At 68.7% G+C, this 222,263-nt stretch carries 207 protein-coding genes, 3 tRNA genes, 1 other RNA gene and 3 pseudogenes (1 of these 214 cut by a window edge); 91 read left to right on the plus strand and 123 right to left on the minus strand.

Annotation, left to right across the window (positions count from 1 at the left end):
• A protein-coding gene (locus tag QFZ26_RS17730) for a glycoside hydrolase family 1 protein (protein WP_307044472.1) crosses the window boundary here: on the plus strand, positions 1 to 701 show its 3' portion. It extends 772 nt beyond the left edge of the window; only the last 701 of its 1,473 coding nucleotides appear in the window; the start codon falls outside the window, past its left edge; the stop codon is at positions 699 to 701.
• 1,044 nt (positions 702 to 1,745) lie between these two features.
• Here the strand turns inward: QFZ26_RS17730 and QFZ26_RS17735 are convergent.
• From QFZ26_RS17735 to QFZ26_RS17760, 6 genes are all read right to left on the minus strand, one after another.
• Positions 1,746 to 2,342 carry a DnaJ family domain-containing protein gene (locus QFZ26_RS17735; RefSeq protein ID WP_307044474.1) on the minus strand — a complete coding sequence of 199 codons (597 nt, stop codon included), beginning with the start codon at positions 2,340 to 2,342 and terminating at the stop codon, positions 1,746 to 1,748.
• 156 nt (positions 2,343 to 2,498) lie between these two features.
• Positions 2,499 to 3,092, minus strand: a complete 594-nt coding sequence (locus tag QFZ26_RS17740) for a GNAT family N-acetyltransferase (RefSeq protein WP_307044476.1) — start codon at positions 3,090 to 3,092, stop codon at positions 2,499 to 2,501.
• 415 nt (positions 3,093 to 3,507) lie between these two features.
• A complete protein-coding gene (locus tag QFZ26_RS17745; protein ID WP_307044478.1) occupies positions 3,508 to 3,933 on the minus strand; it encodes an SRPBCC family protein in 426 nt (141 codons plus the stop codon).
• A gap of 54 nt (positions 3,934 to 3,987) precedes the next feature.
• On the minus strand, positions 3,988 to 5,034 hold the full coding sequence (locus tag QFZ26_RS17750) for a D-alanine--D-alanine ligase family protein (protein ID WP_307044480.1): 1,047 nt from the start codon (positions 5,032 to 5,034) through the stop codon (positions 3,988 to 3,990).
• Positions 4,956 to 6,086 (minus strand): alanine racemase, encoded by a 1,131-nt coding sequence (alr, locus tag QFZ26_RS17755; RefSeq protein WP_307045146.1) that lies wholly within the window; start codon positions 6,084 to 6,086, stop codon positions 4,956 to 4,958. Before alr ends, QFZ26_RS17750 begins: the two co-directional genes overlap by 79 nt.
• Positions 6,083 to 6,736, minus strand: coding sequence for a M15 family metallopeptidase (locus tag QFZ26_RS17760; RefSeq protein WP_307044482.1), 654 nt, complete (start codon positions 6,734 to 6,736; stop codon positions 6,083 to 6,085). Before QFZ26_RS17760 ends, alr begins: the two co-directional genes overlap by 4 nt.
• An 86-nt stretch (positions 6,737 to 6,822) precedes the next feature.
• Here QFZ26_RS17760 and QFZ26_RS17765 point away from each other — a divergent pair, with 86 nt between their 5' ends.
• The 3 genes from QFZ26_RS17765 (at position 6,823) to QFZ26_RS17775 (ending at position 9,433) form a co-directional block, all read left to right on the plus strand.
• Positions 6,823 to 7,518 (plus strand): response regulator transcription factor, encoded by a 696-nt coding sequence (locus QFZ26_RS17765; protein WP_307044484.1) that lies wholly within the window; start codon positions 6,823 to 6,825, stop codon positions 7,516 to 7,518.
• Positions 7,519 to 7,528: 10 nt separating this feature from the next.
• Positions 7,529 to 8,590 (plus strand): sensor histidine kinase, encoded by a 1,062-nt coding sequence (locus tag QFZ26_RS17770; protein WP_307044486.1) that lies wholly within the window; start codon positions 7,529 to 7,531, stop codon positions 8,588 to 8,590.
• A gap of 75 nt (positions 8,591 to 8,665) precedes the next feature.
• Positions 8,666 to 9,433 carry a LacI family DNA-binding transcriptional regulator gene (locus QFZ26_RS17775; protein WP_307044488.1) on the plus strand — a complete coding sequence of 256 codons (768 nt, stop codon included), beginning with the start codon at positions 8,666 to 8,668 and terminating at the stop codon, positions 9,431 to 9,433.
• Between the two features lie 57 nt (positions 9,434 to 9,490).
• Here the strand turns inward: QFZ26_RS17775 and QFZ26_RS17780 are convergent, their stop codons facing one another.
• A complete protein-coding gene (locus tag QFZ26_RS17780; RefSeq protein WP_307044490.1) occupies positions 9,491 to 10,165 on the minus strand; it encodes a hypothetical protein in 675 nt (224 codons plus the stop codon).
• Positions 10,166 to 10,381: 216 nt separating this feature from the next.
• On the opposite strand from QFZ26_RS17780, the gene QFZ26_RS17785 reads away from it, so the two are divergent.
• Entirely contained in the window at positions 10,382 to 12,178 is a 1,797-nt protein-coding gene (locus QFZ26_RS17785) for a bifunctional 3'-5' exonuclease/DNA polymerase (RefSeq protein WP_307044491.1), read from the plus strand.
• On the opposite strand, the gene QFZ26_RS17790 is transcribed toward QFZ26_RS17785, so the two are convergent.
• Positions 12,157 to 12,828, minus strand: coding sequence for a PadR family transcriptional regulator (locus QFZ26_RS17790; RefSeq protein ID WP_307044493.1), 672 nt, complete (start codon positions 12,826 to 12,828; stop codon positions 12,157 to 12,159). The two genes, QFZ26_RS17785 and QFZ26_RS17790, sit on opposite strands and share 22 nt — an antisense overlap.
• A 211-nt stretch (positions 12,829 to 13,039) precedes the next feature.
• On the opposite strand from QFZ26_RS17790, the gene QFZ26_RS17795 reads away from it, so the two are divergent.
• On the plus strand, positions 13,040 to 13,561 hold the full coding sequence (locus QFZ26_RS17795; RefSeq protein WP_307044495.1) for a DUF3145 domain-containing protein: 522 nt from the start codon (positions 13,040 to 13,042) through the stop codon (positions 13,559 to 13,561).
• A 169-nt stretch (positions 13,562 to 13,730) separates the two neighbouring features.
• On the opposite strand, the gene QFZ26_RS17800 is transcribed toward QFZ26_RS17795, so the two are convergent.
• From QFZ26_RS17800 to aceE, 6 genes are all read right to left on the minus strand, one after another.
• Positions 13,731 to 14,966, minus strand: coding sequence for a beta-ketoacyl-[acyl-carrier-protein] synthase family protein (locus QFZ26_RS17800; protein ID WP_307044497.1), 1,236 nt, complete (start codon positions 14,964 to 14,966; stop codon positions 13,731 to 13,733).
• Positions 14,967 to 15,042: 76 nt separating this feature from the next.
• Entirely contained in the window at positions 15,043 to 15,291 is a 249-nt protein-coding gene (locus tag QFZ26_RS17805) for an acyl carrier protein (protein WP_056731598.1), read from the minus strand.
• A gap of 68 nt (positions 15,292 to 15,359) precedes the next feature.
• Positions 15,360 to 16,364, minus strand: coding sequence for a beta-ketoacyl-ACP synthase III (locus QFZ26_RS17810; RefSeq protein WP_307044506.1), 1,005 nt, complete (start codon positions 16,362 to 16,364; stop codon positions 15,360 to 15,362).
• A gap of 31 nt (positions 16,365 to 16,395) precedes the next feature.
• Positions 16,396 to 17,316 carry an ACP S-malonyltransferase gene (locus QFZ26_RS17815; RefSeq protein ID WP_307044509.1) on the minus strand — a complete coding sequence of 307 codons (921 nt, stop codon included), beginning with the start codon at positions 17,314 to 17,316 and terminating at the stop codon, positions 16,396 to 16,398.
• Positions 17,317 to 17,408: 92 nt separating this feature from the next.
• The gene (locus QFZ26_RS17820; RefSeq protein ID WP_307044511.1) at positions 17,409 to 18,623 is read right to left on the minus strand and encodes a PucR family transcriptional regulator; all 1,215 of its coding nucleotides are present in this window, start codon (positions 18,621 to 18,623) and stop codon (positions 17,409 to 17,411) included.
• An 11-nt stretch (positions 18,624 to 18,634) separates the two neighbouring features.
• Positions 18,635 to 21,361, minus strand: a complete 2,727-nt coding sequence (gene aceE / locus QFZ26_RS17825) for a pyruvate dehydrogenase (acetyl-transferring), homodimeric type (RefSeq protein ID WP_307044513.1) — start codon at positions 21,359 to 21,361, stop codon at positions 18,635 to 18,637.
• 172 nt (positions 21,362 to 21,533) lie between these two features.
• Between aceE and QFZ26_RS17830 the strand changes: the two genes are divergently transcribed.
• Positions 21,534 to 21,992: a peroxiredoxin gene (locus QFZ26_RS17830; protein WP_307044515.1), complete on the plus strand. Its 459-nt coding sequence runs from the start codon at positions 21,534 to 21,536 to the stop codon at positions 21,990 to 21,992.
• A 16-nt stretch (positions 21,993 to 22,008) separates the two neighbouring features.
• On the opposite strand, the gene QFZ26_RS17835 is transcribed toward QFZ26_RS17830, so the two are convergent.
• Positions 22,009 to 22,707 (minus strand): hypothetical protein, encoded by a 699-nt coding sequence (locus tag QFZ26_RS17835; protein ID WP_307044517.1) that lies wholly within the window; start codon positions 22,705 to 22,707, stop codon positions 22,009 to 22,011.
• 51 nt (positions 22,708 to 22,758) lie between these two features.
• On the opposite strand from QFZ26_RS17835, the gene QFZ26_RS17840 reads away from it, so the two are divergent.
• From QFZ26_RS17840 to rnpB, 4 genes are all read left to right on the plus strand, one after another.
• Positions 22,759 to 22,834: transfer RNA gene (locus tag QFZ26_RS17840), tRNA-Val, on the plus strand.
• Positions 22,835 to 22,886: 52 nt separating this feature from the next.
• Positions 22,887 to 23,705: a Nif3-like dinuclear metal center hexameric protein gene (locus QFZ26_RS17845; RefSeq protein ID WP_307044519.1), complete on the plus strand. Its 819-nt coding sequence runs from the start codon at positions 22,887 to 22,889 to the stop codon at positions 23,703 to 23,705.
• A gap of 37 nt (positions 23,706 to 23,742) precedes the next feature.
• Positions 23,743 to 24,480, plus strand: coding sequence for a zinc ribbon domain-containing protein (locus QFZ26_RS17850; protein ID WP_307044520.1), 738 nt, complete (start codon positions 23,743 to 23,745; stop codon positions 24,478 to 24,480).
• 62 nt (positions 24,481 to 24,542) lie between these two features.
• Positions 24,543 to 24,918, plus strand: an RNA gene (gene rnpB / locus QFZ26_RS17855) — RNase P RNA component class A.
• Between the two features lie 39 nt (positions 24,919 to 24,957).
• Here the strand turns inward: rnpB and ppgK are convergent.
• On the minus strand, positions 24,958 to 25,710 hold the full coding sequence (gene ppgK, locus QFZ26_RS17860) for a polyphosphate--glucose phosphotransferase (protein WP_307044523.1): 753 nt from the start codon (positions 25,708 to 25,710) through the stop codon (positions 24,958 to 24,960).
• A 34-nt stretch (positions 25,711 to 25,744) separates the two neighbouring features.
• Positions 25,745 to 26,608, minus strand: coding sequence for a type I methionyl aminopeptidase (gene map / locus QFZ26_RS17865; protein ID WP_307044525.1), 864 nt, complete (start codon positions 26,606 to 26,608; stop codon positions 25,745 to 25,747).
• Between the two features lie 11 nt (positions 26,609 to 26,619).
• Between map and QFZ26_RS17870 the strand changes: the two genes are divergently transcribed.
• Positions 26,620 to 26,805: an SPOR domain-containing protein gene (locus QFZ26_RS17870; RefSeq protein ID WP_307044526.1), complete on the plus strand. Its 186-nt coding sequence runs from the start codon at positions 26,620 to 26,622 to the stop codon at positions 26,803 to 26,805.
• 3 nt (positions 26,806 to 26,808) lie between these two features.
• On the opposite strand, the gene panB is transcribed toward QFZ26_RS17870, so the two are convergent.
• The gene (gene panB, locus QFZ26_RS17875) at positions 26,809 to 27,693 is read right to left on the minus strand and encodes a 3-methyl-2-oxobutanoate hydroxymethyltransferase (RefSeq protein ID WP_307044528.1); all 885 of its coding nucleotides are present in this window, start codon (positions 27,691 to 27,693) and stop codon (positions 26,809 to 26,811) included.
• An 87-nt stretch (positions 27,694 to 27,780) separates the two neighbouring features.
• On the opposite strand from panB, the gene QFZ26_RS17880 reads away from it, so the two are divergent.
• Both QFZ26_RS17880 and QFZ26_RS17885 read left to right on the plus strand, forming a co-directional pair.
• Positions 27,781 to 29,118 carry a glutamine synthetase family protein gene (locus QFZ26_RS17880; protein ID WP_307044530.1) on the plus strand — a complete coding sequence of 446 codons (1,338 nt, stop codon included), beginning with the start codon at positions 27,781 to 27,783 and terminating at the stop codon, positions 29,116 to 29,118.
• Between the two features lie 11 nt (positions 29,119 to 29,129).
• Positions 29,130 to 32,147, plus strand: coding sequence for a bifunctional [glutamine synthetase] adenylyltransferase/[glutamine synthetase]-adenylyl-L-tyrosine phosphorylase (locus QFZ26_RS17885; protein ID WP_307044532.1), 3,018 nt, complete (start codon positions 29,130 to 29,132; stop codon positions 32,145 to 32,147).
• Between the two features lie 121 nt (positions 32,148 to 32,268).
• Here QFZ26_RS17885 and glnA read toward each other — a convergent pair whose 3' ends face one another.
• Entirely contained in the window at positions 32,269 to 33,693 is a 1,425-nt protein-coding gene (gene glnA / locus QFZ26_RS17890) for a type I glutamate--ammonia ligase (protein ID WP_307044534.1), read from the minus strand.
• Positions 33,694 to 33,831: 138 nt separating this feature from the next.
• Between glnA and QFZ26_RS17895 the strand changes: the two genes are divergently transcribed.
• Complete coding sequence (locus QFZ26_RS17895) at positions 33,832 to 34,266, plus strand: RDD family protein (RefSeq protein WP_307044536.1); 435 nt, start codon at positions 33,832 to 33,834, stop codon at positions 34,264 to 34,266.
• A gap of 54 nt (positions 34,267 to 34,320) precedes the next feature.
• On the opposite strand, the gene QFZ26_RS17900 is transcribed toward QFZ26_RS17895, so the two are convergent.
• The 3 genes from QFZ26_RS17900 to lipB all read right to left on the minus strand — a co-directional run bounded on the left by QFZ26_RS17900 (position 34,321) and on the right by lipB (position 36,729).
• Positions 34,321 to 35,034: a DUF4191 domain-containing protein gene (locus QFZ26_RS17900; protein ID WP_307044538.1), complete on the minus strand. Its 714-nt coding sequence runs from the start codon at positions 35,032 to 35,034 to the stop codon at positions 34,321 to 34,323.
• 73 nt (positions 35,035 to 35,107) lie between these two features.
• Positions 35,108 to 36,097, minus strand: a complete 990-nt coding sequence (gene lipA / locus QFZ26_RS17905; RefSeq protein ID WP_307044540.1) for a lipoyl synthase — start codon at positions 36,095 to 36,097, stop codon at positions 35,108 to 35,110.
• Positions 36,094 to 36,729 (minus strand): lipoyl(octanoyl) transferase LipB, encoded by a 636-nt coding sequence (gene lipB, locus QFZ26_RS17910; RefSeq protein ID WP_307044542.1) that lies wholly within the window; start codon positions 36,727 to 36,729, stop codon positions 36,094 to 36,096. The genes lipA and lipB overlap by 4 nt, the downstream gene beginning before the upstream one ends.
• A 107-nt stretch (positions 36,730 to 36,836) precedes the next feature.
• On the opposite strand from lipB, the gene QFZ26_RS17915 reads away from it, so the two are divergent.
• On the plus strand, positions 36,837 to 38,405 hold the full coding sequence (locus QFZ26_RS17915) for a hypothetical protein (protein ID WP_307044544.1): 1,569 nt from the start codon (positions 36,837 to 36,839) through the stop codon (positions 38,403 to 38,405).
• On the opposite strand, the gene sucB is transcribed toward QFZ26_RS17915, so the two are convergent.
• From sucB to QFZ26_RS17930, 3 genes are all read right to left on the minus strand, one after another.
• Positions 38,402 to 39,955, minus strand: coding sequence for a 2-oxoglutarate dehydrogenase, E2 component, dihydrolipoamide succinyltransferase (gene sucB, locus QFZ26_RS17920; protein WP_307044546.1), 1,554 nt, complete (start codon positions 39,953 to 39,955; stop codon positions 38,402 to 38,404). The two genes, QFZ26_RS17915 and sucB, sit on opposite strands and share 4 nt — an antisense overlap.
• A 67-nt stretch (positions 39,956 to 40,022) precedes the next feature.
• On the minus strand, positions 40,023 to 41,396 hold the full coding sequence (gene lpdA / locus QFZ26_RS17925; RefSeq protein ID WP_307044547.1) for a dihydrolipoyl dehydrogenase: 1,374 nt from the start codon (positions 41,394 to 41,396) through the stop codon (positions 40,023 to 40,025).
• 99 nt (positions 41,397 to 41,495) lie between these two features.
• Positions 41,496 to 42,968 (minus strand): leucyl aminopeptidase, encoded by a 1,473-nt coding sequence (locus tag QFZ26_RS17930; RefSeq protein ID WP_307044549.1) that lies wholly within the window; start codon positions 42,966 to 42,968, stop codon positions 41,496 to 41,498.
• An 87-nt stretch (positions 42,969 to 43,055) separates the two neighbouring features.
• Here QFZ26_RS17930 and QFZ26_RS17935 point away from each other — a divergent pair, with 87 nt between their 5' ends.
• The 4 genes from QFZ26_RS17935 (at position 43,056) to QFZ26_RS17950 (ending at position 47,644) form a co-directional block, all read left to right on the plus strand.
• Entirely contained in the window at positions 43,056 to 43,979 is a 924-nt protein-coding gene (locus tag QFZ26_RS17935; protein WP_307044551.1) for a proteasome assembly chaperone family protein, read from the plus strand.
• Positions 43,980 to 44,272: 293 nt separating this feature from the next.
• Positions 44,273 to 45,640, plus strand: a complete 1,368-nt coding sequence (locus tag QFZ26_RS17940) for an RNA polymerase sigma factor (RefSeq protein WP_307044553.1) — start codon at positions 44,273 to 44,275, stop codon at positions 45,638 to 45,640.
• Between the two features lie 7 nt (positions 45,641 to 45,647).
• Positions 45,648 to 46,904 (plus strand): Mur ligase family protein, encoded by a 1,257-nt coding sequence (locus tag QFZ26_RS17945; protein WP_307044555.1) that lies wholly within the window; start codon positions 45,648 to 45,650, stop codon positions 46,902 to 46,904.
• Positions 46,901 to 47,644 (plus strand): type 1 glutamine amidotransferase, encoded by a 744-nt coding sequence (locus QFZ26_RS17950; RefSeq protein WP_307044557.1) that lies wholly within the window; start codon positions 46,901 to 46,903, stop codon positions 47,642 to 47,644. The genes QFZ26_RS17945 and QFZ26_RS17950 overlap by 4 nt, the downstream gene beginning before the upstream one ends.
• 96 nt (positions 47,645 to 47,740) lie before the next feature.
• Here QFZ26_RS17950 and QFZ26_RS17955 read toward each other — a convergent pair whose 3' ends face one another.
• The gene (locus QFZ26_RS17955) at positions 47,741 to 47,977 is read right to left on the minus strand and encodes a DUF7455 domain-containing protein (protein ID WP_307044559.1); all 237 of its coding nucleotides are present in this window, start codon (positions 47,975 to 47,977) and stop codon (positions 47,741 to 47,743) included.
• Between the two features lie 146 nt (positions 47,978 to 48,123).
• On the opposite strand from QFZ26_RS17955, the gene QFZ26_RS17960 reads away from it, so the two are divergent.
• Positions 48,124 to 50,202, plus strand: a complete 2,079-nt coding sequence (locus tag QFZ26_RS17960) for a DNA gyrase/topoisomerase IV subunit B (protein WP_307044560.1) — start codon at positions 48,124 to 48,126, stop codon at positions 50,200 to 50,202.
• A gap of 14 nt (positions 50,203 to 50,216) precedes the next feature.
• Here the strand turns inward: QFZ26_RS17960 and QFZ26_RS17965 are convergent, their stop codons facing one another.
• Entirely contained in the window at positions 50,217 to 51,542 is a 1,326-nt protein-coding gene (locus tag QFZ26_RS17965) for an FAD-binding oxidoreductase (protein ID WP_307045147.1), read from the minus strand.
• A 55-nt stretch (positions 51,543 to 51,597) separates the two neighbouring features.
• Positions 51,598 to 54,073: pseudogene (locus tag QFZ26_RS17970) on the minus strand (DNA gyrase/topoisomerase IV subunit A).
• Positions 54,074 to 54,157: 84 nt separating this feature from the next.
• Between QFZ26_RS17970 and QFZ26_RS17975 the strand changes: the two are divergent.
• Positions 54,158 to 55,297 (plus strand): alkaline phosphatase family protein, encoded by a 1,140-nt coding sequence (locus QFZ26_RS17975; protein ID WP_307045148.1) that lies wholly within the window; start codon positions 54,158 to 54,160, stop codon positions 55,295 to 55,297.
• A gap of 72 nt (positions 55,298 to 55,369) precedes the next feature.
• Here the strand turns inward: QFZ26_RS17975 and QFZ26_RS17980 are convergent, their stop codons facing one another.
• Positions 55,370 to 55,954 carry a DUF3043 domain-containing protein gene (locus tag QFZ26_RS17980; protein WP_307044562.1) on the minus strand — a complete coding sequence of 195 codons (585 nt, stop codon included), beginning with the start codon at positions 55,952 to 55,954 and terminating at the stop codon, positions 55,370 to 55,372.
• Positions 55,955 to 55,990: 36 nt separating this feature from the next.
• Here QFZ26_RS17980 and QFZ26_RS17985 point away from each other — a divergent pair, with 36 nt between their 5' ends.
• The 5 genes from QFZ26_RS17985 (at position 55,991) to QFZ26_RS18005 (ending at position 61,135) form a co-directional block, all read left to right on the plus strand.
• A complete protein-coding gene (locus tag QFZ26_RS17985; RefSeq protein ID WP_307044564.1) occupies positions 55,991 to 57,448 on the plus strand; it encodes a dipeptidase in 1,458 nt (485 codons plus the stop codon).
• 77 nt (positions 57,449 to 57,525) lie between these two features.
• A complete protein-coding gene (gene erpA / locus QFZ26_RS17990) occupies positions 57,526 to 57,876 on the plus strand; it encodes an iron-sulfur cluster insertion protein ErpA (RefSeq protein WP_307044567.1) in 351 nt (116 codons plus the stop codon).
• A 201-nt stretch (positions 57,877 to 58,077) separates the two neighbouring features.
• The gene (gene ctaC / locus QFZ26_RS17995) at positions 58,078 to 58,980 is read left to right on the plus strand and encodes an aa3-type cytochrome oxidase subunit II (RefSeq protein WP_307044568.1); all 903 of its coding nucleotides are present in this window, start codon (positions 58,078 to 58,080) and stop codon (positions 58,978 to 58,980) included.
• Positions 58,977 to 60,713, plus strand: a complete 1,737-nt coding sequence (gene ctaD, locus QFZ26_RS18000; protein ID WP_307044569.1) for an aa3-type cytochrome oxidase subunit I — start codon at positions 58,977 to 58,979, stop codon at positions 60,711 to 60,713. The genes ctaC and ctaD overlap by 4 nt, the downstream gene beginning before the upstream one ends.
• A complete protein-coding gene (locus tag QFZ26_RS18005) occupies positions 60,713 to 61,135 on the plus strand; it encodes a cytochrome c oxidase subunit 4 (RefSeq protein WP_307044571.1) in 423 nt (140 codons plus the stop codon). Before ctaD ends, QFZ26_RS18005 begins: the two co-directional genes overlap by 1 nt.
• Positions 61,136 to 61,217: 82 nt before the next feature.
• On the opposite strand, the gene QFZ26_RS18010 is transcribed toward QFZ26_RS18005, so the two are convergent.
• The 6 genes from QFZ26_RS18010 to ctaE form a co-directional block, all read right to left on the minus strand.
• On the minus strand, positions 61,218 to 61,874 hold the full coding sequence (locus QFZ26_RS18010; protein WP_307044572.1) for a class I SAM-dependent methyltransferase: 657 nt from the start codon (positions 61,872 to 61,874) through the stop codon (positions 61,218 to 61,220).
• Positions 61,875 to 61,954: 80 nt separating this feature from the next.
• Positions 61,955 to 62,809 (minus strand): putative RNA methyltransferase, encoded by an 855-nt coding sequence (locus tag QFZ26_RS18015; protein WP_307044574.1) that lies wholly within the window; start codon positions 62,807 to 62,809, stop codon positions 61,955 to 61,957.
• A gap of 27 nt (positions 62,810 to 62,836) precedes the next feature.
• A complete protein-coding gene (gene qcrB, locus QFZ26_RS18020; RefSeq protein ID WP_307044576.1) occupies positions 62,837 to 64,447 on the minus strand; it encodes a cytochrome bc1 complex cytochrome b subunit in 1,611 nt (536 codons plus the stop codon).
• Entirely contained in the window at positions 64,444 to 65,520 is a 1,077-nt protein-coding gene (qcrA, locus tag QFZ26_RS18025; protein WP_307044578.1) for a cytochrome bc1 complex Rieske iron-sulfur subunit, read from the minus strand. Before qcrA ends, qcrB begins: the two co-directional genes overlap by 4 nt.
• 39 nt (positions 65,521 to 65,559) lie before the next feature.
• Entirely contained in the window at positions 65,560 to 66,354 is a 795-nt protein-coding gene (gene qcrC, locus QFZ26_RS18030) for a cytochrome bc1 complex diheme cytochrome c subunit (RefSeq protein WP_307044580.1), read from the minus strand.
• Positions 66,355 to 66,402: 48 nt separating this feature from the next.
• Complete coding sequence (gene ctaE, locus QFZ26_RS18035) at positions 66,403 to 67,032, minus strand: aa3-type cytochrome oxidase subunit III (protein ID WP_307044581.1); 630 nt, start codon at positions 67,030 to 67,032, stop codon at positions 66,403 to 66,405.
• Between the two features lie 138 nt (positions 67,033 to 67,170).
• Here ctaE and trpD point away from each other — a divergent pair, with 138 nt between their 5' ends.
• On the plus strand, positions 67,171 to 68,223 hold the full coding sequence (trpD, locus tag QFZ26_RS18040; RefSeq protein WP_307044584.1) for an anthranilate phosphoribosyltransferase: 1,053 nt from the start codon (positions 67,171 to 67,173) through the stop codon (positions 68,221 to 68,223).
• Positions 68,224 to 68,283: 60 nt separating this feature from the next.
• On the opposite strand, the gene glpK is transcribed toward trpD, so the two are convergent.
• Together glpK and QFZ26_RS18050 are read right to left on the minus strand one after the other, a co-directional pair.
• Positions 68,284 to 69,798 carry a glycerol kinase GlpK gene (gene glpK, locus QFZ26_RS18045; protein ID WP_307044587.1) on the minus strand — a complete coding sequence of 505 codons (1,515 nt, stop codon included), beginning with the start codon at positions 69,796 to 69,798 and terminating at the stop codon, positions 68,284 to 68,286.
• Positions 69,799 to 69,911: 113 nt separating this feature from the next.
• Positions 69,912 to 70,685 carry an MIP/aquaporin family protein gene (locus tag QFZ26_RS18050; RefSeq protein WP_307044589.1) on the minus strand — a complete coding sequence of 258 codons (774 nt, stop codon included), beginning with the start codon at positions 70,683 to 70,685 and terminating at the stop codon, positions 69,912 to 69,914.
• Positions 70,686 to 70,903: 218 nt separating this feature from the next.
• Between QFZ26_RS18050 and dhaK the strand changes: the two genes are divergently transcribed.
• From dhaK to dhaM, 3 genes are read left to right on the plus strand one after another with little or no spacing between them, the layout of a single operon-like run.
• Positions 70,904 to 71,905, plus strand: a complete 1,002-nt coding sequence (dhaK, locus tag QFZ26_RS18055; protein WP_307045149.1) for a dihydroxyacetone kinase subunit DhaK — start codon at positions 70,904 to 70,906, stop codon at positions 71,903 to 71,905.
• Between the two features lie 17 nt (positions 71,906 to 71,922).
• Positions 71,923 to 72,570 (plus strand): dihydroxyacetone kinase subunit DhaL, encoded by a 648-nt coding sequence (gene dhaL / locus QFZ26_RS18060; RefSeq protein ID WP_307044590.1) that lies wholly within the window; start codon positions 71,923 to 71,925, stop codon positions 72,568 to 72,570.
• Position 72,571: 1 nt separating this feature from the next.
• Positions 72,572 to 73,324, plus strand: coding sequence for a dihydroxyacetone kinase phosphoryl donor subunit DhaM (dhaM, locus tag QFZ26_RS18065; RefSeq protein WP_307044592.1), 753 nt, complete (start codon positions 72,572 to 72,574; stop codon positions 73,322 to 73,324).
• A 13-nt stretch (positions 73,325 to 73,337) separates the two neighbouring features.
• Here the strand turns inward: dhaM and QFZ26_RS18070 are convergent, their stop codons facing one another.
• On the minus strand, positions 73,338 to 74,105 hold the full coding sequence (locus tag QFZ26_RS18070; protein ID WP_307044594.1) for an SDR family NAD(P)-dependent oxidoreductase: 768 nt from the start codon (positions 74,103 to 74,105) through the stop codon (positions 73,338 to 73,340).
• An 84-nt stretch (positions 74,106 to 74,189) separates the two neighbouring features.
• On the opposite strand from QFZ26_RS18070, the gene QFZ26_RS18075 reads away from it, so the two are divergent.
• Positions 74,190 to 74,519 carry a hypothetical protein gene (locus QFZ26_RS18075; protein ID WP_307044596.1) on the plus strand — a complete coding sequence of 110 codons (330 nt, stop codon included), beginning with the start codon at positions 74,190 to 74,192 and terminating at the stop codon, positions 74,517 to 74,519.
• 95 nt (positions 74,520 to 74,614) lie between these two features.
• Here QFZ26_RS18075 and QFZ26_RS18080 read toward each other — a convergent pair whose 3' ends face one another.
• Positions 74,615 to 75,568, minus strand: coding sequence for a helix-turn-helix transcriptional regulator (locus QFZ26_RS18080; protein ID WP_307044598.1), 954 nt, complete (start codon positions 75,566 to 75,568; stop codon positions 74,615 to 74,617).
• 94 nt (positions 75,569 to 75,662) lie between these two features.
• Between QFZ26_RS18080 and QFZ26_RS18085 the strand changes: the two genes are divergently transcribed.
• Positions 75,663 to 76,052 (plus strand): VOC family protein, encoded by a 390-nt coding sequence (locus QFZ26_RS18085; protein ID WP_307044599.1) that lies wholly within the window; start codon positions 75,663 to 75,665, stop codon positions 76,050 to 76,052.
• A 27-nt stretch (positions 76,053 to 76,079) separates the two neighbouring features.
• On the opposite strand, the gene QFZ26_RS18090 is transcribed toward QFZ26_RS18085, so the two are convergent.
• Genes QFZ26_RS18090 through QFZ26_RS18100 form a run of 3 tightly spaced genes read right to left on the minus strand, consistent with a single transcriptional unit; the run spans position 76,080 to position 78,185 of the window.
• The gene (locus QFZ26_RS18090) at positions 76,080 to 77,153 is read right to left on the minus strand and encodes an epoxide hydrolase family protein (RefSeq protein WP_307044601.1); all 1,074 of its coding nucleotides are present in this window, start codon (positions 77,151 to 77,153) and stop codon (positions 76,080 to 76,082) included.
• Positions 77,154 to 77,169: 16 nt separating this feature from the next.
• Entirely contained in the window at positions 77,170 to 77,853 is a 684-nt protein-coding gene (locus QFZ26_RS18095; RefSeq protein ID WP_307044603.1) for a cation transporter, read from the minus strand.
• Positions 77,850 to 78,185, minus strand: coding sequence for an ArsR/SmtB family transcription factor (locus QFZ26_RS18100; protein WP_307044604.1), 336 nt, complete (start codon positions 78,183 to 78,185; stop codon positions 77,850 to 77,852). The genes QFZ26_RS18095 and QFZ26_RS18100 overlap by 4 nt, the downstream gene beginning before the upstream one ends.
• A gap of 97 nt (positions 78,186 to 78,282) precedes the next feature.
• Between QFZ26_RS18100 and QFZ26_RS18105 the strand changes: the two genes are divergently transcribed.
• From QFZ26_RS18105 to QFZ26_RS18125, 5 genes are all read left to right on the plus strand, one after another.
• Positions 78,283 to 78,780 carry a DUF2975 domain-containing protein gene (locus QFZ26_RS18105; protein ID WP_307044606.1) on the plus strand — a complete coding sequence of 166 codons (498 nt, stop codon included), beginning with the start codon at positions 78,283 to 78,285 and terminating at the stop codon, positions 78,778 to 78,780.
• Positions 78,780 to 79,007, plus strand: coding sequence for a helix-turn-helix domain-containing protein (locus QFZ26_RS18110; protein WP_307044608.1), 228 nt, complete (start codon positions 78,780 to 78,782; stop codon positions 79,005 to 79,007). The genes QFZ26_RS18105 and QFZ26_RS18110 overlap by 1 nt, the downstream gene beginning before the upstream one ends.
• A 149-nt stretch (positions 79,008 to 79,156) precedes the next feature.
• The gene (helR, locus tag QFZ26_RS18115; RefSeq protein ID WP_307044610.1) at positions 79,157 to 81,412 is read left to right on the plus strand and encodes an RNA polymerase recycling motor ATPase HelR; all 2,256 of its coding nucleotides are present in this window, start codon (positions 79,157 to 79,159) and stop codon (positions 81,410 to 81,412) included.
• Between the two features lie 21 nt (positions 81,413 to 81,433).
• On the plus strand, positions 81,434 to 82,840 hold the full coding sequence (locus QFZ26_RS18120; protein WP_307044612.1) for a hypothetical protein: 1,407 nt from the start codon (positions 81,434 to 81,436) through the stop codon (positions 82,838 to 82,840).
• A complete protein-coding gene (locus QFZ26_RS18125) occupies positions 82,837 to 85,131 on the plus strand; it encodes a hypothetical protein (protein ID WP_307044614.1) in 2,295 nt (764 codons plus the stop codon). The genes QFZ26_RS18120 and QFZ26_RS18125 overlap by 4 nt, the downstream gene beginning before the upstream one ends.
• Before the next feature lie 141 nt (positions 85,132 to 85,272).
• Here the strand turns inward: QFZ26_RS18125 and QFZ26_RS18130 are convergent, their stop codons facing one another.
• The 5 genes from QFZ26_RS18130 to QFZ26_RS18150 all read right to left on the minus strand — a co-directional run bounded on the left by QFZ26_RS18130 (position 85,273) and on the right by QFZ26_RS18150 (position 90,187).
• Positions 85,273 to 85,857, minus strand: coding sequence for a dihydrofolate reductase family protein (locus QFZ26_RS18130; RefSeq protein ID WP_307044616.1), 585 nt, complete (start codon positions 85,855 to 85,857; stop codon positions 85,273 to 85,275).
• A 175-nt stretch (positions 85,858 to 86,032) separates the two neighbouring features.
• Entirely contained in the window at positions 86,033 to 86,617 is a 585-nt protein-coding gene (locus QFZ26_RS18135) for an SDR family oxidoreductase (protein WP_307044617.1), read from the minus strand.
• A gap of 42 nt (positions 86,618 to 86,659) precedes the next feature.
• Positions 86,660 to 87,814, minus strand: coding sequence for an MFS transporter (locus tag QFZ26_RS18140; protein ID WP_307044619.1), 1,155 nt, complete (start codon positions 87,812 to 87,814; stop codon positions 86,660 to 86,662).
• A gap of 213 nt (positions 87,815 to 88,027) precedes the next feature.
• A complete protein-coding gene (gene pdxR, locus QFZ26_RS18145; protein ID WP_307044621.1) occupies positions 88,028 to 89,476 on the minus strand; it encodes a MocR-like pyridoxine biosynthesis transcription factor PdxR in 1,449 nt (482 codons plus the stop codon).
• Between the two features lie 120 nt (positions 89,477 to 89,596).
• Positions 89,597 to 90,187 (minus strand): TetR/AcrR family transcriptional regulator, encoded by a 591-nt coding sequence (locus QFZ26_RS18150; RefSeq protein WP_307044623.1) that lies wholly within the window; start codon positions 90,185 to 90,187, stop codon positions 89,597 to 89,599.
• Positions 90,188 to 90,306: 119 nt separating this feature from the next.
• On the opposite strand from QFZ26_RS18150, the gene QFZ26_RS18155 reads away from it, so the two are divergent.
• The 5 genes from QFZ26_RS18155 (at position 90,307) to QFZ26_RS18175 (ending at position 94,642) form a co-directional block, all read left to right on the plus strand.
• Positions 90,307 to 91,062: an SDR family NAD(P)-dependent oxidoreductase gene (locus QFZ26_RS18155; RefSeq protein WP_307044625.1), complete on the plus strand. Its 756-nt coding sequence runs from the start codon at positions 90,307 to 90,309 to the stop codon at positions 91,060 to 91,062.
• Between the two features lie 37 nt (positions 91,063 to 91,099).
• A complete protein-coding gene (locus QFZ26_RS18160) occupies positions 91,100 to 91,984 on the plus strand; it encodes a TIGR03620 family F420-dependent LLM class oxidoreductase (protein WP_307044627.1) in 885 nt (294 codons plus the stop codon).
• Positions 91,985 to 93,042: 1,058 nt separating this feature from the next.
• The gene (locus QFZ26_RS18165) at positions 93,043 to 93,360 is read left to right on the plus strand and encodes a hypothetical protein (protein ID WP_307044629.1); all 318 of its coding nucleotides are present in this window, start codon (positions 93,043 to 93,045) and stop codon (positions 93,358 to 93,360) included.
• Between the two features lie 72 nt (positions 93,361 to 93,432).
• The gene (locus QFZ26_RS18170; protein ID WP_307044631.1) at positions 93,433 to 93,786 is read left to right on the plus strand and encodes a hypothetical protein; all 354 of its coding nucleotides are present in this window, start codon (positions 93,433 to 93,435) and stop codon (positions 93,784 to 93,786) included.
• 217 nt (positions 93,787 to 94,003) lie between these two features.
• Positions 94,004 to 94,642 carry a hypothetical protein gene (locus QFZ26_RS18175; RefSeq protein WP_307044633.1) on the plus strand — a complete coding sequence of 213 codons (639 nt, stop codon included), beginning with the start codon at positions 94,004 to 94,006 and terminating at the stop codon, positions 94,640 to 94,642.
• 178 nt (positions 94,643 to 94,820) lie between these two features.
• On the opposite strand, the gene QFZ26_RS18180 is transcribed toward QFZ26_RS18175, so the two are convergent.
• From QFZ26_RS18180 to QFZ26_RS18190, 3 genes are read right to left on the minus strand one after another with little or no spacing between them, the layout of a single operon-like run.
• Positions 94,821 to 95,243 (minus strand): hypothetical protein, encoded by a 423-nt coding sequence (locus QFZ26_RS18180; protein ID WP_307044635.1) that lies wholly within the window; start codon positions 95,241 to 95,243, stop codon positions 94,821 to 94,823.
• Complete coding sequence (locus QFZ26_RS18185; RefSeq protein WP_307044636.1) at positions 95,240 to 95,956, minus strand: RNA polymerase sigma factor; 717 nt, start codon at positions 95,954 to 95,956, stop codon at positions 95,240 to 95,242. Before QFZ26_RS18185 ends, QFZ26_RS18180 begins: the two co-directional genes overlap by 4 nt.
• Positions 95,925 to 96,500 carry a hypothetical protein gene (locus tag QFZ26_RS18190; RefSeq protein ID WP_307044639.1) on the minus strand — a complete coding sequence of 192 codons (576 nt, stop codon included), beginning with the start codon at positions 96,498 to 96,500 and terminating at the stop codon, positions 95,925 to 95,927. Before QFZ26_RS18190 ends, QFZ26_RS18185 begins: the two co-directional genes overlap by 32 nt.
• Before the next feature lie 576 nt (positions 96,501 to 97,076).
• On the opposite strand from QFZ26_RS18190, the gene QFZ26_RS18195 reads away from it, so the two are divergent.
• Positions 97,077 to 98,240 (plus strand): hypothetical protein, encoded by a 1,164-nt coding sequence (locus QFZ26_RS18195; RefSeq protein ID WP_307044641.1) that lies wholly within the window; start codon positions 97,077 to 97,079, stop codon positions 98,238 to 98,240.
• Positions 98,241 to 98,256: 16 nt separating this feature from the next.
• Here QFZ26_RS18195 and QFZ26_RS18200 read toward each other — a convergent pair whose 3' ends face one another.
• From QFZ26_RS18200 to QFZ26_RS18220, 5 genes are all read right to left on the minus strand, one after another.
• Positions 98,257 to 99,675 carry a hypothetical protein gene (locus QFZ26_RS18200; RefSeq protein WP_307044643.1) on the minus strand — a complete coding sequence of 473 codons (1,419 nt, stop codon included), beginning with the start codon at positions 99,673 to 99,675 and terminating at the stop codon, positions 98,257 to 98,259.
• A 112-nt stretch (positions 99,676 to 99,787) separates the two neighbouring features.
• Entirely contained in the window at positions 99,788 to 100,129 is a 342-nt protein-coding gene (locus QFZ26_RS18205; RefSeq protein ID WP_307044645.1) for a helix-turn-helix domain-containing protein, read from the minus strand.
• Entirely contained in the window at positions 100,126 to 100,407 is a 282-nt protein-coding gene (locus QFZ26_RS18935; RefSeq protein WP_373460740.1) for a tyrosine-type recombinase/integrase, read from the minus strand. Before QFZ26_RS18935 ends, QFZ26_RS18205 begins: the two co-directional genes overlap by 4 nt.
• A 1,218-nt stretch (positions 100,408 to 101,625) precedes the next feature.
• Positions 101,626 to 102,213, minus strand: coding sequence for a GNAT family N-acetyltransferase (locus QFZ26_RS18215; RefSeq protein WP_307044648.1), 588 nt, complete (start codon positions 102,211 to 102,213; stop codon positions 101,626 to 101,628).
• Positions 102,210 to 102,788: a TetR/AcrR family transcriptional regulator gene (locus QFZ26_RS18220; protein WP_307044650.1), complete on the minus strand. Its 579-nt coding sequence runs from the start codon at positions 102,786 to 102,788 to the stop codon at positions 102,210 to 102,212. The genes QFZ26_RS18215 and QFZ26_RS18220 overlap by 4 nt, the downstream gene beginning before the upstream one ends.
• 185 nt (positions 102,789 to 102,973) lie before the next feature.
• Between QFZ26_RS18220 and QFZ26_RS18225 the strand changes: the two genes are divergently transcribed.
• Positions 102,974 to 103,516, plus strand: a complete 543-nt coding sequence (locus QFZ26_RS18225; protein ID WP_307044652.1) for a DUF1697 domain-containing protein — start codon at positions 102,974 to 102,976, stop codon at positions 103,514 to 103,516.
• 37 nt (positions 103,517 to 103,553) lie between these two features.
• Here the strand turns inward: QFZ26_RS18225 and QFZ26_RS18230 are convergent, their stop codons facing one another.
• Entirely contained in the window at positions 103,554 to 103,922 is a 369-nt protein-coding gene (locus QFZ26_RS18230) for a hypothetical protein (RefSeq protein WP_307044654.1), read from the minus strand.
• Positions 103,919 to 104,578 carry a winged helix-turn-helix transcriptional regulator gene (locus QFZ26_RS18235; RefSeq protein ID WP_307044655.1) on the minus strand — a complete coding sequence of 220 codons (660 nt, stop codon included), beginning with the start codon at positions 104,576 to 104,578 and terminating at the stop codon, positions 103,919 to 103,921. Before QFZ26_RS18235 ends, QFZ26_RS18230 begins: the two co-directional genes overlap by 4 nt.
• 214 nt (positions 104,579 to 104,792) lie before the next feature.
• Between QFZ26_RS18235 and QFZ26_RS18240 the strand changes: the two genes are divergently transcribed.
• Positions 104,793 to 105,401 (plus strand): HdeD family acid-resistance protein, encoded by a 609-nt coding sequence (locus QFZ26_RS18240; RefSeq protein ID WP_307044657.1) that lies wholly within the window; start codon positions 104,793 to 104,795, stop codon positions 105,399 to 105,401.
• A gap of 75 nt (positions 105,402 to 105,476) precedes the next feature.
• Here QFZ26_RS18240 and QFZ26_RS18245 read toward each other — a convergent pair whose 3' ends face one another.
• Positions 105,477 to 106,250, minus strand: coding sequence for an SDR family oxidoreductase (locus QFZ26_RS18245; RefSeq protein ID WP_307044659.1), 774 nt, complete (start codon positions 106,248 to 106,250; stop codon positions 105,477 to 105,479).
• A gap of 132 nt (positions 106,251 to 106,382) precedes the next feature.
• Here QFZ26_RS18245 and QFZ26_RS18250 point away from each other — a divergent pair, with 132 nt between their 5' ends.
• From QFZ26_RS18250 to QFZ26_RS18265, 4 genes are all read left to right on the plus strand, one after another.
• Complete coding sequence (locus tag QFZ26_RS18250; protein WP_307044660.1) at positions 106,383 to 106,856, plus strand: NfeD family protein; 474 nt, start codon at positions 106,383 to 106,385, stop codon at positions 106,854 to 106,856.
• Positions 106,856 to 107,797: an SPFH domain-containing protein gene (locus tag QFZ26_RS18255; RefSeq protein WP_307044662.1), complete on the plus strand. Its 942-nt coding sequence runs from the start codon at positions 106,856 to 106,858 to the stop codon at positions 107,795 to 107,797. The genes QFZ26_RS18250 and QFZ26_RS18255 overlap by 1 nt, the downstream gene beginning before the upstream one ends.
• 10 nt (positions 107,798 to 107,807) lie before the next feature.
• The gene (locus QFZ26_RS18260) at positions 107,808 to 108,563 is read left to right on the plus strand and encodes a glycerophosphodiester phosphodiesterase family protein (protein WP_307044664.1); all 756 of its coding nucleotides are present in this window, start codon (positions 107,808 to 107,810) and stop codon (positions 108,561 to 108,563) included.
• 84 nt (positions 108,564 to 108,647) lie between these two features.
• Entirely contained in the window at positions 108,648 to 109,013 is a 366-nt protein-coding gene (locus QFZ26_RS18265; RefSeq protein WP_307044666.1) for an RNA polymerase-binding protein RbpA, read from the plus strand.
• On the opposite strand, the gene lnt is transcribed toward QFZ26_RS18265, so the two are convergent.
• Genes lnt through QFZ26_RS18310 form a run of 9 tightly spaced genes read right to left on the minus strand, consistent with a single transcriptional unit; the run spans position 109,010 to position 118,887 of the window.
• Positions 109,010 to 110,557 carry an apolipoprotein N-acyltransferase gene (lnt, locus tag QFZ26_RS18270; protein ID WP_307044668.1) on the minus strand — a complete coding sequence of 516 codons (1,548 nt, stop codon included), beginning with the start codon at positions 110,555 to 110,557 and terminating at the stop codon, positions 109,010 to 109,012. The two genes, QFZ26_RS18265 and lnt, sit on opposite strands and share 4 nt — an antisense overlap.
• Before the next feature lie 30 nt (positions 110,558 to 110,587).
• Positions 110,588 to 113,014, minus strand: coding sequence for a DEAD/DEAH box helicase (locus tag QFZ26_RS18275; RefSeq protein ID WP_307044670.1), 2,427 nt, complete (start codon positions 113,012 to 113,014; stop codon positions 110,588 to 110,590).
• A gap of 9 nt (positions 113,015 to 113,023) precedes the next feature.
• A complete protein-coding gene (gene tatC, locus QFZ26_RS18280; protein WP_307045152.1) occupies positions 113,024 to 113,776 on the minus strand; it encodes a twin-arginine translocase subunit TatC in 753 nt (250 codons plus the stop codon).
• Between the two features lie 50 nt (positions 113,777 to 113,826).
• A complete protein-coding gene (gene tatA, locus QFZ26_RS18285) occupies positions 113,827 to 114,045 on the minus strand; it encodes a twin-arginine translocase TatA/TatE family subunit (protein WP_307044673.1) in 219 nt (72 codons plus the stop codon).
• Positions 114,046 to 114,084: 39 nt separating this feature from the next.
• A complete protein-coding gene (locus QFZ26_RS18290) occupies positions 114,085 to 115,104 on the minus strand; it encodes a helix-turn-helix transcriptional regulator (RefSeq protein ID WP_307044675.1) in 1,020 nt (339 codons plus the stop codon).
• A complete protein-coding gene (locus QFZ26_RS18295) occupies positions 115,104 to 116,129 on the minus strand; it encodes a helix-turn-helix transcriptional regulator (protein ID WP_307044677.1) in 1,026 nt (341 codons plus the stop codon). The genes QFZ26_RS18290 and QFZ26_RS18295 overlap by 1 nt, the downstream gene beginning before the upstream one ends.
• Positions 116,130 to 116,178: 49 nt before the next feature.
• Positions 116,179 to 117,138, minus strand: a complete 960-nt coding sequence (locus QFZ26_RS18300; RefSeq protein ID WP_307044678.1) for an FKBP-type peptidyl-prolyl cis-trans isomerase — start codon at positions 117,136 to 117,138, stop codon at positions 116,179 to 116,181.
• Positions 117,139 to 117,178: 40 nt separating this feature from the next.
• Positions 117,179 to 118,216 carry a tRNA (adenine-N1)-methyltransferase gene (locus tag QFZ26_RS18305; RefSeq protein WP_307044680.1) on the minus strand — a complete coding sequence of 346 codons (1,038 nt, stop codon included), beginning with the start codon at positions 118,214 to 118,216 and terminating at the stop codon, positions 117,179 to 117,181.
• Complete coding sequence (locus QFZ26_RS18310) at positions 118,213 to 118,887, minus strand: HAD family hydrolase (RefSeq protein ID WP_307044682.1); 675 nt, start codon at positions 118,885 to 118,887, stop codon at positions 118,213 to 118,215. Before QFZ26_RS18310 ends, QFZ26_RS18305 begins: the two co-directional genes overlap by 4 nt.
• Before the next feature lie 75 nt (positions 118,888 to 118,962).
• Between QFZ26_RS18310 and QFZ26_RS18315 the strand changes: the two genes are divergently transcribed.
• Positions 118,963 to 119,898 (plus strand): PAC2 family protein, encoded by a 936-nt coding sequence (locus QFZ26_RS18315; protein WP_307044683.1) that lies wholly within the window; start codon positions 118,963 to 118,965, stop codon positions 119,896 to 119,898.
• A 4-nt stretch (positions 119,899 to 119,902) separates the two neighbouring features.
• On the opposite strand, the gene QFZ26_RS18320 is transcribed toward QFZ26_RS18315, so the two are convergent.
• Entirely contained in the window at positions 119,903 to 120,730 is an 828-nt protein-coding gene (locus tag QFZ26_RS18320; protein WP_307044685.1) for an undecaprenyl-diphosphate phosphatase, read from the minus strand.
• Positions 120,731 to 120,778: 48 nt separating this feature from the next.
• Entirely contained in the window at positions 120,779 to 122,104 is a 1,326-nt protein-coding gene (locus QFZ26_RS18325; RefSeq protein ID WP_307044687.1) for a M20/M25/M40 family metallo-hydrolase, read from the minus strand.
• A gap of 114 nt (positions 122,105 to 122,218) precedes the next feature.
• Between QFZ26_RS18325 and QFZ26_RS18330 the strand changes: the two genes are divergently transcribed.
• From QFZ26_RS18330 to QFZ26_RS18355, 6 genes are all read left to right on the plus strand, one after another.
• Positions 122,219 to 122,302 (plus strand) — tRNA-Leu (locus QFZ26_RS18330).
• A 247-nt stretch (positions 122,303 to 122,549) separates the two neighbouring features.
• Entirely contained in the window at positions 122,550 to 123,263 is a 714-nt protein-coding gene (locus QFZ26_RS18335; protein ID WP_307044689.1) for a hypothetical protein, read from the plus strand.
• Positions 123,260 to 124,804 carry a DNA polymerase Y family protein gene (locus QFZ26_RS18340; RefSeq protein ID WP_307044691.1) on the plus strand — a complete coding sequence of 515 codons (1,545 nt, stop codon included), beginning with the start codon at positions 123,260 to 123,262 and terminating at the stop codon, positions 124,802 to 124,804. The genes QFZ26_RS18335 and QFZ26_RS18340 overlap by 4 nt, the downstream gene beginning before the upstream one ends.
• 45 nt (positions 124,805 to 124,849) lie before the next feature.
• Positions 124,850 to 128,254: an error-prone DNA polymerase gene (locus QFZ26_RS18345; RefSeq protein ID WP_307044693.1), complete on the plus strand. Its 3,405-nt coding sequence runs from the start codon at positions 124,850 to 124,852 to the stop codon at positions 128,252 to 128,254.
• Between the two features lie 9 nt (positions 128,255 to 128,263).
• A complete protein-coding gene (locus QFZ26_RS18350; protein WP_307044694.1) occupies positions 128,264 to 129,145 on the plus strand; it encodes a DUF3097 domain-containing protein in 882 nt (293 codons plus the stop codon).
• A 168-nt stretch (positions 129,146 to 129,313) separates the two neighbouring features.
• Positions 129,314 to 130,408, plus strand: coding sequence for a VIT1/CCC1 transporter family protein (locus QFZ26_RS18355; protein WP_307044696.1), 1,095 nt, complete (start codon positions 129,314 to 129,316; stop codon positions 130,406 to 130,408).
• Here QFZ26_RS18355 and QFZ26_RS18360 read toward each other — a convergent pair.
• Entirely contained in the window at positions 130,405 to 130,893 is a 489-nt protein-coding gene (locus tag QFZ26_RS18360; RefSeq protein ID WP_307044698.1) for an Lrp/AsnC family transcriptional regulator, read from the minus strand. The two genes, QFZ26_RS18355 and QFZ26_RS18360, sit on opposite strands and share 4 nt — an antisense overlap.
• Before the next feature lie 110 nt (positions 130,894 to 131,003).
• Between QFZ26_RS18360 and QFZ26_RS18365 the strand changes: the two genes are divergently transcribed.
• Positions 131,004 to 132,272 carry a trans-sulfuration enzyme family protein gene (locus tag QFZ26_RS18365; RefSeq protein WP_307044700.1) on the plus strand — a complete coding sequence of 423 codons (1,269 nt, stop codon included), beginning with the start codon at positions 131,004 to 131,006 and terminating at the stop codon, positions 132,270 to 132,272.
• A 15-nt stretch (positions 132,273 to 132,287) separates the two neighbouring features.
• On the opposite strand, the gene QFZ26_RS18370 is transcribed toward QFZ26_RS18365, so the two are convergent.
• Together QFZ26_RS18370 and QFZ26_RS18375 are read right to left on the minus strand one after the other, a co-directional pair.
• Positions 132,288 to 133,718, minus strand: a complete 1,431-nt coding sequence (locus QFZ26_RS18370; RefSeq protein ID WP_307044702.1) for a DHA2 family efflux MFS transporter permease subunit — start codon at positions 133,716 to 133,718, stop codon at positions 132,288 to 132,290.
• Positions 133,719 to 133,794: 76 nt separating this feature from the next.
• Positions 133,795 to 135,591 (minus strand): DEAD/DEAH box helicase, encoded by a 1,797-nt coding sequence (locus QFZ26_RS18375; protein ID WP_307044704.1) that lies wholly within the window; start codon positions 135,589 to 135,591, stop codon positions 133,795 to 133,797.
• 75 nt (positions 135,592 to 135,666) lie between these two features.
• On the opposite strand from QFZ26_RS18375, the gene QFZ26_RS18380 reads away from it, so the two are divergent.
• A complete protein-coding gene (locus tag QFZ26_RS18380; protein WP_307044706.1) occupies positions 135,667 to 136,452 on the plus strand; it encodes an SGNH/GDSL hydrolase family protein in 786 nt (261 codons plus the stop codon).
• Here the strand turns inward: QFZ26_RS18380 and QFZ26_RS18385 are convergent.
• Together QFZ26_RS18385 and QFZ26_RS18390 are read right to left on the minus strand one after the other, a co-directional pair.
• Positions 136,434 to 137,711: a D-alanyl-D-alanine carboxypeptidase family protein gene (locus tag QFZ26_RS18385; protein ID WP_307044708.1), complete on the minus strand. Its 1,278-nt coding sequence runs from the start codon at positions 137,709 to 137,711 to the stop codon at positions 136,434 to 136,436. The genes QFZ26_RS18380 and QFZ26_RS18385 overlap by 19 nt on opposite strands.
• Positions 137,704 to 138,525, minus strand: coding sequence for a TrmH family RNA methyltransferase (locus QFZ26_RS18390; RefSeq protein ID WP_307044710.1), 822 nt, complete (start codon positions 138,523 to 138,525; stop codon positions 137,704 to 137,706). The genes QFZ26_RS18385 and QFZ26_RS18390 overlap by 8 nt, the downstream gene beginning before the upstream one ends.
• A 151-nt stretch (positions 138,526 to 138,676) precedes the next feature.
• Here QFZ26_RS18390 and QFZ26_RS18395 point away from each other — a divergent pair, with 151 nt between their 5' ends.
• Positions 138,677 to 139,459 (plus strand): NAD-dependent protein deacetylase, encoded by a 783-nt coding sequence (locus QFZ26_RS18395; protein WP_307045154.1) that lies wholly within the window; start codon positions 138,677 to 138,679, stop codon positions 139,457 to 139,459.
• Between the two features lie 64 nt (positions 139,460 to 139,523).
• Here QFZ26_RS18395 and QFZ26_RS18400 read toward each other — a convergent pair whose 3' ends face one another.
• The gene (locus tag QFZ26_RS18400) at positions 139,524 to 140,627 is read right to left on the minus strand and encodes a glycosyltransferase family 4 protein (RefSeq protein WP_307044711.1); all 1,104 of its coding nucleotides are present in this window, start codon (positions 140,625 to 140,627) and stop codon (positions 139,524 to 139,526) included.
• Positions 140,624 to 141,517 carry an alpha/beta fold hydrolase gene (locus QFZ26_RS18405; RefSeq protein ID WP_307044713.1) on the minus strand — a complete coding sequence of 298 codons (894 nt, stop codon included), beginning with the start codon at positions 141,515 to 141,517 and terminating at the stop codon, positions 140,624 to 140,626. The genes QFZ26_RS18400 and QFZ26_RS18405 overlap by 4 nt, the downstream gene beginning before the upstream one ends.
• 122 nt (positions 141,518 to 141,639) lie before the next feature.
• On the opposite strand from QFZ26_RS18405, the gene QFZ26_RS18410 reads away from it, so the two are divergent.
• Positions 141,640 to 142,341 (plus strand): exonuclease domain-containing protein, encoded by a 702-nt coding sequence (locus QFZ26_RS18410; protein ID WP_307044715.1) that lies wholly within the window; start codon positions 141,640 to 141,642, stop codon positions 142,339 to 142,341.
• A gap of 57 nt (positions 142,342 to 142,398) precedes the next feature.
• Here the strand turns inward: QFZ26_RS18410 and QFZ26_RS18415 are convergent, their stop codons facing one another.
• The 3 genes from QFZ26_RS18415 to glgA all read right to left on the minus strand — a co-directional run bounded on the left by QFZ26_RS18415 (position 142,399) and on the right by glgA (position 144,798).
• Positions 142,399 to 142,647: a type B 50S ribosomal protein L31 gene (locus tag QFZ26_RS18415; protein WP_307044717.1), complete on the minus strand. Its 249-nt coding sequence runs from the start codon at positions 142,645 to 142,647 to the stop codon at positions 142,399 to 142,401.
• A gap of 112 nt (positions 142,648 to 142,759) precedes the next feature.
• Positions 142,760 to 143,545: an ABC transporter ATP-binding protein gene (locus tag QFZ26_RS18420; RefSeq protein ID WP_307044719.1), complete on the minus strand. Its 786-nt coding sequence runs from the start codon at positions 143,543 to 143,545 to the stop codon at positions 142,760 to 142,762.
• Positions 143,546 to 143,610: 65 nt separating this feature from the next.
• Positions 143,611 to 144,798, minus strand: coding sequence for a glycogen synthase (gene glgA, locus QFZ26_RS18425; RefSeq protein ID WP_307044721.1), 1,188 nt, complete (start codon positions 144,796 to 144,798; stop codon positions 143,611 to 143,613).
• Between the two features lie 81 nt (positions 144,799 to 144,879).
• Between glgA and glgC the strand changes: the two genes are divergently transcribed.
• The 3 genes from glgC (at position 144,880) to QFZ26_RS18440 (ending at position 147,817) form a co-directional block, all read left to right on the plus strand.
• Entirely contained in the window at positions 144,880 to 146,127 is a 1,248-nt protein-coding gene (gene glgC, locus QFZ26_RS18430; protein ID WP_307044723.1) for a glucose-1-phosphate adenylyltransferase, read from the plus strand.
• A complete protein-coding gene (gene serB, locus QFZ26_RS18435) occupies positions 146,124 to 146,786 on the plus strand; it encodes a phosphoserine phosphatase SerB (RefSeq protein ID WP_307044726.1) in 663 nt (220 codons plus the stop codon). The genes glgC and serB overlap by 4 nt, the downstream gene beginning before the upstream one ends.
• Positions 146,787 to 146,860: 74 nt before the next feature.
• Entirely contained in the window at positions 146,861 to 147,817 is a 957-nt protein-coding gene (locus QFZ26_RS18440; RefSeq protein WP_307044727.1) for an SMP-30/gluconolactonase/LRE family protein, read from the plus strand.
• Positions 147,818 to 147,826: 9 nt separating this feature from the next.
• Here the strand turns inward: QFZ26_RS18440 and QFZ26_RS18445 are convergent, their stop codons facing one another.
• The gene (locus QFZ26_RS18445) at positions 147,827 to 148,537 is read right to left on the minus strand and encodes a beta-ketoacyl-ACP reductase (RefSeq protein ID WP_307044729.1); all 711 of its coding nucleotides are present in this window, start codon (positions 148,535 to 148,537) and stop codon (positions 147,827 to 147,829) included.
• A 134-nt stretch (positions 148,538 to 148,671) separates the two neighbouring features.
• Here QFZ26_RS18445 and QFZ26_RS18450 point away from each other — a divergent pair, with 134 nt between their 5' ends.
• Genes QFZ26_RS18450 through QFZ26_RS18460 form a run of 3 tightly spaced genes read left to right on the plus strand, consistent with a single transcriptional unit; the run spans position 148,672 to position 150,127 of the window.
• Positions 148,672 to 149,031 (plus strand): DUF3099 domain-containing protein, encoded by a 360-nt coding sequence (locus tag QFZ26_RS18450; protein WP_307044731.1) that lies wholly within the window; start codon positions 148,672 to 148,674, stop codon positions 149,029 to 149,031.
• Entirely contained in the window at positions 149,028 to 149,294 is a 267-nt protein-coding gene (locus tag QFZ26_RS18455; RefSeq protein WP_307044733.1) for a hypothetical protein, read from the plus strand. The genes QFZ26_RS18450 and QFZ26_RS18455 overlap by 4 nt, the downstream gene beginning before the upstream one ends.
• The gene (locus tag QFZ26_RS18460; protein WP_307044734.1) at positions 149,291 to 150,127 is read left to right on the plus strand and encodes an SURF1 family cytochrome oxidase biogenesis protein; all 837 of its coding nucleotides are present in this window, start codon (positions 149,291 to 149,293) and stop codon (positions 150,125 to 150,127) included. Before QFZ26_RS18455 ends, QFZ26_RS18460 begins: the two co-directional genes overlap by 4 nt.
• Positions 150,128 to 150,138: 11 nt before the next feature.
• Here QFZ26_RS18460 and QFZ26_RS18465 read toward each other — a convergent pair whose 3' ends face one another.
• Positions 150,139 to 151,737 (minus strand): ABC-F family ATP-binding cassette domain-containing protein, encoded by a 1,599-nt coding sequence (locus tag QFZ26_RS18465; protein ID WP_307044737.1) that lies wholly within the window; start codon positions 151,735 to 151,737, stop codon positions 150,139 to 150,141.
• A 139-nt stretch (positions 151,738 to 151,876) separates the two neighbouring features.
• On the opposite strand from QFZ26_RS18465, the gene QFZ26_RS18470 reads away from it, so the two are divergent.
• The gene (locus QFZ26_RS18470; RefSeq protein WP_307044738.1) at positions 151,877 to 153,088 is read left to right on the plus strand and encodes a winged helix DNA-binding domain-containing protein; all 1,212 of its coding nucleotides are present in this window, start codon (positions 151,877 to 151,879) and stop codon (positions 153,086 to 153,088) included.
• Here the strand turns inward: QFZ26_RS18470 and QFZ26_RS18475 are convergent.
• On the minus strand, positions 153,054 to 153,617 hold the full coding sequence (locus QFZ26_RS18475; RefSeq protein WP_307044740.1) for a YceI family protein: 564 nt from the start codon (positions 153,615 to 153,617) through the stop codon (positions 153,054 to 153,056). The genes QFZ26_RS18470 and QFZ26_RS18475 overlap by 35 nt on opposite strands.
• A 102-nt stretch (positions 153,618 to 153,719) precedes the next feature.
• Positions 153,720 to 154,904, minus strand: a complete 1,185-nt coding sequence (locus QFZ26_RS18480) for a glycoside hydrolase family 3 N-terminal domain-containing protein (RefSeq protein WP_307044742.1) — start codon at positions 154,902 to 154,904, stop codon at positions 153,720 to 153,722.
• A gap of 81 nt (positions 154,905 to 154,985) precedes the next feature.
• Between QFZ26_RS18480 and QFZ26_RS18485 the strand changes: the two genes are divergently transcribed.
• The 6 genes from QFZ26_RS18485 (at position 154,986) to QFZ26_RS18510 (ending at position 161,132) form a co-directional block, all read left to right on the plus strand.
• Positions 154,986 to 156,119: a hypothetical protein gene (locus QFZ26_RS18485; protein WP_307044744.1), complete on the plus strand. Its 1,134-nt coding sequence runs from the start codon at positions 154,986 to 154,988 to the stop codon at positions 156,117 to 156,119.
• A complete protein-coding gene (locus QFZ26_RS18490) occupies positions 156,119 to 156,934 on the plus strand; it encodes an oxygenase MpaB family protein (RefSeq protein WP_307044746.1) in 816 nt (271 codons plus the stop codon). The genes QFZ26_RS18485 and QFZ26_RS18490 overlap by 1 nt, the downstream gene beginning before the upstream one ends.
• 7 nt (positions 156,935 to 156,941) lie before the next feature.
• Complete coding sequence (locus QFZ26_RS18495; RefSeq protein ID WP_307044748.1) at positions 156,942 to 157,436, plus strand: Lrp/AsnC family transcriptional regulator; 495 nt, start codon at positions 156,942 to 156,944, stop codon at positions 157,434 to 157,436.
• 107 nt (positions 157,437 to 157,543) lie between these two features.
• Complete coding sequence (gene pdhA / locus QFZ26_RS18500) at positions 157,544 to 158,677, plus strand: pyruvate dehydrogenase (acetyl-transferring) E1 component subunit alpha (protein WP_307044750.1); 1,134 nt, start codon at positions 157,544 to 157,546, stop codon at positions 158,675 to 158,677.
• Entirely contained in the window at positions 158,674 to 159,699 is a 1,026-nt protein-coding gene (locus QFZ26_RS18505) for an alpha-ketoacid dehydrogenase subunit beta (protein ID WP_307044752.1), read from the plus strand. Before pdhA ends, QFZ26_RS18505 begins: the two co-directional genes overlap by 4 nt.
• Positions 159,696 to 161,132 carry a dihydrolipoamide acetyltransferase family protein gene (locus tag QFZ26_RS18510; protein ID WP_307044754.1) on the plus strand — a complete coding sequence of 479 codons (1,437 nt, stop codon included), beginning with the start codon at positions 159,696 to 159,698 and terminating at the stop codon, positions 161,130 to 161,132. The genes QFZ26_RS18505 and QFZ26_RS18510 overlap by 4 nt, the downstream gene beginning before the upstream one ends.
• A 35-nt stretch (positions 161,133 to 161,167) precedes the next feature.
• Here the strand turns inward: QFZ26_RS18510 and QFZ26_RS18515 are convergent, their stop codons facing one another.
• The 3 genes from QFZ26_RS18515 to QFZ26_RS18525 all read right to left on the minus strand — a co-directional run bounded on the left by QFZ26_RS18515 (position 161,168) and on the right by QFZ26_RS18525 (position 162,531).
• The gene (locus tag QFZ26_RS18515) at positions 161,168 to 161,665 is read right to left on the minus strand and encodes a hypothetical protein (RefSeq protein WP_307044755.1); all 498 of its coding nucleotides are present in this window, start codon (positions 161,663 to 161,665) and stop codon (positions 161,168 to 161,170) included.
• A 116-nt stretch (positions 161,666 to 161,781) separates the two neighbouring features.
• A complete protein-coding gene (locus QFZ26_RS18520) occupies positions 161,782 to 162,279 on the minus strand; it encodes a glutathione peroxidase (RefSeq protein ID WP_307044757.1) in 498 nt (165 codons plus the stop codon).
• A 51-nt stretch (positions 162,280 to 162,330) separates the two neighbouring features.
• Entirely contained in the window at positions 162,331 to 162,531 is a 201-nt protein-coding gene (locus QFZ26_RS18525) for a ferredoxin (protein ID WP_307044759.1), read from the minus strand.
• Between the two features lie 356 nt (positions 162,532 to 162,887).
• Between QFZ26_RS18525 and QFZ26_RS18530 the strand changes: the two genes are divergently transcribed.
• Positions 162,888 to 163,904 carry a LacI family DNA-binding transcriptional regulator gene (locus QFZ26_RS18530; RefSeq protein WP_307044761.1) on the plus strand — a complete coding sequence of 339 codons (1,017 nt, stop codon included), beginning with the start codon at positions 162,888 to 162,890 and terminating at the stop codon, positions 163,902 to 163,904.
• Positions 163,905 to 164,033: 129 nt separating this feature from the next.
• Here QFZ26_RS18530 and QFZ26_RS18535 read toward each other — a convergent pair whose 3' ends face one another.
• The 4 genes from QFZ26_RS18535 to QFZ26_RS18550 all read right to left on the minus strand — a co-directional run bounded on the left by QFZ26_RS18535 (position 164,034) and on the right by QFZ26_RS18550 (position 170,419).
• Positions 164,034 to 167,141: a PxKF domain-containing protein gene (locus tag QFZ26_RS18535; protein WP_307044763.1), complete on the minus strand. Its 3,108-nt coding sequence runs from the start codon at positions 167,139 to 167,141 to the stop codon at positions 164,034 to 164,036.
• A gap of 481 nt (positions 167,142 to 167,622) precedes the next feature.
• Positions 167,623 to 168,753, minus strand: coding sequence for a low temperature requirement protein A (locus QFZ26_RS18540; RefSeq protein WP_307044765.1), 1,131 nt, complete (start codon positions 168,751 to 168,753; stop codon positions 167,623 to 167,625).
• Positions 168,754 to 168,815: 62 nt separating this feature from the next.
• A complete protein-coding gene (locus QFZ26_RS18545) occupies positions 168,816 to 169,643 on the minus strand; it encodes an SDR family NAD(P)-dependent oxidoreductase (RefSeq protein ID WP_307044767.1) in 828 nt (275 codons plus the stop codon).
• The gene (locus QFZ26_RS18550) at positions 169,640 to 170,419 is read right to left on the minus strand and encodes an SDR family NAD(P)-dependent oxidoreductase (protein ID WP_307044769.1); all 780 of its coding nucleotides are present in this window, start codon (positions 170,417 to 170,419) and stop codon (positions 169,640 to 169,642) included. The genes QFZ26_RS18545 and QFZ26_RS18550 overlap by 4 nt, the downstream gene beginning before the upstream one ends.
• A gap of 122 nt (positions 170,420 to 170,541) precedes the next feature.
• Between QFZ26_RS18550 and QFZ26_RS18555 the strand changes: the two genes are divergently transcribed.
• Entirely contained in the window at positions 170,542 to 171,438 is an 897-nt protein-coding gene (locus QFZ26_RS18555; RefSeq protein WP_307044771.1) for an AraC family transcriptional regulator, read from the plus strand.
• A gap of 706 nt (positions 171,439 to 172,144) precedes the next feature.
• On the opposite strand, the gene QFZ26_RS18560 is transcribed toward QFZ26_RS18555, so the two are convergent.
• From QFZ26_RS18560 to rplU, 10 genes are all read right to left on the minus strand, one after another.
• A tRNA-Ala gene (locus tag QFZ26_RS18560) sits at positions 172,145 to 172,220 on the minus strand.
• Between the two features lie 92 nt (positions 172,221 to 172,312).
• Complete coding sequence (gene rsfS / locus QFZ26_RS18565) at positions 172,313 to 172,687, minus strand: ribosome silencing factor (RefSeq protein ID WP_307044773.1); 375 nt, start codon at positions 172,685 to 172,687, stop codon at positions 172,313 to 172,315.
• Positions 172,688 to 172,742: 55 nt separating this feature from the next.
• Positions 172,743 to 173,897 (minus strand): hypothetical protein, encoded by a 1,155-nt coding sequence (locus tag QFZ26_RS18570; RefSeq protein WP_307044776.1) that lies wholly within the window; start codon positions 173,895 to 173,897, stop codon positions 172,743 to 172,745.
• Positions 173,894 to 174,493, minus strand: coding sequence for a nicotinate-nucleotide adenylyltransferase (nadD, locus tag QFZ26_RS18575; protein WP_307044778.1), 600 nt, complete (start codon positions 174,491 to 174,493; stop codon positions 173,894 to 173,896). Before nadD ends, QFZ26_RS18570 begins: the two co-directional genes overlap by 4 nt.
• A gap of 16 nt (positions 174,494 to 174,509) precedes the next feature.
• Complete coding sequence (locus QFZ26_RS18580) at positions 174,510 to 174,731, minus strand: hypothetical protein (protein WP_307044780.1); 222 nt, start codon at positions 174,729 to 174,731, stop codon at positions 174,510 to 174,512.
• Positions 174,732 to 174,783: 52 nt separating this feature from the next.
• The gene (locus QFZ26_RS18585; RefSeq protein ID WP_307044782.1) at positions 174,784 to 176,052 is read right to left on the minus strand and encodes a glutamate-5-semialdehyde dehydrogenase; all 1,269 of its coding nucleotides are present in this window, start codon (positions 176,050 to 176,052) and stop codon (positions 174,784 to 174,786) included.
• Between the two features lie 10 nt (positions 176,053 to 176,062).
• Positions 176,063 to 176,911 carry a glutamate 5-kinase gene (gene proB / locus QFZ26_RS18590; RefSeq protein WP_307044784.1) on the minus strand — a complete coding sequence of 283 codons (849 nt, stop codon included), beginning with the start codon at positions 176,909 to 176,911 and terminating at the stop codon, positions 176,063 to 176,065.
• Positions 176,908 to 178,494, minus strand: coding sequence for a GTPase ObgE (gene obgE / locus QFZ26_RS18595; RefSeq protein ID WP_307044786.1), 1,587 nt, complete (start codon positions 178,492 to 178,494; stop codon positions 176,908 to 176,910). Before obgE ends, proB begins: the two co-directional genes overlap by 4 nt.
• A 72-nt stretch (positions 178,495 to 178,566) precedes the next feature.
• Positions 178,567 to 178,824 carry a 50S ribosomal protein L27 gene (gene rpmA, locus QFZ26_RS18600; RefSeq protein ID WP_022892059.1) on the minus strand — a complete coding sequence of 86 codons (258 nt, stop codon included), beginning with the start codon at positions 178,822 to 178,824 and terminating at the stop codon, positions 178,567 to 178,569.
• Between the two features lie 19 nt (positions 178,825 to 178,843).
• Positions 178,844 to 179,152, minus strand: a complete 309-nt coding sequence (gene rplU / locus QFZ26_RS18605) for a 50S ribosomal protein L21 (RefSeq protein WP_307044788.1) — start codon at positions 179,150 to 179,152, stop codon at positions 178,844 to 178,846.
• Positions 179,153 to 179,405: 253 nt separating this feature from the next.
• Here rplU and QFZ26_RS18610 point away from each other — a divergent pair, with 253 nt between their 5' ends.
• The gene (locus QFZ26_RS18610; RefSeq protein ID WP_307044789.1) at positions 179,406 to 179,690 is read left to right on the plus strand and encodes a DUF4031 domain-containing protein; all 285 of its coding nucleotides are present in this window, start codon (positions 179,406 to 179,408) and stop codon (positions 179,688 to 179,690) included.
• Here QFZ26_RS18610 and QFZ26_RS18615 read toward each other — a convergent pair whose 3' ends face one another.
• Positions 179,691 to 182,240 (minus strand): Rne/Rng family ribonuclease, encoded by a 2,550-nt coding sequence (locus QFZ26_RS18615; RefSeq protein WP_307044792.1) that lies wholly within the window; start codon positions 182,238 to 182,240, stop codon positions 179,691 to 179,693.
• 274 nt (positions 182,241 to 182,514) lie between these two features.
• Here QFZ26_RS18615 and QFZ26_RS18620 point away from each other — a divergent pair, with 274 nt between their 5' ends.
• Complete coding sequence (locus tag QFZ26_RS18620; RefSeq protein WP_307044794.1) at positions 182,515 to 183,138, plus strand: vitamin K epoxide reductase family protein; 624 nt, start codon at positions 182,515 to 182,517, stop codon at positions 183,136 to 183,138.
• Between the two features lie 72 nt (positions 183,139 to 183,210).
• Here the strand turns inward: QFZ26_RS18620 and ndk are convergent, their stop codons facing one another.
• From ndk to QFZ26_RS18645, 5 genes are all read right to left on the minus strand, one after another.
• A complete protein-coding gene (ndk, locus tag QFZ26_RS18625; RefSeq protein WP_307044796.1) occupies positions 183,211 to 183,633 on the minus strand; it encodes a nucleoside-diphosphate kinase in 423 nt (140 codons plus the stop codon).
• On the minus strand, positions 183,630 to 184,073 hold the full coding sequence (locus tag QFZ26_RS18630; RefSeq protein ID WP_307044798.1) for a DUF4233 domain-containing protein: 444 nt from the start codon (positions 184,071 to 184,073) through the stop codon (positions 183,630 to 183,632). The genes ndk and QFZ26_RS18630 overlap by 4 nt, the downstream gene beginning before the upstream one ends.
• Positions 184,070 to 185,419 (minus strand): bifunctional folylpolyglutamate synthase/dihydrofolate synthase, encoded by a 1,350-nt coding sequence (locus QFZ26_RS18635; protein WP_373460771.1) that lies wholly within the window; start codon positions 185,417 to 185,419, stop codon positions 184,070 to 184,072. Before QFZ26_RS18635 ends, QFZ26_RS18630 begins: the two co-directional genes overlap by 4 nt.
• 26 nt (positions 185,420 to 185,445) lie before the next feature.
• Positions 185,446 to 188,748, minus strand: coding sequence for an isoleucine--tRNA ligase (ileS, locus tag QFZ26_RS18640; RefSeq protein WP_307044802.1), 3,303 nt, complete (start codon positions 188,746 to 188,748; stop codon positions 185,446 to 185,448).
• Positions 188,749 to 189,015: 267 nt separating this feature from the next.
• Positions 189,016 to 189,366, minus strand: coding sequence for a GntR family transcriptional regulator (locus QFZ26_RS18645; RefSeq protein WP_307044804.1), 351 nt, complete (start codon positions 189,364 to 189,366; stop codon positions 189,016 to 189,018).
• Between the two features lie 137 nt (positions 189,367 to 189,503).
• On the opposite strand from QFZ26_RS18645, the gene QFZ26_RS18650 reads away from it, so the two are divergent.
• From QFZ26_RS18650 to QFZ26_RS18665, 4 genes and pseudogenes are all read left to right on the plus strand, one after another.
• Positions 189,504 to 190,847 (plus strand): MFS transporter, encoded by a 1,344-nt coding sequence (locus QFZ26_RS18650; protein ID WP_307044806.1) that lies wholly within the window; start codon positions 189,504 to 189,506, stop codon positions 190,845 to 190,847.
• A gap of 156 nt (positions 190,848 to 191,003) precedes the next feature.
• A pseudogene (valS, locus tag QFZ26_RS18655) lies at positions 191,004 to 193,599 on the plus strand (valine--tRNA ligase).
• Positions 193,600 to 193,613: 14 nt separating this feature from the next.
• Positions 193,614 to 194,042: a GNAT family N-acetyltransferase gene (locus tag QFZ26_RS18660; protein WP_307045157.1), complete on the plus strand. Its 429-nt coding sequence runs from the start codon at positions 193,614 to 193,616 to the stop codon at positions 194,040 to 194,042.
• Positions 194,042 to 194,266 (plus strand): hypothetical protein, encoded by a 225-nt coding sequence (locus QFZ26_RS18665; RefSeq protein WP_307044808.1) that lies wholly within the window; start codon positions 194,042 to 194,044, stop codon positions 194,264 to 194,266. Before QFZ26_RS18660 ends, QFZ26_RS18665 begins: the two co-directional genes overlap by 1 nt.
• A gap of 11 nt (positions 194,267 to 194,277) precedes the next feature.
• On the opposite strand, the gene QFZ26_RS18670 is transcribed toward QFZ26_RS18665, so the two are convergent.
• On the minus strand, positions 194,278 to 195,105 hold the full coding sequence (locus QFZ26_RS18670) for a methyltransferase domain-containing protein (RefSeq protein ID WP_307044810.1): 828 nt from the start codon (positions 195,103 to 195,105) through the stop codon (positions 194,278 to 194,280).
• A gap of 51 nt (positions 195,106 to 195,156) precedes the next feature.
• Between QFZ26_RS18670 and QFZ26_RS18675 the strand changes: the two genes are divergently transcribed.
• Positions 195,157 to 197,202 carry a M3 family metallopeptidase gene (locus tag QFZ26_RS18675; protein ID WP_307044812.1) on the plus strand — a complete coding sequence of 682 codons (2,046 nt, stop codon included), beginning with the start codon at positions 195,157 to 195,159 and terminating at the stop codon, positions 197,200 to 197,202.
• Between the two features lie 63 nt (positions 197,203 to 197,265).
• On the opposite strand, the gene QFZ26_RS18680 is transcribed toward QFZ26_RS18675, so the two are convergent.
• Genes QFZ26_RS18680 through sufB form a run of 5 tightly spaced genes read right to left on the minus strand, consistent with a single transcriptional unit; the run spans position 197,266 to position 201,347 of the window.
• Positions 197,266 to 197,595, minus strand: coding sequence for a metal-sulfur cluster assembly factor (locus QFZ26_RS18680; protein WP_307044814.1), 330 nt, complete (start codon positions 197,593 to 197,595; stop codon positions 197,266 to 197,268).
• A 9-nt stretch (positions 197,596 to 197,604) separates the two neighbouring features.
• On the minus strand, positions 197,605 to 198,366 hold the full coding sequence (gene sufC, locus QFZ26_RS18685; RefSeq protein ID WP_307044817.1) for a Fe-S cluster assembly ATPase SufC: 762 nt from the start codon (positions 198,364 to 198,366) through the stop codon (positions 197,605 to 197,607).
• A 50-nt stretch (positions 198,367 to 198,416) separates the two neighbouring features.
• Positions 198,417 to 198,743: a non-heme iron oxygenase ferredoxin subunit gene (locus tag QFZ26_RS18690; protein WP_307044819.1), complete on the minus strand. Its 327-nt coding sequence runs from the start codon at positions 198,741 to 198,743 to the stop codon at positions 198,417 to 198,419.
• Position 198,744: 1 nt separating this feature from the next.
• Entirely contained in the window at positions 198,745 to 199,914 is a 1,170-nt protein-coding gene (sufD, locus tag QFZ26_RS18695; RefSeq protein ID WP_307044821.1) for a Fe-S cluster assembly protein SufD, read from the minus strand.
• Between the two features lie 14 nt (positions 199,915 to 199,928).
• Entirely contained in the window at positions 199,929 to 201,347 is a 1,419-nt protein-coding gene (gene sufB, locus QFZ26_RS18700; protein ID WP_307044823.1) for a Fe-S cluster assembly protein SufB, read from the minus strand.
• A 248-nt stretch (positions 201,348 to 201,595) separates the two neighbouring features.
• On the opposite strand from sufB, the gene QFZ26_RS18705 reads away from it, so the two are divergent.
• On the plus strand, positions 201,596 to 202,537 hold the full coding sequence (locus tag QFZ26_RS18705) for a COX15/CtaA family protein (protein ID WP_307044826.1): 942 nt from the start codon (positions 201,596 to 201,598) through the stop codon (positions 202,535 to 202,537).
• Between the two features lie 10 nt (positions 202,538 to 202,547).
• On the plus strand, positions 202,548 to 203,168 hold the full coding sequence (locus QFZ26_RS18710; protein WP_307044828.1) for a gamma carbonic anhydrase family protein: 621 nt from the start codon (positions 202,548 to 202,550) through the stop codon (positions 203,166 to 203,168).
• A 2-nt stretch (positions 203,169 to 203,170) separates the two neighbouring features.
• Here the strand turns inward: QFZ26_RS18710 and QFZ26_RS18715 are convergent, their stop codons facing one another.
• Positions 203,171 to 204,091 (minus strand): heme o synthase, encoded by a 921-nt coding sequence (locus QFZ26_RS18715; protein ID WP_307044829.1) that lies wholly within the window; start codon positions 204,089 to 204,091, stop codon positions 203,171 to 203,173.
• A gap of 321 nt (positions 204,092 to 204,412) precedes the next feature.
• On the opposite strand from QFZ26_RS18715, the gene tkt reads away from it, so the two are divergent.
• The 6 genes from tkt to pgl are packed head-to-tail and all read left to right on the plus strand — an operon-like array spanning position 204,413 to position 212,531.
• Entirely contained in the window at positions 204,413 to 206,506 is a 2,094-nt protein-coding gene (tkt, locus tag QFZ26_RS18720) for a transketolase (protein WP_307044831.1), read from the plus strand.
• Positions 206,507 to 206,531: 25 nt separating this feature from the next.
• Positions 206,532 to 207,644: a transaldolase gene (tal, locus tag QFZ26_RS18725; protein ID WP_307044833.1), complete on the plus strand. Its 1,113-nt coding sequence runs from the start codon at positions 206,532 to 206,534 to the stop codon at positions 207,642 to 207,644.
• Positions 207,641 to 209,245 (plus strand): glucose-6-phosphate isomerase, encoded by a 1,605-nt coding sequence (locus QFZ26_RS18730; protein WP_307044835.1) that lies wholly within the window; start codon positions 207,641 to 207,643, stop codon positions 209,243 to 209,245. The genes tal and QFZ26_RS18730 overlap by 4 nt, the downstream gene beginning before the upstream one ends.
• Positions 209,246 to 209,261: 16 nt before the next feature.
• Positions 209,262 to 210,803, plus strand: a complete 1,542-nt coding sequence (gene zwf, locus QFZ26_RS18735; protein WP_307044837.1) for a glucose-6-phosphate dehydrogenase — start codon at positions 209,262 to 209,264, stop codon at positions 210,801 to 210,803.
• Entirely contained in the window at positions 210,800 to 211,771 is a 972-nt protein-coding gene (locus QFZ26_RS18740) for a glucose-6-phosphate dehydrogenase assembly protein OpcA (RefSeq protein ID WP_307044839.1), read from the plus strand. The genes zwf and QFZ26_RS18740 overlap by 4 nt, the downstream gene beginning before the upstream one ends.
• Positions 211,761 to 212,531, plus strand: a complete 771-nt coding sequence (gene pgl, locus QFZ26_RS18745) for a 6-phosphogluconolactonase (protein WP_307044841.1) — start codon at positions 211,761 to 211,763, stop codon at positions 212,529 to 212,531. Before QFZ26_RS18740 ends, pgl begins: the two co-directional genes overlap by 11 nt.
• A gap of 58 nt (positions 212,532 to 212,589) precedes the next feature.
• Here the strand turns inward: pgl and QFZ26_RS18750 are convergent, their stop codons facing one another.
• From QFZ26_RS18750 to QFZ26_RS18795, 10 genes and pseudogenes are all read right to left on the minus strand, one after another.
• Complete coding sequence (locus QFZ26_RS18750) at positions 212,590 to 212,955, minus strand: RNA polymerase-binding protein RbpA (RefSeq protein WP_307044843.1); 366 nt, start codon at positions 212,953 to 212,955, stop codon at positions 212,590 to 212,592.
• Between the two features lie 13 nt (positions 212,956 to 212,968).
• Positions 212,969 to 213,220, minus strand: coding sequence for a preprotein translocase subunit SecG (gene secG, locus QFZ26_RS18755; RefSeq protein WP_307044846.1), 252 nt, complete (start codon positions 213,218 to 213,220; stop codon positions 212,969 to 212,971).
• A gap of 89 nt (positions 213,221 to 213,309) precedes the next feature.
• Complete coding sequence (gene tpiA / locus QFZ26_RS18760) at positions 213,310 to 214,098, minus strand: triose-phosphate isomerase (protein ID WP_307044848.1); 789 nt, start codon at positions 214,096 to 214,098, stop codon at positions 213,310 to 213,312.
• Positions 214,089 to 215,303 (minus strand): phosphoglycerate kinase, encoded by a 1,215-nt coding sequence (locus QFZ26_RS18765; protein WP_307044850.1) that lies wholly within the window; start codon positions 215,301 to 215,303, stop codon positions 214,089 to 214,091. Before QFZ26_RS18765 ends, tpiA begins: the two co-directional genes overlap by 10 nt.
• A gap of 11 nt (positions 215,304 to 215,314) precedes the next feature.
• Entirely contained in the window at positions 215,315 to 216,319 is a 1,005-nt protein-coding gene (gene gap / locus QFZ26_RS18770; RefSeq protein ID WP_307044852.1) for a type I glyceraldehyde-3-phosphate dehydrogenase, read from the minus strand.
• A gap of 93 nt (positions 216,320 to 216,412) precedes the next feature.
• Entirely contained in the window at positions 216,413 to 217,039 is a 627-nt protein-coding gene (locus QFZ26_RS18775) for a superoxide dismutase (RefSeq protein WP_307044854.1), read from the minus strand.
• A 158-nt stretch (positions 217,040 to 217,197) separates the two neighbouring features.
• Complete coding sequence (gene whiA, locus QFZ26_RS18780) at positions 217,198 to 218,178, minus strand: DNA-binding protein WhiA (protein WP_307044856.1); 981 nt, start codon at positions 218,176 to 218,178, stop codon at positions 217,198 to 217,200.
• A 39-nt stretch (positions 218,179 to 218,217) separates the two neighbouring features.
• A complete protein-coding gene (gene rapZ, locus QFZ26_RS18785) occupies positions 218,218 to 219,090 on the minus strand; it encodes an RNase adapter RapZ (RefSeq protein ID WP_307044858.1) in 873 nt (290 codons plus the stop codon).
• Between the two features lie 37 nt (positions 219,091 to 219,127).
• Positions 219,128 to 221,059: an excinuclease ABC subunit UvrC gene (gene uvrC, locus QFZ26_RS18790; RefSeq protein WP_307044860.1), complete on the minus strand. Its 1,932-nt coding sequence runs from the start codon at positions 221,057 to 221,059 to the stop codon at positions 219,128 to 219,130.
• 4 nt (positions 221,060 to 221,063) lie between these two features.
• Positions 221,064 to 222,263: pseudogene (locus QFZ26_RS18795) on the minus strand (ATP-binding cassette domain-containing protein); the annotation flags it as partial.

The raw sequence follows: 222,263 nt of genomic DNA on the forward strand, positions 1-222,263 counted from the left end.
ACGAGGCATTCCTCAATCCACTGTTCCGCGGCGACTACTCGACCTTCCAACGGGAGCGATGGGGATCACAGGGCACGCTTCCGGAGATCGGGCCGGATGATCTCGCCCTCATCGGCGAGCCCATCGACTTCTTCGGGCTGAACGTCTACAACCGTGTCTACATCGACGGTGCTCCGACCGAGGGCGACGACGACTCGACGGACGTCGTGGCCGGGAACTTTCTCGACAACGGGCACTTCTACGATCCGTCGGTGGCGTACGAGGTGCTCATGATGCTCAAGAACGACTATCGACTGTCCGTGCCGATCTACGTCACCGAGAACGGCTCGGCGAACTGCAATGAGGACGTCGTGGCCGGTCGAATCCACGACGGCGATCGGATCGCGTACGTGCGGAGCTTCCTCGAGGAGATCAGCCGAGCTGTCGCCGACGGCGTGGACGTGCGTGGGTACTCGCTCTGGTCGTTCCTCGACAATTACGAGTGGAGCAGCGCGTACTCGCAGCGCTACGGGATCATCCATGTCGATCTCGACTCGTTCGAACGGGTTCCGAAGGACAGCGCCTATTGGTACCGGGAGATCGTCCGAGCACGATCGCTGAATCTCCCACCCGGAGAACAGCACACCGAGGCGGCACAGGCGGAGCCTAAGGACACGACGACTGGTCACAAAGCTGACGGCGGCACGCCGCAGCCGGGTTGAGGATGTTGGTGTGGATCTTCATAGGGATCGCGACAATGCCCGTCTGGTCGTTCGCTCCAGCCGGCGACACGGTAGTTGACCCGATCGCTGCACGTTCTCGTGGGCACCGTTCCCATCCACCCTGACGACGACGGAGCCTGGGGCGACGATGCCACCAGCGAGATCGCCGCGCTGCCGTGGGGTCCCGACGCCTGCAACACGGTCGCCGGAAACGTGAAACCGGGTACGACTGGATGATGCAGAAGGCCGACGCTGCCTACATGATCGACTCGTGTAGGCCAGAGTCGCATTCGACAGGCTCCACACGCGGACGAGCCTGTAAGTAGGAAGTCGACGCTGGACAGCAACCGAACCCGTCACGAAGGAGCAGCCGATCGGCGGCCAGTACGCCTCCCACTCCCGCGACGAAGCATCCGTCAGCCTTGAACCGTTGAAGTTGGACGTCTCGTTCCTCGCAGGCACAGGCCAGCGCGATCCGGTCCGGATCGGGAAGGGCATAGCCGGCTGACGGCGCGGACCCAGAGGTCACAGCTTCAGCTCAGAGGGCTCGGCACGTGTATTCACCACTTACTGCCTCGTTTCCATCTAGGCGCTGAGTGCGAGGACGGGGTCGGCGAGTACTTCGAGGGTGGACTCCGGATCGAGTCGCGACTGTTCGCACGGCACTCGATGCGTTCACGTTTATCCAACGATTATTCGATCCGAGCCTCACGGAGTCACACCGAGGCGACCCGAGTAGTCTGAGATGTGCAGTTTCAGGATCGGCGAGAAATCCCCGATCATGTCGAGATCGGTCGAGCAGTCGCCGAGGTTCCGGCGCCGGGGGAGTGGTCCTCGGGAGAGTCCATCGGTCACGGGTTCAAGTCCCGTCCGCCCTACCTCGAGAAATTCCCAGCGGTTCTGCTCGTCGCGAAGCAAATCGGTGCGCGCGGCGCCACCGTACTCCGACGACTCGAGTGTCTGATCGAAAGGCTGTGAGCCGGACTTGGGCGCGAACTACGAGCCGTGCAGCCGTCCCGGTGAGCGATCCGACTGATGGGTCCCTCAGTCGCGACGCTTCCACCACCGAGTTCGTGACGTCCTCTGCTCGTGCTCGAGCTGTTCGCGCTCCGCGGCCGCCTCACGTCGTCGGGCTTCGCGGCGCTCGCGCCATGCGCGAACCTCATCGCCCGCGTCCCGAGTGGGCGTCACGACGGGCGGCCCGCCGAGCAATTGGCGGCGTGCCTCGATCACGCGCCGGTTGAAGTCCTCGACGGCCTCGCGCACCTCGGATTCGCGGTGCATTCGATCCAGCTGGGCCTCGAGTTGGGCGTTCTCGACCCGCAGGGTGAGCGCAGGCGGGCCCAATCCGCTCAGTTGCTCGCGCTCGATCTTGCGACGAATCCACCAGTCGGGGTCGTGCTGCCCAGTCAATCCATCGAGGGGCTTTCCCGCGCCCGGCAGGTTGTCGAATTCGCCGCGACGGATGGCCTGCTGGATCGCGTTCTCCACGTATGCCGACCGCTCAGCCTGCGTGGACGGTCCAGCCGGTTCGGGCGCCGCATCGGCGTCATCGGGCTCTTCGCCACACGCGATGGCCTCTTCACGGGCGAGGCGATCGAGCCGGTACTGCCACGCGGCGCGCTGAGGATCCTCGCTCAACCTCGCCCTCCCTCGCGGTATCGGATTTCGATCTTCCACGATACGACGCCGCGCCTCAGGGTGCTCGTCGCAGGCGCCCCAGCCGATCCTTCAGCGGGCGACTGAGAGCGCGGCGAGCCGGACCTGACGCCGTGACCAGTCTGTGTGAACCTGACGTCAGCCGCGGGCCGGTGGGATCGTCTTGCGCATCACGGTCTTGCTCTTGCCGATGTGACGCTCGAACGTGAATCCCGCCTTCTCGAACATGGCCCTCGTGCCGTTGTGGAGGAACGAGGACGACGTCCTCTTGCCGGGGGCGAGCTCGTTAGGAAACGAGACGACCTCGCCCCCGCCGGCCTGCGCGATCAGCTCGAGCGCGCCATCCAGCGCCTCCCGTGCCACTCCCGACCGTCGGTGGTCGCGATCGACGAAGAAGCAGGTGATGCGCCACGGTGCCGACTTGGTCTCGCCCGCGTCGTATTGCTTGCGATGGTAGATGTTCGGCAGCTCGACCGGACTGCCGAACTCGCACCACGCGATCGCGTCGTCACCGTCGAAGACGAGCGCGGCGTGCGCGACGCCCTCCGCCACGAGTCGCTGCTTGAACGTCGGCCGGTCGTATTCGTCCTTGACGGTGTGCTCCGTGTCGTCATGGAAGTACGAGCAGTAGCACCCGCCCCAGACGCCGTTGTGCTTCTGCGCGAGCGCCAGCCACGCCGGGAAGGTCTCGGGAGTGAGCGGCTTGATCACATGCGAATTCGTCACCACCACCTCACCCGCCACACGTCTCGACGCACGCGGCCCGCCAATCCGAGACTCGCGATTGCTCGTGGAAGGCGGCTGGCGTGTATCCAGTCGGAACGTCCTCATCGGCCATGGCAACTCCTCGCGTCGGTGCTGCCAGTCTGCCGACTGGTTCCGACTTTCGACAAGATCGGCGCGGCCACCTGCGGGCGTACTCGTCGGATCCGACGACCGCCGTCAACGCAACGGCCTCTGGTCTCGTACCTGGCCAGGACCTCGCCGTCGGGAAACGTCCGGGTACCCAGCTGTTCCAGGGTGGTGAAGAATGGCGTACCGCCAGACGGCTTCGTGCTCGTCGAGCTCGCGCCCGGGGTGACCACCGAGCAGGTGACGGATGCCACGGGCGCGCCGTTCGTCCAGCCGTCAACGCGGTGGCGTCGCATCAGCGTTCGAGCAGCTCCTTCAATACCTGCAGATTCGCGGCGACGGAGGTCTGCACCTTCCGCGTGGCCAGGTTTGCGACGAGGCCCAGCGGGCCCGCCGCCGCGAGGTCCATATGGTTCGTGAGCGTCGTCGCGCCGCGCGCTTCGCTCAACTCGTACGTCACGCGGCCGTGGAGGAATGCGAGGTCGCCGACGACGGCGAGCAACCGGTTCGGTTCGATCTCGACGACCTCGAACTCCTCCTCGCCCGGCGAGGGAAGTGTGCGGGTCTGTCGGTAACGGGTGCCGAGGCCGACCGGACCGCTCGTGAGCTTTCGTGTCTCACTGATCGCGTAATTCCAATTGGGAATGTTCTCGAATCGCGCAAGGTAGGCGAACACGGCGGCTTGCGGGCGGCTGATCGTCACGACGTTCTCGAACTTCACGAAGGATCTCCCAATGGCTGCGGAATGGGCGGATGGGTGATGGCCGGACCGCCGTCAAGCTGAGACTGGGGGCGGCACCGTCGCGGCGCCGACCAGGCGGGCGACCAGCTCGTCATACGGTACTCCCGCGGCCGCGAACATGCGGGGCACCTGAGACGCGGCGGTCATCCCGGGCATCGTGTTGACCTCGTTGAGCACGGGACCGTCAGCGGTGAGGAAGAAGTCCATTCGAGCGACTCCGTCGCAGCCGAGTGCGTCGAACATCCTCACGGCCGCTTCCCTCAGGGCCACGCGATCGGTGCTGCCCAGGTCGGCCGGCACCGTGAAGCGGGCGGTTCCGTCGTACTTGGTGGCCGTGTCGAACAGTCCCTCGGCGTGGATCTCCAACGGCGGTGGCGTCCACCGGCTGCCGTCGGCTTCGCTCAGGACCGCGACGTCGATCTCGCGGCCGTACACGACGTCCTCGATGAGGATCCGATCGTCGTACTGAGCAGCGGTGCGGAGCGCCCCACCGAATTCGCCGGCTTCCCTCACCAATGTGACCCCGAAGCTGGAACCGGCGGAGACCGGCTTGACGACGACCTCGGTCTCGAAACCGATGCCTCCAAGGTCGGCTGCATGCACCAGCCGCCCGTGGGCGGTCCGTATCCCGACGGCTTCGGCGACGAGCTTGGTCGCCCATTTGTCCATGCCGATCGCTCCGGCACGCACGCCGGAACCGACCACGGGCTTGTGGGAGAGGGCGCACAGTGCTGCCAGTGTCCCGTCCTCACCCAGCGGGCCGTGGATTGCCGGAAAGACCACATCGGCTCGGGCGAGAAATGGGAGTGATGCGCTCAGCGAGTCGGCAGCGCTCGCTCCGAGGGGATCTCCGCGCAGTCTCCATCGCCCGTCGCGACCGATGGTGATGGCGGTGACCTCGAACCCGCCGCGGCGGAGCGCGCCATCGATGGCGGCAGCCGTCGCCAGGGAGACGTCGTGCTCGGCGTTCTGGCCGCCGCCGATGACCAAGACGTGGGGTTTCATGCGATCGCCCTTCTCACGCGTGCTCCGATGCCAGTGACGATGGTGTGGGGTATGGTTCCGGCCCAGCGAGCCCATTCGTGGATGGTCGGGGTGGGGCCGCCCTTCGGACCGAACACGGTCGCGATCGTGCCGCGCGGAATCGAATCCGCTCCGGTGTCGATCACGATCTGGTCCATCGAGACGCGCCCGACGATCGGGTAGCGTCGCCCACGGATCTCCACCGAAGCCTCCGAACAGATCTCTCGCGGTATTCCGTCGGCGTACCCCAGGGGCAGGACACTGAGATTGGTGGATGTCCCGGTGACGAAGGTGCCGCCGTATCCGACCGGCGTTCCCGCCGCGGCGGTGGCGCCGTGCACGATCGCCGCGGTCAGACGCGCTGCGCCGTGCAGTTCGGTGGTCCCGGATGGATCGATGCCGACGAGACCCGCCCCGAGGCGGACCATTCCGAAGTGCGTCGCAGGGTCGCACAGCGTTCCCGAGGTTGCAGCCAGATGGGTGAGCGGGGCACCGAACCCTGCCGCCGTCATCCTTCGCCTGGCGCGGTGCATCTGAGCGACCGCGGACTCGTTGGCCTCGGGTTGCGCCTGATCGGCCAACGGCAGGTGCCCCATGAGACCCACGACGCGGATGCTCCCTCGCCGCTGCTCCTGCCGTGCGCGCGCGATCAGCGCATCCCAATCGCGCGTGGGGCAGCCCTCACGTGCCATGCCGGTGTCCACGTACAGGTGGACTCGAACGTGGGCGGAGCCGTGCTCGAGCAGAGCCTCCAGTTCGTCGATCGAACCGATTGCGACGTCGATCCGGTCGGCGGCGGCTGCCTCTGCGTCCACGCCGGACGGGTTCAACCACGTCAGGATCGGCACCGTGAGCCCTGCCGCGCGCAGCCGGGACGCGTCCGCGATGTCGGTCGTGCCAAGCCAGTCCGCTCCGGCCGCGACCGCGGCCTTCGCGACCGCGATGGCCCCGTGCCCGTACCCATCCGCTTTGACCACCGCCATGATCCGCGCACGGGTCCGTCGCCGAGCGATCGCCACGTTCTGTGCGACCGCCTCGGAGAGAGTCTGCAAGGTGGGCTGCGAGAGGTGTCGGAGGCCGGGACGGCGGAAGTCGACAGTGACGGTCATTGCTGCATCCTCGGGTCTTGCGTGGGGTCGGCGAACATGGGTGGACAACCACGGTCGATCGCCTCTGGACGCAGTTCGTAGTGCCACGATTCGTTGCCGTAGATCTGGCACAGCCCGTACCCGGCGCCGTGTTCTGACAGCCACGCCGTGGCATCGTAGGACCCGATGTCGACCGCTTTCCCGGACACGTGGGCGGAGGTGTCCGCCGTGGCGACCCAACGCGCGGCTTCCTCTTCGGACCCGTAGTCGGAGACCGCCTCACGAAGCAGTTGATCCTGGTACTCAGCGGAACGCCATCCGCTGTTGACGGTGAACTCCACGCCGTCGTCCGCGGCAGCCATCGCCGCCGCGCGAACGGCGTGGAGCAGATCCGGGTCGAGGTTGGCGACGGCGGGATAGTCGTCGTCGAATACCGACACGCCGCCGGGCAGGATGCCGTCGTGCTCGCTGATTGCGCCGTCATCCGCCGCGATCGTCGTGCCCGGGTCGCCGGGAGGGACCTCGCTGAACGAGTGCGCCGATGACGACGCCGGCTCCGAGAGCTGAGAGACAACGGTTCCCGTGACCGCAGTCGCGACGACGACCAACCCGAGGGCGAAGAGCCCGAGACGTCTGCGGGGCCGTGTTCGTGCTGTTGCCGTTCGACTCATGCTGCCAGTCAAGGCCGCGAGCCGTTGCCGGCACGTATGGGGTTTTCGATACGCCGACGATATGCTCCGGCCCGTAGCATCGAGGGATGCGCGTGTTGGTCGTCGAGGATGAGCCCTACATGGCAGAGGCCATCCGCGACGGGCTCCGCCTCGAAGCGATCGCGGCCGACATCGCCGGCGACGGTGACACGGCTCTCGAGCTGCTGAGCGTCAACGCCTACGACATCGCCGTGCTCGACCGCGACATCCCCGGGCCCTCCGGCGACGAGATCGCCGCACACATCGTCGCCTCCGGCAGCGGCATGCCGGTCCTCATGCTCACCGCGGCCGACCGCATCGACGACAAGGCCTCCGGGTTCGAGCTCGGCGCCGACGACTATCTCACCAAGCCGTTCGAACTCCGCGAACTGGTGCTCCGTCTCCGAGCGCTCGATCGCAGGCGCGCGCACAACAGGCCACCCGTGCGGGAGATCGCCGGACTGCGTCTGGATCCGTTCCGCCGCGAGGTCTACCGCGATGGCCGGTACATCGCGCTCACCCGCAAGCAGTTCGCCGTGCTCGAAGTCCTCGTCGCAGCTGAAGGCGGCGTCATCAGCGCGGAAGAACTGCTGGAACGGGCCTGGGACGAGAACGCCGATCCCTTCACCAATGCCGTGCGCATCACCGTCTCAGCCCTGCGCAAGCGGCTCGGAGAACCGTGGCTGATCGCAACGGTGGCCGGCGTCGGATACCGCATCGACACGCAGCCGGGCGCCGGGCGTCACGGAGCCGACCGTGCATAGGGAGCGCGGTTTGAGTGCTCGCCTCAAGCTCACCCTGAGCTACGCCGGGTTCCTGATGATCGCCGGTGCCGCCTTGCTCGCGGTCGTGTGGGTTTTCCTCCTGCGCTACGTCCCTGACGGTCCCATCATGGCCATCGGAGGGAGCGTGCCCAACCGTGACGACCTCGTGCGTGCGTTCGTGCCAGCCGTGGCTTGGGCTCTGGTCTTCCTGCTCGGATTCGGTCTGGTGGGAGGTTGGATCCTGTCGGGCCGCATGCTCGCGCCCCTGACTCGCATCACACGTGCCACCCGCCTCGCCGCGAACGGATCGCTCTCGCACCGCATCCACTTGGAAGGCCGCAATGACGAGTTCCGCGAGCTCGCCGACGCCTTCGACGCCATGCTCGCGCGTCTCGAAGCGCATGTGGCGGAACAGCAGAGGTTCGCCGCCAATGCGTCGCACGAGCTCCGCACCCCCTTGGCGATCACGCAAACGCTGCTCGAAGTCGCCCGCGACCATCCGAACGGCGTCACGAGCGAGCTCGTCGAACGCCTCCGCGGCGTGAACACCCGAGCGATCGATCTCACGGAGGCACTCCTCGTGCTCAGCCACGCTGACCGGAGGTCGTTCGTCCGCGAACGCGTCGACCTGTCGCTGCTCGCGGAACAGGCCACCGAAACGCTGCTCCCGCTCGCCGAGAGGCGCGGGATCACCATCGACACCTCTGGCAAGGTCGCGCTTGCGCTCGGCTCGCACGCCCTCCTGCTGCAGCTGACGACGAACCTCGTGCACAACGCGATCGTGCACAACCTCGCTGAGGGCGGCACCGTGCGGGTCAGCACCGGCGTCGACCGCGCGGGCGTGACGCTGACGGTCGAGAACAGCGGTGAGAAGCTCAGTCCACAACTGGTGTCGACACTCACAGAACCGTTCCAGCGCGGCACCGAACGCATCCGAACCGACCACGAAGGGGTCGGTCTCGGCCTGGCGATCGTGAAGAGCATCACCCAGGCACATGACGGCATCCTCACGCTCGCCCCCAGGGCCGCTGGAGGGCTCCGCGTCAGTGTGGAACTCCCGAGCGCCCACTGACACCGCCGAACCGACTACGATGGTGTCATGAGCGTCGTCGACTCTCCTTCGCGATTCACGCCACCGCCGTCGATCGTGCTGCTGCGCGACTTCGTCAACACCGTGGAGTGGCAGGTCGATCACGACGAGTGGGAGTCCCCGGTCGATCTCGGTTCGTGGTTCGCCGAACACGCAGAGCTCGCCGTGCATGACCTGAGCATCGAGGATCTGGAACTGGCGCGCCGGGTACGCGAGGGGCTGCGTTCGGTGCTGCTGATGAATGCCGGTCACGAGCCGCTCGAGACATCCATCGACGATCTGAACGACGCCCTTGGCGTCGTCCCGCTTCGGATGCGATTCAGTGACGACGGCTCCGCGGTGCTCGCGGCGGCGCATTCATCAGCTCTCGAGCGCGCGCTCTCCGTCGTCATGGAGGCGATCGAGGCGGCCCACCACGACGGAAGCTGGCCGCGGTTGAAGGCATGTTCCCGGGATTCCTGTCGATGGGCCTACTGGGACGGCTCTCGCAACCGATCGGGCCGATGGTGCTCGATGGCGGGCTGCGGCAACTACGTCAAGATGCGCCGGCGAAACAGTCCCGAGGAGGCGCAGGCTGACGTGATATCCGAATCGGCGAGCAACCGGATCCCGACCCTCGTCGATGTCGCGGGACGCGCGGGTGTGTCCATGAAGACCGTGTCGAACGTCGTCACGGGCGCATTCAATGTGGCGGAGCCGACCAGGTCGCGAGTGTTGGCGGCCATCGAGGAGCTCGGCTACCAGCCCAACCTCGCCGCGCGCGCCCTGCGAGCTCGCCGCACTGCCAAGCCTGATGCGCCTGGAAGCGAGGCCGCACGCGACTGAATCGCCATCGGATGCGCGCGACGGCAGGCCACGCCGCGCGGCGTCGTGGCCGCGTCGTCACGACACAGCCGGCTGCTGGATCGCGATCGCGTCGACGGGGTCGTCTCCACGGATCTGCCGCATCAGCGTCACGACCTCGTCGACGGCCGCCACCGTCAGCGAGCGGCAGACGACGCTGTACGTGCCGAAGGGTTCGAGGCCGCCTGCGCGAATGCGGATGACCTCCCAGCCCACCTCGCGGAGGGCCTCGTCTTTCTCGAGGTCGGATGCCTCCTTGAGGCCTCGGTGCGCGCGACGCGACCTCCCGGGGTCGTCGTACTCGATCGCGATGCGCAGTTGCGGCACGAGGATGTCGGGCCAGACCTCCTGCTTGCCGTAGAACATGCGGGCGATGCGTACGGCGTTGACACGGTGGTGGAGGCGGATGCGTTCGCCGAGGAGCATGCGGAGGCGCTGCTCGACCATCGAGGTGCCGACCTTGAGCCCGGGTTTCATGAATGCGAGTCCGGCTTCGCGTGACGCCGCTGGGCCTGCAGCGTTCGCGCGGCACTTCGCGCAGCTCGGACCGGTGAGCACCTCGCGAACGGTGGCGGGGTAGCGGTCGTGCCCGCGCGCACACCGCCAGTCGTAGTTCGCCCCCACGCGGGTCTCGCGGGCGAGCGCCGCCCGCTGCGGTGGTGCGACCCGCGCGAGGAGCTCCGAGCGCGAGCGGTGCGTCTCATGAAGGAGCATGCACAAGGGACAGACGCGCCGCAGGGCGACGACCCCCGGCTCGCCGACCGTACCGCCATGGCCGCACACGAACCCCACCGCGACCATCGGCCACTCCCATCACTCGTTGCGAACATGGTGTCGCGGGCCACCGACACTCGGGTGTCGAGCGTCACGCGCGGCGTGAGACGCGACCATCGGCCACCGATGTCGGCCCGGGCCCGGGAGAATGGAACGGTGCAGATCGCGGTGGGAACGGCGGGGCAGGGCCGGGTCGCCCTCGTCGACCTCGACGCATCCGACCAACCGATTGCGACGGTGTCGATCGCCGAGCTCCCGCCCGCGGTACGCGAGCTCGAGTCGCATCGTCCACGCTGGGTGTGGGGTGACACCCGCGATTGGTATCCGTCGCTCCTTGACGCCGGGATCCGCGTCGAACGCTGCCACGACCTGCGGCTGTGCGGCGCGATCCTCGGCCAGTCGTCGACCACCGAGGCGGCGCGCGTGGCGCACCCGCGACCGGCGTGGCTGCCGCTCGGCCCGAGCGAGCCGGGCGGAGCCGTGACGCCGGTCGAGGCATCCGTCGACCGCACGCCCCTCTTCGATTTCGAGGAGTTCGACGTCCTCCAGGCAATCGGCGTGGAGGAGCGCACCGGCGAGGCATCCGATCGGGTCGCGTCCGCCGACGCGGCCGCGGTGCCGGTGGCAGCCGTCGCGGCCGAGTACCGCCGCCAGCTCGAGGTCGTGGCGCAGAGCACGTCACCGGGGGCGCTGCGCCTGCTGCTCGCGGCAGAATCGGTGGGAGCCCTCATCGGCGTCGAGCTCCATGCCGCCGGGCTCCCGTGGGATCGAGCCGTGCACGAACGGGTCCTCGAGACCGAGCTCGGGCCGAAGCCGAAGCCCGGCTGGAAGCCGGCCCACATGGAGCGGCTCGCCGCCGAGGTGCGTGCAGCCCTGGAGGCGCCGTCCGTGAACCTCGACTCGCAGGTCGACCTGCTGCGCGCCCTGCGTCGGGCGGGCATCCATGTCGCCTCCACAGGGCGCTGGGAGCTGAAGGAGCACGAGCATCCGGCGATCGAGCCGCTCCTCGCCTACAAGAAGCTCGCTCGGCTCCTGAGTGCCAACGGCTGGGCGTGGCTCGACGAGTGGATCGCCGATGGCCGGTTCCGGCCCGACTACGTTCCGGGCGGCACGGCGACGGGCCGCTGGGCGACCGCCGGCGGAGGCGCACTGCAGCTGCCGAAGAACGTTCGCAGCGCCGTCGTCGCCGACCCCGGCTGGAAGCTGGTGGTGGCGGATGCCGCACAGCTCGAGCCGCGCGTGCTCGCCGGCCTCGCGCGCGATGAGGCGATGGCCGAAGCCGGCCGGGGCAAGGACTTCTACCGCGGCATCGTCGACGCGGGGGTCGTCGAGAACCGCGAGCAGGCGAAGTACGCGATCCTGGGTGCCATGTACGGCGCGACGACGGGGGAGAGCGGGCGACTCGTGCCGCGACTCGCGCGCGCCTACCCGCGGGCGATGGCCCTGGTCGACCGCGCCGCGGCCGACGGCGAGCGAGGTGCGATCGTCACGTCGCACCTCGGCCGCTCGTCACCCCTGCCGTCGGCGGAGTGGCGCGAGGTGCAGTCGCGAGCGAGCCAGCCCGAGGCGACCTCCGCCGACGAACGCCGGGCCCGGTCGGTCGCTCGCGACTGGGGCCGCTTCACGCGCAACTTCGTGGTGCAGGGCAGCGCGGCCGAGTGGGCGCTCTGCTGGATGGCCGCCCTTCGTTCGCGGCTCGCGGCTATCGCGGCGACCGCGGTCGTCGATGAACTCGCTCGCGCGTCCGGTCCCGCCTTCGAGCGGGCCCCGCACCTCGTGTACTTCCTCCACGACGAGATCATCGTGCATACACCGGCGGTGCTGGCAGAACAGGTCGCCGAGGCTGTCACCGAGGCGGCGCGTGGTGCGGGCAAGCTGCTCTTCGGCGAATTCCCGGTCGAGTTCCCGCTCGACCTTGAAGTCGTCGACAGCTACGCCCTCGCCGAGGGCTGAGCGCTGCCGTCGCGGCCGCCGTCTGCCGACGACGTCGGTTCGTCGTCGGCCCTGCGTGGAGCAGCAGGCCGCCGACCGCGCCGAGGGCGTGTCGCCTTCGGGGCGAACGCAGAGCTCGACGCCGCTACGGCCGAGACGCCGCCGAGCCACTCGAGGGCCGCTCTCGCCTTGGCGGCGTCGGCATGCGCCGCCTGCACTGCGAGCTCGGCTTCGGGTGCGAGCGGCGTGTCGGGATCCGGCGACACACCCGCGACAGCGGCATTCGCCTCCGCCGCAGCGAGCCGGCCGCGCCAGCGCGCGAGCTCACCGTCGACGGTCGACTCGGCATCGACCCCGGGCAGCGAGAGCGCAATGAGCACGCGATCGACCGTCTCGTCCCAAGGGTCGGCGCCCGCGGCATCCACTCCGCCGAGCCAGGCGAGGGCGGCGGTCTCGCCCGCCGGGGTCAGCGCGTGCAGGGGGAGCCCGTCGTCGGTCGTGCCGGCCGGGGTGATGAGCTTCTGCGCGGTCAGGCGATCGAGCGTGGCATACGTCTGGCCGACGTTGACCTGCCGCCGCCCTCCCGTGCGAGCTTCGACGCCGCCGTGCAACTGGAAGCCGTAGGCCGGACCCATCGTGAGCAGGGTGAGGAGCGCGTCACGTACGGCCATTGGGTCTCCGAATCGGGAGGAGGAACGATTCACCGAGTATAGAGTTTTTGAGCCGCGGATGCCCGTCAACACGAAACGACGCCCGAGATCTTGCCTTCCGCCCTGATCCGGAGCATAATCGCCCATGACGGCTCGCCGTCGACAACCGAACACCGGCCATCCGCCGCTCCGAGGTCGTAGGGGAAGACGCACCTCAGGAACGGAGAGAGAGATGGCGGAGAAGGTCACGCGGGCCGTGCGCGCCGCGCGAGGGGTGCTGTTCGTGCACTCCTCGCCGCGGGCGCTGTGCCCGCATGTCGAATGGGCGGCCGGCGGTGCGCTGGGCACGCCGGTCAACTTCGACTGGAGCGAGCAGCCCGTGCTGCGCGGCATGATGCGCGCCGAGTTCTACTGGGAGGGCGAGGCCGGCAGCGGTGCGAAGCTCGCCTCGGCACTGCGCGGCTGGGAACAGTTGCGGTTCGAGGTGAGTGAGGACCCGACGCCGGGCTCCGATGGCGCCCGGTGGATGCACACGCCTGAGCTCGGGGTGCACTTCGCGCAGACCGACACCGCGGGCAATGCGGTGATTCCCGAGGACCGCATCCGGTATGCGATGGAACTCGCCGGGCATGACCCGGTCGAGCTGCACCGCGAGCTCCGGCTCGCGCTCGGGCAGGCATGGGACGACGAACTCGAGCCGTTCCGCCACGCCAGTGATTTCGCTCCGGTCGTCTGGTTGCACCAGGTGGGCTGAGCGGCAGGTGTGACGAGGCGGTGGCGTGACGCGATCGTCGGATGACCCATTCCCGGCGACGCACGATCGAAACCCACGAGTCACGACGAAGAAGACCCCGGCGCTGGGACGGCGACCGGGGTCTTCTCTTGTGCGCTCTGCACGATGCCGCGGCGGAGCCGCCGGGATGTCAGGCGGTACGGAATGCCGCGACGGCGTTGTGCCCGCCGAAGCCGAAGGAGTTCGAGATGGCGATGATGTCGTCGCCCTCGAGCGCACGCGGCGAGGTGACCACGTCGAGGGGGATCTCGGGATCCTGCTCGGTGAGGTTGATCGTCGGCGGGATGACCCGCTCGTGCAGTGCGAGCACTGTGAACAGCGCCTCGATCGCACCGGCCCCGCCGAGGAGGTGGCCGGTCGACGCCTTGGTGGCGGTGACGGCGATGCCGTCGAGCAGGTCGCCGAACACACGGCGCAGGGCGTTGTACTCCGCGATGTCGCCGACGGGCGTGCTCGTGGCGTGCGCGTTGACGTGGCGTACGTCGGCGAGGCTCGCACCCGCTCCTTCGATCGCCGTCTTCATCGCCCGTGCCGCGGCCGAGCCCTCGGGGTCGGGCGCCGTGATGTGGTACGCGTCGCTCGTGATCGTGCCGCCGAGCAGCTCGGCGTAGATGCGGGCGCCGCGGGCCTTCGCGTGCTCTTCGGTCTCGACGACGAGCGCAGCCGCGCCTTCGCCGAGCACGAAGCCGTCGCGTCCGAGGTCGTACGGGCGGGACGCGATCGCCGGGTCGTCGTTGCGACGCGAGAGCGCCTGCATCGACGCGAACGCCGCGATCGGCAGCGGGTGGATGGCTGCTTCGGAGCCCCCGGCGATGACGACATCGGCGAGCCCCTGCTGCAGGTGGTCGTAGGCGTTCACGAGCGCCTCGGTGCTCGACGCGCACGCCGAGACGACCGTGCGGATGCCGGCACGAGCGTGCAGGTCCATGCCGATCGCCGCGCCCGGGCCGTTCGGCATCAGCATCGGCACCGTCATGGGCAGGACGCGACGCGGGCCGCGCTCGCGCAGGGTGTCCCATGCATCGAGGAGGGTCCACACACCGCCGATGCCGGTGGACCAGTCGACGGCGAGCCGCTCGGGGGCCACCTCGGGCGCGCCCGCGTCAGCCCAGGCCTCACGGCCGGCGATGAGAGCGAACTGGCTCGACGGATCGAGTCGCTTCACCTCGTGCCGTTCGAGGACGCCGGCTGTCGGCACCTTCGCAGTGGCCGCGAACGTCACGGGCAGCGCGAGCTCGGTCACCCACTCATGCTCGAGCGGGCGAGCGCCGGACTCGCCGGCGAGCAGCGCATTCCAGCTGTCGCGGGCGGTGCCGCCGATCGGCGAGGTCGCGCCGATGCCGGTGATCACGATCTTCTTGGTCATTCGAGAAACACTCCGATGGAGGAACGGTGAGACTGATCGAGCGGGCCGGGCGGTCGCGCCGGCCCGCTCCACGCAGTTAGGCCTGAGCCTTGACGATGAAGTCGACGGCGTCGCCGACGGTCTTCAGGTTCTTGACCTCTTCATCGGGGATCTTCACGTCGAACTTCTCTTCGGCGTTGACGACGATCGTCATCATGGAGATCGAGTCGATGTCGAGGTCGTCGGTGAACGACTTGTCCAGCTCAACCGTGTCGGTCGCAATGCCGGTCTCGTCGTTGATGAGCTCGGCCAGGCCGGCAAGCACTTCTTCGGTGGACAATGCCATTGTTCTTCTCCTTGTGGGGGGTGTCTCGTTTGACCGAGAGACAGTCTAGATGGACAGTGGTCGGCGGTTCAGGGGAGAACCACCACTTGGGCGCCGAACACGAGGCCGGCGCCGAAGCCGATCTGGAGGGCGAGGCCCCCCGAAAGCTCCGGATGCTCTTCGAGCAGGCGGTGGGCTGCCAGGGGGATCGAGGCCGCCGAAGTGTTGCCGGTCGTCTCGATATCCCGCGCGATGACGACCGACTCGGGCAGCTTCAGCTGCTTCGCGAACTCGTCGATGATGCGCATGTTCGCCTGGTGCGGAATGAACGCGGCGAGGTCGGCAGAGGTCACGCCGGCGGCATCCAGTGCCTGCTTGGCGACCTTTGCCATGTCCCACACCGCCCAGCGGAAGACCGTCTGACCCTCTTGACGGAGGGTCGGCCACTCGGCCCTGCCGTCACGGTACTCGGTGAGCGTCCCGTTCATGCCGACCGCTCCAGCCTTCGAGCCGTCGGAGCCCCAGATGGTGCGTGCGATACCCGGGAAGTCGCTCGGACCGATCACGACCGCGCCGGCGCCGTCGCCCAGGAGGAACGAGATGCTGCGGTCGGTCGGGTCGACGACGTTCGAGAGCTTCTCGGCGCCCACCACGAGCGCGTAGTGTGCGTTGCCGGTGCGGATCAGCGCGTCGGCCTGGGCGATCGCGTATGCGTATCCGGCGCACGCGGCGTTGGTGTCGTACGCGGCCGCCGGGTTGGCACCTACGCGATCGGCCAGGACAGCGGCGATCGACGGCGTCTGCTGCACGTTCGAGACGGTGGCGACGATGACGAGGTCGATGAGCTCGGGCGTGACGCCGGACTTCGCGATGGCCTCGCGTGCGGCATCGGTCGCGAGATCGAGCGCCTCCACGTCGGCCCCGGCCCGCATTCGCGTGACGATGCCCGTGCGCTGCTGGATCCATTCGTCGGAGGAGTTGATCGGGCCGACCAGGTCGTCGTTCGGCACCGCGTTCTCGCCGCGGGCCGCTCCGATGGAGTAGATGCGCGTGTACGCGGGTCCACGTGACTGCTGCAGGGTGGGCTTCGTCATGCTCGGCTTTCTCATGTCGTTCCGGACGCCGTCAGGCGGCGTGCTCGATGAGCTCGATCGCAGCGGCGAGGTCGTCGGGCGTCTTCACCGCGACGGCGGGCACGCCCTTCAGCCCTCGCTTCGCCAGGCCGACGAGCGCACCGGCGGGGGCGACCTCGATGATGCCGGTGACGCCGGCCGCGGCGAACGACTGCATGCATCGGTCCCAGCGCACCGGCGATGACACCTGGCCGACGAGCAGGTCGAGGAACTCGGCTCCGGATGCCACGGCGCTGCCGTCGCGGTTCGTCCACAGCGTGACTCCGGGGTCGGAGACATCGTGGTCGGCCGCGACCGCAGCGAGTCGCTCGACGGCCGGGCGCATGTACCGGGTGTGGAAGGCGCCGGCGACCTGGAGCGGGATGACGCGTGCGCCCGCGGGCGGCTCGGCCTTCAGCTGCTCGAGGGCGCCGAGGGCGCCGGCGACCACGATCTGGCCGCCGCCGTTGAAGTTCGCGGGTTCGAGTCCGAGTTCGTCGAGGCGGGCGATGAGGGCGCCTTCGTCGGCGCCGATGACGGCGCTCATGCCGGTCGGCTCGAGCGCGGCGGCATCCGCCATCGCACGGCCGCGCTCGGCGACGAAGCGCATCGCCGCGGTGTCGGTGAGCACGCCGGCGGCGGCGGCCGCGGTGATCTCGCCGACCGAGTGGCCGGCGATGCCGCCGATGCGCTCGGCACGGCCGTCGCCGAGGAGCGCCGAGAGCGTGAGGAGGCCGGCGGCCACGATGAGCGGCTGCGCGATCGCGGTGTCGCGGATGGTGTCGGCGTCGCTCACGGTGCCGTGGGTCGCGAGATCGATGCCGGCGGCATCGGACAATTCGGCGAGCCGCTCGGCTGACGCCGGCTCGGCGAGCCAAGGGGCGAGGAATCCGGGGGTCTGCGAGCCCTGTCCAGGGCAGACGACGACGATCACCACTCCAGTCTGCCAATGACCGGCGGCGTCGGAGTGTGCATACGCTACAAGCTCTTCGGGGAACCCTTGTACCGGGCGAACAGAATCCCAGGTCAGTTGGACGGACGACGGCGTGGCGGCGCCTCGTGGTCGCTCATCGAACCGATGATGAGCGCCGACTGCAGGATGAGCGCCTCGCGGGCGCCGGTGGCGTCCCAGCCGATCACGTCGGACACGCGCTTCAGGCGGTACCGCACCGTGTTCGGGTGCACGAAGAGCTCCCGGGCGGTGGCCTCGAGTGAGCGGCCGTTGTCGAGGTAGCTCCAGAGCGTCGTGAGCAGTTCGGTCGAGTGCGCCTGGAGCGGACGGTAGATGCGGTGCACGAGGGTCGCCCGGGCGAGCGGATCGCCGGCGAGGGCGCGTTCGGGAAGCAGGTCGTCGGCGTGCACCGGACGCGGCGCGTGCCGCCACGACCGTGCGACCGCGAACCCCGCGAGCGCGGCCTTCGCGCTCTTCGACGCGTCGACCAGGTTCGGCACCTCGTGTCCGAGCACCAGGTGACCCGGCCCGAACTGCGGCTCGAGCTGGGCGGCGATCTCCATGAAGGTGAGCGCCGACGCCGTGCCGATCGCCTCGTCGTTCTCGCGGGCGAGGGGATCGGCGCGGCCGATGACGAGCACGAGCCGGTTGCCCTGCACGCCGATCAGCACGTCGGCCTGCATGTGCCGGGCGGCCCGGCGCAGGTGGTCGACGTCGAGTTGCTTCGGCGAGGTGCCGACGAGCACCGCCACCTCGCCGTGCCCGTGCCAGCCGAGCGCTGCGATGCGGCTCGGCAGCTCATCGTCGGCCTCGCCGGAGAGGATCGAATCGACGACGAGCGCCTCGAGGCGTGCATCCCACAGCCCGCGCGCTTCGGCGGCCCGAGCGTACACGTCGGCCGCCGCGAACGCGATCTCGCGCGAGTAGAGCAGGATGGCCTCGCGGAGCGGCTCGCTGCCGTCTTTGACGCGCTCCTCGACGACCTCGACCGTGACCCGGATGAGCTGCAGCGTCTGCTGCAGGCTCACCGAACGGAGCAGCTCACGCGGGGCGGCGCCGAAGACGTCGGCCGCGATCCATGGCGTCGAGCGGGGGTCTTCGAACCAGGAGATGAACGACGAGATGCCGGCTTGGGCGACGAGGCCGACGGCGGAGCGGCGACTCGGAGGCATGTCGCCGTACCACGGCAGCGTGTCTTCGAGTCGCTTGAGGGTCGCGGTCGCGAGTTCGCCCGCGATGGTGCGCAACCACGCGAGCGTCTCCGCCTTCGTCTTCGGCCTCGTCGCCACCTCGTCGCCTGCTAGCTCTCGCCGCCGGCCGATCCGGTGGTACCGGCGTTCACGTCGTGCAACCGGTACCGCTCGATGGCCTGGGCGGGGAGCGTGCGGTCGACTTCTCCGCGTTCGGCGAGGAGCTCGAGCGTGCGCACCACGACCGAGGGTCCGTCGATCTTGAAGAATCGACGAGCCGCCGGCCGCGTGTCCGAGAATCCGAAGCCATCGGCGCCGAGGGTCGCGTACTGACCGGGCACATAGGGCCGGATCTGCTCGGGCACCCCGTGCATGAAGTCGGAGACCGCGACGAACGGGCCGCGCGCGTCGCCGAGCTTCTGCGTCAGGTATGGCACCCGGCGCTCGGCGTCGGGGTTCAGGAAGTTGTGCTCGTCGGCGGCGAGGCCGTCACGGTTCAGCTCGGTCCAGCTCGTGACCGACCAGACGTCGGCCGAGACTCCCCAGTCCTGCTCGAGGAGTTGCTGCGCCTCGATGATCCATGGCACCGCGACACCCGACGCGAGCAGCTGCGCCTTCGGTCCGCCGACGGCGGACTCGGAGAGTCGGTGGATGCCGCGGACGATGCCCTCGACGTCGGTGCCCTCGGGCTCGGCGGGCTGCACGATCGGCTCGTTGTACACCGTGAGGTAGTACATGACGTTCGGATCGGGGTGCTGGCCGCCGTACATGCGCTCGAGGCCCGAGCGCATGATGTGCCCGATCTCGTAGCCGTATGCGGCGTCGTAGGACACCACGGCCGGGTTCGTCGCCGCGAGGAAGAGCGAGTGGCCGTCGGCGTGCTGCAGGCCCTCGCCCGTGAGCGTGGTGCGGCCCGCGGTCGCCCCGATCATGAAGCCGCGCGTCATCTGGTCGCCGGCCGCCCAGATCGCGTCGCCCGTGCGCTGGAACCCGAACATCGAGTAGAACACGTAGATCGGGATGAGCGGCTCGCCCTCGGTGGAGTACGAGGTACCGACGGCGGTGAACGCGGCGAGCGCGCCGGCCTCATTGATGCCGACGTGGATGATCTGGCCCTGCGGGCTCTCCTTGTAGGCGAGGAGGAGCTCACGATCGACCGAGGTGTAGTGCTGTCCGTTCGGGTTGTAGATCTTCGCGGTCGGGAAGAACGCGTCGATGCCGAAGGTTCGTGCCTCGTCGGGGATGATCGGCACGATGCGGTTGCCGAAGTCCTTCGAGCGCATCAGGTCTTTCAGGAGCCGCACGAACGCCATGGTCGTCGCGATCTCCTGAGTGCCGGAGCCCTTCTTCGAGATCGCGTACGCCGAGTCGTCGGGGAGCGTGATCGCCGTGTGCGTCGTGCGACGCTCGGGCAGGTACCCGCCGAGCGCGCGCCGGCGCTCGTGGAGGTACTGGATCGCCTCGTCCTGATCGCCGGGCGTGTAGTACGGCGGCAGGTAGGGGTTCTCCTCGAGCTGCGCGTCGGTGATCGGGATGCGCATCGCGTCGCGGAACGTCTTGAGGTTGTCGAGCGTCATCTTCTTCATCTGGTGGGTCGCGTTGCGACCCTCGAAGGACGGACCGAGGCCGTAGCCCTTGATCGTCTTCGCCAGGATGACCGTCGGCTGGCCCTTGTGCTCGGCTGCCGCCTTGAACGCCGCGTAGACCTTGCGGTAGTCGTGGCCGCCGCGCTTGAGACCCCACACCTCGTCGTCGGAGAGGTGGGAGACCAGCTCGAGCGCACGCGGGTCGCGACCGAAGAAGTTCTCGCGAACGTAGGCGCCCGACTCGGCCTTGTACGTCTGGTAGTCGCCGTCGGGGGTGACGTTCATGAGGTTGCGGAGCGCGCCGTCGTGGTCGCGGGCGAGCAGGTCGTCCCATTCGCGGCCCCAGACCACCTTGATGACGTTCCAGCCGGCGCCGCGGAAGAAGCTCTCGAGCTCCTGGATGATCTTGCCGTTGCCGCGCACCGGGCCGTCGAGCCGCTGGAGGTTGCAGTTCACGATGAACGTGAGGTTGTCGAGGCCCTCGTTCGCGGCGACCTGCAGCTGGCCGCGGCTCTCGACCTCGTCCATCTCACCGTCGCCGAGGAACGCCCAGACGTGCTGGTCGGAGGCGTCCTTGATGCCGCGGTTCGTGAGGTACTTGTTGGCCTGCGCCTGGTAGATCGCGTTGATGGGGCCGAGGCCCATGGACACGGTCGGGAACTGCCAGAACTCCGGCATGAGGCGCGGGTGCGGGTACGACGAGAGCCCGTTCGGCGCGTGCGACTTCTCTTGACGGAACCCGTCGAGCTGCTCGGCTGACAGGCGGCCCTCGAGGAAGGCGCGGGCGTAGGTGCCGGGGGAGGCGTGCCCCTGGATGAAGATCTGGTCGCCGCCGCCCGGGTGGTCCTGGCCGCGGAAGAAGTGGTTGAAGCCGACCTCGTAGAGCGCAGCGGATGACGCGTACGTCGAGATGTGCCCGCCGACCGCGATGCCCGGACGCTGTGCACGATGCACGAGCATCGCCGCGTTCCACCGGATCCACGCGCGGTAGCGACGCTCGATCTCCTCGTCGCCCGGGAACTCGGGCTCGTTCTCGGGCGCGATCGTGTTCAGGTAGTCGGTCGTCGGCACCATCGGCACGCCGAGGTGCAGTTCCTTCGAGCGCTTGAGCAGGCTGAGCATGATCTCACGCGCCCGCTGGTGCCCCCTCTCGGCGACGAGCGCGTCGAGGGACTCGGCCCATTCGGATGTCTCCTCGGGATCGGAGTCCATCGTCTCGACCGAGTAGGGGTCCTGGTCGTTGACAGTCACACTCGACCTCTCTCTTCAGCAGTGCTTGACTGCGGGGTGTGGGCGTGCGCACGTCGAGGCAGACCGTCGCGCGGTCGCATGGCACCACGCCATCCTAGTGATTCTATGCCCCGCGAGTGCGGGCTAGGCTGGGCGCCCGATCCAGCCGAACCTCGACGAAACGGACTCCGCGATGATCCTCGAACCCGGCGCTCCCGCCCCCGGCTTCGCACTTGTGAACCAGTTCGGCCAGACGACTCGGCTCAGCGATCTCGTGGGGGGCAAGCCGGTCGCGCTCGTCTTCTTCCCGCTCGCCTTCTCGCGTGTCTGCCAGGGCGAGCTCTGCGAGTTGCGCGACAACATCGCGGTGTTCCGCGGCGCGGGCGTCGAACTCGTCGGCGTGTCGGTGGACTCGAAGCACACCCTTCGCGCGTGGGCGGAGGCCGAGGCCTACGAGTTCCAGCTGCTCGCCGACTTCTGGCCGCACGGCGCGGTCGCCTCGGCGTTCGGGGCGTTCGACGAGGAGAAGGGCACCGCTGAGCGCGCGACCTTCGTGATCGGCGCCGACGGGGTGATCCGGGCGAGTTTCGCATCGCCGCGGGGCGAGGCACGATCGCTCGAGCAGTATCGCGCGGCGCTCGAGTCGATCTGAGCGCCGGGGCATCCGGTCAAGGCGAGAGGATGTTCACCGACCGCGCGATCACGAGCGCGAGGATCAGGAAGCCGCCGAACGCCTGCAATCCCATGAGCAGCTTGAACCGGGGCGAGAGCGGCATCGCGTCGGTGGCGCTGAACGCCATCGTGTTGGACAGCGACGAGTAGAAGTAGTCGACGAATCGCGGCGTCCAGTCGTTCCTGGCCGAGGAGCGCGCAGCGACCTCGGTGACGGCGTCGTGGTCCTCGTCCTGGGGGAATCGGAAGTCCGCGGGCGGCAGTGCCTCGCGCGCCTCCATGGTGCGGCTGACCGGACCGCCGCGGTCGACCTCCCAGTAGAGGATCGTGAAGCCGATGACGTTCGCGACCCATACCTGCAGTGCCGCACGCAGGAGGCTCGGGGCATCCTGCGCACCGCCGATGAGCTGGACGATGAGCAGCACGAGCGTGACCTGGTTGGCCACCACGAGCCCGATCGCGAACCCGATCGCGAGCCGGCGCGTCGCCGGCGTCTGACGCGTCAGGCGGTGCGGGTTCACGATGATGAGCGGGACGAGCAGGGCGAGCCCCGCGGCGACGACGATGAAGCGTTGCGGGCCGAAGACCTCGTCGGGCAACAGCGCGTACAGCGAGAGGGCGACCAGCACGGCGACGACGACCGGCCATCGATGCTCAGCGGGGGCGCTGCGGCTCGGATGCTGCATCGGTTCCATGGCCGCGAGTCTAGGCAGCCTCGGATACCATGGTCGTGCGCCGCGCGCGGCGGGCCTTTAGCTCAGTTGGTAGAGCGCCACGTTTACACCGTGGATGTCGTCGGTTCGAGCCCGGCAGGGCCCACCATCCCGCCGTCTCCCCACCCGGGTGGCGGGTGCACTCGGGCTAGGCTGGGCGGGTGCCTGTCACCCTCGCCGCGCTCCTCACGACGGTCGATCGACTCTGGCCGCTCGCGGGCGCCGAGTCGTGGGACGCCCCCGGCCTGATCACGGGCGATCCGGATGCCTCGGTGGGCCGTGTGCTCTTCGCCGTCGACGCCGTGGCCGCCACCGTCGACGAGGCGATCGAGGCCCGTGCCGACCTGCTCATCGCCCACCACCCGCTGTTGCTCCGCGGGGTGACGAGCATCGCCGAAGACCGGTACAAGGGCGCCCTCCTGACTCGGCTGATCCGTGCACGTTGCGCGCTGCTGGCTGCACACACGAACGCCGACGTCGTCGAGCAGGGCACCTCCGCGGTCCTGGCGGCACGCCTCGGCCTCGTCGACGTGCGCCCGATCGTCCCGGGCGCCGACCCTGCGCTCGGACTCGGACGCATCGGGCGCCTCTCCGAGCCGTCAACGCTCGGCCGGCTCGCCCGCCTGCTGGCCGAGGTGCTGCCCGCGACCGCCACCGGTGTTCGCGCCTCGGGCGGCTTCGACGATCAGGTGCAGACCGTGGCGGTGTGCGGCGGCGCCGGCGACTCGCTGCTCGGCGACCCCGGGGTTCGAGCCGCCGACGTGTACATCACCGCCGACCTCCGGCACCACCCGGCATCCGAAGCCCGCGAGCAGGCGCTCCTGGTCGGGGGGCCCGCACTCATCGACGTGTCGCACTGGGCGAGCGAGTGGCTCTGGCTCGATGCCGCGGCCGCCGAGCTCCGCGTCGCCCATCCGGAGCTCGAGGTCGTCGTCAGCGACCTCCGCACCGACCCTTGGGACTTCCAGGTCGTGCAATGATGACTCACTCCACCCCGACCCCCACGAGGAGCACCACGTGAAGGCCAGCCCAGCCGAACAGCAGCAGCTACTGCGACTCCAATCGCTCGACACGAGGCTGCAGCAGATCGCGCACCGGCTCGGCAGCCTGCCGCAGGCGGCGCCGCTCGCGGAGCTCGCGCAGCGCGACACCGCGGTGCGCGGCAGCCGCGCTGAGGCCTTCGGCGCACTCGAAGACGCGCGAGCAGAGCTCAAGCGGCTCGAATCCGACGTCGCGGTGGTCGAAGCGCGCATCGCACGCGACGGCGATCGCCTGCAGCACACCTCGTCCGTGAAGGACGTCGCGGGGCTCGAGTCGGAGCTCGCCTCGCTCGCCAAGCGGCTCTCCGACCTCGAAGACCAGGAGCTCGTCGTCATGGAGCGGGTCGAGGAGGCCGAGGTGGCCGTGTCGAGCATCGACATGCAGCGCGCGGCCATCGCTTCCGAGGCCGCGAGCCTCGAGGCGGCACGCGACGAAGCGGCGGGCGGGCTCGCCGTCGAGCGCGAGCAGACCGAACGCGATCGCGGCGTCGTCGCCGGCGGCATCCCCGAGGCACTGCTCGCGTTCTACGAGCAGCGTCGAGTGCGCGGCGGGGGAGTGGGGGCGGCATTGCTCCAGGCGCGCACCTGTGGCGGCTGCGGAATGACGCTCACCGGCTCCGACCTCGACGTCGTGCGTCGCTCGGCGCCCGATGAGGTCGTGGCCTGTCCCGAGTGCGACCGCATCCTCGTGCGCACCGATGAGTCGGGCCTCTGACCTGCGCGCAGCCGCCGCGTGAAGCCGAACGTCAGGTTCTGACGGTAGTCTGAGAGGGCGAGCGGGTCGGCAAGACGGCCGCGTCATCCGAGCGATCGGATGCCGAGGAACGTCCGGGCTCCGCAGGGCAGGATGGTGGGTAACACCCACCCGGGGCAACCCGCGAGACAGTGCCACAGAAAGCAGACCGCCGCAGGCTTCGGCCCGCGGTAAGGGTGAAACGGTGGGGTAAGAGCCCACCAGCGGTCAGGGTGACCTGATCGGCTCGGTAAACCTCGTCCGGAGCAAGGTCAGACAGGGAACGATGGGGCTGCCCGTCCCGTTCCCGGGTAGGCCGCTGGAGGGTCACGGCAACGTGGCTCCGAGAGAGATGGCCGTCCAGCTGCGACACGCAAGGGTCGCGGTGAACAGAACCCGGCGTATCAGCTGACCCGCTCGCCTTCAAGACGGTCCGCAAGCGGGCCGTCTCGTCGACTCCTACCGCGTCGCGAGCGTCGCGGCACCCAGGATGCCCGCGTTGTTGCGGTGCACCGCGGGCACGATCGGCGTGCCCAGGTCGAGGAGCGGCAGGAACTCCTGGTGGTGCTTCGAGACCCCGCCGCCGACGACGAAGAGGTCGGGCGAGAAGAGGGCCTCGACGACCGAGAAGTAGCGCTGCAGCCGCGCGGCCCACTCGGTCCAGCTGAGCGACTCCCGCTCCATGGCCGAGTACGCCGCACGCGTCTCCGCGTTGACCCCGTCGATCTCGAGGTGCCCCAGCTCGGTGTTCGGCACGAGGATCCCGTCGTAGATGAACGCGGAGCCGATGCCCGTGCCGAGCGTCGCGAGGATCACGAGACCTTCTGCGCCGGCCGCGGCGCCGTATCGGGACTCGGCGTACCCCGCGGCATCCGCGTCGTTGATGAAGTGGATCTCGCGACCGAATCGCTTCTCGAACAGCGTCTCGGCGGGCAGGCCGATCCACTCGTGGGAGATGTTCGCCGCCGAGAGCGTGCGGCCGTGCTTCACGACCGCCGGGAAGCAGACGCCGAGGGGGAGTGCGGCACCCGATGCCTGATCGAGTTCGGCGAGCAGATCGTCGGTCGCCTCGAGGATGTCGGCCGGCCGGCCACCCTCGGGCGTGGCCACCTTCTTGCGGTCCGACACGAGCTTGCCGGTGGACAGGTCGACGACCGCCCCCTTGATTCCGGTGCCGCCGATGTCGATGCCGATCGCGAGGTCAGTGGCCATGCCGCCAGACTATCGCGAGCTCCACGGCCGTGATTCAGGCGACGGTCAGGATGTCGGCACCGCGCTCGGTGACGACGAGGGTGTGCTCGAACTGGGCCGTGAGCGCACGATCCCGTGTGACGACGGTCCAGTCGTCGGGCCAGAGATCCCATTCGATGGTGCCGAGCGTGAGCATCGGCTCGACGGTGAAGACCATCCCAGGCTCAAGCACGGTGTCGAAGTCGGCGTCGTCGTAGTGGGGGATGATGAGGCCCGAGTGGAAGGCGCGGCCCACGCCGTGACCGGTGTAGTCGCGAACGACGCCGTAGCCGAATCGCTTCGCGTAGGCCTCGATCGCACGTCCGATGACGTTCACCTGGCGGCCTGGGGCGACGGCACGGATGCCTCGTGCGAGGGCTTCTCGCGTACGCTCGACGAGGAGCCGCGCCTCCTCGGTCGCCGAGCCCACGAGGAACGTCTGGTTGAGGTCGCCGTGGAACCCGTCGAGGTAGGCGGTCACGTCGAGGTTCACGAGATCGCCGTCGTCGAGCACCGTGTCATCGGGGATGCCGTGGCAGACCACCTCGTTCACCGAGGTGCACGATGACTTCGGGAAGCCCCGGTAGCCGAGGGTCGACGGGTACGCGCCGTGCGCGATGACGTACTCGTGCACGATGCGGTCGAGTTCGTCGGTGGTCACGCCGGGTCGGATGGCCGCGGCCGCCGCGTCGATCGCACCCGCTGCGATGCGTCCGGCGGCGCGGATGCGCTGCACGTCATCGGGGGCGTACCAGTCGCCGCCAGAGTACGGGGCGGGACCGCGCCGGCCCACGTACTCGGGACGCGCGATGCCAGCGGGCACGGCGCGAATGGGCGACAGACGGCCGGGAATCAGGTGGCCGGAGGCATCCTTGGGCATAGGATCAGCCTATGGCCGAGGACGTCGAGCACATGTTCTGGTACAACCTGCACACCGGCGAGGTGGAGCAGGGATTCGAGTCGCCCTCAGTCGATCGGGTCGGTCCGTTCGAGACACGGGCGGAGGCCGAGCGGGCCCTCGAGATCCTGCGCGCGAACAGCGCGAAGTGGGCTGAAGAGGAAGCCGCCGAGGAGTAGCCGCTACTCGTAGCTGTGCTCGGCGTTCGGGTAGCTGCCCGACTCCACGTCGGCGCGCCATTCCTTCGCCGCCGAGCTGAGGATGCCCGAGAGATCGGCGTACTGCTTCACGAACTTGGGCACCCGACCGATCGTGAGTCCCGCCCAGTCGGTCCATACGAGCAGCTGCCCGTCGGTGTGCGGGCCCGCCCCCACGCTGATGGTGGGGATGTCGAGGAGTTCGGTCACCTGGCGGGCGGCGTCGGCCGGCACCATTTCGAGCACGACCGCGAACGCGCCCGCATCCTGCACCGCCTTGGCGTCGGCGAGCAGTTGCTTCACACCCTCACCGCGTCCTTGGATCACGTGCCCGCCGAGCCCGTGCTCGCTCTGCGGCGTGTAGCCGATGTGCCCCATGACCGGGATTCCGGCGCCGACGATGCGACGGATCTGCTTGTAGCTGCGCTCACCGCCTTCGAGCTTCACCGCGTGCGCACCGGTCTCCTTCATGAACCGCACGGCCGTGTGCAGTGCGTCTTCGGGGCCGTTCTCGTAGGAGCCGAAGGGCATGTCGGCGACGACGAACGCCCGCTTCACCGCGCCGGCGACGGCACGGGTGAGGGGGATCAGCTCGTCGACGGTGACGGGCAGCGTCGTCTCGTAGCCGAAGACGTTGTTGCCGGCAGAGTCGCCGACGAGGAGGAAGTCGATACCGGCCTCGTCGAAGATGCGGGCGGTGAGCATGTCGTAGCTCGTGAGCCCGGTGATCTTGATGCCCTCGCGCTTGGCGTTCTGGAAGTGCCGGGTGCGCACGCGCTTCGGCCCTCCGGTCGCGGCGGCGCCGCCATAGGGGTTCTGCTCGGCGCCGGTCGAGGTGTCGGATGCTGCGGTCTGGGGCTCGCCTGACATGGGGCAAGTCTGGCACACGCGGCATCCGGTCCCGGCCGTGCAGGCGCGCGCGAGCCAGTACGCTGAGAGATGCGAGAGAGGGTGTGGATGGATAAGCAGCGCGACTTCGTTCTTCGCACGATCGAGGAACGGGGGGTCAAGTTCGTCAGGCTCTGGTTCACCGATGTCGTGGGCACGCTGAAGTCGGTGGCCATCGCGCCGGCCGAGGTCGAGGGGGCGTTCACCGAGGGCATCGGGTTCGACGGCTCGGCCATCGAGGGACTCAGTCGCACGTTCGAGTCCGACCTGCTCGCCTTCCCCGATCCGACGACGTTCCAGACGCTCCCGTGGCGTGGCGATGTCGATCCGACCGGCCGAATGTTCTGCGACATCACGACGCCCGACGGCGAGCCGGCGGTGGCCGATCCCCGCAACGTGCTCAAGCGCACGCTCGAGCGTGCAGCCGACCGCGGGTTCACGTTCTACACGCACCCCGAGATCGAGTTCTACCTGCTGCGCTCGTCGAAGTACGGCGAAGAGGGCCCCGTGCCCGTCGACTCGGCCGGCTACTTCGACAACGTGCCGGGCGGCACGGCCCACGACTTCCGGCGGCGTTCGGTGCGCATGCTCGAAGACCTCGGCATCTCGGTGGAGTTCAGCCACCACGAGGCCGGTCCTGGTCAGAACGAGATCGACCTGCGCTACGCCGACGCGCTGACGACCGCCGACAACATCATGACGTTCCGCACCGTCGTGAAGGAGGTCGCGATCGAGCAGGGTGTGTATGCCACGTTCATGCCCAAGCCGTTCTCCGACTATCCCGGCTCCGGCATGCACACCCACCTCTCACTCTTCGAGGGTGACGCCAACGCGTTCTACGAGCCGGGGGCGCAGTACCAGCTCTCGAAGATCGGGCGCCAGTTCATCGCCGGGCTCCTCCGCCATTCGGCTGAGATCTCGGCAGTCACGAACCAGTTCGTGAACTCCTACAAGCGCCTGTGGGGCGGCGGTGAGGCGCCGAGCTTCGTCTGCTGGGGCCACAACAACCGCTCCGCCCTCGTGCGGGTGCCGCTCTACAAGCCGAACAAGGGCCAGAGTGCACGTGTCGAGTACCGCGCGATCGACTCAGCGGCGAACCCCTACCTCGCGTTCTCGCTGCTGCTCGCAGCCGGCCTCAAGGGCATCGAAGAGGGGTACGAGCTGCCTCCCGAGGCAGAAGACAACGTCTGGACCCTGAGCGACAGCGAGCGCCGCGCCCTCGGGTACAACCCGCTGCCTGCGAGCCTCGACCATGCGATCGAGTTCATGGAGGAGTCGGAGCTCGTCGCCGAGACGCTCGGCGAGCAGGTCTTCAACTACGTGCTCGCGAACAAGCGGGCCGAATGGCGCGACTACCGCTCGCAGGTCACGCCCTTCGAGCTGCAGCGCAACCTCGAGATCCTCTGATCCAGCAACGGATGTCCCGGCAGGCCCCAACCCTCGGCAGACTCGCTCGCGCGGGGTTCGACGACCTCGACGGGTCCTCCGTTGCGCTCGAAGCGCTGTCGGTCGCAACGGGCATCGAAACCGAGCGTCTGCTGACGACGTTCGCACATGCGGCCGATCCCGACGAGGCGCTCGCGGCGGTGCAGCGCCTCCACGACCGCGCGCCGGGGGAGGTCGCGGCGGCACTGGGCCACGACGCCTCGGCTGAGCGCTTGGCACGCCTCCTCGGCGCCTCCCGCGGGCTTGCCGAGTTCCTGCTGCGGCATCCGGCTGAACTCGGTGTCCTGCGGCAGGCGCCGACGGCACCTGCCACGGTCGACGAGGCGCGAACGGTGATGCTCGACGCCGTCAGCGAGGTGCCCGCATCCGCCGCCGATCTCGTCGATGCGGCGTCGACGGCGATCCGCGTGGCATACCGGCGACTCCTCACCGGCCTCGCCATCTACGACCTCACGCGCGCCGACGCGGTCGACGCCGTCGACGTGGTGGCCGCTGGCTTGGCCGATCTCGCCGGCGCCACCCTCAACGCGGCCGTGGCCGCCGCTCGGCGTGCCGTCTCGCGGGTCGAGGGCGAAGCGGCGGGCTTCGGCCGGTTCCCGGCTACCGAGGTCGCCGCCACCCGGCTGGCGATCATCGGCATGGGCAAGGCCGGTGCGCGCGAGCTCAACTACGTGAGCGACGTCGACGTGATCTTCGTCGCGGAATCGGCCGACGATGCGATCGTCTCGACACCGCGGGCGCTCGAGATCGCAACTCGGCTCGCGATGCTCACCATGCGCATCATCGGCGAAGCCGGCATCGAGCCTCCGCTCTGGGAGGTCGATCCGAACCTCCGGCCCGAAGGCAAGGACGGCGCGCTCGTGCGCACGCTCGAGTCGCACCTCCAGTACTACGACAGGTGGGCGAAGAGCTGGGAGTTCCAGGCCCTGCTCAAGGCGCGCCCGCTCGCCGGTGATACCGATCTCGGCGCGCGTTACGCGGCCGGCGTCGCCCCGAAGGTGTGGGCGAGCTCGAGTCGCGAGGGGTTCGTCGAGTCGGTGCAGCGCATGCGCGAGCGTGTCACGCAGCACATCCCGGCCGGCGAGCTCGACGTGCAGGTGAAGCTCGGCCCCGGGGGGCTCCGCGACATCGAGTTCACAGTGCAGCTCCTGCAGCTCGTCCACGGTGCCACCGACCCGTCCATCAGGCAGGGCGGCACCCTGCCCGCACTCGCCGCCCTCGCCGAGCACGGCTACGTGGGACGCGAGGAGGCGGCGGAGTTCTCACGCGACTACCGCATCCTGCGGGTGCTCGAGCACCGATTGCAACTCGATCGCCTGCGGCGAACCCACCTCATGCCCCGCGATGAGGGCAGTCTCAGGGTGCTCGCCCGATCGTCTGGTCTCGGCCGCAACGCCCGCGAGCTGACGGAGGTCTGGCAGTCGACGAGGCAGCGAGTGCGTGGCCTCCACGAACGCCTCTTCTACCGGCCGCTGCTCTCGGCGGTCGCCGCGCTGCCCGCTTCAGGCCTCGAGCTCACGAGCGCCCAGGCCGAGGCCCGGCTCGCCGCCATCGGGTTCCGCGATCCGCGCGGAGCGCTCGCGCACATCGGCGCCCTCACCGCCGGCGTCTCGCGACGGGCCACCATCCAGCGGCACCTCATGCCGGTGCTCATCTCGTGGTTCGCCGATGGTACTGATCCCGATTTCGGCCTGCTCTCGTTCCGCCGGCTCAGCGACACCCTCGGCACGACCCACTGGTACCTTCGACTCCTGCGCGACTCCTCCGACGCGGCGTTGCGGCTCACGCGCGTCCTCTCGGGGTCGAGGTTCGCCGCCGAGCTGCTCGAGCGGAGCCCAGAGGCGGTCGCGTGGCTCGAAGACGTCGACGAGCTGCGGCCGAGACCGCTGGCCTCGCTCGTCGACGAGACGCGCGCGGTGCTGCGTCGCCACGGTGAGCCCGACGAGGCGGCCAAGATCTTCCGTGCCATCCGTCGCCGCGAGGTGCTGCGCCTCGCGCTCTCCGCCATCCTCGACGTCTGCACGGTCGAGGAGCTCGGTCGCGGGCTCAGCGACGTCAACGAGAACCACATCGCCGCCCTCGTGGCGGCGATCCGTGGCGGCTCACCCGATGGCGTCGAGTTCGCGGTGATCGGCATGGGCCGATTCGGCGGCCGTGAGCTCGGCATCGGCTCCGACGCCGACATCATCTACGTCTACCGCGCGACGGATGCCGCGCCCGACGCCGCGCACAGTCGCGCGCTTCGCATCGTCTCCGAACTCGTGCGCCTCAGCGAAGACGCGCGGCTCCCGTTCGAGCTCGACGCCGACCTTCGGCCAGAGGGCCGCAATGGCGTCGTCGCACGCTCACTCGACGCCTATCGCGCCTACTACTCGCGCTGGTCGCTCACGTGGGAGGCGCAGGCCCTGCTGCGGGCCAGGGGAGTGGCCGGCGACGACGCGCTCATCCGCGACTTCACCGAGCTCGCCGACGGTGTTCGGTATCCGGCCGAGATCTCCGAGCGAGACATCCGCGAGGTGAAGCGCATCAAGGCGCGGGTCGAGAACGAACGACTGCCGCAGGGCGCCGACCCGACGCGTCACCTGAAGCTGGGGCGCGGCTCGCTGTCCGACGTCGAGTGGTTCGTGCAGCTCGTGCAGCTTCGCCACGGGGCGCGGGTGACCGCACTCCGCACCACGTCGACGCTCGACGCGCTGGCCGCCGCGGTCGAGCACGACCTCGTCGAGGCATCCGAGGCCGAAGTGCTCCGGGCGGCCTGGGTGTTCGCCTCGCGCGCCCGCTCGGCGCTCACCCTCTGGCTCGACCGCACCACCGATGTGCTGCCGGTCGAGCGTTCGCAGCTCGAAGGCGTCGCGCGCATCATGGGATACCCGCCCGGCTCGGCCACGCAGCTCGAACACGACTACCTGCAGGTCACCCGCCGGGCTCGCGCCGTCTTCGACCGCGGCTTCTACGGCATCGAGCCGCGCCGGGAGCCGACCACGACGTGATTCGGTGATCCCGATGCCGACGCGCTGACGGCGGCATCGCCCTCACCTGAAACGACGGATGGGCCCGCCCCGCCGAAGCGGAGCGAGCCCATCCTGTGGGGACCTGCAGGTGGCTGCAGGATCAGACGCCGTAGTACAGCTCGAACTCGAAGGGGTGGGGACGCTGTGCGAGGGGCTTCAGTTCCTTCTCGCGCTTGTAGTCGATCCAGGTCTCGATGAGCTCCTTGGTGAACACGCCGCCCTCGAGGAGGAAGTCGTGGTCGGCCTCGAGCGCCAGGAGCGCCTCGCCCAGCGAACCGGGCACCTGCGGGATCGACTTGGCCTCCTCGGGGGGAAGCTCGTAGAGGTCCTTGTCGACCGGCTCGTGCGGCTCGATGCGGTTCTTGATGCCGTCGAGACCGGCCATGAGCTGCGCGGCGAAGGCGAGGTACGGGTTGCCCGAGGCATCCGGCGCACGGAACTCGATGCGCTTGGCCTTCGGGTTCGTGCCCGTGATCGGGATGCGGATCGACGCCGAGCGGTTGCCGGCCGAATAGACCAGGTTCACGGGTGCTTCGAAACCGGGAACGAGGCGGTGGTAGGAGTTCACCGTCGGGTTCGTGAAGGCGAGCACCGCGGGAGCGTGCTTCAGCAGGCCGCCGATGTACCAGCGGGCGAGGTCGGAGAGGCCGCCGTAGCCGGCCTCGTCGTAGAAGAGCGGCGTGCCGTCGTTCCACAGCGACTGGTGCGTGTGCATGCCCGAGCCGTTGTCGCCGAAGAGCGGCTTCGGCATGAACGTCGCCGTCTTGCCCCACTGCTCGGCCGTGTTCTTCACGATGTACTTGAATTTCAGGATGTCGTCGGCCGCGTGCACCATCGTGTCGAAGCGGTAGTTGATCTCGGCCTGGCCGCCCGTGCCGACCTCGTGGTGGCTGCGCTCGAGGATGAGGCCGGCGTCGATGAGCTTCAGGCAGATGTCATCGCGAAGGTCGGCCTGCTTGTCGACCGGGGAGACCGGGAAGTAGCCGCCCTTGTAGGGCGTCTTGTTGGCGAGGTTCCCGCCCTCTTCGGTGCGACCCGAGTTCCAGGCGCCCTCTTCGGAGTCGACCGAGTAGAAGCTCGAGTGCTGGTTCACTTCGTAGCGCACGTCGTCGAAGATGTAGAACTCGGCTTCGGGGGCGAAGAACGCGGTGTCGGCGATGCCGGTCGACGCGAGGTACTTCTCGGCCTTCTTCGCAACCTGGCGCGGGTCCTTGGCGTAGATCTCGCCATTGCGCGGGTTGTAGATGTCGAAGACCATGATGAGCGTGCGCTCGGCGCGGAAGGCGTCGATGTACGCGGTCGTCACGTCGGGGATGAGTTGCATGTCGGATTCGTGGATGTTCGCGAAGCCGCGGATCGACGAGCCGTCGAAGAGCTGGCCGACGGTGAAGAACTCCTCGTCGACGGTCGATGCCGGGATGTTGAAGTGCTGCTGCACGCCCGGGAGGTCGGTGAAACGGATGTCGAGGAACTTGACATCCGTTTCCTTGATGAACTTGAGCACTTCGGACGAATCACTGAACATGTGACTGAATCTCCAAGGGGGCGGGGTGACCGGACGGACGTGCACAGCCGCTAGCGACGCTATCCGGGCGCCGTTTCCCTGCCGTGACCGGAATGTTTCCGCCATGTTACGCGGGGCGCCGCTCGGTAGACTCGACGGGTGCCCGACGCGAAGCCCCAGACCTCCGGAGATCTCCAGCCGAACCGGTGGCCGGGGGAGCGGCTGGGTCTTCCGGCGAGCGGGCCGACGTCGGTCGGCCGCGTCGGCCGGCGCCTCGCCGCGATCGCGATCGACTGGGCGAGCGCAATGCTCATCGCCCTGCTCTTCACGCCCTACGAGTCGACGGCCTACACCTGGGTGACGCCACTCGTGTTCGCGGTACTCCAGGTCGTCTTCATCCCGACCATCGGCGGCAGCATCGGGCATCGGCTCGTCGGCCTGCACCTCGCTCCGCTCGCCGGCGGGTGGGTCGGCCCGTGGCGCCCGGTCGTGCGCACGGCGCTCCTGATGCTCGTCATCCCCGCGCTCATCTGGGACGCCGACCAGCGCGGCTTCCACGACAAGATCGCGGGCACGGTGCTCGTCCGCGCCTGAACGTGCGAATGCGGCATCCGCCGATCGACGGATGCCGCATTCGAAGAGTTCGGCTCAGCGCGCCTTGCCGCGCTGCGGGCGTGCCTTCAGGGGGTCGATGCCCTTGGGGATCGGCAACGAGGTCTGCAGCGAGTTCAGCCGGTTCGACACCGCGAGCACCTCGGGCTTGGTGAGCGTGCGCTTCTTCTTGCGCAGCGTCGCCGGGAGCCGGTAGAGCTCGATCGACCCCTCGTCGTGGCCGACCGAGATGAGCGAGATCGGCACGTTCGGCAGCACGCGTGCGATCTTGCGCTGCTCGTCGTCGAGCATGCGCTTCGTGCGAGTGACCGGTCCTTCGCTGATGAGCACGACCCCGCCGCGACCGACCGCGCGGTACACGGCGTCTTGCGTCTTGCCGTTGACTGCGATGGGCATCTCGTTGCCGACCCAGCCGCCGCGGAGGCCGCTGCGGAGTACGGCACCCACCGCACCCGGCTGACCCTCGATCTGCGAGTAGGCGGCGCGCTCTGCACGCCGCCCGAGAACGACGAGGGCGATGAGCAGGCCGGCGAGGACTCCCGCGACGATCCACAGCGCAATCGTGAAGCCGTTGCCGTCGCCCAGCCAGATGGCGACCCCGAGGCCCACGAGGATGGGGGCGAGGAAGGCGAGGAGCATCAGCCACTGCGCAGTCGGGTCATAGCGGCGGGTCATCTGGAAGACCTGCCACATCTGCTTCATGCGGCCTGGCTCCTTCTGAGCCTTCGATGCGTCCTTGGTGCGTGCCATGGTGTCTAGGATACCGGCGTCGGGGGTCGCCTCGGACCGCTGGGGACGAGCGGTCCGAGGCGACGCTTGCCGCTCAGCCCACGGCTTGAGCGAAGCCGAGCGAGGTGTCGGCGAGGTGCGAGAGTTCGGCCGGCAGGTCGAGCCCCTTGGCGTGCATCGACTGCGCCCAGAGGCGCCCCGCGCGGTACGACGACCGCACCAACGGCCCGGCCAGCACGCCGAGGAAGCCGATCTCCTCGGCCTCCGCCTTGATCTCCACGAACTCCTCGGGCCGCACCCATCGCGCGACCGGGAGGTGGCGGGGACTCGGACGGAGGTACTGCGTGACGGTGATGATGTCGGTGCCCGCATCGTGGAGGTCTCGAAGCGCCTGAGTCACCTCGTGGCGTTCCTCGCCCATGCCGAGGATGAGGTTCGACTTCGTGATGAGGCCGGCCTCCCGGCCCTGCGTGATCACGTCGAGCGATCGCTCGTAGCGGAACGCCGGGCGGATGCGCTTGAAGATGCGCGGAACCGTCTCGACGTTGTGGGCGAACACCTCGGGCCGAGCGGAGAAAACCTCGGCGAGGTGCGCGGGATTGCCCGAGAAGTCGGGGACGAGGATCTCGACCCCCGTGCCGGGCGACTGGCGATGGATCTCGCGGATGGTCTCGGCGTAGAGCCACGCTCCCTCGTCGGGCAGGTCGTCGCGAGCGACGCCCGTGACCGTCGAGTAGCGCAGCTGCATGCGAACGACCGACTCGGCCACCCTGCGCGGCTCGTCGACGTCGTAGTCGGCGGGCTTGCCGGTGTCGATCTGGCAGAAGTCGCACCGCCGCGTGCACTGCGAGCCGCCGATCAGGAAGGTCGCCTCGCGATCCTCCCAGCACTCGTAGATGTTGGGGCAGCCGGCCTCCTGGCAGACGGTGTGCAGCTCCTCGCTCTTCACGAGCGCATGGAGCTCCCGGTACTCGGGCCCCATCTTCGCCTTCGTCTTGATCCACTCGGGCTTGCGTTCGATGGGCGTCTCGGCGTTGCGGACCTCGAGGCGCAGCATCCGGCGCCCTTCGGGTGCGGCGCTCATGCGGCGACCGCCGCCTCGGCGAGGAACCGCTCGCTGATCGGTGCGACGAGATCTGCCGGGTCGACGGTGCGGCCGAGCACCCTGCTGATGGTCGTGACTCCTGCATCACGGATGCCGCAGGCCACGATCTTCCCGTATGGGTCGAGCGAGTTGCTGCAATTGAGCGCGAACCCGTGCATCGTGACGCCGTCGGCGACGCGGATGCCGATGGCGGCGATCTTGTCCTCGGCGCCGGGTGAACCGACCCACACACCGGAGCGCCCGTCGACGCGACGGCCGGCGACCTCGAACTCTTCGAGGACGTCGATGAGGATCCCCTCGAGGCGTCGCACGTAGCCGACGACGTCGATCGGTTCCGCGAGTCGGAGGATCGGATAGCCGACGAGCTGCCCCGGTCCGTGCCAGGTGATCTTGCCGCCGCGGTCGACATCGATGACGGGGGTGCCGTCGGTCGGTCGTTCCTCGGGAGCCGTTCGCTTGCCGGCGGTGTAGACGGAAGGGTGTTCCAGAAGGATGACGGTGTCGGGGCGTTCGCCCCTGACGACCGCGCGATGGACGGCGCGCTGAAGGTCGAGACCCTCGATGTACGGCACGGAGTTGGCGCTTAGCCCCGCGACGACGAAGTCGAGCATGCGGCAAGTCTAGGGGACTCGTCCTCGACAGGTGCGTGCGCGCTCGAGCTGTGCGCGGACGCGTCCACCCGACGGCCGGCTCGTCGGCGGCACGGCACGATCGGGGGATGAGCCGAAGCCCTCGACCCGTCCGACCTCCCGTCGAAACGGCGGCCGTCGAGGCCGAGCGGCCGGCCGACACGCGCGTCGCCGGCTACCGGCTGCTCCGGCGCATCGCCTCGGGCGATCGCGCAGACATCTATCTCGCCACCGTCGATCACTCCCGAACATCGGGCGACGAGGAGTCCGGCACGGCGCTCGTGGCGCTTCGCATCTACGACCGAGCGCGATGGAACGAGTCGATCGCCGTGGAGGTCGAGGCGATGTCGTCCGATGCCTCGGGCACCCTGCCGCTGCTCTACGACATCGCGACTCTCGACGACGGGCGTTGCTGCCTCGCCGTCGAGCGCATCGCCGGCATCCCGGCATCGCGCCTGCTCGCCGAGCGTCGCCTGGAACCGGGGGAGGCGGTCACGCTGCTCGCCCCGATCGTCGCGGCCGTGGCCGAGCTCGCTCGGCTGGGGTTCGTGCACACCCGCCTCACGGTCGCCGACGTGCTCATCGACGACGCCGGCCGACCCCGACTCGTCGGGCTGGGCGCACTGCAACGCATTCCCGCTCAGCGCGGTGCCGACCGCACGGCGCTGCTGCGCCGCAGTCACGAGGCACTCGCCGGGCTCATCTCCGATGTCGGCGACGCCACACGCCCCGCGGGTGCACTCGAAGCTGTAGACGGACTCCTGCGAGCTCGGCTCGATGCGCGTCCGTTCACGAGTTGCGAAGAGGAGGTGGAGCGAGCACTCTTCGCCGCCGCGACTCCTGAACCGATCGCGGGAATCGTGCCGCGCGCACGTCCCGCGGCGCTCCCCGCAAGGATGACCACCACCCCCGAGTCCCAACACGGCGCGCCGATGCCCGTCGACGACGAGGCCGGCGCCGGTCCCGCCGACCTGGCTGATGCGGTCGAGCGGCGGCGGGGGCCCGGCGGCCTCCGTACGCTGCTTGCGCTGGCGCAGCTGCCCGGAATCGATGAGTTCGCGGGCGCGGCCGACGTCGATCCGACGCGCCCTCTGCTCGCTCGACTGCGGGCCGCAGCATCGACGCGGCAGCGTCCGCTGGCGTTCGGCGCACTCATCGGCGGCGGTGCGCTCGTGCTGCTCCTCACCCTCGTGCCACCGGCGACCGCTGGCGGCGCAGGTCCCGCCCCGACGATGCCGACGGCAGACGCAGAGACCCCGCTCGGCGACGCGTCGGCGGCCGGTGGCGACCGATCGCCCGCCGCATCAGCGTCACCGCGCCCCCGACCCGCTGTCGACTCCGACGACGCGGTCGCCGCGGTGGCGGAGCTGCTGGAGCTCCGGTCGAGTTGCTTCGCCACACTCGATCTCGCGTGTCTCGACCAGGTCGCGCAGCCCGGCTCGGCGGTCGAAGCCGACGATCGCGCGGCGATCGTCGCCGCCCGCGAGGGCAGCGCTGCCGAGTCGGTGGAGTTCGACCTCGACGCCATCGCCGTCAGTGCCGAGATGGGTGCCGCGGTGCTGGTCACCGTGCAGTACATCGATGCCGAACGCGAACCGGCCTCGATCCTCGTGATGAGGAGCGAGGCCGGATGGCGATTGCGTGAGCTGTTCGACTAGATGCCGAGGTCGGCCTCGAACGCACCCTCTTCGAGACGCTGCTTGACCGCGGTGAGGAAGCGGGCCGCGTCGGCGCCGTCGATGATGCGGTGGTCGTACGACAATGCGAGGTAGACCATCGAACGGATCGCGATGGCCTCGGAGCCGTCCTGGCTGATCACGACGGGGCGCTTCACGACCACACCCGTGCCGAGGATGGCCGACTGAGGGAGGAACACGACCGGCGTGTCGAACAACGCGCCGCGTGAACCCGTGTTCGTGAGCGTGAACGTGCCCCCCGAGAGCTCGTCGGGCTTCAGCTGGTTGTTGCGCGTGCGGTCGGCGAGATCGGCGATCTGCGCGGCGAGTGCCGCGATGTCGAGCTCTCCGGCGTCGCGGATCACCGGGGTGAGGAGGCCTCGCTCGGTGTCGACCGCGATGCTGATGTTCTCCTGCGCCGGATAGACGATGCTGTCGCCGTCGACCGTCGAGTTGATGATCGGGTAGGCCTTGAGGGCCTCGGCGGTCGCAAGCGCGAAGAACGGCAGGAAGGAGAGCTTGTTGCCGGTCTTGGCGAGGAAGTCGCCCTTCACCTGGTCGCGGAGGCGAGCCACTCGCGTGACATCCACCTCGACCACCGACGTGAGCTGTGCCGTCGACTGCATCGACACCACAGCGCGTTCGGCCACAACCTTGCGCAGGCGGGTCATCGGCACGGTCGTCCCGCGCAGCGGCGACGTCTCGAGAACCTGGCGCGGGGCCGGTGCACCGGCCGCGGCGGCCGGGGCGACGTTGGCCGAGATCACGTCTTGCTTGCGGATGCGTCCGCCGACACCGGTGCCCGTAACGCTCGCGAGGTCGACGCCCTGCTCGTTCGCGAGCTTGCGGACGATGGGGGTCACGTAGCCGGCAGGTCCGGCGTGCGATCCCGTCGTGGGGGCAGCAGGAGCAGCGGGCGCGGCCTGCGGTGCGGCGGGAGCCTCAGCGGCAGGAGCCGGAGCTGCCGGCGCGGCAGGAGCCTCAGCGGCAGGAGCCGGAGCCGGCGCTGCCGGTGCGGCAGGTGCCTCAGCGGCAGGAGCCGGAGCGGCCTGCGGCGCCGAAGGCGCTTCAGCGGCCGGCGCGGGAGCCGGTGCCGGTGCCGGTGCCGGTGCGGCGGGCGCAGCCTCGGGTGCCGGTGCGGCAGGTGCCGCCTCAGGAGCGGGCGCGGCGGGCGCAGCCTCAGGTGCCGGTGCGGCAGGTGCCGCCTCAGGAGCGGGCGCGGCGGGCGCAGCCTCGGAAGCGGGTGCAGCGGCCTCCGCCGGTGCGGCTTCCGGCGCACCGGCTCCGGCGCCTGAACCGTCACCGATCGTCACCAATGCGGTGCCGACCTCGACCGTCTCGTCTTCTTGGACGAGAATCGCCTCGATCACCCCGGCCACCGGCGATGGGATCTCGGTGTCGACCTTGTCGGTCGACACTTCGAGCAGCGGCTCGTCGACCTCGACACGGTCGCCGACGTTCTTCAGCCATCGGGTGACCGTGCCCTCCGTGACACTCTCACCGAGTGCCGGGAGGCTGACGGATTCGCTCATGCGCTTGTCTCCTTCACAGCGTGGGACGCTTCCTAGCTTATTGCAGTCGTTGTACGGGCGGTCGGGGTCAGAGCGCGTGAAGCGGCTTGTCGGCCAGCTTCAGGAACGCCTCGCCGAGCGCCTCGTTCTGGGTGGGGTGGGCGTGGATGAACGGGGCGATGTCTTCGGGGTACGCCTCCCAGTTCACGGCCAGCTGCGCCTCGCCGATGAGTTCGCCGACCCGGGCACCGATCATGTGCACGCCGACCACCGGGCCGTCGTTCACGCGCACGACCTTCACCGAGCCGCTCGTCTCGAGGATGTGGCTCTTGCCGTTGCCAGCGAGGTTGTAGTCGTAGGACGAGACCTGGTCGGCGCCGAACTTCTCGGCGGCCTTCGCCTCGGTGTAGCCGACCGACGCGACCTCGGGCTCGCAGTAGGTGACCTTGGGGATGTTGACGTCTTCGACGACGATGGGGTTCAGTCCGGCGATCTCCTCCGCGACGAAGATGCCCTGCTGGAAGCCCCGGTGCGCGAGCTGCAGACCGGGAACGATGTCGCCGACGGCGTAGACGCCGGGAAGGTTGGTCGCGAGGCGCTCGTCGGTGATGACGAAACCGCGGTCCATCGTCACGCCGACCTCGTCGTAGCCGAGCCCCTGCGTGACCGGGCCGCGTCCGACGGCGACGAGCAGGAGCTCGGCCTCGATGGTCTCGCCGTTCTCGAGCGTGACGACCACGCCGTTGTCGTGCTGGGTGACGCTCTGGAAGCGCACGCCGAGCTTGTACTCGATGCCGCGCTTGCGGAACGCGCGCTCGAGCTGCTTGGAGATCGATTCCTCTTCGTTGGGGACGAGGTGGGGGAGTGCCTCGATGATCGTGACCTCGGCGCCGAACGACTTCCAGACGCTCGCGAACTCGACGCCGATGACGCCGCCGCCGAGTACGGCGACCTTGCCGGGCACGAAGTCGAGCTCGAGCGCCTGCTCGCTCGTGATGACGCGACCGCCCAGCTCGAGGCCGGGGAGGCTGCGCGAGTACGAGCCCGTCGCGAGAATGACGTTCTTGCCGACGATGCGGTCGTCGCCGACCTGCACCGCGTTCGGCGCGACGAGACGGCCCTCGCCCTCGATGACCGTGATGCCACGGGCCTTGATGAGGCCCTGGAGGCCCTTGAACTTGCTCGACACGATGCTCTCGCGGTACGCCGTCACTGCCGCGACATCGATGCCCTCGAACGTCGAACGGACACCGAACTTCGACGACTCACGTGAGCTGTCGGCCACCTCTGCGGCGTGCAGCAGGGCCTTGGTCGGGATGCAGCCGCGGTGCAGACATGTGCCTCCGAGCTTGTCCTTCTCGACGAGGCCGACGGTGAAGCCCAGCTGGACGGCACGCAGCGCTGCCGCGTACCCTCCGCTGCCGCCACCGAGGATGACAATGTCAAAGTTCTGCTCGGACAACCGCAATCTCCCTTGCGCACCAGATCTGCGACACGGACTGTCTCCGGTTCGTTGCCGGGACAGAGAGTGATGGGCGACGTTCTCGCCCATATGACCCTACTACCTCGCGGAGAGGTCCTCTCCCAGCCTGACGAGGGTGCGGACGGCGGCTCCAGTGCCCCCGGTGCCCGTGAAGCCCCACGCCGATCCGGTGTTGTAGCCGGGCCCCGCGATGTCGAGGTGGGCCCATGGGATCCGCTCGTCGGAGCCCTCGCGCGTGCCGACGAACTCCTGCAGGAAGACGCCGGCGAGAAGCATCCCGGGTACCGTCTGGCCGAGCTTGGTGTTCGTGAGGTCGGCGACATCCGACTTCAGCAGACTGAGCAGCTCGGAAGGCAACGGCATCGGCCAGGTCTGCTCGCCGACGCCGTCGGCGGCCGCCCGTACGCGCGCCACGAGCTCGTCGTCGCCCATGAGCCCCGCGATGCGGTGGCCGAGCGCGACGACCTGCGCACCGGTGAGCGTCGCGACGTCGACGATGGCGTCGGGCTGTTCCTCGCTCGCGGCGACGAGCCCGTCGGCCATGACGAGCCGGCCCTCGGCATCGGTGTTCAGCACCTCGACGGTCGTGCCGCCATGGATGCGCAGGACGTCGTTCGGCCGCAGTGCGGTGCCCGAGGGCAGGTTCTCGGCCAGGCAGAGCCAGCCCGTCACGCGGATCGGCACCTGCAACTCGGCGAGGGCGACGACGGCGGAGAGCACCGCTGCCGCGCCGGCCATGTCCATCTTCATGCCGACCATCGAGGCCATCGGCTTCAGCGAGAGGCCACCCGAATCGAAGGTGATGCCCTTGCCGACGAGCGCGAGGTGCACGGATGCCCCGGCCGGCGCGTACTCGAGCCGCACGAGGCGCGGCCCACGGCTCGAACCGAGGCCCACGCCGAGGATGCCGCCGAACCCGTCGGCTGCAAGGGCCGCCTCGTCCCACACCTTCGCGGCGAGGCCGGCGCCGGTGGCGGCTTCGACGGCGAGCTCCGCGAGTCGGGCGGGGAACAGGTCAGACGGCGACGCGTTCACGAGGTCCTTCGTGCGGGCGACGGCGGCGGTCACCGCGCGCACCCGCTCGAGGCCGATCGTCTCCTCGTCGAGTGGCGAGTGCAGCACGATGCGGGTGACGGCCGGCTTCGGCTTCGAGCGGTACTCCGTGTAGCGGTAGCCGCCGAGGGCCGCCCCTTCGAGGATCGCGGCAGCCGTGTCAGCGTCGTCCGCGGGGATGCCGATCGCCACCGAATCGATGCCGTTCAGCTGGCGCACGGCTGCGCCGACCGCAAGGCGGAAGCTCGCGGCATCCGCTCGATCGCCGACGCCGGCCACCGCGACGACTCGGGGCCCGTCGGCGTTGCCGGGCAATCGTGTGAACTCGTCGCTCGCGCCCTTCGCGCCGAGTGCCTCGAGCTGGGCCTGCACCCACTCGAACCCGTCGGCGGCCAGGAGTTCAGGGCCCTCGGGCCCGCTGCTGGCGGCGAGGAGCACGATGTCGGCGTCGCTGTCGACGGCGGATGCTGCGGTCACGGTGAGGGTGGGGACGGCCATGCAGCCGATCGTACGTGTTCGCTCTCGGCATCATCAGCGTGATGCCGATCCGGAGGACGCCTCCGCGGCCCTCAGTAGGCTGGACTCATGCGCGATCCCCGGTCCCTGTACGAGCTGAACGCCGACGTGGTGGTGCCGCCCGGACTCCCGCTCGTCGCCGGCCTGACGGGCTTCGCCGACGCGGGCGGCGCGGTCGCGCAGACCGCCGAGTACCTGCTGTCGACGCTCGAGACCACGGTGGTGGCGAAGTTCGAAGCCGACGAGCTGCTCGACTACCGCGCACGCCGGCCCATCATCCTCTTCCAGGGTGACCACCTCGCCGACTATCGTCCGCCGCGCCTGAGCCTCGACCTCGCCCGCGACGAGCTCGGGCAGCCGTTCCTGCTGCTCACGGGCTACGAGCCCGACTTCCAATGGGAGCGCTTCGGCGCCGCCGTGCTGGGGCTGATCGACGACCTCGAGGTGGCTTCGACGACCTGGATCAACTCGATCCCCATGCCCGTGCCGCACACGCGACCGATCGGGGTGACGGTGAGCGGCAATCGCTCCGACCTGATCGAGGCGATGTCGATCTGGCGTCCGACCACGCAGGTTCCAGCCAATGCACTGCACCTCGTCGAGTACCGCCTGCAGGAGCTCGACCATCCGACCACCGGCTTCGTCCTCCTGATCCCGCATTACCTGTCCGACACCGAGTACCCCGTCGCCGCGATCGCGGCACTCGAGGCCATCAGCGCGTCGACCGGGCGCATCTTCCCGACCGACGTCCTCCGCGAGCAGGGCCGCGAGTTCGTGGCGCGCATCGACGAGCAGGTCGCCGAGAACGGCGAGCTCGCGAAGCTCGTCGGCACCCTCGAAGAACGGCATGACTCCTATATGGAGGGCACGACACTCCGCTCGCCGCTCACCGACGAAGACGGAGAACTGCCGTCGGCCGACGAGATCGCGGCCGAGCTCGAGAAGTTCCTGGCCTTCCGGCGCACCCGCGACGACGAGTCGCCGCGGGGCTGATGCCCGCTTGCGAGACGGATGCCGCGGCACCGCAGGGCCCTGGGAATGACCGAGGCCACCGCGGCGTTGTGAGTAGGTGAGGTACAAGCGCGCGGTGCAGTGAACGCCCGGCAGCGCTCCGCACTGTATAATGAGAGCAGGACCCGTTCTGGTCCGCTGGTGCGCGATGTTTCGCGCCGCTCCTGCGGACTTGACATGGGTCCTCATAGTGTCCGAAAACAACCGGGCCCGAGCGCATCCGCTGAGCGTCCGAGAGGGCACCCGCCGCGCGACGGTAGGAGAGGTTCAAACGTATGGCAACGACGAAAGCAGCGACGTCGGCGAAGAGCGAGGCTGAGCAGCCCGCCACGAAGCGCACGACCGCCGCGAAGTCGACCGCCGCCAAGCCGGCCGCGAAAGCCCCGGCTGCGAAGGCCGCCGCGGCGAAGGCGAGCACGAAGACCACGACCCCGGCGACGAAGACCCCCCGCGCGACCACCGCGAAGGCGGCGGCGAAGCCGCGCACGAAGGCCAAGGGCGCCTCGGGCGACGGTGATGCCGAGGTCGATCCCGAAGAGCTCGAAGAGGTCGAGGTCGAAGTGGAGGTCGTGGTCCCCGACGAGACCGTCGAGGCCGCCCCCGACGCCGACTCGGATGACGACGACGCGAAGCCGGCCGTGGTGGAGCCGCACCCGACGGGTGCGCTCGTGCTCCGCGCCGTCGACGACGAAGACGAGGTCCCGGTCTACTCGAGCGCCATCACCGGCGCCACGGCCGACCCCGTCAAGGACTACCTGAAGCAGATCGGCAAGGTCGCGCTCCTGAACGCGGCCGAAGAGGTCGAGCTCGCGATGCGCATCGAGGCAGGGCTCTTCGCCGAAGAGAAGCTCTCCCACATGACCGATGCCGAGAAGCGCTCGCAGCTCGGTCGCGAACTGCAGTGGGTCGCGAAAGACGGCCAGCGTGCGAAGAGCCACCTGCTCGGTGCGAACCTGCGCCTCGTCGTGTCGCTCGCCAAGCGCTACACGGGCCGCGGCATGCAGTTCCTCGACCTCATCCAAGAGGGCAACCTGGGCCTGATCCGTGCGGTCGAGAAGTTCGACTACACCAAGGGCTTCAAGTTCTCGACCTACGCCACGTGGTGGATCCGCCAGGCGATCACGCGTGCCATGGCCGACCAGGCCCGCACCATCCGCATCCCGGTGCACATGGTCGAGGTCATCAACAAGCTGGCCCGCGTTCAGCGCCAGATGCTGCAGGACCTCGGTCGCGAACCCACGCCCGAAGAGCTGAGCCGTGAACTCGACATGACCCCTGAGAAGGTCATCGAGGTGCAGAAGTACGGTCGCGAGCCCATCTCGCTGCACACCCCGCTCGGTGAAGACGGCGACAGCGAGTTCGGCGACCTCATCGAAGACACCGAGGCAGTGGTTCCGGCCGACGCCGTCGGCTTCACGATGCTGCAGAAGCAGCTCGAGTCGCTGCTCGATTCGCTGAGCGAACGTGAGGCGGGCGTCATCCGCATGCGCTTCGGCCTCGGCGACGGCATGCCGAAGACGCTCGACCAGATCGGCGACACCTTCGGCGTCACGCGCGAGCGCATCCGCCAGATCGAGTCGAAGACGATGGCGAAGCTGCGCCACCCGTCACGCTCGCAGTCGCTCCGCGACTACCTCGAGTAGGCCTGCGGTGCGCTACGCGCCGGCGATCCTCGTCGGCAGGCTCACCCGATTCGCCGCCCGGCTGCGTAAGCCCGGCGGCGGATCGGCCGTTCCGGGCCTCGTGGTCAACCGCATCGCGACCGGGTACCTGAAGCGCACGCTCTCGGGCTTCCCGCAGGGGCTCGTCGTGGTCTCGGGGTCGAGCGGCAAGTCGACGACGACGAAGATGCTCGTCGCGGTCCTCCGTGCGCACGGCGTCGACGTCTTCACCAACCCGTCGACGGCGAACATCAGCCAGGGCCTGACCTCGGCGCTCCTCGAACGATCCGACTGGCGCGGCCGCGTGCCCGGCGACGTCGCCGTGCTCGAGATGGACGAGGGGCACGGCGCGCTCGTCATGCAGGGCGTCGACGCCCGCGTCGTGGCGCTCACGAACGTCATGGTCGACCAGATCGACCGCTTCCACGACTCCGAGATGGTCGCGGGCATGCTCGCGCGCATCGCCGCGCGCGCCGGCGAGGCGATCGTGGTGAACGCCGACGACGCCTACCTCGAGCGGCTCGCCGCCCGGGTCGGTCCGGGCATCGCGGTGCACCGGTTCGGCGTGGCGCAGCCGGTGCTCGAGTCCGCCCCGCGTGGCCTCGGGTACACCGAGACCACCACCGCTCGCCTGGCTCCGGGCGACGGCGTTCGCGTCGCGTCGGTCGACGGCGCCTCGGCCGTGCTCGACGACGACGGGGCATCCGTCGCCATCTCGCTGCCCGCGCGCGGCATCCACTACGCCGTCGACGCCGCCGCCGCCTACGCGACCGCCAAGACCGTGCTCGGCGACCGGTTCTCGCGCGAGACGGCCGCTGCGGCCCTCACCGCGATCCCGGCCGTCTTCGGTCGCGGCGAGCGGGTGAAGGTGCGCGGGCACGACGTCGAGTTCGTGCTGGTGCAGAACCCCGCGAGCTACCAGCTGAACGTCGACAGCATCGCGCCGGGCACGGAGCAGATCCTGTTCGCGATGGGTTCCGATGTGCGCGATCCCTCGTATTTCTGGCCGACGGATGCCTCGTCGCTCCGCCGTGTCTCGATCGTGAGCGGCTCCAAGGCCGCCGAAGCCGCACTGATGCTCGCGTACAACGGTGTGGCCATCGACCGCGTGGAACCCGATCTCGCACGCGCCCTCGACGACTTCCTCGCCGCCCCCGCTCCAGCCACCGGCCTGAAGACGATCGTCTTCACCGCCGATTCGATGCGGCGCACGCGTGCCCACCTCGGACTCACGGGAGCCGAATGACCCTCGCCATCGTCTCCATGCTCCCGACCCTGCACAACACCAACGGCGACGCCGAGAATGCCGCCGTGCTCGTCGCGCGGGCGCGGTGGGCCGGTCTCGACGCCGAGGTCGTCGAGGTCGAATCGGTCACCGACCTCCCCGCGCGGGTCGACGCCGTCGTGCTCGGTTCCGGCAGCGACGCGTCGCTCGAGGTCAGTCGCTCGGCGCTCCTCACCATGCATGACGAGTTCCGCCGGTGGGGCACCGAGGGCGTGCCCATCCTCGCCGTCGGCACTGGGTGGGAACTGCTCAGCTGGGGCATCGAACGGCGCGACGGCGTCGCCGTCGAGGGGCTGGGCATCCTGCCCGGCAGGGCGGTGCCCCGGCAGTCGCGAGTGGCGGGTGACCTCATCATCGCGTCACCGCGCTACGGTGCCCTCGTCGGCTTCGAGAACCATTCGCGCGACTACGTCGGTGCCGAGGGCTCACCGCTCGGGCGGGTCAGGGCGGGCCACGGCAACGGTCGCGACTCGGGGCAGGAGGGCGTCGTCATGGGCGAGGTCTTCGGCACCCACCTGCACGGACCCGTGCTCGCGAAGAACCCGGCGTTCGCCGATCACCTGCTCGAGATCGCCGCGCGCCGCAGCGGGGCCGACTACATCCCTGGTGCGCAGGCGCTCGTCGTCGATGAGTACGCGGCGACCGCACGCCGGGCGCAACTCGCCGCGGCCGGGGTCGCGGCATCCGCTGCGCGTCCCTGAGACGCACCGCACACGCCAGCGTCCTGAACGCGCCCGAAGCCTGAAACGACGAACGCCCCGGCGCGATGCCGGGGCGTTCGTGTGAAGAGGTACGGGTCAGTCGCGACCGTCGGCCAGGAGGCGGCTCGACTCGTCGTGCCAGCTGTGCGCGATCTGCGAGAGCTTCTCCTGGTGCTTGCGACCGTGGTGGGCGCAGAACAGCAGTTCTCCGCTGGCGACGACGACGCGGATGTACGCCTGTGCACCGCACGCATCGCATCGATCGAGCGCCGTGAGCTCGTAAGGGGTCTCGAGTTCATCGACCGCACCGGTGGTCTCGGTGTATTGGGTCATGGCTCCTCCTCCGTGGCTCAAGCTCGATGTTCCGTTCCTCAATGAAAACACGGGTCGGCCCCGGTTCCTTCCGTTGAGCCGGGCATTTCGCTCTGCGCGTAGCGCCTGACCGAAGGTACCCCCGCGCCTCAGTAGGCTTTACCGACGTGAGCTCCGACTATTCCGCCCGCCATCTCTCCGTGCTCGAAGGCCTCGAGGCGGTCCGCAAGCGCCCCGGCATGTACATCGGTTCGACCGACTCCCGAGGGCTCATGCACTGCCTCTGGGAGATCATCGACAACTCCGTCGACGAGGCGCTCGGCGGCCACGGCAACGAGATCGGCGTCACCCTCCACCCCGACGGCAGCGTCGAGGTTCGCGACCGCGCGCGCGGCATTCCCGTCGACGCCGAGCCGAAGACCGGCCTCTCCGGCGTCGAGGTCGTCTTCACGAAGCTGCACGCGGGCGGCAAGTTCGGGTCGGGGTCCTACGCCGCCTCAGGCGGATTGCACGGCGTCGGGGCATCCGTCGTCAACGCGCTCTCCGAACGTCTCGACGTCGAGGTCGACCGTGACGGCAAGACGTGGGCCATGTCGTTCCACCGCGGCGAGCCGGGCATCTTCGCCGATTCGGGCGAGCCGTCGCCAGACGCGCCCTTCACGCCGTTCGAACAGCGCAGCGAGCTGCGCGTCGTCGGCAAGGTCGCCAAGGGCGTCACCGGCACGCGCATCAGGTACTGGGCAGATCGACAGATCTTCACCAAGGGGGCGGAGTTCCAGACCGAGGAATTGCTCGGGCGCGCCAGGCAGACGGCCTACCTCGTGCCGGGCCTCGCCATCGACGTCACCGACGAGCGCGGTGAGACGCCGCACACCACATCGTTCCAGTTCGAAGGCGGCATCTCGGAGTTCGCGGAGCACCTGGCAACCGACGCCCCGCTCACCGACGTCTGGCGGCTCTCGGGCTCGGGCACGTTCACGGAGACGGTGCCGGTGCTCACCGACGGCGGGGCGATGGTACCCACCGAGCTGCAGCGAGAGTGCATCGTCGACATCGCCCTTCGCTGGGGCACCGGCTACGACACCGTGATCCGTTCGTTCGTCAACATCATCGCCACGCCGAAGGGCGGCACCCACCAGGCGGGCTTCGACCAGGGCCTCCTGAAGTTCCTGCGGCAGCAGGTCGAGCTGAACGCCCGGCGCCTGAAGGCCGGCAACGATAAGCTCGAGAAGGACGATGTGCTCGCGGGCCTCACCGCCGTCATCACGGTGCGCCTGCCCGAACCGCAGTTCGAGGGGCAGACGAAAGAGGTGCTCGGCACACCGGCAGCGCGCGCGATCGTCGCGAACGTGCTCACGAAGGAGCTGGCCGCCCGGTTCTCGTCGACGAAGCGCGACGACAAGGCGCAGTCGGCTCTGCTGCTCGACAAGGTCGTCGCCGAGATGAAGTCGCGCATCTCCGCACGTGCCCACAAAGAGACGCAACGACGCAAGAACGCGCTCGAGAGCTCTTCGCTGCCCGCGAAGCTCGTCGACTGCCGCTCCAACGACGTCTCGCAGAGCGAGCTGTTCATCGTCGAGGGCGACTCGGCGCTCGGCACGGCGAAGCTCGCCCGCGACAGCGAGCACCAGGCCCTGCTGCCGATCCGCGGCAAGATCCTCAACGTGCAGAAGGCGAGCGTCGCCGACATGCTCGGCAACGCCGAGTGCGCCTCGATCATCCAGGTGATCGGCGCGGGCTCCGGCCGCAGCTTCGACCTCGAGTCGGCGCGATACGGCAAGGTCATCCTGATGGCCGACGCCGATGTCGACGGTGCGCATATCCGCACGCTGCTCCTGACCCTGTTCTTCCGCTACATGCGACCGATGATCGACCATGGTCGGGTCTTCGCCGCCGTGCCGCCGCTGCATCGCGTCGTCGTCATGAATCCGGGCTCCAAGCCCAACGAGACCATCTACACGTACTCGGAGGCCGAGCTGAAGGGCGTGCTCGCGGGGCTCGACAAGCAGAAGAAGCGGTACCAGGACCCGATCCAGCGCTACAAGGGCCTCGGGGAGATGGACGCCGACCAGCTCGCGACCACGACGATGGACCGCCGCCAGCGCACCCTTCGCCGCGTCGGCATCGGCGACGCCGAGAACGCCGGCCGTGTCTTCGAACTGCTGATGGGCAACGACGTGGCGCCGCGCAAGGAGTTCATCATCGACAGCTCGGACTCGCTCGAGCGCGACCGCATCGACGCATAGTCGGCGGTGGCCCGTCAGGCGCCGGGCGAGATGTTCTGGTTCAGATGGAACACGTTGTCGGGGTCGTACGCGCGCTTCACCGTGGTGAGGCGGGCGAGCTTCGCGTCGGGGAACGCGCGGCGCAGGCCGGCCGGGCCGTCATCGCCCAGCACGTTGACGTAGGCGCCACTGGCGAACGGGTCGAGCCTGCCCGCGTAGCGGCGTGCCGCGGACATCCGCTGCTCATCCTCCCGAGGGTCGCTCCATCGCGACGCGGCGACGAACTCGAACGCGGTGTCACGCCGTGAGAAGGCCGTCGCTTCGTCGGCGATCTCCGCGATGGCGCCGCCGTAGGCCTGCAGGCTCGCGGCAGGCAAGTAGGCCCCGCCGCGCTCGAGCAGGGCATCGATGAGCTCATCGCTCAGCGCGCGGAAGTAGTGACCCTTCCAGTAGCGGCGCCAGGCATGACCCTTGGCATCGTCTTCGCGCGACTGCAACTCGAGGTACGACATCGTGTCCACGCGAGAGCGCCGGCCGGCTGGTTGGGCAAGCGCGTCGACGACTGCGTCGGCGTGCGTTCGGCCTTCGACTGGCTCGCCCACCCACACGAAGCCGAGCGAGACGACGTCGCCGTCGATCAGGGCGTTGAAGGTCGCGCGGCGCGGTGCCGTCTCGCTCAGGTCGCGCCACCGCCGCATCGCGGGCGCCGCCTCTGCGAGCGGCACGAGCACCTCCACGGTGGTCACCTGGCCCGGCTCGGGGTGCAGGACGAACTCGAACGCCGTGACGACGCCGAAATTGCCGCCCCCTCCGCGGAGTGCCCAGTACAGCTCGGGATGCGATTCGGCACTCGCGTGAATCGCCTCGCCCGCCGCCGTCACGACATCGAAGCCGACGACGTTGTCGCAGGAGAGCCCGTGCTGCCGTGCCAGCCACCCCATGCCTCCGCCGAGCGTGAGGCCGCCGACGCCGGTGTGCGAGACATTGCCCGCCGTCGTTGCGAGTCCATGCGGCTGCGACGCTCGGTCGAGCGCACCCAGGAGGGCTCCGCCCTCGACCCTTGCCCGCCGCCGCTGCGCGTCGACCTGCACGCCGCCCATGCGCCGGAGATCGATCATGAGGCCGTCGTCGGGCACAGCGTGCCCGACGATGCCGTGCCCGCCGCAGCGAATCCCGATATCGAGCTCGTGCTCCCGCGCGAACCGAACAGCGGTGGCGACGTCGGCATCCGACGTGCACTGCACGATATAGCGCGGTCGGCGATCGACCATGCCGTTCCACACCGAGCGCGCAGCGTCATACCCCGCATCGCCGGAGACGAGCACGCTTCCATCGAGTCGCGACTGCAGTGTCGAGTGCATCACGCATCGAAGCTAGCGCACGTCGCCGGCCACCGCACGGGTGCGCTGGTGGTGATCAGCCGATCTTGTACCCGATGGAGCCGACCACCGCGTCGAGCGGCTGCCCGGAGCCGTCGCGCTTGGCGCCGCCGTCGGGCAGGGTGCGCGCCGAGCCGTCGGTGCCCACTGCGAGTGCGGGGGAGCGGCCCACCCAGGCGAGGTGCAGGGCATCTTCACCCTTCAGGAAGCGGTGGGCGCGCACACCTCCGGTGGCCCGGCCCTTCGCCGGGAACTCGGAGAAGTCGCTGACCTTCGCACTGCCGGGGTCGGCGCCGAGCACGCGTGTCACCGCTTGCCGCCAGTGTGACCACGACGACCTCGGGAACGGCCTCGACCGGCACGCTCGTGAAGTGGATGGCGTGGCCACCGCTGCCGAGGTTGATGCCCGCCATGCCGCCCGCGGGGCAGCCCTGCGGGCGCACCGATGCGGCGGGGAATCGCAGCAGCTGCGCATCGGATGCCACGAAGACCAGTTCATCGCTCTCGTCGCCCTGTACGGCGCCGACGACCTCGTCGCCCACCTTCAGGCCGATGACCTCGAACTCGGGCTTGTTGGGGTAGGCGCCCGCCGCAACGCGCTTCACGATGCCCTGCCTGGTGCCCAGCGCGACCGACCGGTCGGAGTCGAGCGAGACGATGGCGAGCACCTTCTCGTCACGATTCGGCAACGCAAGGTAGTCGGAGATCTTGACGCCCGCTCCGAGCTGCACCGACGTCGGCGGCAGCATGGGCAAGTCGACCGGTGTGAAGCGGATGAGGCGCCCGAGGCTCGTCACGGCGCCGATCTCGGCTCGGCTCGTGGTGTCGAGCGTCGACCGGATCGCGTCGTGCTTGCTGCGTCGTGTCGGGGCCGTGACGATGGCAGCGCCGCTCTCACCGACCGGCAGGTCGACCCGCGCGATGCGGCCCGTCGCCGAGAGGAAGACCCGGCACGGCACATCCGCGACCTCGAGCACTGCCGCGGCGCGCTTCGCCGCCGCTCCGGCGATGCTCGGACGCGCGTCGGTGAGCAGGGTCCGGCGGGGAGTTCCGTAGCGGTCGGCGACCTCGGCGAGCTCATGGGAGACGAGCGCCTCGATGCGGTGACGACTCGACAGGAGCGCTTCGAGTTCGGCGATCTCGGCGCGCAGCCGGTCGCGCTCGGTCTCGAGCTCGATGCGTGAGAACCGCGTGAGGCGACGCAGCTGCAACTCGAGGATGTAGTCGGCCTGGAGCTGGCTCAGGTCGAACACCTCGATGAGGCGCGCACGCGCCGCAGCGGTGTCGTCGCTCGAACGGATCAGTTGGATGACCTCGTCGATGTCGAGGATCGCGATCAGGAGGCCGTCGACGAGGTGGAGGCGCTCGCGCCGGCGGGCGAGGCGATACTGCGAGCGGCGCGTCACCACCGCGATGCGATGCGCGACGTAGACCTGCAGGAGCTCACGCAGGCCGAGCGTCTGCGGTCCGCCGTCGACGAGCGCGACGTTGTTAATGTTGAAGGAGTCTTCGAGCGGAGTGAGGCGGTAGAGCTGCTCGAGCACCGCTTCAGGACTGAATCCCGTCTTGATGCCGATGACGAGCCGGAGTCCGTTCGTGCGGTCGGTGAGGTCGGTGACATCGGAGATGCCGCTGATCTTCTTGGCGTTGACGCCGTCTTTGATCTTCTCGATGACCTTCTCGGGGCCGACGAGGTAGGGGAGCTCGGTCACGACGAGCCCGGTCTTGCGAGCCGTGATGTTCTCGATGCGCACCTTCGCGCGGGTCTTGAAGGCCCCGCGGCCGGTGGCGTAGGCGTCTCTGATGCCGGCGAGGCCGACGATGGTGCCGCCGGTGGGGAGGTCTGGGCCGGGCACGAACTCCATGAGCTCGTCGAGCGTTGCGTTGGGGTGCGCGATGAGGTGACGCGCCGCGCCGACGACCTCGATGAGGTTGTGCGGTGCCATGTTCGTCGCCATGCCGACCGCGATGCCGCTCGCGCCGTTGACGAGGAGGTTCGGGTAGGCCGCGGGGAGCACTTCGGGCTGGGTCAGCTGGTTGTCGTAGTTCGGCACGAAGTCGACGACGTCTTCGTCGAGCCCCTCGGTCATCGCGAGCGCCGATGAGGCGAGTCGCGCCTCGGTGTAGCGTGCCGCGGCGGGGCCGTCGTCGAGGGAGCCGAAGTTGCCGTGTCCGTCGATGAGCGGCACCCGCAGCGTGAACGCCTGCGCCATGCGCACGAGTGCGTCGTAGATCGCGGTGTCGCCGTGCGGGTGGAGCTTGCCCATGACCTCGCCGACGACGCGCGCCGACTTCACGTGCCCCTTGTCTGGTCGCAGACCCATCTCGGTCATCTGGTAGAGGATGCGCCGCTGCACCGGCTTCAACCCGTCGCGCGCGTCGGGGAGCGCGCGCGAATAGATGACGGAATACGCGTATTCGAGGAACGAGCCCTGCATCTCGGTGGCGACGTCGACGTCTTCGATGCGTTCGACGATCGGCTCGTCGGCGGGCTGATTCTTGGCTCGGGTCATCCGTCGTCTCTGGAGCTGGGCGTGGCACGCACGCGTGGAACAAGGGCGCGCCCGGCCTGTGCCAGACTGGGCGCGATGCCTGCAATGCTACCGGTGCCAGCCGTCAGCGCTCCGCGGCTTGCCGGGGTGCTCGCCAGTTCGGTCGCGAGCCTCCAGGGCGTCGCGAACCCGTTCGAGCTGCCGTCGGTGACGAGCGCCGTCATCGTGCTCGTCGACGGGCTCGGAGCGGCCAACGTCCAAGCCCGCACCGGACACGCCCGTTTCCTCGCGAGCCGCATGGCCAAGCGCGACGTGATCCGCACGGTGTTCCCCTCGACGACGGCCGCCGCGATCGCGAGCTTCGCCACCGGGCGCACTCCCGGCGAGCACGGACTCGTGGGCTACCGCGTGCTCGACGCCGAACGCGACCGGCTCGTGAACCAGCTGAGCGGCTGGGACGACGGCATGCGGCCCGAGACGTGGCAGCGGGCGCCCACCCTGTTCGAGGCGGCGGGGGCGGCCGGCATCGCGAGCTACGCCATCGGAGCTGCGCGCTACCACGAGTCGGGCTTCACGCACGCGGTGCTCCGCGGTGCGGAGTACCGCCCTGCGGCGTCGATCGCCGATCGCTTCGCCGTGGCTGCCGAGCTCATCGCCGACGGCGACCCGGCCCTCGTCTACCTCTACGTGCCCGAGCTCGATCAGGCCGCGCACGCCTACGGCTGGGAGTCCGACCGCTGGCTCACGATCCTCGAAGACCTCGACGGTGCGCTGGGAGCATTCGAAGCGCGGATGCCGCGGGGCACGGGTCTCCTCGTGACGGCCGACCACGGGGTCATCGACGTCCCGGCGCATCGCCACGTGTTCATCGACAAGCATCCCGAGCTCCTCGCCGACGTGCGTCACGTCGGCGGCGAGCCGCGCTGCCTGGCCCTCTACGTTGAGCCCGGCCTCGGCGATGACGCGACGGCCGCGCTCGTCGACGGCTGGCGCGCGGCTGAGGGGCATCGCGCCTGGGTGCTGAGTCGCGACGAGGCGATCGATGCCGGCCTCTACGGCCCCGTCGCCGAGGAGGTGCGGCCGCGCATCGCGGACGTGCTCATCGCGGCGCGTTCGTCGATCGCGTACTACGACCGGCGCGAGCATGACCGCCGGGCCGAGGCCATGATCGGGCAGCACGGGTCGCTCAGCGACGACGAGACGCGAGTGCCGCTGGTTCGGGGTGGAGCGTTCACGCGCGCGTGAGCACGATGAGGCGCGGCCATGGGGACGTGCGTACTCGAGGACTCCGCCGGGCACGCGGCCCGGAGCATCCGCTTAGGACGGGAACTTGCCGCGCTTGACCTGGGGCTTCGGCAGGCGAAGGGGTCGCAGCTGCAGGGCTCGCATGGCGGCGTACCATCGCACGCGCTCGACCTTGTCGGCGCCGAACTTCGCTGCGAGCTTGCGCTGCAGGATGAAGCCGAGCACGACGACGTCGGCGACCGCGATGAGGAAGAACGCCCAGAGCGCGAGGATGCCGATCGACTGCACCTCGGGGCTCGGGATGAAGGTGAGCAGGATCACGGCGAACATGACGGGGATGAGCACCTCGCCGACACTGAACCGTGCATCGACGTAGTCGCGCACGTACTTCTTCTGCGGGCCGCGATCGCGCATGGGCAGGTAGCGCTCGTCGCCGACGGCCATGCCGACGCGAGCACGCTCGCGGGACTCTGCCGCCTTCGCACGGGCCTGCTTCGCCGCTTCCTTGCGGTCGTTCGGCACGAGCGGGCGCTTGCGGGCCGCCTCCTGCTGCGCACGGCTCGGCGTGGGCGCGCCCTTGCCGGCCTTCAGGCGGGCCTGGGTCTCTTCGAGCGTCTCTGCGCCCGGTTCATCGGTGCTGTGCGGTTGCTTTGCCACGGGGTCCTCGAATCGGTTCCCCTTAAGATTACCGGCATGACCGAGCCACTCCCCACCGCTTCCGCATCCGACGAGACCACCGCACGCATCGACGCGATCCGCGGTGCCGTCGAGGCCGGATTCCCGTCCACGATCGCCGACCTCACGAGACTCGTGAAGATCCCGTCGGTGTCCTGGCCGGCGTTCGACCACGCACACGTCCAGGCGAGTGCCGACGCGGTCGCCGAACTCGTGCGCGGACTCGGCGTCTTCGAGGTCGTCGACATCCGCCGTGCGCCGGTCGCCGCGTTCGGCGACGGGGATTCGGCGACGGATGCCCCGGAGCTCGGCCTGCCCGCGGTCGTCGCGCGTCGCGCCGCCCGCAACGGCCGCCCCACCGTGCTGCTCTACGCCCACCACGACGTGCAGCCCCCCGGCCGCGACGAGGACTGGGACTCGGCGCCCTTCGAGCCCACGCTTCGCGGCGACCGGCTCTACGGCAGGGGAGCGGCCGACGACAAGGCGGGCGTGATGGCGCACGTCGGCGCCATCCGGGCACTCACCGAGGTGCTCGGCGCCGACCTCGACCTCGGTATCGCGCTCTTCATCGAGGGCGAGGAGGAGTACGCGTCGCGTTCGTTCGCGAACTTCCTCCATGAGAACCGCGACCTGCTCGAGGCCGACGCGATCATCGTCGCGGACTCGGGCAACTGGGATCTCGAGACTCCGGCGATCACGGTCGCGCTGCGTGGCGCGGTCGCGTTCAACATGCGCGTCGACACGCTCGCGCACGCCTCGCACTCCGGCATGTTCGGGGGAGCGGTGCCCGACGCGATGCTCGCCGCCATCCGCCTGCTCGACACGCTCTGGGACGCAGACGGCACGGTCGCGGTGGCCGGGCTCACCTCCGCCGGCCTCGAGACTCCCGCCTATGACGAGGCGCAGCTCCGGTCCGAGACCGGGCTGCTCGACGGCGTCACCCCGATCGGTCGTGGCAGCATCCTCTCGCGCATCTGGTCCGAACCGGCGATCACCGTCACGGGCATCGACGCCCCCGACGTGGCCAACGCCTCGAACACGCTCGTGCCCGGCGTGCGCGTGCGCGTGAGCGCCCGGATCGCACCCGGTCAGGACGCCGGCGAGGCCTTCGCCGCGATCCGCGCCCACCTCGAGCACAACGTGCCGTTCGGTGCGAGGCTCGCCTTCGAAGACGTCGACACCGGTCAGCCCTTCCTCGTCGACACGAGCGGATGGGCCGTAGCCGAGACGCGCGCCGCGATGACGGATGCCTGGGGCAAGGCGCCCGTCGAGATCGGAGTCGGCGGCTCCATTCCCTTCATCGCCGAGCTCGTCGACGAGTTCCCCGAGGCGCAGATCCTCGTCACCGGTGTCGAGGACCCGGATTCCCGCGCGCACAGCCCCAACGAGTCGCTGCACCTCGGCGTGTTCAAGCGTGCGCTGCTCGCGGAGGCACTGTTCCTCGCACGGCTCGACGGACGCGATTCGACTTCCTGAGAGCGCGCCGGACACACTCTCCGTTTCGGCGGCTACCATGGAGTGAGGTTCCGCGTACCTTTGCACCGAGGAGAGACATGAGCGACACGATCACCCAGACCGCGCACGGCGTGAAGCTGAGCGACCCCGCCGCCGACAAGGTGCGCAACCTGCTCGAGCAGGAGGGTCGCGACGACCTGCGCCTGCGCGTCGCTGTGCAGCCCGGCGGATGCTCCGGCCTGATCTACCAGCTCTACTTCGACGAGCGCCTCCTCGAGGGCGACGCGGTCGTCGACTACTCGGGCGTCGAGGTCGTCGTCGACAAGATGAGCGTGCCGTATCTCGACGGCGCCTCGATCGACTTCGAGGACACGATCCAGAAGCAGGGGTTCACGATCGACAACCCCAACGCCGAGGGCAGCTGCGCCTGCGGTGATTCGTTCCACTGAGTCGATCCGATCGACCACTCCGACGGGAGGCCGCTGTGGCGGCCTCCCGTCGTGGTTTCGGCCGATCGTCTGGGAAATCGGTGCACCGGCGCACCCGACACCGGCCTCCGGTGCACACCCGGGGGGTCGAGTCGGAGTAGGCTAGGCAGCGATCATTGCGCTTCACTGTGGAGCGCCTTCGAGTCTCCCGAAAGGTCACCGGTGCGCCACAATCGCCGTCTCCGATGGGCTGCTATCCCGATCGCAGCGTCGCTCAGCCTCGTCCTCGCAGGATGCACGCAGGCCCAGCTGAACGGGTTCCTCCCCGGATTCGTCGCGGGGGAGGCTCCGGTCACGAATCACACCGAGCGCGTCTCCGGCCTCTGGGTCACGTCGTGGATCGTCCTGCTCATCGTGGGTGTCATCACGTGGGGCCTCACGATCTGGGCCGTCATCGCCTACCGCCGCCGCAAGGGCCAGACCGGCCTGCCGGTGCAGCTGCGGTACAACATGCCGATCGAGGTGTTCTACACGATCATCCCGCTCATTCTGGTGCTCGGCTTCTTCGCCTTCACGGCCCGCGACCAGGCCGCGATCGAGGAACGTTTCGCTGAAGACCAGATCGACGTGCAGGTCGAGGTCATCGCGAAGCAGTGGGCCTGGGACTTCAACTACGTCAAGGAAGACGTGTACTCCCCAGGCATCCAGGGCCAGCTCTCCGACGAGGGCCCCAAGGGGTCGCTCGTGCAGTCCGAGCTCCCGACCCTCTACCTGCCGGTCGGCGCCAACGTCGAGATCGAGCTCGAGTCGCGCGACGTGATCCACTCTTTCTGGGTCGTCGACTTCCTCTACAAGAAGGACATGTTCCCGGGTAAGACCAACTACATGTCGTTCGTCCCCGAGCGCGAGGGAACCTACGCCGGCAAGTGCGCCGAGCTCTGCGGTGAATACCACTCGCTCATGCTCTTCAACGTCGAGGTCGTCTCGCAAGACGAGTACGACGAGTACATCGAGTCGCTTCGAGACCTGGGCCAGGAAGGCCAGCTGTCGAACGAGTACGACCGCAGACAGAACCTGCCCGGCACGGGCACCCCCGAACTGCAAGAGGAGCAGGAAGCCGAATGAGCACCACGACCGCACCGGCTCGCCCTCAGACGAGCAGCCTGCCGTTCGGCGCCTCGAAGGTCGAACGCAAGGGCAACATCCTCGTTCGGTGGATCACCTCCACCGACCACAAGGTCATCGGGTACCTCTACCTGATCACTGCCTTCATCTACTTCTGCATCGGCGGCGTGATGGCGCTGATCATTCGCGCGCAGCTGTTCGAGCCCGGCCTCGAGATCGTGCAGACGCGCGAGCAGTACAACCAGCTCTTCACGATGCACGGCACGATCATGCTGCTGATGTTCGCGACGCCGCTGTTCGCCGGCTTCGCCAACGTGCTCATGCCGCTGCAGATCGGCGCGCCCGATGTCGCATTCCCGCGACTGAACGCCTTCGCGTACTGGCTGTTCAACTTCGGCTCGCTCATGGCGGTGGCCGGCTTCTTCACGCCTCAGGGTGCGGCGTCGTTCGGGTGGTTCGCCTATCAACCACTCGCGTCGACCACGTTCTCGCCAGGCGTCGGCGGCAATCTCTGGATGCTCGGCCTCGCCCTCTCGGGCTTCGGCACCATTCTCGGCGCGGTGAACTTCATCACCACGATCATCACGATGCGGGCGCCGGGCATGACCATGTTCCGCATGCCGATCTTCACGTGGAACACCCTCGTCACGTCGATCCTCGTGCTCATGGCGTTCCCCGTGCTCGCGGCCGCCCTGCTCGCCGCCGGCGCCGACCGCATCTTCGGCGCGCACATCTACGACCCCGCCAACGGCGGCGTCATCCTGTGGCAGCACCTCTTCTGGTTCTTCGGGCACCCAGAGGTGTACATCATCGCACTGCCGTTCTTCGGCATCGTCTCCGAGATCTTCCCGGTGTTCAGCCGAAAGCCGATCTTCGGATACAAGACGCTGATCTACGCCACCATCGCGATCGCCGCACTGTCGGTCACCGTGTGGGCGCACCACATGTACGTCACCGGCTCGGTGCTGCTGCCGTTCTTCGCCCTGATGACGATGCTCATCGCGGTGCCGACGGGTGTGAAGATCTTCAACTGGATCGGCACGATGTGGCGCGGCTCCATCACATTCGAGACGCCGATCATCTGGGCATTGGGCTTCCTCATCACCTTCGTGTTCGGTGGTTTGACCGGTGTGATCCTCGCATCGCCGCCGCTCGACTTCCACGTGTCCGACACGTACTTCGTCGTCGCCCACTTCCACTACGTCGTCTTCGGCACCGTCGTCTTCGCGATGTTCGCCGGCTTCTACTTCTGGTGGCCGAAGTGGACCGGCAAGATGCTCAACGAGTCGCTCGGCAAGTGGCACTTCTGGCTGCTGTTCATCGGCTTCCACACGACGTTCCTGATCCAGCACTGGCTCGGCGTCGTCGCGATGCCCCGCCGCTACTACTCGTACCTGCCTGAAGACAACATCACTTGGATGAACCAGTTGTCGACGATCGGCGCCGGCATCCTGGCGCTCTCGATGATCCCGTTCCTCTTGAACGTCTACATCACGGCGCGTCGGGCTCCGAAGGTCACGGTCAACGACCCGTGGGGCTACGGCGGTTCCCTCGAATGGGCGACCAGCTGCCCGCCGCCGCGGCACAACTTCACGTCCATTCCGCGCATCCGCTCGGAGCGTCCGGCATTCGACCTGAACCACCCCGAAGCCGGAATCCCGGTCGGCATCGGACCGGCGAAGGACGCCCCGCAGGCGCCCACCTACGATGCCGCCACGGAGGAGATCAAGTAATGCGCGCCAACACCGTCCTCTTCTGGATCCTCGCCGCCTTCTTCGGATTCTCGGCTGCACTGTACGGCTTCTGGAGCTGGATCGACGACAGCGATCCCGGCATGGAGCCTGCCGGCACGGTCGCTCTCTCGCTCACGACGATCTTGGCCGCGTTCATCGCGTTCTATCTCGGACGCGTGCACAAGGCCCAGGGCGCGGAGCTTCCCGAAGACCGCCTCGACGCGAACATCGACGACGGTGACGCAGAGCTCGGCTTCTTCAGCCCGTGGAGCTGGTGGCCAATCCTGCTCGCCGGCTCCGCCGCGTTGCTCTTCCTCGGCCTCGCGATCGGATTCTGGATCGCGTACATCGCGGTCGCACTCGGGGTAATCAGCCTCGTCGGCTGGGTCTACGAGTACTACCGCGGCAATTTCGCCCGTTAGCCGACGCTGTTCGGCACCGCGACATCCCCGGCACATCGTGGCGGGGATTCGTCGTATCGGGGCATCGTTCGCAGAGTCGGTCTCAGCTTCGTGTTGCGCCCACGACGCACCAGATCAGCCCCCGGTGCCGGTACCGCGGTTCGAGCCCATGCCGGCGCAGCACCGCGACCATGGCCGCGGGTTCATGGACGAACCCGCGGTAACTCCGCCCTCGGAGGCGCAGCATGAGGTTGCCGGCGGCCACAGTCGCGCGTGAGAGCAATGATCGTGGCGGGTGGCTGAACACCACCATGTGGCGAGCACGATCGGCGGCGGCGCCGAGCAGACGTTCGGCATCCGGGTAGCAGCACACCACGCGGTGCAGGAGGACGACGTCGGCGTCGTCTACGGAGTCGGGCTCGCGCGCGAGGTCCACGCCAAGGATCCGGGTGACCCTGCCTGAGACACCAGCGTGCTCGACAAGCCTCCTAGCATCTGCCTCGTAAGCACTCGAGAGCTCCAGGTTGACCGTGCGCGATGCGCCGCGGGCGAGGAGTTCGCGCTGCAGTTCGCCGACGCCACCGCCGACCTCGAGCACTGACGCCCCAGCGATGCCGGTCGAGGTCACGTAGTCGACGATGCGCCGCTCGACCGGAGTGAGCCCATTTCGCCGGTAGCGACGCGCGACGCTTCGCGCGAACTCCTCATCGAAGACCTCGTCGTACCGGTCGGGATCATCGGGCCCGCAGCAGCTTGCCATGCGACCAGTATGAGACGTCCTCGCAGTCGACGCATGCAGCAAATGCCTTCGGCGCGCAGAACCGTTCCGATCCTGTCGTGTCAGCTGACGACGGAAGCGCGCTCGAATACCACAAGCTCGACGGATACCGTGACCGTTCGTGCGCCATCGGTGGTGCCGGTCGGAGAGAGCTCGGCGGCGTGATGTGCGGAAGGTCCCATGCCCGCGAGGAGGGCCCGGGTGGAGGCATCCGCCTCGATCGTGTACTCCACCGGTACGGTGGAGCGGGTGCCCAGCCCGGCGACGGCGAGTTGCTCGGCAACACGATCAGCCTTGCCGGTGGGCACGTCGAGCAGAGCGCCCTCGGCGCGAAGCTCATGCAAGTGCGCGTCGGTCGGCACGATGACGACCAGCCGGCCGTTCGGACGCAGGACTCGCGCGAACTCGGGCCCGTTGCGCGGGGCGAACACGTTGAGCGCAACGTCGACCACCGCGTCGCGCACTGGCAGCGGTCGCCAGATGTCGAGCACGACACCCGTGGCGTCGGGGTGCGCACGCAGGCTCGTGCGGACGGCATCGGGCGAGCGGTCGGCGAGGAGGAACGCCGCTTCCGGAAGCGCTCGAGCGAGCACCGCCGAGTAGTATCCCGTGCCGCATCCGAAGTCGGCGATTCGAAGCGGTGACCGCGCGCCGGTGGGCAGCGTTGCCTGCACCGCGTCGACGAGGGCCGCACCAATCGGAGCGTACGCGCCGCCCTCGAGCAGCGTGGCGCGAGCTGCGAGCATCTCCCGATCGTCACCGATCGTGCGCGGAGCACGAGGGGCGAGGAGGGTGAGGTAGCCGTGCTTCGCTCGATCGAAGCGGTGTCCGGCAGCGCACCCGTAGACACGAACGTCGATCTGGGTGAGATCGAGGAGACAGTTCGGGCACCGAAGCCAGGTCGAATCGATCGACATGGCCCGATGCCCGAATCCGTCAGTGTGTCAGTGGTGCGAGGAGTGGGACGCCTCGAGCTCGCCCTTGCTGACCGGCGCGATGCGGTCTTCGAAGAACCAACGCGACAGCGAGGCGCGAACGCGCTGGCCGACCGTGATCTTGCCACGCGAGTTCGGTCGGAGCATCAGCGGCTCGTAGTTCTCCTGGCTCACGAGCCTCCACCGCTCGAACTCGTCGAGGGGCTGGTGCACCTCGATGAACTCGCCGCCCGGCAGCTTCACGATGCGGCCGGACTCGTAGCCGTGCAACACGATCTCGCGGTCCTTCTTCTGCAGCGCGAGGCAGACGCGCTTCGTGATGAAGTAGGCGACGAACGGGCCGAGGACGACAAGCGCCTGCAGCGCCCAAGTGACGCCTTCGATCGTGAGGGTGAAGTGCGTCGCGAGGATGTCGGAGCTCGCCGCCGCCCAGAGCCCGGCGTAGAAGGTCACGCCCGCTGCACCGATGGCGGTGCGGGTCGGGGCGTTGCGCGGGCGGTCGGCGATGTGGTGCTCGCGCTTGTCGCCCTTGACCCACGCCTCGATGAACGGGTAGCTGACCACGAGGACGAGGAAGATGCCGATGGCGATGAGCGGTACGAGGATGTTGAACGACCAGGTGCGGTCGAACAGCACGAACTCCCAGCCCGGCGGGATGAGTCGCAGGGCGCCGTCGGCGAAGCCGATGTACCAGTCGGGCTGCGTTCCGGCAGAGACCGGTGACGGGTCGTACGGTCCGTAGTTCCAGATCGGGTTGATCGTGAAGAACGCCGCGATGACCGAGATCACGCCCCAGATGATGAAGAGAAAGCCGCCGGCCTTCGCCGCGTAGATCGGCAGGATGGGCGGGCCGACCGAGTTCGTGGGCTCACGTCCGGGCCCGGCGAACTGGGTGTGCTTGTGGATGAACACGTAGATCACGTGCACCCCGATGAGCGCGACCAGGAGCGCGGGCAGCAACAGGATGTGCAGCGAGTAGAGGCGGCCGACGATTTCGGTGCCGGGGAACTCACCGCCGAAGATCAGGAACGAGGTCCACGTGCCGATGATCGGAATGCCCTTGACGAGCCCATCGATGATGCGGAGTCCGTTGCCCGACAGCAGGTCGTCGGGAAGCGAGTAACCGGTGAACCCCTCGGCCAGAGCGAGGATGAAGATGATGAAGCCGAATACCCAGTTGATCTCGCGAGGCTTGCGGAAGGCACCCGTGAAGAACACGCGGAGCATGTGCAGGCCGATGGCCGCCACGAAGAGCAGGGCTCCCCAGTGGTGCATCTGTCGCACGAACAGCCCGCCGCGGACGTCGAACGAGATGTCGAGCGTCGACGCCATCGCCACCGACATCTCCACGCCCTTGAGCGGCACGTAGGAGCCGTCGTAGTGCACTTCGGCCATCGACGCCTGGAAGAAGAACGTCAGAAACGTGCCGGAGACCAGGATGACGATGAAGCTGAAGAGGGCGACCTCGCCGAGGAGGAACGACCAATGGTCGGGGAATGCCTTGCGGCCGAGTCCCTTGACCGCGACGGCGATGCCGGTGCGGTCATTGAGGTACTCGGATGCCCCCGCGGTGAACGAGCGCTTGACAGGCGCTGGTGATCGGGTCGATACGGTGCTCAATGGCGCTCCCAGAAGCTCGGGCCGACGGGTTCGGTGAAGTCGCTCTGCGCGATGAGGTAGCCCTCGTCGTCGACGGCGATCGGAAGCTGCGGCAGTGCACGCTTGGCCGGGCCGAAGATGACCTCGCAGTTGTTCGACACGTCGAACTGCGACTGGTGGCAGGGGCAGAGCAGGTGGTGGGTGTGCTGTTCGTAAAGCGCGACGGGGCATCCGACATGCGTGCAGATCTTCGAGTACGCCACGATGCCGTCGTACGCCCAGTCTTCACGGCCGGGTGCCGGGTTGAGCTCGCTCGGCTCGAGACGCATGAGCAGCACGGCCGCCTTGGCCTTCTCTTCGAGCCTGCCGTGCTCGAGCTCGGCGAGCCCTTCGGGGATGACGTGGAAGGCACTGCCGTTCGTGACGTCTGATGCCTTGATCGGGACGCCGGACGGGTCGAGCGCGAGGCGGGTTCCCTGCTTCCACATCGTGTGGCTGAGCATCTCGACCGGGTTCTCGTCTTGCGGCGCGAGGCCACGGAAGAGCACGACGGCCGGCAACGGGAACACGAGCAGCGCTCCGATGAGGCTGTTGCGGATAACCGTACGACGCGAGAAGCCGGACTCCTCGTCGGCCTGGCGGAACACCTCGACAGCGCCCTGCTGCGTGGTCGGGCTGGCGCTGATCGGGTGGCGCGTGTCGATGGACTCGGCCGAGGTCATGAGCGACTTGCCCCAGTGCACCGCTCCGAATCCGATGCCGAGGAGTGCAAGGGTGACGCCGATGCCGAAGAACATGTTGTTCAGGCGTACTGCGTCGACGTCGTTCGACTCGATCGGGAACAGCATGTACGCGGCGATCGCCCACACGCTGCCGAGGACCGAGAGGTAGAAGAGCGTGTACACCGTGCGCTGCGCCCGGTTCTCGCGCTTGGGGTCTTCATCGGTCACGCGAGGACGGTGCGGTTCGAAACCGGGGTTCTCGAACGCGTCGGACGGGATGACCGCCGTGCCGGTCGCGCCGGCGAAATCGTGCGCGGCGTGCGACGAGTCGGCAGCGGCGAGCTCAGCGCCGCTGTGGTCGTCCTGTGCCATGGTTCTCCTTCTTCAGCTATTTCGGTGCCGGGGCGAGGGCTAGTTGGACTTCGCCGTGATCCACACGGTGATCGCGACGATGGCGCCGAGACCGAAGATCCAGATGAACAGTCCCTCTGCGACCGGCCCGAGCGAGCCGAGTTCGAAACCGCCGGGCGAGCGGTTGTCTTGGACGTACTGCAGGTACGTGATGATGTCGCGCTTGTCTTCGGGCGAGATGTTCAGGTCGTTGAACACCGGCATGTTCTGCGGACCCGTGACCATGGCCTCGTAGATGTGGACGCCTGAGACGTCGGTGAGCGGGGGAGCGAACTTGCCCTCGGTGAGCGCACCACCCGCGCCGGCGACGTTGTGGCACATCGCGCAGTTGATGCGGAACAGCTCAGCGCCGTTCGCCGCGTCGCCCCCGCCGTTCACCAGGTGGTCGTCGGGGATGTCGGGGCCGGGCCCCAGCGATGCGACGTAGTACGCGAGCTGCTTGACCTGCTCATCGGTGAACTGCGGCGGCTTCTGCGCCGCCTGCGGACCCTGCATCTGCATCGGCATGCGGCCGGTGCCGACCTGGAAGTCGACGGATGCGGCGCCGACGCCGATCAGGCTCGGGCCCGTGTTGGTGCCCTGCGCGTCGAGGCCGTGGCACGTCGCACAGTTGGCCGCGAAGAGCTTCTGGCCCTCTTCGATGGTCTCTTGCGAGTTCGCGTCGACCTCGGCCTGCGCGACGGTGCCACTGCTCAGTGCCGCATAGGCGCCGCCGGTGAAGACGAGGCCGAGCGCGAGGAGCGCAACGGTGGCGAGCGGGTGTCGGCGTCCGGTGCGTCGCTTCGTGCGGGTCATGGGGTTCTTCCTGTTCACGGACATACTGTGCTGACGCTCCCGGGCGGCTTACTTGAGGACGTAGATGACGAGGAACAGGCCGATCCACACCACGTCGACGAAGTGCCAGTAGTACGAGACGACGATCGCGCTCGTCGCCTCGCGGTGGCCGAAGTTCTTGACCGCGAAGACGCGGCCGATGACGAACAGGAAGGCGAGGAGACCGCCGGTGACGTGCAGGCCGTGGAAGCCGGTGGTGAGGTAGAACGCGGAGCCGTAGGAATTCGAGTCGAGCGCGATGCCCTCGGATACGAGCGTGGCGTACTCCCAGACCTGGCCCGCGACGAAGACGGCGCCCATGGCGTAGGTGAGGAAGAACCACTCGACCATGCCCCACTGGGTCGGCTTCCAGCCGGTGGCATAGGGCTGCAGGCGCTCGGCGGCGAACACGCCGAACTGGCAGGTGAACGACGACAGCACGAGGATGATCGTGTTCGTCAGCGAGAACGGGAAGTTGAGGCGATCAGCCTCGAATGCCCACAATTCGGGCGACATCGACCGAAGCGTGAAGTAGATCGCGAAGAGCCCCGCGAAGAACATGACCTCACTGCCGAGCCAGACGATGGTGCCCACCGCGATGGTGTTCGGTCGGTTGATCACGGGCGCGCTCGCCTGAGGAGTGATTACGGTGCTCGTCACCCTCCCATTATGGCCGAAACCACGCGTGAGTTTTCGTCATCCGGGAGAGCTGTGTCGACGTCGAGAGGTAAGGCAAGCCTAAATTACGTTGCGTGAAGCCCGGGAATCCGCCGTGAATCGGGCCGATAGGATCGACGCATGCCCGCCCACCAGAACTGGCCCGAGATCCTGAACTCCCTGCTCCTGGGCGAAGACCTGAGCGTTTCGGATGCCGCCTGGTGCATGGAACAGGTCATGACGGGCTCCGCCACCGAGGCCCAGCTCGCCGCGTTCCTCGTCGCGCTGCGCATGAAGGGGGAGACGGTCGACGAGATCGTCGGCTTCCGCGACGCGGTCCTCGAGCACGCGATCCCGCTCGATGTCGATCCGATGGGGCTCGACATCGTCGGCACGGGAGGCGACCGCTTCGGCACGGTCAACGTGTCGACCATGGCGTCGATCGTCGCCGCGGCATCCGGTGTGCCCGTCATCAAGCACGGGAACCGTGCCGCGAGCTCGTCTTCGGGCTCGTCCGACGTGCTCGCGGCGCTCGGGATCGACCTCGCGCTCCCGGCCGAGCGGGTCGCGGCGGTGCTCGGCGAGACCGGCATCACGTTCGCCTACGCCGCGGCCTTCCACCCCGGCTTCCGGCATGCGGGTGCGGTCCGCGCGCAACTCGGCGTGCCGACGGTGTTCAACTTCCTCGGCCCGCTCTGCAATCCGGCCCGCCCCGAGGCATCCGCAGTCGGCGTCGCGCACCTCGACCGCGTGCCGCTCATCGTCGGCGTGTTCCAGACGCGTGGCGCGACCGCCCTCGTCTTCCGTGGCGACGACGGGCTCGACGAGCTTACGACGACCGGCCACAGCCACGTCTGGGAGGTCTCGCGCGGCACGGTGAAGGAGCACGACCTCGATCCGCGCGACCTCGGCATCGCACGCGCCACGATCGACGACCTGGCCGGTGGCGATGCCCTCCACAACGCGCAGATCGTGCACCGGGTGCTGGGAGGCGAATCCGGACCGGTCCGCGACATCGTCGTCCTCAACGCCGCCGCGGGGCTCGTCTCCTTCGAGCTCGCGAAGGATCCGGGTCAGGTGCAGCGCCTGATCCTCGATCGCTTCCGCGACAAGATGGCCGTCGCCGAAGAGGCCATCGACAGTGGTGCCGCGGCTCGCAAGCTCGATGAATGGGTCGTCGCGACGAAGGCGTGACCGTTCGGTGACGCGACTGAGGGCCCCGCGGCATCCGCGGGGCCCTCGTTCACCTGTACATCACCTCACGTCTTCGTCTACCCAATCGAAGGTCTTCGAAACCGCCTTCTTCCAGAGGCGGAGCTGGCGGTCACGCTCGTCGGGATCCATCTTGGGCTCCCAGCGCGAGTCCTCCTGCCAGTTCGCACGCAACTCGTCGAGGTCGGACCAGAAGCCGACTGCCAGTCCGGCCGCGTAGGCGGCGCCCAGCGCGGTGGTCTCGGCGACCACCGGACGCACGACGGGCACGCCGAGGATGTCGGCCTGGAACTGCATGAGCGTGTTGTTCGCGATCATGCCGCCATCGACCTTCAGCTCGGTGAGGTCCACGCCCGAGTCGGCGTTGACGGCGTCGAGCACCTCACGAGTCTGGAACGCGGTGGCCTCGAGGGCCGCGCGGGCGATGTGGCCCCGGTTCACGTAGCGGGTGAGTCCGACCAGCGCACCGCGTGCGTCGGAACGCCAGTACGGCGCGAACAGGCCGGAGAAGGCGGGTACGAAGTACGCACCGCCGTTGTCGTCGACCGTCTTGGCGAGTTCCTCGATCTCGGGCGCGCTCGAGATCAGCCCGAGGTTGTCGCGCAGCCACTGGATGAGCGACCCCGTGACGGCGATCGACCCCTCCAGCGCGTAGTGCGCGGGCTGATCGCCGAGCTTGTAGCCCAGCGTCGTGAGCAGCCCGTTCTTCGAGTGCACGATCTCGGTGTCGGTGTTGAAGATCAGGAAGTTTCCGGTGCCGTACGTGTTCTTCGACTCGCCTGCATCGAACGCAGCCTGGCCGAAGGTCGCGGCCTGCTGGTCGCCGAGGATGCCGGCGACGGGCACCTCGCGGAGCAGGCTCGACGACTCCACCGTGCCGTAGACCTCGGATGACGAGCGGATCTCGGGCATCATCGACCGCGGCACGCCGAACGCCGCGAGGATGTCGTCGCGCCAGCTGAGGGTCTCGAGGTCCATGAACATCGTGCGGCTCGCGTTCGTGACATCCGTCGCGTGCACGCCGCCATCAGTACCACCGGTGAGGTTCCACAGCACCCAGCTGTCGGTCGTGCCGAACATGAGGTCGCCCGCCTCGGCACGCGCGCGCGCACCCTCGACGTTCTCGAGGATCCACACGATCTTGGTACCCGAGAAATACGTGGCCAGTGGGAGCCCGACGTCCTGCTTGAACCGCTCGACGCCGCCGTCGGCCGCGAGGCGATCGACGATCGGCTGCGTGCGGGTGTCCTGCCACACGATGGCGTTGTAGACGGGCTCGCCGGTGTTCTTGTCCCACACGACGGCCGTCTCGCGCTGGTTCGTGATGCCGACCGCAGCGATATCGTGCCGGGTGAGGTCGGCTTTCCCGAGCGCCTGGCCGATGACCTCTCGTGTGTTCCGCCAGATCTCCATCGGGTCGTGCTCGACCCAGCCGGCCTTCGGGAAGATCTGCTCGTGCTCCAGTTGACCAGTCGCGACGATCGAACCCTTCTTGTCGAAGATGATCGAGCGGCTGCTCGTCGTTCCCTGGTCGATCGCCAGGATGTAGTCGGCCATGACTTCCTCTCAATGTTGCTGATGCGCCGCCAAACGTCGGAGGTGGGCGGGCGCGCGTCTGCATGCGCGAATGAAGGCGGGGCCGGTCCGGGAGGACCGGCCCCGCCGCGTGGTCAGGTGATGATGGGCAGGAGCGGAATGGCCACCCACCCGGCGAGCAGCCCGCCGATGACCGGGCCGACGACCGGCACCCACGAATACGACCAGTCGCTGGCGCCCTTGCCCCTGATCGGGAGAATGGCGTGCGCGATGCGAGGGCCGAGGTCGCGAGCGGGGTTGATGGCGTACCCGGTCGGACCACCGAGGGACACGCCGATACCGATCACGAGGAGTGCGACCGGCAGGGCGCCGAGGGCGGCGAGGCCGGATGTATCCCCGTTGCGCCCGAAGCCGATGACGACGAACACGAGCACGAACGTGCCGATGATCTCGGTCACGAGGTTCCAGGCGTAGTTGCGGATGCCGGGGCCCGTCGAGAAGGTGCCGAGCTTCGGAGCCGGATCGGGCTCCTGGTCGAAGTGCTGTTTGTAGGCCAGCCAGACGATGACGGCGCCGATGATGGCTCCGAGCAACTGGGCACCGATGTACGCGAGCACCGACATGACGTTCACTGGGACAGTCACATCGGCGGCAGTGTTGCCGAACTCCGTCGCACCGTTGGCGACGAGTCCGAGCGTCACCGCCGGGTTGATGTGCGCGCCTGAGGCGTACGCGACGATGACGCCGGCGAAGACCGCGAAGCCCCAGCCGAACGTCACCATGAGGAACCCGCCGCCGAAGCCCTTGGTTTTGGCAAGGGCGACGTTGGCCACGACACCGCATCCGAGCAGCACGAGCATTGCCGTGCCCACTAGTTCGGAGAGGAACAATATTCCGAGATTGTCCACGTCGACCTTCCATCCTTTTCGCTTGGCCCGAGGGCTTCGCCCGGGGGCGGAACACTGCCCACCATACTCAGACCGTGCATTCCGGGGAATGGGGGCGCTGGATTTCGCGAAACACCCTTACGACGGCGGTGTCCGGGGGCGTAGGTTGACTCGGGAGTGCTGCGTCGGCGCCGATGCACAGTCGCGGGGCGTGCGGCAGCCATGGTGAAGGGATGCTCGTGAAGAAGATCATCAACGATCCGAAGCGCGTCGTCGACGAGTCGGTCGCGGGGTTCGGACTCGCTCACGCCGACCTCGTCCGCGTCGAGGTCGATCCGATCCACATCGTGCGCGCCGATGCCCCGGTCTCGGGCAAGGTCGGTCTCGTCAGCGGGGGCGGCAGCGGGCACGAGCCGCTGCACGCGGGGTTCGTCGGCTTCGGCATGCTGGACGCTGCAGTGCCGGGCGCGGTCTTCACCTCGCCCACGCCCGACCCGATCCTCGCCGCCACGAAGGCAGTCGACGGCGGAGCCGGCGTGCTCCACATCGTCAAGAACTACACCGGTGACGTGCTGAACTTCGAGACCGCGGCCGATCTCGCCGCGGCCGAGGGAATCGAGGTCCGCGCCGTCGTGACCAATGACGACGTCGCCGTCAAGGACTCGCTGTACACCGCGGGCCGCCGGGGTGTCGCGGGCACCGTGCTCGTGGAGAAGATCGCGGGCGCCGCCGCCGAGCGTGGCGACACGCTCGAGGGCGTCGCAGCCATCGCCGAGCGCGTGAACGCGAATGCGCGCTCGATGGGCCTCGCCCTCACCCCGTGCATCGTGCCGCACGCCGGTGAGCCGAGCTTCACCCTTGCCGAAGACGAGATCGAGATCGGCATCGGCATCCACGGCGAACCCGGTCGCGAGCGCGTCAAGCTCGAACCCGCCGATCAGCTCGTCGACCGACTGCTCGAACCGATCCTCGAAGACCTTCCCTACTCGCAGGGCGAGCGCGCACTCCTGTTCGTGAACGGCATGGGCGGCACCCCGCTCGTCGAGCTCTACGTCGCGTACCGCCGCGCTGCCGAGTTGCTCGGCGAACGCGACATCGTGATCGAGCGCTCACTCGTCGGCAACTACATCACGTCCCTCGAGATGCAGGGGATGTCGATCACCCTGCTGAAGCTCGACGACGAGATGATCGAACTGTGGGATGCCCCGGTGCAGACGGCTGCACTCCGATGGGGTCGTTGAGGAAGCGGGGCACGCCGGTGGGATTGGACATCACCTGGGCTGTGGACTGGGTCAGGCAGAGCGCACAGGTCATCTCCGAGCATCGGGTCGAGCTCCTGACGCTCGACCGCGAGATCGGCGACGGCGACCACGGCGAGAACATGGACCGCGGGTTCCAGGCGGTGCTGCCGAAGCTCGACGACCTGTCCGCCGGCTCCACGCCGGGCGACGTCCTGAAACTCGTCGCCACGACGCTCATCTCGACGGTCGGCGGTGCGGCGGGTCCGCTCTACGGCACTGCGTACCTCAAGGCTGCGGCGGCAGCGGGTGATGCCGTCGCGCTCGACGGCCCGGCGATCGCCGCGATCCTCGCCGCCGGACGCGACGGCGTCGTCGCTCGCGGCAAGGCCGAATCGGGCGACAAGACGATGGTCGATGCATGGACCCCGGCTGTGGAGGCCGCGGAGGCCGCCGCCGCAGATGGCATGGATGCCGCCGGTGTGCTTGCCGCTGCGGCGACCGCCGCGGAGGCCGGCGCAGTGGCGACCGAGCCGCTCATCGCCCGCAAGGGCCGAGCCAGTTACCTCGGCGAGCGCTCGGTGGGCCATCGCGATCCGGGCGCCGAGTCGAGCGCGCTGCTGCTCCGGGCCGCTGCCGACACGGCGGCGGCCGCGGCAGGAGCCTGAGGTGTCAGCTGCGCACCGCATCGGCATCGTCTTCGTCTCGCACTCCCGCGACATCGCCGCTGGGCTCGTCGAGCTCGCCAGGCAGATGGCCCCGTCGGTCGCACTCGTCGCCGCGGGAGGAACCGACGACGGGCGCATCGGCACGAGCTTCGACCGCGTGACGGCCGGCATCTCCGAGGCGGACTCGGGCGCCGGCGTCGTCGTGCTGTGCGATCTGGGCTCGGCGATCCTCACCGCCGAGACCGCCCTCGAGTTCCTCGATGACGATCTTCGGGACCGCGTGCGCATCGTCGATGCTCCGCTCGTCGAGGGCGGCGTCGCCGCCGCCGTCGCGGCCGAGGCCGGCGACCCTCTCGACGTGGTGGTCGCGGCGGCGGAGTCCGCGCGCGGATCCCACGATGCGGAGGTCGGTGCTGGTTCCGGCCCGGAGACGCCGGTCGCCACCGCTAGCGCCGCCGCGGCAGGCGCGTCCGCCGCGGGCGCGGGCGCCGGGGCATCCGGATACGCCCGGACCGTCACGCTCATCAACCCCGACGGCCTCCACGCGCGACCGGCCGCGGAGCTGGTCAAGCTCGCGAGCACCTTCCCGCAGAAGATCACCGTCAACGGCACCGACGCGAAGAGCCTCCTGGGCATCATGTCACTCGGGCTCACGAAGGGTGCCGAGGTCGAGATCGCGAGCGCTGATTCCGAGGGGAGCGCCGCGGTCGACGCGCTCGCGGAACTCGCTCTGTCGGGATTCGGTGAGGCGTAGCCCGCCCCGCGCGTCAGTTGCCGCCGGCCACCCGGATCTCAGCCCCCGTCGTGTAGCTCGCATCGGCCGAGAAGAGGTAGGCGACGGCACCCGCGATCTCGTGCGGCTCGCCGGGACGGCGCATCGGGATGCGCGGAGCCCGTTCGTCGGGCGCGTTCGGCCGTCCGGCCTCGGCGTGGATCTCGGTTCGGGTGGTCCCAGGCGAGACGGTGTTCACCCGTACGCCCACCGGACCGAACTCCTTGGAGGCGCCCGTGGTGAGGGCATTGAGCGCCGCCTTGCTCATGGCATAGGGGATGTAGGTGTCTGGTGCCCCGCTGTGCGCGGCCCCAGACGAGATGTTGACGATGGAGCCGCCCGCACCGCCGCGATCGACCGCCATGTGCGCGATCGCCGCGCGAGTCAGCACGATCGGGGCGAGCACGTTGACCCGGAAGAGTCGCTCCGACTCGTCGATCGGGGCGTCGAGGAATCCGCCGATCCGTCCGGTGACACCAGCGTTGTTGACGAGGCCGGTGACGCGGCCGAACTCCGCGATCGATGACGGCACGACGGTCGCCGCCGCGTCGAGGTCGGCCAGATCCACCTGCAGGAGCAGCACGCGGGATCCCGACGCCTCGCATCGACGGGCGACCGCGTCGGCCTCATGGCGGCGGGCGCGGTACGTGATGACCAGGTCGTGGCCGTCGATGGCGAGCCGTTCGGCAATCGCCGCGCCGATGCCACGGCTGGCGCCCGTGATGATCGTGACCGGTCGTGCTGGAGCATCCGTCTGCGTCATGGTGCCAGCCTACGGTCGCCGGATTGCAGGCCCAAGGTGCACCGGCACTGGCGCCGAGGGGATCGCAGGCGTAGCATCTCGCCCATGGCACGCGACACGGCGAGCCGCCCCGCAGGCAACGCCTTCACGCACTTCTTCGACCGGGTCGACCGGGCGATGCGGCCGATCTTCGGCCCGCCGCCGGTCACCGCCGAAGAGGAGCAGCCTCGGACCTCCGATGACGCCGCATGCCCGATCTGCGGCCACCCGATGTTCGAGCACGTGATCGACCACTCGACGTCGAACACGGTGTTGATCTGCCCGACCGACGAACGGCTCCCTGAGCGAGACGTCGTCGGTCCGTACAACGAACTCGGGATGCCGGCGAGCGGTCGGCGCCTCGAGAAGTACGAAGAACGCAGCGCGGGGGGCTGAACGGGTATCAGTTCGCCGACGTGGACGCGCCGGCGACGATGGGTCGTGCCCGGCGACTGCCACACGGCAGCCGACCGCGGGCTCGGCCAGCGGGCTCACGATGACGTCGCGGAATTCCGGGCGACGAGCGCGTCGCCGAGACGACGCAGTTCGGCGCGCAGGGAGCTCGGTTCGACGACCTCGAGGTATTCGGCCCAGCCGGCGAGGCCGCGCGCCAGCAGTTGCTCAGTGGGCGCCGTCACCCGCACTCGCGACCGCATCTCGTCGAGCTGTTCATCGGCGACGGCGCGCTGGCCGAACTGCGTCTGCAGCAACGGCACGATGCCGGAGTCGGCGATCACGGTCGCCGAGGCGCTTGCGCGCTGCCGATCGACCTGCGCGGTGACGCGTTCCCAGAGCTCCACGAGGTCGAGGCCGTCGGGGCGGGTCGCGGCCTCGTCGATGACCTCGACCTCGACCATGCGGTCGACGCGATAGGTGCGCTCCGCGCCATCGACCGCACCGAGCAGGTACCAACGACCCTGCTTGTGCACGAGGCCCCATGGATCGACGACTCGATCGGCGGGTTCGCGGTTCCAGGCGGCGTACCGCATGCGCATGCGGCGCCGTTCGACGACCGCCGACTGCACCTGGGGGAGCAGCGCCGGCGACTCCTGCTTCGGGCGCCCCCACTCACCGGCATCGATGACGACCGCGTCGGCGGCCGCGCGGGCGTCGGTGCGGAACGTCTCGGGAAGCGCCCGCACGAGCTTGCGGAGCGCGGCCTTGGCATCGGGATCGACGGATGCCGCGGGGCCGACGAGCAGGAACAGCGCGCGCGCCTCGCTCGCCGAGAGCCCGCTGAGGTCGGTGCGGGCGCCCCCGAGCAATTGCCATCCGCCACCGCGGCCCGCCTGCGGATAGATGGGGATGCCGGCTGCTGACAGCGCCTCGAGGTCGCGACGGGCGGTGGCGACCGACACTTCGAGCTCGTCGGCGAGCTGCGCTGCGGTGACTCGTCCCCGCGCCTGCAGGGTCAGCAGGGTGGCCACGAGACGATCTGCGCGCATGTTTTCCATTCTCGCCGGAAAAGTAGTCAGAAGGTGAGCACTTCTGTGTTCCAGACTGGATCCATCAACTCAACGCACACGGAAGGAACCGATCATGCTCAGGGGATTCGCCACTATCAGCTATTACGCCGACGACCTCGAGGCGGCCTCCGCCTGGTACACGGACGTGCTCGGCATCGAGCCCTACTACGTTCGGCCGGGCTACATCGAGTTCCGCGTCGGCGACTACGAGCACGAGCTCGGCATCATCGACGCGCAGTACCGCCCCGCCGCGCCCGAGTCGCCCGGGGGAGAGATCATCCACTGGCACGTCGATGACCTGCCGGGTTCCTACGAGCGACTCCTCGCGCTCGGCGCGACGTCGTACCAGCCGCCGATCGAGCATGGGCCGGGCTTCGTCACGGCATCGGTGGTCGATCCGTTCGGCAACGTGCTCGGCATCATGTTCAACCAGCACTACCTCGAAATGCTCGCACGCGACTGAACGCGCGCGTCGAGCTGGGGGGCGTGGCTAGCCGATCGAGCGCATGAACGCAGTGAGCTCATCGGCGATGAGTCGAGGCTCCTCCAATGCGAGGAAGTGCCCGCCCCGGCCTGGCGCCGAATACCGGCGGATGTCACCGGCGGCGCGCTCGGCGATGGAACGCGGAAAGCCGTGCATGCCCGGCTCGTGGCTCAACGTGACGGCGACCGGAACGGGGATCATCGGCCTGGGGGCGTTGTGCGGGTAGTCGAGGTACTGGCGGAACGACGTGCCGATGCATCCGGTCACCCAGTACAGGGTGAGGATCGTGCACAGGGTGTCGCGGTCGAATCTCGACTCGAGATCGCCGCCGCAGTCGCTCCAGCTGCGGTACTTGTCGATGATCCATGCGGCGAGCCCGGCGGGGGAGTCGGCGAGGGCTGCGGCGATCGTGTCGGGGCGCGTGCTCATGATCGAGCTGTAGCCCTCGTCGGACTCGTCGTAGACCGCTTCCGCGTCGAGGAACGCCTGCTCGGCGGGCGTGATCGGTGAGGCGTCGAAGTCGGCGGGAAAGGGTCCATGGATCATGTGCAGGCCCGCGACCTCGCGGGGATACATGGTAGCGAGCCATCCGGATGCCGCGCCGCCGATGTCGCCGCCGAAGGCGAAGTAGCGCTCATAGCCGAGCGTCTCGGTCATGAGGGTGTGGAAGGTCTCGGCGATGGCAGCCCGGGTGAGCGGGCCGTCGACGAGGTCCGAGTAGAGGAATCCGGGAAGGGAGGGCACCACGACGTCGACGTCGAGCAGTTCGAGCAGCGGCAGCATCTCGATGAAGCTGCTCGGCCAGCCGTGGGCGAGCAGCACGGGCGGCCGGGTCGCATCACGGCGCACGTGGACGAAATGCTGACCACGGTCGCGGAACTGCGGGTAGGAGTTGAGCCGGGCTTCGGCCGCAGGCCAGTCGAACTCGTTCGCCCAGTAGTCCACGAGCGAGCGCAGGTAGTCCGGGTCGGTGCCCGCCTCCCAGCCGGAGGCGCTCGGCGTGGTGAACCGCGTGCGAGTGAGCCGCGACCGAAGGTCGTCGAGCACGTCGGATGCGACCGAGATGGTGAAGGCTTCCATGCCTCGACGCTAGCGCCTAGCTGTGCTGGTCATGCTCGGCGTGCGACGCGCCTGTCAGGGCGGAGATGGGCACCTTGCACGCCTCGCCCTGCCACGCCTCGATGCCCTCTCGGATTGCGAACCCGGCGATGACCAGCGCCGCGACCGAGTCGGCCCACGTCCAGCCGAGCAGGCTGTTCAGGAGCAGGCCGACGAGGAGCACACCCGAGAGGTACGCGCAGATCAGCGTCTGCTTGGAGTCGGCCACGGCGGAGGCGGAGCCGAGGTCTCGCCCCGTGCGGCGCTCCAACCACGACAACAACGGCATGATCGCGAGGCTGACCGCTGCGAGCACGAGGCCGATCGTGGAGTGCTCGGGTGGATCGGCGCCGAGCAGTGCGCGGATCGCGTCGATGCTGACGACGAGCGCGAGGCCGAAGAACGAGACCGCGATGAGGCGCAGCGCCGTTCGCTCCCGCTTCTCGGGGTCGGGTGCGGCGAACTGCCACGCGACGGCGGCCGCTGAGAAGACCTCGACGACGGAGTCGAGGCCGAACCCGATCAGGGCGGCCGACGATGCGACGGCGCCGGCCGCGATCGCGACGACCGCCTCGACGACGTTGTAGGCGATGGTGGCGGCCACGATCCAGCGGATGCGTCGCGCGAGGACCGCGCGCCGGGCGGCTGGGAGCTCTCGTGGTGTCGATGAGACCCCAGTCACGCGCAGCTGCAGTCGGTCGAGGAGCAGCACGCCGGGTCGACGACGAGCACCAGCCGGAGCAGGTCGTCGAGCGCCGGCGCGAGCAGCGGGTCAGCGAGGCGGTACCAGGTGCGCCGACCGTCGGGCACCGCCTCGACGAGGCCGCAGCCGCGAAGGCAGGCGAGCTGGTTCGACATGACCTGCCGGGAGACGCCGAGGGCGTCGGCCAGGTCGGAGGGGTAGGCGGGGGCCTCGCGAAGCGTGAGCAGGACGCGGGTGCGCGTGTTGTCAGAGAGCGCGTATCCCAAGCGCGTCAGGGCTGCAGTATGCGTCAGTGTCGCGGTCGCGGTCATGCAGTTGACAGTACAGCCGTGGCTGTATTCAGACAAGCCTGAACCATCCGCGCATATATCGATTGACAAACGATAGATTTATCGCGATAGTCGATGCATGCAGAAGATGGATTGGGTGGTCATCCCCCTCAGAGTGTTGCTCGTGCTCGTCTTCATCGGACTGGTGGTGGCGCAGTTCATGAGCCTTCCCGGCGAGTTCCGGCAGATGGCAGAGGAGAACCCCGAGTCGGGGCCGATCCCGTGGCTGCTGCTGACCTTCGCCATCCTCGAGGTGCTGTGTTTCCAGGTCGTCATCGTGTGCACCTGGCGGCTGCTCACGCTCGTGCGTGCAGACCGGATCTTCAGCGAGGAGGCCTTCGCCTGGGTCGACGCGATCGTCTGGGCGATGGTCGCAGCATGGGTGCTGCTGGCGGGCGTCGCCACCTACATCGTCGCCGTCATCTACTTCACGCCGGAGCTTCGTGATCCGGGCACGCCGATCCTTCTGACCGGGATGGTGTTGATCGGCGGCGTCGTGGTGCTCACGATCGTCGTGCTGCGTGCGCTGCTGCGGCAGGCGACCGTGCTGCGCACCGATCTGGAAGAAGTCATCTGATGGCGATCGTGGTGCGCATCGACGTCGAGCTCGCCAAGCGCAAGATGAGTGTGGGGGAGTTCGCCGAGCGTGTCGGACTCACGCCCGCGAACGTGGCAGTACTGAAGAACGGTCGCGCCAAGGCGGTGCGCTTCGCGACGCTCGACGCCATGTGCCGGGTGCTCGAGTGTCAGCCGGGTGATCTTCTCGAGTGGATCGAAGAGCCGGACTCCGCAGCGGCCGAGTAGAGAGGCGACGAGGGCGGAAGGGCGGGAGGGGAGCGGTCACCTTCTCTCCACTCTCAATCTATAGCTGACCCGGGGGCTTGCCGCAAGGCCCGGGTCATGCCGCAGACTAGTGCGCCGGACCAGCAAACCATGTACCAGGGGGAGTCACCGTGACCTTGACGACCAGCGCGTTCAACCTGCCCGAAGCGCTCACCTCCAAGGCCGACCCGGCCCTGATCACCGCCGACGAGGAGCACTTCGCGGCCATCGCATCGAGCATCGGGCAGTCGATCACCGATCTCTCCGACCGTCTCGTCACCGAGCGCAGAAAGCCCGGCGGCACCGGCCAAGAGGCAATGGACCGGGACATGGAGATCCACCGCCTGGCCACTCGACTGCGCACCCTGCGCCGATTCGGCCTGGACCTCTGCCTCGGACGCATGGTCGGCCTCGACAGTTCCGAACCTGTGTACGTCGGACGGCTCGGTCTCGCCGACCGCGACGGTCGGCGCCTCCTTGTCGACTGGCGCTCGCCCGCAGCCGAGCCGTTCTTCGGCGCCACCCACGCGAACCCGATGGGACTGGCGAGTCGTCGCAGGTATCGCTGGACCGGCGGCCGGGTCAGCGACTACTGGGACGAGGTCTTCAACCCCGACGGTCTCGAGGGGCACGCTGCACTCGACGACCAGTCCGCCTTCATCGCCAGCCTGGGCGCCAACCGGTCCGACCGGATGCGCGATGTGCTCGGCACCATCCAGGCCGATCAGGACGCCATCATCCGCGCAGGCTCGGAGGGCACTCTCGTGGTCGACGGCGGTCCGGGCACCGGCAAGACGGTCGTCGCCCTGCACCGGACCGCGTACCTGCTCTACTCCGACCCTCGCCTGGGTCAGCGTCGCGGCGGCGTCCTGTTCGTCGGTCCCCACCAGCCGTACTTGGCCTACGTCTCCGACGTGTTGCCGAGCCTCGGTGAGGAGGGCGTTCAGACCTGCACCCTGCTGGATCTTGTCCCCGAGGGCGCCGCTGCGGCGGCCGAGAGCGATCCCGAGGTGGCCCGCCTCAAGTCATCGGCGGGCATGGTCGCGGCGATCGAGCCGGCCATTCGGCTCTACGAGGAGCCGCCCGCACGAAGCATGATGGTCGAAACCCCCTGGGGTGACGCGGTGCTCACCACCGAGGACTGGGCCGAGGCCTTCGCGGCAGCGGAGCCCGGCAGCCCGCACAACGATGCCCGCGATCAGGTTTGGGAGGCTCTGCTCGCGATCCTGACGGACAAGTTCCGGGGGAGCGATGACGACGATGACTTCGATGCAGACGACGACGAGGAGAACGACGAGTTCGACGCATACGGGTTGCGGCCCGAAGTGCCGGTGGCTCCGCTCCGCCGTTGGCTGACACAGAACCCGGACCTGGTGCGCGCGTTCGGGCGGGCATGGCCAGTGCTCGAGGCATCCGACATCGTGGGAGCGCTGTGGGAGGTACCCGCCTACCTGCGCAGATGCGCGCCATGGCTCACCGACCACGAGGTACAGATGCTGCAGCGCCGGGCTCCTCGGGCGTGGACGATCTCGGACCTGCCACTGCTGGACGCGGCACGGCAACGGCTCGGCGACCCCGAGGCGGCACTGCGCAAGCGCCGGCACGAGGCCGCGGTCGCCGCCGAACGCGCACGAATGTCCGACGTCGTCGAACACCTCATCGCGACCGATGACTCCGAGATGGGGGTGATGCAGATGCTGCGCGGGCAAGATCTGCGCGATGCCCTCGTCGACGACGCCGCGCTGCCCGCCGCCGACCATGACGCGCTTGCCGGACCGTTCGCGCACATCCTGGTGGACGAGGCTCAGGAGCTGACGGATGCCGAGTGGCAGATGTTGCTGCTGCGTTGTCCGTCGCGCAGCTTCACCATCGTCGGGGATCGCGCCCAGGCCAGGCACGGGTTCACCGAGTCATGGCAGGAACGGCTCGAACGTGTCGGGCTGAACCGGATCGACCTCGCCTCGCTCAGCATCAACTACCGCACACCGGAAGAAGTCATGGCAGAGGCCGAGCCCGTCATCCGTGCCGTGATCCCCGACGCCAACGTGCCGATCTCGATCCGCCGCAGCGGCGTTCCCGTCGTGCACGGCGCGACATCCGACTTGGAATCGATACTCGAGACCTGGCTGGCTGAGCACACCGACGGAACCGCCTGCGTCATCGGCGACCCGTCGTACCACGCGACGTCCCGGGTGCGATCGCTGACGCCCGAGCTTGCGAAGGGCCTCGAGTTCGACCTCGTCGTCGTCGTCGACGCCGGAGCATTCGGCTCAGGCATCGAGGGAGGCGTGGATCGCTACGTCGCGATGACACGAGCGACCCGTCAACTCGTGATTCTCAGCGGAGATGATCGCACTGGAGCCGGGGAGGGGAGCGCCGGAGGCTAGCACTCATCACGAGGCTCCGCAATGTCGCAGGGGGACCGCGGGGTGGGTGGTAAGAGTCGTATTGATACCCAAATCGACGACAGCGACGTTTCGGCCGAGCGGATCGAGCGTCGTGGAGGAGGAGAAGTCATCATGGACGCGAACGAGCGTGAGCCCCTGACCCCTGCGGAACTGGCCGACGAGGGCATCGTCGCGCTGCCAGACAAGGAAGTCGTCTCGATCCTCGACCTCGCCGCCGACATCGATCTGGCCATCGATGGCGCAGCACCGATCGACCTGGCGGTCGCCCTCAACGCCAACGTCGTGGCGCCGATCGATGCGGCGGTGAGCGCCAACCTCCTTTCCGACGGCTCGACCGCACAGGCGATGTCCGATCAGGGCGTGCAGATCACCCAGACGATCGACGCCGACGCGAAGGCGACAGCCCTGCAGGACAGCACGATCGACCAGAGCGACACCGTCGTGGGCGGCGCGGTCCCCGCAGAAGGCGTGGGCGAGTCGCCCACGCTGATGGCGGGCACCGATGCCATGGCGGACAGCGTCCCCACCGCACCGGTGGACGGCAGCGTCGTCGTCGACTCGGCCGGCAACATCATCGGCACGCTGGATGCCGCGACCGGCAACGTGATCGACGCTGACGGTGACATCCTCGGAACGCTGAACGAGACGACGGGCGTCGTTCTCGACTCGGCCGGCAACTTGATCGGAACGGTCACCGACCTCGTCGATGGCGCCACCGTGGTCGGCTCCAATGGCCACGTGCTCGGCATTCTGGATGCCGCGACCGGCAACGTGCTGGACGCCGCCGGAAACGTGGTGGGTGCGCTGAACCCGCTCACCGGCCAGGTGCTCGACACGCTCGGCAATGTGCTGGGCACGGTGACCGACTTCCTGGACGGCACCACCGTGCTGGACTCAGCCGGCAACGTGATCGGTGTCCTCGACGGTGCGACGGGCAACGTGGTGAACTCCCTCGGACAGGTCGTCGGCGCCCTGGACCCGCTCACCGGACAAGTCCTCGACGCGGCGGGAAACCTGTTGGGGACCGTCGGCGAGGTCGTGGACGACGTCACCGACGCGCTCGGGCGGCTCAACACGGGCGACCTCCTCAAGGGCGACCTGCTCAACGTCGACGTCAACGTCGACCTGGACGCCGACCTGGCAGCGCCCATCAACGGCGCCGTCGCGGCGAACGCCAATGTTGCCGCCCCGATCGATGCCTCGGTGGCTGCCAACATCCTGTCGGAGAACTCCGAGGCAACCGCCATCGCGCAGCAAGACGCCATCATCACCCAGTCGATCACCGGCAGCGCAGAGGCCATCTCCGACCAGGTCTCCGACATCGACCAGGCATCGCAGGAGCCGGTCGACACCGATACCGCCGGCGACGACGAGACGGCCGCCCCGGCTGACGACACCACGCCGTGACGACGCTGATCGACGCCCCCACCCGCGTCGACGGCGTCCAACTCATCGGGGACATGGTGGGGTCCGGGTACCGGACCGCACCTGCCCTCGTGAGGCGGGATGACGGACAGGTCCTTCAGCTCACCCCGCTGCTCTATCGGGTGTTGGATGCCGCCGACGGCCGTCGCAGCCCTGCGGAGATCGCGGCGGTCGTCAGCCGCGCGCTCGGCCGCAGTGTCTCGGCGGCGGACGTGGACGCCCTGGTGAACCGTCACCTGCGGCCGCTCGGTCTCCTGCTCGGAGCCGACGGCTCGGCGCCCGAGTTGAAACGCTCTGACCCCCTGCTGGGCCTCAAACCGCGCGTCGTCGTCACGAGCCCGAGGGTCACCCGCCGGTTGACCGACCCGTTCCGCTTCCTCTTCCGGCCCGTGGTGGTCGTGCCCGTGCTGGTGGCCTTCCTCGCGGTCGTGCTGTGGGTCTTCTTCGAGCGGGGCCTGGGCGCGTCGGCGTACGAGGCCTTCGAACGCCCGCACCTGCTCGTGCTGGTCTTCGTGGTGACGGTCATCTCCGGGGGACTGCACGAGTTCGGCCACGCCGCCGCGAACCGCTACAGCGGCGGGGTGCCCGGCGCGATGGGCGCCGGCCTCTACTTGGTCTGGCCCGCGTTCTACACCGACGTCACCGACAGCTATCGGCTGGGCCGGATGGGACGCATCCGCACCGATCTCGGCGGGCTGTACTTCAACGCGGTCGTCGTCGTGCTCACCTTCGTGTGGTGGTGGGCCACCGGCTGGGAGGCCCTGCTCCTGCTCGTGGCGACGCAGATCCTGCAGATGGTGACGCAACTGCTGCCACTGCTCAGGTTCGACGGGTACCACGTGCTCGCCGATGTGGCGGGCGTCCCCGACCTCTACCAGCGCATCAAGCCCACGCTGGCGGGGCTGCTGCCGCACCGCTGGAACGCCCCGGAGCAGCGGCTGCTCACGCCCCGTGCACGCGTTCTCATCACGCTGTGGGTGCTCGTGACCGTACCCCTGATGGCGTTCATGCTGTACGCGATGGTGCGGGCGGTGCCCCGCCTGCTGGGGAGTGCCGGGTCCGCCTTGGGCGAGGACGCGGCGGCCCTGGCCGAGGCGGCGGGCAGTGGTCAGTTCCTCGACGTCGCGGGCCATGGACTGGAAGCACTGGGGGTGGTGGTACCAGTGCTGGCCTGCGTCCTCGTGCTCGGACGAGTCGGGTTCCGACTTTCTCGCGGACTGGTCAGATGGGGCCGTGCCTCAACGATGAAACGCGTCGCCGCCGCGGCGATGGGCGCGGTACTGATCGCCGGCCTCGCTTGGGCCTGGTGGCCCGGCGAGGGCAGCTACCGGCCCATCCAGCAAGACGAGCGGGGCACCTTGACGGCACTCTTTCTCGAGCAGCCGCAGTCGATCGTCGCGCCAACAGGGGCGAGCGCCACGGAGATGGGTACCGCGGCCGGCAACAGGCTCTCGAGTGGGGAGCCCCTCGTTGCAGCGTTCGAGAAGGGCGCGGCACTGCCCACGAAGGACGACCCCACGCTCGCCATGGTGCTCGTTCCGGCAGAGGGGTCTGGCCACACACCGGAGGACACCTGGGTCTTCCCATTCGACAAGCCACTCCCACCCGCGGAAGGCGACAACCAGGCCATCGCCGTGGCTACAGACGACGGCTCCGTCGTCTACGACCTCGCATTCGCACTCGTCTGGGCAGATGATGACGAGGTCCTCAACGTCAACGAAGCGCACGCCTACGCGTCCTGTTCCGACTGCGTGGCCGTCGCCGTCGCATTCCAAGTCGTGCTGATCGTGGATGACGCGCAAGTGGTGGTTCCGCAGAACTTGGCCGTCGCCGCGAACTACGACTGCTACAACTGCATCACCGCAGCCATCGCCAACCAGCTCATCCTGTCCGTCGCTGGAGAACCGAGCGACGAGCAACTGCGTGCGCTCGGCGAGGTCTGGAACGACCTCATCCGTTTCGCTCACGGCATCACGTCCTACTCACTGACCGAGATCACCCAGCAGCTCGAGACCTTCAAGGCCGAGATCGTCGAAATCCTCGGACAGGCGCCGCCGGTCCAGCCCGCACCGGACACCTCGCCTCTGGACGAACCGGCGCCACCGGGCACTACGCCCCCGATGGAGCAGGAGCCCTCGACGAGCCCGCCATCACCGAGCACTGAGCCGAGCCCGAACGACCCATCACCGGCGCCCGCACCAGTACCCGAGCCCACGCCCGCACCCGACCCGGTGCCAGAGCCCACGCCGGAGCCCACCCCGCCAGCACCATAGGTCTCCGCGAGCAGCATGGGCTCGGCCGGCGTGCCCGCCTCAACTTCGCGGATGATCGCGATGCGGGTCGTGTCGTCGAACATGATCCATTCGCCGCGGCGGACGGATCCTTTTTGACACTGACCATGTTCGATATCGAGGTCAGCGGCGGACTCGGTAGCGGATGTGTGTCGCCTCCGGGGTGTCGATCACCCGAACGATGTCCAACTCGATCCGTGACGGCAGGACGTCGAACAAGCGACGACCACCGCCGAACAGCACCGGGATCTGATGGATCTGCAATTCGTCCAACACCCCGGCCTCGAGCGCCCGCTGCGCGGTATACGCACCATGCACCAACACGTTCCGGTCGCCGGCCGCTGACTTCGCCTGCGCCATCGCACTTTCGATTCCGTCGCTCACGTACGTCACCAACGGATAGTTCGCCACCGAGGGACCGGGCGGCCGGTGGCTGGGCACGAAGATCGGAACACCGTGGGTGTCACCGCCCCAGTGATCGACCTGCTCCACGGTCCGCCGACCCGCGAGCACCGCACCGGTCGCATTCCCCTCGTCGTGAAAGTCCCTGGCCGGCCCGGACGGCCGGACGTTCCAGCCCGGATCCGCAGTGAATATCCACTCGTGCAGCCGGTCGAAGCCGTCGCCGCCGGGGTTGTCCGGTTCGTCGTTCGGACCAGCGATGTACCCGTCGAGGGACATCGACATGTAGAGGACTGATGAGGACATGAGCACGCTCCTTGTTTCCGGCGCAGCCCTTCAGCCGCGCCTCCTACTCTGGCGTCGAACAACGACATACAAGATCGACACCGTCGGAGGGGAGGCGCGATGAAGCCTGACTGATGGTGAAGTCCCTTAACCGTTTTTCCACAAAGGTCGCGCCTGAATCATTTAGGGCGGGCCTTTAGTCGGTGATGACGACTACACCGGACGGTGCGTCGAGGTACTCGATTGTGCGCTCTGCCGCGCTGTCGATCTGCACTCGTGGCTCGGATGGGATCTGGTTTTCGTTGTATGTGCCAGGTCCGTAGAACTGCCCGTAGCTGAGCACGACCCCGCCTTCCGCAAGAACGGCGGATTCGAGTTGTTCAACCGCACGAGCGTCCGGCCCATCGGGGAGTTGCCATGCCACGGTCTGGGCGAGGATCTTCGGAGCGCCGCTCGCTCGAGCGGCGTCGATGATGTTTTGGTTCCCCTCGGTGCGGATGCGCGCGTTGAGCTCAGCGTGATCGCTGATCTTGTCGACGTCGTCGGGCAGGTCGGTGAGTTCGTTCAGGATGATGTCAGGCTCGAACGCGGCGACGGCGGCGATCAGTGCGTCGCGATCGAAGACATCGACCACGATCGGCTCGGCACCGAGTTCAGCGAGGCGGTCCGCCTTGCCCGCCGATCGCGTCATGCCGCCGACAGTGTGGCCGGCATCGATCAGCAGCGGGATGAGGCGCTGACCGATGACTCCGGATGCTCCGGCGAGGAAGATTCTGGACATGGGTTTCTGCTTTCTACTATTTGGGTTGATGAGGCTTGGTGATCAGCCCCGGCGCCTGAGGTGGGCTTGGGCGACGAGGCTGATGAGGGCGAAGAGGATCGTGAGTGCGGTATAGCCGACGACGGCGGGAATCTCTCCAAGCGGTTCGACGAGCTGGCCCTCGATGACGATCGGCACGCCGAAGGCGAGGTAGGAGACGACATAGATGGCTGCGACGATTCCAGCTCGCTGATGCGCTGCGACACGAGGAACGACCAATTGGAGCGCCGCGCTGAAGGACGCGCCGAATCCGATGCCGGCGATCGCCTGCCCGATCATCATGACGGCCAGGCTTCCGGCGAAGACGCCTCCGATGATGCCAGCTGCGCCGATGATCGATGCGGAGATGCCAATGCTCATCGCGCGGCGCGGGGGCACCTTGGCGAAAGCGAGTCCGGTGATGGTGGACATCGCTGGTGCGAGGAATCCGGTGACTCCGTTGAGGAGGGGACTGTCGAGATGGAACACGCTGCGCACCATGTTCGGCGCCAAGCCGCCGGAGAGTCCAGCGAGCATCCACACCGCAGCGACGACGGGAGCGGCGGCGAAGAACTCTTTCCGTGCCGCGAGCGGGACGGACACGCGGGGAATCAGCGACCGCACTGCGCCGCTCCTGCGCGTCGCGGTCTCCGGAGAAGCAAGTACCGTGATGCCACCGAGGATCGTGAGCGCGATCAGCGCGGTGAAAATGACCGTGTTCGCCTCTCGGGTGAGCTGTATCGCCAGTCCAGCCAATAGCGATCCGAGCGCCAGACCTCCCGTGAGACTGACGCTGCCAAGGATCGCGCCGAGGCGCTTCTTGTTATCGGGCGCGAGTTCGACCAGTGCCGCGGTGAACGCAGAAGTGGCCGCCCCGCTCGCGATTCCCTGGATGATGCGACCCGCGATGACCCAATTGATGTCCGTGCCCACGAGGAACAAGAGGACCGAGCCCAGCTGCACGATCAACGCGCCGATCAGCACAGGCCGACGGCCGAGATAGTCCGAAAGCGAGCCAAGCGTGAGCGCTGCAACGAGAAACCCGATCGCATAGACAGCGAACGCGGCACTGAGCATTGCAGGCGGGAAGTCCCATTGCTGCTTGTACGCCACGAGCAACGGCGTCAACGCCCCAGCCGCGAGATACAGGCTGGTGAACGCGACAGCGGCTCCCGCCATCGCGAAACCTGCGGGTAGCACTCGCCGGCCGGTCGCGGCGATTGGGGACGTGACTGTCTGGTGCGGAGGCACAGCAACTCCTTGCTGGGAGGCGATCAGGCATCGGTGCTGCCGACCGTCGTGCTCACAACGCTACCGAGAAGAGGTTCGTCGATTAATGCCACTTCACGCCGCGTTCCACAGACCACTTTCGGCGGATTCGTCTGGCTTCTGCTACCGGAGCACCGTGCACAGGGCGTCCAACGCGCCGGGCCAGGCACTGTCGGAGACGGAGGAGAAGTTGACGACGAGCGCGTCCTGCCTCGGGAGTTCTGGGCCGGCGGTGGGATGGCGAAACTCTGCCATGCCGCTGACGATGAGACCTTTGCGTGCGGCGGCCCGCAGCGCAACGGCTTCGGTTCCCGCGGGAAGTACGAGAACAGCCTGCAATCCGGCCGCCATGCCTTGCACTTGGATTTCGGGGGCGTTCTTCGCGAGTGCGTCGATGAGCTCGTCGCGGCGACGGCGATAATTGTGTCGCCGGCCGCGCACGTGCCGGTCGAAGGCGCCCGATGTGACGAAGTCGGCGAAGATCAACTGATCGAGCACGCTCACTGTCTCGACTCGACCTTTCGCTGCCGCGACAGCGGGGAGGAGCGACTCGGGCACAACCATCCATGCCAGCCGAAGGGCGGGCGCGACGGATTTGCTGGCCGTTCCGAAGTACACGACGTGCTCGGGGTCCAATCCCTGCAAAGACCCCACGGGCTTCCGGTCGTACCGGAATTCGCCGTCGTAGTCGTCCTCGAGGATGAATGCACCACGATTGCGAGCCCAGTCGAGCACCGCAGCTCGTCGCTCAGTGGACAGTGCGAAGCCTGTCGGGAACTGGTGCGCGGGCGTTAGTAACACAGCACCGGGATCCTTCATGGTGGTGAGTTCGTCGACTCGTGCCCCGCGCTCGTCGACACCGAGTGGCGGAATGCTCATGCCCTCATCGACGAGCGCGGCACGATAGATGTCCAAGCCGTAGCCCTCAACGGCGACTGTACCGACTCCTTGGGCCGTGAGAGCCCGGGCGACCATCACCAGTCCGTGGTGAAAGCCCGAAGTGATAACGATCTGCTCTGGATCGGCATACACACCACGGACGCGGGCGAGGTAGTCGACGAGCGCGGAACGGAGCTCCATTCGGCCGAGTGGGTCGCCGTAGCCGAACGCGCTGTGCGGCGCTGCCGAAAGCGCGCGCCTTGCGGCGGCGAGCCACGGTCCACGAGGGAATTCAGCGAAGTCCACCGCTCCCGGCCCGAGGACATGCGTTGTTCGAGGCCTCGACATTGCAGAGGAGTCCTCGATCGTCGGTCGGCGCGGCTGAACGCGCTCCGCGACTCGCGTGCCGGACCCGTGTCGAGCGGTGAGCCAACCCTCTTCCACCAGTTCCGAGTAGCACGTCGTCACCGTGCTCCGCGCGATACCGAGGTCACTCGCCAGTGCACGAGAGGCGGGCAGCCTGGTGTTCGGCGCGAGCCTGCCGGAACGCACCGCCTCACGTAGCGCCTCGGTCAGACCCGCTCGCAGACGGGACCCCTGCAGCTCGAGGTGGAGATCGACGCCCGCTCTCGCGAGCTCATCGATCGAAGAGGTGGTCCGAGCTTTCACCATGTGAATGGACGTTACTTGCATTCCTCCTGCCTCGTAGCGTCAACAACATGAAACTCAGCACACCACCCGTGACTGATGCCTGGCCCCACAGAGTCTTTAAGGACACGCGATAGGGGCTTGCTTGACGCAGTGCGCGATCGCCTACTGAGGAAACCCCAGAAGAGCGCGCTCGGCGATGTGCCTGAGCTCCTGCCGTGTTGCGCCTCCGGTGGCTTGCACAGCGAGCCCACCCGTCACTGTTGCGAGGTACTTGGCGAGTTCTCGAGCGTTCTCGTCGGCCGCAAGATCACCTTCATCAATAGCGCGCTGGAAACGTGCGGCGAATTTCGCCTCGCCTGCAGCTCGACTTTCGCTGAGAAATGAGACGACGCGCTGATGTTCGGAGCTGGCCGAAAGTCCTCCCTGAACTGACAAGCAGCCGGCGGGGCGACCAGGAGCGGTGATTGCGGAGACGTTGCTGTACAGGTAGTGCTCGGCGACCTGACGGGCGGTCGGTTGCGCGATCGCTTCATCGATGTAGGCCATGTCGACCGTCGCGTACCGCTCAACGGCGCGCTTGAAGGTCTCCTCCTTGTTCCCGAACGCCGCATACAAACTGGGCCGGCTGACGTCCATCGCAGTAGTGAGGTTCTCGAGCGTGGTCCCCTCATAGCCCTGGCGCCAGAAGACTTCAATGGCGCGGTCGAGGGCATCGTCAAGCGCGAACTCACGAGGCCTTCCGCGTTCGGCCATGACGACTCCACTTCTCTCTGAGCTTTTCCGTACCAATCAGAACAAATTTAGTCGGTTCGGGAATTCCCGAGGAGGCGGCGCTCTTTTATGTACCGAACCGAACAGAATTGGAGATCAGCATGACTACATCGACCAGCCTTCCTCTCGCTGGTAAGACCGCCCTCGTGACGGGGGCGTCGCGCGGCCTCGGCGCCGGCGTGGCCGTCGAATTGGCGCGGCAAGGCGCAAGCGTCGCCATCACCTACTGGTCATCACCGGAACGCGCTGATTCCGTCGTGAAGGCGATCACTGACTCTGGCGGCGTCGGATACACCATCCGAGCGAACAACGCTGAGCCAGAGGGCGCACGCGAGGGCGTGCGCGATGCGGTTGCCGCGCTCGGCTCGCTGGACATCCTCGTGAATAGTGCTGGCGCCGGTTGGTTCGAGCCGTTCCCGGACACCTCCGATGAGCACATCGAGCACACCATCAACCTCAACGTTCGCGGAACGATCTACACGACACACGAGGCGCTCAAGCATCTTCCCAACGGCGGCCGGATCGTCACCATCGGGAGCGTCACCGCCGAGAGCATCCCCTTCCCCGGCGGCGCGATCTACGGCATGAGCAAAGCCGCACTGGTCGCATTCACAAAGGGTTTGGCCCGCGACCTCGGGGGGCGCAAGATCACAGCGAACATCGTGCAGCCCGGTCCGATCGACACCGAGGGCAATCCTGCCAGCGGACCGTCCGGGGAATTCCTGGCTGGGCTGACTGCGCTGGGATACTTCGCGACGCCGACCGACGTAGGCGGACTCGTCGCGTGGATCGCCTCTGATCAGGCGCACTTCATGACCGGCTCAACCGTCACCCTCGATGGCGGCTGGACGGCCTGAGCCGCTCGGAGGAGTGAACGTGAGGAGAGGAGTCACCATGCAGAACGACATGGCTTCAGTCGCGCCGGTGGGCCGTCTTGGAATCTGGAGTCTGGAGTTGCGGGGGGCGGACAAGGCCAGAATTCATGACGCCGCCGCAGCGCTTGACAGCCAGGGCTGGTCCGCGCTCTGGATTGCAGGTGCGAACGGGCCCGGCTTGTGGCCAGATGCAGAGGGGCTCCTCTCCGCCGCCCCCCACACGTCCGTGGCATTCGGAGTGATGAGCATCTGGAGCCCAGACGCTCGCATCGCGATCGCTGAACACCCTCGCCTCGTGGCGACATACGGGAAACGCCTGATCCTGGGCTTGGGCGTCAGCACACCCCAGACAGCCGCCGCAGTGGGTGCCGAGTTCGGGTCGCCGTTGACCGCGATGAATCGCTACCTCGACGAACTCGACGCCGCGAAACCCGCTCTGAACGGCGATCGAATACTCGGCGCTCTGGGCCCCCGAATGGTCGCCCTCGCCCGCAACCGCGCCGCCGGCATCCATCCGTTCCTCGTGACTCCGGAATCCAGCAATGCGAACCGGGCGATTCTCGGCCCGGACGCGCTCATCGCACCCCACCAAGCGGTGGTGCTCGAAACCAACCCGGTGAAGGCTCGTGCGATTGCCCGACGCGGGATCGGCATGTTCATCGGCTTGCCGAGCTATCAGGCCAACCTTCGGCGTCTGGGCTTCGGTGATGACGACTTGGTCCCCGGTGGCAGCGACCGTCTGATCGACGCAACCGTTGCGTGGGGGTCCCTTGACGACATCCACCGTCGAATTCGCGACCACTGGGGCGCCGGAGCAGACCATGTGGCTCTTCACGTGCTCTCCGCACACGGCCGCTTGCCGACCGCCGAATGGCAGGAGCTCAGTGCCTTGATCCCATCATGACGAAAGACGCCGGACCTCTGAAGGGCAGGCCGTCGTCGTTGGCGAGGCCGATGCCCTCACTCGAGAAGGCATCGTGAGGATGCTCGAGATCGCCGGGTTGACGTTGTGGCCGCGGTCGCCGATGCCCGGGAGCTCATCCGGGCCGCCGATGAGCACCGGCCCGATGCGGTGCGGACCGACGTCCAGATGCCCCGACACATAGCGACGATGGACTTCAGGCGGCTCTGGTGATTCGAGCCGGGCATTTGGGAACCGGACTACTCGTCCTCTCGCATTTCCTGGGACGACTGGTACGCGCTTGGCCTGGTCGCGGACGGCGCCGGCGGGATTGGATACCTCCTGAAGGCGAAGGTCGCGAACGCCGAGTTCTTATGCAGATCAGAGGCGATTTCGGTGTGCCACTGCAGCCGGCAAACAACTTTCCCCATTGCAATTTCTGCAGATAGGGGATTTTCTGATGGTCAAGTCTCTTAACCGTTTTTCCACAAAGCTCGCTCAGGCTGAAGTGTTTGGGCGACCGGCTAGTGGGCGCCGGTGACTGCCGATTCGACGTGGCGCCAGAAACGTTCAAAAACCCGGGTTTCGACCGCGCGCCGCGCGCGGAGTCCTGGGCGGCAGATCAGGGGTGTGCCGCCGAGGCTCCGCGAGGTTCTGACCACCTCGAAATGACGGGTCCAAAACCATCGTTATTGAGCCCGTCGTGGCAACAAGTTGCTTTGCGGTTTGCTAGCAAGTCGTAGCCGGCTTCCAATGTCTCAGGGTGTGATCCCGCCGGGATTCTTTCCACAGGATCTAACGAACAGCCGTCTTCGTGGTTTCGGACGCCATACTTCTCTCATATGGCCGTGGACTGATTGGAGAGCGACTTGGTTCGGAGAAAAACGGCTCGGGAACCGATGGTGCTGGCAGCGGTCGTGCTATTCGGGCTGGTGATCACCGGGTGCTCTCCCACTGCGGCGGCAGGTGAACGGACGCCGCCCCCGTCCGCTGATGATGGGAAGCCAGCAGCGGCAGAAGGCACACCACTGGATTCCGCGATCGCGGCTACGTGCGCAGCGGTGAGCACGATTGACACGACTGTCCACAACGCCCACCAGGGTCACTCGCTCGGCACCGTTACCGAAGAGCAGTACGTCGCAGTCATCGAGTCCGGCTACACCGCCTATCTGTCGCTGACCGCGTTCCCTGCGTCGCAGCGGGGCCTTCGCGACCAGATCGAAGCGGCCATCGAGTACATCGAAGCCAACCCGGACAGTGCATCGGGCGCTCGATTCGACCCCACGAGCGCGGGGTACTACGAGGCACATCTGCCGATAATGGAGGCCTGCAGTTCGAATCTCTCAGAACTGGCAACGTTCTCAACGACCGGCGGTTGACCAGACGGTGGGGACCCAGAGGCATAACCTGCCGTCTCGTGGTACCGACTCGCAATCGGGCAGAGAACTATCATGACCGACGGAAAGGATGGTCGGCTTGATCAGCCGCCAAGGAACCGACGACGCGCGACCCTAGTCGTGTTCCTACTTGGTGTTGTCGTTCCCGCGTTCCTCGCATTTGACCAAATGTTCAGCATCGGTTTGCAGAACTCGAACCTCTTCAATGTCTCTAATCCGAATCCAATCGACGCTCAGACGGATCCTATGATTCGGGCCACGGCAGTTGTTCTAGGCGCGTCAGTGATCGCCTTGGCCGTGTTTGCGATGTACGAACGACGGCACGGACTACGCCGCGCCTCTTCCATCGTTTTCTTGATAGTGGCCATCGCGCTGCTGGCGTTGAACCTATTCGTTCTCTTCGGTTGACCGTCCAACTAAGACCCTTGGTGATGTGAGCGGTGGCGCCACCGTCACGTACACGCGCGCAAGACGGACGGACGCCCGGCAGCCGTCGGCTTCGGTGTCAGAAACGATCGTATGTGAGCCATCCGGTTTCGGTGACGCGATGGCGTGGCGGGGTTACGGCGTGAGACGGTCGTCCATAGCAAGTTGGTGGTTCGTTCGACACTCTGAGGAGGTGCGTGTGCGCTCATCCGTACCGATTCCCGGCGAGCCTTGGCCGCATGACATGGTGATCACGGTCGACGACGATCTCGGCTCACTCGTCGAGTTGCTCTGGATTCGCGAAGCATGGGGGCTGAAACCTCTCGGCGACGATCTTCCGCCACTGCTCGTCAACCCACCCCAGCTCGGTACGAACGAGGACGAAGAGTTCGATGCCGAAGCGTGGCAAGCAGGTTGGCCAGACCTCTGGGTCGCTGCTCTCCGCCACGCGGGCGAGATCCGAGATCCCGGACTGTTCGCTGCCGTTCACAAGACGGCTGACAACTCCGCTGAACGCGCACAGCTGATCGCGCGACTCACGGGGCCATCGTGGCGTGACCGTTTCGATGGAGCCGCTCTGGACGAGCGGTATCAGGTCTGGGCAGCCGCGAGATTCCGAGAACGGGTGCAGCGTCCGCTTGTGTCGTTCGAAGACCGGCCCGAGCGCCAGTCGCTTGATGCTCTCATCACTGCGTGGCGCCGCGGTCTCACCAAGATCGTGACGATCCCGTGCCGCGGTGAGTTCACGAGGGTGATCGGAGCGCACTCGCTCCTCGTGACCGAAGAGACTCGCAACGACGTCGAGATGTTCAGCGCAGCCCTCCTGCAATTCAGATGAACGCGGCGATGCACCCCACCACTCTCGGGCGGTCATAAACGATCGTTTCTGAGGCCGCTGGTCGATCCAGAATGACGGAAGCCCCGGGCTTTCGCCCGGGGCTCACTATCTACTCTCCGGTCACCGAATATTTGGTGCCGGATACGGCCGTGGCCGTCGTTTCCCGACCCTGATTCCCCTAGCCCTCGTCGAGACGGACGTGCACGGTGAACCCGCGCACGTCCGTGTCGACGAGTAGTTCTTTTGGCGACAAGAACAGATTTGCCGCGCATGATCCCTCATTTTCGGACCGTGCCGCTACATCGATGGTTTTCGACGCAACGTCTACCCCGGAAAGCTGTACCTGGGTCGCGCAACCCCCCGATTCAGGGACGGTAAGTACAAGCTTCTGCCCATCGACTCTCGCTGACCAAAGGGCGTCATCCTCCGGTTCGATGACCTCACCATTGACCTCAACACTCAGCGGTTCGCCGCTATGGTTCTCCGCAAGCGGTTCCGAATCGGACGAGTAGCCAGCACACGCAGAAATCTGGACCGCAATCACTGCGACCGCGGCCAGTACCGCAGTGGCACGAGCAAGGATCACCCCGCGACCGCTCATGCAGTCGGCTCGTCGGCGGGGTCAGGGAGGTAGGCGCTGATATCGGTCGGCTCAGTCGGCGGGAGCTCGATCGCAGGCGAGTTGATAGGAGTCAGATGCATTGTGGGTTCCGTTCTGAAATGCCGGCGTCCGGGGCGGGGGGTGCCCGTTGGCGGGCTGCTCGTTGAGACGTCTGGCTGGGGCGGCGTCTGGGTGTCGAGTTGATCGCGGAGCTTCGACTTTGCGACGGCGTAACGGGACCGGGCAGTGGATGGAGGGATGTCGAGGACCCGGGCGGCGTCGCTGACGCTGAGTCCTTCCCAATGCACCAGGAGGACGAGCTCACGGAGATCAGCGGTGAGCGCCGAGACGGCGTCGCGTACCGCCATGTTCTCAGCGAGTTGATCCGACGTGCCGGCGTGGGATGCGGCGAGGAACTCGCGCAGCGCGGTCGTGCCCGCAGTGCGACGCCGGCTGGCCTTGCGCGCGTTCAACAGTGTGTTCCGGGCGAACGTGAACAGCCACGGGCGGAGTGCATCGTCTTCGACCGGCATGCTCGCTCGTCGCCGCCAGGCGTGCAGCAGCGCATCGCTGAGGACATCGGCCGCATCAGCTGGTGGGTCGATGCGACGTTCGAGGTACGCGAGGAGGTCGACAGCGTTTGCCCTGATCGCCGCCTCGAGGCGGGCCCTCCGGTCGCGGCTAGTTCCAGTCATCACGGCTGCCGTCTTCATCGCCGCAGCGCCCGTCGCCACCGATGGAAAAATGTGCCGGATCGAGCCCACGTGCGCGGACGCCATCGACGACCAGAGTAATGATCGCGTTACTGATGGTCACGCCATCCGGATCCAGTGGCTTGGGAACTGAGGCCCGGTTCTCCTCGAGCTTGGCCTGATCGATCTGGAGATTCTCGATGTCGGTCTCGCTGAGGATTTCGCGCGCGGCTATCACCGCAGGGTCGGTTTCCGGAAAGCCGACGTCGGCGAGGATCTTGTAGCCGATCGTGCACAGCTCTCCCGTGGCATTCACCCGCTGGACAGTGCGATCAGGACTCCCGCTCCACCACCAACCCCGGAAGTCAGGCGTGGCCAGAGACGCCGACGTCCCACCGATGAGTACTGCGAGCACCGCAGTACCCAGCATCATCCGTCGACGCCCGCGACGCCGGCGCGGGATCCGTTCCTCGACCACCCGCTCAACAAGCCCTTCAAGCTCCCGGCCACGTTTCGCGACGGGCGGAGCAGCTGACGCGATCGCGTCATCGATGGAGTCGATCACTTTCACCTCCTGGAGAAGTCCCTCACTCAGTACATGTACCCAGGCGTGAGAAACGTCCAAGCAGAGCGAAAGATTCTGCCGACAAGGTGCAATCGAGATAGAGACAACCTAACGGTCGTCGGGTCTGCAACAGCGGCACCTATGCCGGTGCATCCAAGGGGGTCACAAACGATGGTTTTTGACCCGTCGTTTCGAGGTGGTCAGAATCTCGCGGGGCCTCGGCGGCAGACACCTGATCTGCCGCCTCGGACTCCGCACGCGGCGCGCGGTCGAAACCCGGGGTTTTGAACGTTTTTGGCGCCACGTCGAGTCGGCAGTCACCCGCCGGCGCCTACTAGCCGGTCGGCCACCGGACGTCCGGAAGCGGATGCTCTTGCGGGTGTCGGTTGGCAGGCTCGACCGAGCAAATTCCTGCTCTTTCTGCAGATAGGGGATTTGCTGATGGTGAAGTTGCTTAGTTGATCTTCAACAGCGCTCTCATCATGAAGGCTGGTTAGTGGTCTGTTCTCGACAGCCACCACGTTGCGTTTGATCCTCGTGGAGTCAGCGAGCGGCGGCGTGTGGAACCATGTCGTCATGTCCTACGATCTGGCCGTGTATGCGGCACGTGCTTCATCGGTTGAAGAGCTCCGCGATCTTGTGGCTCAGGGCAGTGGGCTTCAAGTGGATGAGGCGACCGTTCGCACGCTGACCATTGTGCGTGGGGTGCGGCGACGCTACTCGTTCACGGTGGACGGTCCTGACGCTGTCGACTTTGAGGACATTCCAGCTGAGGTCGCCGCGGCAGTGCTCGGGGTGCGCTGGTTGTACTCGATTTCGGTGGAGGGTACAACGGAATCCGAGGTGCTCCATGCTGTGAGGTTCGCTCGACGGCTGGCCCAAGCCCTGAATGGGGCGGTCGTCGACCAACAGACTGATGAAGTCTGGTCGCGGTCTCAATCACGGAAGGTCCAGAAGCCGCAGCGCGAATCGCGCGTCTCCACCGTTGATGTCGCCTGGTACTGCCTCAGAGAGGATCTGGCCACGGATGCGGCAGTCCTATTTGTCGATGCGGCTCGGCGATTCCTGCCTGAGGCCTTGCCGCGGCGGTTCGGCGAGTACGAGCCGTTCCAGGGAAAGCTCGTCGAAGCCGGCTTGGACGGCTTCACGAAAGCATGGGCGGACGCGACATCGATGTTGTTCACGGCGGGCTCAGGTCCATGCATCGGCGGACACTTGAGCGCTGGCCCAAGCGCGCAGTTTCCAGACCGATTCTGGTCGATTTCTCTGACGTTCCACGCTGAGCCGATCCGCGAGGTCGGGTGGCAGGAAGCGCTCCGCGCTCTATTCGTGACACTCGCAGATGAACTCCCCGCCTTCTACGCGTCCGCCGAGGTCACCGAGGGGCACATCTGGACCGGTCGATCGCTTTGGTCAGACAGTGAGACCGAGTGGGGGATCAGCCCGGTTCGCTATCGCGATGGCTGGACGGGGCTACCGCCGAAGCCGACTTGGTGGACCTGGTTAGGACGACCGTTCATGGAGTATCACTCGGCCTTCCCACCGGATCGAGTGACAGCGACCGCTCGTGGCGTGATGTACGAAGCGTCCAAGGTACCCGGCGCTTCAGCCGATCTCGTCTCCTCAAGCGCGTGGTTGCCCGCCGAACTATTCTCAAGCTTGGCGCCGAATCCGCACCGTCAGCAGCCGGTTCCGCTCGTTCCCGCTCGCGTCATCCCCGCCGATCTGCGACCTGCGTAGAGCGGTCACCAACGTCTCATGACGGGTGAAGCCGGTGCTTCGCATCGACATAGCGGGCCATGTGTGAGCCGGCACGTTCGGCGCGCTGTGCGAGTGTCTTGGGGGAGTAGCCCAGCAGGTCGGACAGGGACTTCACGTCGATGAGCGCGGTGAGTTGCTTCAGGGTCGTGTTTCGCGTCCGTTGTGGATCGATGCCGAGCGTGGCGAGCCGCTGCTGAAGGGTGGGGACGGAGATATGTTGGCCCGCTCTGTACCCGGGAAAGAGCCAGTCGGTACCGGTGTTCGTCGTCAGGCCCTCTCTGTCGTCAAGCTGCCGCCAGAACAACGGCGTGAGTAGTTCGGGGATCTCGCTAGGATTCGCGCCGAGCCGGATGAGCATGACCTCGGGTCGAAGCTCGATCTGTTCGATGGTGAGCCTGACGATGCGGGTGAGCGGTGTTGCCCACAGGAGATGGATGAGCGCGGCGACCCTGGTGCTGACTGCGACCTGATTGAACTCGATGGCATTTCGGATGGCTTGGATGCGTTGGGTCTGTGTGAGGGTCGGCAATGTGATTGCTCGGCGTGGGGGCACGTAGAGCTTTCGTGAGCCGCCGCGGCCGCGGGCGAACCATCCGATGAAGTGCTTGATGTGGAAGCGGGTGGTGACGGCGTCGTCGAGGTATGCGTCGATGTCCTCTTGACAAAAGGTCGTGACGGTTCGGCGGCGGTCCTGCTCCACCCAGACCAGGAACTTGCCCGCTTCGGTGATCTGTTGACGTGCGTTGCGGCAAGCGATATCCATGTTCGCGACGCCGACGCGACCGCGTAGTCGATTCAGGTGGTGCCAGCGCGCGTACTGCTCGAGGATTGATGCCACCTCGGCGTGCGGCTGCAGTTCGCGAAGTCTGGCATCAACCCAGGATTCGAAGATCGCCAGATATCGGTCGGTGGGGGCCACCATCAGCCGATTGTGGATAAGGATCTCGCGCATGTGGTCGACGGCGTGCGAGCGCGGGAGCGCGTCGAAGGCGTCGGGCGTCAGGTCGAGCTCGCGATCGCCGATCATCCGGAGGAGCTCCTTCGCCCTGACCCCGCGCATCCAGGTGTAGATGCTCTCCGGTCGTTGGGATTCGACAAGTGCTTGGATCAGCCTCTTGATGCGAAGGTCCGGGGGAGTGGCGGGCTTGAGGAGTTTGGTGAGGTCGTCCTCGACGACGCAGCGCGCACAGTTGCCCTTGCGGAATCGTTCGGCCTCAACGCCACATTTCTTGCACGTCATGTCGGTGGTGATTCTGGCGCAGTCTCGACAGATCGGCTTGCCTCGCTCGTCCCGACCTGGCAGAAGACGTTGATCACCACAACCCGGGCAGACCCCGTACGTGTGGGTCGCCTCGGTGAAGCAGATCCCGCAGATTGCGCCGTCGGGCCAGTGGACGCGGACCTTCGCGCTCATGCGTCCGCAGCGGTCGCAGCGCTTGTCGCCTTCGCTTCGTGGTCTGCCTCTCGGGTTCGACGGCTCCAGCGAGTTGAGTGTGGCAGGCCGCACACGGCCGTGCTCGCGGGGCCTAGGCATCGTCCCGGGTGATTCGCGCGCGAACGGGCCGATAGTTTCGCAGGTCCGGCACACCGGGGTCGCCGTTCGCGACGCGCTTCTGTCGAACCGTTCGGGCATCCGTTGCCGTGAACGTGACCAGGTCGCTGACTTCGCAATGCAGGATGTCGCACAGAGCGACCAGGACCTTGAACGCGATCCGTTCGGGGTCCTGCGCCACGAGGCGATAGACCTGCGACGCCGACAGTGTGATGCCCCGTTCGCGGAGCGGTTCCACGAGCCGGGTGCTGCTCGTTATGTGCTGTCTGGCCATGAGCTCACGAATGCGCCACTGATAGTCGATCTCGCGTCTCACGATGCGCCTCGTTTCTTTTTGCGATTCGGCGGAAGCGGTGGCCGTGGGGGAAGCTTCAGTTTCCTCTTCGGAATCGCCACCGCGTTACTGGTCGATTCGAGTGTTTCGCGATGCACTCGAGCGAGCTCCGCGATCTGGAAATCGGCCGCCGGCAGGGTGTAGATCGATGTTGTCGCCGCGTGTTCGTGGCCGAGCTGCATCTGGATGAACTTGATGTCGTACCTGTAGGCCGTAAGGAGATGCGTGGCGTACGACCGACGGAGCGAGTGGAAATCCAACCTGCGGGGAATCCGAGCTCCTCCACGCAGTCGCTGACTCGCCGCCAGAGGTGACTCGCAGACACGACGCCGCCGGTATTCGTGGGGAAGAGGTCTGAAACGGGGTCGCCGTAGCGGGGGAGTACGTTGTTCGTCCAGTCCTCAGCGACCTCGGCAGCCCACTGCCAGACGGTGAGCACATTCCTCGGCTTGAACACCTGGCCGGCCGTGGCTTTGCCGAAGCGTACGTGCAGGTTGCCGAAATCGCCGAAGTAGGGTGTACGCGCATTCGCGGAGAAATCCACGATCTGGAGCCGACGAGCCTCGGTAACGCGAAGGCCCCAGGCATATGCGATCTTGCACGCCGACGCATCCCGCAGCACCGTCAGCGCGCCGCTCCGGCCTGACTCGAGCACACGCACGTACTCGAGGTCCAACAAGTCGAAGAGCTGCTGGATCTCCTTCTCGGTGAAGGCGCGCTTCTCGGGACGGCTCTCGTTGGTCTGGGAGTGCGTGATTCGGTTGAACTCATTCACGACCTGTGAGAAGACCTGGCCGAACAGCTGAGCGGATCGCAGGCTCCACTCGTATGCAGGGCTCGTCGCGAACTCGCAAAAGCCCTCGACCATGCCTTGATATGCGCGAACGGTCGAGTGCGCCAGTCCGCGAACCGAGCGAAGGTGGTCGAACCACTCGGTTGCGTCTCCGACGTTCCACTCCCAGGGGAACTTGCCCGCTGAGTCGCAGAGGCGGACCACCACGGAGCGGCTCGTCCGAACGTAGTCAGCCTTGACTCCACGGGACCGCATAGCAGCGCCCCAAGCGTCCAGAACCTCCTCAAGGAACGCATCAGGATCCGGCCCAACGCCCGGGACGGCCAGAAACGACAGCCTCCCGCCGCCGTTCGACCCCGCCATATCCATCACCACCTTGCCTGCAAATATTGCAGGATTCCTGCAGGACTTGCAATGGACCAGATGGAAACGCCTGATCAGACCACGGATCAGCCGGGCGCGTAGTCGGTGCAAACTCGTGTCCACGAGGCGAACGGCATCTGGAGTGCTGCAGGGAAATTCCCTGATCAGTTGTATTTTCGTCGGCCCACAAGGGGATTACCCGGGTTTGATAATCCTGCAATTCCTGCAAGTTGTGGATTTACGTTCGGACATAATGTGCATTATCGGCGCGATGGATCTGACGATCTGCGACGGCTTTACCACCACACGGCATCCATACGAATCACGCCCGCCTGAGCCCCATCGACACGTAGCTGGAGAAGCCTGCTCGCTTCGCGAACCTGATCGGCCGCCGCAGCGTCTCGATGAACCCGAGCTTCGTGTAGAGCGCAAGTGCCGGGACGTTCGTGTCCTTGATGTCGCGCAGCACGAACTCGTCGTATGGCAGTTCCAGGAGATCGCGCATGAGCGCGGTCGCCACGCCCTGGCCCTGATACTGCGGCGCGGTCGTGACGAAGCCGATCTCTGCGAGGCCATCGCGCGCCCCGTCATCAGCGCCCATGAACTGGCTTCGGATGATGCGGTCGGTGATGAAGCCGTGCACCGTGCCGAGCACGCGCTGGAGCTCGCGCCGATCGGGGGCGAAGCATTCCTGCGTTCCCTGGGTCACGACCGCCACAGCGGCGGGTTCGCCGTCCACCAGCGCGACATGGAAGCGTTCGAGGACGATCATGTGCTCGAATGCCTCCGACAGCTCCTGTGGATCCTGGGAGAAGTACGCGAAGTCCTCGGCGAACCCGCGCACGAGCACGTCAGTGACCCCGCGCCGATACGGCTCGCCGAGCTCGTCGGCACGCGTGATCTCGATCATCGCTCGGCTCCCCCGGTGAGAATGCGCAGTATCAGGTCGACGTCGGGCTCGGCGAGCTCGTCGTTCAGGGCATGGCGCATCGTCGTGATGCCCGAGAGCAGCGCGAAGTAGTACGCGGTCATCCGGTCTGGGTCTCCGCCGACGAACCGCCCTTCGACCTGACCTCGCCGAACGAGTGCAGCGAACGCCTTCCAGAGCGTCTGTTGCGTCACTGCAAGCCGGCGAGCCGTTCCGGCAGGTGCATCAGTCGTGAAGCCCTGGTTGATGACCATGAAGAACTCTGCCGCGCCATCCTCTCCGGCGAGATCGGAAAGATACACCTCGGTGAAGCCGCCGATCAGGTCGCTTGGATCCCCACCGCTCGACAACTGTGTCGCCGCGGCACTGAGCCCCGTCGATGCCTGCTCGAGCAGTTCATCGAAGAGATCCTCCTTGCTCGCATAGTGCCGGTAGACCGATCCCACGCTGATGCCCGCTTCGTCGGCGATCTGCCGGATGTTCGCGGCAGCGAACCCATGTCGCGCGAAGACGCGGACGCCCGCTGTTTCGATCGCCGAGCGAGTGGCTGCTCTCATGGCCTCGTTCTGCGTTGCCGTGCGCGGCATTCGTTCCGCCTTTCAAATGAACCTATGTTCATTATATTACACCTCGCCCCCTGTCCCCCGCTGATCGGCCATCCGATCGACCGCCGTGTCGGCGGTCCGTGAGAGCGTGCCGATATGGCAAGGATCCGGCGCGTCGAGCGAACGTCGAGCACGTGATGGCGTCATCAGTCGCGTTGCTTCGCGGCATCAACGTGGGCGGCAAGAACCTGATCAGCATGCCCGACCTTGCTGCGTGCTTCCACGATGCCGGATACCGCGATGCTCGCACCTACATTCAGAGCGGCAACGTCCTCTTCACGGCGACTCCCCCGACAGGGCCGAAGCTCGAAGATACGGTCGAGCGAATGCTCGAAGCGCGATTCGAGATCCCGATCCTCGTCGTGGTCCGGTCGCGTGACGAACTGGCTGCCACGGTCGCCGCGGCGCCCGCCGATCACGGTTCCGAGGCGCTGCGCAGTGACGTCTACTTCCTGAAGCATCCGCTCACCGCCGAGGAGGCGTACGCGAAGCTGCCGGAACTGCGCGAGGGTGTCGATTCGGTGGCGCGCGGGCCTGGTGCGATCTACTTCTCGCGCGTCGCGGCACAGGCGTCGAAGACCCGGATCACCCGTCTCATGAGCATGCCGATCTTCCGGCAGATGACGGTGCGCAACTGGCGAACGACCACGCGCCTTCTCGAGTTGCTCGACGACGACTGACCTCGCCGCCGCCAGGCGCAGTCTCGGAGGTCGACCGCTACCGCCCTCGCGTGCGCGCCGGCTTCGTTGCCGTCGCTCGGACGTACACGAGGGATTCCTTCGCCAACGGCAGCCACGTCGTCAGCGTCGCCTCGATGTCGTCGCCGGCGGGCACCACGACCCACTCACGCATCGTTCGCGTGCCCATCGTGACGGGCTCCACGGCGCCCGCCTCAAGGAGCTCCGATGCGCGGGCGCGCGGGAGTTTCACGATGAGTCCGCCGTCATGTCCGAGGAAGGCGACGATCTTGTCGCCGGTCCGGATGCCGGGACTCCTGAACATGGTGCCGATCGTGATCGGTCCGTCGTTCTCGAGCGCACTGGCGATCTCGTGGAGCACTTCAAGACCGGGGGTCGAGGAGGTCATGCGCGTGCCCCGATCGACCTGGACGGCATCCCACCGACGACTCGACGCACCACATCGACATCGCCCGTGATCATGCCGGCAGCGTCTGCGGCAGCGATCGACAACTGTCCGGTGAAGAGCTCGACGAGGGCGCCGGGCTCGCCGTCGACGATCGCGTCGGGTGCCATGGCTGGTGTACTCGAGGTGATCTCGATTGCGCCCGCGTCTGCGATGATGTCGCAGCCGTCGGACGCGTTGCCGACGCGCACCACCTGGGCCGCGGCGCTGGGGTCGTTGTCACGGCAGAGCCCGCGGAGCGGTATCAGGAGCCAGTGCGGCCGGAACGACTCATCCGGCATCGGGGGGCTCATCAGCGGAGCGCCCCACTTCACGAGTTCGCGAACGACCGCTTCGAGTGCAGCTCCTCGCGCGGTCAGTGCGAACACCGTCGCGTTCGCCGGCCGAGGCAACTCCACCCGCGCGACGAGGTCGACGCGTTCCATCTCCTTGAGTCGCGCTGCAAGCAGGTTGGTCGCGATGCCCGGCAATCCCCGCCGCAGGTCGGCATACCGCGAAGGCCCGAGCGTGAGCAGTTCGCGGACGATCAGCAGCGTCCAGCGGTCGCCCACCAAGTCGAGCCCCCGCGCCATCGCGCAGTACTGCCCATACGTCCGCATGCCACGATCTTACCCGTGCACTTGACATTCGCCATCGATCACTTGAGAAACTCAAGCTCGGTGGACCCGACCATTGCCCCCTCCCCCGGCGTGCCGGCCTCACCGATTCGTCACCCAACGACACGCAGCGACGCGCGCATTCACATCCGACGCTCAGGTGGCGCAGAGGAATAGCCTGACCCTGCACGGTATCCGCCGTCGGAAAGGACACGCCATGTCTACGCCGCAGACCTCCGGGGTCTTCGCATCCTTCTCCCTCGACGCCTCCGACCTCTCGAAGGCATCGATCAACACGATTCGCGCGACGCTCGGCATCAGCGGTGTGATCTCGCTCATCATCGGCCTGCTGATCGTCTTCGCTCCGGAGAAGACCGCCCAGGTGCTGGTGGTCTTCCTCGCCATCTACTTCGTGATCGCCGGCATCGCCTATCTCGGTCTCGGCATCTTCTCGAAGGGGATCTCCGGCGGGGCGAGAGCCCTCGATATCGTCCTCGGCCTGCTGTTCCTCGTGGGCGGCATCATCGCCTTCGCGAACCTGCAGGCGACCACGGAGTTCCTCGCCGTGTTCCTCGGCGTGCTCATCGGCATCCTGTGGATCATCGAGGGCATCGTGGCGCTCGCGCAGCTCGGTGACGCACCGTCGAAGGGCTGGGCGATCTTCTTCGGCCTCCTCGGCATCGTCGCCGGCATCGTCGTGCTGTTCTCTCCGCTGTGGGGCGCCGCAGTGCTCTTCATCATCGCGGGCATCAGCCTGATCGTGCTCGGCATCGTGCAGATCGTTCGGGCGTTCACGTTCGGCCGCGGGGTCACCGCGGCGGCCTAGCCACCGGTAACGACAGAGGCCGGCCGGGGGCGGGTGCCCCGGCCGGCCTCGTTCGTGCCTCGGCGATCAGCCGGCTCAGGCGTTGGACTCGCGCACGAACCCCGACGTGTCGCCGACGTAGCGTGTGTGGTCGGCCGGAACGGGCTCGACCGCGGCCGCGGCGACCTCGGCCGCGAACTCCGCGACGTTGAAGAGCCGACCCGCATCCTGCTTTCGGGCTTCGATCGCCCCCGGGTTCGCCCGCTCGAGCAGGGTCGCGGTGATGGTGCCTTCGATCATGTCGCCCGAGACCACCACGAACTCGAACCCGGATGCCTCGAGTTCGGCGATCTTCGAGCGCAGCGCGTCTTCGCCGGCTCGCTTGGAGAGCGCGACGGGCTCGTATTCGGGCATGGTCGGCGTTGTGCGGATGAAGTGCGCCTGGTGGCTCGTGACGAAGACGATGCGGGCGCCGGGCGCGAGGTGCGGCAGTGCGCCCTCGACGACATTGACCTGCGCATCGCGGTTCAGCCGCATCGCGTAGTCGTCGCCCATGCCGGACTCCATGCCGCCCGACGCATTGAGCACGAGGATGTCGATGGGACCGAGCTCGGCGGCGGCGCGTTCGAACATCGCCGCCACGGATGCCACGTCGGTGAGGTCTGCGCCCACGGCGATCGCCGTGCCGCCGCCTGCGACGATCTCGGCCACGACCTTCTCGGCGCGAGGGGCCTTGCTTCGGTAGTTCACGACGACCGAGGCACCGGCGCCCGCGAGATAGCGCACGGTGTCGGCGCCGATGCCACGGGAGGATCCGGTCACGAGTGCGACGCGGCCATCGAGCGAGCCTGGTGCGAGCGGGTTGGTCACGGGTGAGACTCCTCGGAGATTCGGATGCCGCGTCTCGAGGCGCGCGGCGGATGCCGAACCGAGACTATCAACTCGCCCGGCCGTGGCTCCGTCCTGATAGTTTCGAGAGCGGGGCGCGGCGAAGGAGAGCGAATGGATGTACTGACCCAGTACGCGTGGATCGTGTGGCTCGTACTAATCCTGGCGTTCGCGACGATCGAGGTGTTCACGCTCGAGATGACGTTCCTGATGCTCGCGCTCGGCAGCGTTGCCGGCTTGCTGTCCGGCCTCTTCGGCATCCCGTGGTGGGCGCAGTTCATCATCGGCGCGATCGTGTCGGTCGCGCTCATCCTCCTCCTGCGGCCGTCGCTGCTCCGGATGCTCCGACGCGGCGGTGACCCGACCCGCAGCAATATCGACGCGCTCATCGGCGCCGACGGGGCAGTGGTGCGCACGGTGAACGCCGGTGGCGGCCAGGTGCGCCTCCAGAACGGCGAGGTCTGGACAGCGCGCCTCTCCCCCATCACCGAACAGACTGATGTCGCCGTCGGCGAGCGAGTGCTCGTGACGGGCATCGATGGCGCGACCGCCGTGGTCGTGCCGGTAGAGAGGAGCGCTGGGGCCTGATGGACATCGAGGTTTCCACCATCGTCGGCGTGATCGTCGTCGCCGCGATCGTCATCTTCGTGATCGTCGTGCTGGCGAAGTCGATCCGCATCATCCCGCAGGCGTACTCGGGCATCGTCGAGCGGCTGGGCCGCTACCACAAGACGCTCGCCCCCGGCCTGAACATCCTGATCCCGTTCATCGATCGGCTTCGGCCCCTCGTCGACATGCGCGAGACGGTCGTCTCCTTCCCGCCGCAGCCGGTCATCACCGAAGACAACCTCGTCGTCTCGATCGACACGGTCGTGTACTTCCAGGTGACCGATGCCCGGGCGGCGACCTACGAGATCGCGAACTACATCGGCGCCGTCGAGCAATTGACCACGACCACGCTTCGCAACGTGGTCGGCGGCCTGAACCTCGAAGAAGCGCTCACCTCGCGTGACAACATCAACGGGCAGTTGCGCGTCGTGCTCGACGAGGCCACCGGCAAATGGGGCATCCGTGTCGGCCGGGTCGAGCTGAAGGCGATCGACCCGCCGCACTCCATTCAAGACTCCATGGAGAAGCAGATGCGCGCCGAACGTGACCGTCGTGCGCTGATCCTCACGGCCGAGGGCACGAAGCAGTCGGCGATCCTCACGGCCGAGGGCGCCCGTCAGGCGGCGATCCTCGAGGCCGAGGGTGACGCGAAGGCCGCCGTGCTGCGCGCCCAGGGCGAGGCCGAGGCGATCCTCACGGTGTTCGACGCCATCCACAAGGGCGACCCCGACCCCAAGCTCCTCGGCTACCAGTACCTCCAGATGCTTCCGCAGATCGCGCAGGGCCAGGCCAACAAGCTCTGGATCGTGCCGAGCGAGCTGACCGAGGCGCTGAAGGGCATCGGCAAGGCGTTCACCCCGCAGCCGGGCTCGGCACCGTCGGGCACCGAGGCTGCGACGCCACCGCAGCAGCAGGGCTGACGCGGGCGTCGTGCAGACCGGATACTTCGAGCCGAGCCGCCCGCGCGTACTCGCGCATCGCGGCCTCGCCCTCGAGGCGCCCGAGAACACGCTGCTGGCCTTCGCGAAGGCGGTGGGCATCGGATGCCGCTACATCGAGACCGACGTGCACGTCAGTCGCGACGGCATCGCGGTCGTCGCGCACGATCCGTCGCTCGAACGTGTAGCGAACCGCGATGTCGCGGTCGGCAAGCTCACGATGGCTGAGCTCCGGCGCATCGACCTCGGTCACGGGCAGGCGTTCTGCGCCCTCGACGAAGCGCTCGACGCATTTCCCGAGACCCGGTTCAATATCGACGTCAAGGTCGAGGGCGCCGTCGACGCCGCAGTCGCCGCGGTGTCGAGGGCGAGCGCGACGGCCCGGGTCCTGCTCACGAGCTTCTCCGACCGACGGCGGCTCCGGCTCGCGGCACTCCTGCCCGGTGTGGCGACGTCGACGGGAAGCGCGGGCGTGGTCCGCGCCCGGCTCGCGGGGTTCACCGGATCGGGGCAACTCCTGACGCGGGTGCTCCGCGGAGCCCACGCGATGCAGATCCCCGAGCGGGCCGGCCCGCTCCGGCTCGTGACGGCGGCGTTCGTCGACGCCGCGCATCGGGTGGGCGCGGAGGTGCACGTCTGGACCGTGAACGAGGCATCCGACATGCGACGACTCCTCGACCTCGGCGTCGACGGCCTCGTGACCGACCGTGCTGATGTCGCACTTCCCCTCACCGCCGCTCCAAACTGAGAATTCCCCGGCAATTGATCAGCCAGTGGCAAGGGTTTGCCCAGCTTGATCGTTTATACATAGAGACGATCGAGAGGAGTCGCCATGGCGGACCGGAGCCTTCGGGGCATGCGAATCGGTGCCCAGAGCCTGCAGAGTGAAGACGGCGTGATCTTCGCCGACCGTGCGGACTACACCTATCGCTGCGAGACATGCGGCCGCGAGACGGTGATGACGTTCTCGACCGAGGCAGAACTGCCCGAGATGTGGGAATGCCGTCACTGCGGTGCATCCGCGACCCTGCTCGTCGACTCGAAGCCGGTCGTCATCGACCGCTCGGGCGAGAAGGTCGCACGCACGCACTGGGACATGCTGCTCGAGCGTCGTACCCGTGCTGAGCTCGAGGAACTGCTCGAAGAGCGCCTCAGCTACCTGCGCGCACGTCGCGGTCAGCAGAAGATCGGCGCCTAGCCCGCCTCGGCAGTACGCGCGACCGAACGCCTGCGGGCGAGCACGCCCGCGAGGATGAGGCCGAACAGCGCCCCAAGCACGACAAGGAGCGGCACCGCTCCGCCGAACACGACGGACGGTGTCGCTCCGTCGCGCAATTCGACGTCGGTGACCATGGATCCGGCCGTTCCTGCCGCGAGACCGTCGACCGTGCGTCCGGTCGGATCGATCACCTGGCTCGCGCCGACCGTCGAGATGTTCACCACCGAGCGTCCGGTCTCGATGGCGCGCAGGCGCGCGATCGCGAGCTGCTGCTCGTTCTCGTCGGTGCCCCGGAAATCGGCGTTGTTCGTCTGGAACATGTAGAGCTGCGCCCCCTCACGGGCGCCCTCCCAGATCAGTTCGTCGTAGATCACGTCGAAGCAGATGGCGAGTCCAGTTGTGGCTCCGCCCAGGTCGAACACCGGCGCGTTCGTGCCCGGCGTGTAGCCGCGCTGGATCAACCCGATGAGGTCGGGCGCCAGCATGTTCCAGAACCACCGATCGGGGATGTATTCGCCGAACGGCACCGGGTTGCGCTTGTCGAAGGTGTCGACCGCGCCCTCGCCGGCACGCCAGAGCATCGACGTGTTGAAGAAGAGCTCGTCGCTCGTCGTCACCGTGTTGAGTACGAGCGGGGCATCGAACTGCTCGCTCAGCGAATCGAAGATCTCGGCCGTCTCCGCGCTGCGGGTCGGATCGATGTCGGAACCGCCTTCAGGCCACAACAGCACGTCGATGCCCGACTCGTCGACGATCTTCTCCGTCTCGTCGAGTTGGGCGGCGAGCACCTCGCCCGGCCTGCGCTCATCGAAATAGCCGGCCGGCCCGTTGCCCTGCACGCTCGCGACCCTGAGCTCGCCCGTGGTCGCGGTGGGCCACGCCGGCAGGAGGATCGCGACGAGCAGCAGGGTCGCGACGGGAATCGCGGAGCGGAGGTCTTGCCAGCCGCGCAGCCGTACCCACTCGATGACGCCGGCGACGATCGCGACCATCATGAAACCGAGGCCGGTCGAGCCGACCCACGAGACCACCTCGGCGAACGGACTCTGCGACTGGCTGAGCGCGGCTCGCCCCCATGGGAAGCCGCCATAGGGAATCGTGCCGTTGGCCGCTTCGCGAAGGCACCAGAGCCCGGCCACGAGGAGCGGGAGCCAGACGAGCCGTGCCCAGCGCGAGGCACTCGCACGTGGCACCCAGCGGTACGCGAGTGCGATCAGCACCGCACCGGCTGCGACGAAGAGCGATTCGAGCACCGAGAGGGCCAGCCACGGCACCGGACCCAGGTATCTCGACGTCCACGAGACGTGCGGCAGGTAGAACGAGAGCCCGAAGACGAGGCCCACGAGCAACGCGGACCATGTCGTGCGCCCGATCAGGCTGATGAGCGCGAGGGCGATGCCGACGAACGCGAGCGGCCAGACGCTCGCGCCGGGGAAGCCGAGGTCGTAGACGACCCCACCCGCCACGGCGACGAGCAGTGCGACCCACAACGGTAGAAGCGGTCGGGTCAGCGGCTCGGGCACCAGATCAGCCTAAGCGACGGGCGCGAGCGCTCACGCAACGGTGCCGTACGCCACGACCCCACGCCGCACGGCGTCGATCGCCGCACGCGCGGTCGCCCCGACCTCGGCATCGGCGACGATCGAGATCTGATCGAGCAGGTCGACGACCTGCTTGGCGAGCCGCACGAAATCGCCGGCCGCGAGCTCGGTGTCGCTGAGCACCGTGCCGAGCCCCGCACCACGGGCCCAGGAGTACATCGCCGAGGCCATCGCCGGTGACGGCTGCTCGCTGCCGGCGAGGCGATGCTCGCGTTCCAGGTCGTCGAGTCCGCTCCACACATCGGTCGTGCGCTCGAACGCCTCACGGAAGCCACCGCGCGGCAGCTTGAACTCCACGCCGCGGTCGTCGCGCCTCGGCTCGTAGACGAGCGCCGCCGCCATCGCGGCGAGGCCTGCGACATCCAGACCGTCCCAGAGACCCTGCCGGAGCGACTCGGCGACCAGCAGGTCGCGCTCGCCGTAGATGCGCTTCAGGATGCGTCCCGCCGCAGTCGAGACGAGGGCGCCGTGTTCGTCGCGCTCGAGGTAGCCGAGCACCTGCAGCACCTCGGCGACGCGGTCGAACCTCTTCGCCACCTGGCCCGTGCGCGTGCGGATCTGGCGCGACAGCTGGTCGTGCTCCTGCTTCAGTCGCCACCAGCGCTCGGCCCAGCGCGCATGCTGCTCGCGCTCGGCGCACCCGTGGCACGGATGCGCGCGCATGGCCTTGCGGGCGCTCACGAGCTCGCGTTGCATGCGCTCTCGCTGCGCGTGGGTGGGGTTGCCCTTCGACGACTGGCGCTCGAGCTCGCCGATGCGTCTGCGGAGGCCGGCATACTCGCCGAAGTCGCCGAGGTGGCAGCGCATCGCCTCCTCGTAGCCGGTCATCGACTCCTCCTGCTTGCGCAGCGTGCGAGCGAGGTCGACGACGGCCCGGTCGGCCTGGAACTGGGCGAACGACAGCTCGAGGATCTGGCGGGTGCGATCGCGCCCGAACTGGTCGATGAGGTTCACCGCCATGTTGTAGGTGGGCTTGAAGCTCGAGTTCAACGGATAGCTGCGGCGCGAGGCGAGCGACGCGACGGCTTCGGGGTCGAGCCCGTCGACCCACTGGATCACGGAGTGGCCCTCGACGTCGATGCCCCGCCGCCCCGCGCGGCCGGTCAGCTGGGTGTACTCCCCCGGGGTGATGGGCACCCGCGCCTCACCGTTGAACTTCTCGAGCTTCTCGAGCACCACCGATCGGGCCGGCATGTTCACCCCGAGCGCGAGCGTCTCGGTGGCGAACACCACCTTCAGCAGCTTCAACTGGAAGAGCTCCTCGACGATCTCCTTGAACGCCGGCAGCATGCCCGCGTGGTGCGCGGCGACCCCGCGCTCGAGCCCCTCGAGCCATTCCCAGTAGCCGAGCACCGCGAGGTCCTCATCGCGGAGCATCTGTGCTCGTGCCTCGACGATCGCCCGGATCTCGTCGCGTTCGGATGCCTCGGTGAGCCGCACCCCGGCATGCAGCACCTGCCGCACCGCCTGGTCGCATCCGACACGGGAGAAGACGAAGAAGATCGCGGGCAGGAGGTGCTTGCCCTGGAGCAGCGCGACCACCTCGGGGCGATCGGCGCGGCCGGGCCCCTGTTGGTGGAACCTGCCGCGGTCGCCGCCGCGGCGACCGCGCTCGGAACGCCCGCTGATCGACCTCCCGCCCGCGCGCGCGAGCCGCTGCAGCTCGGGGTTCACGCGGTGGGTCGCTGCCTGTCCTGATGAGTCGAACAGGTCGACGAGCTTCGCCTTCACCAGCACGTGCTGCTCGAGCGGAACCGGACGCTCCTCGGACACGATCACGTCGGTGTCGCCGCGCACCGCCTGCAGCCAGTCGCCGAACTCCTCGGCGTTGGACACCGTGGCGCTCAGTGAGACGAGGCGCACCGCCTCGGGCAGGTGGATGATGACCTCCTCCCAGACGGCTCCCCGGAAGCGGTCGGCGAGGTAGTGCACCTCGTCCATGACGACGTACGCGAGCCGGTCGAGGAGCGGCGAGTCGGCGTAGAGCATGTTGCGCAGCACTTCGGTCGTCATGACGACGATGCGCGCGCTCGAGTTGATGTTCGTGTCGCCCGTGAGGAGGCCGACGGCGTCGGCGCCCCAGACGTCGACGAACTCCTGGAACTTCTGGTTCGACAACGCCTTGATCGGGGTGGTGTAGAACACCTTCGCGCCAGGCTCGTTCATCGCGAGAAATACCGCGAATTCGGCGACGACGGTCTTGCCGGCGCCGGTCGGTGCGGCGACGAGCACGCTCCGGCCCTCGTCGAGCGCCGCGCACGAGGCGCGCTGGAACGGGTCGAGGTCGAATCGGAGTCCGGCGGCGAACTCGGCGAGCCGAGGCTGCCGGCGTTGTTGGCGCGAGAGCGCGTAGCGCTCGGCCGGCGAGAGGCTCTTCACACCCCCAGCCTAGACAGGCTCCCCGAACTCGAGGCGGTTGCGGCGTTCGACACGGCGATCATGCAGCTTCGCGATGAACCAGGCGAGGAAGTACAGCGCGATCATCGGGATCGCGAGCATGAACATCGAGACGACGTCGGCCGACGGTGTGGCGATCGCCGTGAAGAGCACGATCACGAGGATCGCGATGCGCCAGGACTTGATGATCGCCGCAGCGCTGATCACTCCAGCGAAATTCAGCAGCACGATGAAGACCGGCACGACGAACGCGACGCCGATCGCGACGACGAGCTTCAGGACGAAGTCGATGTACTCCTTGGCCGTGAGCAGCGACAGCGCGTCTCCGGGCACGAAGCCCACCATGAGCTTGACGATGTTCGGCAGCACGAACCAGCCGGCCGCGCAACCCGCGAAGAACAGCGGGATCGCCGTCGCGAAGAACGCGAAGGTGAAGCGCCGCTCGCGGTGGCTCAATCCGGGCACGAGGAAGGCGAAGATCTGGTACAGCCAGACCGGACTCGAGATGACGAGGCCGATCGTGAACGCGATCTGCAGCCGCAGATCGAAGGCGCTCGAGATGGTCGGGAACACGATGGCCGTGTCGGTGCCCTGCGCTTCGGCAACGTCTTGCACCGGCTGCTGGATGGCCTCCCACACGAAGAGATCGGTGAGCACCCAGCCGGCGACCATGCCGACGACGATCGCGATCGCCGAGATGAAGAGACGCTTGCGGAGCTCGATCAGGTGCTGACCGAGCGACATCCGCTTCTCGCGGTTCTTCTCGCCGCGATCTTTCACCGCGGTCATCGGGGTCAGGCGCTCTTGCCGGGGCCCGGCTCGTCGGCCTTCGGCACGTCATCACCGGGCGCGGCAGTGTCGCCGTCGCCCTTGTCGGAGCGCACCTCGGTCTTCAGGATCTTCATCGACTGCCCGAGGCTGCGGGCGAGGGCGGGGAGTTTGGGAGCGCCGAAGAGCAGGAGGATGACCACGAGGATGATCAGCGCGTGCCAGCCGGTGAAGCCTTGCCACATAGGTGTTCGTCCGTTTCCTGGGGGGATGGTGTCGACAGTCTACCCGTCGGCGCTGACGCCACGTTCGTCATCGACGACGGATGCCTCGTCGTCGCCATATCCGGCGAGCCCGGCCGCGGCCCACTCGGCGACCACGGCGCGCGCCTCGGCGGGCGCGACGACCGTCACGAGCCCGGGCAGCCCGGCGATGAGCCGCTTCAACCCGTGCACGTGTGCGAGCCGGAGCGTGACGCGCAGGCGACCATCGACTTCGACGGCGCTCGAGTCGGCGAGGTAGTCGGCGAGCAGGGTCAGGGTCTCGGGCGCCACGTCGACGACGACATCGAGGTCGGATTCCGAGCTCTGGAAGAGCGTGTCGGGCACGTCGCGGTCGGCGTGCTCGTCGATGGGCACCTGGGAGACGACGAGCTCGCTCATGCGGTCGACGCGGAAGTTGCGGACGTCTTCGCGCGTGTGGCAGTAGGCCTGCAGGTACCAGTCGGCGTCCTGCGAGAGGATCCGAAGCGGATCGACACGTCGCCGCCCCGACTGGCCGAGCGCGTTGCGGTAGTCGAACTCGAGCTGGCGGCCATCGGTGACCGCTTGGCGGATGCGTGCGAGCGAGGCGTCGGCCGCGGTCTCGGCGACGGCGAGGCGGCTCGGCGCCGACGACGCGCCCGCGGTGAGCTTGGCCATCAACGAGGCGAGCGACGCGCTGCCGGCACTCTCCGGCGACGCTGAGAGGTACTGCAGGCCGGCGATCAGCGCCGCCGCCTCGCGTGCCGAGAGCCGCGGCGCATCGTCGATCGCCACGTGGTGGACGATGACGATGACGTCGTCGTCCTCGAAGGAGTCCCAGTCGATGTCGAAGAGGTCGTTCGGCTGGTAGGTGCCCGTTTCGCCCGGCAGGCCGGAGGTCGCGATGAGGCGCACCGCGTCGCGGATCTCCTCTTCGGTCATGCCGAAGTGCGTAGCAGCCTCGGCCACGTCGACGACGCGCTGCTCGAGGAGGTACGGCACGAACGACAGCAGGAAGACGAGCTTGTCTGGTGCCTTCAGGGGCTTCGGTCGCTTCGCCATCAGCTGGCCTCCGGGGAGTGATCGCGGTGCGCCGCGGCGACCGCGGCGAGCCGGTCGCGCACCGCGCTGCGGAGGGAGGCGGGCGAGAGCACCCGCACCTCGGGACCGTACGCGGCCAGTTCGTCGGCGAACACCGCGGCATCCGTGTAGTGCAGTCGGATGACACCCGCGTCTTCGTCGCCCTCGATGGCACGCTTGCCGAGCCGCACCTCGGCGTCGCTGCCCGCGGTGACGGCGAGGTCGGCGACATTGCGCTCGCGAAGCTCGTTGAGCTCGGCGATGATGCGGTCTTGGATGCCGAGCGGCGGGGCGTCGAAGCTCGACCCGGGCACTGTGGTGACCGTGCCGATGATGCGCGAGAGCAGGAACGTGCGTGGCTCGTCGACGTCGAGGTCGTGCGCGTGCAGGTGCCACCGGCCCTCGTGCAGGACCACGGCGAGCGGATTCACCGTGCGCAGCCGCGGCTCGCGCTCGCCCGGCTTGAAGTAGCGGAACCGCACCGTCTGCCGGCGGTCGAGGGCCTGCCGGAGCGGCTCGAACGCGGCATCCCGCACCCGCAGGCGCGGCGCGTAGCCGATGACCGGCTCGCGCGGCTCGATGCCGAGCGAACGGAGCTTCGTGAGCGCGCGCTGGGAGTCGGCCGACAGCGACGCCTCGCGCCACACCTCTGCCGCCAGCCCGAGGAGCGCGAGCTCGTCGGGCGTGAAGCGCACCTCGTCGGGCAGGTCGTACTGGCCCTTCGGGATGCGGTAGCGCAGCGCCTGGTTGTCGCCCGGACGGTCTGGCGACTCCACGGTCTCGAGCGGAATTCCGAGCTCGCGGATGTCGTCTTTGTCGCGCTCGAACTGGCGCTCGAGGTTCGCGTTCTGACCCCCGGTGTCGTACCGCTCGGCGTAACCGCGCACCGTTGAGAGGATCTCGGCCTTCAGGAGACCGGTCTCGGTGGCGAGCAACGCCAGCACGAGGCTGAAGAGTCGATCCTCGACGGGGATCTTCAGCTCGCCCTTGCCCGCTCCACCAGCCACACGTGCGATCATACTGAACCGCGGGCGGCCCACCGCCGCCGCCGCGGGATCAGACCACGCCCAGGATGTCGATCACGAAGAACAGGGTCGAGTTCGCGGGGACCTGGGCGTTGCCCTGGTCGCCGTACCCCTCGGAGGGCGGCACGATGACCCCGACCTGCGAGCCGACCGTCTGGCCGATGAGGGCGTCGGCGAAGCCGGGGATGACCTTTGCACCCTCGCCCGTGCTCACCGCGAGAATGCGAGGGCCGGGTTGCTGGTTGCCCTCCTCGGCCGTTTCCCAGCTCGAGTCGAACACGGTGTTGTCATCCCAGAGGACGCCCGTGTAGTGCACGACCACGCGGTCACCGTCTTCGACGACCGGACCGGCACCCTCTTTCAGGAGTTCGACCTCGACGTGCTCGGGCGGGTCGGACTTCGGTACGGTGATGCCCGGGCGCCCGTCAGGTGCGAGCACGACGGCCGGGAAGCCGTCTCGACTCAGGCGCACGGCGCCCTCGGCACGGGACGGGAACGTGCGCTGCACGTCGAGCACGAAGACGAGGCTGTCACCGGGCTCGATGCCGAGCGGCGTATTGCCCTCGTCGCCGAACGCATCTTCGGCGGGGACGACGACCGCGACGCGCGAACCCTCGCGGGCGCACGTCAGGCCCTTACGGAGGCCGGGGAGGGTGCCGGCGGTGACGGCGAGCGGCACCGGGTCCTTCTTGAAGCCGGCCACCTGGAGCTCTTCACCCGAGGTGCCGTTGTAGACGGCGAGGCCGACAAGCGCCTGCTGCCCCTCGACGAGCAGCTCGCCCTCACCGGCGATGATCTCGGTGCACTGCGTCTCTTCGGGTGCGAGCGGGCTCGGGAACTCGACGCGCGGCGCCTCGCCGAAGTCGCCCTTCACGACGACCGCCTCGGACGACCGGCCGGCACCGGCCTCGGGGGCGGGCGCTGCGGCGCAACCGGAGAGCACGACGGCGACGAGGCCGGCTGAGGCGATGAGCGCGAGAGACGAGCGCACTGGTTCTCGATTCTTCGATGGGTCGGGAGGCGTAGAAAGCCTACCCGCCGTGGGCGGTGGAGGACGTGTCGGGGGCCTCGGCCCCGGGCTCGTCGCCAGTGGCACGGGAGCGCGCGGCCGCGGCATCCGCTGCCCGAACCCGCTTGCGCAGGCTCTTGTCGCTGACCGAGCGCTCGCCGAGCGCGCCGGGGGTCCAGGCCTCGAAGTCGTCGTCGCTGAACTCGGTCTTCGAGGGGCGCCGCTTGAGCTCGGGGAGCACGGTGCCCGGCGCGAGCCGTCGGGCGGTGATGAGGAATCCCGTGTGCGCGATCATGCGGTGGTCGGGTCGCACGGCGAGCCCCTGCACGTGCCAGCCGCGCACCATCGTCTCTGAGGACGCGGGCTCGGTGTACTCCCCCGTCGCGCGGATCGCCTCGGCGACCCGCGAGAGCTGGGTGGCCGTGGCGATGTAGCAGAGCAGCACGCCGCCGGGCTTCAGCGCCGTCGAGACGGCGTCGAGGCACTCCCACGGCGCGAGCATGTCGAGCACGACCCGGTCGACGGATGCCTCGTCGACCGTCTCGGGAAGCGCCTCCGCGAGATCGCCGAGCGTGATCGACCAGTTCTCGGGGTCGGCGCCGTGGAACGTCGCCACGTTGGCCCGGGCGACGCTCGCGAAGTCGTCACGGCGTTCGAAGGAGAAGAGGTGGCCGTCGGGACCGATCGCGCGGAGCAGCCAGAGCGAGAGCGCTCCGGAGCCGACGCCCGCCTCGACGACGCGCGCGCCCGGGAAGACATCTGCCTGCGCGAGGATCTGGGCCGCGTCCTTCGGGTAGACGATCGCCGCACCGCGCGGCATCGACATGACGAAGTCGGTCAGCAGCGGCCGCAGTGCGAGGTACTCGATGCCGACCTGGTTGGCGACGACGGAGCCGTCGGGCAGGCCGATGAGGTCGTCGTGGGCGATCAGGCCCTTGTGCGAGTGGAAGTGCGCTCCCGGCTGGAGCGTGATCGTGTGCATGCGGCCCTTCGGGCCGGTCAGCTGAACCCGGTCGCCGACGCGGAACGGACCGCTCTGCTCGCCCCTGCTCGTGGTCATGCGGTCGCCTCGCGAACGGCCAGGAGCGCCGAGACATCGGCCACCGTCACGCCCTCGAGGGTCGGCCACAGCACCGTCGACGGCGCCTCGTCGAGCGCGAGGAAGTTCGGCACGCCCACCGCGACGGCGCCCGACGCGAACGCCGACGTGAGGCCGGCGGGCGAGTCCTCGATGGCGACGCACTCGGTGATGTCGACGCCGAGCTGCGCGGCCGCGGTGAGGTAGGGCTCGGGGTGGGGCTTGGCCCGCTCGACCACGTCGCCGGTGACCACCACATCGAACGCATGGAAGGGGATCGCGGCGATCACGTCGTCGGCCATGGCGCGGATCGACATCGTCACGAGGGCACAGGGCACGGATGCCGCGCGTAACGCCTCGAGCAGCTCCTTCGCCCCGGGTCGCCACGGCACGCCGTGCTCGTCGAGCTGTTCGCGCACCCGGGCCGTGAGGCGCGCGACGATGGCGTCGGCGTCGAGCGCGACGCCCTTCGCCTGGAAGACGGCGGCGGCCTCCCACAGGCCGCTGCCGACGAGCTGGAGCGCGTCGTCGTGGGTCCAGGCACCTCCGAAGGACTCGACGAGCTCCTCTTCAGCCGCCATCCAATAGCGTTCGGTGTCGACGAGGGTGCCGTCCATGTCCCAGAGGACTGCGGCGGGGAGGCGAGTGGTCACAACCCGCAAGTCTACGGGCACGGCCTATTGTGGAGGTGAACCCGGAGATCCGGGGCGGGAAGCGGGGCACCAGGAGTGAATCAGCCGGCCGGTTTCGAGGGCGGAAGGCTGCTCGTCGTCGCATTCGAAGGATGGAACGATGCCGGCGAGGCGGCGACCGGGGCGGCCAAGCTGCTCGTCGAGCGACTCGGCCTCGTCGAGATCGCGGCGGTCGATCCCGAGCTGTACTTCGACTACCAGTTCACCCGGCCGACGATCGTCGTGGGTGACGACGGCGCGCGCCGGCTCGAATGGCCCGGCGCGTCCATCCTCGGGCCGAGCGGCGTGCCCGTCGACGACGACGAGGTCACCGGTCCCGGCGCGGCGAAGCTGCACGTGCTGATCGGGGCCGAGCCCGCCCGCAGCTGGAAGGGCTTCGCGGCCGAGCTCATCGACGCGGCGCTCACCGCCGACATCGACGCCATCGTGCTCCTCGGGGCGATGCTCGCCGACGCGCCGCACACACGGCCGCTCGCCGTCTTCGCCTCGAGCGAGAACCCCGAGGTGCGCGCCGCGCTCGGCGTCGACCGTTCGAACTACGAGGGTCCGGTGGGCATCCTCAGCGTGCTCGCCGACCAGGCCGAGCGCGTCGGCATCCCCACGGTCTCGCTGTGGGCCTCGGTCCCGCACTACGTGCACAACGCCCCGTCACCGAAGGCGGTGCTCGCGCTGCTCGGCAAGCTCGAAGAGCTCACGGGCCTCTCGATCCCCCGCGGGAGCCTCGAGGTCGACGCGAAGGCGTGGGAGGCGGGCGTCGACGCCCTCGCCTCCGACGACGAGGAGATGGCCGGCTACATCGCCCAACTCGAGCAGGCACGCGACGCCGTCGACGCGCCCGAGGCGAGCGGTGAGGCCATCGCGCAGGAGTTCGAGCGCTATCTCCGCCGTCGCGGTGAGGGCCCAGAGGGTCGGGCCGACGGCCGCGGCGACGGACCGCGCGACGAGCCGTGGCGGCCCCGCGACGGCGCCTGAGCGGTCAGGGCTGGATGGCTCCCGTGCCGAGCATGACGAAGAGGAACCCGCCGAGCGCGATGCGATAGATCACGAACGGCAGGAAGCTGCGCTTCGAGATGTAGTTCATGAAGAACGCGATGACGAGGATCGCGACGACGAACGCGAGGAGCGTCGCGGCGGCCGTCTCGATCGGGCCGTAGACCGATGGCTCGCCCCAGCTCTTGAACAGCTGGTAGAAGCCCGAGCCGAACACCGCCGGGATCGCCAGCAGGAAGGCATAGCGGGCCGCGGCAGCACGCTCGTAGCCGAGGAAGAGCCCCATCGTGATCGTGCCGCCTGAGCGTGAGACGCCCGGAATCAGGGAGAGCGACTGCGCGAGGCCGAAGTAGAGGCCGTGCGGCACGGTGAGCTGGTCGAGCCTGCGCCTCTTCGCGCCCGCCCAGTCGGCCAGTCCCAGCACGATGCCGAACACCACGAGCATCGTCGCGACGATCCACAGCGACCGGAGCGTCGTCTCGATCTCATCCTGGAAGAGGATGCCGAGCACGACGATCGGGACCGAGCCGACGATGATCAGCCAGCCCATGCGGGCGTCGGGGTCGTTGCGCGGCACGCGCCCGGTGAACGACCAGAACCAGTGCGAGACGATGCGCACGATGTCGCGCCAGAAGAAGACGACCACGGCGGTCTCGGTGCCGAGCTGGGTGATCGCCGTGAACGCCGCTCCGGGGTCTTCGGCGCCGGGGAGGAACTCCCCCAGGATTCGCAGGTGGGCACTCGAGGAGATCGGGAGGAACTCCGTGAGGCCCTGGACGAGGCCGAGGATGAGCGCTTCGAACACGTGGTGCATCTGCCTTCCGCCTCCGCGGAAGCCGGAGGAACCGAGACCGGTCTTTGGTCAGTAGTCGAGGAGCAGGTCGCGGAGGACTTGCCTACCGAAGACTAGTGCGTCGAGCGGCACCCGCTCATCGACCCCGTGGAACATCGCGGGGAAGTCCAAGCCTTCTGGCAGCTTGAGCGGGGCGAAGCCGTAGCCCGCGATGCCGAGGCGGCTGAGCGCCTTGTTGTCGGTGCCGCCCGACAGCAGGTACGGGAAGACGGGTACGCCAGGATCGTGGGTGCCGAGCGACCGCTTCACGGCATCGACGAGGGTGCCCGACGTGGGGCTCTCGAGGCCGACGTCGCGGTGCACGATCTCGATCTCGATCTCGTCGCCGATCAGGGCGCGCACCTCGGCGAGCACGGCGTCCTCCTCGCCGGGCAGCGTGCGGATGTCGATGAGCGCCTCGGCGTGGTCGGGGATCACGTTGTGCTTGTAGCCGGCCTCGAGCAGGGTCGGGTTCGACGTGGTACGAAGGGTCGCCGTGATGAAGCCCGAGGCGGAGCCGGTGGCCAGGGCGAGCTCGTCGGGAGAAACCTGCTCTGGGTCGACGCCGAGCACGCCCGCGATCTCGCCGAGGAGCTCCCGGGTGGTGTCGGTGAGACGGATCGGCCACTGGGTGCGGCCGAGCGTGGCGACGGCCTCGGCGAGCTTCGTGATCGCGTTGTCGCGGACGAGCCTCGAGCCGTGCGCGGCGACGCCGCGAGCGATCAGCCGGATCCAGATGAGCGACTTCTCTCCCGTCTGCAGCAGGTACGCACGGCGCCCGCCGACGGTGATCGAGTAGCCGCCGACCTCGCTGATCGCCTCGGTGGCGCCCGCGAACAGCTCGGGGTGGTGGTCGACGAGCCAGCTCGATCCGACACCGCCGCCGGCCTCCTCGTCGGCGAAGAAGGCGACGACGAGGTCGCGCTCGGGCTGCGTGCCGGCGCCGAGGATGTCGCCGAGCGCGGCGAGCATCATCGCGTCCATGTCCTTCATGTCGACCGCACCGCGACCCCAGAGCATGCCGTCGCGCACCTCGCCGGCGAACGGGTCGACGCTCCAGTTCCGGGCATCGGCCGGCACCACGTCGAGATGTCCGTGCACGACGAGCGCGGGCTTGTCGGGGTTCTTTCCGGGCACGCGGGCCACGACGCTCGTGCGTCGCGGTTCGGGCTCGAAGAGCCTCGGCTCGAGACCCAGCGCCGCCAGGTGCGCCTCGACGTATTCGGCGGCGTCGCGCTCGCCGTTGGCGCGCCCACCGCCGTAGTTCGAGGTGTCGAACCGGATGAGATCCCGCGCGATGATCGCCGTCTCGTCGAGGTCGGGGGTCGGGTGCGCTCGTGCGGGTGACTCGGCCATGGGTTTCACCGTAGCCGGGGCATCCGTCGATGGCCACCGCGTGCGGAAGCGCCCCGGAATCCGTGCTAATGTCTTCTCTCGGGCCACCGAGCGATCGGAACAGGCCCGACACGAGCGCGGGTGGCGGAAATGGCAGACGCGCTAGCTTGAGGTGCTAGTGCCCTAACGGGCGTGGGGGTTCAAGTCCCCCCTCGCGCACTTGTGTGAAGAAGGCCGGATCATTCTGATCCGGCCTTCTTGCGTTTCTCCCCCAGCCGATTCCGCGTGGCGCGTGCCGCGCCATGAAGCCGCGCTTCGTGGCGCCTGCGCTCGGTGTCGATCGCGGGACATCCGATGACCTTTCTGCGGTCATCCGACGTCTGTGTTCCCTCCCGAGGAGGATCTGGACAGTCGGCATGCCCGGCTTGCTTCATTCGAACATGTGTTCGAAACTGGACGAGTGACCATGACCGCTCCCCTCGCCGCCCCGGCCGGGCCCTCGCGTGTCGAAGAGCTCCAGGCGCGCATCCGCGGCATGCAGGCGACCCGGCTCGAGTCGAAGGCCGTGCCGACGCACCCGGCGTTCGAGGGGGTGCTGCCGGGGGGCACGCTCCGAGAGGGCACGGTCGTCACGGTCGAGGGGTCGACCACGCTGCTCATGGCTCTCCTCGCCGGGCCGTCCGCGAGCGGGCGATGGGTCGCGGTCGCGGGGCTGCCCGACTTCGGCGTCGAGGCCGCCGCGCGATTCGGCATCGCGCTCGACCGGCTCGTGCTCGTGCCCGATCCCGGGCGGCAATGGCTCACCGTGGTCGCGGCGCTCGCCGATGTCATCCCCGTCGTCGCGGTGCGTCCGACCGGCCGCATCGCAGCGGCCGAGGCCTCACGGCTGGCGGCACGGCTCCGGCAGCGCGGCACGGTGCTCCTCGTCGCGGGCGACTGGCCGGGCAGCGATGCGAGCCTCGGCATCGAGGCGAGCCAGTGGCAGGGGCTCGAACGCGGGCACGGGCACCTCAGTGAACGCGAGGTGGTCGTGAGCGTCGGCGGGCGCGCAGAACCCGGCCGCCGCGCGCGGTCCCGGCTTCGCCTGCCCGGCCGGTCCCTCGAGTTCGCCGCGGCCGAGCCCGGGGCACCCCGCGACCCGGTGCGCCTCGACGAGTACGAACGACGGGCCACCGGATGACTTCCGAACCGACCCGCACCATCGTGCTCTGGTGCCCCGACTGGCCGGTCTTCGCGGCCTGCCGCGAGGCGGGGCTCGACCCCACGGCGGCGGTCGCACTGACCCAGTCCGGGCTCATCTTCGCCTGTTCGGCCGCTGCACGCCGCGATGGCGTCGCGCGCGGGCTGAAGCTCCGCGAGGCGCAGTACCGCTCCCCCACCATCACCCTGCTCGACTACGACGCCGCGCTCGACGTGCGCGTCTTCGAGCCCGTCGTGCGCCGGGTCGAAGAGACCGTGCCGGGCGTGCAGCTCATCCGCCCCGGCACGCTCGCCATGCGGGCACGCGGTCCGGCGCGCTACTACGGCGGCGAGGATGCCGCGGCCAGGGCGCTGCTCGACACCGTCGCCGAGCTCGGGGTCCCCGGCGCCAGGGTCGGCGTCGCCGACGGGCCGTTCGCGGCCGAGCAGGCGGCGCGGGGGGCCGGGCAGTCGTCCGTCGGCATCATCGCCCCCGGGGCATCCGCCGCGTTCATCGCACCCCTGCCCGTCGCGCTCGTAGTCGACCCCCGCACCACCACGCTGCTGAACCGGCTCGGAGTGCGCACGCTCGGCGAGTTCGCCGCGCTGCCCGAAGCCGACGTGCGGCGACGATTCGGCGCCGCGGGCGCCTTCGCGCACGACCGTGCGGCGGGGCGCGAGCAGGCGCGGGTCCTCGCGCGCACGCCGCCGCCCGAGTTCGAGGTGCAGCAGGAGTTCGAACCGCCGCTCGATCGCATCGACCAGCTCGCCTTCGCGATCCGGGTGCGTGCCGACGAGTTCATCGAGCGCATGCGGGCGGTCAGGCTCGTGTGCACCGGCATCCGCGTCGAGCTCGACGACGAGCGCGGCGGGCACTCGAGCCGCAGCTGGCTGCATCCGCGCTGGTTCACCCCGGCCGACGTGGTCGACCGGGTGCGATGGCAGTTGCAGGGCGCCGGCACCGCCGACAGCGGACTCGCCTCGCCGATCGTGCGTCTCCGCATCGTGCCCGAACGCGTCGACTCGACGGGCAACCACGAAGAGGGACTCTGGGGCGGCGGACCCGACGAACGGGTGCATCACGGACTCACCCGCGTGCAGAGCATGCTCGGGCATGACGGGGTCGTGACCGCCGCGATCGGCGGCGGCCGCATGCTCGCCGACCGGCAGGTGCTCGTGCCGTGGGGCGACCGGGCTCCCGAGCGCACCGGCGACGCCCCATGGCCCGGGAGCCTGCCCACCCTCGCGCCCGCGAGCGTCTTCCGTGAGCGGTTGCCGATCGGCCTCATCGACGCGAGCGGCTCCCCCGTCGCGATCGACGGGCGGGGCGCGATCTCGGCGACGCCCGAACGGTTCGCGGTCGCGGGTGGCGCCGCCGCCCCCGTGCGGGCCTGGGCGGGCCCATGGCCCGTTGTCGAGCGCTGGTGGGACCCTGAGCACGCCAAGCGCGTGCACCGCTTCCAGATCGTCGACGACGACGGCTGCGCGTGGCTCCTCGTGCGCGACGACGAGGGCTGGTGGGCCGAGGCGAGGTACGACTGACGCGGGGTGGCGTGTGGAACTGACCGAATCGATGGGTGGTGACTGATGGGGTGGAACAACCCGGGCATCCCGTGGTCGGAGCTCGAACGCAAGCTCTCCGACGCGAACCGGCCGGGCGGGCCGAAGCTCATCGGCGACGGCGGCGACAGTCCCGCCTGGAGCCGGAAGCGGCATCCGTACCGCCCCTCCGAAGCCCTCGAAGCGCCGACCGGGCCGGTCGTGCCCTATGCCGAGTTGCATGCCCACTCGACGTTCAGCTTCCTCGACGGCGCCTCGACGCCGGAGCAGTTCGTCGAGGAGGCGCACCGGCTCGGACTCGCCGGGCTCGCGATCACCGATCACGACGGCTTCTACGGCATCGTGCACTTCGCCGAGGCAGCCGAGAGCTTCCCCGACCTCACGACCGTCTTCGGCGCCGAGCTCTCGCTCGGCCTGAGCGGCCCGCAGAACGGCGCGGCCGACCCAGAGGGCGAGCACCTGCTCGTGCTCGCCCGGCGCGAAGAGGGCTATCACCGGCTCGCCGGCGCGATCACCGCGGGCCAGCTCGCGGGCGGAGAGAAAGGCCGTCCGGTGTACTCGCTCGAAGAGCTCGCCGAGCGCTCGGCCGGTGAGTGGGTCGTGCCCACCGGATGCCGCAAGGGCGCGGTGCGGCGGGCGCTCGCCGAGGGCGGGGCGGATGCCGCGGCGCGCGAGCTCGACCGCCTCACCGCGCTCTTCGGGCGCGAGAACGTCGTCGTCGAGCTCTTCGACCACGGGCATCCGCTCGACCAGGAGGCGAACGACGCCCTCGCCGGCCTCGCCGAGCGCGCCGGGCTCCCCCTGCTGGCGACGAATGCCGTGCACTACGCCACCCCACCCGAGCACCGGCTCGCGGCCGCGCTCGCCGCGGTGCGCGCGCGGCGCAGCCTCGACGAGCTCGACGGCTGGCTCCCCGCGTCCGACCAGCTGCACCTGCGCAGCGGCGCCGAGATGATGCAGCGCTTCGCACGGTACCCCGGGGCGGTGGCCCGTTCGGTGACGCTCGCAGACGAGCTCGGCTTCACCCTGCGCAGTGCCCGCCCAAAGCTGCCGAAGCAGGAGGTACCCGAAGGCCACACGCCGATGAGCTGGCTCCGGGTGCTCGTCTGGCAGGGCGCCGAAGAGCTCTATCCCGGCGTGCCGCCGCACGTGCGCGAACGGCTCGAACGCGAGCTCGACATCATCGAGCAGAAGGACTTTCCCGGGTACTTCCTCATCGTGCACGACATCGTGCGGGAGGCACGGCGACGCGGCATCCTCTGCCAGGGCCGCGGCTCAGCGGCGAACTCCGCCGCTTGCTACGCGCTGCGCATCACCGCGGTCGACTCGATCGGATACGACCTGCCGTTCGAGCGCTTCCTCTCGGCGCTGCGCGACGAGGAGCCCGACATCGACGTCGACTTCGACTCCGACCGGCGTGAGGAGATCATCCAGTACGTCTACGACAAGTACGGCCGGCAGAACGCGGCGCAGGTCGCGAACGTCATCAGCTACCGGCCGAAGGCCGCCGTGCGCGACATGGCGAAGGCGCTCGGCTACTCCCCCGGCCAGCAAGACGCCTGGTCGCGACAGGTCGAGCGGTGGGGCGCGGTCACCGAGACCGACGACCACGACATCCCCGACGCCGTCGTCGAGCTCGCCGAGCAGGTGCTCACCTTCCCGCGCCACCTCGGCATCCACTCGGGCGGCATGGTGCTCACCGATCGGCCGGTCGGCGAGGTGTGTCCCATCGAGCACGCCCGCAAGGAGAACCGCACGGTGCTGCAATGGGACAAAGACGACTGCGCCTGGATGGGCCTCGTGAAGTTCGACCTGCTCGGACTCGGCATGCTCGCCGCCCTGCAGTACACCTTCGACCTCGTGCGGGACTCGACCGGCGAGCACTGGGAGCTCGCGACACTGCCCAAAGAAGAGGCGGCGGTCTACGACATGCTCTGTCGTGCCGACTCGATCGGCGTCTTCCAAGTCGAGAGCCGGGCGCAGATCGGCACGCTGCCGCGGCTCAAGCCCCGCTGCTTCTACGACCTCGTCGTCGAGATCGCGCTCATCCGGCCGGGCCCGGTGCAGGGCGGCGCGGTGCACCCCTACATCCGCCGACGCACCGGCGAAGAGGAGGTGAGCTACCTGCATCCGAACCTCGAACCGGTGCTCGAACGCACCCTCGGCGTGCCGCTCTTCCAGGAGCAGCTCATGCAGATGGCCGTCGCGGTCGGCGATTGCAGCGCCGCCGACGCCGACCTGCTGCGGCGCGCCATGGGCTCCAAGCGCGGCGTCGAGAAGATCGAGCGGCTGAAGTCGAAGCTCTACGCCGGCATGGAGCGCAACGGCATCGCCCCCGACGTGGCCGACTCGATCTACGCCAAGATCGAGGCGTTCGCGAACTTCGGCTTCGCCGAGAGCCACGCACTGAGCTTCGCGTTGCTCGTCTACGCGAGCTCGTGGCTGAAGCTGCACTACCCGGCGGCGTTCCTCGCGGCGCTCCTCCGCGCGCAGCCGATGGGGTTCTACTCGCCGCAGACCCTCACCGCCGATGCACGGCGGCACGGCGTCGAGATGCTGCGTCCCGACATCCTGCGCTCCGGGGTGCACGCGGGGCTCGAGGCGACCCCGGGCGCGGCATCCGGCCCGAGCGGGCTCGACTCATGCGCCGATCCCGCACAGCCGCCCACGGGCCTCTTCGACCGCGGCGCACCCGACCGCTCGACCGAGCACCGCCGCGACGCCGCCTTCTCGGTGCGGCTCGGGCTCGCCGACGTCTCCTCGATCGGCACCGCCGTCGCCGAGCGCATCGTCGCCGAACGCGAGGCGCGTGGGCCGTACCGCGACATGGCCGACGTCTCCCGCCGGGCGGCGCTCGACGCGACGCAGCTCGAGGCGCTCGCCGCGTCGGGCGCGTTCGACGGCTTCGGGCTCGAGCGACGCGAGGCGCTCTGGCTGGCCGGCGAAGCGGCCCAAGATCGCGAGGAGTACCTGCCGGGGTCGGTCGTCGTGGTGCAGCCCCCGCTCCTGCCGATGCTGACCGCCGCAGAACAGGTCGTCTACGACCTCTGGGCCACCGGCATCTCCCCCGACGACCACCCCATCCGGCACGTGCGCGAACGACTCGACGAACGCGGCGTCATCCGAGTCGACCGGCTCGCCCGTGCCGAGACGGGTCGCCGCATCGAGGTGGGCGGCGTGGTGACGCATCGGCAGCGGCCGGCGACCGCGAGCGGCATCACCTTCCTCAACATCGAAGACGAGTCCGGCACCGTGAACGTCATCGCCGGCGTCGGCGTGTGGAATCGCTACCGGCGCATCGCCCGTGAGGCGCCCGCGATGATCGTGCGCGGCATCCTCGAGCGCTCACCCGACGGCGTCACGAACATCGTCGCCGATCGATTCGAATCGCTCACCGTGTCGGCGCCGCACCGCTCGCGCGACTTCCGTTAGCCTCGACCGGTGCCCGCGACACCTCACGACGCCTCCCGCAACGACCCGCACGACCGCTACGGCGGCGACGTGCTCGCCGGCGACTGGAAGGCCCGCGGGCGACGCACCATCCCCACCGTCGAGGCCGAGCGAGACCTCGTCGTCGAACTCGCCGAGAACGGCTTCTGCGGGGCGATCGTGCGGCTCGAGAAGGGCATCGTCACCCTTGAAGACCGCTTCGGCAACACGCGCATCTTCCCGCTCGGCCACGGCTTCCTCGTCGATGGCGCGGCCGTGCAGCTCGTGGCGCCGAAGCCCAAGGCGCCCGCCGGGCGGCTTCGCACGGCATCCGGATCGTTCGCCGTCGACTCGACGCCCGCGCGCGTGGCGCTGCCGAGTCGCATCTTCGTCGAGGGACGCCACGACGCCGAGCTCGTCGAGAAGGTCTGGGGCACCGACCTCAGGGTCGAGGGCGTCGTCGTCGAGTACCTCCAGGGCGTCGACGTGCTCGGCGACGTGCTCACCGACTTCCGGCCCGGACCCGGGCGACGCGCCGGAGTGCTCGTCGACCACCTCGTCGCCGGCTCGAAGGAGCAGCGCATCGCCGACGCCGTGATGCGCGGCCCGCACGCCGCGCACGTGCTCGTGGTGGGGCATCCGTTCATCGACATCTGGCAGTCGGTGAAGCCCGCGCGCCTCGGCAGGGATGCCTGGCCGGTCATCCCCCGGGGTACCGAGTGGAAGCACGGCGTGTGCGAGGCGTTCGGCTGGCCGCACGCCGAGCAGGCCGACATCGCGCGTGCGTGGCAGCACATCCTGGGCCGCGTGCGCGGCTACGGCGACCTCGAGCCGGCGCTCCTCGGTCGCGTCGAGGAGCTCATCGACTTCGTCACCGCTCCGGCCCCGCGCTGAACTCGGGGCCGCGCCGGTTCGGTGCTCCGAAAACCTGCCAATCCCAGCCGATCGGCCGGATCACGCCGATTCGACCGATATCGTGACTTCGGCCGCGACCGCGGCGAAGGCGTTTGGATCGCGAGCACCGGGCCCACCGCCCACGTCTCGCGCGGAGGAGCAGGGCAGATGGACGACGTGCAGCCGAATCGATCGGCGGCCGATCGCGCGCGATGGCGCCGATACCTCGCCGACGAACGCGCCGAGGCCGCGGTCTACCGGGAGCTCGCCGGCAGGCGCGAGGGCGAGGAGCGCGAGATCCTCCTCGCGCTCGCCGCGGCCGAGGGCCGCCACGAGGCGCACTGGCTCGCGCTGCTCGGCGACGACGACTCGCGTACGCCCCGCGCAGACCTCCGTACCCGCATGCTCGGCGCGCTCGCCCGACGCTTCGGCTCGATCTTCGTGCTCGCGCTCGCGCAGCGCGCGGAGGCACGTTCGCCCTACGCGACCGAGCCCGATGCCACCCCGGCGATGGCCGCCGATGAGCGGATTCACGGCGAGGTCGTCCGCGGGCTCGCGGCTCGCGGGCGACGCCGGCTCGCGGGCACCTTCCGCGCGGCGGTGTTCGGCGCGAACGACGGCCTCGTCTCGAACCTCGCCCTCGTGCTCGGCATCGGCGCGACGGGCGTGCCGAGCTCCGTGGTGCTGTTCACCGGCATCGCCGGCCTGCTCGCCGGCGCGCTCTCGATGGGCGCGGGCGAGTACGTCTCGGTGCGATCGCAACGCGAGCTGCTCGAGGCATCCGCTCCCGATCCGACCGCTCGCGAGGCGCTCGTCGACCTCGACGTCGACGCGAACGAGCTCGCGCTCGTCTACCGCGCGCGCGGCATGGCCGAGCAGGAGGCCATCGAGCACGCTGCGCTCATGGTCGCCAGGGTGCAGGCCGCCGGCCGGGTGGCGACGCCGACCGATGCGCTCGCCGTGGCCTCGCACGACGACGAGGCCGTGGGCACGGGCATGTCTGCCGCGATCTCGAGCTTCCTCTTCTTCGCGTCCGGCGCGCTCATCCCGGTGCTGCCGTACCTCTTCGGCATGGACGGAACCGCTGCGATCGTGACGGCGGCGGTGCTCGTCAGCATGGCGCTGCTCGTGACCGGCGCCATCGTCGGGCTGCTCTCGGGCGCGTCACCGCTGAAGCGGGCGCTGCGCCAGCTCGCGATCGGCCTCGGTGCGGCGGCCGTCACCTACCTGCTCGGCCTCGCGTTCGGCGCCTCGATCGTCTAGGGCCGGGGCTCGGCGACGAGGCGGTTCCAGCCGTCGCCGTCGACGTGCTCGAAGATGAGGTTCGTCTCGGTGTGGGCGACCGCCGGATGTCCCGTGAGGTGCGCCAGCACGAACTCGCGAAGCTCTTCGGCGTCACGGGCGGCGACGTGGATGAGGTAGTCCTCCGCGCCGGCCATGTGGAAGACCCCGAGCACGCCGGGAAGGTGCGGGACCGCCCCTCGGAACGCGTCGATCTCGCTCCGATCGTGCTTGACGAGGCGCACCGCGATGAGCGCCTGCAGCGATACGCCGAGCGAGGCGAGGTCGACATCGACCCGGTAGCCGCGCACCGTGCCGAGGCTCTGCAGGCGCCGCAGCCGCAGCGATACCGTGGACTCGGCGACGCCGACTTCGGCGGCGAGGGCGGCGCCCGAGGCACGGGCGTTCGTGGAGAGGGCCTGGAGGAGCGCCCGGTCGACTCGGTCGAGTTCGGGTTTCTGCGCCATGGTTCGGACTCCCTTGGGCCGGTGATGAAGAAGCTTCGACATTTGAAGCGTATCGCATCGATCGTGCATGCCGAGTTGCCGAACGTGACAGGATCTGTTTGATTCGAGGCATGCAGACATCGTCGTCGCACCTCGAGACCCGCGCCGTGCACGGCGGCATGGCGGGCGTCCGAGAGAGCGGATCCCACGTTCCCGTCATCGACTTCTCCACCACGAACCCGCTCGATTCCGTCGAGACCGGCGGTGCCTCCTATGAAGAGCTCGCGACCGGCCACGACCTCGGCGAGGGCCGCTCCGCGGTGTACCAGCGCCTGTGGCAGCCCGGCGTCGCGCGATTCGAGGAATCGCTCGCGGGCCTCGAGGGCACCGAGGGCGCCGTCGCGTTCGCGAGCGGAATGGCTGCGCTCGCCGCGACGCTCATCGCCACTGCCACCGCCGGACGGCCGCATGTCGTCGCCGTGCGCCCGCTCTACGGCGGCACCGACCACGTGCTCGCGAGCGGGCTGCTCGGAACCGAGGTGACCTGGGCGGATGCCGCCGGCGTCGGCGCCGCCATCCGGCCCGACACCGGCCTCGTGATCGTCGAGACCCCCGCGAACCCCACGCTCGAACTCCTCGACCTCCGCCGCATCGCCGACGCAGCGGGCGACGTGCCACTGCTCGTCGACAACACCTTCGCCACGCCGGTGCTGCAGCGTCCGGTCGAGCACGGCGCGACGCTCGTGCTGCACAGCGCGACGAAGTACCTCGGCGGCCACGGTGACGTCATGGGCGGCGTCGTCGCCGGCGATCAGGCATGGGTCGAGCGCCTCCGACAGGTCAGGGCGCTGACCGGCGGGCTGCTGCACCCGATGGCCGCCTACCTCCTGCACCGCGGACTCCGCACGCTCCCCCTTCGAGTCCGCGCGCAGCAGGCGACCGCAGCTGAGCTCGCCCAGCGCCTCGTCGCACACCCGGCGATCGCGAAGGTGCACTATCCGGGCCTGCCCGGCCAGGACCCGGCGGGCCTGTTGGGCACCCAGTTCGATGGCCCCGGCTCCATCATCGCGATCGAGCTCGCGGGCGGCTACGACGCCGCTGTGCGCTTCACCGAGTCGTGCGAGCTCATCACGCACGCCGTCTCGCTCGGCGGTGTCGATTCCCTCGTGCAGCACCCGGCGTCGCTCACGCATCGGCCGGTCGCCGGCGACGCGAAGCCCGGCGCCGCGGTCGTTCGGCTCTCGATCGGACTCGAGCACGTCGACGACCTCACCGACGACCTGATGTCGGCTCTCGATGCCGCCGCAGAGCTCGGCGGGCTGCGACCGCGCTCCGTACGGGTTCACGAGGCTCCGGATGCCGCGGGCGCGCGTGAGCGGGAGGACTCACCGGCTCGCTGACCGACGGCCCCGCCGTCAGTCGCTCGAACGCGGCTGAGCCGGTGGATGCGCTGCTGACGCTGATTGCGGCGGTGCCTCGCGGTCCGCCGTCGTCGCCCGTTCCTCCGGCGCCGGGTTGCGGATCCCGATCCACGACACGATCCCGCCGACGACGAGGAACGCGGCGGTCGCGATGGCGACCCGGTGGTACCCGGCCACATCGAGCTGGGTTCCGACGATGACGCCGATGAGTGCGATCGCCACGAGTCCGGCGATGCGCGCCACGGCGTTGTTCACCGCCGAGCCGATGCCCGCCCGGGCTGGATCGATGGCCCCGAGGATCGCCGCGGTGAGGGGCGCGACGGTCATCGCCATGCCCAGCCCGAAGACGGCGATGCCCGGGAGGAACTGCGTCCAGTAGTTCAGGTCCTGCTGCACGGCGAGGGTCATGAGGAATCCGGCCGCCACGACGAGCGGACCGACGGTCATGAAGATCCGCGGCCCGAACCGGCTCGAGAGCCCGCCGAACCAGGAACCGAGGAGGACGAGCATGATCGTGGGCGGCAGTGTCGCGAGTCCGGCGAACGTGGCCGAGAAGCCGGCGGCCTCCTGGAGGAAGATCGTGATCGCGAACGGACCGAGCGCGAACGCCGCGTAGATGAACAGCGTCGCGAGGTTCCCCGCGGCGAAGTTGCGCGCGTGGAAGAGGCTCAACGGCAGCATCGGCTGCGGCGTGCGACGCTCCCACCAGAGGAAGACGCCGAGCGAGACGATGCCCACGATGAGCGGGACGAGCACGACCGGTGAACTCCAGCCGTAGCGGCCCTGCTCGATGAGCGCGAACACCGTGCCGCCGAGCCCGACGATGCCGAGTGCGGCGCCGATCCAGTCGATGCGCTCACGATCGAGGTTCCGCTCGTCGCGGCCGAGCCGGTGCAGCAGCACGAGCGCGACGGCGATGGGCAGCAGGTTGATCCAGAACACCAGGCGCCAGGACACGAGGTCGACCAGGACGCCGCCGAGGAGGGGTCCGACGAGGAAGGCGCTCGTCGTCCACGCGGTCCAGCGTCCGATCGCCTTGCCCTGTTCCGCGGAGGGGAACGTGGCGATGATGAGCGCGAGCGAGCTCGGCACGAGCAGTGCGCCCGCCGCACCCTGCATGGCACGTGCGATCACCAGCATGACGCCGTCGACCGCGACCGCGCACATCACCGAGGTGGCGGCGAACCCGTAGAGGCCGATGCGGATGATGCGGAGCCGGCCGAACGAATCCGAGAGCGAGCCCGCGAGCAGGATCAGCGAGCCGAGGGTGAGCAGGTACGCGTCGACCGCCCACTGCTGCAGGGCGAGCCCGCCGCCGAGCTCCTCGGCGATCGAGGGCAGCGCGACATTGATGACGGCGCCGTCGAGGAAGGCGATGAACGAGACGACGATCGCGACGATGAGCACGCGGGTGCGGCGGTCCATATCGGCCATGCTAGCCCCGGTCCGGATGCCGCGATCCGGCCCGCGACGGCCGCCGCGACGTCGTCTCGCGTCCGTCTCAGCGACTTCCGAGACGGCGTCGCAGCAGCTCGATGCGGGCCTGCAGTTGCGTCACGGTCGCCTGTGCGACGGGCGGCCCTCCGCACACCCGCCGCAGCTCGGCGTGCACCTGCGAATGCGCTTCGCCCGTGTGCCGCGCCCAGAGCCCGACGAGGCTGTTCAGCAGCGATCGCTGCTCTTTGAGCGTTCGGTAGAGCGCGACGGGCTCGGGGTTCTCATCGGCGACCACGTGCTTGCGTCGCTCCCCCGCCCGGCGCGCTTGCCGGGCCTGGCGATGACGCAGCAGTTCGGAGACCTGGTCGGGTTCGAGGATGCCCGGGATGCCGATGAAGTCGAACTCCTCATCGCTGCCGGGCTCGGCGAGGGTGCCGAACTCGGTGCCGTCGTAGAGCACGCGATCGAAGGAGGCATCCGACCCGATCGCCTCCCACGTGCCCAGCTCGGCCTCCTCGGACGCTCGCTCTTCACGGTTCGCCGACTCGAGGAGACTGTCGTCGAGCCCGTCGTCATCGGCGTCGCCACTGCGGCGGTCGAGGGCGTGGTCGCGCTCGACCTCGAGCTGCGCCGCGAGCGCCATCAGCCCCGGCACGTTCGGCAGGAAGACCGACGCCGTCTCACCACGGCGTCGGGCACGCACGAAGCGGCCGATCGCCTGCGCGAAGTACAGCGGCGTCGAGGCGCTCGTCGCGTAGACGCCCACGGCGAGCCGCGGCACGTCGACGCCCTCGGAGACCATGCGCACCGCGACCATCCAGCGGCGGGTGTTGCCCGAGAACTCCTCGATGCGCGAGCTCGCCTCCTTCTCGTCGGAGAGCACGACCGTGACCTTCTCGCCGCAGATTCCCTCGAGGATCTTCGCGTACGCGCGCGCGGTCGACTGGTCGGTCGCGATGACGAGCCCGCCCGCATCGGGGATGCCGTGCCGGACCTCGGTGAGCCTGCGATCGGCGGCCTGCAGCACCGAGGGGATCCACTCGCCGGTCGGTTCGAGCGCGGTGCGCCACGCCGACGAGGTGATGTCCTTGGTGTTGTCTTCGCCGAGCTTCGCCTCCATCTCGTCGCCGGCCTTCGTGCGCCACCGCATGTGGCCGGCGTAGACCATGAAGAGCACGGGGCGCACGACGCCGTCGGCGAGGGCGCGGCCGTAGCCGTAGTCGTAGTCGGTCTTCGAGAGCCGCACGCCCTCCGCGTCGGGCTCGTAGTGCACGAACGGGATCGGCGCGGTGTCGGAGCGGAACGGGGTGCCCGTGAGCGAGAGCCGCTTCGCCGCCGGCTCGAACGCCTCGCGGATCGCGTCGCCCCACGAGAGCGTGTCGCCGCCGTGGTGCACCTCGTCGAGGATCACGAGCGTGCGGCCCGAGAGCGTGAGCTCGCGGTGCAGCGCGGGCCGCATGGCGACCTGCGCGTAGGTCACGGCGACGCCGTGGAAGTGGCGTGCGCTGCGGCCGTGGGAGTTGCGGAACCCGGGATCGAGACGGATGCCGGCCCGCGCCGCGGCATCCGCCCACTGACGTTTCAGGTGGTCGGTGGGCGCGACCACCGTGATGCGGTCGATGACGCGGCGGGCCCGGAGCTCGGCCGCGAGCCGGAGCGCGAAGGTCGTCTTGCCGGCCCCGGGGGTCGCCGCGGCGAGGAAGTCCTGCGGCATCTGCTCGAGGTAGCGTTCGAGCGCTTCAGCCTGCCAGGCGCGCAGCTTGCTCGCGGTGCCCCACGCGGCTCGCTCGGGGAAGGAGGGGGGCAGGTGCTCGGCGGCCGAGGTACCCGGCTGGGGGCCGGAAGGGGTCGCGGTGCTCACTGGATCCGAGCGTAGCGGAGGGGCCCGCCATCCTCGAACCGGGTGACGAACCCGGTGACTTGACACAATGAAGGAATGGTCACGCAGCAACATCCCTGGTCGCGCTATGTCGCCCTCGGCGACTCGTTCACCGAGGGCATCGGCGATCCCGAACCCACCGTGCCAGGCGGCCACCGCGGCTGGGCCGATCGCGTCGCCGAGGTGCTCGGCCGGGGCGCCGACGACTTCGCGTACGCGAACCTGGCGGTGCGGGGCAAGCTCATCCAGCAGATCATCGACGAGCAGATCGAGCCCGCGCTGGCGTTGCGCCCCGACCTCATCACGATCTCGGCGGGCGGCAATGACGTCATCCGTCCCGGCACCGACCCCGACGAGATCGCCGCGCGCTTCGAGTACGCGATCGAACGGCTCTCACGTGACCGCGCGACGATCGTGATCTTCACGGGCGTCGACGTCGGGTTCTCGCCCGTGTTCCGCGGCATCCGCGGCAAGGTGGCGATCTACAACGAGAACCTCCGCACGATCGCGGCGAAGTACGACTGCATCGTCGCCGACCAGTGGGCGCTCACCGCGATTCAGGACCAGCGCATGTGGGCGCCCGACCGCCTGCACCTGAACGCACTCGGCCACCACACCGTCGCGCGCATGGTGCTCGCCGCCCTCAACGTCGAGAACGACCTCGAGCCGCTGAAGCCCGAACCGCTGCCGACGAGCACGTGGCGCCAGGCGCGCGTCGAAGACATCTCGTGGGCTCGCGAGTATCTCGTGCCGTGGGTGCTGCGGCGCGTGCGGCACCAGTCGTCGGGCGACTTCGTGTCGGCGAAGCGGCCCGACGCCGGCCCCTACTCGCTGCCGGACTGAGCCACGGGCGCGTCGAGCGCACCGGGGTTCGCGAGGCGCCACCAGGTGCCCGGATCTTCGAGCGCCGCGTCGAGCACGAGCGGCACCGAGATCTCCTGCGACCCGGCGTGCACGATCGCGGTGCCGACCTGCTGGCCGCGCGAAGCGACCGTGACCGGGTCGGCACGCACCTCGACGTCGACCGGTGTGTCGCTCCAGACGATGACGGATGCCCCGTCGGCGGTGCGTGCACGCGCCGTCTCGCCCCACGGGGTGGCGTACTCCGCGAGGGCCTGGTCGGCCTCGAGCGGCGTGACCTCGTGGAAGCCGGGCGCGATGGAGTCGAGGAGCGCGGCGATCGCGTCGTTGAGCACGTTGTGGGTGACGCCCCCGAGCAGCACGCCCACGACCGTGACGGACGACGAGCCGACCGGCACGTCTGCGGAGAACAGCAGGTTCGCCGCGTCGTCGGTCGTTCCGGTCTTGATGCCGTCGACACCGTGACTGCCCAGGAGCTTGTTGCCGTTCTTCAACGTGCCGAGTTCGGGCACGTCGACCGCGGGGGTGGCGACGAGCTCGGCGACGACCGGGTCGGCGAGTGCGAGCTCGCCGAGCCGCACGAGGTCGGCGGCCGTGCTGACGTTCGCAAGCGACAGTCCGCTCGAGTCGGCGATCTGCGTGTTCGCGAGACCCTGCTCGGCGAGCCAGGCGCGCGCGCGCTCGAGGAACGCGTCGGTCGAGCCGAACGCCCAGTTCACGATCGAGATCGAGTAGTTGTTGCCTGAGGGTAGGAGCATCGCCGCGAGGCTCTCACGAAGCGACAGCGTCGCACCGGCCTCGACGGGCGCGACGGAACCGTTCTGGGCGACCATGTCCCAGTAGATGTCGACGTCGGCCTCGGTGTAGGTGATCTCGGGTCCGCCCTCGCCTGCGGCGATCGGATGCGCCTCGAGCACGACGAGCGCCGTGATGACCTTGGTGATGCTCGCCGTGGCCATCGGCGTCGCCTCGTTGCCCGCGGCCAGGAGGCCGTCGAAGCCCACCGCGCCGACCGCGTAGCTGCCGAAGCCCGGCAGGCTGAGCGGCTGCGCCGCGGCCGCGACGGGAGCCGGGTCGGTGACGACGGGTGCGGCAGCGGGGATCGGCGCGCCGAGGGTGTTCGCGGTGTAGACGCCGCCGCTCGTCACGAGGGCGATGACGACGGCGAGGGAACCGAACACCGCGATGCGACGGCGGCGGTAGACACGGCGGCGGGCGTCGCGATCGAGCGATTCAGTCATGGGGCGGCTCCTCGTCGACGGCGAGGGCGTAGAGCACGACCGCGGCGGCGGCCGCGACGTTCAGCGAATCGACGCCACCGGCCATGGGGATGGTCACGATGTGGTCGGCGGACTCGAGGGCGGTGCGCGACAATCCGTCTCCCTCGGCCCCGAACACGAGCGCGAGGCGCTCGGGCGGGTCGGCGGCGAGCGAACGAAGCGACACCGCACCGTCGGCCAGGGCCAAGGCGGCGATCGAGAACCCCGAGGCGTGGAGCATCCGTGCGGCCTCTGGCCACTCGGGGAGCCTGGTCCACGGCACCTGGAACACCGTGCCCATGCTCACGCGCACGCTGCGCCGGTAGAGCGGGTCGGCGCACCGCGGACTCACGAGCACGGCGTCGGCGCCGAGCGCGGCGACCGAACGGAAGATGGCTCCCACGTTGGTGTGGTCGACGATGTCCTCGAGCACGACGACGCGACGTGCCGTCGCGAGCAGTTGCTCGGGGTCGGGCTGGACGGGCCGTTCGAAGGCGGCGAGGGCGCCACGGTGCACCCGGTATCCGGTGATCGCCTCGAGCTGGTCGGGGTCGGCGAGGTGCACGGGCACGTCGAACCGCGCGAGCGACGGCTCGAGCCCCGCGAGCCATTTCTCTTCCATCAGCACCGAGCGCGGACGGTGTCCGGCGTCGATCGCGCGGCGGATCACCTTGGCCGATTCCGCGATGTAGAGACCCTGCTCGGGCTCGTGGGTACTGCGCAGGGTCACGTCGGTGAGCCGGGCGTAATCGGCCACGGCGTCGGATGCCGCGTCGCGGACTCGTTCGATGTGCATGGGTCTCCTCCCTCTAGCCTGCCAGTGCACGAAACATTCCGGAAAACCGACACGTCTAGACTCGGACCACCGTCGAAGGGAGATGGGCGTGGCACCTGGAATCGGAGCACCGGCCGAGGCCGACGTACTGCTCGATGAGGCGATCGGCTTCATGCGCGGTGCCGAGGTCGCGGTGCTCACGGGCGCCGGCGTCTCGACCGACTCGGGCATCCCCGACTACCGCGGCGAGGGCGCCCCGGTGCGCACCCCGATGACGGTGCAGGCCTTCCTCGCCTCCGAGCGTTCGCGCAAACGGTATTGGGCGGGCAGCCACCTCGGGTGGCGCACCTTCGGCAGTGCGCAGCCGAACGCCGGGCACTTCGCGCTGGCCAGAATGGAGGCTGCGGGCAACGTCAACGGCGTCATCACGCAGAACGTCGACGGCCTGCACCGTCGGGCCGGCAGCCGGCATGTCGTCGAGCTCCACGGCGGAATGGACCGCGTGCTGTGCGTCAGCTGCGGCCAGCACTACGCGCGCCAGGCGATCGCCGAGCGACTCGCCGAGCTGAACCCCGCGATCGATCTCGACACCGCCATCCGCCCCGCGCCCGACGGCGATGTCGAGGTCGACGACGTCGACGCGATGACGATCCCGGCCTGCACGGTGTGCGGCGGCATCCTGAAGCCCGACGTGGTCTTCTTCGGCGAATTCGTGCCGACCGACACCTTCCAGGCCGCCGCCTCGCTCGTGCGCGGCGCCGACGTGCTCCTCGTCGCGGGCTCCTCGCTCGTCGTCAACTCGGGCATGCGGCTCATCGAGCTGGCCCGCCGCAACAAGCTGCCGATCGTCGTCGTGAACCGCGGCATCACGAAGGGCGACAGTCGCGCCGCGGTGAAGATCGACGCGGGTGCGAGCGAGACGCTCGTGGCGATGGCCGCAGCGCTCGGCGCGTGACCGTCGGAATCCTGGTCGACGCCGCGGAGTGAACTCGCGGCCGGTGCTCGTTCGGTGCGCCGACTCAGGCGCCCGCCGTGCGCCGGCGTCGCCGCCGCGAACCCGGGCCCGCGATGCTCAGCATGAGCTCGAGCAGCCGCTCGGCGGAGGTCGCCCAGTTGAACCGGGCGGCGATCTCGACGGATGCCGCTGAGCGCCGTTCCCATTCGCCCGGGCGTTCGAGCGCCCAGAGCGCGGCCACGAGCGCCTCGGGATTGGCCGGGTCGAAGTACATCGCCGCGTCTCCGCCGATCTCGCGGAAGATGGGGATGTCGCTCACGACGACCGGCGTGCCGAGCCGCATGGCCTCGACGAGTGGGATGCCGAATCCCTCTGCGCGTGAGGCGGTGACGAGGGCGGTAGCGCCGGCGAGGAGCTCGGCGTACGCGGCATCCGTCACCCCATCGTGGAAGACGAGCCGTGCCTGCGGGGCGAGCCGCGTGAGTCGCGCTCGCTCGTCGCGACTGATGCGGCTCATCAGGTGGAGTTCGTGGTCGGGCAGAGCTGCGACCGCGCGCACGAGCGTGTCGACGTTCTTGTAGGGCATGTAGGAGCCCATGTAGACGAGTCGGTGCCCGTCGGGGCGCACCCGTGGCAGCGCCGGCACGGCGAGGTCGTCGGCCGCGTTCGGCACGACGACGACCGGGCGATCGGTGAGGTGGTGCTCGTGGATGAGCCCGGCCGTGGTCTCGGAGACGGTGACCACGGCATCGGCGCGGTTCAGGAGCATCCGCTGCGGCCACCACGCGAGGTGATAGAGCCGCCAGAGCAGCCGCACGGGCCAGGGCAGGTCGCGCGGCGGCGTGCGGTTCTCGTAGTAGATGAGGTCGTGCACGGTGAGGAGGAGCTTGTAGTCGCGCCCCCACGAGCCCATGGTCTGCATGGGCGTGAACACGACGTCGGGCCGCAGCCTCTTGACCTGCGACGCGACGAACGGTTCACGGATGCTCGTGACCGGGCTGATGAGCTGCCACGGCAGCGACGGCAGCATCTCGAGCTGGCGGTGGTCGCTGACGAGCATCGTGAGCGGATGCCGCTTGCCGAGCTCGGTCACGATGCCCGCCGTGAATCGGCTGATTCCGTCGTGCTGCCCGATGCGGGTGTAGCGGCAGTCGACGACGATCCTCACGCGTGCGCTCCGGAGCGCAGGAACCGGAGGATTCGCGCCGCCGCGTCGCCGGGCGTCTCGTAGTGGATGAGGTGCCCGACCTCGGGGATCACCTCGAGCGACGCATCGGGGAACAGCCGCACGAGACGGTGCTGCGCGGCCAGCGGCGTGACGTCGTCGCGCTCGGCGGCGACGAGCAGCGTGGGAACCGTGATGTCGGCCGCATACTGGCTCACGTCGTGGCTGACCGACGCGCGGAACGCCTCGAGCACTGCGTCGCGGTCGCCGAACGCCGAGAAGTAGCGGTCGTGCTGGTCGTGGATGAATCGGCGAAGCGACTTCGACCGGGTCTTGGCCATGGTGACGCTCATGACCCGCACGATCGCGCCGTTGCGGAGCAGTGCGAAGCCGGCCCGCTCGGGCAGCGCCGCCGCGGTGCGGTAGTAGAGCACCGCAAGCCGCGTCATGACCCCTCGCGGGCCCTCGAGCGCAGGTGCGCCGATCGGGTTCACGAGCACGAGCCGCTCGGGAGCGAGCCCGCGGGCGACGGCCGCAGCCGACACGATCGACCCGAACGAATGGCCGAGCAGGGTGTAGGAGCCGCTGACCCCGACGGTCTCGATGAACGCGGCGAGCCAGTCGGCGTAGGCCTCGATGTCGTGCGGCCGATCGGCGAATGTCGCCGACTCGCCGAAGCCGGGCAGGTCGGGCGAGATGATGCGGAACCCGGGCAGTTGCGCGACCACGGGCTCGAGACCGTGGTGGTCGCCGCGGAACCCGTGCACGAGCACGAGCACGGGAGCATCGCCCTCGCCGTACTCCCACCATGCGGTCTCGGTGTCGGCGACATCGGCGCGATGCGCCCGCACGGGGATGCGAGCGAGCTGCTCGGCGTACGGGGAGGCGATCATCCTCGCCATTCTACGGCGCACGCCTGCGGCGATCCTGCGAGCTGTGGAGAGCGGATGAGCGGATGCCGCGGCGGTGGGCGCGTCCGAGCGCCGTTGACGGTGGCCGCCCATAACCTCGGGCCATGGATGTCACGACTGCAGCCCGCTGGGCCGATACCCTCGCCGTGTTCGACCTCGAGACCACCGGCATCGACGTCGATACGTGCCGCATCGTCACCGCCCACGTCGGCGTCATCGGCGTCGGCGGCGAGGTGCTCGAGCGCCGCGAGTGGCTCGTCGATCCGGGCGTCGAGATCCCCACGGCGGCCTCGCTCATCCACGGGGTCACCACCGAACGCGCTCGTCTCGAGGGCCAGTCGGCCGTGTCGGCGGTCGCCGAGATCATCGCTGCGCTGACGGATGCCGCGACTCGCGGCCTGCCGATCGTCGCGTACAACGCGGCCTACGACCTCACCATCCTCGAGCGCGAGGCCACCCGCTACGGCCACACTCCGCTGCCAGGCCCGGGCCCCGTCGTCGACCCCCTCGTGATCGACAAGGCGGTCGACCGCTACCGGCGCGGCAAGCGCACGCTCTCCGCCACCGCGGCGCACTACGGCGTCGTCCTCGACGACGCACACGACGCCGGCGCCGACGCCGTGGCCGCAGGCCGCGTCGCGCAGGCGATCGCCCGCGCCTACCCCGAGCTCGCCGCGACCGCGGTCGCCGAGCTGCACGCACGCCAAGTCGACTGGTGCCGCGAGCAGGCCGAAAGCTACCAGTCGTGGCGCCGCGCCAACGGCGAGCCCGAGTTCACGACGTCGGGCGCCTGGCCGGTGCGCTGAGTGCACAGACGACGAAGGGCGGGCGACTCACGTCGCCCGCCCTTCGTGTCGACTGGACTACTTGCCGAAGTTCTTGAAGCGCTGGTTGAACTTCTCGACGCGACCGGCCGAGTCCATGATGCGCTGCTTGCCCGTGTAGAACGGGTGCGACTCCGACGAGATCTCGACGTCGATGACCGGGTAGGTCTCACCGTCGAGCTCGATCGTCTTCTCGCTCTTCACCGTCGAACGAGTGAGGAACGTGGCGCCCGAGGCGAGGTCGCGGAAGACGACGGCGGCGTATTCGGGGTGGATGTCGGTCTTCATGGAGACTTCCTTGATTCTGCGGATGATGGATTCGAAAGCCTGCGCGCACGCAGGAAAGCAAAGTGGCCCATGGGCCAGCTACCGATTCTAGCAGAATCGGGCGCGGGCGAGTTCACGCGGCGCGTGCCGCGTACCGCCCGTCGGTCTCGTCGAGTTCGATGGTCATGTCGAACGCCTCGGTCAGCTTCTCGGCGGTGAGCGCCTCGGTGAGCGGGCCCGCAGCCACGATGCCGCCGTTCTTGAGCAGCAGCGCGTGCGTGAAGCCCACCGGGATCTCTTCGACGTGGTGCGTGACCATGACGATCGCGGGCGAGGCGGACGAGGCCGCGTAGCCGCCGAGGAGGCCGACGAGCTCTTCGCGGGCACCGAGGTCGAGGCTCGCGGCGGGCTCGTCGAGGAGGAGCAGCTCGGGGTCGGTCATGACCGACCGGGCGATCTGCACGCGCTTCTGCTCACCGTCGGAGAGGCTGCCGAACCGGCGGTCGGCGAAGCCCTCGAGGCCCCACTCGGAGAGCACCCGCTGGGCGCGGCGGAGGTCGATCTTCTCGTACTCCTCGTTCCAGCGGCCGGTGACCGAGTACGCCGCCGTGAGCACGACGTCGATCACGGTCTCGTTGCGCGGGATCTTGCGGGCCATCGCGGTGGACGCGAACCCGATCATGGGCCGGAGCTCGAAGACGTCGACCTTGCCGAGCGACTCCTGCAGCACCTCGGCGGTGCCCTTCGAAGGATGCATCGCCGCGGCGGCGATCTGCAGCAGCGTCGTCTTGCCGGCACCGTTCGGCCCGAGGATGACCCAACGCTCATCGGAGTCGACGCTCCAGGTCACGGAGTCGAGGATCGTGTTGCCATCGCGGACCACCGACACATCGTGGAACTGCAGAACCGTACTCGCCATGGTCACAATGCTATCGGCAGCCGAGAGGGCCTCCCGCCGCTCGCCGCGAGCCGGCGAGGGATGCCTCAGGCTCCGAGCACGCGATCGTAGACGTCGCGGGTGCGACGGGCGATCGCATCCCAGGCGAACTGCGCCTCGGCGCGGCGGCGGCCCGCCGCGCCCATCGCCCGGGCACGCGCCGGGTCGGACACGACCTCGGTGAGCGCGGCAGCGAGGTCGGCGACGAAGCGCTCGGGATCGATCGGGGTGCCGGTGCCGTCGTCGGCCTGCTCGATCGGCACGAGCACGCCGGTCACGCCGTCGTCGACGACCTCGGGGATGCCGCCGGTCGCCGTGCCGACGACGGGCGCGCCGCAGGCCATCGCCTCGAGGTTGACGATGCCGAGCGGCTCGTACACCGACGGGCACACGAACGTCGTCGCGGCGGTGAGCAGTGCCGTGAGCTCAGCGCGCGGCAGGTGCCGGTCGATCCACACGACACCGTCGCGCTCGGTGCGGAGCTCGTCGACGAGGCCGGTGACCTCGGCCATGATCTCCTCGGTGTCAGGTGCGCCCGCGCACAGCACGAGCTGCACCTCGGGCGGCAGCAGCCGCGCCGCGCGCAGGAGGTATGGCAGGCCCTTCTGGCGGGTGATGCGGCCGACGAACACCACCGAGGGCCGCTCGGGGTCGACACCCAATGCGCGCACGGTGTCGAGGTCGTCGACCGGCGCCCACTCGTCGAGGTCGATGCCGTTGTAGACGACCTCGACACGCCCGGGATCGACCGACGGATACGCGCGCAGGATGTCGCGCCGCATGCCGTCGCTCACGGCGATCACCGCGTCGGCGTCTTCGAAGGCGGCGCGCTCGACCCACGACGAGAGCCGGTATCCACCGCCGAGCTGTTCGGCCTTCCACGGTCGCAACGGCTCGAGGCTGTGCGCGGTCACGACGTGCGGGATGCCGTGCAGGCGCTTCGCCGTGAAGCCCGCGAAGTTGGCGTACCAGGTGTGCGAGTGCACGAGATCGGCGCCTGCCGCGTCGCCCGCCATCAGCAGGTCGACACCCATGGTGCCGAGTGCCGGGTTGGCCGCGCTGAACTCCGCGGGCGTCGGATAGCCGGTCGTGCCCGCTTCGGGCCGCGGGGCGCCGAAGCAGCGCACCTGCACCTCGAGATCTCGGCGAAGCGCACGCACGAGCTCGGCGACGTGCACGCCGGCCCCTCCGTAGACCTCGGGCGGGTACTCGCGGGTGAGCAGGTCGACGCGCATGCAGCAAACGTAGCGCAGCGGCATCCGTCACGTCCCGACTTCGCGACCCACGGGTCGCTCGCGCTGGCTACGCTGGGGAGCATGGCCACGCGCAAGGTATTCGGCATCGTGCTCGCCGGCGGCGAGGGCAAGCGACTCATGCCCCTGACAGAAGACCGCGCAAAGCCCGCGGTGCCGTTCGGCGGCCAGTACCGCCTGATCGACTTCGCCCTGTCGAATCTCCTGAACTCGGGGCTGAGGCAGATCGTCGTGCTCACCCAGTACAAGTCGCACAGCCTCGACCGCCACATCTCGCAGACCTGGCGCATGAGCGGACTGCTGAACTCCTACGTGGCCTCGGTGCCCGCGCAGCAGCGACTCGGCAAGCGCTGGTTCTCGGGTTCGGCCGACGCGATCCTGCAGAGCCTCAACCTCATCTACGACGAGCAGCCCGACATCATCGCCGTCGTCGGCGCCGACCACGTGTACCGCATGGACTTCAGCCAGATGATCGACGCGCACGTCGAATCCGGTGCGGCGGCGACCGTCGCGGCGATCCGCCAGCCGATCTCGCTCGCCGACCAGTTCGGGGTCATCGAGGTCGACCCGAATGACTCGGGTCGCATCCACCGGTTCCTCGAGAAGCCGAGCGATCCGGTCGGGCTTCCCGATGCCCCGCACGAGGTGCTCGCGTCGATGGGCAACTACGTCTTCGATGCCGACGCCCTCATCGACGCGGTCCTCCGCGATGGCGAACGCACCGACTCGAGCCATGACATGGGCGGCGACATCATCCCGGCCTTCGTCGAGCAGGGCCGCGCGGGCGTCTACGACCTGCAGCGCAACGAAGTGCCGGGCTCGACCGATCGCGACCGCTACTACTGGCGCGACGTCGGAACCATCGACTCGTTCTTCGAGGCGCACCAGGACCTCATCTCGGTGCTGCCGGTCTTCAACCTCTACAACCGCGAGTGGCCGATCTTCAGCCAGCAGCTCAACTCGCCGCCCGCGAAGTTCACGCGCGACGCGCGCGGCTCGCTCGGCACCGTCATCGACTCGATCGTCTCGCTCGGCTCGGTGATCTCGGGTGCGCACGTCGAACGAAGCGTGCTCGGACCCTGGGCGATCGTCGGGTCGGGCGCTCACGTGGCCGATTCGATCCTCTTCGACCGGGCCCGCATCGACGCCGGGGCCACGGTGCAACGGGCGATCCTCGACAAGGAGGTCGTCGTCGAGGCGGGCGCACGCATCGGGGTCGACCGCGCCGAAGACGTGGCGCGCGGCTTCATCGTGACCGACAGCGGCATCACCGTGGTCGGCAAGGGCTCGCGGGTTCGGTCCGCGGCGTGAGCGGTGAGGTCACCGGCCGCCGAGGCGGCCTGCTCGTCGTGCTCGACGCCGACTCGACGCTGATCCGTGAAGAGGCCATCGAGCTGCTCGCCGAGGCGGCGGGCAGCCTCGCGCACGTCGCCGCGGTCACCGAACGCGCGATGCGGGGCGAGCTCGACTTCGCGGCGAGCCTGCGTGAACGCGTCGCCACGCTCGAAGGGCTCGACGTCGAGGTGCTCGCGACTGCACGCGACCGGATGACCCCCACCGACGGCGTGCGCGAGCTCATCGACGGCGTGCACGCCGCCGGAGGTCTGGTGGGCGTCGTCTCGGGCGGATTCCACGAGTTGCTCGATCCGCTCGCCGAACGCCTCGGACTCGACTTCTGCCGGGCGAACCGGCTCGCCGTCGACGGGGGCCGGCTCACCGGGCGCGTCGACGGAGCCATCGTCGACGCCTCCGCGAAGGCGGCCGCGCTCGAGGAATGGGCTGCGGCATCCGGCACGCCCCTCTCCCGCACCGTGGCCGTGGGCGACGGCGCGAACGACCTGCTGATGCTCGACCGGGCGGCGCTCGGCGTCGCGTTCTGCGCGAAGCCCGTCGTGCGCCGGCACGCGGATGTCGCGATCGACCGGCCCGACCTCAGCGGCGTGCTCGCACTCGCCGGGCTCCGGGGTTAGGCCGGACCCGTTGCCGGTCTGGGAGTACGCTCCGAACCCGTGAGGCGGCGACGACGCGGACGTACGATGACCGCATGACCAGTCGCAACGTCGCGCGCCTGTTCGCGACCGCAGCTCTCAGCGCCCTCCTCGTAGCCACTGCCTCGCAGGCCGCCGGCGCCGTGACGATGTCACCGCCCGGGTCGACCGGCTCGCTCGCCGATCGCATTCCGCTGCCGAACGGCTTCCAGCCCGAGGGGATCGCGATCGACTCGCAGGGCACCGTGTATGTCGGGTCGCTCGCCGACGGTGACATCTACGTCGGTGACGTGCGCTCCGGGGAGCAGGAGGCGATCATCCCCGGGCCGGGAACTCCGTCCGTCGGACTGAAGGTCGACCAGCGGGGCCGCTTGTTCGTCGCGGGCGGCCCGACCGGCACGGCCCGCGTGGTCGACACCGAGACCGGCGAACTCCTCGCGAGCTATCAGCTGACGACCGGCCCGACGTTCGTGAACGACGTCGTCGTGACGCGGTCGGCCGCCTGGTTCACCGACAGCCAGCAGGCCCAGCTGTACAGACTTCCGCTCAGTCCCTCGGGCGAGCTGCCCGATGCCGACGAGGTCGAGACGCTCCCCCTGACCGGCGAATGGGAGCAGCAGCCGGGGTTCAACGCCAACGGCATCGCACAGACGCCCGACCGGCAGGCGCTCCTCGTCATCCAGTCGGTGACTGGAACGCTCTTCCGTGTCGACCCCGCGACCGGCGAGGCGACGGCCGTCGACCTCGGCGGGGTCGCCCTGAACAACGGCGACGGACTGCTGGTCGTCGGGCGCACCCTCTACGTCGTGCAGAACCAGCTCGACACCGTCGCCGTCGTGCGCCTCGATCCGGCCGGCACGAGCGGCGAGGTCGTCGACCTGCTCACGAGTCCCGAGTTCCAGGTGCCGACCACGGTGGCCGCCTACGCGAACAGCCTCTTCCTGCCCAATGCCCGCTTCGGCACGCCGCCGACGCCCGACACCACCTATCAGGTGACGCGCATCGGTCGCTGAGCTGACGGGTCAGTGCCCCATGCCGAGGCCGCCATCGACGGGGATGACGGCGCCCGAGATGTAGCCTGCGTCGTCGCCGGCGACCCACGCCACGGCCTTCGCGACCTCGCCCGGCGACGCGAAGCGACCGAGCGGGATGCTCTTCTTGTAGTCGGCCTGCTGGGCCTCGGGCAGCTGGTCGGTCATGTCGGTCTCGATGAAGCCGGGCGCGACGACGTTGGTCGTGATGTTGCGGGCGCCGAGCTCGCGCGTCAGCGAGCGCGCCATGCCCACGAGTCCCGCCTTCGAGGCGGAGTAGTTGACCTGGCCGGCAGACCCGTAGAGCCCCACGACGCTCGAGATGAGCACGATGCGGCCGAATCGTGCCTTCAGCATGCCCTTCGAGGCGCGCTTGACGACCCTGAACGCCCCCGTGAGGTTCGTGTCGATGACGCTCGTGAACTCGTCTTCGCTCATGCGGAGCAGCAGCGTGTCGCGCGTGATGCCGGCGTTCGCCACGACGACCTCGACGGGACCGAGCGCCGCCTCGACGTCGGCGAACGCCTGGTCGATGGAAGCGGCATCCGTGACATCCGCCCGGACCGTGAGCGAGCCCTCCGGCCCCTCGCCGGAGCGCGCCGTGACCGCGACACGGTGGCCCTGTGCGAGGAACTCGCTCGCGATGGCGAACCCGATGCCCCGATTGCCACCGGTCACGAGGACGGTACGGCTCGTCGTCATGCTGGACTCCGTTCTGTGCGTCTGGCCGTTCGGCCCGTCCCAGCATAGAGGCTCGTCGATTGGGGCATCCGCGGCGCCCGGACGGACGTAGGCTTAACCCAAGAGGAGTGCCGTGAGACCAACGGCGACCCACTATGAAGCAGCAGTCGATCACCTCGCTGCCGCCCTCCCCCGAAGCGGAGCGGCGGTCGCGCATGATCAAGTACACGATCGCGATGTCGATCCGCGTGCTCTGCATCTTCGCCATGCTCTTCGTCCAGGGATGGTGGCTGGCGGTGTGCGCGGCCGGCGCGATCTTCCTGCCCTATATCGCGGTGGTGCTCGCGAACGTCGGGAGCCCCAACCGGCAATCGACCGTGCTCCGGCCGGGTGGCCTCGTGCTCCGCACTCCCCCGGCGAACGACGGGCCGACGGACGCACCGCACCAGGCAGATGCACCACGCCAGGCGGATGCCACTCCTGAAGCAGACCGCGACGAGCGTGGTGCCGCGTGATCGGCGGGCTCGACGCGCCCCTGCAGGGCGTCTGCTCGCGGGCTGAGTGCCGCGAGGTCGCAACCTGGCGCATCGACTGGCGCAACCCGCGCATCCACACCGGCGACCGTGGCAAGACCTGGCTCGCGTGCGACGAGCACGTCGAGTACCTCAGCGGCTTCCTCGAGGCGCGCTCGTTCCCGGTGGAGGTCGCCCCGTTCGCGGCATCCGACGATGACGAGCCCGTTGGCGACGCCGGCACCGCGACCGGAGGCCGCCCGTGAACGACTGGCGCTTCCTGTTCGCGCGGCGATGGGCCGGCTATCTCGCCCTCACGATCGTGTTCGCGATCGCCTGCTCGGCGCTCGGAACGTGGCAACTGAACCGGCGCGCCGAAGCGCTCGCCGAGGTCGCACGCATCGACGCCAACTACGACGCGGCCGCCGTGCCGGTCGCCGAGGCGCTGCCCGATCCGGCGGCATTCGACGTCGACCAGCGCTGGCAGGTCGTCGCACTGTCGGGTGAGTACCTCGCCGACGAGGAGATCGTCGTCCGCAACCGCCCCTTCGAGGGCAGCTCGGGGTTCGAGGTCGTCACCCCGTTCCTGCTCGACTCCGGTGGGGTCTTCATGGTCGACCGCGGCTGGATCGCGCAGGCGTCCGACGGCCGGCCGAGCGAGTACGACGCTCCGCCGTCAGGGCACGTCGAGGTCGAGGCCCGGCTCAAGGCCGGTGAAGACCGCATCGCGGGTCGCACCTCCACGGGCGTCGAGTTCGCGACGATCGACCTCGACGAGCTCGCCGAGCGCGTCGGCGAGCCGAGCTACACGGGCGCCTATGGGGTCCTCGTGCAGTCGAGGTCGGATGCCGCAGAGCCGCCGCTCGCGGCGGCACGGCCCGTGCGCGACGAAGGTCCGCACCTCTCGTACGCCCTGCAGTGGTTCGTGTTCGCGCTGCTCGCGTTCATCGGACTCGGGTGGGCGGCGAACCAGGAGCGCAAGGGGCTCGCCGAGGCATCCGGTGCCGTCGATGCGCCGAAGGTGCCACGCGAGCCGAAGCGCGCGCCTCGTGACCGCGCCGACGCCGACGTCGAAGACGAGATCCTCGACCGCCGCTGACGGTGCACCCCCTACGAGAGCTCGATGAGCTCCTGGTACTCGCGGCTCCAGTGGTCTTCGGTGCCGTCGGGCATGATGAGCACGCGCTCGGGGTTCAGTGCCTCGACGGCGCCGGGGTCGTGCGAGACCAGGACGACCGAGCCCTCGTAGTGCGCAAGGGCATCGAGGATCTCGGCGCGGCTCGCGGGGTCGAGGTTGTTCGTCGGCTCGTCGAGCAGCAGCACGTTGGCCCCTGAGACGACGATCATCGCGAGGGCGAGACGGGTCTTCTCACCGCCCGAGAGCACTCCGGCGGGCTTGTGCACGTCGTCGCCCGTGAAGAGGAATGACCCGAGCACCTTGCGCGCCTCGGTCTCGGTGAGGTTCGGGGAGGCGCTCACCATGTTCTGCAGCACGCTGCGCTTCACGTCGAGCGTCTCGTGCTCCTGTGCGTAGTAGCCGACGCGCAGGCCATGGCCGGGCTCCACGACGCCGGTGTCGGGCTGGTCGACGCCTGCCAGGATGCGGAGGAGCGTCGTCTTGCCGGCACCGTTCAGGCCGATGATGACGACCTTCGAGCCACGGTCGATCGCGAGGTCGACGGCGGTGAAGATCTCGAGCGAGCCGTAGCTCTTCGAGAGGTCGCTCGCCGTGATCGGGGTGCGTCCGCACGGGGCGGGCGTCGGGAAGCGCAGCTTCGCGACGCGGTCGACGGCGCGCACCTCGTCGAGCCCGGCGAGGAGCTTCTCGGCACGAGCGACCATCTGGTGCGCCGCGGCGGCCTTCGAGGCCTTCGCGCCGAACTTCGCGGCCTGCAGCTGCAGGACACCGGCTTTCTTCTCGGCGTTCGCGCGCTCCTTCTTGCGCCGTTCCTCGTCAGCGGCGCGCTGGCGCTGGTAGTGCTTCCAACCCATGTTGTAGACGTCGATCATCGAGCGGTTCGCGTCGAGGTAGAACACCCGGTTCACGACCTCGCCGACGAGCTCGACATCGTGGCTGATGACGATGACGCCGCCGCGGTAGCCCTTGAGGAACTCGCGGAGCCAGACCACGGAGTCCGCGTCGAGGTGGTTCGTCGGCTCGTCGAGGATCATCGTCTCGGCATCGGAGAAGAGGATGCGGGCGAGCTCGATGCGCCGGCGTTGGCCGCCCGAGAGCGTCTTCAGCGGCTGGTCGAGGATGCGATCGGGCAGGTTCAGGTTGGAGGCGATCGAGGCGGCCTCGGCCTCGGCCGCGTAGCCGCCGAGCGCCGTGAAGCGGTCGGTGAGGTTGCCGTACTTCTTCATCGCGCGTTCGGCCACGGCCGAGTCGTCGCTGCCCATCTGCATCGAGGCCTCGTGCATGCCGAGCACGAGCGAGCCGAGCCCGCGCGCGTCGAGGATGCGCGTGCGGGCGAGCATCTCGGGATCGCCGGAGCGCGGATCCTGCGGGAGATAGCCGATCTCGCCGCCGCGATCGATGCGGCCGCCGGTCGGCAGGGTTTCCCCGGCCAGTGTCTTCGTCAGCGTGGTCTTACCGGCGCCGTTGCGGCCGACGAGACCCACCTTGTCCCCCGGGGAGATGCGGAAGTCGACATGCTCCATGAGCACTCGTGCGCCGATTCGGATCTCGAGATCATGGACGGCGAGCACGGGAATCCTCCGGAGCGACGGGTGTGGGATGGCGTGCCGAGCGGCACAGCCTCCCAGTCTATCGTTCCGGGGCCGCCGAACATCGACGGCAGCTGTACGGCGGGCGACGGATGTCACCGGCATCCGGCAGACTCGGAGCATGCCGAAGCTCGCCAGCGACGCCCGCGTGCGCGCCGCCCGCCTCGAATCGCACGGCTTCAAGCGCGGCCTCCCCTCGATCGCCGCCGCCGTCGAGCGCCTGGGCGCCGTGCAGGCGCAAGACTTCACCGCGTCGAAATGGGTGCTGGGGTCTCGCGTGCGCGGTTCGACGGCGGCCGATGTCGACTCGGCGATCGAGGCTCGCGAGATCGTGCGGTCGTGGCCGCTCCGTGGCACCCTGCACCTGCTGCCACCGGCAACACTCCGTTCGATCCTCGCGATCACCGGTCCTCGCGAGGTGCATCGGGCCGCCCTGCGTCATGCGGACCTCGAGCTCGACGCCGCCGTCTACCGCAAGGCGCGCTCGATCGCCGAACGCGAGCTCGCCGGCGGCTCCCGCTCGCGGGCGGAGCTGCAAGAGGCCTGGGAGGCGGCGGGCATCGTCACCACCGGACAGCGCGGCTACCACCTGATCTGGTGGCTCGCGAACGACGCCGTGGTGTGCTGGGGCCCGATCGAAGGCCGTGGCCAACGCCTCGTGCTCCTCGACGAATGGTCGCCCGGGCCCGCCGGATCGGCGGCGCCGTCCGATCGCGAGGCGACCCTCGCGGCGCTGTTCCTCGCCTACGTGCGCGGACACGGCCCAGCCACCGTTCGCGACTTCGCCTGGTGGAGCGGCCTCACCCTCACCGACGCCCGGCTCGCGCACGCGGCGGTCGGCGATGCGGTCACGGCCTTCGACGACGAGCGGCTCGTCGTGGCCGACGCCGGGTGGCCCGCCGACCCCTCGGCCGTAACGCGACGTCCGACCGGCGCGTTCGCGCTCGCCGCCTTCGACGAGTACTTCCTCGGCTACACCGACCGCACGGTGGTCTGCGATCCCGAGTTCGCCGGCCGAGTCATCCCCGGAGGCAACGGGGTGTTCCAGCCCGTGCTCGTGTCACGTGGAAGGGTGGTCGGCACGTGGAAGCGCAAGCCCGGCGGCAAGGCCGGCGGAGGGGCATCCGTGATCATCGATCCGTTCACCACCGCGAACACCGCCGACTTCGAAGCGGCGTTCGCCGAATGGGCGCGGTTCTGGGGAGACCAGCCGGGCGAGGTCCAGCTGGCCGACCGGTCGCCAACAGCGAACGGGCGACCGCGCCCCGCGCGATCGCCCGTTCGTGAACGTCGAGTGACTACTGCTCGAGCGAGGCCTGCAGCTCGAGGGTGATGGTGACCTTCTCGCCGAGCAGCACGCCGCCGGTCTCGAGCGCCGCATTGTAGGTGAGGCCGAAGTCCTCGCGGTTGATGACGGTCTTCGCCGTGGCGCCGCCCTTGTAGTTGCCGTAGGGGTCGCCGCCGAAGCCGCCGAAGTCGAAGTCGAAGGTGACGCGCTTCGTGATGCCCCGGATCGTGAGGTCGCCGTCGACCTTGAAGTCGCCGTCCTCGACGCGGATGCCGGTCGAGACGAAGTCGATCGTGGGGTACGTCTCGGCCTCGAAGAAGTCGCCGGTACGCAGGTGCGCGTCGCGGTTCGGCTCGTTCGTGGTGATCGACGCGACCTCGGCCGATGCCGTGACGCTCGAGTCGAGCGGGTTCTCAGCCGTGACGAACGTGGCGTCGAAGCGCTCGAACTTGCCCTTGACCTTGCTGATCATGATGTGCCGGATGCTGAAGCCGATCTCGCTGTGGGCGGTGTCGATCTTCCAGGTGCCGGCGCGGTAGCCGGGGATCTCGATCGTCGAGGCGGTGGTCGTCATGGTTCGGTTGTCTCCAAAGGGTCATCTCGTGCAGCCGGTCGGCCACACGTATGCAAACGCATGGACGCGGGATCTATTCCGGCGCGTCTCGCCGCCGGGGATTCAGACCGCGAGCGACCGGCGGAGCGTGAGGATGCGGGCGACGGCCTCGTCGACCCTGGCCATGGGGATTCGTCCGCTCTGCACCGCAGTCGTGATCGACCCGACGAGCCCCGGCACGGAGATGCCGAACTCGCTCGGGTCGGCGGGCAGCACGTAGAGGAGGAGGTCGGCCCCGGCGGCGATCGCACGCACCGCGTTCTCGCCGGGATCGGCGAACTCGGGGAGCTCGTTGTGCTGGAGCATCAGCATGTCGTCGGTCACGACGACGCCGTCGAATCCCAGTTCGTCGCGCAGCAGCTGATGCCAGACCGGCGAGAGGGACGCCGGGGCCGGATCGACCGCGGGGTAGGCGAGGTGACCCGTCATCACGAGCTCGGCCCCCGCGTCGATGCCGGCGGCGAACGGAACTGCGGGACCCGCGCGCCACTCGTCGAGCGAGAGCGGCGCGCTCGGGATGCTCGAGTGCGAGTCGCCAGGGGCGGCACCGTGCCCGGGGAAATGCTTGAGGGTGCTCGCCACGATGCCACGCTCCCCCGCGACCGCGGCAGCGACGCGCTCCGCGGCCCCGGCCGGATCGGTGCCGAGCACACGACCGAAGATGAAGGACCCCGGATCCGCCGTCACGTCGGCGACGATGCCGAAGTTGACGGTCGCGCCACTGCCGGCAACCGCGGCCGCGCGGCTGGCGAAGGCGTCGTGCGTCGCGCTCGACGGTGCCGCGCGCAACGTCTCGGCACTCGCCGCGTCATCCCACGGGAGACGCTGCACCTCGCCGCCCTCCTGGTCGATGCCGATGAGCGGCGGGCAGGCGGGATCGGCGGTCGCTGCTCCCGCCAGGGCGGCGACGGCCGCCGGATCGCCGGGGATGTTGTCGCCCATCAGGATGAGACCGGAGACGCCCGCATCGACGAGTGCTCGCAACGGCGCCGGGTCGGTGCCCGGTGCGTGCAGCATGAGCAGCGCGGCGGCCTTCTGCTCGAGGGTCATCGCCGCCATCCGCTCGTCGACCCAGGCAGCGATCGGGTCGACCGGCTCCGGCGTGGGAGTGGGCGTCGGCGTCGCATGCGCCGTCGCGGTGCGGCTCTCCGGTGCGGCGGTCCCGCCGGAACCGGCCGCACATCCGGAGAGCGCAACGAGCACTGCCGAAACCAGGAACGGCAGTGCAGCCGCTCGCTTCACTCGCATCCGGGCGAGTTTACGCTGCGTGTCCGAACGGTCGCTGGACGAAGCCATGGGTAGACTCGCGGGGCTCGAGGGGATGGACGCGTGCGAGGCAGATTCAGGGTCGCCGCCGCAGCAGCAGCCGTGCTGGCGGTGATCGCCGCGATGCCCGCCGCCGCCGCGTTCGGCGAGGAATACCCCACGTGGAGCGAGGTCGAGGCCGCCAAGTCCGACGTCGCCGCCCGCGAGACCGAAGCGGCCCGCATCACGGCGTTCGTCGACGGCCTCGAGGCCGAGGCAGGTCGGCTCGGTGATGCCGCCGTCACGGCGGCGGCGGCCTCCGCCGCAGCGGAGACCGCGCATCGAGCGGCTTCCGACCGTGCGGCGACGCTGCGTGCGTCGGCGGATGCCGCGACCGTCGAGGCCGAGGCATCCGCTGCCCGCCTCGGCCGGGTCGGGGCGATGCTCGCGCGATCCGGTGGGGCGGATGTTCCCCTCCGGTTGCTCTTCGGCCCCGAGAACGACGTGGACCTGCTCGAAGGGCTCTCGCGTGCGGCGCAGCTCACCAACGTGTTCGGCGCCATCGCCGATCGCGCCGAGGTCGCCGAAGCCGCCTCAGCATCGCTGAGCGCCCAGGCCGAGGTCGCCGAGTCCGAGCGGGCGCGGCTCGCGCGCGAGGCAGCGGATGCCGCCGACGATGCCCTGACGGCACACGAGGCCGCCGAGGCTCGACTCAGCGAGCAGCGATCGGCGCTCGAGACGCTGTACGCACAATTGGCGAGTCTCAGGGATCGCACGGTCCAACTCGAGCGACTCGCGCGCGTGGGCGACCAGAAGCGGCAGGAGGAGGAGCGGGCCCGCGCTGCTGCTGCGGCCGCTGCGGCAGCGAACGACGTTGGCGACTCGACCGCCCCGCCGCCAGGCGTCGTCGTCGACCCCGCGGGCGCGAAGGCCTACGCCGCCGGCGCGATCGGCCGGTACGGCTGGGGCGGCGGCGAATACCAGTGCCTCGTGCAGCTCTGGACGCGTGAGTCGAGCTGGCGCGCCGACGCGTACAACGCCTCGAGCGGCGCCTACGGCATCCCGCAGTCGCTGCCGGGCAGCAAGATGGCGGTCGCCGGCGCCGACTGGCGCACCAACGCGGCCACCCAGATCGACTGGGGCCTGGCGTACATCTCCGCCCGCTACGGCTCGCCGTGCGGCGCCTGGGCGCACTCCGAGCGGTACAACTGGTATTGATGCGCAGCCACGATGACCATGAACTCTTCCGCCGTCACGCCGCCGAGGGTGTGCTGCTCCTCGGCGGCGGTGCCGCGATCCTCCTGCAGCTCGCCGATCCGCGGGTCGCTCGCGGCGTCGCCCGGCACAGCGGGTTCCGCGATCGGCCGCTCGATCGCCTGATCGGCACACTCGACTACGTCTACGCCGTGGGATTCGGCGATGACGCAGTGGCCCGCGAGGCGGTGCGCACCGTGAACTCGCGTCACGCACCGGTTCGCGGTGCGGGATCCGGAGACGAGCCCGCCTACAGCGCATTCGACGCCGATGCCCAGCGCTGGGTCGCGTCGACACTGCTCTGGGTCGCCCTGAGCCTCGAGGAGCGCCTGTGGGGCCCGCTCGACCCCCGCACCGCCGACGCGATCGTGCGCGGGTACGCGCCGCTCGGCTCCCGCCTGCAGGCGGATGCCTCGGGCTGGCCCGACTCGCGCGCCGAGTTCGACGCGTGGTGGCGTGACCGGCTCACGAGCCTCGAGGTGACCGACGAGGCGCGCGGCGTCGCCCGAGCACTGCTGTCGAGCTCGCCCGCACTCCCGTTCGGCGCGAGCGTCGCGCTCCCCGCCGTGCGGCTCATCACCGCCGCGCTCCTGCCGCCCCAGCTTCGCGAGGCGTACGGGTTCTGGTGGACGCCGCGTGCGGCGCGCGTCGCCCACGCCTGGCTGCGCTCGGTCGCCGTGCTCTGGCCACGGCTGCCCCGAGGCATCCGGCATGCCCCGATGCTCGCATCACTCCGGCGCGCGGAGCGCCGCAGCCGGTACGCTGGGCATGAGCTATGAGGACGACTTGACCCAGCAACCAGGCCACCGCAACGAAGCGCTCGACAGCATCGACCGGCGCATCGTCGCCGAGTTGAGCCGCGACGGTCGCCTCTCGGTCCGCACGCTCGCGGAGCGGGTGCACATCTCGCGCACGGCAGCGCACAACCGGTTGCAGCAATTGCAGCAGCGCGGGGTGATCACGGGGTTCGGCGCCCAGATCGATCGCAAGGCGATCGGCCTCAACATCTCAGCCCTGGTGGTCGTGCGCATCGGCGAGGTCTCGTGGGAGTCGATCGCGGCGAAGCTCGCCACGCTCCCGTTCGTCGAGAAGGTGCAGGCCGTCTCGGGCGACATCGACATCATCCTCACGGTGAGCGCGCCCGACCATGAGCAGTTGAGCCAGGCGATCCTGCGCGACATCCACGACATGCCCGGCGTGGTGTCGACGAGGTCGCACCTGATCCTCGCCGAGTTGGAGGGTCATCCGCCCGCTCAGACCCTGGACATCTGGCGCACCTGAGCCACCCGCGGCGGACGAATGGCAACTGTTCGGCGTTCGCCGTGCCGATCGTTCACGCTTGCTCGCAAGCCCATTCGCGGCCCGCGAGAGTGGCGCACCATGGCTCTATGAGCCTCAATGTCGAGCATGCCGCCGTTCGAACCCTCCCGTCGGAGAAGCCGCTCCGGCTCCTCGACAATGCGGGCCACGCGGTCGGCGGCGCGGCCACCGGGGGGTTCAGCCTCCCCGACGCCGAGACGCTCCTCGACCTGTATCGCAAGATGGTCGTCGCCCGCCGCTTCGACGTGCAGGTGACCGCCCTCACGAAGCAGGGGCGACTCGCCACCTATCCCTCCGCCTACGGCCAGGAGGGCTGCGAGATCGGTGCGGTCGCCGCACTCACGAGCGACGACTGGCTCTTCCCGACCTATCGCGACAGCGTGGCGCTGCTCACCCGTGGCATCGAGCCGGGTGACATCCTGCAGTCGTTCCGCGGCGACTGGCACAACGGCTACGACCAGCACGCCCACCGCACCTCGGCTCAGGCGACGCCGCTCGCGACTCAGGCCCTGCACGCCGTGGGCCTCTCGCACGCCGCCCGGTTGCGCCACGACCCCATCGTCGCCCTCACGTTCCTCGGCGACGGCGCCACGAGCGAGGGCGATGCGCACGAGGCGTTCAACTTCGCCGCGGTCTGGCAGACCCCCACCGTCTTCGTCGTGCAGAACAACCAGTTCGCGATCAGCGTGCCGCTCGCCCGGCAGACCCGGGCGGCCACCCTCGCCGACAAGGCGGTCGGCTACGGCATGCCGGGCTACCACGTCGACGGCAACGACGTCGCGGCCGTGTACGCCGTGACCCGCGCCGCCGTCGATCGCGCCCGTTCGGGCGGCGGACCGACCCTCATCGAGGGCGTCACCTATCGCATCGAGGCCCACACGAACTCCGACGACCCGACCCGCTACCGCCAGGCGCGCGACGTCGAGCACTGGAAGCGCCGCGACCCGATCGAGCGACTCGAGAAGTACCTCGTGTCCGAGGGCGCGCTGACCGAGGCGGTGCGCGCAGAGATCACGGATGCCGCCGAGCAGCTCGCGGCCCGCACGCGCGACGTCATGACGACCGAGGCCGAGCTCGATCCGCTCGAACTGTTCGACCACGTGTACTCGCGCCCCCGCAGCGCCCTGCTCGAGCAGCGCGCGTCCCTCGAAGCCGAGCTCGCCGCCGGCGCCTTCGCCGCGCACGCAGGAGACGCACGATGACCGCGACCGCGACGAGTACGACCCCCGCCGAGGCATCCGCCCCCACGCAGCTCACGATGGGCGGTGCGCTGAACGCCGCGCTCCGCGACGCCATGGCCGCCGACGACCGCGTCATCGTCTACGGCGAAGACGTTGGCCCCCTCGGCGGCGTGTTCCGCGTCACCGACGGGCTGCAGCAGCAGTTCGGCGACGACCGCATCTGGGACTCGCCGCTCGCCGAGTCGGGCATCATCGGCACCGCGGTGGGCATGGCCATGTACGGCATGCGGCCCGTCGTCGAGATGCAGTTCGACGCCTTCAGCTACCCCGCGTTCGAGCAGATGGTGTCGCACGTCGCCAAGATGCGCAACCGCACGAAGGGACGGGTGACGTTGCCGCTCGTCGTGCGCATTCCGTGCGCCGGTGCGATCGGCGGCGTCGAGCACCACTCCGACTCCTCGGAGTCGTACTGGGCCTCCACGCCCGGCCTCACCGTCGTGATGCCCTCGAACCCCGCCGACGCCTACTCGATGCTCCGCGAGGCGATCGACAGCGACGACCCGGTCGTGTTCATGGAGCCGAAGAGCCGCTACTGGTCGAAGGCGCCGCTCGCCCTGCCCGTCACGACCGCCCCGATGGACCGTGCCGAAGTCGTGCGCGAGGGCACCGACGTGACGCTCATCGGCTACGGGCCGACCGTGCGCACCGCGCTTGAGGCGGCCGAGGCGGGCGCAGCCGAGGGGCTCTCGATCGAGGTCATCGACCTGCGGAGCCTCTCGCCGTTCGACGACGCGACCGTCGGGGCATCCGTGCGCAAGACCTCGCGCGCCGCCGTGATCCATGAGGCCGCGCAGTTCGGCGGCTACGGCGCCGAGGTCGCCGCCCGGGTCACCGAACGCAACTTCCACCACCTCGCCGCCCCCGTGCTGCGCATCGCCGGCTTCGACATCCCATATCCGTCGCCGAAGCTCGAGGAGTACCACCTGCCCACTGCCGACCGGGTGCTCGCCGCCCTCGACACCTGGGAATGGGACCTCGCATGAGCCGGTCGTTCATCCTGCCCGACCTCGGCGAGGGCCTCACCGAGGCCGAGATCGTCGCGTGGCTCGTGGCCCCCGGCGACGAGGTCGCCATCGACCAGCCCGTTGTCGAGCTCGAATCCGCGAAGTCGGTCGTGCAGCTGCCGAGCCCGTTCGCGGGTGTCGTCGAAACGCTCGGCGGCGAGGTCGGCCAGGTGCTGCATGCCGGCACCGTGCTGCTGACGCTGGGCGATGCAGGGGGCACGACGCCTGAACCGGTGGGCGAGTCCGACGCCACAGCGCACGCCGGTTCGGGTGCGGTGTCGGCTGCATCGTCGGATGCCGCCCCGGCAGCTTCATCGCCCGAAGAATCCGGTGCCGTGCTGATCGGCTACGGCACCCGCCAGTCGACCGTCACGAAGCGCGCGTCGTCGGCACCCACCCGCTTCGGACGGCGCGGGCCCGCGACGACCCCTGCGTCCGGTGGCGGTTCACGCGGCGGCGGCAGTGGCGGCGCCGGCGGCGCCCGGCTCGAGAGCGGTCGCCGCTCCCCCGTGGTCTCGCCGATCGTGCGTCGCATCGCCCGCGAGCACGGGTTCGACGCGAGCCAGCTGCTCGGCTCCGGTCCCGACCACCTCGTCACGCGGCACGACGTCGAGGCCTACATCTCCGAGCACGGAGAGCAGCCGGCCGCGGCATCCGTCGACCTGCGGGCGCCGAGCACGCCTGAAACAGCGCGACCCGCGCCGGCCATCGCCCACCCCGAAGGCGATCGCCGGGTGCCGCTCGACCGGATGGCACGGGCCGCCGCAGCGCACTTCTCGCGCTCGCGGCGCGAGATTCCCGAGGCCACGGTCTGGATGGACGTCGACGCCACGCAACTGCTCGCCGCTCGTGCCCAGCTCTTCGAGGCCACCGGCGAACGCTTCGGGCTCACCGCGCTGCTCGCACGCTTCGTCGTCGCGGGCCTGGCCCGCCACCCCGCACTCAACGCGAGCTTCGATGCCGAGCGCGAGGAGCTCGTGTACCACTCGGCCGTGAACCTCGGGTTCGCGGCGCAGACGCCGCGCGGCCTGCTCGTTCCCGTGGTTCACGGCGCCGACCGGATGTCGCTGCGCGCCCTGCGCGACGCGATCGCCGCACGCACCGAAGCGGCCGCGACCGGTGCGTTCCCGCCCGCCGCCCTCACGGGCGGCACGTTCACCGTCAACAACTACGGCACCCTCGGCGTCGACGGCTCGGCGGCGATCATCAACCATCCAGAGGCGGCCATGCTCGGCATCGGCCGGCTCATCGAGCGGCCGTGGGTCGTCGACGGGCAGCTCGCCGTGCGCACCGTCACCGAGCTCACGATCTCATTCGATCACCGCGTGTGCGATGGCGCCGAGGCCGCTGCGTTCCTGACCTTCGTGGCGCGATGCATCGAGCGGCCGATCTCAGTGCTCGCCGAGCTCTAGCCCGAATGCTCGGCGAGCTCTCGCCGGCCGAGAGATCAGAAGAACTCGTCGGGCGTGCCCGCTGCGCGCTCGACGTCGCGCGTGTCCTGGCCTGCCGCCTTGAGCTTCGCCACTGCCACCCTGAGGCCCGACTCCATCTGCGCGGCCCACGCGTCGGACTCGCGGGCGCTCGCCTCAGCGGCGCGAGCTCGCGCGTCGGCGGCGTCGGCGGAATCCCGCGCATCCTTCACCTGGCGCAATGCGAGCGAGATGCCGTAGTACGCAGCGACCATCGTGGCGATCGGTGCCGCGATGATGGCGAGCGCGCTGATGGCAGGACCGGTCGGGCTGAACGCGATGAGCAACGCGAACGCGAGGAACAGCGCGACGATCGCCGCGAGCACCACGAGCATGAACCGGAGATCGTGACCCCACAGCGGCTGTGCGTCGGAGGCCGGCTCGGCGACCCCATGCTGTGGGCTCACGGTCGGCGCCGACGCAGCACTCGCGCCCGCCGGGTCATCGATGATCGGACGAGTGTAGGCGTCTGACATCCGTTTCTCACGCTCCCCTGCATTCGGATAGGTCCCCGCCAATTCTGGGCCGCGTGACACCGACGGTCAAGGAAGCGCGCCGCGCCGGCTCGACGACTGTGGTCGGCGACCGTGACTCAGGCGGCGGCCGCGAGCTCGAGGCCGCGCTCGATCGCGGCGATCACCGACGGGTCGTCGGGCAGCGTTTCGGGGCGGAAGCGCTGCACCTCGCCGTTCGGCTGCACGACGAACTTCTCGAAGTTCCACTTCACCCGGCCCGCCCTGCCGCGGCGGTCGGTCACCTTCGTCAGCTCCACGTAGAGCGGATGCCGGTGGCGACCGTTGACCTTGACCTTCTCCATGAGCGGGAAGGTGACGCCGTACGTCATCGAGCAGAACGCCTTGATGTCGTCGCCATCGCCGGGCTCCTGCCCCGCGAACTGGTTGCACGGGAAGCCCAACACCGTGAACCCGCGCGGCCCGTACTCGCGCTGGAGCGCCTCGAGCTGCTCGTACTGCGGCGTGAGCCCGCACCGCGAGGCGACGTTGACGATCAGGACGACCTGGTCGGCGTATTCGGCGAGCGAGGCGGCATCGCCATCGATCGTCGTGAAGGGGATGTCTCTGATGTCCACCCCTCGAGCCTAGGTCTCGCCGATGCAGGGTGCGACCGGGAGGTGGCATGACTAGCTACCGCTGCTGTCGTCGTCCTTCTCGATATGGATCGTCGCTGATGGGCACAGGTCTTCGGCTTCCCGCACCATGGCCCACTCCGACTGCGGTGGGTTCTCGTCGAGAACGCTGACGAAGCCGTCATTCTCGTCAAGGTTCGCGAACACGCTCGGGACCGTGCGACTGCAGTTGCACTTCGGGATCGCCACGAGCACCGCACAGCACGTGTTCCACCGCAGGATGCTCCGGCGCCTCTATCTGCACCGTCGTTGCGGTGCGGGAGGGTCACGCCCAGCAACCTCTTCGATGCAACACCGCTGTGGTGGCGGAGAGTTGCGGAGCTTCTTGACGGTCGTCTGGCGACCAGCCTGTGATCTCCCCGATGCGACCGTGTCGCTGACGCCTTGAGCACGGAGTCGACCGCACGCCTCACCTGCGCCCGCCGCCCATGCCGCCCCTGCCACCGACATCGACTCCAACGGGGAGACGCGGAGTTCACCCCCTTCCTACAGCTTGCGAGGACTTTGGGAATGTCCTACAGTCGAAGCGGTTCGCTGGGAGGTGACGCGGCGTGGTTACCATCGGCGATGTAGCTGCTGCAGCTGGCGTTTCGCGGAGCACAGCGTCGTACGCTCTGTCAGGCAAGCGGACGATCTCACCCGAAGTCCGCGCCAAGGTTGCTGAAGCTGTCCGCGACCTCAACTACACCCCGAATGCCGGCGCACGTGCTCTCGCAACAGCCCGGACGAGCGTCATCGCACTGCTGGGCCGATTCCTCGCTGATGAGTTCGCGCCAGCGATGCTGCAGTACATCCTCGGAGTGACGAACCGTGCGCGTGAACTGGGATACGACACCCTTCTGGTGTCGGAGGATGACGGCGTGGCCGCCCTTCAGCGGATTTCTTCTTCGCGCATGGTCGACGGCTTCGTGCTCTTGAACGTCGCCGAGAATGACGACAGGCTGCCGGTTCTGCGCAACGCCCCGCAGCCGGGCGCCCTCCTGGGTCTTCCCGGGGATCCGGACGGAATCGATGTCTTTGACCTCGATTTCCCGGCCGCCGGGGCCCTGATGGTGGAAACCATGCACACCCACGGACATCGCGAGTTGATCCTCGTCTCGCAGCCTCTGCATGTGATCGAACGCGGCGGCGCATACGTCTGGCGGCTGGCCGATAGTGCGCGAGAGCGCGCCGCCGAATTGGGTGTGACGCTGCATAGCTACTTCGGTGCCGCCAGCCAGCCGGAAGTCGGGCGTGATCTGAACAGATTCCTGGACGCCCACCCGTCGGCAACAGGTTTGCTTTTGAACAATGAGGCCGCCGCCGCCGCGCTTCCGAACGTGCTCGCGTCACGGGGGTTGAAGTGCCCGGAGGACATTTCCGTGGTCGGCCGCTATTCCGACGACTTCGCGCGGATGTTCTCGCTGCCTTACTCCGCCGTGGACAGCGCCGCCGATGAGTTGGGCCGACGCGCCGTGGAAGCGCTCGTGCAGCGCATCGAACAACGTCACTCGACGTCACCCGTGCACATCGAGCTGATTCGCCCCATGATCCAAGATCGGGGAAGCCTTGCGGCTCCACCCAAGTAGCCGACGGGGCTCGCCGACCCGGACTTGATGGGCCACCCCGCGGTGGCCCATCAAGTCATTCGTCAACTACCAGCGCGGATGTGAGGCGCACGGCCGGTCCAGGCCGCACACCTCACATCCGACGCCGCACTACTTGTTGAATGCGAACAGTGCGGTATGCGTCGTCCCGTCGTTGAGTTGCAACACGAAGGTGGCGCACTTTCCGGCCCAGGACTTTTCCGTCTTCCACACGTAGACGTACTGGTCGGCAGCTGCGTCATACTTGAGGCCGCTGGCGCCCGCCGTCACCGTCTGCTCGATCTCGTCGACCGCCGCCGAGGACGAGCACGTTCCGAACTGAACGATGGGTGAGCCCGCCGCCAGCACGTCGGTACCCTGATCGCCATTCAGTGTGAACTTGATCGGAACTGCGCCTCCCGCCTTGACCGAGTTGACGACGTCTCCCATATCAACAGGTTCCGCGAAGCCCTCCCAGTCGTAGATGACCGCATAGTCACAGCTCACTTCTGCGGAGGGATTGCCCGCGACATCTGTCGCCGTGCCGGCCGGCACCGTGACTGTCCTCGCGCCCACAGTCGACGTGTCGAGCCCGATTGAGCCCTCACCGGCGGTGGCGAGTCCGGAACCATTCGCCTCGTCGGTCGCGCTCCACGTCGCGGTGGCTGTGGAGCCGAGCACCACGGCCTCGGGCGGGCACGTAACGCTCACCACTGGGGCCGTGATGTCCACGCGAGTCAGCTTCCAGAAGCGGTCTGCCGTCTGGGCGTCTGTTGCCGTGCTGCTGGTGGATCCGCCGGTGCCGACAACGATCGTTCCGTTTCGGTTGTTACCCGACGAATCCTGCAGGGCATTTCCCCCAGCTTCATCGAACTTGTATTGAGCGACATTGCCCGCCGCGGCCTGGCCGCCGGCCAACGCGGCCACTTCTGTGGCCGACAGGGCCCGGTTGTAGATCGCGAAGTCATCAATCGCTCCGTCGTATGCCGGGTCGTTGTACTGGGACTTCCCGAGATAGTTGCGGGTCGTGTTGCCCAGAGCCGACGGCTTCAGCGTCATGTTGCTGTTCGTCGCGACCACGCTGCCATTGAGATACATGGTGCCCTGCGTGCCTGAGACGGTCACGACGACGTTCGACCACTGGTTCAACGGGAAGTTCTGCCCGCCATACGTCAGTCGCTGCTCTGCGCCGGCACCGCTATTGGTGATGGCGAATCTCGGCCCCGCGCCACCGGCGTTCATCGTGAGGAACATGTTGACGGTCTGGCCGGTGCCGAAGTCGAACACGCGTGACCAGTTCGTCAGCGCGGCTGGCTTGATCCATGTCGAGATCGACCAGTCGCCGTTCAGGTTGCTCACGATCCCGCTCGGCAGCGAGCCGTACGAAGACGTCTTGCAGAAGTCCAGCGCTGACCCGATCTTGCCCGGCTGGCGAGGGCCGTTGGGCTGACAGTTGGACGTCGGCGAACCGTCGGTCCACTGGACGACCGCCGCGCCGTCGTTCTTGCTCAGGCTCATGACTCCGAGGGTCTTTCCCGTCGCATAGTTGGCCAGACGTACGCTGCCCTTGCCGTCGGGGACGAGCTGCCACAGCTGCTCCTCTGCATTGCTCTCATCCGCAATCACTGCCGGCGCGCCATTCGAAGTGGCGGCGTCAGCGATCGCGAGCACGCGACCGCTTGGAGTGTGGACGACCTTGTACAGACCCTGCCCAGCGGCAACGACCTTCCACACCTGGCCCGACGTTGCAGTCGGATCGGCCTGGACGACGGGGTTTCCGTTCGCCGTGGCACCCCCAAGAGTGGCGAGCTGGAGCGCGGAGTTGACGTTGGTCAGGGAGTAGGTCCCCGACAGATCCGTCGGATCCCCTGCCGGCGTCACGACGACCTGATAGCCGTACATCGGGTTCATCACGATCGGCACGGAGATAGAGCCGTCCGCCGAGATCTCGTACGTGGTGTTGGAGATGTTGATCGGACCATCCGTTTTCACCGTGCGACCATACGAGGCCGTGAAGTCGAGCTGCACGTTCACCTTGGAGCCGAGCGACAGCTTGTCGAGTCCATTGATCTTCACCGAGGTCGGTCCGGTGTTTCCGCCGGTGATGATTCTTACTTCATCCCCGGCGTCACTGACGGATGCGGCCCCATCCAGCGGGCTCTCATTCGACGGCGGTGTCGTGGTAACCATCTGGCCGCTCATTTGCGCGTACCAGGTGTACAGCCAATATGCCCCGTTGGGGTCACCGTTGCGCCCGGTGAGAAGGTCGCCGAGGGCGCCCGACTGGTTCCAGAACGGAAGCTCGGCTCGGGTGATTCCGTAGCGCTCCAGCTTCGCGATATAGCCCACCAGCGGACCGGAGAGGCCGACTTCCGCGGGGGCGGCGTACTCGGTTATGTCGATCGGCGGCTCTGGGATGTTCAGGTCAGACAGAATCTTGCGGACATTCTCTACGTCGCCCTTGATCTTCGACGAGCGGATCAGCTCGTGCCATTCCAGGACATCCGGGAGAGTGTTCGTCGCCTTCGCGTGCTCGTAGAACGCGCGCATGCTCGTGATGTTGTCGGAGTAGGCCGGTCCCTGGATAGGCATCGTCGGGTCGAGGGTGCGCACCAGCCGGTACGTGTCCGTCCACATGTCGAAGAACGATCCGTTAACCGTCTGCCACGTGATGTCGGGTTCGTTCCAAATGGCATAAGCCACGATGTTCGTCTTGCCGGCAGCCTTGGTGTCATTGACCATCTTCTCGACGGCGGGGAGCCATTCGGCCTTGTTGTAGCGGTACGGCCACCCCGGAAGATAATCGACGAGCCTGATCACCACCCCGGCGCCCGCAGCTTTGGCTGTGTCAGCGACAGAGAGCGCGTCGCCCGTGGGCTGCTGTGTGCCACCTTCCGGCTTCTGCACGAAGGTGTGCGGCTTGATCGGGAGGATCTTATCCAGGGTCGGCACGTTCGCGCTGGCCAGCCCATAGAGCGACCCGCTCGCCATATGGGTCACCGGACGGAACGGCTGATCGGCCTGAACGACGAGCGTGCTTGCCGGACCAGGTGCAGCGTCGGCGGGGCCAGCCACCGCTATAAGGCCGCCAGCGGCAACGATGGCGGTCGTCGTCAGCGTCGCGACAGCTCGTCGACCCCGGGACCTCAGCCCGAGGGAGGAGTGCTGCTCGCCGTCACGGGCTTCGGCGCGCCATATCGGCCGCCCGAACGTAAAAATACTCATCTGCTTCGTCTCCATTGATCGAGCCGTTCTCGGTCGAACCTGATGTAGTCCGATCCGAACGCTTGTCGAACCGGTTCGACGCATTAAAGCATCGAACCGGTTCGCCGCACAAGAGGTCCGGCTCCACGACTGCGCGAATCGGAGTCGCCCAGGCGTACGGACCTGCGCGCGCGACGCACAAATTTCGGCGGTGACGACCGCCGACATCGCGATGTTCACTTCGGCGGCGTCATGTCGCTGCCAAGAGGTCATCGGCTCGCCGTCGGACCACATATCAGAGACTCCCGGCCGGACTTGGTTCGACGTCGACGCTCCCAAGGGCAGCCAGCCATCGCGCTGGCTCACTCTCATCGGCACCCGGGTGCTGCAGTGGTGGGACCAGACAGCAGCCACTCCCCACTGAGGCAAGCGGCCCCGTCTGCCGGCACACGAGCGACTCGTCCGCTCAGCGAGAGAGCTCTTCGCTGTGCTCACCAACCGCTGATGGCCGCCGCGCCTAGTCTTCGCGAATCGGAGCCACGCTGGTTGGTGGTTTCCGCTCCGCGATGAACAGCGCGGTGAGGATGCCCACCACGCTCGCAAGCGCGGCCAGAGGGGAAAGCATGCCAATCCCAGGTGTCAGGACGACGAAGATGGTCGCGATCGCGAGCCGCACAACACTCCACCGGCCGAGCAGCCGCCGCGCGAAGGCTGCGGTTCCTGCGAGATAGCAGGCAACTCCACCGCTGAGCGCGGCTGCACCAAAGAGCCCGAGGGCGTCGGTCGACTCGACGTGAGCCATTGCGACCTCGAGGCCGAGCGCCGCCAGCACGATCCCGCTGACCAACGCCAGATGGAGATAGGTGTATGCACCAGTCGCCGCTCGCCCGCGACCGCCGGCGGGGATTGCCTTGAGAGCGCGCTCGGCGTCACCGGCGAGGCGGCTGAAGTAGCCCCACCACAGGCCGATGCAGATCAGCATCGACAGGACCACCCCCAGAAGGATTCCGAGACTGATCGGTTCAGCTGCGGCGCCGGCGCCGATGGCGAGAATGGACTCGCCTAGCGCGAGAATCACGATCAGCCCGTGTCGCTCCGTGAAGTGAGCGGTGGAGCGCACTGGCCAGGCGATGCCGACGCTGGTTCGGTAGGAGACGATCGGCTCGATCGCGACCGCCGCGATGGTGCACCAGATCTGCCACGGGGCACCTAGCACGGCGCCGGAGACGAGAAGCGCGCCGGAGGGAATGATGGAGAGTCCGACGGTGACCAGGGTGCGTCGACGTAGTTCGCGCTCGGTGAGCCATACGAAGACAATCGCGTGGGTGACCCGAGCGACCAAGTAGGCACCGACGAACACCATGGGTGCGAACAGGCCGCCAGGCAGGTCATCGTAGGCCTCGAGCACCACGAGACCGGCTACGAACATCGCCGTCATCCCAATGATCATCGCAACGCCCACAACCCCTTGGTCGGCGTGCGCAATGTTGGTGAGCCAGCCGTAGGAGGTCCAGGCCCACCACAGCAACGCGAGGATGACGAGCGCCTGGACGATACCAAGAGCATCGTGCTGCTGGGCCATCAGCCGACTCAGCTGGGTGAAAGCGAAGACGAAGGCCAGGTCGAAGAAGAGCTCAAGGGTAGTCACCCGGTCGCCTTCACGGCTGCTCACCGCTCGACGAGCCCGCGGCTCCCCGCTGCTGCGGCGCTTCACGGCGTGCGCGATGGTGAGCCGGCGAATGGGGCGAGGCGCTCCCAGAACAGCGCGACTAGGCGAGCGCGGTTATCCGGGTCGAGGCCATCCGCGCTGGGGCTGACCACCCGATCGTTCTCGAGGTAGGAGCCTGAGGCAAGCGGGACCACGCTCGCGTTCAGCACCCGGTCTGCGCCATGGGCGGGCGGCCCGCCGATCTTCCCTATCATCGCGGCACTGAGCGGCGTGTTATTGAGTCCGGGACAGAGAGCGACAACCGTGAGGGACGAGGATGCCTCCTCCTCGGCAAGCAGCGAGGACCACGTCAACATCGCGAGTTTGGCGCGGGCGTAGGCCATGACCGGTGAATACTCACGCTGCAAGTCGATGTCATCGAAGTCGAAGTGCTCGACACGGTGGGCCGATGATCCGACGTTGACGATCCGAGCACCCTCGGCGAGCGTCGGAACCAGAAGGCGGGTGAGCAGCGCCGGCGCCAGCGCGTTGACCTGCAGGGTGCGCTCGAACCCATCGGGGGTGACGATCCGCTCCGGCGAGCCGGGGACGCCTGCGTCGTTGATGAGCAGATCGATCGGGGTCGCCAGCGACTTGACTCGCTGCACGGCAGCGACGACCTCGGATAGCTGCGTGAAGTCCGCCGCGATGTAGTGAACCTCAGCGCTGCCCACTCGCCGGAGTCCATCGATCACGCTAGCGGCATCCTGATCCGATTCGACGCCAAGCGCGATCAGCGTCGTTGCCCTGCCGACAAGACGGAGGGCCGTCGCCTCACCGATTCCGCTGGTTGCGCCGGTAAGGACGACTGTCCCGTATCGGACGCTCACAGCGCGTATCCTCCGGCTGCCTGGATGTCCTGGCCGGTGATCCACGCGGAGTCGTCGGAGACGAGGAAGGCAATGACCTTTCCGACATCTGCAGGTTCGCCGATCCGCCCGAATGCGGTCTTGGCCGCGATACCGTCGATCACCTGCGGGAATCGCTCGAAGGCGTTGTCGGCCAGGCGGGTACGGGTCGGGCCGGGGGCGATCGAGTTGACGCGGATCGAGCGGCTGCTGAGTTCTTTGGCAAGGAAGCGGGTGGCTGTGACCAGGCCGGCCTTCATCGCCGCGTAGCCGGAGTAGCCCGGTTCCGTGTCTCCGGGGCGCACGGCGCTGCTGGAGGTGTTGACGATCGAGCCGCCGGTCTCGATCAAGGGCAGGAGCGCCTGAGTGAGGAAGTACGGTCCGCGGAGAAGCACTCGGTAGTAGGCGTCGAAGGCCTCCTCCGTCATCTCCTCGAAGCCCATGCCGCCGCCGAAGCCAGCATTGTTCACCAAGGCATGGATTCGGCCTTTGTTCCACTCGCTTTTCAGCACGCCGGTGAGAGCGTCCGTGAAGTCCGGGAAGGTGTCAGTGCGGCCGATATCGAGCGGGAGTGCGACGGCGGTGCCACCGTTCTCCAGGATGTCCGCGACGGTCCTTTCAGCGCCCTCGGGGCGTGCGTTGTAGGTGGCGATGACGCCCATGCCGCGCGCGGCGATCTCGATGGCGGCGCCGCGTCCGATGCCGGAGCTCGCTCCGGTAATGACGACGATCTTCTGGTCAGCTGTCTGTTCGCTCATGCATCAAGACAATCGTCACAGCAACATGGGGAGGTAGGGGAATCCAAGCGACTCCTTGCACAATCCCGCCAACGTCGCCAGAAATCGGTGCCTTCGTCGAAGGATGCTGTTTCACTCTCTGTATGTCCTTCGATGAGTTCCGCGCCTTGGTCGCACGACACGCCCCTAGCGGTATCAGTTCGACGGCGATCCCCGGAGTCCTCGTTTCACGGATGAATGACGGTGGCTCGCAGGACGAGTCGACCACGGGCACGGTCCTGGCGGTCGTCGCGCAGGGCACCAAGCGGCTCTCCGTGGGCGGAACGATTCACGACTACGGGGTCGGCCAATACTTGGTCGCTTCCGTGGACCTCCCGGTGTCCGGTCACTTCATCGACGCCACCCCGGACCATCCCGCGTTGGGGTTCGGTCTCGAACTGCGTCCGGAGGTCATTGCGGAGATGATGCTCACTGCCGCTGCGGCAGAGTTCAATCGGCCCGCCCGCGGGGAATCTTCCCCGCCTGCGATCGCGGTCGGCGCGACCTCGGCGCGACTACTCGACGCCACCCTCCGAATGCTCAGGTTGCTCGATCACCCGCGCGACATCCCGATTCTCGCTCCGATGATCGAACGGGAGATCCTCTGGCTGATCATGTCCGATGAGCAGGGCGCCACCGTGCGCCAGCTCGGCCTAGCCGACAGCAGCCTCAGCCGGGTCCGCCACGTCGTCCGCTGGATGCGCGAACACTTCGCCGAATCTCTCCGCGTCGACGACCTCGCAGAGCTCGCCCGGATGAGTCCCTCAGCGTTCCACCGAGCGTTCCATGCGGTGACGTCGATGAGCCCAATCCAGTATCAGAAGAGCATCCGATTGCAGGAGGCACGACTGCGACTCCTCGCCAAGCCCGGCGACATCGGCGCAACCGCCTATGCGGTCGGTTACGAGAGCCCCTCGCAGTTCAGTCGGGAGTACAGGCGTGAGTTCGGCGCTTCGCCCAGCGAAGACGCCGCCTCCCTCCGCGCGTCGGCGCGGCCATAGCCCTTCCCATGGATGGAAGCGCCACGGCCGGGCCGTGACCCGCCCTCGGTCATTGACCGTCGCGCTCGATCTGCTTGCCCGTGGCGCGCCCCGGTTCGCGGCGACCGCCCGCCGGACGCCGATGCTGCGATCGCGCGAAAGCATGTCGAGCACGTCGCGAGGAGCCCGCTCGTTCATGGCGACGTCTTCTCGCACCCGCGTGAGCCGGTCTTCGGCGAGTTGCCGTGGGACCGTTCCAGGTGCTGCGGTGTTCCGCATGGCAAGACTCATTCAGTGAAGGGCACATGCAAGCTGATCGCGGACCAGCGCCACGTTCACTCCGACTGCTTCGCGGTCAGTGAGTAGTTTCGCAAGACGCTTCGGCCACAACACGTGATGTCGCGCGTCGTGAACGCGCCGCCGACCAGTGGCCAGTCCGCGTCAATGAAGCAGAGAGCACCAGAAACGGGTACATCATCGCCAAGGATGCCTCGAACGACGCCGAGCTGTCTCAGCATCCCGTGGACGAGTTTCGTGGAGTCCCGTCCGCCGACGACGAGCTTTTCGATTCCTTATGAGTGCGGCACAGATCCTGTTTGTTCGCTGTCTGACGTGATCCGTTGTGGATCGTCGCGAACCTGGGGCGATCTTCAAGAAGGCCCCAAAGGCCCCGCGGGCTCAACTTAACGAAAAGAACTCCTGAGAACTTCGCGTTCATCAGGGGTTTTGGTGGATCTGAGGGGACTCGAACCCCTGACCCCCTGCATGCCATGCAGGTGCGCTACCAGCTGCGCCACAGACCCGTACGCCCTGTTCCGGGCAACGAATTGAGCTTACACCAGCCTCCGCCTGCGAAAGAAATCGAGGGGCCCTCGCAGAGCGGATGCTCCGCCGGTCAGCTCTTCGCGGCGAGGAGCGGCGCCACCGGCAGCGCCGGGCAGTCGGCCCAGAGCCGCTCGAGTCCGTAGTAGAGGCGCTCTTCACGGTGGAACACGTGCACCACGAGGTCGCCGAAATCGAGGAGGATCCACCGGCCGGTGTGGTGTCCCTCACGGCGACGAGTCGGCGTGCCCGCCTTGCCGAGCACCGACTCGATCTCGTCGGCGATCGCGATGACATTGCGCTCGGAGTTGCCGGTGACGAGGAGGAAGACATCGGCGAAGGGCAGGGGCACGGAAACGTCGAGGGCGACGAGATCTTCGCCGCCCTTGGAATCGGCCGCCCTCGCGGCAAGCGCGAGGGAGTCGAGTGCCTGGTCGGATGCGGTCATGCGCTCACTTCCGGATATTGGGATCGGTGGGTGCCGCGGTTCTGGGATGCCACGACTAGAAGAGACCGGCGATCGCGCCGATGACGAGCGTGGCGACGACCCCGAGTGCGAGTACACCGGCGGTGACCGCGAGCACGAGCGGAACGTTCATGCCCTCCTTCTTCGGAGCGGACATCATGGCCCGTGACGCGCCCTGCGTGCTGATCGCACGAGTCGCGGCGACGGGTGCGACGCCCGTGCCGACGTCTTCGACCCGGTCGAAGAGACGATCGACCTCGGAGGAGTCGATCTGGCTCGGGTGCACGCCGGTCGCCCCGTAGCTGCGAGGGAGGTCGATGGAACCGGTGGCGATGATCTCACCGGCGGAGGCGAGCGGGTTGCCCATCGGTCCGTGGTCGGGCAGCGACGGCAGGATCAGCGCGTTCGTGGTCGTGGGAACGCCGTGGCTGAGTCCGCCGCGCGAGAGCATCTGGTCGAACGGCTCGGCGCGTTCGATCGGGGCGTTGAGCTGCGCGGTCCAGTGCCCGACCGGCTTCGGCTCCGCGACGTCGGGCACACCCGGCTGCGCCTGCCCGGGCTGGGCGAACACGGGCTGCTGGGCGGGGGCCGGCCGGTATACCGGCGTGGGCGCCGGCACGGGCTGCGCCGAGGACTCGGGATTCGCCGATGCGGGCATCGGCGTCGATGACGCGGGCGTGGGCGGCGTGACTGAGGCAGGATCGTCGACATCGTCGACATCGTCGAAGTCGACGTCGAGCTCGCCGAGCTGGCTGGCGTCGAGCATGGCGCGCAGCTCTCGGCGCGTGAGCGTTCGTTCGGGTGCCGTCGTCTCGACGCGCTCCGCGGCACGCGCCGGGGCGGGAGGCTGCGGAGGCGGGGGCTGAACCGCCCTGGGAGCGAATGGGGTCTGGACGGGCGCCGGGGCGGGCGGGGCCGCTCCGAACGACGAAGGCTGCTGGCCGTAGACGCCAGCCGACTGCGGCGTGGCGTACGCGGCGGGGGCGGCTGCCGGGACGGGCTGCGCCGATGGCGCGGGCGACTGCGGGCGCGGGGTCGGCATGGGTGGCACCGGCTGATGAGCCTGCTGCGGCGCTGCGTAGGCCGCAGGCGCTGGCTCGGGGGTCGGCGATGGCGCCTGCTGCTCGTGCAGCAGGCGTTCGCGCTCTCGCGCCTCGCGGCGCGTCAGCGGCGGTTCCTGCGACGACGTCATTCGACACTCCGATAGAGGTGGTGCTTGGAGATGTACTGGACGACCCCATCGGGCACCAAGTACCACACCGGGAATCCCCGGCGCACCCTGTCCCGGCAGTCGGTCGACGAGATCGCAAGTGCCGGAACCTCCAACAAGCTTACGTCTTGCTCGGGCAAACCCGAAACGGACAGCACATGTCCCGGCCGACTCACAGCCACGAAGTGGGCGAGTTCCCACAGCTCGTCGACGTCTTTCCAGGAGAGGATCTGGGCGATGGCGTCGGCACCGGTGATGAAGTAGAGGTCGGCATCGCGGCGTTCGCGCCGGATGTCCCGCAGGGTGTCGATCGTGAACGTCGGCTTCGAGCGGTCGATGTCGACGCGACTCACGGTGAAGCGCGGGTTCGAGGCCGTCGCGATGACGGTCATCAGGTAGCGATGCTCAGCGGGCGTGACATCCGTCTTGTAGCTCGGCTCGCCGGTGGGCACGAAGATGACCTCGTCGAGGTCGAGCGACTGCGCCACCTCGCTCGCGGCGACGAGGTGACCGTGGTGGATGGGGTCGAACGTGCCGCCCATGACCCCGAGTCTCGGCCGGCGAACCTCGACCGTCATCGGTCGGTCGCCAGCCTCAGTGGCCGACGTGCCCGTCTCCGGTGTGTCGGGCCGCGTAGGCGGCTGCCTTGCCTCGGTGACGGTTCGCGACGTCACGGTAGGACGCGGCGATGAAGCCGAGCGCGGCGAAGATGATGAGCGCGATGAGGCCGTACATCCAGGCCTCCATCGGCAGCTCCCGGGCGTGCACCGTCTCGGTGAGCACCGTTCCGGTCAACGCTGCGGTGGTGAGGCTCATTCGCCGTTCCTTTCGAATCCTGCGGGGTAACGCTCCGGACAGTCTAGCGAGGTCAGGCGCGCACGTGTCCGGCGCCGCGCACGATCCACTTCGTGCTCGTGAGCTCGGGCAAGCCCATCGGGCCGCGAGCATGCAGTTTCTGCGTTGAGATTCCCACCTCGGCGCCGAACCCGAACTCCGCCCCGTCGGTGAAGCGGGTCGAGGCATTGACCATGACGGCTGCGGCATCCACCTCGTTCAGGAACCGCTCGGCGTTGGCGAGGTCGTTCGTGACGATCGACTCCGTGTGCTTCGTCGAATACCGGCGGATGTGCGCAAGCGCGTCGTCGAGGGAGTCGACGATGCCGACCGAGAGGTCGAGGCTCATGTGCTCGGTGGCCCACTCGTCGTCGGTGATCGGCGCGGCTTCGGGCCGCAACGCCCGTACCCGCTCGTCGGCGTGCACGGTGACACCGGATGCCTCGAGCCGATCGAGCACCGCGGGCAGCAGGCGCTGGGCGGCGTCACGGTGCACGAGCAGCGTCTCGAGTGCGTTGCAGACGCTCGGACGCTGCACCTTGGCGTTGTGCACGAGTTCGACCGCCCAGTCTTCGCGGGCGCTCTCGTCGAGGAACATGTGCACGACGCCGGCGCCCGTCTCGATGACCGGAACACGCGCCTCCTCGACCACGGCGCGGATCAGCGCGGCGCTTCCGCGCGGGATCAGGACGTCGACGTAGTCGCGGGCCTGCATGAGGTGGCGCGCGCCGGCGCGTCCGAAGTCGTCGACCGTCTGCACGGCGGCACCTGGCAGGCCGACTGCTTCGAGGGCATCGCGAAGTACCTCGACGAGGACGCGGTTCGTCTGCTCGGCGGCGGTGCCGCCACGGAGCACGGCCGCGTTGCCGCTCTTGATCGCGAGCACGGCGATGTCGATCGTCACGTTGGGCCGGGCCTCGTAGATGGCGCCGATGACGCCGAGGGGCACTCGCACCTGGTCGATGCGCACCCCATTCGGCAGCGACCTGCCGCTCACCGTCTCGCCGACGGGATCGCTCAGCCCGATGACCTCGAGCACGGCATCGGCGAGCGCCTCCACGCGGCGCTCATCGAGCGCGAGCCGGTCGAGGAGCCCGGTCGCGAGGCCGGCGTCGCGGCCAGCTTGGAGGTCGAGGGCATTCGCGGCGATGATGTCGGCGGCGGCGGCGCGCAGCAGCGTCGAGACCTGCTCGAGGGCAGCGTTCTTCTCAGCCGTCGTCGCGCGTGCAAGGCGGTAGGAGGCCTCCTTCGCCGCGGCGAGACGCTCGTCGAGCACAGCGGTGTCGAGTTCGGTCTGCAGCATGGAAACCAGCCTAGGTGAGCGCGGATTCTCCGGCAGCTTCGTGACGACCTGCTTCACGACGCTCGGCTCGACGGCCTTCGGGTGCGGCGTCGAACCACGTGCCGACCTCTCGCCCCGCGAGTGCCTCGGCCACGAGCGGCGTGGCGGTGATGAGCACCGCGGCGCCGGACTCGGCTGCGATGCGCGCGGCCGAGACCTTCGTCTCCGCTCCCCCGGTGCCGACGCCCGCTCGGCCGACCGAACCGATCTCGACCCCGGCGAGGGCGTCGCCGAAGGGCACGTGGGCGATGCGCTCCGCCCCCGGAAGGTGCGGCGGTTTCGTGTAGAGCGCGTCGACGTCGGAGAGCAGCACGAGCAACTCGGCGCCGATGAGCTCGGCGACGAGGGCCGCGAGCCGGTCGTTGTCTCCGAACCGGATCTCGTGCGTCGCGACCGTGTCGTTCTCGTTCACGATCGGCAGGATCCGCAGCGCGAGGAGCCGGTCCATCGCACGCTGGGCGTTGGAGCGCGGCGTCGAATGCTCGAGGTCGCCGGCCGTGAGGAGCACCTGCCCGGCGACGATGTCGTACCGGTCGAGCGCGTCCTGGTACCGGAACACGAGCAGGTTCTGCCCGACGGATGCCGCGGCCTGCTGCGTTGCGAGGTCGGTGGGGCGCTCATCGAGCTTCAGGTACGGCATGCCGGTCGCGATCGCGCCCGAGGAGACGAGCACCACCTCGGCGCCGCGTCCGTGCGCCGTCGCGAGCGCGTCGACGAGCGGGCCGATCTGCCCGGCGTTCTCGCCGCTGATCGACGAGGAGCCGACCTTCACGACGATGCGGGTCGCGGCCGGGATCTCGGCGCGACTGCGCGGGATCATCGCTCGCCCTCGTCGCCCGAACCCTCCACGGCGGTTGCGGTCGCGGTCGCTTCGGCGTCGAGCTGCGGCTCGGCATCGTCGTCATCGGGCCACATGCCGGCCGCGCGCTCGCGCTCGAGCTCGGCTCGTGCCTCGGCCTTCGCGTCCATGCGCTCGTGGTAGTCGGTGCGACGCTCGTTGCGCGTGGCACGCCGGTTCTCGTCGAGACGGAGGTCGGCGCCTCGGGGGGCGGTGATGAGTTCGGCCGTGGACGTGAGGGTGGGCTCCCAGTCGAAGACGACGCCGGAGCCCTTGCCGATGACGACCGTCGAGCCGGCGACCGCGCCGGCGCGAACGAGCTCGTCTTCGACGCCGAGTCGCGCGAGCCGGTCGGCGAGGTAGCCGACGGCCTCGTCGTTCGTGAAGTCGGTCTGCTGCACCCATCGCTCGGGCTTGCGTCCGAGCACGCGGTAGAGCGTGCCGTAGCTGCCACCCTCGGCGCGCACGGTGAAGCCGCCTTCGTCGCTGTTCTTCGGACGGATGACGATGCGCTCAGGCGTCGCGGCGAGGGCCGCCACTGCTGCCGCCCTCGTCTCGTCGACGAGTTCTCCGAGCGCGAAGCCGAGCTGGCGGAGACCCTCATGGCTGACGGTGGAGATCTCGAAGACACGGTAGCCCCGCGCTTCGAACTCGGGCTTCACGAACTCGGCGAGCTCGCGCCCCTCGGGCACGTCGATCTTGTTCAGTGCGACGAGCTGGGGGCGCTCGAGGAGCGGCACCTGGCCCTCGGGCACCGGGTAGGCGGCGAGCTCGCGCAGGATGATGTCGAGGTCGGTGACCGGGTCGCGCCCGGGCTCGAGTGTCGCGCAGTCGACGACGTGCAGGAGCGCCGAGCAGCGCTCGACATGACGGAGGAACTCGAGGCCGAGGCCCTTGCCCTCGCTCGCGCCCTCGATGAGGCCGGGTACGTCGGCGACGGTGAACCGGTGATCGCCGGCCTGTACGACGCCGAGATTCGGGTGCAGCGTGGTGAACGGGTACTCGGCGATCTTCGGGCGGGCCGAGGAGAGTGCGGCGATGAGGCTCGACTTGCCGGCCGATGGGTAGCCGACGAGCGCGACATCCGCGATGGTCTTCAGCTCGAGGGTGATCTCGCGCTCTTCGCCGAGCGTGCCGAGCAGCGCGAAGCCGGGCGCCTTGCGCTTCGTGGAGGCGAGCGCCGCATTGCCGAGGCCGCCCTGACCACCGGCGGCGGCGAGGAATCGCATGCCGGGAGCCGTGAGGTCGGCGAGCTCGTTGCCGTCTTCGTCTTTGACGACGGTGCCGATGGGAACCGGCAGTTCGAGCGGCTCCCCGGCTGCGCCGGAGCGGTGGTCGCCCATGCCGGGCTGGCCGTTCGAGGAGGTGCGGTGCGGGCGTCCGTGGTACGCGAGGAGCGTCGTGGTGTTGGGGTCGGCGAGGAGCTCGATGTCGCCACCGTGTCCGCCATTGCCGCCGTCGGGGCCCGCGAGGGGCTTGAACTTCTCACGGCGCACCGAGACGCAGCCGTTCCCGCCATGACCGGCACGCAGGAACAGCGTCACCTCGTCGACGAAGCTGACCATGCTGCACTCTCCAAACCGATGAAAACACGTGAGGGCGAGCCGAAGCCCGCCCTCACGAAAACCGTCGATCGACTATTCGCCGACCGCCACGATGTTGATGACCTTGCGGCCGCCCTTGTGACCGAACTGCACTGCGCCCGCCTCGAGCGCGAACAGCGTGTCGTCGCCACCGCGACCGACGCCCGCGCCCGGGTGGAAGTGGGTGCCGCGCTGGCGGACGATGATCTCGCCCGCGCCGACGACCTGGCCACCGAACCGCTTCACGCCGAGGCGCTGGGCGTTGGAGTCACGACCGTTGCGAGTAGAGCTCGCTCCCTTTTTGTGTGCCATTAGCTGCTCTCCTCAGGCTCTACTTGATTCCGGTGACCTTGACGCGCGTGAGGTCCTGACGGTGCCCCTGGCGCTTCTTGTAGCCGGTCTTGTTCTTGAACTTCTGGATCACGATCTTGGGGCCACGGAGGTCGTTGAGAACCTCAGCCGTGACCGTGATCTTTGCGAGCGACTCGGCGTCGGAGGTGATCTTCTCTCCATCGACGAGGAGGACCGCGGCGAGCTTGACGTTGCCGTCCTTGTCTGCCTTGATACGGTCCATCGTCACGATGGTGCCGACTTCGACCTTCTCCTGCCGGCCGCCGGCGCGCACTACTGCGTAAACCACTACTCGTACCTATCTCTGGGGAGCCCCGAAGGCTCCGACTGTCTGATGGGGTGTCACTGCGCGGGACCCCAGCGGGAAGGAGAGGGTCGTCACTGCCAGAAAACGCGGTGCAGATGAACTGCAGTGGGCACACCGGGATAAGCGGTGGCACCAACGGTCGAGTTTACCCGACGACAGGGGGTCGGTCAAACGCGCGGCGCCCGGCGAGTCGCGCACGCCCCCGCCGCCGCCGGCGCCCGCGTAGGATCACGGAATGACCGTGCTCATCGACACGCCGCTCTGGCCGAAGCACGGCACCGTCTGGGCGCACCTCGTGAGCGACGAATCGATCGAGGAGCTGCGCGCGTTCGCCGATCGCGCCGGGTTGCCGCCGCGGTCGTTCGACCTCGACCATTACGACGTGCCGGTCGAACGGTACGACGAGCTCGTCGCCGCCGGCGCCGAGGCCGTCACGCCGCGCGAGCTCGTCGAGCGGCTGCGCCGCAGCGGGCTGCGGGTCACGCCGCGTGAACGACGTGCCCGCAACCTGAGCGACTGATCAGTCGGATGACCCGGATGCCGCAGTGGCATCGGCGTCGTCGGCCCTGGTGATGACCGGTGCCGCGCCGGCGGTGCTGAGCGCGGCGGTGGAAACCCGACGACTGCGCGACCGGCCCTCGCCCGCCTTCTTCGGAGCGGGAAGCGCATCGAGCACCGAGTCGAGGAGCACCTCAGCCTCGGGCACGCGCGCCGGAGCCGGGCGCTCAGCCGCAGGCACGGGCAGGTCGAGCAGCGCCAGCGGCAACGCCGGTTCAGGGGCCTGCGCGGGCTCCTCGGCCTCGCGCGACGGCGTGGACTCTGCTGCGCCCTGCTCTTGGATCACCCGGCGGTGACGCCCGCGACGGCGCTCGCTGCGCCCGTTCTCGGACTGCGCCGAGTTGCGGCTGGCCGCTGCCTTGGGCTCGACGTCGGGGACCTCGGCGGCCGGCTTCTGCTCGGAGTGCGGGATCGTCGAGGCCGCGATCTGCGCGAGCGCGTGCTTCACGTCTTCGGTGATGGCGTGCGTTCCGGTGTGGGCCTTCGGCTCGGCGGGAGCCTGCGCGGGCTGCTGCTGTGCGCCGCGACCGCGCCGGCGCTCGGGCTGCTGCTGCGGTGCGCGGTGCTTCATGATCGGCTCATGGTGCACGACGATGCCGCGGCCGGCACAGACCTCGCAGGGCTCGCTGAACGACTCGAGGAGGCCGAGGCCGAGCTTCTTGCGGGTCATCTGGATGAGGCCGAGCGAGGTGACCTCGGCGACCTGGTGCTTCGTGCGGTCGCGTGAGAGGCACTCGACGAGCCGGCGAAGTACGAGATCGCGGTTCGTCTCGAGCACCATGTCGATGAAGTCGACGACGATGATGCCGCCGATGTCGCGCAGCCGGAGCTGGCGGACGATCTCTTCGGCCGCCTCGAGGTTGTTCTTCGTGACCGTCTCTTCGAGGTTGCCGCCCGAGCCGACGAACTTGCCGGTGTTGACGTCGACGACGGTCATCGCCTCGGTGCGGTCGATGACGAGCGAGCCGCCCGACGGCAGCCAGACCTTGCGCTCGAGCGCCTTCTCGATCTGCTCGGAGATGCGGAACTCGTCGAACGAGTCGCGCTCGCCCGTGTAGGCCTCGACGCGCTCGAGGAGGTCGGGGGCGACGGCGCGAAGGTAGCGCTCGATGGTCTGGCGCGCCTCATCGCCCTCGATGACCATCTTCTGGAAGTCCTCGTTGAAGACGTCGCGCACGATCTTGATCAGCAGGTCGGGCTCGGAGTGCAGGAGCGCTGGTGCCTGCACCTTCTCGAGCTGGGTCGAGATGTCAGCCCACTGGGCGATGAGCCGGTTCACGTCGAGCGTGAGCTGCTCCTCGGTGGCGCCCTCGGCGGCGGTGCGCACGATGACGCCCACGTTGTCGGGCAGCACGTCTTTCAGGATCTTCTTCAGGCGCGCGCGCTCGGTGTCGGGGAGCTTGCGGCTGATGCCGTTCATCGACCCGTTCGGCACGTACACCAGGTAGCGACCGGGCAGCGAGACCTGGCTCGTGAGCCGGGCGCCCTTGTGGCCGACCGGGTCCTTCGTGACCTGCACGAGCACACGATCGCCCGGCTTGAGGGCGAGCTCGATGCGGCGCGGCTGGTTCTTCTCGCCGTTCTCGGCAGCGGCCTCCCAATCGACCTCACCGGAGTAGAGCACGGCGTTGCGACCACGGCCGATGTCGACGAACGCCGCCTCCATGCTCGGCAGCACGTTCTGGACGCGGCCGAGGTAGACGTTGCCGATGAGCGACGCCTCTTGATTGCGGGCGACGTAGTGCTCGACGAGCACGCCGTCTTCGAGTACGCCGATCTGGATGCGCCCGCCCTTCTCGCGCACGACCATGGAACGGTCGACGGACTCGCGTCGGGCGAGGAACTCGGACTCGGTGATCACCGCACGACGGCGGCCGGCGTCGCGCCCGTCGCGGCGGCGCTGCTTCTTCGCCTCGAGTCGCGTGGAGCCCTTGACCTTCTGCGGCTCGGTGATGAGCTCGGGCTCGCGGGGCTTGCGCACCTTGACGACCGTGTTCACCGGCTCGTCGCCGTTGACGCGGTTCTCCTCGCCGCTGCGGCGGCGGGTGCGGCGACGGAGGGTCGACGCCTCGTCGGCTTCGGCGGGCGTCTCGCGTTCGTCGCCTTCGGGCCGCTCGACCTGGACGAGCACCGGCGGCGCGTGGAAGATCAGCGACGTCGTCGTGAGGGTCGCCGGAATCGGCGACGCGGGCTCGGGCTCGGGCGCGGATGCCGCTCCCCCGCCGTCGACCGTGTCGTCAGGCTCGACCGTGGTGCCGGCGTCGGCCTCGACCGACGCAACAGGAGCGGCGGCCTCGTCGGCAGCGGCCGGCACGTCACCGGCGCCGGAGACCCCCGAAGGGGCATCCGTCACCGCGGGCTTCGCCTCGGGCTCGACGCCGCCGGCGTTGCGACGCTCTTCTGTCGCCTTGCCGCGGCTGCCGCGCCTCGCGCCGAACAGTCCCCCGCGTCGCTTCGGCGTACCGCTGCCGGATTCAGGTTCGTTCGTGTGGTTCTCGTTGCCTTCCACCATCTCTGGTGCACTCCTACGCCGGTTCCGACGGCCGCGCCGTCGTACCCTACTCGTCTCGAGCGATTCTGCGCCATGCGCCGAACCGCCAATCCTTCACTGCTGCGACCGGCAGGTTGCCTGTGTCGCCACGTCTCGCGGTGCGTTCGACCGCGCGGTGGATGCGGTGCATCCTCAAAGCCTTCATTGGCGTCGCGCCGGGCGCGGCCCGGGCGACTCATTCGATTATCGCACGGTCTCACAGCGCGGTGTGGAAACGGCATGCCACAATACGAGCATGGCGGACTCCTCCCGACGGTCCAGACCCGTCGCCTTCGCGATCTTCCTCGTCATCGCAGGGGTCCTGGGGCTCTTGGCGGCCTACGAGCTCTCGATCGAGAAGGTGCTGACGCTCAGCGATCCCGACCACGTTCCGGCGTGCAACGTCGGCGTGCTCGTGGGCTGCAGCGTGAACCTCGAGTCGTGGCAGGGTGCGGTATTCGGCTTCCCGAACCCGTTCCTCGGGCTCATGGCCTGGCCCGCCGTGATCGTCGTCGGCATGGCGCTGCTGGCCGGGGCGACATTCGCCCGCTGGTTCTGGGTGCTGTTCAACGTCGGCGTCGCGGGCGCGCTGGTGTTCGTCGCGTGGCTCATCGCCCAGAGCATCTACGTGCTCGCGGTGCTGTGCCCGTGGTGCATGCTCACCTGGGCGGTGACGATCCCGGTCTTCTGGGCGGTCACGCTCTACAACCTGCGCGAGGGGCATATTCCGGTGCCGGCACGCATTCGCCGGCTCGCGGGCATCTGGTTCAAGTGGATCCCGCTCATCACGGTGGTCTGCTACGTCATCGTCGTCGTGCTCGCACAGGTGCAGATCAACGCGATCCCGCTCGTGATGATCGACCTGCAGAACCTCTTCTGAGCCCGGCGCGGTCGGGCGCGTCGCGCTGAACGGCGCGCGCCGGCCGAGAACACCCGCCGGCGCGACATCCGCTCAGTCGAACCAGAGGTCGAGCTCGCGCTCGGCCGATTCGACGGAATCGGAACCGTGCACGAGGTTCTGCTGGACCTTGAGGCCCCAGTCGCGACCGAAGTCACCGCGGATCGTACCGGGCGCGGCGGTCGTGGGGTCGGTCGTGCCGGCGAGCACGCGGAATCCCTCGATCACGCGGTTGCCGGCGACGCGCATCGCGACGACCGGGCCCGACTGCATGAACTCTACGAGCGGCTCGTAGAACGGCTTGCCCTCGTGCTCGGCGTAGTGCTTGGCGAGGATCGTACGGTCAGGCTGCACGAGCCGGATGTCGACGAGCGAGTACCCCTTCGCCTCGATGCGGCGCAGGATCTCGCCGGTGAGGTTGCGGGCGACGCCGTCGGGCTTCACGAGCACGAGGGTCTCTTCGATCGCAGTGGTCATTGCTGTTCCTTCCCTGGCGCGGTCGCTGCCGCGCGTTCTCGGTCGATTCGACTCCCCGCGACCATGCAGTACCACCACATGCCGCCGAAGAGCGCCCCGACGACGAACATCGCCGGGTTCAGGAAGCCCGATGCCACGATGAGCACCTGCAGCACCCAGCCGAGCACGTAGGCCCAGCGGTACCGCAGGAGCCCGATCGTGACGATCAGGCCGAGGATGATGACGCCGCCGACGACAAAGGCGAACCACGAGGGCAGTCCGCCGTCGGGCTCGGGCTCGACACCCCGCGAGAGCCCCCAGATGACGAGGGCGGCGAGGAACACGACGATGACTTCCAACGCGAGCACCATCGTCGCGAGGGTCTGGCGCGCCGAGCGCGGTGGCCTGCCGGGCGAGGCCCGGGGCGGAGCCGGGGTCCCCTCGGGATCGAGGTCGCTCATGCGCGGCTCCAGCCCCGGTCGTCGGCGATCGCCATGGCCTCGCCGACGAGGGCGATCGAGCCGGTGACGACGACGGCACGCTTGGCTCCCTCTTCGGCCCATGCGCGGGCGTCGTCGAGGGCGTCGTCGAGCCGCTCGGCGACGACGACACGGTCGGCGCCGGCACCGGATGCCACGACCGCGGCGAGCTCGCCGGGCGGCACGGCACGGTCGGAGTCGGGCGCGGTCACGAAGAACTGGCCGGGCCGGCGCGCCAGCACGTCGACGATGGCGGCGGCGTCCTTGTCGCCGAGCACGCCGAACACGAACCCGATCTCGTCGAAGTCGAAGTACTCATCGAGCGCCGCGACGAGCGCCCCGGCGCTGTGCGGGTTGTGCGCCGCGTCGACGATCACGGCGGGTTCGGCGCCGACCCGCTGCAAGCGGCCGGGTGACATGGCGGTCGCGAGCCCCTCCTGGACCACCGCGTCGGCGAGCCGCACGGTTCCTCCGCCGATGAATGCCTCGACCGCGGCGACGGCGACGGCCGCGTTCTGGGCCTGGTGGCGCCCGAACAGCGGCAGCACGAGATCGCGATACTCGCCCGCGAGGCCGCGGACGGAGACCAGCTGTCCGCCGACGGCCACGCGGGACTCGAGCACTTCGAAGGCCTCACCCTCGAGGGCGAAGGACGATTCGGTCAGCTCGGCGGCCTCGCGCAGCACCCCGAGCGCGACGTCGTCCTGTGCGGCCGAGACGACGGATGCCGCGGGCTTGATGATGCCCGACTTCGTGCGTGCGATCGCCTCGATGGTCGAGCCGAGGCGGTTCTGGTGATCGAGGGCGATCGGCGTGAACACGGCCACCTGCCCGTCGGCGACGTTCGTGGAGTCCCACTCGCCGCCCATGCCCACCTCGAGCACGACGACGTCGACGGGCGCGTCTGCGAAGCATGCGAAGGCGAGCACCGTGAGCACCTCGAAGAACGTGAGCGTCGATTCCCCGGCGGCCTCGAGCTCGGCGTCGACCATCGCGATGAACGGGAGGATGTCCTCCCAGTTGCGCACGATGGCCTCGTCGGAGACGGGCTCGCCGTCGACGCGGATGCGCTCGGTGAACCGCTCGAGGTGCGGGCTCGTGAGCAGCCCGGTGCGCAGGCCGGAGGCGCGGAGCAGACTCTCGATCATGCGGCTCGTGGAGGTCTTGCCGTTGGTGCCGGTGATGTGGATGACGGGCGCCGCGCGATGCGGGTCGCCGAGGAGCTCGACGGCACGTCGCGTGGGTTCGAGGCGGGGTCGCGGCGAGCCCTCGCCCACCCGGCCGATGAGCGACGCGTAGACGGCGTCGGCCGCCTCGCGCAGCTCCATGTCGTCGAAGCCGTCGGTTCTGTCGGTCATGCCTTCTCCAATCCCACGTGCACCCGAGTGCCCCCCGCGAGCGCCTGCGTCGCCTCGATGGCGTTCTCGTCGAGGTTCGCGAGTACCAGGTCGACGGCGAGGGTCTCGCCCATGATGAGGTCGCGATGGAACTCCGCCGCCTCGGCGGAGGCGGTGTCGAGCGTGAGCGCGAGGCGGATGCGGTCGCCGACCTCGAGCCCGGCCGCCTTGCGCGCCTCCTGCACGGCGCGCACGAGGTCGCGTGCGAGTCCTTCAGCCTCGAGCTCGGGCGTCGTCGCGGTGTCGAGGATCACGAATCCGCCGTCGCCGAGCAGTGCGAGGGCGCTCGAGCCGTCACCCGAACCGCTCGCCTCGAGGACGAGCTCGTACTCTCCGGGCTCGAGGGCGATGCCGCCCGCGACGACCGTGTCGCCGTCGAGCGTCCACTCGCCGCTGCGAGCACCCTGGATGGCGTGCTGCACGGTCTTGCCGAGTCGCGGACCAGCGGCACGTGCGTTGACGGTGAGTCGCTTCGTCACGCCGTAGGCCTCAGCGCTCGACCCGTCGAGGGTGACGAGGTCGACGGCCTTCACGTTCAGCTCGTCGCGCAGGATCGACTCGAACGGCGCGAGCGCCGCGGCATCCGTCGCCACGACCGTGAGGCGCGCGAGCGGAAGCCGCACCCGCCGGCCCGATTGCTTGCGCAGCGACAGCGCCGCCGAGCTGATCTCGCGCACGGCGTCCATGGCGGCGACGAGCTCGTGGTCGACCGGGAACTCGGATGCGGTGGGCCAGTCGGCGAGGTGCACGCTGCGGCCGCCGGTGAGGCCGCGCCAGATCTTCTCGCTGACGAGCGGCAGCAGGGGCGCGGCGAGCCGCGTGAGCGTCTCGAGGACGGTGAAGAGCGTGTCGAACGCCTCACGGCCCGTGCCGTCGTCGGCGACGCCGGCCCAGAACCGGTCGCGCGAGCGACGCACGTACCAGTTCGTCAGCACGTCGCCGAAGTCGCGGAGCTTCGCCGCGGCGAGCGGCGAGTCGAAGTCGTCGAGGTCGGCGGTGACCGCCGTCACGAGCTCCCCGAGCTTCGCGAGCAGGTACCGATCGAGCACGTCGGCGGAGTCGGTGCGTCGGGATGCCTCGTAGCCGCCCTCGCGCGCCGTGTTGGCGTAGAGCGAGAAGAAGTACCAGGTGCTCCAGAGCGGCAGCATGAGCTGCCGCACGCCCTCGCGGATGCCCTCCTCGGTGACGACGAGGTTGCCGCCGCGCAGCACCGAGCTCGACATCAGGAACCATCGCATCGCGTCGGAGCCGTCGCGGTCGAAGACCTCGTTGACGTCGGGGTAGTTGCGCAGCGACTTCGACATCTTCTGGCCGTCGCTGCCCAGCACGATGCCGTGGCTCACGACGTTCTTGAACGCGGGCCGGTCGAAGAGCGCCGTCGACAGCACGTGCAGCGTGTAGAACCATCCGCGTGTCTGGCCGATGTACTCGACGATGAAGTCGGCGGGGTTGTGCGCCTCGAAGAACTCGCGATTCTCGAACGGGTAGTGCACCTGGGCGAACGGCATCGATCCCGAGTCGAACCACACGTCGAGCACGTCGGGGATGCGGCGCATCGTGGCGCGGCCGCTCGGGTCGTCGGGGTTCGGACGAGTGAGATCGTCGATGAACGGGCGGTGCAGGTCGGGTTCGCCCGCGCCGTTGACCGGCAGGCGGCCGAAGTCGCGCTCGAGCTCCTCGAGCGAACCGTAGACGTCGATGCGCGGGAACTCGGGGTCATCGCTCTTCCACACCGGGATCGGCGAGCCCCAGTAGCGGTTGCGGCTGATCGACCAGTCGCGCGCGCCGGCGACCCACTTGCCGAACTGCCCGTCTTTGACGTTGTCGGGAACCCAATTGATCTCCTGGTTGAGCTCGCCCATGCGGTCGCGGAACTCGGGCACGCGGATGAACCAGCTCGAGACCGCCCGGTAGATGAGCGGATTGCGGCAGCGCCAGCAGTGCGGGTAGGAGTGCTCGTAGCTCGCCTGGCGGAGCAGGCGCCCCTCGGCCTTCAGCAGCTGCGTGAGCGGCTTGTTCGCGTCACTCCAGAGCAGCCCCGCGACATCCGTCACCGCAGGGAGGAACCGGCCGCCCTCATCGAGCGAGATGACGACGGGGATGCCTGCGGCTTCGCCGATCCTCTGGTCCTCCTCGCCGTAGGCGGGCGCCTGGTGCACGATGCCGGTGCCGTCTTCGGTGGTGACGTAGTCGGCGACGAGGATCCGCCACGCGTTCTCGAGACCGTACTGCTCGATGTCGGCGTAGTAGTCGAAGAGGCGGTCGTAGCTGACGCCGTCGAGCTGGGCGCCGCGAACCGTGCGCGACACTGCCGCGCGCGCGTCGTCGGCCGAGTCGTAGCCGAGCTCTTTCGCGTAGCTTCCGACGAGGTCGATCGCGAGCAGGTACTCGCCGCCGAGCACTTCGGTATCGGATGCCCCGGCGCGCTCCCTGAGCACGGTCGCGTCGGGCGTGCCGTTCGGCCCGGCGGGCACGACGGCGTACTCGATGTCGGGACCCACGGCGAGCGCGAAGTTCGTCGGAAGGGTCCACGGAGTGGTCGTCCAGGCGAGCGCGCGCACCGCGGTGAGGCCGAGCGACTCGGCCTTCGGCCCGACGAGTGGGAAGGTGACCGTGACCGTCTGGTCCTGGCGCATCTTGTAGACGTCGTCGTCCATGCGAAGCTCGTGGTTCGACAGCGGGGTCTGGTCGCGCCAGCAGTACGGCAGCACCCGGTAGCCCTCGTAGGCGAGGCCCTGTTCGTGCAGCGTCTTGAACGCCCAGATGACCGACTCCATGAAGCTCACGTCGAGGGTCTTGTAGTCGTGCTCGAAGTCGACCCAGCGCGCCTGGCGCGTGACGTACTCCTCCCACTCCTTGGTGTAGCGGAGCACGGCGTCGCGGGCGGCCTGGTTGAAGGCCGCGATGCCCATCTCCTCGATCTCGCTCTTGTCGGTGATGCCGAGCTGGCGTTCGGCTTCGAGCTCGGCGGGCAGGCCGTGCGTGTCCCAGCCGAAGCGGCGATGCACCTGGTGACCGCGCATCGTCTGGAAGCGCGGGAAGAGGTCTTTCGCGTACCCGGTGAGCAGGTGCCCGTAGTGCGGCAGGCCGTTCGCGAACGGCGGGCCGTCGTAGAAGACCCACTCGGGAGCGCCCTCGCGCTGGTCGATCGACGCCTGGAAGGTGCCGTCGGCCTTCCAGAAGGCCAGCACCTCGCGTTCGACGGCGGGGAAGTCGGGTGAGGGGGCGACGCCGTGGTCGTCTGGGGTACGGGGGTACACGCTCGCTCCTTGCGGGACGGATGTTCTCACGAGGACGCCGGACGCTCGATCGAGCTCCGCCGCGGTACCACCTCGCTTGCCCCGGACCCTGCGGCCCGTGACCCCTCATTGTCGGCGATGACGGGCCGGCCCGTTCGGTTCTAGTGACGAGCGGATGCCGGGTGGCATCTGTTCGCGTTCTTCCGAAGACTCCCCGGTGATGGCCGGATCGATGTCGTTGCCCTCTAGCGTACCGGGCGTGCGAGGTTCGCGCTCGCCGTCGCCCGGCTAGCGATATGCGGCCTTCACGAGGGCGAGGAGCGCGGATTCGCCGATGCCGTTGAGCCGCGCCTCGTCGACGAGGTCGTGGATGGCGCCGGCGAGCGCCGTGTGGTGGCCGAGCCGCACTGCGACGACGGCGCCCCGGCCGGGGTGCAGTTCGATCATGCGCTCGTCACGGAGCATCCGGTACGCGCGGAGCACCGTGTGCAGGTTGAGGTCGAGGGACTCCGCCAGCGCGCGTGCGGACGGCAGTCGTTCGCCGTAGGCGATGCGGCCGTCGACGATCGAGGCGCGGATGCCGGAGGCGAGTTGCTCGTAGAGTGGCTCGGGAAGGGCCGGGTCGACGCGAATGAGCACGCCATGATCGTATAGTTCTAGTGCAGCTCACACAAGTTGCTTGTCCTGCCGTTCGGGCGCTGTCAGGATGAATGCGGTCCTCGCGACCTGCCACCCCTGCTCGTGCCTGCGCGCGACGTGCCCTCAAGGATCTGACTGTGACCGCCTCCATTCCCCTTCCCGCCGCTGACGCCGCACCGGTTCGCCGAGTCGCCTGGGCCTCGATGGTCGGCACCTCGCTGGAGTCGTTCGACTTCTACGTCTTCGCCTACTTCTCCGCGTTCTTCATCGGCCCGCTCTTCTTCGACCCGCTGGGCGAGTTCGGGGCCACGCTCGCCGCGTTCTCGACGGTCGCCGTCGCGTTCATCGTGCGGCCCCTCGGCGCGGCGCTCTTCGGCCACATGGGCGATCGCCTCGGACGTCGCACGACCCTGCTGTGGACGGTCGGCATCATGGGCGTCGCCACCGGCCTCATCGGCCTGTTGCCGACCTACGCGCAGGCGGGGTGGCTCGGCGCCCTGCTGCTTGTCATCCTCCGCGTCGTGCAGGGGCTCTCGCTCGGCGGCGAGTGGGGCGGCTCGATCCTGCTCGCGACCGAGCACTCGGGCCCGGTGAAGCGGGCGTTCTACGCGGCCATCCCCCAGCTCGGCTCGCCGGTCGGGTCGATCCTCTCGGCCGCGCTCTTCATCGGCATGACGATCGCGCTTCCCCCTGAAGAGCTCGCCGCATGGGGCTGGCGCATCCCGTTCCTCCTCGCGTTGCCCCTGCTGCTCGTCTCGCTCTACCTGCGCTGGTCGATCGACGAGACGCCCGTGTTCCGCGAGGTCGTCGCCGAGGGACGCCGCGACCGACTCCCCTTCGCGACCATGTTCGCGCGGCGACCGGTCGCGGTCCTCGTCGCCATCGGCGCGGCGCTGCTCGGCATCGGCTCGTACTCGCTCATGAACACGTACACGATCAACTACGGCGCGACGCAGCTCGGCTTCAGCTTCCAGGACCTGCTCATTGCCACGACCATCGGCGGGCTGCTCCAGCTCATCACCATCCCGCTGTTCGGGTCATGGGCGGCGCGGGTCGGCTCGGCGCGCGTCGTGGCGTGGGGCGCGCTCGGCACGCTGCTCATCACGTTCCCGATGTACTTCGTGCTGCAGTTCGCGACCTTCCCCATCCTCGTCGGCACGATGATCATCGGCGGCATCCTGCCGACCATGTCGTGGGCGGCGCTCGGCGGTCTCATGAACGACCTCTTCCCCGACCACTTCCGCTACTCCGCGCTGTCGGTGTCGTACGCGATCGCCGCAACCGTGGGCGGCTTCGTGCCGCTCGTGACGGTCGCGCTCGGCGAGGCCAGCGGCTACGCGTGGTGGCACCCGGGCATCGTCCTCGCCATCCTGTCGCTCGCGACCCTCGTCGCCTCAGTCGCCGCCGCGCGCATGCGTCCGGTGCCGGAGGTCGGCGACCCCGAGCAGGTCGTGACCGCCCCGGCAGGCTCCGCGGTCTAGCGTCCCCCGTCGAACCGCCCGGCCCGCTTCGGCGTGCCGGGCGGTTCGGCGTATCCGGGCGCTTCGGCGCGCGCGGCGTCCTCCGGTACGCTGGAACGTCACACATTCAGGCACCTCACCACCGACACGGTGCCGTCGATATCGAACCGGAGCATCATGACCGACATCGCGCGCATTCCCGACAAGCCCGCCCTCGAAGGTCTCGAAGCCGTCTGGGGTGCCGCGTGGGAGCGCGAGGGCACCTACCGGTTCGATCGCGCCGGCGCCGATCGCAAGTGCATCTACTCGATCGACACTCCCCCGCCCACGGCCTCCGGTTCGCTGCACATCGGCCACGTGTTCTCGTACACACACACCGACGTGGTCGCGCGCTTCCAGCGCATGCGGGGCAAGTGCGTGTTCTACCCCATGGGCTGGGACGACAACGGCCTGCCCACCGAGCGCCGGGTGCAGAACTACTACGGGGTGCGCTGCGACCCGACGCTCCCCTACGTTGAGGCATTCGTGCCGCCCTTCGAAGGCGGCGACGGCAAGTCGACGAAAGCCGCCGACCAGGTGCCGATCAGCCGGCGCAACTTCATCGAGCTCTGCGAGCGCCTCACCGTCGAAGACGAGCAGCAGTTCGAGGCGCTCTGGCGCATGCTCGGCCTGTCCGTCGACTGGACGCAGAGCTATCGCACGATCGGCGACGAGTCGATCTTCACCTCGCAGCTCGCGTTCCTGCGCAACGTCGAGCGCGGCGAGGCCTACCAGGCCCTCGCGCCCACCCTGTGGGACGTCACGTTCCGCACGGCGGTCGCGCAGGCCGAGCTCGAAGACCGTGAGCAGCCCGGCCACTACCACCGGGTCGGGTTCCACCGGCCCGATGGCGGCACGGTCGAGATCGAGACGAGCCGTCCCGAGCTGATCCCAGCGTGCGTTGCGCTCGTCGCGCACCCCGACGACGAGCGCTACCAGCCGCTGTTCGGCACCACCGTCACGACTCCGCTCTTCGGCGTCGAGGTGCCGGTGCTCGCGCACCACCTCGCCCAGAAGGACAAGGGCACCGGCATCGCGATGATCTGCACCTTCGGTGACATCACCGACGTCGTGTGGTGGCGCGAGCTCGACCTGCCGAACCGCGCGATCATTGGCTTCGACGGGCGCGTCGTGGCCGATGCCCCAGAGGCGATCACGTCCGACGCCGGGCGTGCCGCGTTCGCGGAACTGGCTGGCAAGACGACGTTCTCGGCGAAGCAGGCGGTCGTGCAGCTGCTGCGCGATTCCGACGACCTCCTCGCCGACCCGAAGTCGATCACGCACCCCGTGAAGTTCTTCGAGAAGGGCGACAAGCCCCTCGAGATCGTGTCGACGCGCCAGTGGTACATCCGCAACGGCGCACGCGACGAGGCGCTCCGCGAGCGGCTCCTCGGCCACGGCCGTGAGATCGACTGGCACCCCGACTTCATGCGCGTGCGATACGAGAACTGGGTGGGTGGCCTCTCGGGCGACTGGCTGGTCTCCCGCCAGCGCTTCTTCGGCGTGCCGATCCCGGTCTGGTACCCGCTCGACGCGGCCGGCGACCCGGTGTTCGACGAGCCGATCGTCGCCACCCGCGAGATGCTGCCCGTCGACCCGTCGTCGGCGGCCGCACCCGGCTTCGACGAGACGCAGCGCGGTGTCGCCGGCGGCTTCATCGGCGAGCACGACGTCATGGACACCTGGGCGACCTCTTCCCTCACCCCGCAGCTCGCGGGCGGCTGGGAGCGCGACCCCGAGTTGTTCGAGCTCGTCTTCCCCTACTCGCTCCGCCCGCAGGGTCAGGACATCATCCGCACGTGGCTCTTCTCGACGACGCTGCGCGCCGAGCTCGAGCACGGCGTGGCGCCCTGGTCGAACGCCGCCATCTCAGGGTTCATCGTCGACCCCGACCGCAAGAAGATGTCGAAGTCCAAGGGCAACGTGGTCACGCCGTCGGGCCTGCTCGAGCAGCACGGCTCCGACGCCGTGCGCTACTGGGCGGCCTCGTCACGCCTCGGCACCGACGCCGCGTTCGACCCGCAGAGCCCCACGCAGGTGAAGATCGGCCGCCGCCTGGCCATCAAGGTGCTGAACGCGGCGAAGTTCATCCTCGGCTTCGAAGGGCGAGCGGATGCCCCGGTCACCGTGCCGGTCGACCGCAGCATGCTCGCCGAGCTCGCCGACGTCGTCGACCGCGCCACGCGCGCACTCGACGGCTACGACCATGCGCGCGCGCTCGAGGCATCCGAGACGTTCTTCTGGACCTTCTGCGACGACTACCTCGAGCTCGTCAAGGAGCGCGCCTATGGCGAGCCCAGCCCCGAGCAGGCGTCCGCCGTCGCGGCGCTGAAGACCGCGCTCGACGTGCTCCTGCGGCTCTTCGCACCCGTCATCCCGTTCGCGACCGAGGAGGCGTGGCGCTGGTCGCACGACAACTCGGTGCACCGCGCCGCCTGGCCGACCCGCGACGACCTCGCCGCCCGCGGCGAGGCGGGAGTCGAGCTCCTCGACGCTCGCAGGCTTCGCGCTCACCGGCATCCGTCGCGCGAAGACCGACGCGAAGGTCTCGCAGAAGACGCCCGTCGCGAGTGCCGTGGTCGCGGCGCCCGCGGCCGCCGTCAGCTTGCTCGAATCGGTCGCACCCGACCTGCGCGCGGTGGGGCGCATCGCCACGCTCGCGTTCGTCGAAGCCGAGGAGTTCGAGGTCCGCGACATCGTCTTCGAAGCGACGCCGAAAGAGGAGACAGCATGACCTACGAGATCCGCATGGCCGGCGATGTGGACTTCTTCGGCTGGCTGCCCCTGTTCGAGGCGTACTGCCGCTTCTACGACACCGAGCTCGATGATGCCAAGGCACTCATCGTCTGGAACTGGATCCGCGACGAGTCCGACCCGCTCGAGGCGGCGCTCGCCGTCGACGACGAGGGTCGACCGGTCGGACTCGCGCAGTACCGCGCCGTACCCGACACGCTCACGGCGACTCGCGGCATGCACCTCGATGACCTCTACGTCGACGATGAGCACCGTGGCGGGGGCGTCGGCCGTGCACTCATCGACTTCGTGCACGCCCGCGCCGCCGAGATCGGAAGCGGCGGCGTCACGTGGATCACTGCCGCCGACAATGCCGAGGCGCAGCGCCTGTACGACCAGGTGGCCCGCCGCACGAGCTGGGTCCTCTACGAGATGGACGCCTGATGCAGCTCGGCACCCGCTGGCCGTTCGGCGCCGAGCCGCCGGCATCCGTGCCCGCCGACCTTCGCGACCGCATCGCCGCCGCCGAGGCGGCTCACCCCGGGCCCGCCGCGAGCCGGCATTGGACGCTCACCTGGCTCGAGGGGCGGCCCATCGCCGAGCTCGACGACGGCACCGTCGTGCGCGACACGGTCATCGACGTGCACGACTCTGACGAGGACTGGTAGCGCCCTGCCGCTCAGGCGCGGCCGATGATCTCGGCATGCGGCATGAGCAACCAGCCGTCGTCGTCGGCGGCCCACTCACGCCACGCGGTCGCGATGCGCCGCAGCTCCTCTGGACTGGAGTGACCCGACTCGATGGCGTGTGCGGCGAACTGCGACTCGGTCGCCCGTTCAGCCCACGAGCCGCCCCACCATTCGCGTTCGAGCGCGGTGGAGAAGACCCACGTCGATCCGCTCGACTGCAGGTCGGTGAATCCGGCCTCCCGTGCCCATCTCTTGATGTGACGGCCGGCGTCGGCCTCCCCGCCGTTCCAAGCGTGCACGTCGCGGTACAACTCGAGCCACCTGGCGAGTCCGGCTGAGGGCGGGCTCCAGATGATGCCGCCATAGTCGACGTCACGAACGGCGACGATGCCGCCGGGCTTCAGCACCCGTCGGAACTCGCGAAGCGCATCGACCGGGCGTCCGACGTGCTGCAGCACCTGGTGCGCGTGCACGACGTCGAAGGTCGCGTCGTCGAAGTCGAGCGTGTAGGCATCGCCGACTCGGAACTCGACGTTCTGCATGCCGTCGCTCGCCGCGAGACCGGTGGCGCTCGCGACGACGTCGGCCGACGCATCGACGCCGATCACCCGCCCCGGTCGCACCCGCCTGGCGAGGTCGATCGTGATGGTACCCGGGCCGCTGCCGACATCGAGCACGGCCGCACCGACCTGCAGATGTGGAATGAGGTACGCCGCGGAATTCTCGACCGTGCGCCAGGCGTGGATGCGGAGGACGCTCGCGTGGTGACCGTGCGTGTATTCATCGCGGTGGGACGTGGCCGGGTGCTCCATGTGCATGCTCCGAGCCTATGCCGCGGGGCATCCGTCGGCACGAAATAGGGTGGACGGATGAGCGACCAGTCGAACCCGTTCCTCGAGCCGAGCCCGCTCGCGTACCGGCTCCCCCTGTTCGCCCTCATCCGCCCCGAGCACTACCGTGAGGCGCTCGAGATCGGCATGCGCGAGCAACGGGCCGAGGTCGAGGCAATCGCCGCCTCCGCCGAGGCGCCGACGTTCGCCAACACCATCGTGGCGCTCGAGCGTTCGGGCGCCGCGCTGCGGCGTACGCTGCCGGTCTTCCAGAATGCCAGCTCCGCCGATGCCGATGATGCGATCGACGCGATCGAGTCCGAGTTCGCGCCGCTCCTCGCTGCGCACCGGGACGCGATTCGGCTCGACCCCCGCCTGTACGCCCGCGTCGGCACGCTGCACGCTGCCCGCGACGAACTCGGCCTCGACGAGGAGGCCGTCTACCTCCTCGAGCAGTACCACCGTGAGGCGACACTCGCGGGAGCCGCGCTCGACGCTGCCGAGCGCGCGCGGCTGACCGCCATGAACGAACGCATCTCCGAACTCACAACGGAGTTCCAGCACCGCCTGCTGGCCGACACCAACGACCTCGCGCTGCACATCGTCGATGAGCGCGAGCTCGCCGGGCTCGACGAGGGCCGCCGCTCGGCCGCCCGCGAGTCGGCGCTCGCGAGAGGCCTCGACGGCTGGCTCATCACCCTCGTGCTTCCCACCGGACAGCCCGCGCTCGCCCAGCTCGAAGACCCGGCGGTGCGCGACCGGCTGCTCGCCGCGTCACGATCCCGCGGATGCCGCGGCGGCGCGCATGACACCCGCGAGACGCTGCTCGAGCTCGTTCGGCTGCGCGCCGAGCGGGCACGCCTCCTGGGCTTCTCCGACCACGCGGCTGCGGTGGCGATCGACGAGACGGCCGGCACTCCCGAGGCCATCTCCCAACTCCTGCTCCGGCTGGTGTCGGCGGCGACCCGAAACGCTCGACGGGAGGCCGAAGCGCTCGCCGAGCGAGCGGCTCGCCTCGGCGAACGCCCGCCCGTGGCATCCGACTGGGCCTCGCTCACCGAGCAGGTGCGGGCCGAGCGCTACGACGTCGACCTGCAGGCCATGCGGCCGTACCTCGAGTTCGAACACGTGCTCGCCGACGGCGTGTTCCGGGCGGCGACGCTGCTCTACGGCGTCCGCTTCACGGAGCGCACCGACCTCGTCGCCCACCATCCCGACGCCCGGGTGTTCGAGGTCGCCGAGGCCGACGGCGAGCCGGTCGGACTGTACCTCCTCGACCTCTACGCCCGCGACTCGAAGCGGGGCGGCGCGTGGATGAGCTCGCTCGTCGAGCAGTCGGCGCTCGGCGGTCAGCTGCCCGTCGTCGTGAACAACCTCAACGTGCCGAAGCCCGCTGCCGGCGAGCCGACGCTGCTCACCTTCGACGAGACGGAGACGCTGTTCCACGAGTTCGGGCATGCGCTGCACGGGCTGTTCGCGCGTGTCTCGTACCCGTCGTTCGCGGGCACGAACGTCTACCGCGACTTCGTCGAGCTCCCGAGCCAGGTCAACGAGTTGTGGATCCTCCGCCCCGAGGTGCTCGCCGAGTACGCGGTGCACCACGAGACCGGTGAGCGGATGCCGCAGGCCCTCATCGAGCGCCTGCTGGCGTCGCGCACCTTCAACGAGGGCTTCGCCACGACCGAGTACCTCGCAGCGGCCGTGCTCGACCAGGCGTGGCACCGGCTCACCGTCGAGCAGGCTGCGGCCGTCACCGATGTCTCGGGCTTCGAGCACGCTGCGCTCGCGGCCGCCGGGCTCGACGACCCGCTCGTTCCGCCGCGCTACTCGAGCACGTACTTCGCGCACGTGTTCGCCGGCGGTTACGACGCCGGCTACTACTCGTACATCTGGAGCGAGGTCCCCGGAGCCGACATCATGTCGTGGTTCGAGGCGAACGGCGGTGCGACCCCCGAGAACGGCGACCGCTTCCGCCGCGAGATCCTCGCGCCGGGCGGCTCCCGGGATCCACGGACATCGATCACGGCGCTGCTCGGCCGTGAGCCGTCGATCGAGCCGCTGTTGCGGCGGCGTGGGCTCGCCTGAGCGACGTCGGGCGAGCCTGGGCGGTGGGAGTCAGCTCGGGAGGCGTGAGCTCGGAGCGTGGGCTCAGATGGCGAAGCCGAGGGCTCGCATCATGTCGCGGCCGTCGTCGGTGATGCGCTCGGGGCCCCACGGCGGCATCCACACCCAGTTGATGCGGAACGCGTCGACGGTGCCGTCGAGTGCCTCGGCGGTCTGCTCTTCGATGACGTCGGTGAGCGGGCATCCGGCGCTCGTGAGCGTCATGTGGATGACGAGGGCGTCGTTCTCCTCATCCCATCCGAGGTCGTAGATGAGCCCCAGGTCGACGATGTTCACGCCGAGCTCGGGGTCCATGACGTCTTTGAGCGCCTCGGTGACCTGATCGAAGCGCTCGGGCGCGAGTGAGGTGACCATGCTGGCAGTCTACTTCGCCACGGGCTCGAGGTAGCGGTCGTAGCCCTCGTCTTCGAGCCGGTCGGCGAGCTCGGGGCCGCCCTGCTCGGCGATGCGTCCGGCGACGAACACGTGCACGAAGTCGGGCTTGATGTAGCGGAGGATGCGCGTGTAGTGCGTGATGAGGAGGATGCCGAGGCCGGTGTTCTCCGCGGCGCGGTTCACGCCCTCGGAGACGATCTTCAGCGCGTCGACGTCGAGGCCGGAGTCAGTCTCATCGAGCACGGCGAAGCGCGGCTTGAGGAGCTCGAGCTGGAGGATCTCGTTGCGCTTCTTCTCACCGCCGGAGAAGCCCTCGTTGACGTTGCGCTCGGCGAAGGCCGAGTCCATCTTGAGGTTCGACATCGACTCGCGCACGTCCTTCACCCAGCCGCGGATAGGCGGCGCCTCGCCGTCGATCGCGGTCTTCGCGGTGCGGAGGAAGTTCGTGACGGTGACGCCCGGGATCTCGACCGGGTACTGCATGGCGAGGAAGAGGCCGGCACGAGCACGCGCGTCGACCGACATCTCGAGCACGTTCTCGCCGTCGAGGAGGATCTCGCCCTGCACGACCTGGTACTTCGGGTGGCCCGCGATCGTGTAGGCCAGGGTGGACTTGCCGGAACCGTTGGGACCCATGACGGCGTGGATCTCGCCCTCGTTGATGACGAGGTCGACGCCGCGAAGGATCTCGCGCGTGCCCTGGTCGGTCTCGACGTTGACGTGGAGGTTCTTGATCTCGAGAACGGACATGTTCGTGTGTGGTCTCTTTCGGTAGCCGGCCGTGCGCGGCCGGAGGAGGTTCAGACGGTCAGCGTGACCGAGGGATCGATGTGGACGCCGCCGTCGAGCAGCTCGACCCGGTAGACCGGGACGGGCTCGTAGGCGGGCAGGGAGAGGGGCTTGCCGGTCAGGAGCGAGAACTGCGAGCCATGCGCCCAGCACTCGAGCGTGTCGCCTTCGACGAACCCCTCGGCCAGCGAGATGTCGCCGTGCGTGCAGGTGTCGCCGATCGCGAAGATCTCGCCCGCGGAGTCCTTCACCACGGCGATGGGCACGCCCTCGACGACGAATCGGGCCGCCTGGTTGGGGGCGAGGTCGTCGACCTCGCACACGCGAACGGATGCCACGTCAGCTCCCCTGCAGCTCAGCCTCGATGGCGGCGGTCAGCCGCTGCTCGAGGTCGGGCGAGCCGATCTTCTGCACGATCTCGGTGAGGAAGCCGCGCACGACCAGGCGTCGGGCCTCGTCTTCACGGATGCCGCGGGACATCAGGTAGAAGAGCTGCTCGTCGTCGAAGCGGCCGGTCGCGCTCGCGTGACCCGCCCCCTCGATGTCGCCCGTCTCGATCTCGAGGTTCGGCACGGAGTCGGCCCGGGTGCCGTCGGTGAGCACGAGGTTGCGGTTCTGCTCGTAGCTGTCGGTGCCGGTCGCGGCGTTGCCGATGAGCACGTCGCCGATCCAGACGGTGCGAGCGCCCGCGCCCTGCAGGGCACCCTTGTAGGTCACGCGGCTCTTGGTGTGGGGGGCGTCGTGGTGCACGTACACGTGCTGCTCGAGGTGCTGGCCGGCGTCGGCGAAGTAGAGGCCGAGCGCCTCGATGTCGGCGCCCTGCTCGGCGAGGTGGGTCGAGGGGTTGACCCGCACGACCTTGCCGCCGAGCGAGACGACGATGTGCTTGAGGAACGAGTCGCGGCCGAGCCGGGCGAAGTGGCTCGAGAGGTGCACGGCGTCGTCGTTCCATTCCTGGAGCGAGACGACCGTGAGGGATGCCCCGTCGCCGACGAGGATCTCGACGTTCTCGCTGAGGCGTGCATCGCCGGTGCCGCGGAGGACGACGAGCCCGCGGCTGTTCGGCGCGATCTCGACGACCGTGTGCGCCGCGCGAGGCTCGTTGCCGAGACCGGTTCGGGTGATCGCGGCGACCTTCTCGTCTTCGCCGGTGATCGAGATGAGGAGGGCCTCGCCGAACGACGACCACGCGTTCGCGCTCGCTCGCTCCTCGGGCGTGCCTGCGGTGCCGATGCGGGCGTCGTCACGGGCGATCGACGAGACCGCGATGCCCGAGGCATCCGTCGTCTCGATCGGCAGTCGCGAGCCGTCGAGCTCGCCACCCGTGAGGTCGGCGAAGGCCGCGACCGGAGAGAGCTTCCATTCGAGCTCGCGTCCGTTCACCGGGGCGAAGTCCTCGACGTTCGCTGACCGGAACCGCTCGGAGCGCGTCTGCACGGGCACGAATGCGCCGTCGGAGTGCGCGACGAGGCCGTGCTGTTCAGCGGTGGGCATGGCTGTGCTGGTCATCTGGGCGGTCACGCTCAGCCCACCGATCCTTCCATGCCCATTTCGATGAGCTTGTTGAGTTCCATCGCGTACTCCATGGGCAGTTCACGGGCGATCGGCTCGATGAAGCCGCGCACGATCATGGCCATGGCCTCGTCTTCGGGAAGGCCGCGGCTCATCAGGTAGAAGAGCTGCTCTTCGCTCACCTTCGAGACCGTGGCCTCATGGCCGAGCTTCACGTCGTCGACGCGGATGTCGATCGCCGGGTAGGTGTCGGAGCGGGAGATCGTGTCGACGAGCAGGGCGTCGCAGCGCACCGTGTTCGCGGAGTGGTGCGCGTTCGCATCGATGCGCACCTCGCCGCGGTAGCCGGCGCGGCCGCCGCCGCGTGCGATCGACTTCGAGACGATCGACGACTGCGTGTACGGCGCCATGTGGATCATCTTGGCGCCGGCGTCTTGATGCTGGCCGGGGCCGGCGAACGCGACCGAGAGCGTCTCGCCCTTGGCGTGCTCGCCCATGAGGAAGATCGACGGGTACTTCATGGTGACCTTCGAGCCGATGTTGCCGTCGATCCACTCCATGGTGGCGCCTTCGGCAGCGGTGGCCCGCTTGGTGACGAGGTTGTAGACGTTGTTCGACCAGTTCTGGATCGTCGTGTACCGAACGCGTGCGTTCTTCTTCACGATGATCTCGACGACGGCCGAGTGCAGCGAGTCGGACTTGTAGATCGGGGCGGTGCAGCCCTCGATGTAGTGCACGTAGCTGCCCTCGTCGGCGATGATGAGCGTGCGCTCGAACTGGCCCATGTTCTCGGTGTTGATGCGGAAGTAGGCCTGCAGCGGGATCTCGACGTGCACGCCGGGCGGCACGTAGACGAACGACCCGCCCGACCACACGGCCGTGTTCAGCGCGGCGAACTTGTTGTCGCCGGCGGGGATGACGGTGCCGAAGTACTCCTCGAAGAACTCGGGGTGCTCCTTCAGCGCGGTGTCGGTGTCCATGAAGATGACGCCCTGGCGCTCGAGGTCTTCGTTGATCTGGTGGTAGACCACTTCGGACTCGTACTGCGCGGCGACGCCGGAGACGAGGCGCTGGCGCTCGGCCTCGGGGATTCCGAGCTTCTCGTAGGTGTTCTTGATGTCGTCGGGCAGGTCTTCCCAGGTCTGGGCCTGCTTCTCGGTGGAGCGGACGAAGTACTTGATGTTGTCGAAGTCGATCTCGGAGAGATCGGCGCCCCACGTCGGCATCGGCTTGCGCTCGAAGAGCTGCAGCGCGCGCTGGCGACGCTGGAGCATCCATTCGGGCTCCTGCTTCAGGGCCGAGATGTCGGCGACCACCTCAGGCGAGATGCCGCGGCGGGCGGATGCCCCTGCGGCATCGGAATCGGCCCAACCGAACTCGTAGACTCCGAGTCCGGCGAGTTCTGGGCGGTCGATCAGTACATCCGTCATGCTCTCCCTCTTCTCCTCCCGTGTAACCGGATATCAGTCCGGCTCATTCCCCTCGCGAGTCGAGGCGCTCATTGAGTGGGCGATGATGTGCGGGTGGCTCCAGTGCGAACCTAAGATGGCATTGGCCTGTCACGCGCGTTCCCGAGCGTTCGGCAGGTTCGCCAACCAATCAAGTCTATAGGGTCGCGCGGCGCCGGGACAGGACTCCCAGCGCCTGCCCAGCGCGATCCGGAGCAGGAATACCGCCCGTGAATCCCGTCTCCGAGTGGCTGCCCGAACGCGTCGACGGCCGCATCCGATTCTTCGCCTGGGCGTCGTTCGTGGCGCAGGTGACGATCATCGCGACCGGCGGCGCCGTGCGACTGACCGGTTCGGGCCTCGGATGCCCCACCTGGCCGACGTGCACGGCCGACTCGCTCATTCCCACCGAGGAGCTCAGCTACCACAGCCTCATCGAGTTCGGGAACCGCATGATGACCGGGGTCGTCGGCATCCTCGCGCTCGTGCTCTTCGTGCTCGTCTGGCGCATCCGCGCAGAGCGGCGCGATCTCTTCACCCTCTCGTTCATCGTCGGTGCGGGCGTCGTCGCGCAGGCCGTCGTCGGCGGCGTCACCGTCTGGACGGGCCTGAACCCGTTCATCGTCGGGTTCCACTACGTCTCATCGCTCGTCCTCGTCTGCGTGTCCGCGGCCTTCCTCGCCCGCATGCGGGAGCCCGTCGGCCTGCGCGAGCGCGCCGTGCCCGGGTGGTACTCGGCGCTCAGCCACGCCACGAGCGCCGTGCTCGCCCTGACGATCATCTTCGGCGTGCTCACCACCGGCTCCGGCCCGCACTCGGGCGACGCCGCCGCGGGGCGCACCGGATTCGACTCGGAGGTGCTCGAGCACGTCCACGCGTGGCCCGGGTACCTGCTCCTCGTGCTCACCCTCGTGCTCGTCGGCGCGGCGTGGCGCCTCCGGCTCCCGACTCTCGGCTGGAGCGTCGCGCTCCTCGTCGCCGAGCTCGTCCAGGTCGCGGTCGGCCTCTACCAGGCCCGCAACGGCCTCCCGCCGATCCTGGTCGGCATCCACATGGTGCTCGCAGCCCTCACGGCCGCGGCGATGACACTCGTGGTGCTGCGGTTGAAGCGGCCGGTCGACGATGCGCTGCGCCTCCGGCCGCATGTGCCCACCGAGGCATCCGTTCACTGAGGAGTTCCCCATGCTGATCGAGCACCGCGGACGCCGCCCGGTCGTGCATCCCTCGGCGTCGGTGGCGCCGAACGCCGTCATCTGCGGTGCGGTCACGATCGCCGCCGGAGCGCGCGTGCTGTTCGGCGCGGTGCTCACGGCTGAAGACGGCGAGGTGTCGATCGGCGCGGAGAGCGTCGTGATGGAGCACGCACTCGTGCGCGGCCGCGCAGGCCATCCCGCCCGAGTCGGCGACCACGTGCTCGTCGGTCCGCACGCGCACGTGAACGGTGCCGTCATCGAAGCCGAGGCATTCATCGCCACTGGCGCCTCGGTGTTCCCGGGGGCCGTCATCGGCATCGGCGCCGAGGTGCGGATCAACGGCGTCGTGCAGGTGAACACCCGGCTCGAGCCGGGAGCCGTCGTGCCCATCGGATGGGTCGCCGTCGGCGATCCCGCGGTCATCCTGTCGCACGACCGGCACGACGAGATCTGGGCGATCCAACGCGAGCTCGACTTCACCGGCACCGTCTACGGCGTGGCGCCGGGCGATGGCATGCGCGAGATCATGGCCCGCCAGTCGGCGTTCTACGCCGCGCACGACGACGACACGATCGTCGCCGAGGGTGCCGACGGGTCATCCGGCCCCTGAGCTCAGAACGGCAGGAGCGGATCGATGCCGATCGCGAGGAACAGCAGCGAGAGGTACGCGATGGAGCCGTGGAAGACCCGCATCGGCGAGACCTTCTCATGACGGATCGCGAGGTTGTAGAGGCGGTGCGTCTCGGAGATGAACCAGATGCCCGTGACGAGCGCGACCGTGGAGTAGACGAGACCCATGCCCGCGATGGGGATGAGCAGCAGCGAGCACGCGACGGTCGCCCAGGCATAGAGGATGACCTGCAGGCCGACCTGCGCCCGGCCCCGCACCACGGCGAGCATGGGAACGCCCGCGGCGGCGTAGTCGTCTTTGTACTTCATCGAGAGCGGCCAGTAGTGCGGCGGCGTCCACAGGAAGATGATCAGGAAGAGGATGAACGGCGCCCAGTCGAGGCTGCCGGTCACCGCGGCCCAGCCGATGAGCACGGGCATGCAGCCCGCCACGCCGCCCCACACGATGTTCTGCGAGGTGCGGCGCTTCAGGATGAGGCTGTAGAACACGACGTAGAGCAGGATCGCGGCGAGCGAGAGCGCCGCGGCCAGCCAGTTGGTGAAGAGCCAGAGCCAGGCGATGGATGCCGCACCCAGCGCGTAGGCGAAGACGAGCGCCTCTCGGTCGCTGAGCTCTCCGGTGACCAGCGGGCGACCTCGAGTGCGCTTCATGACCCGGTCGATGTCGCGGTCGATGTAGCAGTTGAACGCTCCGGCGGAGCCGGCGCTCATCGCCCCGCCGATGAGGGTGGCGACGAGCAGCCAGAGGTTCGGCAGGCCCTGTTCGGCGAGGATCATCGTCGGTGCGGTGACGACCAGCAGCAACTCGATGACCCGCGGCTTGGTGAGCGCGAGGTACGCGGAGAGCTTTCGCCGTGCCGTCATCGCCGGTCGCGACTCGCGAGTGTGTACGGCTGCCTGCATCGTTCCTCTTCCGGGCGCGGACACGTTTCGAGCACTCCCCGCGCGGCCCCACACGATTCTAGGCCATGCTCGCGGTCAACATTGCGGAATGCGCTTTCCACCTCACATATCAAGGATCGACCTGTGAGTCATCCCCCGTCACAGAGCCTCGCCGAGTCCATATACTGAGGAAAGCGCGCCCGGTGGCGTGACTCACGAGTGCGGTCCAGCAGGACACGCCCATGAGTCCGCCCGCCCGGCGGAACCGCGCCGCAACGTCCTCGGCGGGTCGGGGACCGGTCGGTTCCCCGTCGCCGTCACGATCGGAAGGAACAGCACCTCGTGGCAACTCTGCAGTGGGACCCCATCGACGATCGCGCGGTGGACACCGCCCGCGTCCTCGCCGCCGACGCCGTCGAGAAGGTCGGCAACGGCCATCCCGGCACGGCGATGAGCCTGGCGCCCGCCGCCTACCTGCTCTTCCAGAAGGTCATGCGGCGCGACCCCGCCGACCACGCGTGGCTCGGTCGTGACCGGTTCGTCCTCTCGGCGGGTCACAGCTCGCTCACGCAGTACGTGCAGCTCTACCTCGCCGGCGACGGCCTCGAGCTGCACGACCTCGAGTCGCTGCGCACCTGGGGCTCCAAGACCCCCGGCCACCCCGAGTACGGCCACACCGACGGCGTCGAGATCACCACCGGCCCGCTCGGGCAGGGCCTCGCCTCGGCCGTCGGCTTCGCCTACGCCTCACGCTTCGAGCGCGGTCTCTTCGATCCCGACGCCGCAGCGGGCGAGAGCCCGTTCGACCACTTCGTGTACGTCATCGCCGGCGACGGCGACCTGCAGGAGGGCATCACGAGCGAGGCATCCTCGCTCGCCGGCCACCAGCAGCTGGGCAACCTCGTCGTGATCTACGACTCGAACCAGATCTCCATCGAAGACGACACCAACATCGCCTTCACCGAGAATGTCGCCGAGCGCTATGCGGCGTACGGATGGCACGTGCAGACCGTCGACTGGAAGAAGACGGGCCAGTACGTCGAAGACGTCGCCGAGCTCCACCGGGCGCTCGAGGCGGCCAAGGGCGAGACGTCGAAGCCGTCGATCATCATCCTGAAGACGATCATCGGCTGGCCGAGCCCCGGCAAGCAGAACACGGGCAAGATCCACGGGTCCGCCCTCGGCGCCGCCGAGCTCGCCGCCACGAAGGAGGTGCTCGGCTTCGACCCCGAGCAGAACTTCGTGGTCGCCGACGACATCCTCGAGCACACCCGAGAGGCCATCGAGCGCGGCGCGGCCGCGCACGCCGAGTGGCAGCTCGCGTTCGATGCGTGGGCCGAGGCGAATCCGGAGCGCAAGCAGCTGCTCGACCGCCTCGAGGCGGGCGAGCTGCCCGATGGCATCGGCGAGGTGCTCCCAGTGTTCGAGGGCGGCACAGAGGTCTCGACCCGAGCGGCATCCGGCAAGGTCATCAACGCCCTCGCCGGCGCGCTGCCCGAATTCTGGGGCGGCTCCGCCGACCTCGCGGAGTCGAACCTCACCACCATCAACGGAGCGTCCTCGTTCATCCCGACCGAGTGGTCGACGCACGAGTTCGCCGGAAACCCCTACGGCCGGGTGCTGCACTTCGGCATCCGCGAGCACGCCATGGGCGCGATCGTGAACGGCATCGTGCTGCACGGCAAGACCCGTGCGTTCGGCGGCACCTTCCTCATCTTCAGCGACTACATGCGGCCCGCCGTGCGGCTCGCCGCGCTCATGAAGGTGCCCTCGATCTTCGTCTGGACGCACGACTCCGTGGCGCTCGGCGAAGACGGCCCCACGCACCAGCCGATCGAGCAGCTCGCGACGCTCCGCGCCATCCCCGGCTTCACCATCGTGCGGCCGGCCGACGCGAACGAGGTCGCCGTCGCATGGCTCGAGATCCTGAAGCGACGCGACGCTCCGGTCGGCATCGCCCTGACCCGCCAGAACATCCAGGTGTTCGAGCGCGGTGAGGGCGAGGCATCCGGTGACACGCTCGCCTCGGCGGCCGGCCTCGCGAAGGGCGCCTACGTGCTCGCCGATGCCCCCTCGGGCACACCCGACGTCATCCTCATCGCGACCGGCTCCGAGGTGCAGCTCGCCGTGGCCGCGCGCAAGGTGCTCGCCGCAGAGGGCATCGAGGCTCGTGTCGTCTCGGCTCCGAGCCTCGAATGGTTCGAGGAGCAGGATGCCGCCTACCGCGAGTCCGTCCTGCCCGCCTCGGTCACGGCACGCGTGTCCGTCGAGGCGGGCATCTCGCTCTCGTGGCGCCCCTACGTCGGCGACCGCGGCCGAAGCGTGTCGATCGAGCACTTCGGCGCCTCCGCCGACTACAAGACCCTGTTCCGCGAGTTCGGCATCACGACGGAAGCCGTCGTCGCCGCCGCGAAGGAAACGCTCGCGTCGGCTTGACGCGCGCACGAAGGAGACACACCTCATGACCAGCAACTCCCCCACCGCCGCCCTCTCCGAGGCCGGCGTCAGCATCTGGCTCGACGACCTCTCACGCGAGCGCCTCGTCTCGGGCGGCCTCGAGCGGCTCATCACCGAGCGCAACGTCGTCGGCGTCACCACGAACCCGACCATCTTCGCGAACGCCCTGGCCAACGGGGCCGAGGAGTACGCCGAGCACCTCCACACGCTCGCGGCATCGGGCGCGGACATCGACACCGCGGTCTTCGAGATCATCACCGACGACGTGCGCACCGCCGCCGACGTGCTCCGTCCCACCTACGACGCGACCGGCCACGACGGCCGCGTCTCGATCGAGGTCGAACCGGGACTCGCCCACGACGCCGAGGGGACGATCGCGCAGGCGAAGACCCTCTGGGCGACGGTCGACCGTCCGAACGCCATGATCAAGATCCCGGCGACCATCGAGGGCCTCGACGCCATCACCGCGGCCACCGCCGCCGGAATCAGCGTCAACGTCACCCTGATCTTCAGCCTCGACCGCTACCGCGAGGTGATCGAGGCCTATCTCACGGGGCTCGAGCAGGCGAAGGCGGCCGGCATCGACCTCGGCACGATCCACTCGGTCGCCTCGTTCTTCGTGTCGCGCGTCGACACCGAGATCGACAAGCGGCTCACGGCGATCGGCACCGATGAGGCCCTCGCGCTGAAGAGCAAGGCGGGCATCGCGAACGCGCGGCTCGCCTACGAGCTCTACGAGCAGGTCTTCGGCAGTGAGCGCGCCACCGCGCTGCTCGAGGCCGGAGCCAACCGCCAGCGCCCCCTGTGGGCGTCGACCGGCGTGAAGGACCCGTCACTGCCCGATACCCTGTACGTCACCGAGCTCGTCGCGCCCGGCGTGGTGAACACCATGCCGGAGAAGACGCTCGAGGCGACGTTCGACCACGGCCAGGTCGGAGGTGACACCGTGACGGGCGCCTACGGCGACGCCGGCAAGGTGCTCGACTCGCTCGCCCGGGTGGGCGTCGACTACGACGACGTCACCGCCGTGCTCGAGCGCGAAGGCGTCGAGAAGTTCCTCGTGTCCTGGAACGAACTGCTCGAGACCGTGCGCGGCGCCCTGGAGGCGGCCCGATGAGCTTCCGCATCTCGGTCAGCGGGGACGCCGCCGACGCCGTGCGCCGCACCGTTCCCGGCCTCGTCGCCGACCTCGTCGCGAGCGGCATCACCGCGCAGGATGCCGCGCTGTGGGGCCCCGAGGCCGAGGCCGAGTCGGCGAAGCGCCTCGGCTGGACCGAGGCGGTCGCCATCTCCCGTCCCCTCGTCGCCGAGATCGAGGCGCTCCGCGAGCAGCTCGAGGCCGACGGAGTCTCGCACATCGTGCTCGCGGGCATGGGCGGCTCGTCGCTCGCGCCCGAGGTCATCACCCGCACCACCGGCGTCCGGCTCACCGTGCTCGACTCCACCGAGCCCGGGCAGGTCCGGGCCGCCCTCGATGACCGCCTCGAGGCATCCGCCCTCGTCGTCTCGTCGAAGTCCGGCTCGACCGTCGAGACCGACAGCCAGCGCCGCATCTACGAGCAGGCGTTCCGTGAGGCCGGCATCGACCCCACGACGCGCATCATCGTCGTCACCGACCCCGGGTCGCCGCTCGACGAGTCGGCGCGCGCCGCCGGCTACCGGGTGTTCAACGCCGACCCGAACGTCGGCGGCCGCTACTCGGCGCTCACGGCCTTCGGGCTGGTGCCATCGGGCCTCGCCGGCGTCGACATCTCCGAGATGCTCGACGAGGCCGAGACGATCGAGCTCACCCTCGCGATCGACACCGAGGAGAACCCCGGCCTCGTGCTCGGGGCCGCGATCGCCGCCACGGCACCTCGCCGCGACAAGCTCGGCATCATCGCCGACGGCACGCACATCGTCGGCTTCGCCGACTGGGCCGAGCAGCTCATCGCCGAGTCCACCGGCAAGGAGGGCACCGGCATCCTGCCCGTCGTGCTCGACGTCGACTCGCCCGAGCTCGACGAGAACCTGCCCGACCTCCAGGTCGTGCGGCTCGTCGACGACGCCGGCGACGAGATCTTCGGCGACGACGACTCCGGCGAGATCCGGGTGTCCGGCACCCTCGGCGCGCAGCTGCTCGTCTGGGAGTACGCCACCGTCGTCGCCGGTCGCATCCTCGGCATCAATCCCTTCGACCAGCCCGATGTCGAGTCCGCGAAGATCGCGGCGCGGGGCCTCCTCGATGCTCGTCCCGAACCGGCTCCGGCCGCGTTCGTGTCCGACGGCATCGAGGTGCGCGGCACGCCCGAGGTGATCGGCGCCTCAAGCGACCTCGCCTCCGCCATCGAGGTGCTGCTCGAAGAGCTGCCCGCCGACGGCTACCTCTCGGTGCACGCCTACGTCGATCGGGTCGCGCACCCCGAACTCGAGCGCATCCGCGACCTGCTCGCGGCCCGCGCAGGTCGTCCCGTGACGTTCGGCTGGGGTCCGCGGTTCCTGCACTCGACCGGCCAGTTCCACAAGGGCGGGCCGGCGGTGGGCGTGTTCCTGCAGGTCCTCCAGACGCCGGCCGAAGACCTCGCGATCCCCGACCGGCCGTTCACGTTCGGTGAACTGATCGCCGCGCAGGCATCCGGTGACTCGGCGGTGCTCGCCGAGCACGGGCGTCCGGTACTCACGCTCACGCTCACCGACCCCGCGTCGAACATCGCAACCCTCTTCGACGCCGTCGGCTGACGCCGGAAGGAATCGCATGCACCCCGCCGCGATCACCGCGCAGCACAACCCCCTCCGTTCTCCGAAGGACTATCGACTGAACCGCATCGCGGGCCCGTCGAGCCTGATCATCTTCGGCGTCACAGGCGACCTGTCACGCAAGAAGCTGATGCCCGCCGTGTACGATCTCGCCAATCGTGGGCTGCTCCCGCCCGGCTTCGCCCTCGTCGGCTTCGCCCGACGCGAGTGGGCCGACCAGGACTTCGAGAAGGTCGTGCACGACTCGGTGCGGCAGTACGCCCGCACCGAGTTCCGTGAAGACGTCTGGAAGCAGCTGGCCCGGGGCATCCGCTTCGTTCCCGGCGACTTCGACGACGACGACGCGTTCGATCGCCTGCGCACGGTGGTCGCCGAGCTCGACCAGAAGCGCGGCACCATGGGCAACCATGCGTTCTACCTCTCGATTCCGCCGAAGTCGTTCCCGGTGGTCACCGAGCAGTTGAAGCGATCGGGCCTGACCGAACAGCGCAACGGCCAGTGGCGCCGTGTCGTCATCGAGAAGCCGTTCGGGTCCGACCTGCAGACCGCGCGCGAGCTGAACGACGTCGTGGCCTCGGTGTTCCCGCCCGACGCGGTGTTCCGCATCGATCACTACCTCGGCAAGGAGACGGTCCAGAACATCCTGGCGCTGCGCTTCGCCAACCAGTTGTACGAGCCGATCTGGAACGCCAACTACGTCGACCACGTGCAGATCACGATGGCCGAGGACATCGGCGTCGGCGGACGCGCCGGCTACTACGACGGTATCGGCGCGGCACGCGACGTCATCCAGAACCACTTGCTTCAGCTGCTCGCGCTCACCGCCATGGAGGAGCCCATCTCCTTCGAGGCGAGCGACCTCCGTGCCGAGAAGGAGAAGATCCTCGCCGCGGTGCGCCTGCCCGACGACCTCGCGACGGGCACCGCCCGCGGACAGTATGCGGGCGGCTGGCAGGGTGGCGAAGAGGTCATCGGCTTCCTCGACGAAGACGGCATGAACCCCGAGTCGACAACCGAGACGTACGCTGCGATGAGGCTGACCATCGGCACACGCCGATGGGCGGGTGTGCCGTTCTACCTCCGGGCCGGAAAGCGGCTCGGCCGCCGAGTCACCGAGATCGCCGTGGTATTCAAGCGCGCGCCCCAGCAGGTGTTCGCCGACAGCCAGACCTCGCAGCTCGGGCAGAACGCGCTCGTCATCCGGGTGCAGCCCGACGAGGGCGTGACCATCCGCTTCGGGTCCAAGGTGCCGGGTGCCGGCATGCAGGTGCGTGACGTCACGATGGACTTCGGCTACGGGCACGCCTTCACCGAAGCGAGCCCCGAGGCGTATGAGCGCCTCATTCTCGACGTGCTGCTCGGCGACCCGCCGCTGTTCCCCCGCCAGGAGGAGGTCGAGCTCTCGTGGAAGATCCTCGACCCGATCGAGGAGTTCTGGGCGACCCAGGGGCAGCCCGAGCAGTACCGCCCCGGCACCTGGGGGCCGGCATCCGCCGATGAGCTCCTGCAACGCGACGGACGAAGCTGGAGGCGGCCATGATCGTCGACCTGCCCGACACGACGACGAGCCAGGTCTCGAAGAGCCTCGTCAAGATTCGCGAAGAGGGCGGCGTGGTCGCCCTCGGGCGTGTGCTGACGCTCGTGATCGCCACCACTCCCGGCGCTGAAGAGGAGGCGATCGAGGCCGCGAACGACGCTTCGCGCGAGCATCCGATGCGCGTGATCGTCGTCTCCACCGAATCCGGAGCCGAGCGCTCGGCCGCGCCGCCCCGACTCGACGCGGAGATCCGCGTCGGCGGTGATGCCGGCGCGAGCGAGGTCATCGTACTCCGCGCTTCGGGCGATGCCGCCCTCGACGAGGAGAGCCTCGTGATGGGGCTGCTGCTGCCCGATGCGCCCGTGGTCACGTGGTGGCCCGGCGCCGCGCCGGAGGTGCCCGGCCGGTCGGCGCTCGGGCGCATCGCGCACCGGCGCATCACCGACGCCTCGACCCAGCCCGATCCGCAAGCGGCCCTCGAGGCGCTCGCGACGAGCTACACGCCCGGTGACGCCGACTTCGCGTGGACGCGTCTCACCCTCTGGCGCGCCCAACTGGCTGCAGTGCTCGATCAGCCGCCCTACGAGTCGGTCACCGGAGTGCGGGTCACCGGCGCGATCGACTCACCCTCGACGACGCTGCTCGCCGCGTGGCTCCACCTCCAGCTTTCCGCTCCGACCGAGTACGAGCTCACGAGCGTCGAGGCTGGGTCCCACGGGATCCATGGCGTTCGCCTGGAACGTGCGAGCGGTGCTGTCGAGCTCGTGCGCGACGTCCCCGGTGTCGCGACGCTCCGACAGCCCGGGCAGCCCGTGCACGACCTCGCCCTGCCACGCCGCAACCTGCGTGACTGCCTCGCCGACGAACTTCGGCGCCTCGACCCCGATGAGTTGTACGGTGAAGTCATCACGAGCGGGCTGCGCGCCCTGCTCGACGCAGGCCATGATGGCGAGGTCACGCATGACGAATGAACGCCGAGTGCTCGTCCACCCCGACAAGGGCGCACTCTCCGGGTCGGTGGCCGCACGGTTCATCACGAAGATGCTCGACATCCTCGACACGCAGGCCGTCGCTCACGTCGTGCTCACCGGCGGCAGCATGGGCGCGGCCGTGCTCGAGGCCGTCGGCGCCTCCCCCGCCCGCACGACCATCGACTGGTCGCGTGTGCACTTCTGGTGGGGTGACGAACGCTGGGTGCCAGCCCGTGACTCGGAACGCAACGACGAGCAGGCGCGCACGGCGCTGCTCGATTCGCTCGAGCTGCCGGCCGGCAATGTCCACCCGTTCCCGGCCTCCGACGGCGGGCTCGAGCTCGACGAAGCGGCTGAGGCGTACGCCGCAGAGCTCGCGCAGCACGGCGTCGACGGGCTCCCCCACCCCATCTTCGACATCACCTTCCTGGGCGTGGGCCCCGACGGGCACATCGCCTCACTGTTCCCGCACCGCTCCGGCATCCAGGTCACCGACCGCACGGTGATCCCAGTACGCAACTCGCCGAAGCCGCCCCCAGAGCGCCTGAGCCTCACGCGACCGGTCATCAACGCCTCGCAGCGCATCTGGCTCGTCCTCGCCGGTGCCGACAAGGCCTCGGCGCTGGGCCTCGCCCTCGCGGGCGCGAGCCGTGACGAAGTACCCGTCGCCGGCATCAAGGGCCGCAAGCGCACCGTGTTCTTCGTCGACGGCGACGCGGCTGCCGAAGTACCTGAGACCCTCATCGCCCGCGACTACTGACCCGGGTACGCGAAAAGGGACGGCCCTCGGGCCGTCCCTTTTCACATGCGAACGAGCCTCAGTCCTTCTTCAGCTGTCCGCGTCGGGTGCGCAACTGCGTGAGCGCATCGTCGAGCAGGGCTGCTGCCTCTTCGTCGGTGCGGCGCTCCTTGACGTACGCGAGGTGCGTCTTGTACGGCTCGAGCTTCGAGACCGACGGCGGGTTCTCGCGGTCGCGGCCCGCCGGCAGCCCCGTGGAGGGGCTGTCGATGATGTCGGGGATCTCGTCGTCGGGCAGGCTCGCCGCGAAGTAGCGCACGGTCTCGTTGCCCTGCGCGTCCCAGTAGCTCACTGCGACACGATCGGCGTGGAAGCCGCGATCCTGCTCGCCCATGGGGCCTGCGCCGACGCGCGACCCGCGAATGGCGCTGTTTCCTGATGCCATCGTCGTTCCCCTGTCAGATTCCGACGTCGAACTTGGTGATGAGGCCGAGCACCACGATGCAGGTGATCCACACGAGCGCGAGGATGATCGTGATGCGGTTCAGGTTGCGCTCAGCGACGCCCGACGCACCGAGGCTCGACGTGACGCCACCGCCGAACATGTCGGACAGACCGCCACCGCGGCCCTTGTGCAGCAGGATGAGCAGCGTCAGCAGGAGGCTCGTGAGACCGAGCAGCACCTGCAGGACGACCTGGAGAATCTCCACGGTGAACCTTTCCGGGCACGACGCAGGGGGTCGGGCCGACAATCAGTATAACGGCACACTGGCCGGAGACAGCGGCGTATAGAGCCGGGTCAGGCGCCGACGTGCTTCTTGAACCGCACGATGCTCGAGAACTCGTCGATGTCGAGACTCGCGCCGCCGACGAGCGCGCCGTCGACATTCGGTTCCCGGAGGAACGACGCGATGTTCGCTGCCTTGACCGATCCGCCGTAGAGCACCCGGGTGGCTTCGGCCACGTCATCGCCGAGCAGTTCGGCGATGACCGAACGCAACGCGGCGGCAACTTGCTCGGCCTGCGCCGGCGTCGCCGCCTGGCCCGACCCGATGGCCCACACCGGCTCGTACGCGACGACGATGCCCCTCGAACCGTCGACACCGTCGAGCGCGGCCCGGAGCTGAGCGACGGGCACGGCGCTCGGACCGTGCGCCTCGAGGTCGTCGGCGGTCTCGCCGACGCAGACCACCGGCACGATGCCGTGGCGATGCGCCGCCTTGACCTTGGCGTTGACCTCGGTGTCGGACTCGCCGTGCAGCGTGCGACGTTCGGAGTGTCCGATGATCGCGTACCGGCAGTCGAGCTTCGCGAGGAACGCACCGGAGATCTCGCCCGTGAACGCGCCGGAGTCGTGCGCAGAGACGTCTTGGGCTCCGTAGCCGATCGGCAGGGAGTCGGCCGACACGAGCGTCTGCACCGAGCGGAGGTCGGTGAACGGCGGGAACACCGCGACCTCGGCCTCGGCGAAGTCGTGCTTCGCGTCGGCGAGGCTCCAGGCCAGCTTCTGCACGAATGCGATCGCCTGCAGGTGGTCGAGGTTCATCTTCCAGTTGCCTGCGATGAACGGGGTGCGCTTCACTGCCATCCGAGGACCTCCAGTCCGGGGAGCTTCTTGCCCTCGAGGAACTCGAGGCTCGCGCCGCCGCCCGTCGAGATGTGACCGAATCGGTCGTCTGGGAATCCGAGCTGGCGAACCGCAGCGGCGGAGTCGCCGCCGCCGACGACGCTCAGGCCCTCGACCTCGGTGAGCGCCTCGGCGACCGCGAGGGTGCCGGCGGCGAACGGGGCGAGTTCGAACACGCCCATGGGGCCATTCCAGAACACCGTGCGCGACTCGCGAACACGGCGTGCGAACTCGGCTGCGGTCTCGGGTCCGATGTCGAGGCCGAGGCCGGATGCCCCGAAGGGCGTCTCCTCGATCGAGTCGGCGGCCGTCACGACGTGCTCGGCGTCGGCTGAGAACGACGCGGCCACGACGACGTCGGTCGGAAGCACGATCTCGACGCCGCGCTCGGCGGCCTCGTCGAGGTATCCGCGCACCGTCTCGATCTGGTCCGCCTCGAGCAGGCTCGAGCCGACCTTGTGGCCCTGTGCCGCGAGGAAGGTGAAGAGCATGCCGCCGCCGATGAGGAGCGAGTCGACACGAGGCAGCAGGTGCGCGATGACGCCGAGCTTGTCGGAGACCTTCGACCCGCCGAGCACCACCGCGTAGGGCCGCTCGGGTGTCTCGGTCAGGCGGTCGAGCACTTCGAGCTCAGCGGCGATGAGGACGCCTGCGGCGCTCGGGCGCAGCTGTTCGAGCTCATAGACGCTCGCCTGCTTGCGGTGCACGACGCCGAAGCCGTCGGAGACGACCGCGTCTGCGAATTCGGCGAGCTCGCCGGCGAACGCCGTGCGCTCGGCCTCGTTCTTCGAGGTCTCGCCCGGGTTGAACCGGAGGTTCTCGAGGACGAGCACCTCGCCGTCGCCGAGGGCTCCGACCTTCGCCGCGGCATCGGGACCCACCGTGTCGGTGGCGAATGCGACGGGAGCGTCGATGAGCTCGCCGAGGCGTGCCGCGACGGGGGCGAGGCTGTACTTCGGCTCGGGCGCGCCCTCGGGACGGCCGAGGTGGGAGACCACGATCACGCGGGCCCCTTGACGCACGAGTGCGTCGAGCGTGGGGACCGACGCCCGCACGCGGCCGTCGTCGGTGATGACCCCGTCCCGTAGGGGGACGTTCAGGTCGCACCGGACGACGACGCGCTTGCCGGCGAGCGGACCGAGGGAATCGATCGTTCGCAGGGTCACGTCAGCTCGGCTCAGAGACGATCGGCGACGTAGACGGTGAGGTCGACGAGACGGTTGGAGTAGCCCCACTCGTTGTCGTACCAGCTCGAGAGCTTCACCTGGTCGCCGAGCACGCGCAGGAGGCCCGCGTCGAAGATCGACGAGTGCGCGTCGCCGACGATGTCGCTCGAGACGATCTCGTCTTCGGTGTACTTGAGGATGCCCTTCATGGGACCCTCGGCAGCGGCCTTGTACGCCGCCTTGACCTCGTCGACCGTGACCGGGCGCGAGGAGGTGACCGTGAGGTCGGTGATCGAGCCGGTGGGCACGGGAACGCGGAGCGCGAAGCCGTCGAGCTTGCCGACGAGCTCGGGCAGTACGAGGCCGATGGCCTTCGCGGCACCCGTCGAGGTGGGAACGATGTTGACCGCTGCGGCGCGCGCGCGTCGGAGGTCTTTATGGGGGCCGTCCTGCAGGTTCTGGTCGGCCGTGTATGCGTGCACGGTCGTCATGAGGCCGCGCTCGATGCCGAACGCGTCGTTGAAGACCTTGGCCAGCGGCGCGAGGCAGTTCGTCGTGCACGAGGCGTTCGAGATGATGTGGTGACGCTCGGTGTCGTAGTCCTGCTCGTTGACGCCCATGACGAAGGTGGCGTCTTCGTCGGTCGCGGGTGCCGAGATCAGCACCTTCTTCGCGCCGGCGTCGAGGTGCTTGCGGGCGTCGCCCGCCTTCGTGAAGAAGCCCGTCGACTCGATGACGATGTCGACACCGAGGTCGCCCCACGGGAGGTTCGCGGGGTCGCGCTCGGCGAACGCCTTGATGGCCTTGCCGTCGACGATGATGTGGTCGTCGTCGTACTCGACGGTCGCATCGAGTCGGCCCGCGATCGAGTCGTACTTCAGGAGGTGGGCGAGCGTCTTGTTGTCGGTGAGGTCGTTGACCGCGACGATCTCGAGGTCTGCGCCCTGCGCAAGGGCGGCACGGAAGTAGTTGCGGCCGATGCGGCCGAAGCCGTTGATGCCGATCTTTACAGACACGGATGTCTCCTGTTTGACGGTGCGCGAGTGCGCGGTTTCAAGGTGAACTGATCGGACGGCGGTGTCCCCGGACGGGTCCGGGGACACCATCCGCTATGACAGTAGCAGCAGCCCTGAGGTCTTCTCGCGTGCGGCCGTGAAGCGCTTCTGCACGTTGCCCCAATTCGCAATGTTCCAGAACGCCTTGACATAATCGGCGCGCACATTCTTGTAGTCGAGGTAGTAGGCGTGCTCCCACACGTCGAGCATGAGGAGCGGCACGATGCCTGCGGGCAGGTTGCCCTGCTGGTCGAAGAACTGGGCGATGATCAGGCGCTGGCCGATCGAATCCCAGGCCAGCACGGCCCATCCGGAGCCCTGCACGCCGAGTGCCGTGGCGGTGAAGTGCGCCTGGAACTTGTCGAAGGAGCCGAAGTGGTCGTCGATCGCCGAGGCCAGTTCGCCGGTCGGCTTGTCGCCGCCGTCGGGCGACAGGTTCGTCCAGAAGATCGAGTGGTTGACGTGGCCGCCGAGGTTGAACGCGAGGTCCTTCTCGAGCTTGTTGACGTTGGCGAGGTTGCCGGAATCGCGGGCCTCGGCGAGCTGCGCGAGCGCGGTGTTCGCACCCGTGACGTAGGCCTGGTGATGCTTCGAGTGGTGCAGCTCCATGATGGTGCCGCTGATCGACGGCTCGAGCGCCGAGTAGTCGTACGGCAGGTCGGGGAGGGTGTAGTCAGCCATTGCTTCTCCTTGTCAGATGCGCCGGGGCGTCCGGGTGTCTGCCCGGAGTTCCGCGGCTGCCGTTCGAGTCTATGCCCGGCGCGACATCGGTACGGCTGGCGGTCGCGGGGTTGACGCCGTGTGACGGATGCTGCAACACGGAGGCCGCCTGCAGCGGCTCAGACGTCGTCGAGATCGGCCGGCAGGCTCGCCTCGGTGCCCGGAACGCCGAGGTCGCCGGCGCGCTTGTCGGCCATGGCGAGCAGGCGCCGAATTCGCCCGGCCACGGCGTCTTTCGTCATCGGCGGGTCGGCGTAGTGGCCGAGCTCATCGAGGCTCGCCTCACGGTGCGCGAGGCGGAGTTGACCGGCGTACTTGAGGTGGTCGGGGATGTCGTCCCCGAGCAGCTCCATCGCGCGCTCGACGCGGGCGCACGCCGCGACCGCGGCCTGGGCGGAACGCCGGAGGTTCGCGTCGTCGAAGTTCACGAGGCGGTTCGCGGTCGCGCGCACCTCGCGCCGTTGCCGCAGCTCTTCCCAGTTGCGCACGGTGCCGGTCGCGCCCATCGCGGCCAGCATCGCGCTGATGGCCTCTCCGTCGCGGATCACGACGCGGTGCACGCCTCGCACCTCGCGGGCCTTCGCCGAGATGCCGAGCCTGCCAGCCGCGCCGACGAGCGCCATCGCGGTCTCGTTGCCGGGGCACGTGACCTCGAGGGCGGCCGATCGTCCGGGATCGGTGAGGCTCCCCTGCGCGAGGAACGCCCCCCGCCAGATGGCGGCCACCTCGTCGCGAGAGCCCGTGGTCAGCTTGTTGGGGAGGCCGCGCACCGGTCGTCGACGGGCGTCGAGGAGTCCGGTCTGCCGCGCGAGCGTCTCGCCGCCGTCGAGGATGCGCACGAGGTACTGGTTGGCGCGACGCGCCCCCGACGGGGAGACGACGGAGACATCGGGTCGCACGCCGTAGATCTCACCGAGGTCGCGTGTCACGCGTCGTGCGATCGTCGGCGAGTCCACCTCAGCCTCTATGGCGATGCGATTGGAGATGATATGGAGGCCGCCGGCGAATCGAAGCACGGAGGCGAGCTCGGCGATGCGCACACTCGTCTTCGAGACCTCGATCCGCGCCAGCTCTTCTTTCACGTCCGCGGTCAATGCCACCTCAAGTCCCATCTCTCATCATCATGTTGCGGTGCCGCGTCATTCGCGGCCGAGATCGCGGTGCTTCACGCTCACGACGACACCGGGCATGGCCGCGATGCGTTCGCCGAGCTCGCGGGCCATCGCGACCGAGCGGTGCTTGCCGCCGGTGCATCCGATCGCGATCGTCGCGTGCCGCTTGTTCTCGCGCTGGTAGCCGGCGAGCACCGGTTCGAGCGCTTTGGCGTAGGAGTCGATGAAGTCGCGCGCGCCGGGCTGGTCGAGCACGTACTCGGACACCGCGGCGTCCTCGCCGGTGAGGTGTCGCAGTTCGGGGATCCAGAAGGGGTTCGGCAGGAACCGCGTGTCGGCGACGAGGTCGGAGTCGGTCGGCAGGCCGTACTTGAAGCCGAAGCTCTGCAGCGTGACGCGGAGACCCGCGCGCCCGGCCTCGGCGAAGGTGTCGGTCACGAGGGTCGCGAGCTGGTGGATGTTGAGGTCGGACGTGTCGACGACGATGTCGCTCGCCTCGCGAAGCTCGGCGAGGCGGGTTCGCTCGGCGCCGATGCCGTCGAGGAGGGTGCCGTTGCCCTGCAGCGGATGGGGACGGCGCACGGACTCGAAGCGGCGGACGAGCACCGCGTCGGTCGCATCGAGGAACACGACCCGCACGTTCACGCCCGTACGGAGCGCTTGGATGATGTCACGGAGCTCGGAGAAGAAGTCGCGGCCTCGGATGTCGACGACCGCGGCGATGCGCGGCAGCGAGGCACCGGCACGCTCGACGAGTTCGACCAGCGGGCGGAGCATCTGCGGGGGCAGGTTGTCGACGACGTACCAGCCGAGGTCTTCGAGTGCGTTGCCGACGGTCGAGCGCCCTGCGCCGGACATGCCCGTCACGATGAGCATCTCCTGCTCGTCTTCAACCGTCATCGTCTCGAAGCCCCCTTCCGCGTGCCGACACCCCAGCCTATCGGGGCGCCGGAGCACCATCGGCCCGGAGATGGCGATGCACCGTCGCTGCGAGCGTGGGTCCGACACCCTTGACCTCGGCGATGGCCGATTGATCGGCCTGCCGGAGCCTCGCAACCGAACCGAAGTGCTTCAGCAGCTCCTTCACGCGCGCCGGCCCCAGTCCGGGGATCTCCGACAGCACCGAGCCGATGTCGCGCTTGCGGCGCTGTCGCTGGTGGGTGATCGCGAAACGGTGTGCCTCGTCGCGCACCCGCTGGAACAGGAACAGTGCATCGCTGTTGCGCGGGAGGATGACGGGGAAGTCGGCGTCAGGGGTCCAGATCTCTTCGAGCCGCTTCGCGATGCCGCAGAGGTAGATTCCCTCGACGCCCGACTCGGCGAGGGCGCGCGCAGCGGCCGCGACCTGCGGCTGCCCGCCGTCGACGACGAGGAGATTCGGACGATAGGCGAACTTCTTGCGCCGTTCGGATGCCGCGGCCTCGGCCAGGCTCAGCGCATCGGCGTCGGCGTCGGCATCGGCGCTGATGGGCACCGGCGGCGCTTCGGGGCGCACGAGGTACGCGAGCCGTCGCGTGAGCACCTGGTGGATGGAGTCGGTGTCATCACTCGACTGCGGGATGGTGAACCGGCGGTACTCGTCTTTGCGGGGCAGTCCGTCTTCGAAGACGACCATCGAGGCGACGATGTTCGTGCCGCTCAGGTGTGAGACGTCGTAACACTCGATGCGCAGCGGGGCATCGGACATGCCGAGCGCCTCTTGGATGTCTTCGAGCGCACGCGAGCGGGTGGTGAAGTCGGCGCTGCGACGGGTCTTGTAGAGCATGAGGGACTGCTTCGCGTTCTGCGTCGCCGTCTCGAGCAGTGCCGCCTTGTCGCCCCGTTGGGCGGCCCGGAGCCGCACCTTGCGACCCGCGAGCGTGCCGAGCCAGGTCTCGAGTGCCGGGGCGTCGTCGGGCAGTTCGGGCACTACAACCTCTGCGGGCGGACGGATGTCGTCGAGGTACGCGTTCTGCACGACCGAGTCGACGAGTTCGCCGAGCGGCACGTCGAGTTCTTTGTCGACGGTCCAGGAGCGCACGCCGCGCACCCGGCCAGAGCGCACGATGAACAGTTGCACCGCAGCCGACAGTTCGTCGTGGTCGATGCCGAACACGTCGATGTCGACCGCGTCGCCGAGCACCACCGCGCTCTTCTCGAAGAAGGACTCGGCCGCCTGGATCTGGTCGCGCCGGCGCGCCGCGGTCTCGTAGTCCTGCACGACCGCTGCCGCCCGCATCTGCTGCGTCAGCTCGCCGATGATGCGGCGGTCCTGATTCTGCATGAAGGCGACGAACCGCTCGACGTTCTCTCGGTGCTCTTCGATCGTGACCTGCATCGAGCACGGACCGAAGCAGCGCCCGATCTGCCCCGCGAAGCAGGGCCGGCCACTCGCCATGGCGCGCTTGTAGTCGGAGTCCTTGCAGGTGCGGATCGGGAACAGCTTGAGCAGCACCTCGAGCGTCTCGTTGACCGCCCAGACCTTCGGATACGGACCGAAGTACCGTGCACCGGGGATGCCGCGGCGACGCGACACCATCGCCCGAGGTGCCTCGTCGGCGAGCGTGACGACGAGGTAGGGGTAGGACTTGTCGTCTTTGAAGCGCACATTGAACGGCGGATGGAACTCGTTGATGAGGGTGATCTCGAGTTGCAGCGCCTCGACGTCGTTCGCGACGACGGTCCACTCGACGGATGCCGCGGTGGTGACCATTCGGCGCGTGCGCTCGTGCAGGGTGCGGAGCGGCGCGAAGTAGTTCGAGAGCCGGGCGCGCAGGTTCTTCGCTTTGCCCACGTAGAGCACGCGCCGATCGGCGTCTCGGAATCGGTAGACGCCCGGCGAGGTCGGGATCTCCCCCGCCTTGGGGCGATACGGGACAGTGTCGCTCATCGATTCAGCTGGCGACCTCGGTGCGCACGGATGCCGCGTCGAAGATCTCGCGCAGGAAATACCCCGTGTGGCTCGCCGATACCGCGGCGACCTGCTCGGGCGTTCCGGTGGCGATGACCTGCCCGCCCCCCGAACCGCCCTCGGGGCCGAGGTCGATGACCCAGTCGGCTGATTTGATGACGTCGAGGCTGTGCTCGATCACGATGACGGTGTTGCCCTTCTCGACGAGCTTGCCGAGCACCTTGAGGAGCTTGCGGACGTCTTCGAAGTGCAGGCCGGTGGTGGGCTCGTCGAGCACGTACACGCTGCGGCCGTTGGACCGGCGCTGCAGCTCGGTGGCGAGCTTCACGCGCTGGGCCTCGCCTCCGGAGAGGGTGGTGGCGCTCTGGCCGAGCTGCACGTAGCCGAGTCCGACGTCGACGAGCGTCTTCAGGTAGCGATGGATCGCGGAGATCGGCTCGAAGAACTCGGCCGCCTCGCTGATCGGCATCTCGAGCACCTCGGAGATGTTCTTGCCCTTGTAGTGCACCTGCAGGGTCTCGCGGTTGTATCGCTTGCCGCCGCAGACCTCGCACGCGACGTACACGTCGGGCAGGAAGTTCATCTCGATCTTGATCGTGCCGTCGCCCGAGCAGGCCTCGCACCGGCCGCCCTTGACGTTGAAGCTGAAGCGGCCAGGGAGGTACCCGCGCGCCTTCGCCTCGTTCGTCTCGGAGAAGAGCGTGCGAATGCGGTCGAAGACGCCGGTGTAGGTCGCCGGATTGGAACGGGGGGTGCGGCCGATCGGGGCCTGGTCGACGTGCACGACCTTGTCGAGCTGGTCGAGGCCTGTGACACGGCGATGCTTGCCGGGCACTTTGCGTGCCCCGTTCAGCCGGTTGGCGAGCACGCGGTAGAGGATGTCGTTCACGAGCGAGGACTTACCGGAGCCGCTCACCCCGGTGACGGCCGTGAAGGTGCCGAGCGGGAACTCCACGTCGACGCCACGGAGGTTGTTCGCCTCCGCCCCGTGCACCGTGATGATGCGGTCTCGGTCGATGGGCCGCCGATGGGTGGGGGTCGGGATCTCCTTGCGCCCGGCGAGGTAGTCGCCGGTGAGCGATCGGGTGTTCTTCACCAGGTCGGCGTAGCTGCCCGAGTGCACCACGGTGCCGCCGTTCACGCCCGCCCCGGGGCCGATGTCGACGATCCAGTCGGCGGTGCG

This window comes from Agromyces ramosus (assembly GCF_030817175.1).
GTDB classification, from domain to species: domain Bacteria; phylum Actinomycetota; class Actinomycetes; order Actinomycetales; family Microbacteriaceae; genus Agromyces; species Agromyces ramosus_A.

Coding starts and splice junctions, on each gene's coding strand:
- QFZ26_RS17805 (WP_056731598.1), bottom strand. CDS start 15,291: ATGGCATTGTCCACCGAAGAAGTGCTTGCCGGCCTGGCCGAGCTCATC.
- QFZ26_RS18555 (WP_307044771.1), top strand. CDS start 170,542: ATGTCCTTCGATGAGTTCCGCGCCTTGGTCGCACGACACGCCCCTAGC.
- QFZ26_RS17810 (WP_307044506.1), bottom strand. CDS start 16,364: ATGACGAAGCCCACCCTGCAGCAGTCACGTGGACCCGCGTACACGCGC.
- tatA (WP_307044673.1), bottom strand. CDS start 114,045: ATGTGGCAAGGCTTCACCGGCTGGCACGCGCTGATCATCCTCGTGGTC.
- QFZ26_RS17760 (WP_307044482.1), bottom strand. CDS start 6,736: ATGAGTCGAACGGCAACAGCACGAACACGGCCCCGCAGACGTCTCGGG.
- QFZ26_RS18675 (WP_307044812.1), top strand. CDS start 195,157: ATGAGCGACCAGTCGAACCCGTTCCTCGAGCCGAGCCCGCTCGCGTAC.
- QFZ26_RS18305 (WP_307044680.1), bottom strand. CDS start 118,216: ATGACCACGAGCAGGGGCGAGCAGAGCGGTCCGTTCCGCGTCGGCGAC.
- alr (WP_307045146.1), bottom strand. CDS start 6,086: ATGACCGTCACTGTCGACTTCCGCCGTCCCGGCCTCCGACACCTCTCG.
- QFZ26_RS18005 (WP_307044571.1), top strand. CDS start 60,713: ATGCGCGCCAACACCGTCCTCTTCTGGATCCTCGCCGCCTTCTTCGGA.
- QFZ26_RS18010 (WP_307044572.1), bottom strand. CDS start 61,874: ATGGCAAGCTGCTGCGGGCCCGATGATCCCGACCGGTACGACGAGGTC.
- pdhA (WP_307044750.1), top strand. CDS start 157,544: ATGAGCCTCAATGTCGAGCATGCCGCCGTTCGAACCCTCCCGTCGGAG.
- QFZ26_RS18120 (WP_307044612.1), top strand. CDS start 81,434: ATGTCGCAGGGGGACCGCGGGGTGGGTGGTAAGAGTCGTATTGATACC.
- QFZ26_RS17830 (WP_307044515.1), top strand. CDS start 21,534: ATGATCCTCGAACCCGGCGCTCCCGCCCCCGGCTTCGCACTTGTGAAC.
- glnA (WP_307044534.1), bottom strand. CDS start 33,693: ATGTTCAGTGATTCGTCCGAAGTGCTCAAGTTCATCAAGGAAACGGAT.
- QFZ26_RS17885 (WP_307044532.1), top strand. CDS start 29,130: ATGTCCCGGCAGGCCCCAACCCTCGGCAGACTCGCTCGCGCGGGGTTC.
- QFZ26_RS18250 (WP_307044660.1), top strand. CDS start 106,383: ATGGATGTACTGACCCAGTACGCGTGGATCGTGTGGCTCGTACTAATC.
- QFZ26_RS18080 (WP_307044598.1), bottom strand. CDS start 75,568: ATGCGCGCAGATCGTCTCGTGGCCACCCTGCTGACCCTGCAGGCGCGG.
- QFZ26_RS18480 (WP_307044742.1), bottom strand. CDS start 154,904: ATGCGAGTGAAGCGAGCGGCTGCACTGCCGTTCCTGGTTTCGGCAGTG.
- QFZ26_RS18385 (WP_307044708.1), bottom strand. CDS start 137,711: ATGACTGAATCGCTCGATCGCGACGCCCGCCGCCGTGTCTACCGCCGC.
- QFZ26_RS18255 (WP_307044662.1), top strand. CDS start 106,856: ATGGACATCGAGGTTTCCACCATCGTCGGCGTGATCGTCGTCGCCGCG.
- nadD (WP_307044778.1), bottom strand. CDS start 174,493: ATGACGGTCGAGGTTCGCCGGCCGAGACTCGGGGTCATGGGCGGCACG.
- QFZ26_RS18390 (WP_307044710.1), bottom strand. CDS start 138,525: ATGCACATCGAACGAGTCCGCGACGCGGCATCCGACGCCGTGGCCGAT.
- pdxR (WP_307044621.1), bottom strand. CDS start 89,476: ATGCAAGTAACGTCCATTCACATGGTGAAAGCTCGGACCACCTCTTCG.
- QFZ26_RS18570 (WP_307044776.1), bottom strand. CDS start 173,897: ATGACGTCGTCGCAGGAACCGCCGCTGACGCGCCGCGAGGCGCGAGAG.
- sufD (WP_307044821.1), bottom strand. CDS start 199,914: ATGACCAGCACAGCCATGCCCACCGCTGAACAGCACGGCCTCGTCGCG.
- QFZ26_RS18265 (WP_307044666.1), top strand. CDS start 108,648: ATGGCGGACCGGAGCCTTCGGGGCATGCGAATCGGTGCCCAGAGCCTG.
- QFZ26_RS18515 (WP_307044755.1), bottom strand. CDS start 161,665: ATGTCAGACGCCTACACTCGTCCGATCATCGATGACCCGGCGGGCGCG.
- QFZ26_RS18365 (WP_307044700.1), top strand. CDS start 131,004: ATGCAGACATCGTCGTCGCACCTCGAGACCCGCGCCGTGCACGGCGGC.
- tpiA (WP_307044848.1), bottom strand. CDS start 214,098: ATGGCAGTGAAGCGCACCCCGTTCATCGCAGGCAACTGGAAGATGAAC.
- QFZ26_RS17900 (WP_307044538.1), bottom strand. CDS start 35,034: ATGGCACGCACCAAGGACGCATCGAAGGCTCAGAAGGAGCCAGGCCGC.
- QFZ26_RS18230 (WP_307044654.1), bottom strand. CDS start 103,922: ATGACCTCCTCGACCCCCGGTCTTGAAGTGCTCCACGAGATCGCCAGT.
- QFZ26_RS18155 (WP_307044625.1), top strand. CDS start 90,307: ATGACTACATCGACCAGCCTTCCTCTCGCTGGTAAGACCGCCCTCGTG.
- QFZ26_RS18505 (WP_307044752.1), top strand. CDS start 158,674: ATGACCGCGACCGCGACGAGTACGACCCCCGCCGAGGCATCCGCCCCC.
- QFZ26_RS18340 (WP_307044691.1), top strand. CDS start 123,260: ATGACTTCCGAACCGACCCGCACCATCGTGCTCTGGTGCCCCGACTGG.
- glgA (WP_307044721.1), bottom strand. CDS start 144,798: ATGCGCGTCGACCTGCTCACCCGCGAGTACCCGCCCGAGGTCTACGGA.
- QFZ26_RS18170 (WP_307044631.1), top strand. CDS start 93,433: ATGACCGACGGAAAGGATGGTCGGCTTGATCAGCCGCCAAGGAACCGA.
- QFZ26_RS18740 (WP_307044839.1), top strand. CDS start 210,800: ATGATCGTCGACCTGCCCGACACGACGACGAGCCAGGTCTCGAAGAGC.
- QFZ26_RS18730 (WP_307044835.1), top strand. CDS start 207,641: ATGAGCTTCCGCATCTCGGTCAGCGGGGACGCCGCCGACGCCGTGCGC.
- QFZ26_RS18550 (WP_307044769.1), bottom strand. CDS start 170,419: ATGAGCGAACAGACAGCTGACCAGAAGATCGTCGTCATTACCGGAGCG.
- QFZ26_RS17795 (WP_307044495.1), top strand. CDS start 13,040: ATGGCGGAGAAGGTCACGCGGGCCGTGCGCGCCGCGCGAGGGGTGCTG.
- QFZ26_RS18225 (WP_307044652.1), top strand. CDS start 102,974: ATGGCGTCATCAGTCGCGTTGCTTCGCGGCATCAACGTGGGCGGCAAG.
- QFZ26_RS18085 (WP_307044599.1), top strand. CDS start 75,663: ATGCTCAGGGGATTCGCCACTATCAGCTATTACGCCGACGACCTCGAG.
- QFZ26_RS18135 (WP_307044617.1), bottom strand. CDS start 86,617: ATGTCCAGAATCTTCCTCGCCGGAGCATCCGGAGTCATCGGTCAGCGC.
- uvrC (WP_307044860.1), bottom strand. CDS start 221,059: ATGAGCGACACTGTCCCGTATCGCCCCAAGGCGGGGGAGATCCCGACC.
- QFZ26_RS17765 (WP_307044484.1), top strand. CDS start 6,823: ATGCGCGTGTTGGTCGTCGAGGATGAGCCCTACATGGCAGAGGCCATC.
- QFZ26_RS18630 (WP_307044798.1), bottom strand. CDS start 184,073: ATGAGCGACCTCGATCCCGAGGGGACCCCGGCTCCGCCCCGGGCCTCG.
- QFZ26_RS17780 (WP_307044490.1), bottom strand. CDS start 10,165: ATGCTCCTTCATGAGACGCACCGCTCGCGCTCGGAGCTCCTCGCGCGG.
- QFZ26_RS18105 (WP_307044606.1), top strand. CDS start 78,283: ATGCAGAAGATGGATTGGGTGGTCATCCCCCTCAGAGTGTTGCTCGTG.
- QFZ26_RS18750 (WP_307044843.1), bottom strand. CDS start 212,955: ATGGCATCAGGAAACAGCGCCATTCGCGGGTCGCGCGTCGGCGCAGGC.
- QFZ26_RS18585 (WP_307044782.1), bottom strand. CDS start 176,052: ATGCTGCAGACCGAACTCGACACCGCTGTGCTCGACGAGCGTCTCGCC.
- QFZ26_RS18715 (WP_307044829.1), bottom strand. CDS start 204,091: ATGCAGGCAGCCGTACACACTCGCGAGTCGCGACCGGCGATGACGGCA.
- QFZ26_RS18450 (WP_307044731.1), top strand. CDS start 148,672: ATGAAGCAGCAGTCGATCACCTCGCTGCCGCCCTCCCCCGAAGCGGAG.
- rapZ (WP_307044858.1), bottom strand. CDS start 219,090: ATGACGGTTGAAGACGAGCAGGAGATGCTCATCGTGACGGGCATGTCC.
- QFZ26_RS18615 (WP_307044792.1), bottom strand. CDS start 182,240: ATGGTGGAAGGCAACGAGAACCACACGAACGAACCTGAATCCGGCAGC.
- QFZ26_RS17790 (WP_307044493.1), bottom strand. CDS start 12,828: ATGGCCGTACGTGACGCGCTCCTCACCCTGCTCACGATGGGTCCGGCC.
- QFZ26_RS17985 (WP_307044564.1), top strand. CDS start 55,991: ATGACCGAGCCACTCCCCACCGCTTCCGCATCCGACGAGACCACCGCA.
- lipB (WP_307044542.1), bottom strand. CDS start 36,729: ATGCTCGACTTCGTCGTCGCGGGGCTAAGCGCCAACTCCGTGCCGTAC.
- tatC (WP_307045152.1), bottom strand. CDS start 113,776: ATGTCGCTCGGTCAGCACCTGATCGAGCTCCGCAAGCGTCTCTTCATC.
- QFZ26_RS17950 (WP_307044557.1), top strand. CDS start 46,901: ATGACCCTCGCCATCGTCTCCATGCTCCCGACCCTGCACAACACCAAC.
- QFZ26_RS18510 (WP_307044754.1), top strand. CDS start 159,696: ATGAGCCGGTCGTTCATCCTGCCCGACCTCGGCGAGGGCCTCACCGAG.
- QFZ26_RS18665 (WP_307044808.1), top strand. CDS start 194,042: ATGCAGCTCGGCACCCGCTGGCCGTTCGGCGCCGAGCCGCCGGCATCC.
- rpmA (WP_022892059.1), bottom strand. CDS start 178,824: ATGGCACACAAAAAGGGAGCGAGCTCTACTCGCAACGGTCGTGACTCC.
- QFZ26_RS18470 (WP_307044738.1), top strand. CDS start 151,877: ATGCCGAAGCTCGCCAGCGACGCCCGCGTGCGCGCCGCCCGCCTCGAA.
- rsfS (WP_307044773.1), bottom strand. CDS start 172,687: ATGACCGCATCCGACCAGGCACTCGACTCCCTCGCGCTTGCCGCGAGG.
- QFZ26_RS18440 (WP_307044727.1), top strand. CDS start 146,861: ATGACCAGTCGCAACGTCGCGCGCCTGTTCGCGACCGCAGCTCTCAGC.
- QFZ26_RS18325 (WP_307044687.1), bottom strand. CDS start 122,104: ATGGCCGAGTCACCCGCACGAGCGCACCCGACCCCCGACCTCGACGAG.
- glgC (WP_307044723.1), top strand. CDS start 144,880: ATGGCCACGCGCAAGGTATTCGGCATCGTGCTCGCCGGCGGCGAGGGC.
- QFZ26_RS18235 (WP_307044655.1), bottom strand. CDS start 104,578: ATGCGGACGTATGGGCAGTACTGCGCGATGGCGCGGGGGCTCGACTTG.
- QFZ26_RS18200 (WP_307044643.1), bottom strand. CDS start 99,675: ATGAGCGCGAAGGTCCGCGTCCACTGGCCCGACGGCGCAATCTGCGGG.
- QFZ26_RS18445 (WP_307044729.1), bottom strand. CDS start 148,537: ATGACGACGAGCCGTACCGTCCTCGTGACCGGTGGCAATCGGGGCATC.
- lipA (WP_307044540.1), bottom strand. CDS start 36,097: ATGAGCGCCGCACCCGAAGGGCGCCGGATGCTGCGCCTCGAGGTCCGC.
- QFZ26_RS18670 (WP_307044810.1), bottom strand. CDS start 195,105: ATGCACATGGAGCACCCGGCCACGTCCCACCGCGATGAATACACGCAC.
- QFZ26_RS18380 (WP_307044706.1), top strand. CDS start 135,667: ATGGTCACGCAGCAACATCCCTGGTCGCGCTATGTCGCCCTCGGCGAC.
- QFZ26_RS18420 (WP_307044719.1), bottom strand. CDS start 143,545: ATGGCGAGTACGGTTCTGCAGTTCCACGATGTGTCGGTGGTCCGCGAT.
- QFZ26_RS17975 (WP_307045148.1), top strand. CDS start 54,158: ATGCTACCGGTGCCAGCCGTCAGCGCTCCGCGGCTTGCCGGGGTGCTC.
- QFZ26_RS17940 (WP_307044553.1), top strand. CDS start 44,273: ATGGCAACGACGAAAGCAGCGACGTCGGCGAAGAGCGAGGCTGAGCAG.
- QFZ26_RS18320 (WP_307044685.1), bottom strand. CDS start 120,730: ATGCACCACGTGTTCGAAGCGCTCATCCTCGGCCTCGTCCAGGGCCTC.
- QFZ26_RS18360 (WP_307044698.1), bottom strand. CDS start 130,893: ATGGCGCAGAAACCCGAACTCGACCGAGTCGACCGGGCGCTCCTCCAG.
- QFZ26_RS18090 (WP_307044601.1), bottom strand. CDS start 77,153: ATGGAAGCCTTCACCATCTCGGTCGCATCCGACGTGCTCGACGACCTT.
- sufB (WP_307044823.1), bottom strand. CDS start 201,347: ATGACGGATGTACTGATCGACCGCCCAGAACTCGCCGGACTCGGAGTC.
- QFZ26_RS18610 (WP_307044789.1), top strand. CDS start 179,406: ATGACCGTGCTCATCGACACGCCGCTCTGGCCGAAGCACGGCACCGTC.
- glpK (WP_307044587.1), bottom strand. CDS start 69,798: ATGGCCGACTACATCCTGGCGATCGACCAGGGAACGACGAGCAGCCGC.
- pgl (WP_307044841.1), top strand. CDS start 211,761: ATGACGAATGAACGCCGAGTGCTCGTCCACCCCGACAAGGGCGCACTC.
- QFZ26_RS18215 (WP_307044648.1), bottom strand. CDS start 102,213: ATGATCGAGATCACGCGTGCCGACGAGCTCGGCGAGCCGTATCGGCGC.
- QFZ26_RS18140 (WP_307044619.1), bottom strand. CDS start 87,814: ATGGCGGGAGCCGCTGTCGCGTTCACCAGCCTGTATCTCGCGGCTGGG.
- obgE (WP_307044786.1), bottom strand. CDS start 178,494: ATGGTCAGCTTCGTCGACGAGGTGACGCTGTTCCTGCGTGCCGGTCAT.
- qcrA (WP_307044578.1), bottom strand. CDS start 65,520: ATGGCACAGGACGACCACAGCGGCGCTGAGCTCGCCGCTGCCGACTCG.
- QFZ26_RS18405 (WP_307044713.1), bottom strand. CDS start 141,517: ATGATCGCCTCCCCGTACGCCGAGCAGCTCGCTCGCATCCCCGTGCGG.
- QFZ26_RS18355 (WP_307044696.1), top strand. CDS start 129,314: ATGGACGACGTGCAGCCGAATCGATCGGCGGCCGATCGCGCGCGATGG.
- ppgK (WP_307044523.1), bottom strand. CDS start 25,710: ATGGCCACTGACCTCGCGATCGGCATCGACATCGGCGGCACCGGAATC.
- QFZ26_RS18290 (WP_307044675.1), bottom strand. CDS start 115,104: ATGGCGAAGCGACCGAAGCCCCTGAAGGCACCAGACAAGCTCGTCTTC.
- QFZ26_RS18335 (WP_307044689.1), top strand. CDS start 122,550: ATGACCGCTCCCCTCGCCGCCCCGGCCGGGCCCTCGCGTGTCGAAGAG.
- QFZ26_RS17965 (WP_307045147.1), bottom strand. CDS start 51,542: ATGCACTCGACACTGCAGTCGCGACTCGATGGAAGCGTGCTCGTCTCC.
- QFZ26_RS18015 (WP_307044574.1), bottom strand. CDS start 62,809: ATGTCGATCGATTCGACCTGGCTTCGGTGCCCGAACTGTCTCCTCGAT.
- QFZ26_RS18150 (WP_307044623.1), bottom strand. CDS start 90,187: ATGGCCGAACGCGGAAGGCCTCGTGAGTTCGCGCTTGACGATGCCCTC.
- QFZ26_RS17835 (WP_307044517.1), bottom strand. CDS start 22,707: ATGGAACCGATGCAGCATCCGAGCCGCAGCGCCCCCGCTGAGCATCGA.
- sucB (WP_307044546.1), bottom strand. CDS start 39,955: ATGAGCGAATCCGTCAGCCTCCCGGCACTCGGTGAGAGTGTCACGGAG.
- QFZ26_RS17930 (WP_307044549.1), bottom strand. CDS start 42,968: ATGGCCGTCCCCACCCTCACCGTGACCGCAGCATCCGCCGTCGACAGC.
- QFZ26_RS17870 (WP_307044526.1), top strand. CDS start 26,620: ATGGCCGAGGACGTCGAGCACATGTTCTGGTACAACCTGCACACCGGC.
- QFZ26_RS17955 (WP_307044559.1), bottom strand. CDS start 47,977: ATGACCCAATACACCGAGACCACCGGTGCGGTCGATGAACTCGAGACC.
- QFZ26_RS17935 (WP_307044551.1), top strand. CDS start 43,056: ATGCGCGATCCCCGGTCCCTGTACGAGCTGAACGCCGACGTGGTGGTG.
- tal (WP_307044833.1), top strand. CDS start 206,532: ATGACCAGCAACTCCCCCACCGCCGCCCTCTCCGAGGCCGGCGTCAGC.
- QFZ26_RS18070 (WP_307044594.1), bottom strand. CDS start 74,105: ATGACGCAGACGGATGCTCCAGCACGACCGGTCACGATCATCACGGGC.
- QFZ26_RS18775 (WP_307044854.1), bottom strand. CDS start 217,039: ATGGCTGACTACACCCTCCCCGACCTGCCGTACGACTACTCGGCGCTC.
- QFZ26_RS17750 (WP_307044480.1), bottom strand. CDS start 5,034: ATGGGCTCGCTGGGCCGGAACCATACCCCACACCATCGTCACTGGCAT.
- ctaD (WP_307044569.1), top strand. CDS start 58,977: ATGAGCACCACGACCGCACCGGCTCGCCCTCAGACGAGCAGCCTGCCG.
- QFZ26_RS18345 (WP_307044693.1), top strand. CDS start 124,850: ATGGGGTGGAACAACCCGGGCATCCCGTGGTCGGAGCTCGAACGCAAG.
- map (WP_307044525.1), bottom strand. CDS start 26,608: ATGCCCAAGGATGCCTCCGGCCACCTGATTCCCGGCCGTCTGTCGCCC.
- QFZ26_RS18415 (WP_307044717.1), bottom strand. CDS start 142,647: ATGAAGACCGACATCCACCCCGAATACGCCGCCGTCGTCTTCCGCGAC.
- QFZ26_RS18490 (WP_307044746.1), top strand. CDS start 156,119: ATGCGCAGCCACGATGACCATGAACTCTTCCGCCGTCACGCCGCCGAG.
- panB (WP_307044528.1), bottom strand. CDS start 27,693: ATGTCAGGCGAGCCCCAGACCGCAGCATCCGACACCTCGACCGGCGCC.
- QFZ26_RS18130 (WP_307044616.1), bottom strand. CDS start 85,857: ATGTCCTCATCAGTCCTCTACATGTCGATGTCCCTCGACGGGTACATC.
- QFZ26_RS18180 (WP_307044635.1), bottom strand. CDS start 95,243: ATGAGCGGTCGCGGGGTGATCCTTGCTCGTGCCACTGCGGTACTGGCC.
- qcrC (WP_307044580.1), bottom strand. CDS start 66,354: ATGACCCGCACGAAGCGACGCACCGGACGCCGACACCCGCTCGCCACC.
- QFZ26_RS17880 (WP_307044530.1), top strand. CDS start 27,781: ATGGATAAGCAGCGCGACTTCGTTCTTCGCACGATCGAGGAACGGGGG.
- QFZ26_RS18220 (WP_307044650.1), bottom strand. CDS start 102,788: ATGAGAGCAGCCACTCGCTCGGCGATCGAAACAGCGGGCGTCCGCGTC.
- QFZ26_RS18635 (WP_373460771.1), bottom strand. CDS start 185,419: ATGGAGCTGCGCGAGGCGGCCGACGCCGTCTACGCGTCGCTCATCGGC.
- QFZ26_RS17800 (WP_307044497.1), bottom strand. CDS start 14,966: ATGACCAAGAAGATCGTGATCACCGGCATCGGCGCGACCTCGCCGATC.
- sufC (WP_307044817.1), bottom strand. CDS start 198,366: ATGTCCGTTCTCGAGATCAAGAACCTCCACGTCAACGTCGAGACCGAC.
- QFZ26_RS18410 (WP_307044715.1), top strand. CDS start 141,640: ATGGATGTCACGACTGCAGCCCGCTGGGCCGATACCCTCGCCGTGTTC.
- QFZ26_RS18100 (WP_307044604.1), bottom strand. CDS start 78,185: ATGACCGCGACCGCGACACTGACGCATACTGCAGCCCTGACGCGCTTG.
- QFZ26_RS18240 (WP_307044657.1), top strand. CDS start 104,793: ATGTCTACGCCGCAGACCTCCGGGGTCTTCGCATCCTTCTCCCTCGAC.
- QFZ26_RS18195 (WP_307044641.1), top strand. CDS start 97,077: ATGTCCTACGATCTGGCCGTGTATGCGGCACGTGCTTCATCGGTTGAA.
- proB (WP_307044784.1), bottom strand. CDS start 176,911: ATGATCCCGCGCAGTCGCGCCGAGATCCCGGCCGCGACCCGCATCGTC.
- QFZ26_RS18185 (WP_307044636.1), bottom strand. CDS start 95,956: ATGAAGACGGCAGCCGTGATGACTGGAACTAGCCGCGACCGGAGGGCC.
- QFZ26_RS18620 (WP_307044794.1), top strand. CDS start 182,515: ATGGCGGACTCCTCCCGACGGTCCAGACCCGTCGCCTTCGCGATCTTC.
- QFZ26_RS18710 (WP_307044828.1), top strand. CDS start 202,548: ATGCTGATCGAGCACCGCGGACGCCGCCCGGTCGTGCATCCCTCGGCG.
- QFZ26_RS18475 (WP_307044740.1), bottom strand. CDS start 153,617: ATGACGACCACCGCCTCGACGATCGAGATCCCCGGCTACCGCGCCGGC.
- trpD (WP_307044584.1), top strand. CDS start 67,171: ATGCCCGCCCACCAGAACTGGCCCGAGATCCTGAACTCCCTGCTCCTG.
- QFZ26_RS17915 (WP_307044544.1), top strand. CDS start 36,837: ATGAGCCGAAGCCCTCGACCCGTCCGACCTCCCGTCGAAACGGCGGCC.
- QFZ26_RS18395 (WP_307045154.1), top strand. CDS start 138,677: ATGCGCGGTGCCGAGGTCGCGGTGCTCACGGGCGCCGGCGTCTCGACC.
- zwf (WP_307044837.1), top strand. CDS start 209,262: ATGCACCCCGCCGCGATCACCGCGCAGCACAACCCCCTCCGTTCTCCG.
- QFZ26_RS18075 (WP_307044596.1), top strand. CDS start 74,190: ATGGCACGCGACACGGCGAGCCGCCCCGCAGGCAACGCCTTCACGCAC.
- ndk (WP_307044796.1), bottom strand. CDS start 183,633: ATGACCACTGCGATCGAAGAGACCCTCGTGCTCGTGAAGCCCGACGGC.
- QFZ26_RS18160 (WP_307044627.1), top strand. CDS start 91,100: ATGCAGAACGACATGGCTTCAGTCGCGCCGGTGGGCCGTCTTGGAATC.
- QFZ26_RS18680 (WP_307044814.1), bottom strand. CDS start 197,595: ATGGTCACCTCACTCGCGCCCGAGCGCTTCGATCAGGTCACCGAGGCG.
- QFZ26_RS18110 (WP_307044608.1), top strand. CDS start 78,780: ATGGCGATCGTGGTGCGCATCGACGTCGAGCTCGCCAAGCGCAAGATG.
- QFZ26_RS18535 (WP_307044763.1), bottom strand. CDS start 167,141: ATGGAGACGAAGCAGATGAGTATTTTTACGTTCGGGCGGCCGATATGG.
- erpA (WP_307044567.1), top strand. CDS start 57,526: ATGAGCGACACGATCACCCAGACCGCGCACGGCGTGAAGCTGAGCGAC.
- QFZ26_RS18580 (WP_307044780.1), bottom strand. CDS start 174,731: ATGAGCCTCACCACCGCAGCGTTGACCGGAACGGTGCTCACCGAGACG.
- QFZ26_RS18660 (WP_307045157.1), top strand. CDS start 193,614: ATGGCCGGCGATGTGGACTTCTTCGGCTGGCTGCCCCTGTTCGAGGCG.
- QFZ26_RS18370 (WP_307044702.1), bottom strand. CDS start 133,718: ATGGACCGCCGCACCCGCGTGCTCATCGTCGCGATCGTCGTCTCGTTC.